Annotated in this window: 201 protein-coding genes, 6 tRNA genes, 4 pseudogenes and 1 riboswitch (1 of these 212 only partly in view); of the genes and pseudogenes, 124 read left to right on the plus strand and 87 right to left on the minus strand. The window is 73.8% G+C overall.

Annotation, left to right across the window (positions count from 1 at the left end; all coding sequences use genetic code 11):
- Window positions 1-193: 193 nt before the first annotated feature.
- On the minus strand, window positions 194-1,168 hold the full coding sequence (locus OP18_RS00005) for an aldo/keto reductase (protein WP_033356567.1): 975 nt from the start codon (window positions 1,166-1,168) through the stop codon (window positions 194-196).
- 18 nt (window positions 1,169-1,186) lie between these two features.
- On the opposite strand from OP18_RS00005, the gene thiE reads away from it, so the two are divergent.
- From thiE to OP18_RS00050, 9 genes are all read left to right on the plus strand, one after another.
- The gene (thiE, locus tag OP18_RS00010; protein ID WP_033356568.1) at window positions 1,187-1,828 is read left to right on the plus strand and encodes a thiamine phosphate synthase; all 642 of its coding nucleotides are present in this window, start codon (window positions 1,187-1,189) and stop codon (window positions 1,826-1,828) included.
- 547 nt (window positions 1,829-2,375) lie between these two features.
- On the plus strand, window positions 2,376-3,410 hold the full coding sequence (thiO, locus tag OP18_RS00015) for a glycine oxidase ThiO (RefSeq protein ID WP_052386003.1): 1,035 nt from the start codon (window positions 2,376-2,378) through the stop codon (window positions 3,408-3,410).
- Window positions 3,411-3,435: 25 nt separating this feature from the next.
- Window positions 3,436-3,546: riboswitch (TPP riboswitch) on the plus strand.
- Complete coding sequence (gene thiS, locus OP18_RS00020; protein WP_033356569.1) at window positions 3,545-3,751, plus strand: sulfur carrier protein ThiS; 207 nt, start codon at window positions 3,545-3,547, stop codon at window positions 3,749-3,751. Its footprint overlaps the riboswitch before it by 2 nt.
- Window positions 3,752-3,899: 148 nt before the next feature.
- On the plus strand, window positions 3,900-4,661 hold the full coding sequence (locus OP18_RS00025; protein WP_033356905.1) for a thiazole synthase: 762 nt from the start codon (window positions 3,900-3,902) through the stop codon (window positions 4,659-4,661).
- The gene (locus OP18_RS00030) at window positions 4,655-5,173 is read left to right on the plus strand and encodes a thiamine phosphate synthase (RefSeq protein ID WP_033356570.1); all 519 of its coding nucleotides are present in this window, start codon (window positions 4,655-4,657) and stop codon (window positions 5,171-5,173) included. The genes OP18_RS00025 and OP18_RS00030 overlap by 7 nt, the downstream gene beginning before the upstream one ends.
- The gene (gene thiD / locus OP18_RS00035) at window positions 5,170-5,970 is read left to right on the plus strand and encodes a bifunctional hydroxymethylpyrimidine kinase/phosphomethylpyrimidine kinase (RefSeq protein ID WP_033356571.1); all 801 of its coding nucleotides are present in this window, start codon (window positions 5,170-5,172) and stop codon (window positions 5,968-5,970) included. Before OP18_RS00030 ends, thiD begins: the two co-directional genes overlap by 4 nt.
- A gap of 67 nt (window positions 5,971-6,037) precedes the next feature.
- On the plus strand, window positions 6,038-7,582 hold the full coding sequence (gene thiC / locus OP18_RS00040) for a phosphomethylpyrimidine synthase ThiC (protein WP_279327114.1): 1,545 nt from the start codon (window positions 6,038-6,040) through the stop codon (window positions 7,580-7,582).
- Between the two features lie 21 nt (window positions 7,583-7,603).
- Window positions 7,604-8,326, plus strand: a complete 723-nt coding sequence (locus OP18_RS00045) for a class I SAM-dependent methyltransferase (RefSeq protein ID WP_033356573.1) — start codon at window positions 7,604-7,606, stop codon at window positions 8,324-8,326.
- Window positions 8,326-9,474 (plus strand): alkaline phosphatase family protein, encoded by a 1,149-nt coding sequence (locus tag OP18_RS00050; protein WP_052386004.1) that lies wholly within the window; start codon window positions 8,326-8,328, stop codon window positions 9,472-9,474. The genes OP18_RS00045 and OP18_RS00050 overlap by 1 nt, the downstream gene beginning before the upstream one ends.
- A gap of 143 nt (window positions 9,475-9,617) precedes the next feature.
- On the opposite strand, the gene OP18_RS00055 is transcribed toward OP18_RS00050, so the two are convergent.
- Complete coding sequence (locus OP18_RS00055; RefSeq protein WP_033356574.1) at window positions 9,618-10,034, minus strand: hypothetical protein; 417 nt, start codon at window positions 10,032-10,034, stop codon at window positions 9,618-9,620.
- An 89-nt stretch (window positions 10,035-10,123) separates the two neighbouring features.
- Here OP18_RS00055 and OP18_RS00060 point away from each other — a divergent pair, with 89 nt between their 5' ends.
- Together OP18_RS00060 and OP18_RS00065 are read left to right on the plus strand one after the other, a co-directional pair.
- A complete protein-coding gene (locus OP18_RS00060) occupies window positions 10,124-11,437 on the plus strand; it encodes a DNA polymerase IV (protein WP_081970099.1) in 1,314 nt (437 codons plus the stop codon).
- Window positions 11,438-11,588: 151 nt separating this feature from the next.
- Complete coding sequence (locus OP18_RS00065; RefSeq protein ID WP_033356576.1) at window positions 11,589-11,972, plus strand: DUF3040 domain-containing protein; 384 nt, start codon at window positions 11,589-11,591, stop codon at window positions 11,970-11,972.
- Between the two features lie 980 nt (window positions 11,973-12,952).
- On the opposite strand, the gene OP18_RS00070 is transcribed toward OP18_RS00065, so the two are convergent.
- Genes OP18_RS00070 through OP18_RS00080 form a run of 3 tightly spaced genes read right to left on the minus strand, consistent with a single transcriptional unit; the run spans window position 12,953 to window position 17,795 of the window.
- Window positions 12,953-15,448 (minus strand): transglutaminase TgpA family protein, encoded by a 2,496-nt coding sequence (locus tag OP18_RS00070; RefSeq protein WP_033356577.1) that lies wholly within the window; start codon window positions 15,446-15,448, stop codon window positions 12,953-12,955.
- Window positions 15,445-16,743, minus strand: coding sequence for a DUF58 domain-containing protein (locus tag OP18_RS00075; protein ID WP_033356578.1), 1,299 nt, complete (start codon window positions 16,741-16,743; stop codon window positions 15,445-15,447). Before OP18_RS00075 ends, OP18_RS00070 begins: the two co-directional genes overlap by 4 nt.
- A 2-nt stretch (window positions 16,744-16,745) precedes the next feature.
- Window positions 16,746-17,795, minus strand: coding sequence for an AAA family ATPase (locus tag OP18_RS00080; protein WP_033356579.1), 1,050 nt, complete (start codon window positions 17,793-17,795; stop codon window positions 16,746-16,748).
- Window positions 17,796-18,080: 285 nt separating this feature from the next.
- On the opposite strand from OP18_RS00080, the gene OP18_RS60200 reads away from it, so the two are divergent.
- Both OP18_RS60200 and leuS read left to right on the plus strand, forming a co-directional pair.
- Entirely contained in the window at window positions 18,081-19,844 is a 1,764-nt protein-coding gene (locus OP18_RS60200; protein WP_052386005.1) for a serine/threonine-protein kinase, read from the plus strand.
- A 207-nt stretch (window positions 19,845-20,051) separates the two neighbouring features.
- Window positions 20,052-22,889 (plus strand): leucine--tRNA ligase, encoded by a 2,838-nt coding sequence (leuS, locus tag OP18_RS00090; protein ID WP_033356580.1) that lies wholly within the window; start codon window positions 20,052-20,054, stop codon window positions 22,887-22,889.
- A gap of 1,388 nt (window positions 22,890-24,277) precedes the next feature.
- Here leuS and OP18_RS00095 read toward each other — a convergent pair.
- Window positions 24,278-24,988 (minus strand): type 1 glutamine amidotransferase, encoded by a 711-nt coding sequence (locus OP18_RS00095; protein WP_033356581.1) that lies wholly within the window; start codon window positions 24,986-24,988, stop codon window positions 24,278-24,280.
- Complete coding sequence (locus OP18_RS00100) at window positions 24,978-26,222, minus strand: Mur ligase family protein (protein ID WP_033356582.1); 1,245 nt, start codon at window positions 26,220-26,222, stop codon at window positions 24,978-24,980. Before OP18_RS00100 ends, OP18_RS00095 begins: the two co-directional genes overlap by 11 nt.
- 416 nt (window positions 26,223-26,638) lie before the next feature.
- Here OP18_RS00100 and mraZ point away from each other — a divergent pair, with 416 nt between their 5' ends.
- From mraZ to OP18_RS00230, 25 genes and pseudogenes are all read left to right on the plus strand, one after another.
- Window positions 26,639-27,070 (plus strand): division/cell wall cluster transcriptional repressor MraZ, encoded by a 432-nt coding sequence (mraZ, locus tag OP18_RS00105; RefSeq protein WP_033356909.1) that lies wholly within the window; start codon window positions 26,639-26,641, stop codon window positions 27,068-27,070.
- Between the two features lie 265 nt (window positions 27,071-27,335).
- Complete coding sequence (gene rsmH / locus OP18_RS00110) at window positions 27,336-28,322, plus strand: 16S rRNA (cytosine(1402)-N(4))-methyltransferase RsmH (RefSeq protein WP_052386006.1); 987 nt, start codon at window positions 27,336-27,338, stop codon at window positions 28,320-28,322.
- A gap of 1 nt (window position 28,323) precedes the next feature.
- Complete coding sequence (gene ftsL, locus OP18_RS00115) at window positions 28,324-28,875, plus strand: cell division protein FtsL (RefSeq protein ID WP_052386007.1); 552 nt, start codon at window positions 28,324-28,326, stop codon at window positions 28,873-28,875.
- A 42-nt stretch (window positions 28,876-28,917) separates the two neighbouring features.
- On the plus strand, window positions 28,918-31,461 hold the full coding sequence (locus OP18_RS00120; protein WP_156089201.1) for a penicillin-binding transpeptidase domain-containing protein: 2,544 nt from the start codon (window positions 28,918-28,920) through the stop codon (window positions 31,459-31,461).
- Between the two features lie 45 nt (window positions 31,462-31,506).
- The gene (locus tag OP18_RS00125; RefSeq protein WP_081970107.1) at window positions 31,507-33,006 is read left to right on the plus strand and encodes a UDP-N-acetylmuramoyl-L-alanyl-D-glutamate--2,6-diaminopimelate ligase; all 1,500 of its coding nucleotides are present in this window, start codon (window positions 31,507-31,509) and stop codon (window positions 33,004-33,006) included.
- On the plus strand, window positions 33,003-34,403 hold the full coding sequence (locus OP18_RS00130) for a UDP-N-acetylmuramoyl-tripeptide--D-alanyl-D-alanine ligase (protein WP_033356584.1): 1,401 nt from the start codon (window positions 33,003-33,005) through the stop codon (window positions 34,401-34,403). The genes OP18_RS00125 and OP18_RS00130 overlap by 4 nt, the downstream gene beginning before the upstream one ends.
- A complete protein-coding gene (mraY, locus tag OP18_RS00135) occupies window positions 34,400-35,521 on the plus strand; it encodes a phospho-N-acetylmuramoyl-pentapeptide-transferase (RefSeq protein WP_033356585.1) in 1,122 nt (373 codons plus the stop codon). The genes OP18_RS00130 and mraY overlap by 4 nt, the downstream gene beginning before the upstream one ends.
- Before the next feature lie 73 nt (window positions 35,522-35,594).
- Entirely contained in the window at window positions 35,595-37,040 is a 1,446-nt protein-coding gene (locus OP18_RS00140; RefSeq protein WP_052386008.1) for an FtsW/RodA/SpoVE family cell cycle protein, read from the plus strand.
- Window positions 37,040-38,146, plus strand: coding sequence for an undecaprenyldiphospho-muramoylpentapeptide beta-N-acetylglucosaminyltransferase (gene murG / locus OP18_RS00145; protein WP_033356586.1), 1,107 nt, complete (start codon window positions 37,040-37,042; stop codon window positions 38,144-38,146). The genes OP18_RS00140 and murG overlap by 1 nt, the downstream gene beginning before the upstream one ends.
- On the plus strand, window positions 38,143-39,582 hold the full coding sequence (murC, locus tag OP18_RS00150) for a UDP-N-acetylmuramate--L-alanine ligase (protein WP_033356588.1): 1,440 nt from the start codon (window positions 38,143-38,145) through the stop codon (window positions 39,580-39,582). The genes murG and murC overlap by 4 nt, the downstream gene beginning before the upstream one ends.
- Before the next feature lie 6 nt (window positions 39,583-39,588).
- Window positions 39,589-40,353, plus strand: a complete 765-nt coding sequence (locus OP18_RS00155) for a cell division protein FtsQ/DivIB (RefSeq protein WP_033356590.1) — start codon at window positions 39,589-39,591, stop codon at window positions 40,351-40,353.
- Window positions 40,350-40,850, plus strand: coding sequence for a DinB family protein (locus OP18_RS00160; RefSeq protein ID WP_033356591.1), 501 nt, complete (start codon window positions 40,350-40,352; stop codon window positions 40,848-40,850). The genes OP18_RS00155 and OP18_RS00160 overlap by 4 nt, the downstream gene beginning before the upstream one ends.
- Before the next feature lie 224 nt (window positions 40,851-41,074).
- On the plus strand, window positions 41,075-42,172 hold the full coding sequence (gene ftsZ, locus OP18_RS00165; protein WP_033356593.1) for a cell division protein FtsZ: 1,098 nt from the start codon (window positions 41,075-41,077) through the stop codon (window positions 42,170-42,172).
- 58 nt (window positions 42,173-42,230) lie between these two features.
- Complete coding sequence (locus tag OP18_RS00170) at window positions 42,231-42,932, plus strand: YggS family pyridoxal phosphate-dependent enzyme (protein WP_033356594.1); 702 nt, start codon at window positions 42,231-42,233, stop codon at window positions 42,930-42,932.
- 126 nt (window positions 42,933-43,058) lie between these two features.
- Window positions 43,059-43,823, plus strand: a complete 765-nt coding sequence (locus OP18_RS00175) for a cell division protein SepF (protein ID WP_033356914.1) — start codon at window positions 43,059-43,061, stop codon at window positions 43,821-43,823.
- Between the two features lie 18 nt (window positions 43,824-43,841).
- Window positions 43,842-44,147 (plus strand): YggT family protein, encoded by a 306-nt coding sequence (locus OP18_RS00180; RefSeq protein ID WP_033356596.1) that lies wholly within the window; start codon window positions 43,842-43,844, stop codon window positions 44,145-44,147.
- 49 nt (window positions 44,148-44,196) lie between these two features.
- Window positions 44,197-44,985, plus strand: a complete 789-nt coding sequence (locus OP18_RS00185; RefSeq protein WP_033356597.1) for a DivIVA domain-containing protein — start codon at window positions 44,197-44,199, stop codon at window positions 44,983-44,985.
- Window positions 44,986-45,174: 189 nt separating this feature from the next.
- The gene (locus tag OP18_RS51855) at window positions 45,175-46,014 is read left to right on the plus strand and encodes a hypothetical protein (RefSeq protein WP_052386009.1); all 840 of its coding nucleotides are present in this window, start codon (window positions 45,175-45,177) and stop codon (window positions 46,012-46,014) included.
- A 53-nt stretch (window positions 46,015-46,067) separates the two neighbouring features.
- Complete coding sequence (locus OP18_RS00200) at window positions 46,068-46,364, plus strand: DUF167 domain-containing protein (RefSeq protein WP_033356598.1); 297 nt, start codon at window positions 46,068-46,070, stop codon at window positions 46,362-46,364.
- The gene (locus OP18_RS00205; protein ID WP_033356600.1) at window positions 46,361-47,863 is read left to right on the plus strand and encodes a potassium/proton antiporter; all 1,503 of its coding nucleotides are present in this window, start codon (window positions 46,361-46,363) and stop codon (window positions 47,861-47,863) included. The genes OP18_RS00200 and OP18_RS00205 overlap by 4 nt, the downstream gene beginning before the upstream one ends.
- Window positions 47,864-48,248: 385 nt before the next feature.
- Complete coding sequence (locus tag OP18_RS00210) at window positions 48,249-48,665, plus strand: TraR/DksA family transcriptional regulator (protein ID WP_033356601.1); 417 nt, start codon at window positions 48,249-48,251, stop codon at window positions 48,663-48,665.
- Between the two features lie 68 nt (window positions 48,666-48,733).
- Window positions 48,734-49,282, plus strand: a complete 549-nt coding sequence (lspA, locus tag OP18_RS00215) for a signal peptidase II (RefSeq protein ID WP_279327120.1) — start codon at window positions 48,734-48,736, stop codon at window positions 49,280-49,282.
- Entirely contained in the window at window positions 49,275-50,198 is a 924-nt protein-coding gene (locus tag OP18_RS00220) for an RluA family pseudouridine synthase (protein WP_033356602.1), read from the plus strand. Before lspA ends, OP18_RS00220 begins: the two co-directional genes overlap by 8 nt.
- A gap of 45 nt (window positions 50,199-50,243) precedes the next feature.
- The gene (locus OP18_RS00225; RefSeq protein ID WP_052386010.1) at window positions 50,244-51,032 is read left to right on the plus strand and encodes a hypothetical protein; all 789 of its coding nucleotides are present in this window, start codon (window positions 50,244-50,246) and stop codon (window positions 51,030-51,032) included.
- A gap of 436 nt (window positions 51,033-51,468) precedes the next feature.
- Window positions 51,469-52,251, plus strand: a pseudogene (locus OP18_RS00230) (MinD/ParA family ATP-binding protein); the annotation flags it as partial.
- Here the strand turns inward: OP18_RS00230 and OP18_RS00235 are convergent.
- Window positions 52,239-53,585, minus strand: coding sequence for a transaminase (locus OP18_RS00235; protein WP_081970109.1), 1,347 nt, complete (start codon window positions 53,583-53,585; stop codon window positions 52,239-52,241). The pseudogene OP18_RS00230 and the gene OP18_RS00235 sit on opposite strands and share 13 nt — an antisense overlap.
- A 48-nt stretch (window positions 53,586-53,633) precedes the next feature.
- Here OP18_RS00235 and dnaE point away from each other — a divergent pair, with 48 nt between their 5' ends.
- On the plus strand, window positions 53,634-57,554 hold the full coding sequence (gene dnaE, locus OP18_RS00240) for a DNA polymerase III subunit alpha (protein WP_081970111.1): 3,921 nt from the start codon (window positions 53,634-53,636) through the stop codon (window positions 57,552-57,554).
- Window positions 57,551-58,615 carry a DUF2567 domain-containing protein gene (locus OP18_RS51860; RefSeq protein WP_052386011.1) on the plus strand — a complete coding sequence of 355 codons (1,065 nt, stop codon included), beginning with the start codon at window positions 57,551-57,553 and terminating at the stop codon, window positions 58,613-58,615. Before dnaE ends, OP18_RS51860 begins: the two co-directional genes overlap by 4 nt.
- A 34-nt stretch (window positions 58,616-58,649) precedes the next feature.
- Here the strand turns inward: OP18_RS51860 and OP18_RS00250 are convergent, their stop codons facing one another.
- Window positions 58,650-59,390 (minus strand): LON peptidase substrate-binding domain-containing protein, encoded by a 741-nt coding sequence (locus OP18_RS00250; RefSeq protein ID WP_245635206.1) that lies wholly within the window; start codon window positions 59,388-59,390, stop codon window positions 58,650-58,652.
- A gap of 46 nt (window positions 59,391-59,436) precedes the next feature.
- The gene (locus OP18_RS00255; protein ID WP_033356604.1) at window positions 59,437-60,546 is read right to left on the minus strand and encodes an epoxide hydrolase family protein; all 1,110 of its coding nucleotides are present in this window, start codon (window positions 60,544-60,546) and stop codon (window positions 59,437-59,439) included.
- Between the two features lie 90 nt (window positions 60,547-60,636).
- Between OP18_RS00255 and OP18_RS00260 the strand changes: the two genes are divergently transcribed.
- The 9 genes from OP18_RS00260 to hisF all read left to right on the plus strand — a co-directional run bounded on the left by OP18_RS00260 (window position 60,637) and on the right by hisF (window position 66,949).
- Complete coding sequence (locus tag OP18_RS00260) at window positions 60,637-61,293, plus strand: TetR/AcrR family transcriptional regulator (RefSeq protein ID WP_052386012.1); 657 nt, start codon at window positions 60,637-60,639, stop codon at window positions 61,291-61,293.
- Window positions 61,294-61,323: 30 nt separating this feature from the next.
- A complete protein-coding gene (gene hisD, locus OP18_RS00265) occupies window positions 61,324-62,616 on the plus strand; it encodes a histidinol dehydrogenase (protein ID WP_033356605.1) in 1,293 nt (430 codons plus the stop codon).
- On the plus strand, window positions 62,613-63,689 hold the full coding sequence (locus OP18_RS00270) for a histidinol-phosphate transaminase (protein ID WP_033356606.1): 1,077 nt from the start codon (window positions 62,613-62,615) through the stop codon (window positions 63,687-63,689). Before hisD ends, OP18_RS00270 begins: the two co-directional genes overlap by 4 nt.
- Complete coding sequence (hisB, locus tag OP18_RS00275) at window positions 63,686-64,300, plus strand: imidazoleglycerol-phosphate dehydratase HisB (RefSeq protein ID WP_033356607.1); 615 nt, start codon at window positions 63,686-63,688, stop codon at window positions 64,298-64,300. Before OP18_RS00270 ends, hisB begins: the two co-directional genes overlap by 4 nt.
- Window positions 64,297-64,440 (plus strand): hypothetical protein, encoded by a 144-nt coding sequence (locus tag OP18_RS59070; protein ID WP_169788936.1) that lies wholly within the window; start codon window positions 64,297-64,299, stop codon window positions 64,438-64,440. The genes hisB and OP18_RS59070 overlap by 4 nt, the downstream gene beginning before the upstream one ends.
- A 10-nt stretch (window positions 64,441-64,450) precedes the next feature.
- Window positions 64,451-65,074 carry an imidazole glycerol phosphate synthase subunit HisH gene (gene hisH / locus OP18_RS00280; protein WP_033356609.1) on the plus strand — a complete coding sequence of 208 codons (624 nt, stop codon included), beginning with the start codon at window positions 64,451-64,453 and terminating at the stop codon, window positions 65,072-65,074.
- Window positions 65,067-65,381: a hypothetical protein gene (locus OP18_RS00285; RefSeq protein WP_033356611.1), complete on the plus strand. Its 315-nt coding sequence runs from the start codon at window positions 65,067-65,069 to the stop codon at window positions 65,379-65,381. Before hisH ends, OP18_RS00285 begins: the two co-directional genes overlap by 8 nt.
- Window positions 65,382-65,459: 78 nt before the next feature.
- Window positions 65,460-66,191 (plus strand): bifunctional 1-(5-phosphoribosyl)-5-((5-phosphoribosylamino)methylideneamino)imidazole-4-carboxamide isomerase/phosphoribosylanthranilate isomerase PriA, encoded by a 732-nt coding sequence (gene priA / locus OP18_RS00290; protein ID WP_033356613.1) that lies wholly within the window; start codon window positions 65,460-65,462, stop codon window positions 66,189-66,191.
- Window positions 66,188-66,949, plus strand: a complete 762-nt coding sequence (hisF, locus tag OP18_RS00295; RefSeq protein WP_033356615.1) for an imidazole glycerol phosphate synthase subunit HisF — start codon at window positions 66,188-66,190, stop codon at window positions 66,947-66,949. Before priA ends, hisF begins: the two co-directional genes overlap by 4 nt.
- Window positions 66,950-67,893: 944 nt before the next feature.
- Here hisF and OP18_RS00300 read toward each other — a convergent pair.
- Window positions 67,894-68,382: a hypothetical protein gene (locus OP18_RS00300; protein ID WP_033356617.1), complete on the minus strand. Its 489-nt coding sequence runs from the start codon at window positions 68,380-68,382 to the stop codon at window positions 67,894-67,896.
- An 87-nt stretch (window positions 68,383-68,469) separates the two neighbouring features.
- Window positions 68,470-69,396 carry a LysR family transcriptional regulator gene (locus tag OP18_RS00305; RefSeq protein WP_052386013.1) on the minus strand — a complete coding sequence of 309 codons (927 nt, stop codon included), beginning with the start codon at window positions 69,394-69,396 and terminating at the stop codon, window positions 68,470-68,472.
- A gap of 73 nt (window positions 69,397-69,469) precedes the next feature.
- Between OP18_RS00305 and OP18_RS00310 the strand changes: the two genes are divergently transcribed.
- A complete protein-coding gene (locus OP18_RS00310) occupies window positions 69,470-70,390 on the plus strand; it encodes an EamA family transporter (RefSeq protein ID WP_033356925.1) in 921 nt (306 codons plus the stop codon).
- On the opposite strand, the gene yczE is transcribed toward OP18_RS00310, so the two are convergent.
- A complete protein-coding gene (gene yczE, locus OP18_RS00315; RefSeq protein WP_156089204.1) occupies window positions 70,317-70,973 on the minus strand; it encodes a membrane protein YczE in 657 nt (218 codons plus the stop codon). The two genes, OP18_RS00310 and yczE, sit on opposite strands and share 74 nt — an antisense overlap.
- A gap of 58 nt (window positions 70,974-71,031) precedes the next feature.
- Here yczE and yczR point away from each other — a divergent pair, with 58 nt between their 5' ends.
- On the plus strand, window positions 71,032-72,495 hold the full coding sequence (yczR, locus tag OP18_RS00320; RefSeq protein WP_033356619.1) for a MocR-like transcription factor YczR: 1,464 nt from the start codon (window positions 71,032-71,034) through the stop codon (window positions 72,493-72,495).
- 340 nt (window positions 72,496-72,835) lie between these two features.
- Here yczR and OP18_RS00325 read toward each other — a convergent pair whose 3' ends face one another.
- Both OP18_RS00325 and OP18_RS00330 read right to left on the minus strand, forming a co-directional pair.
- Window positions 72,836-74,671 (minus strand): AMP-dependent synthetase/ligase, encoded by a 1,836-nt coding sequence (locus OP18_RS00325; RefSeq protein WP_033356620.1) that lies wholly within the window; start codon window positions 74,669-74,671, stop codon window positions 72,836-72,838.
- A 150-nt stretch (window positions 74,672-74,821) separates the two neighbouring features.
- Window positions 74,822-75,445 (minus strand): TIGR03085 family metal-binding protein, encoded by a 624-nt coding sequence (locus tag OP18_RS00330; RefSeq protein WP_033356621.1) that lies wholly within the window; start codon window positions 75,443-75,445, stop codon window positions 74,822-74,824.
- A gap of 123 nt (window positions 75,446-75,568) precedes the next feature.
- On the opposite strand from OP18_RS00330, the gene OP18_RS00335 reads away from it, so the two are divergent.
- The 3 genes from OP18_RS00335 to OP18_RS00345 all read left to right on the plus strand — a co-directional run bounded on the left by OP18_RS00335 (window position 75,569) and on the right by OP18_RS00345 (window position 80,353).
- On the plus strand, window positions 75,569-77,398 hold the full coding sequence (locus OP18_RS00335; protein WP_245635222.1) for an ABC transporter ATP-binding protein: 1,830 nt from the start codon (window positions 75,569-75,571) through the stop codon (window positions 77,396-77,398).
- 118 nt (window positions 77,399-77,516) lie between these two features.
- Window positions 77,517-79,292, plus strand: a complete 1,776-nt coding sequence (locus OP18_RS00340) for an ABC transporter ATP-binding protein (protein ID WP_052386014.1) — start codon at window positions 77,517-77,519, stop codon at window positions 79,290-79,292.
- Between the two features lie 623 nt (window positions 79,293-79,915).
- Window positions 79,916-80,353 carry a hypothetical protein gene (locus OP18_RS00345; RefSeq protein WP_156089205.1) on the plus strand — a complete coding sequence of 146 codons (438 nt, stop codon included), beginning with the start codon at window positions 79,916-79,918 and terminating at the stop codon, window positions 80,351-80,353.
- 38 nt (window positions 80,354-80,391) lie between these two features.
- Here OP18_RS00345 and OP18_RS00350 read toward each other — a convergent pair whose 3' ends face one another.
- The 4 genes from OP18_RS00350 to OP18_RS51865 all read right to left on the minus strand — a co-directional run bounded on the left by OP18_RS00350 (window position 80,392) and on the right by OP18_RS51865 (window position 85,825).
- A complete protein-coding gene (locus OP18_RS00350) occupies window positions 80,392-80,997 on the minus strand; it encodes a TetR/AcrR family transcriptional regulator (RefSeq protein ID WP_033356623.1) in 606 nt (201 codons plus the stop codon).
- Between the two features lie 42 nt (window positions 80,998-81,039).
- Window positions 81,040-81,777, minus strand: a complete 738-nt coding sequence (locus tag OP18_RS00355; RefSeq protein ID WP_033356624.1) for an ABC transporter permease — start codon at window positions 81,775-81,777, stop codon at window positions 81,040-81,042.
- A 4-nt stretch (window positions 81,778-81,781) separates the two neighbouring features.
- Window positions 81,782-82,513 carry an ABC transporter ATP-binding protein gene (locus OP18_RS00360; RefSeq protein ID WP_033356625.1) on the minus strand — a complete coding sequence of 244 codons (732 nt, stop codon included), beginning with the start codon at window positions 82,511-82,513 and terminating at the stop codon, window positions 81,782-81,784.
- 135 nt (window positions 82,514-82,648) lie between these two features.
- A complete protein-coding gene (locus OP18_RS51865) occupies window positions 82,649-85,825 on the minus strand; it encodes a midas domain-containing protein (RefSeq protein WP_052386015.1) in 3,177 nt (1,058 codons plus the stop codon).
- A gap of 290 nt (window positions 85,826-86,115) precedes the next feature.
- On the opposite strand from OP18_RS51865, the gene hisI reads away from it, so the two are divergent.
- The 4 genes from hisI to ligD are packed head-to-tail and all read left to right on the plus strand — an operon-like array spanning window position 86,116 to window position 89,797.
- Window positions 86,116-86,463: a phosphoribosyl-AMP cyclohydrolase gene (gene hisI / locus OP18_RS00375; protein WP_081970115.1), complete on the plus strand. Its 348-nt coding sequence runs from the start codon at window positions 86,116-86,118 to the stop codon at window positions 86,461-86,463.
- Window positions 86,460-87,995 carry an anthranilate synthase component I gene (locus OP18_RS00380; protein ID WP_033356626.1) on the plus strand — a complete coding sequence of 512 codons (1,536 nt, stop codon included), beginning with the start codon at window positions 86,460-86,462 and terminating at the stop codon, window positions 87,993-87,995. The genes hisI and OP18_RS00380 overlap by 4 nt, the downstream gene beginning before the upstream one ends.
- Window positions 87,992-88,519 carry a Trp biosynthesis-associated membrane protein gene (locus OP18_RS00385; RefSeq protein ID WP_033356627.1) on the plus strand — a complete coding sequence of 176 codons (528 nt, stop codon included), beginning with the start codon at window positions 87,992-87,994 and terminating at the stop codon, window positions 88,517-88,519. The genes OP18_RS00380 and OP18_RS00385 overlap by 4 nt, the downstream gene beginning before the upstream one ends.
- 9 nt (window positions 88,520-88,528) lie before the next feature.
- On the plus strand, window positions 88,529-89,797 hold the full coding sequence (ligD, locus tag OP18_RS00390) for a non-homologous end-joining DNA ligase (protein ID WP_052386016.1): 1,269 nt from the start codon (window positions 88,529-88,531) through the stop codon (window positions 89,795-89,797).
- Here the strand turns inward: ligD and OP18_RS00395 are convergent.
- Window positions 89,794-90,852 carry a serpin family protein gene (locus tag OP18_RS00395; protein WP_211273393.1) on the minus strand — a complete coding sequence of 353 codons (1,059 nt, stop codon included), beginning with the start codon at window positions 90,850-90,852 and terminating at the stop codon, window positions 89,794-89,796. The two genes, ligD and OP18_RS00395, sit on opposite strands and share 4 nt — an antisense overlap.
- Before the next feature lie 154 nt (window positions 90,853-91,006).
- Between OP18_RS00395 and trpC the strand changes: the two genes are divergently transcribed.
- The 5 genes from trpC to OP18_RS00420 all read left to right on the plus strand — a co-directional run bounded on the left by trpC (window position 91,007) and on the right by OP18_RS00420 (window position 96,769).
- On the plus strand, window positions 91,007-91,810 hold the full coding sequence (gene trpC / locus OP18_RS00400; RefSeq protein WP_033356629.1) for an indole-3-glycerol phosphate synthase TrpC: 804 nt from the start codon (window positions 91,007-91,009) through the stop codon (window positions 91,808-91,810).
- Window positions 91,807-93,024: a tryptophan synthase subunit beta gene (gene trpB, locus OP18_RS00405; RefSeq protein WP_389249281.1), complete on the plus strand. Its 1,218-nt coding sequence runs from the start codon at window positions 91,807-91,809 to the stop codon at window positions 93,022-93,024. The genes trpC and trpB overlap by 4 nt, the downstream gene beginning before the upstream one ends.
- A gap of 5 nt (window positions 93,025-93,029) precedes the next feature.
- Window positions 93,030-93,827: a tryptophan synthase subunit alpha gene (gene trpA / locus OP18_RS00410; RefSeq protein ID WP_033356933.1), complete on the plus strand. Its 798-nt coding sequence runs from the start codon at window positions 93,030-93,032 to the stop codon at window positions 93,825-93,827.
- A gap of 61 nt (window positions 93,828-93,888) precedes the next feature.
- Window positions 93,889-95,163 carry an outer membrane protein assembly factor BamB family protein gene (locus tag OP18_RS00415; protein ID WP_033356630.1) on the plus strand — a complete coding sequence of 425 codons (1,275 nt, stop codon included), beginning with the start codon at window positions 93,889-93,891 and terminating at the stop codon, window positions 95,161-95,163.
- A gap of 148 nt (window positions 95,164-95,311) precedes the next feature.
- Window positions 95,312-96,769: a methionine--tRNA ligase gene (locus OP18_RS00420; protein ID WP_033356631.1), complete on the plus strand. Its 1,458-nt coding sequence runs from the start codon at window positions 95,312-95,314 to the stop codon at window positions 96,767-96,769.
- A 56-nt stretch (window positions 96,770-96,825) separates the two neighbouring features.
- On the opposite strand, the gene OP18_RS00425 is transcribed toward OP18_RS00420, so the two are convergent.
- Both OP18_RS00425 and OP18_RS00430 read right to left on the minus strand, forming a co-directional pair.
- Window positions 96,826-97,485 (minus strand): SGNH/GDSL hydrolase family protein, encoded by a 660-nt coding sequence (locus tag OP18_RS00425; protein WP_033356632.1) that lies wholly within the window; start codon window positions 97,483-97,485, stop codon window positions 96,826-96,828.
- 82 nt (window positions 97,486-97,567) lie between these two features.
- On the minus strand, window positions 97,568-98,056 hold the full coding sequence (locus OP18_RS00430; protein WP_052386017.1) for an NUDIX hydrolase: 489 nt from the start codon (window positions 98,054-98,056) through the stop codon (window positions 97,568-97,570).
- 152 nt (window positions 98,057-98,208) lie between these two features.
- Here OP18_RS00430 and lgt point away from each other — a divergent pair, with 152 nt between their 5' ends.
- Both lgt and OP18_RS00440 read left to right on the plus strand, forming a co-directional pair.
- Entirely contained in the window at window positions 98,209-99,252 is a 1,044-nt protein-coding gene (gene lgt, locus OP18_RS00435; protein WP_081970117.1) for a prolipoprotein diacylglyceryl transferase, read from the plus strand.
- 12 nt (window positions 99,253-99,264) lie between these two features.
- Window positions 99,265-100,470, plus strand: a complete 1,206-nt coding sequence (locus OP18_RS00440) for an FAD-dependent oxidoreductase (protein ID WP_033356633.1) — start codon at window positions 99,265-99,267, stop codon at window positions 100,468-100,470.
- Between the two features lie 91 nt (window positions 100,471-100,561).
- Here the strand turns inward: OP18_RS00440 and bsaP are convergent, their stop codons facing one another.
- Both bsaP and bioB read right to left on the minus strand, forming a co-directional pair.
- The gene (bsaP, locus tag OP18_RS00445) at window positions 100,562-100,786 is read right to left on the minus strand and encodes a biotin synthase auxiliary protein BsaP (protein WP_033356634.1); all 225 of its coding nucleotides are present in this window, start codon (window positions 100,784-100,786) and stop codon (window positions 100,562-100,564) included.
- Entirely contained in the window at window positions 100,783-101,766 is a 984-nt protein-coding gene (bioB, locus tag OP18_RS00450) for a biotin synthase BioB (RefSeq protein WP_033356635.1), read from the minus strand. Before bioB ends, bsaP begins: the two co-directional genes overlap by 4 nt.
- Window positions 101,767-101,884: 118 nt before the next feature.
- On the opposite strand from bioB, the gene OP18_RS00455 reads away from it, so the two are divergent.
- The 4 genes from OP18_RS00455 (at window position 101,885) to OP18_RS00465 (ending at window position 104,793) form a co-directional block, all read left to right on the plus strand.
- Window positions 101,885-103,057, plus strand: a complete 1,173-nt coding sequence (locus tag OP18_RS00455; RefSeq protein WP_033356636.1) for an aminotransferase class I/II-fold pyridoxal phosphate-dependent enzyme — start codon at window positions 101,885-101,887, stop codon at window positions 103,055-103,057.
- 32 nt (window positions 103,058-103,089) lie between these two features.
- The gene (gene bioD, locus OP18_RS00460) at window positions 103,090-103,956 is read left to right on the plus strand and encodes a dethiobiotin synthase (protein WP_245635207.1); all 867 of its coding nucleotides are present in this window, start codon (window positions 103,090-103,092) and stop codon (window positions 103,954-103,956) included.
- Between the two features lie 277 nt (window positions 103,957-104,233).
- A complete protein-coding gene (locus tag OP18_RS56725; protein WP_156089208.1) occupies window positions 104,234-104,398 on the plus strand; it encodes a hypothetical protein in 165 nt (54 codons plus the stop codon).
- A complete protein-coding gene (locus tag OP18_RS00465; RefSeq protein WP_033356637.1) occupies window positions 104,395-104,793 on the plus strand; it encodes a PIN domain-containing protein in 399 nt (132 codons plus the stop codon). Before OP18_RS56725 ends, OP18_RS00465 begins: the two co-directional genes overlap by 4 nt.
- A 57-nt stretch (window positions 104,794-104,850) precedes the next feature.
- On the opposite strand, the gene OP18_RS00470 is transcribed toward OP18_RS00465, so the two are convergent.
- The 4 genes from OP18_RS00470 to pdxR all read right to left on the minus strand — a co-directional run bounded on the left by OP18_RS00470 (window position 104,851) and on the right by pdxR (window position 108,681).
- On the minus strand, window positions 104,851-105,549 hold the full coding sequence (locus OP18_RS00470; protein ID WP_033356638.1) for a histidine kinase dimerization/phospho-acceptor domain-containing protein: 699 nt from the start codon (window positions 105,547-105,549) through the stop codon (window positions 104,851-104,853).
- A gap of 85 nt (window positions 105,550-105,634) precedes the next feature.
- Window positions 105,635-106,282 (minus strand): dTMP kinase, encoded by a 648-nt coding sequence (locus OP18_RS00475; RefSeq protein WP_081970121.1) that lies wholly within the window; start codon window positions 106,280-106,282, stop codon window positions 105,635-105,637.
- Window positions 106,283-106,360: 78 nt separating this feature from the next.
- Window positions 106,361-107,215 (minus strand): L,D-transpeptidase, encoded by an 855-nt coding sequence (locus OP18_RS00480; protein ID WP_081970123.1) that lies wholly within the window; start codon window positions 107,213-107,215, stop codon window positions 106,361-106,363.
- Window positions 107,216-107,250: 35 nt separating this feature from the next.
- Window positions 107,251-108,681 (minus strand): MocR-like pyridoxine biosynthesis transcription factor PdxR, encoded by a 1,431-nt coding sequence (gene pdxR, locus OP18_RS00485; RefSeq protein WP_033356640.1) that lies wholly within the window; start codon window positions 108,679-108,681, stop codon window positions 107,251-107,253.
- A 9-nt stretch (window positions 108,682-108,690) separates the two neighbouring features.
- Between pdxR and OP18_RS00490 the strand changes: the two are divergent.
- A pseudogene (locus OP18_RS00490) lies at window positions 108,691-110,043 on the plus strand (APC family permease); the annotation flags it as partial.
- Here OP18_RS00490 and OP18_RS59425 read toward each other — a convergent pair.
- The 5 genes from OP18_RS59425 to OP18_RS00510 all read right to left on the minus strand — a co-directional run bounded on the left by OP18_RS59425 (window position 109,989) and on the right by OP18_RS00510 (window position 115,144).
- Window positions 109,989-110,432: a DUF5709 domain-containing protein gene (locus OP18_RS59425; RefSeq protein WP_211273394.1), complete on the minus strand. Its 444-nt coding sequence runs from the start codon at window positions 110,430-110,432 to the stop codon at window positions 109,989-109,991. The pseudogene OP18_RS00490 and the gene OP18_RS59425 overlap by 55 nt on opposite strands.
- A gap of 71 nt (window positions 110,433-110,503) precedes the next feature.
- Window positions 110,504-111,874 (minus strand): GH1 family beta-glucosidase, encoded by a 1,371-nt coding sequence (locus tag OP18_RS00495; protein ID WP_033356641.1) that lies wholly within the window; start codon window positions 111,872-111,874, stop codon window positions 110,504-110,506.
- Between the two features lie 54 nt (window positions 111,875-111,928).
- Window positions 111,929-112,768 (minus strand): carbohydrate ABC transporter permease, encoded by an 840-nt coding sequence (locus OP18_RS00500; protein WP_033356642.1) that lies wholly within the window; start codon window positions 112,766-112,768, stop codon window positions 111,929-111,931.
- A complete protein-coding gene (locus OP18_RS00505; RefSeq protein WP_081970127.1) occupies window positions 112,761-113,852 on the minus strand; it encodes a carbohydrate ABC transporter permease in 1,092 nt (363 codons plus the stop codon). The genes OP18_RS00500 and OP18_RS00505 overlap by 8 nt, the downstream gene beginning before the upstream one ends.
- On the minus strand, window positions 113,849-115,144 hold the full coding sequence (locus OP18_RS00510; RefSeq protein WP_245635208.1) for an ABC transporter substrate-binding protein: 1,296 nt from the start codon (window positions 115,142-115,144) through the stop codon (window positions 113,849-113,851). The genes OP18_RS00505 and OP18_RS00510 overlap by 4 nt, the downstream gene beginning before the upstream one ends.
- 614 nt (window positions 115,145-115,758) lie before the next feature.
- On the opposite strand from OP18_RS00510, the gene OP18_RS00515 reads away from it, so the two are divergent.
- Entirely contained in the window at window positions 115,759-118,344 is a 2,586-nt protein-coding gene (locus tag OP18_RS00515; RefSeq protein WP_033356940.1) for a discoidin domain-containing protein, read from the plus strand.
- Window positions 118,345-118,973: 629 nt separating this feature from the next.
- On the opposite strand, the gene OP18_RS00520 is transcribed toward OP18_RS00515, so the two are convergent.
- Window positions 118,974-120,119, minus strand: coding sequence for a low temperature requirement protein A (locus OP18_RS00520; RefSeq protein ID WP_033356644.1), 1,146 nt, complete (start codon window positions 120,117-120,119; stop codon window positions 118,974-118,976).
- A 77-nt stretch (window positions 120,120-120,196) separates the two neighbouring features.
- On the opposite strand from OP18_RS00520, the gene OP18_RS00525 reads away from it, so the two are divergent.
- The 3 genes from OP18_RS00525 to OP18_RS00535 all read left to right on the plus strand — a co-directional run bounded on the left by OP18_RS00525 (window position 120,197) and on the right by OP18_RS00535 (window position 122,281).
- Window positions 120,197-120,868, plus strand: coding sequence for an ArsR/SmtB family transcription factor (locus OP18_RS00525; protein WP_033356645.1), 672 nt, complete (start codon window positions 120,197-120,199; stop codon window positions 120,866-120,868).
- A gap of 1 nt (window position 120,869) precedes the next feature.
- Entirely contained in the window at window positions 120,870-121,607 is a 738-nt protein-coding gene (locus OP18_RS00530) for an SRPBCC family protein (RefSeq protein WP_033356646.1), read from the plus strand.
- A 230-nt stretch (window positions 121,608-121,837) separates the two neighbouring features.
- Window positions 121,838-122,281: a hypothetical protein gene (locus OP18_RS00535; RefSeq protein WP_156089210.1), complete on the plus strand. Its 444-nt coding sequence runs from the start codon at window positions 121,838-121,840 to the stop codon at window positions 122,279-122,281.
- Between the two features lie 331 nt (window positions 122,282-122,612).
- Here the strand turns inward: OP18_RS00535 and OP18_RS00540 are convergent, their stop codons facing one another.
- The 3 genes from OP18_RS00540 to OP18_RS00550 all read right to left on the minus strand — a co-directional run bounded on the left by OP18_RS00540 (window position 122,613) and on the right by OP18_RS00550 (window position 124,588).
- On the minus strand, window positions 122,613-123,200 hold the full coding sequence (locus OP18_RS00540; protein WP_033356648.1) for a hypothetical protein: 588 nt from the start codon (window positions 123,198-123,200) through the stop codon (window positions 122,613-122,615).
- A 126-nt stretch (window positions 123,201-123,326) separates the two neighbouring features.
- Window positions 123,327-124,094 carry an SDR family NAD(P)-dependent oxidoreductase gene (locus OP18_RS00545; protein WP_033356649.1) on the minus strand — a complete coding sequence of 256 codons (768 nt, stop codon included), beginning with the start codon at window positions 124,092-124,094 and terminating at the stop codon, window positions 123,327-123,329.
- A 5-nt stretch (window positions 124,095-124,099) separates the two neighbouring features.
- Window positions 124,100-124,588, minus strand: a complete 489-nt coding sequence (locus OP18_RS00550) for a beta-class carbonic anhydrase (RefSeq protein WP_033356650.1) — start codon at window positions 124,586-124,588, stop codon at window positions 124,100-124,102.
- A gap of 94 nt (window positions 124,589-124,682) precedes the next feature.
- Here OP18_RS00550 and OP18_RS00555 point away from each other — a divergent pair, with 94 nt between their 5' ends.
- A complete protein-coding gene (locus OP18_RS00555; protein WP_052386020.1) occupies window positions 124,683-125,828 on the plus strand; it encodes a geranylgeranyl reductase family protein in 1,146 nt (381 codons plus the stop codon).
- Between the two features lie 67 nt (window positions 125,829-125,895).
- Here OP18_RS00555 and OP18_RS00560 read toward each other — a convergent pair whose 3' ends face one another.
- Window positions 125,896-126,681 carry an isocitrate lyase/PEP mutase family protein gene (locus OP18_RS00560; RefSeq protein WP_033356652.1) on the minus strand — a complete coding sequence of 262 codons (786 nt, stop codon included), beginning with the start codon at window positions 126,679-126,681 and terminating at the stop codon, window positions 125,896-125,898.
- A 55-nt stretch (window positions 126,682-126,736) separates the two neighbouring features.
- On the opposite strand from OP18_RS00560, the gene OP18_RS00565 reads away from it, so the two are divergent.
- On the plus strand, window positions 126,737-127,867 hold the full coding sequence (locus OP18_RS00565) for an ArsR/SmtB family transcription factor (RefSeq protein WP_033356941.1): 1,131 nt from the start codon (window positions 126,737-126,739) through the stop codon (window positions 127,865-127,867).
- A 436-nt stretch (window positions 127,868-128,303) separates the two neighbouring features.
- Here OP18_RS00565 and OP18_RS00570 read toward each other — a convergent pair whose 3' ends face one another.
- Window positions 128,304-128,714, minus strand: coding sequence for a hypothetical protein (locus OP18_RS00570; RefSeq protein ID WP_033356653.1), 411 nt, complete (start codon window positions 128,712-128,714; stop codon window positions 128,304-128,306).
- A gap of 416 nt (window positions 128,715-129,130) precedes the next feature.
- On the opposite strand from OP18_RS00570, the gene OP18_RS00575 reads away from it, so the two are divergent.
- Window positions 129,131-129,493: a DUF6980 family protein gene (locus tag OP18_RS00575; RefSeq protein ID WP_389249307.1), complete on the plus strand. Its 363-nt coding sequence runs from the start codon at window positions 129,131-129,133 to the stop codon at window positions 129,491-129,493.
- A 39-nt stretch (window positions 129,494-129,532) separates the two neighbouring features.
- Here the strand turns inward: OP18_RS00575 and OP18_RS00580 are convergent, their stop codons facing one another.
- Together OP18_RS00580 and OP18_RS00585 are read right to left on the minus strand one after the other, a co-directional pair.
- Window positions 129,533-129,943 carry a nitroreductase family deazaflavin-dependent oxidoreductase gene (locus tag OP18_RS00580; protein ID WP_033356654.1) on the minus strand — a complete coding sequence of 137 codons (411 nt, stop codon included), beginning with the start codon at window positions 129,941-129,943 and terminating at the stop codon, window positions 129,533-129,535.
- A gap of 100 nt (window positions 129,944-130,043) precedes the next feature.
- Window positions 130,044-131,771 (minus strand): RecQ family ATP-dependent DNA helicase, encoded by a 1,728-nt coding sequence (locus tag OP18_RS00585; protein WP_033356655.1) that lies wholly within the window; start codon window positions 131,769-131,771, stop codon window positions 130,044-130,046.
- A 201-nt stretch (window positions 131,772-131,972) separates the two neighbouring features.
- Between OP18_RS00585 and OP18_RS00590 the strand changes: the two genes are divergently transcribed.
- Window positions 131,973-132,860 carry a sigma-70 family RNA polymerase sigma factor gene (locus tag OP18_RS00590; RefSeq protein ID WP_033356656.1) on the plus strand — a complete coding sequence of 296 codons (888 nt, stop codon included), beginning with the start codon at window positions 131,973-131,975 and terminating at the stop codon, window positions 132,858-132,860.
- A gap of 21 nt (window positions 132,861-132,881) precedes the next feature.
- Window positions 132,882-133,622 (plus strand): YaaA family protein, encoded by a 741-nt coding sequence (locus OP18_RS00595; protein WP_033356657.1) that lies wholly within the window; start codon window positions 132,882-132,884, stop codon window positions 133,620-133,622.
- An 11-nt stretch (window positions 133,623-133,633) separates the two neighbouring features.
- Here the strand turns inward: OP18_RS00595 and OP18_RS00600 are convergent, their stop codons facing one another.
- The 5 genes from OP18_RS00600 to OP18_RS00620 all read right to left on the minus strand — a co-directional run bounded on the left by OP18_RS00600 (window position 133,634) and on the right by OP18_RS00620 (window position 138,478).
- The gene (locus tag OP18_RS00600; protein ID WP_033356658.1) at window positions 133,634-134,230 is read right to left on the minus strand and encodes an HD domain-containing protein; all 597 of its coding nucleotides are present in this window, start codon (window positions 134,228-134,230) and stop codon (window positions 133,634-133,636) included.
- Window positions 134,231-134,541: 311 nt separating this feature from the next.
- On the minus strand, window positions 134,542-136,365 hold the full coding sequence (locus OP18_RS51875) for an Hsp70 family protein (protein WP_156089211.1): 1,824 nt from the start codon (window positions 136,363-136,365) through the stop codon (window positions 134,542-134,544).
- A 47-nt stretch (window positions 136,366-136,412) separates the two neighbouring features.
- The gene (locus OP18_RS00610; RefSeq protein ID WP_063745392.1) at window positions 136,413-137,222 is read right to left on the minus strand and encodes a PP2C family protein-serine/threonine phosphatase; all 810 of its coding nucleotides are present in this window, start codon (window positions 137,220-137,222) and stop codon (window positions 136,413-136,415) included.
- The gene (locus tag OP18_RS00615; RefSeq protein WP_033356659.1) at window positions 137,222-137,863 is read right to left on the minus strand and encodes a hypothetical protein; all 642 of its coding nucleotides are present in this window, start codon (window positions 137,861-137,863) and stop codon (window positions 137,222-137,224) included. Before OP18_RS00615 ends, OP18_RS00610 begins: the two co-directional genes overlap by 1 nt.
- Before the next feature lie 351 nt (window positions 137,864-138,214).
- A complete protein-coding gene (locus OP18_RS00620) occupies window positions 138,215-138,478 on the minus strand; it encodes a hypothetical protein (RefSeq protein WP_156089212.1) in 264 nt (87 codons plus the stop codon).
- Between the two features lie 150 nt (window positions 138,479-138,628).
- Between OP18_RS00620 and OP18_RS00625 the strand changes: the two genes are divergently transcribed.
- Window positions 138,629-140,353, plus strand: coding sequence for a CehA/McbA family metallohydrolase domain-containing protein (locus tag OP18_RS00625; protein ID WP_033356661.1), 1,725 nt, complete (start codon window positions 138,629-138,631; stop codon window positions 140,351-140,353).
- 95 nt (window positions 140,354-140,448) lie between these two features.
- On the opposite strand, the gene OP18_RS00630 is transcribed toward OP18_RS00625, so the two are convergent.
- Window positions 140,449-140,524, minus strand: a tRNA-Gly gene (locus OP18_RS00630).
- A gap of 81 nt (window positions 140,525-140,605) precedes the next feature.
- Between OP18_RS00630 and OP18_RS00635 the strand changes: the two genes are divergently transcribed.
- The 7 genes and pseudogenes from OP18_RS00635 to OP18_RS58495 all read left to right on the plus strand — a co-directional run bounded on the left by OP18_RS00635 (window position 140,606) and on the right by OP18_RS58495 (window position 145,316).
- Complete coding sequence (locus OP18_RS00635; RefSeq protein ID WP_033356662.1) at window positions 140,606-141,646, plus strand: CapA family protein; 1,041 nt, start codon at window positions 140,606-140,608, stop codon at window positions 141,644-141,646.
- Between the two features lie 89 nt (window positions 141,647-141,735).
- Window positions 141,736-141,808 (plus strand) — tRNA-Gly (locus OP18_RS00640).
- Between the two features lie 14 nt (window positions 141,809-141,822).
- Window positions 141,823-141,893: transfer RNA gene (locus tag OP18_RS00645), tRNA-Cys, on the plus strand.
- A 37-nt stretch (window positions 141,894-141,930) separates the two neighbouring features.
- A tRNA-Val gene (locus tag OP18_RS00650) sits at window positions 141,931-142,002 on the plus strand.
- Between the two features lie 490 nt (window positions 142,003-142,492).
- The gene (locus tag OP18_RS00655; protein WP_033356945.1) at window positions 142,493-142,912 is read left to right on the plus strand and encodes a hypothetical protein; all 420 of its coding nucleotides are present in this window, start codon (window positions 142,493-142,495) and stop codon (window positions 142,910-142,912) included.
- Between the two features lie 980 nt (window positions 142,913-143,892).
- Window positions 143,893-144,636, plus strand: a pseudogene (locus OP18_RS62885) (tetratricopeptide repeat protein); the annotation flags it as partial.
- 71 nt (window positions 144,637-144,707) lie between these two features.
- Window positions 144,708-145,316, plus strand: coding sequence for a tetratricopeptide repeat protein (locus OP18_RS58495; RefSeq protein WP_425388613.1), 609 nt, complete (start codon window positions 144,708-144,710; stop codon window positions 145,314-145,316).
- Window positions 145,317-146,276: 960 nt separating this feature from the next.
- Here the strand turns inward: OP18_RS58495 and OP18_RS00670 are convergent.
- Together OP18_RS00670 and OP18_RS00675 are read right to left on the minus strand one after the other, a co-directional pair.
- Window positions 146,277-146,690 carry a GntR family transcriptional regulator gene (locus OP18_RS00670; protein ID WP_033356663.1) on the minus strand — a complete coding sequence of 138 codons (414 nt, stop codon included), beginning with the start codon at window positions 146,688-146,690 and terminating at the stop codon, window positions 146,277-146,279.
- 94 nt (window positions 146,691-146,784) lie between these two features.
- Window positions 146,785-147,390, minus strand: coding sequence for a TetR/AcrR family transcriptional regulator (locus tag OP18_RS00675; protein WP_033356664.1), 606 nt, complete (start codon window positions 147,388-147,390; stop codon window positions 146,785-146,787).
- An 85-nt stretch (window positions 147,391-147,475) separates the two neighbouring features.
- Between OP18_RS00675 and OP18_RS00680 the strand changes: the two genes are divergently transcribed.
- Together OP18_RS00680 and OP18_RS00685 are read left to right on the plus strand one after the other, a co-directional pair.
- Entirely contained in the window at window positions 147,476-148,225 is a 750-nt protein-coding gene (locus OP18_RS00680; protein WP_033356665.1) for a FadR/GntR family transcriptional regulator, read from the plus strand.
- Window positions 148,226-148,245: 20 nt separating this feature from the next.
- Complete coding sequence (locus OP18_RS00685) at window positions 148,246-148,869, plus strand: (2Fe-2S)-binding protein (protein WP_052386024.1); 624 nt, start codon at window positions 148,246-148,248, stop codon at window positions 148,867-148,869.
- Between the two features lie 36 nt (window positions 148,870-148,905).
- Here the strand turns inward: OP18_RS00685 and OP18_RS00690 are convergent, their stop codons facing one another.
- The 5 genes from OP18_RS00690 to OP18_RS51880 all read right to left on the minus strand — a co-directional run bounded on the left by OP18_RS00690 (window position 148,906) and on the right by OP18_RS51880 (window position 152,480).
- Window positions 148,906-149,634, minus strand: a complete 729-nt coding sequence (locus tag OP18_RS00690) for an anti-sigma factor family protein (RefSeq protein WP_033356666.1) — start codon at window positions 149,632-149,634, stop codon at window positions 148,906-148,908.
- The gene (locus OP18_RS00695; RefSeq protein WP_245635209.1) at window positions 149,631-150,140 is read right to left on the minus strand and encodes a sigma-70 family RNA polymerase sigma factor; all 510 of its coding nucleotides are present in this window, start codon (window positions 150,138-150,140) and stop codon (window positions 149,631-149,633) included. Before OP18_RS00695 ends, OP18_RS00690 begins: the two co-directional genes overlap by 4 nt.
- Window positions 150,141-150,281: 141 nt before the next feature.
- Complete coding sequence (locus OP18_RS00700; protein ID WP_033356950.1) at window positions 150,282-151,004, minus strand: YcnI family protein; 723 nt, start codon at window positions 151,002-151,004, stop codon at window positions 150,282-150,284.
- 85 nt (window positions 151,005-151,089) lie between these two features.
- A complete protein-coding gene (locus OP18_RS00705) occupies window positions 151,090-151,554 on the minus strand; it encodes a vitamin K epoxide reductase family protein (RefSeq protein WP_052386092.1) in 465 nt (154 codons plus the stop codon).
- 11 nt (window positions 151,555-151,565) lie between these two features.
- Window positions 151,566-152,480 (minus strand): DUF929 family protein, encoded by a 915-nt coding sequence (locus OP18_RS51880; protein ID WP_052386025.1) that lies wholly within the window; start codon window positions 152,478-152,480, stop codon window positions 151,566-151,568.
- A gap of 219 nt (window positions 152,481-152,699) precedes the next feature.
- On the opposite strand from OP18_RS51880, the gene OP18_RS00715 reads away from it, so the two are divergent.
- The 4 genes from OP18_RS00715 (at window position 152,700) to OP18_RS00730 (ending at window position 155,687) form a co-directional block, all read left to right on the plus strand.
- Window positions 152,700-153,527, plus strand: a complete 828-nt coding sequence (locus OP18_RS00715) for a cyclase family protein (protein WP_033356667.1) — start codon at window positions 152,700-152,702, stop codon at window positions 153,525-153,527.
- 86 nt (window positions 153,528-153,613) lie between these two features.
- Entirely contained in the window at window positions 153,614-154,138 is a 525-nt protein-coding gene (locus OP18_RS00720; protein ID WP_211273396.1) for a M15 family metallopeptidase, read from the plus strand.
- A gap of 40 nt (window positions 154,139-154,178) precedes the next feature.
- Window positions 154,179-154,634 carry a hypothetical protein gene (locus OP18_RS00725; protein ID WP_033356669.1) on the plus strand — a complete coding sequence of 152 codons (456 nt, stop codon included), beginning with the start codon at window positions 154,179-154,181 and terminating at the stop codon, window positions 154,632-154,634.
- Between the two features lie 93 nt (window positions 154,635-154,727).
- Complete coding sequence (locus tag OP18_RS00730; protein WP_033356670.1) at window positions 154,728-155,687, plus strand: ComEA family DNA-binding protein; 960 nt, start codon at window positions 154,728-154,730, stop codon at window positions 155,685-155,687.
- A 416-nt stretch (window positions 155,688-156,103) separates the two neighbouring features.
- Here OP18_RS00730 and OP18_RS00735 read toward each other — a convergent pair whose 3' ends face one another.
- From OP18_RS00735 to OP18_RS00750, 4 genes are read right to left on the minus strand one after another with little or no spacing between them, the layout of a single operon-like run.
- Window positions 156,104-156,727, minus strand: coding sequence for a LutC/YkgG family protein (locus OP18_RS00735; RefSeq protein ID WP_033356671.1), 624 nt, complete (start codon window positions 156,725-156,727; stop codon window positions 156,104-156,106).
- Window positions 156,720-158,228: a LutB/LldF family L-lactate oxidation iron-sulfur protein gene (locus OP18_RS00740; RefSeq protein ID WP_052386093.1), complete on the minus strand. Its 1,509-nt coding sequence runs from the start codon at window positions 158,226-158,228 to the stop codon at window positions 156,720-156,722. Before OP18_RS00740 ends, OP18_RS00735 begins: the two co-directional genes overlap by 8 nt.
- Window positions 158,229-158,257: 29 nt before the next feature.
- Window positions 158,258-158,983 carry a (Fe-S)-binding protein gene (locus OP18_RS00745; protein ID WP_033356672.1) on the minus strand — a complete coding sequence of 242 codons (726 nt, stop codon included), beginning with the start codon at window positions 158,981-158,983 and terminating at the stop codon, window positions 158,258-158,260.
- 3 nt (window positions 158,984-158,986) lie between these two features.
- Window positions 158,987-160,006, minus strand: a complete 1,020-nt coding sequence (locus OP18_RS00750) for a LacI family DNA-binding transcriptional regulator (RefSeq protein ID WP_033356673.1) — start codon at window positions 160,004-160,006, stop codon at window positions 158,987-158,989.
- 150 nt (window positions 160,007-160,156) lie between these two features.
- On the opposite strand from OP18_RS00750, the gene OP18_RS00755 reads away from it, so the two are divergent.
- Genes OP18_RS00755 through OP18_RS00790 form a run of 8 tightly spaced genes read left to right on the plus strand, consistent with a single transcriptional unit; the run spans window position 160,157 to window position 169,884 of the window.
- Window positions 160,157-161,647, plus strand: coding sequence for a sugar ABC transporter ATP-binding protein (locus OP18_RS00755; protein ID WP_033356674.1), 1,491 nt, complete (start codon window positions 160,157-160,159; stop codon window positions 161,645-161,647).
- Window positions 161,644-162,672 carry an ABC transporter permease gene (locus OP18_RS00760; protein WP_033356675.1) on the plus strand — a complete coding sequence of 343 codons (1,029 nt, stop codon included), beginning with the start codon at window positions 161,644-161,646 and terminating at the stop codon, window positions 162,670-162,672. Before OP18_RS00755 ends, OP18_RS00760 begins: the two co-directional genes overlap by 4 nt.
- The gene (locus tag OP18_RS00765; protein ID WP_245635210.1) at window positions 162,669-163,715 is read left to right on the plus strand and encodes an ABC transporter permease; all 1,047 of its coding nucleotides are present in this window, start codon (window positions 162,669-162,671) and stop codon (window positions 163,713-163,715) included. Before OP18_RS00760 ends, OP18_RS00765 begins: the two co-directional genes overlap by 4 nt.
- Before the next feature lie 54 nt (window positions 163,716-163,769).
- Window positions 163,770-164,816 carry a rhamnose ABC transporter substrate-binding protein gene (rhaS, locus tag OP18_RS00770; RefSeq protein ID WP_033356676.1) on the plus strand — a complete coding sequence of 349 codons (1,047 nt, stop codon included), beginning with the start codon at window positions 163,770-163,772 and terminating at the stop codon, window positions 164,814-164,816.
- Window positions 164,817-164,826: 10 nt separating this feature from the next.
- A complete protein-coding gene (locus OP18_RS00775; RefSeq protein WP_033356677.1) occupies window positions 164,827-165,150 on the plus strand; it encodes an L-rhamnose mutarotase in 324 nt (107 codons plus the stop codon).
- Window positions 165,147-166,337: an L-rhamnose isomerase gene (gene rhaI / locus OP18_RS00780; RefSeq protein WP_033356678.1), complete on the plus strand. Its 1,191-nt coding sequence runs from the start codon at window positions 165,147-165,149 to the stop codon at window positions 166,335-166,337. The genes OP18_RS00775 and rhaI overlap by 4 nt, the downstream gene beginning before the upstream one ends.
- The gene (locus OP18_RS00785) at window positions 166,337-168,346 is read left to right on the plus strand and encodes a bifunctional rhamnulose-1-phosphate aldolase/short-chain dehydrogenase (protein ID WP_033356955.1); all 2,010 of its coding nucleotides are present in this window, start codon (window positions 166,337-166,339) and stop codon (window positions 168,344-168,346) included. Before rhaI ends, OP18_RS00785 begins: the two co-directional genes overlap by 1 nt.
- Window positions 168,343-169,884 (plus strand): rhamnulokinase, encoded by a 1,542-nt coding sequence (locus tag OP18_RS00790; protein WP_052386026.1) that lies wholly within the window; start codon window positions 168,343-168,345, stop codon window positions 169,882-169,884. The genes OP18_RS00785 and OP18_RS00790 overlap by 4 nt, the downstream gene beginning before the upstream one ends.
- Before the next feature lie 65 nt (window positions 169,885-169,949).
- Here the strand turns inward: OP18_RS00790 and OP18_RS00795 are convergent, their stop codons facing one another.
- The 5 genes and pseudogenes from OP18_RS00795 to OP18_RS00815 all read right to left on the minus strand — a co-directional run.
- A complete protein-coding gene (locus OP18_RS00795) occupies window positions 169,950-170,516 on the minus strand; it encodes an HD domain-containing protein (protein WP_033356679.1) in 567 nt (188 codons plus the stop codon).
- 154 nt (window positions 170,517-170,670) lie between these two features.
- Window positions 170,671-171,318 (minus strand): 4'-phosphopantetheinyl transferase family protein, encoded by a 648-nt coding sequence (locus OP18_RS00800; protein ID WP_033356680.1) that lies wholly within the window; start codon window positions 171,316-171,318, stop codon window positions 170,671-170,673.
- 385 nt (window positions 171,319-171,703) lie between these two features.
- Window positions 171,704-172,735 (minus strand): hypothetical protein, encoded by a 1,032-nt coding sequence (locus OP18_RS51885; protein ID WP_052386027.1) that lies wholly within the window; start codon window positions 172,733-172,735, stop codon window positions 171,704-171,706.
- A gap of 73 nt (window positions 172,736-172,808) precedes the next feature.
- Window positions 172,809-174,224, minus strand: coding sequence for an FAD-dependent oxidoreductase (locus OP18_RS00810; protein WP_033356681.1), 1,416 nt, complete (start codon window positions 174,222-174,224; stop codon window positions 172,809-172,811).
- A 92-nt stretch (window positions 174,225-174,316) separates the two neighbouring features.
- Window positions 174,317-175,408, minus strand: a pseudogene (locus OP18_RS00815) (polysaccharide pyruvyl transferase family protein); the annotation flags it as partial.
- 84 nt (window positions 175,409-175,492) lie between these two features.
- Between OP18_RS00815 and OP18_RS00820 the strand changes: the two are divergent.
- The 5 genes from OP18_RS00820 to OP18_RS00840 all read left to right on the plus strand — a co-directional run bounded on the left by OP18_RS00820 (window position 175,493) and on the right by OP18_RS00840 (window position 182,557).
- Entirely contained in the window at window positions 175,493-176,509 is a 1,017-nt protein-coding gene (locus tag OP18_RS00820; protein ID WP_033356682.1) for a potassium channel family protein, read from the plus strand.
- An 85-nt stretch (window positions 176,510-176,594) separates the two neighbouring features.
- A complete protein-coding gene (locus OP18_RS00825) occupies window positions 176,595-177,194 on the plus strand; it encodes a hypothetical protein (RefSeq protein WP_033356683.1) in 600 nt (199 codons plus the stop codon).
- A gap of 577 nt (window positions 177,195-177,771) precedes the next feature.
- Window positions 177,772-178,317, plus strand: a complete 546-nt coding sequence (locus OP18_RS00830; RefSeq protein ID WP_245635211.1) for a sigma-70 family RNA polymerase sigma factor — start codon at window positions 177,772-177,774, stop codon at window positions 178,315-178,317.
- Entirely contained in the window at window positions 178,314-179,561 is a 1,248-nt protein-coding gene (locus OP18_RS51890; RefSeq protein ID WP_156089214.1) for a hypothetical protein, read from the plus strand. The genes OP18_RS00830 and OP18_RS51890 overlap by 4 nt, the downstream gene beginning before the upstream one ends.
- 89 nt (window positions 179,562-179,650) lie before the next feature.
- Window positions 179,651-182,557 carry an RICIN domain-containing protein gene (locus OP18_RS00840; protein WP_033356685.1) on the plus strand — a complete coding sequence of 969 codons (2,907 nt, stop codon included), beginning with the start codon at window positions 179,651-179,653 and terminating at the stop codon, window positions 182,555-182,557.
- Between the two features lies 1 nt (window position 182,558).
- Here OP18_RS00840 and OP18_RS00845 read toward each other — a convergent pair whose 3' ends face one another.
- A complete protein-coding gene (locus tag OP18_RS00845) occupies window positions 182,559-183,536 on the minus strand; it encodes a pirin family protein (protein ID WP_033356686.1) in 978 nt (325 codons plus the stop codon).
- 62 nt (window positions 183,537-183,598) lie between these two features.
- On the opposite strand from OP18_RS00845, the gene OP18_RS00850 reads away from it, so the two are divergent.
- A complete protein-coding gene (locus OP18_RS00850) occupies window positions 183,599-184,165 on the plus strand; it encodes a hypothetical protein (RefSeq protein WP_033356687.1) in 567 nt (188 codons plus the stop codon).
- Window positions 184,166-184,184: 19 nt separating this feature from the next.
- On the opposite strand, the gene OP18_RS00855 is transcribed toward OP18_RS00850, so the two are convergent.
- Window positions 184,185-185,204: an ROK family protein gene (locus OP18_RS00855; RefSeq protein ID WP_033356688.1), complete on the minus strand. Its 1,020-nt coding sequence runs from the start codon at window positions 185,202-185,204 to the stop codon at window positions 184,185-184,187.
- 90 nt (window positions 185,205-185,294) lie between these two features.
- Between OP18_RS00855 and OP18_RS00860 the strand changes: the two genes are divergently transcribed.
- The 5 genes from OP18_RS00860 to OP18_RS61700 are packed head-to-tail and all read left to right on the plus strand — an operon-like array spanning window position 185,295 to window position 192,176.
- Window positions 185,295-186,677 (plus strand): hypothetical protein, encoded by a 1,383-nt coding sequence (locus OP18_RS00860; protein ID WP_033356689.1) that lies wholly within the window; start codon window positions 185,295-185,297, stop codon window positions 186,675-186,677.
- A 42-nt stretch (window positions 186,678-186,719) separates the two neighbouring features.
- Window positions 186,720-189,098 (plus strand): hypothetical protein, encoded by a 2,379-nt coding sequence (locus tag OP18_RS00865; protein WP_033356690.1) that lies wholly within the window; start codon window positions 186,720-186,722, stop codon window positions 189,096-189,098.
- Window positions 189,095-190,216, plus strand: a complete 1,122-nt coding sequence (locus OP18_RS00870; protein ID WP_033356691.1) for a DegT/DnrJ/EryC1/StrS family aminotransferase — start codon at window positions 189,095-189,097, stop codon at window positions 190,214-190,216. Before OP18_RS00865 ends, OP18_RS00870 begins: the two co-directional genes overlap by 4 nt.
- Complete coding sequence (locus tag OP18_RS00875) at window positions 190,204-191,169, plus strand: glycosyltransferase family 2 protein (protein ID WP_052386029.1); 966 nt, start codon at window positions 190,204-190,206, stop codon at window positions 191,167-191,169. The genes OP18_RS00870 and OP18_RS00875 overlap by 13 nt, the downstream gene beginning before the upstream one ends.
- On the plus strand, window positions 191,169-192,176 hold the full coding sequence (locus tag OP18_RS61700) for a WxcM-like domain-containing protein (RefSeq protein WP_052386030.1): 1,008 nt from the start codon (window positions 191,169-191,171) through the stop codon (window positions 192,174-192,176). The genes OP18_RS00875 and OP18_RS61700 overlap by 1 nt, the downstream gene beginning before the upstream one ends.
- Here the strand turns inward: OP18_RS61700 and OP18_RS00885 are convergent.
- A complete protein-coding gene (locus OP18_RS00885) occupies window positions 192,144-192,785 on the minus strand; it encodes a response regulator transcription factor (protein WP_033356692.1) in 642 nt (213 codons plus the stop codon). The two genes, OP18_RS61700 and OP18_RS00885, sit on opposite strands and share 33 nt — an antisense overlap.
- Entirely contained in the window at window positions 192,749-194,566 is a 1,818-nt protein-coding gene (locus OP18_RS00890; RefSeq protein WP_033356693.1) for a sensor histidine kinase, read from the minus strand. The genes OP18_RS00885 and OP18_RS00890 overlap by 37 nt, the downstream gene beginning before the upstream one ends.
- 142 nt (window positions 194,567-194,708) lie before the next feature.
- On the opposite strand from OP18_RS00890, the gene alr reads away from it, so the two are divergent.
- Together alr and OP18_RS00900 are read left to right on the plus strand one after the other, a co-directional pair.
- The gene (gene alr / locus OP18_RS00895) at window positions 194,709-195,857 is read left to right on the plus strand and encodes an alanine racemase (RefSeq protein WP_211273397.1); all 1,149 of its coding nucleotides are present in this window, start codon (window positions 194,709-194,711) and stop codon (window positions 195,855-195,857) included.
- On the plus strand, window positions 195,850-196,920 hold the full coding sequence (locus OP18_RS00900) for a D-alanine--D-alanine ligase family protein (protein ID WP_033356694.1): 1,071 nt from the start codon (window positions 195,850-195,852) through the stop codon (window positions 196,918-196,920). The genes alr and OP18_RS00900 overlap by 8 nt, the downstream gene beginning before the upstream one ends.
- A 51-nt stretch (window positions 196,921-196,971) precedes the next feature.
- Here the strand turns inward: OP18_RS00900 and OP18_RS00905 are convergent, their stop codons facing one another.
- A complete protein-coding gene (locus OP18_RS00905) occupies window positions 196,972-198,993 on the minus strand; it encodes an FAD-dependent oxidoreductase (protein WP_052386032.1) in 2,022 nt (673 codons plus the stop codon).
- Window positions 198,994-199,065: 72 nt separating this feature from the next.
- Here OP18_RS00905 and OP18_RS00910 point away from each other — a divergent pair, with 72 nt between their 5' ends.
- Window positions 199,066-199,905 (plus strand): phosphoribosylaminoimidazolesuccinocarboxamide synthase, encoded by an 840-nt coding sequence (locus OP18_RS00910; RefSeq protein WP_081970192.1) that lies wholly within the window; start codon window positions 199,066-199,068, stop codon window positions 199,903-199,905.
- An 812-nt stretch (window positions 199,906-200,717) separates the two neighbouring features.
- On the opposite strand, the gene OP18_RS00915 is transcribed toward OP18_RS00910, so the two are convergent.
- Window positions 200,718-201,632, minus strand: coding sequence for a proteasome assembly chaperone family protein (locus OP18_RS00915; RefSeq protein ID WP_033356696.1), 915 nt, complete (start codon window positions 201,630-201,632; stop codon window positions 200,718-200,720).
- Between the two features lie 233 nt (window positions 201,633-201,865).
- A complete protein-coding gene (locus OP18_RS00920; protein WP_052386033.1) occupies window positions 201,866-202,480 on the minus strand; it encodes a TetR/AcrR family transcriptional regulator in 615 nt (204 codons plus the stop codon).
- A gap of 84 nt (window positions 202,481-202,564) precedes the next feature.
- Here OP18_RS00920 and OP18_RS00925 point away from each other — a divergent pair, with 84 nt between their 5' ends.
- Complete coding sequence (locus tag OP18_RS00925; RefSeq protein ID WP_052386034.1) at window positions 202,565-203,488, plus strand: SDR family oxidoreductase; 924 nt, start codon at window positions 202,565-202,567, stop codon at window positions 203,486-203,488.
- 38 nt (window positions 203,489-203,526) lie between these two features.
- On the opposite strand, the gene OP18_RS00930 is transcribed toward OP18_RS00925, so the two are convergent.
- From OP18_RS00930 to OP18_RS00995, 15 genes are all read right to left on the minus strand, one after another.
- The gene (locus OP18_RS00930; RefSeq protein ID WP_211273398.1) at window positions 203,527-204,177 is read right to left on the minus strand and encodes a response regulator; all 651 of its coding nucleotides are present in this window, start codon (window positions 204,175-204,177) and stop codon (window positions 203,527-203,529) included.
- Complete coding sequence (locus tag OP18_RS00935) at window positions 204,174-205,811, minus strand: histidine kinase (protein WP_052386035.1); 1,638 nt, start codon at window positions 205,809-205,811, stop codon at window positions 204,174-204,176. The genes OP18_RS00930 and OP18_RS00935 overlap by 4 nt, the downstream gene beginning before the upstream one ends.
- Entirely contained in the window at window positions 205,808-206,488 is a 681-nt protein-coding gene (locus OP18_RS00940) for a YqeB family protein (protein WP_033356698.1), read from the minus strand. The genes OP18_RS00935 and OP18_RS00940 overlap by 4 nt, the downstream gene beginning before the upstream one ends.
- Window positions 206,489-206,696: 208 nt before the next feature.
- Window positions 206,697-207,926, minus strand: coding sequence for a vWA domain-containing protein (locus OP18_RS00945; RefSeq protein ID WP_245635212.1), 1,230 nt, complete (start codon window positions 207,924-207,926; stop codon window positions 206,697-206,699).
- A gap of 113 nt (window positions 207,927-208,039) precedes the next feature.
- Complete coding sequence (locus OP18_RS00950) at window positions 208,040-209,227, minus strand: AAA family ATPase (RefSeq protein WP_033356699.1); 1,188 nt, start codon at window positions 209,225-209,227, stop codon at window positions 208,040-208,042.
- Window positions 209,228-209,357: 130 nt separating this feature from the next.
- Entirely contained in the window at window positions 209,358-210,809 is a 1,452-nt protein-coding gene (locus OP18_RS00955) for an ankyrin repeat domain-containing protein (protein WP_156089215.1), read from the minus strand.
- 14 nt (window positions 210,810-210,823) lie between these two features.
- Window positions 210,824-212,452 (minus strand): ankyrin repeat domain-containing protein, encoded by a 1,629-nt coding sequence (locus tag OP18_RS00960; protein WP_052386037.1) that lies wholly within the window; start codon window positions 212,450-212,452, stop codon window positions 210,824-210,826.
- Entirely contained in the window at window positions 212,449-213,573 is a 1,125-nt protein-coding gene (locus OP18_RS00965; RefSeq protein ID WP_033356700.1) for a leucine-rich repeat domain-containing protein, read from the minus strand. The genes OP18_RS00960 and OP18_RS00965 overlap by 4 nt, the downstream gene beginning before the upstream one ends.
- Window positions 213,567-214,862, minus strand: coding sequence for an SDR family NAD(P)-dependent oxidoreductase (locus OP18_RS00970; protein ID WP_211273399.1), 1,296 nt, complete (start codon window positions 214,860-214,862; stop codon window positions 213,567-213,569). The genes OP18_RS00965 and OP18_RS00970 overlap by 7 nt, the downstream gene beginning before the upstream one ends.
- Window positions 214,863-214,909: 47 nt before the next feature.
- A tRNA-Gly gene (locus tag OP18_RS00975) sits at window positions 214,910-214,983 on the minus strand.
- Window positions 214,984-215,031: 48 nt separating this feature from the next.
- A tRNA-Ala gene (locus OP18_RS00980) sits at window positions 215,032-215,104 on the minus strand.
- Window positions 215,095-215,502 (minus strand): VOC family protein, encoded by a 408-nt coding sequence (locus tag OP18_RS54350; protein ID WP_063745395.1) that lies wholly within the window; start codon window positions 215,500-215,502, stop codon window positions 215,095-215,097. Before OP18_RS54350 ends, OP18_RS00980 begins: the two co-directional genes overlap by 10 nt.
- Window positions 215,503-215,552: 50 nt before the next feature.
- Window positions 215,553-215,981, minus strand: coding sequence for a hypothetical protein (locus OP18_RS00985; RefSeq protein ID WP_156089216.1), 429 nt, complete (start codon window positions 215,979-215,981; stop codon window positions 215,553-215,555).
- Window positions 215,982-216,021: 40 nt separating this feature from the next.
- A complete protein-coding gene (locus OP18_RS00990; RefSeq protein ID WP_033356702.1) occupies window positions 216,022-216,585 on the minus strand; it encodes an RNA polymerase sigma factor in 564 nt (187 codons plus the stop codon).
- A 116-nt stretch (window positions 216,586-216,701) separates the two neighbouring features.
- A complete protein-coding gene (locus OP18_RS00995) occupies window positions 216,702-217,883 on the minus strand; it encodes a S8 family peptidase (RefSeq protein ID WP_033356703.1) in 1,182 nt (393 codons plus the stop codon).
- 117 nt (window positions 217,884-218,000) lie between these two features.
- Here OP18_RS00995 and OP18_RS51895 point away from each other — a divergent pair, with 117 nt between their 5' ends.
- The 6 genes from OP18_RS51895 to OP18_RS01025 all read left to right on the plus strand — a co-directional run bounded on the left by OP18_RS51895 (window position 218,001) and on the right by OP18_RS01025 (window position 226,857).
- Window positions 218,001-220,730: an FHA domain-containing protein gene (locus OP18_RS51895; protein WP_162189728.1), complete on the plus strand. Its 2,730-nt coding sequence runs from the start codon at window positions 218,001-218,003 to the stop codon at window positions 220,728-220,730.
- A gap of 1,211 nt (window positions 220,731-221,941) precedes the next feature.
- Window positions 221,942-222,703, plus strand: coding sequence for a dienelactone hydrolase family protein (locus OP18_RS01005; RefSeq protein ID WP_033356704.1), 762 nt, complete (start codon window positions 221,942-221,944; stop codon window positions 222,701-222,703).
- A gap of 2 nt (window positions 222,704-222,705) precedes the next feature.
- Window positions 222,706-222,984 (plus strand): DUF6295 family protein, encoded by a 279-nt coding sequence (locus OP18_RS01010; protein WP_033356705.1) that lies wholly within the window; start codon window positions 222,706-222,708, stop codon window positions 222,982-222,984.
- A gap of 10 nt (window positions 222,985-222,994) precedes the next feature.
- Complete coding sequence (locus tag OP18_RS01015) at window positions 222,995-224,875, plus strand: propionyl-CoA synthetase (RefSeq protein ID WP_033356706.1); 1,881 nt, start codon at window positions 222,995-222,997, stop codon at window positions 224,873-224,875.
- Window positions 224,876-224,994: 119 nt separating this feature from the next.
- Window positions 224,995-225,570: an ATP-dependent Clp protease proteolytic subunit gene (locus OP18_RS01020; protein WP_033356707.1), complete on the plus strand. Its 576-nt coding sequence runs from the start codon at window positions 224,995-224,997 to the stop codon at window positions 225,568-225,570.
- A gap of 39 nt (window positions 225,571-225,609) precedes the next feature.
- Entirely contained in the window at window positions 225,610-226,857 is a 1,248-nt protein-coding gene (locus tag OP18_RS01025; RefSeq protein WP_033356708.1) for a serine hydrolase domain-containing protein, read from the plus strand.
- Window positions 226,858-226,888: 31 nt separating this feature from the next.
- Here the strand turns inward: OP18_RS01025 and OP18_RS01030 are convergent, their stop codons facing one another.
- Window positions 226,889-227,608, minus strand: coding sequence for a DUF4097 family beta strand repeat-containing protein (locus OP18_RS01030; protein ID WP_033356709.1), 720 nt, complete (start codon window positions 227,606-227,608; stop codon window positions 226,889-226,891).
- A gap of 117 nt (window positions 227,609-227,725) precedes the next feature.
- Between OP18_RS01030 and OP18_RS01035 the strand changes: the two genes are divergently transcribed.
- Both OP18_RS01035 and OP18_RS01040 read left to right on the plus strand, forming a co-directional pair.
- Window positions 227,726-228,226 (plus strand): hemerythrin domain-containing protein, encoded by a 501-nt coding sequence (locus OP18_RS01035; RefSeq protein ID WP_033356710.1) that lies wholly within the window; start codon window positions 227,726-227,728, stop codon window positions 228,224-228,226.
- A 145-nt stretch (window positions 228,227-228,371) separates the two neighbouring features.
- Entirely contained in the window at window positions 228,372-228,842 is a 471-nt protein-coding gene (locus OP18_RS01040) for an STAS domain-containing protein (protein WP_156089218.1), read from the plus strand.
- Here OP18_RS01040 and OP18_RS01045 read toward each other — a convergent pair.
- A protein-coding gene (locus OP18_RS01045) for a pentapeptide repeat-containing protein (RefSeq protein WP_162189729.1) crosses the window boundary here: on the minus strand, window positions 228,787-228,966 show its end. The gene runs 489 nt beyond the window's last position; 180 of the gene's 669 nt are visible here — the last part of the coding sequence; its start codon lies off the right edge, out of view; it ends in the stop codon at window positions 228,787-228,789. The genes OP18_RS01040 and OP18_RS01045 overlap by 56 nt on opposite strands.

The following is a 228,966-nucleotide window of genomic DNA, read 5'->3' on the forward strand; positions in this document are numbered from 1 at the left end:
CGCCGCCGAGGGTGAGGAGCACGAGACCTCCTCGGAGTACGACCAGCTCGACGCGCTGCAGGCCCGCATGGAGAGCGCGTTCGCCGAGACCACCCAGCTGCACACCGACGGTGGCAGCGCCGCGCTGGGTGTCGCCTCCAACTAACGCTTTCAGGTGCGACGGCCGGCCCCGAGGGGCCGGCCGTCGCCGTGTTCAGTGCCCGAGGACCGGGTGCGGCACGTACGGCGCCTCGAGACGCTCGATCTCCTTGTCGTCCAGCGTCAGCTCGGTCGCGGCGATCGCGTCCTCCAGGTGCGACAGCTTCGTCGCGCCGACGATCGGCGCCGTCACCACCGGCCTGGACAGCAGCCACGCGAGCGCCACCTGCGCCGGGGCGACCCCGCGCTCGCCGGCCACCTCGGCGTTGACGTCGACCACGGCGAAGTCGTCGTCGGTGTACATGGAGCTGAACGCGTCGCTCGCGGCCCGCGTCGTGCGCCGCTCACCACCCCGGCCCCGGTTCCCGGCGAGCAGCCCGCGGGCGAGCGGGCTCCACGGGATGACACCGATGCCCTGGTCGGCGCAGAGCGGCAGCATCTCCCGCTCCTCCTCCCGGTACACCAGGTTGTAGTGGTTCTGCATCGACACGAACTCGGTCCAGCCGTGCGCCCTGGCCGTGTGCTGCAGCTTCGCGAACTGCCACGCGTACATGCTGGACGCGCCGATGTACCGGGCCTTGCCGGCCCGCACCACGTCGTGCAGCGCCTCCATCGTCTCCTCGACCGGGGTGTCCGGGTCGAAGCGGTGGATCTGGTACAGGTCGACGTGGTCGACGCCGAGCCGCCGCAGCGAGTTGTCGATGCCGGCGAGGATGTGCTTGCGCGACAGCCCGGAGTCGTTCGGCCGGTCGCTCATCACGCTGTACACCTTCGTCGCCAGCACGTAGTCGTCGCGCCGCGGGAAGTACTTCGCCAGCAGCCGCCCCGTGACGGTCTCGCTGGCGCCGAGGGAGTAGACGTCGGCGGTGTCGAAGAACGTGATCCCGGCCTCGACGGCGCGCCGCACGAACGGGTCCGCGGCCTCCTCGTCGAGCACCCAGTCACGCCACGCGGGATCGCCGTAGCTCATCATGCCGAGACAGATCTCGGAGACCTTCAGCCCGGTCCGGCCAAGTCGCACCTGCTTCATGTCTGAAAAGCTATCTCGGTGCACACCCTCGGACGACTGCATCTCGTCACTGACACCCGCCCCGGGCGGGACGTGCTCGGCGTGGTCGGACACGCCCTCGCCGCCGGGTTCGGCGTCGTGCAGGTCCGCCCGGAGGACGCCGTCACCGACCGGGAGGCGTACGAGCTGACCGTCCGCGTCCTCGCCCTGTGCCGCGCCGCCGGCGCGACCTGCCTGGTCAACGACCGTCTGCACGTGGCCCTCGCCGCCGGCGCCGACGGCGCGCACGTCGGCGCGGACGACCTGCCCGTCGCCGCGGCCCGCCGCGTCCTGGGCCCGCACGCGATCCTCGGCGCCACCGCCCGCGACCCGGTGACGGCCCGGCGGGCGGTCGCCGACGGCGCCACGTACCTGGGCGTCGGCCCGGCGTACGCGACGACCACGAAGACCGGCCTGCCCGACGCGATCGGCCCGGCCGGGGTGGGCGCCGTGGTGTCGGCGGTCGAGGTGCCGGTGGTCGCGATCGGCGGCGTCACCCCCGCGCGGGCGGCGGAGCTGTTCGCCGCCGGCGCCCACGCGGTCGCCGTGGTGGGCGCGATGAGCGGCGCCCCTGATCCGGCCGCGGCCGCGGCCGGCTTCGCGGCGGTCCTGGCCGCGGCGCCTCCGGAGCCGGCCCGATGAGGGCGGCGGGTGAGATGCGGGCCGCCGGGGCGACGAGGGCGGCCGGCGCGACCGCCTACTCCGCGGTGGCGCTGCTCACGTCCGGTCGGACGGGCCGTGCCGCCTTCCCGCCACGCCCTGACGCCGGCCGCAACCCGCTCCAGGAGCATCTGCCGGTGTCCGCCCCTGGCGCGTACCCGCCGGTGTCCTTCCGTGGCGCGTACCCGCCGGTGTCCTTCCGTGGCGCGTACCCGCCGGTGTCCTTCCGTGGCGCGCACCCGCCCGTGTCCTTCCGTGGCGCGCACCCGCCCGTGTCCTTCCGTGGCGCGCACTCGCCGGTGTCCTCCCGTGGCGCGCGCCCTCGCCTGTCCGGCCGCTGCCTGGACCGCCACGGCGCCGCCCGTCGCCTCGCGGTGCGTCACCCCGGAGCGGGTCCCCGCCCAGCGCAGCACCGTTCGGCGTCCCACCGGCCCCACCACCCTCCAGTTGACAAATACGAAATGTCGGATGTATCCGGGCGCTTGCGCCTGGATACATCCGGGGAGGCGGCGACCGTGGGAGGGGTGGCGTGAAGGTCGGGATCGTCGGCGGTGGGGTCATCGGACTCTCCGTCGCGTGGGAGCTGCTGCGCCGCGGGGCGCAGGTCACCGTGTACGACGCCGACCCCGGCCGGAGCGCGGGACGGGTCGCCGCGGGGATGCTGGCGCCGACCGCCGAGGCGGGCTTCGGGGAGGAGGCGCTGCAGGAGTTGATGCTCGAGTCGATGCGGCGCTGGCCCGCGTTCGCCGCCGGGCTCGCCGCCGCGACGGGGATGCCGCTCGGGTACCGGACGGACGGCACGCTGCTCGTGGCGCTCACCGACGACGACCTGGCCGAGGTGCGCCGGCTCGTCGACTACTACCGGCGGGCGGGCACCCCGATCGAGCCGCTCACCGGCCGCCGGCTGCGGGAGCTGGAGCCGCTGCTGAGCCCGCGGGTCCGCGGCGGGGCCCTCGCCGCCGGGGACCACCAGGTGGACCCGCGGCTGCTGCTGGCCGCGCTGCGGAGCCTGCCGGTGCGGCACGAGGCCCGCGACGTCACCGACCTGTCCAGCCTCCGGGACGATGTGATCATCGTCGCCAACGGGTGCGGGCTGGCCGCGGTGGCCGGGTTGCCGGTGCGGCCGGTGAAGGGCCAGCTGCTGCGGCTGCGGGGGCCCGAGCCGCTGCTCACGCACGTCGTACGGGGCGTCGCGCTCGGCCGGCACGTGTACCTGGTGCCCCGCGCCGACGGTGAGCTGGTCGTCGGGGCGAGCGAGGAGGAGCGCGGCGCCGACACGACGGTGACCGCGGGTGGGGTGCTCGACCTGCTGCGACCCGCGGCGGACCTGCTGCCCGGCGTCGCCGAGCTGGCCCTCGCCGAGACCCTCGCGGGGCTGCGGCCCGGCACCCCCGACAACGCCCCGGTCCTCGGGCACCTGCACGGCAACGTGTACGTCGCCGGCGGCCACTACCGCAACGGGGTGCTCCTCGCGCCGGTCACCGCGCACGCCGTCGCCGACCTCGTCACCAGGGGATCGACCGACGTTGACGTGAGCGGGTACGGGGTGAGCCGCTTTACCTGAGGACTGCGGCGGGGTTACCCTCAGCGCGTACCCCACGGGAGTCCGGTGTGACCGGGCTGAGAGGGGGGCTGTCAGCCCCCGACCGTCGAACCTGATCCGGATCATGCCGGCGCAGGGAGTCAGGAGTGAGCCGTATGCAGCTCGTGGTCAACGCCGTCGCCGCCGACGTCGCCGACACCGCCACCATCGCCGACGTGGTCGTGGGCCTCGCCGGGGTCGCCGACCCGCGCGGGATCGCCGTCGCGCTCAACGGGGCCGTGGTGCCCCGCGCCCGGTGGGCCGACACCCGGCCCGCCGACGGTGACACGGTCGAGGTGCTCACGGCGGTCCAGGGTGGCTGACCAGGGCAGCGGCGCCACGCCGCACGCGACGCTGACCGCCGCACCGCACGCCGGGGCACCGCACGCCGCGCCGCACGCAACGCCGGCCGGGGCGGCGACCGGGACACCGCACGCGCCGCCGGCCGCGAAGACCGACGACGCGGCGCCGGTGGACGCGCTCACGATCGCCGGGGAGGTGCTGCCGTCGCGGCTGATCCTCGGCACCGGCGGCGCCAGGAGCCACGCCGCGCTCGAGGCGGCGATCAGGGCCAGCGGCACCGGCCTCGTCACCGTCGCGCTGCGCCGGCTCGACCCGGGCGCGCCGTCGCTGCTGGACGTCGTGGAGCGGTGCGGGGTGCGCCTGCTGCCCAACACCGCCGGCTGCTACACCGCGACCGAGGCGGTGAAGCTCGCCCACCTGGCCCGCGAGGCGTTCGCCACGAGCTGGGTGAAGCTGGAGGTGATCGGCGACGAGGAGACGCTGCTGCCCGACGCGGTCGAGCTGGTGACCGCCGCGGAGCGGCTCGTCGAGGACGGGTTCACGGTGCTGCCGTACACCGGCGACGACCCCATCGTCGCGCAGCGCCTCGCCGACGCCGGGTGCGCGGCCGTCATGCCGCTCGGCGCGCCGATCGGCTCCGGGCTGGGCATCCGCAACCCGCACAACATCGCCCTCATCCGGCAGAAGGTGTCGGTGCCGGTGATCCTCGACGCCGGGCTCGGCACCGCGTCCGACGCCGCCCTCGCGATGGAGCTCGGCTGCGACGGGGTGCTGCTCGCGTCCGCGGTGACCCGCGCCGAGCACCCCGAGCGGATGGCGGCGGCGATGCGGCTCGCCGTCGAGGCCGGCCGGCTCGCCCACGCCGCCGGCAGGATCCCGCGCCGCCTGTACGCGACCGCCTCGAGCCCGACGGGAGGGCTGCCATGGTGACCCGACTGGTGCTGTTCACCGACCGGCGGCAGGCGCACCGGCCACTGGACGAGGTGGTCAACCGCGCGATCGACGGGGGTGTGCGGCTGGTCGTCCTCGGCGAGCGGGACCTGCCGGCGGGGCGGCGGGCGGACCTCGCCGACCGGCTGCGGGTCATGCTCGACGGGGTCAAGGGCCGCCTGGTGCTGGCCGAGGACACGACCGCGTTCCACAAGTGTCACGGCCTCGACGAGCTCGTCGCGGCGGACGCCGCCGGGGTGGGGTTCGCGACCCTGTCACCGATCTACCCGACCCGCTCCAAGCCCGGCTACGGACCGCCGCTGGGGCTGGCCGCCCTGTCCAGGATGACCCGGGTCGTCCCGCTGCTGCCCGTGTACGCCCTGGGCGGCGTCGACACACCGGGGCGGGTCCGGGACTGCCTCGACGAGGGCGCCACCGGGGTCGCGGTCATGGGCGCCGTCATGCGCGCCGAGGACCCCGCCCGGTTCGTCAAGGAGCTGATGACCGTATGAACCCTGTCGTCGCGCTGACGATCGCCGGTTCCGACTCCGGCGGGGGTGCCGGGATCCAGGCGGACCTGAAGACGTTCGCCGCGCACCGGGTCTTCGGCACCAGCGTGATCACGGCGCTGACCGCGCAGAACACCGTCGGGGTCAAGGACATCTCCACGGTCGACCCGGGGTTCGTGGGGGCGCAGCTGGACGCGGTCCTCGCCGACCTGCCCGTCGCCGCGGTGAAGACCGGGATGCTCGCCACGCCGCAGACCGTCGCCCTCGTCGCCGGGTACGCGCCCCGCCTGCCCGGCCTCGTCGTCGACCCGGTGCTCGTCGCCTCGTCCGGCGACCGGCTCTTCACCCGCGACGCCGAGCGGGCGTACCTGGACCTGCTCTTCCCGCACGCCGCCGTCGTCACCCCCAACCTGCGGGAGGCGTCGGTGCTGCTCGGCCGGGACGTCACCGACGTCGACGACGCGGTCAAGGCCGCCGAGGACCTCGCCGCGACCGGCCCCCGCTGCGTCGTGGTGAAGGGCGGGCACCTGCGCGGCAGCAGTGACGCCGTCGACGTCGTCTGGGCCGGCGGCACCGTCGAGCTGCTGCACGCGCCGTGGATCGACACGGCCAACAACCACGGGACCGGGTGCACGTTCGCGGCGGCGACCGCGGCCCGGCTCGCGCTCGGCCAGCCCGTCGCCGAAGCCCTCGCCGGGGCCAAGGCGTACGTGCACGCGGCCCTGACCGCATCGTCCGACTGGCGGCTCGGCGGCGGGCACGGCCCCCTCGCCTGGGGCCCGTTCGACCAGCTCACCTAGTACATCCGCCGCAGAAACGCGAACAGGTGCGCCCGTGGCGTGCCGGCTTCGCCGTGCCCACGAAAGGATCGCCATGAAGCGCAAGGTCCACGTCCAGGGGTCCCGCGACGACATCCGCGTGCCGTTCGCCGAGGTCGAGCTGAGCGGGGACAACCCGCCGGTGCGCCTGTACGACACCTCCGGCCCCCTGAACGACCCGCCCACCGGGCTGCCGCCGCTGCGCGCGCCGTGGATCGCCGAACGCGGCGTCGAACGGACCCAGCTGTACTACGCGCGGCAGGGGATCGTGACCCCGGAGATGGAGTTCGCCGCGATCCGCGAGGGCGTCGAGCCGTCGGTCGTGCGCGAGGAGATCGCCGCCGGCCGGGCGATCCTGCCGAACAACGTCAACCACCCGGAGAGCGAGCCGATGGTCATCGGCAGCCGCTTCCTGGTCAAGGTCAACGCCAACATCGGCACGTCCGCGGTCTCCTCCGGCGTGCAGGAGGAGGTCGCCAAGCTCACCTGGGCGACCCGGTGGGGCGCCGACACCGTCATGGACCTGTCCACCGGCAAGCACATCCACGCCACCCGCGAGGCGATCGTGCGCAACTCGCCGGTGCCGATCGGGACCGTGCCGATCTACCAGGCGCTGGAGAAGGTCGGCGGCGACCCGCTGAAACTGACCTGGGAGGCGTACCGCGACACCATCGTCGAGCAGGCCGAGCAGGGCGTCGACTACATGACCGTGCACGCCGGGGTGCTGCTGCGGTACGTGCCGATGACCGTCGGGCGGGTCACCGGCATCGTGTCGCGCGGCGGGTCGATCATGGCCGCGTGGTGCCTGGCCCGGCACGAGGAGAACTTCCTCTACACCCACTTCGCCGAGCTGTGCGAGATCTTCGCCCGGTACGACGTCGCGTTCTCCCTCGGCGACGGGCTGCGGCCCGGCTCGATCGCCGACGCCAACGACGAGGCGCAGCTGGCGGAGCTGCGCACGCTCGGCGAGCTGACGAAGATCGCGTGGGAGCACGACGTGCAGGTCATGATCGAGGGCCCGGGGCACGTGCCCATGCACAAGATCAAGGAGAACGTGGACCTGCAGAAGGAGTGGTGCCACGAGGCGCCGTTCTACACGCTCGGCCCGCTCACCACGGACGTGGCGCCCGCGTACGACCACATCACCAGCGCGATCGGCGCGGCCATGATCGCCATGTACGGCACGGCGATGCTCTGCTACGTGACGCCGAAGGAGCACCTCGGGCTGCCCAACCGCGACGACGTCAAGGCCGGCGTCATCGCCTACAAGATCGCCGCGCACGCCGCCGACCTGGCCAAGGGCCACCCGGGCGCGCAGGCGTGGGACGACGCGCTGTCCAAGGCGCGGTTCGAGTTCCGCTGGGAGGACCAGTTCAACCTCGCCATGGACCCGGACACCGCCCGCGCGTACCACGACGAGACCCTGCCGGCGCAGCCCGCGAAGACCGCCCACTTCTGCTCCATGTGCGGCCCCAAGTTCTGCTCCATGAAGATCAGCCAGGATCTGCACGAGTACGCGGCGCTCGGCATGGAGGCGAAGTCGGCGGAGTTCGCGTCGTCCGGCGGGCAGGTGTACCTCCCCGTCGTGTCGTAGCGGGGTACTAAGGTCGGTGGGGTGGAGTCCTCAGTGGCGTCGCCACGCACCGCGGTGGTCTGGCAGGTCCTGCGTCGCGAGATCGCCGCGGCCGACCACCCCCTGACCGCCCTCGACGTCGGCGGCGGCACCGGCGGGTTCGCCGTGCCGCTCGCCCGCGCCGGGCACGCCGTCACCGTCGTCGACCCGAGCCCCGACGCCCTGGCCGCGCTCACCCGGCGGGCCGCCGAGGCCGGTGTCGCCGAGCGGATCACCGCCGTGCAGGGCGACGGCGACGGACTCGCCGACCTCATCCCGCCCGGCAGCGTCGACCTGGTGCTGTGCCACAGCATGCTGGAGGTCGTCGACGACCCGCACAAGGTCGTCAGCGCGCTCGCCGCCACCCTGCGCCCCGGCGGCGTCGCCAGCGTGGTCGTCGCCAACCGCGCCGCCGCCGTCCTCGCCAAGGCCATCGGCGGGCACCTCGCCGCCGCGTCGCTGCTCGTGGCCAGCCCCGACGGGCGCGGGGACAGCCGCGACCGGCTCAGCCGGCGCTACGACGTCGACACCGCGACCGCGCTGCTGTCCGGCTGCGGGTTCACCGTCGAGCAGATCCACGGCGTGCGGATCATCACCGACCTCGTGCCCGGCAGCGTCGCGGAGAGCGAGCCGGAGGCGCTGCAGGCGTTCGAGCTGGCGCTCGCCGGCACGCCGCCCTACCGGGACATTGCCACCCAGCTGCACCTGCTGGCCCGGAAGTCCTGATGGGCCTGCTCGACCCCGTCGCACCCCGCTACGGGCAGGCCAGCCTCGCCGAGGTCATGCCCAGCGTGCTCAGCGTGCTCGGGATGCCGTACGAGCGCGACGCCCTCGGTCTCGGCGCCGCCCTCGCCGGCGTCGACCGGGTCGCCGTGCTGCTGCTCGACGGCCTCGGCTGGCACCAGCTCGGCGTCGCCGCGCCGCACGCGCCCACCCTCACCGACGTCCTCGGCGGCCGGCTCGGCACCGCCCGGTCGATCACCGCCGGCTTCCCGTCCACGACCCCGGTCAGCCTCGTCACCCTCGGCACCGGCGCGCCGCCCGGCGCCCACGGCATCGTCGGCATCGTGCTCAACCAGCCCGGCACCGACAAGCTCGTCAACCACCTGCACTGGGACGGCCAGCCCGACCCGCAGCAGTGGCAGCCGCTGCCGACCGCGTTCACCCGGGCCGTCAACGCGGGGCTCGCCCCGACCGTGGTCAGCAACCCGCTGTTCGAGCGGACCGGGCTGTCCGTCTCCGCCTACCGGGGCGCCCGCTTCGGCGCCGGGGTCGTCGCCGACGAGGTCGCCACCGCGATGCTCGCCGCGCTGTCCACGTCCCGCCTGGTGTACGGCTACCTGCCCGACGTCGACCGGGCCGGCCACGACCACGGCATCGGCACCGGCGAGTGGCGCACCGCCGTCGGCAACGCCGACCGCCTCCTCACCCGCCTCATCGACGGGCTGCCGCCCAACACCGGGCTCGTCGTCACCGCCGACCACGGCCAGCTCGACGTCCCCGCCGACCGGCGCCTCGACCTCGACAAGGACCGCCGGCTGCAGGCCGGGATCGCGGTCGTCGCCGGCGAGCCGCGGGTGCGCTACCTGCACACGATCCCCGGCGCCCGCGCCGACGTCATCGCCACCTGGCAGGGCGTCCTGGGCGGGGCCGCGACCGTGCTCAGCCGGGACGAGGCGGTGGCGGCGGGCTGGTTCGGGCCGATCCCGCAGCAGCACCTGGCGCGGGTCGGCGACGTCGTGGTCATCTGCCACGAGCGGTGGGTGATCCTGGCGTCGGAGCACGAGCCGTCGAAGTTCACCCGGATGGTGGCGTTCCACGGGTCGAGCACGGCGGCGGAGATGCAGATTCCGCTGCTGGTGGTGCGAAGGTAGGCCGGTGCTCGGGTCCGGGCCGCGGTCCGGGTTTCCGGTCTGCGGTGCGCCGCGTGGTCCGGGTTTCGGGTCTGCGGTGCGTCGCGTGGTCCGGGCTCCCGGTCTGCGGTGCGTCGCGTGGTCCGGGCTCCGGTCGGGCCGCGTCACCCCGTACGGGTGAGGCAGCGCATCGTCGCCGCCAGCTCGGGGCCGGCGTCCAGCGCGTGCTCCAGCACGATCCCGAGCAGCTCCTCCCGGGTCCCGGCGACCACGACCCCCGGCGCCCCCGCGACCGGGTCGTCGCCGAGCACCGCCACCCGCGCCCGGCGCAGCCCGAGCTGCCCCGCGGAGTTCAGGAACGTCTCACCCTCCGCCGGCAGCGGCACCCGCCGGGCCCGCGTCCAGCCCGCGACCAGCAGCACCGCCACCGCGCACCGGTCGGTCCCCGGCCGCCAGGCGGCGCCCCCGTCGGTCATCAACCCCGGCGCGACGCAGCGCACCAGCTCCGGACGGTGCAGCCGCAGCCCCTCGACCGCCGCGACGACCGGCGCCAGCGGCGACGTCAACGCGAGGAGGGCCATGCCAGCGAAGGTGAGGCATACCTAACTTGTCGTCAATTCGTTCACGTGTACGGCCCGATTTTGTCGGGGGGTCTGACTAAGGTGCGGGCATGGGGCGGAGTCAGGCGGTGCCGAGGGACGGTTCGGGCGCGGGGGAGTTCGGCCCCGACGCCGACGACACCGGCTGCACGGTGCTGCACGTCGACATGGACGCGTTCTACGCCTCCGTCGAGATCCGTCGCCGCCCGGAGCTGCGCGGCAAGCCCGTCATCGTCGGCGGCGCCGGCCCGCGCGGCGTCGTGTCCGCCGCCAGCTACGAGGCCCGCAAGTTCGGCGTGCACAGCGCCATGCCCGGCAGCCGGGCGCAGCGGCTGTGCCCGCACGGCATCTTCCTGCCGCCCGACTTCGCCGCGTACACGGAGGCGTCCCGCGCGGTCATGGCCATCTTCCGCGACGTGACGCCCCTGGTGGAGCCGCTGTCGCTCGACGAGGCGTTCCTCGACGTGGCCGGCGCCCGCCGGCTCCTGGGCCGCCCCGCGCGGATCGCCGCGCTGATCCGCCACCGGGTCGCCACCGAGCAGCGGCTCACCTGCTCCGTCGGGGTCGCCTCGACCAAGTTCATGGCCAAGCTCGGCTCGACCCGCGCCAAGCCCGACGGCATGGTCGTCGTGCCGACCGCGGGCGCCCTGCGGTATCTGCACCCGCTGCCGGTCAGCGCGCTGTGGGGCGTCGGCGACCGCACCGCCGAGACCCTCCAGCGGCTCGGCCTCAAGACCGTCGGCGACCTCGCCGCCGCCCCGCTCGGCATGCTCCGCGCCGCCGTCGGCGACGCCGCCGCCCACCACCTGCACGAGCTGTCCTGGGCGAGGGACCCCCGGCGGGTGATTCCTGACCACGTGGAGAAGTCGATCGGCGCGGAGACCACGTTCGACGTCGACGTGAGCGACCTGTCAATCATCCGACGCACGATGCTCGCCCTGTCCAACAAGGTCGCCCAGCGCCTCCGTCACGCCGGCCAGGCCGGCCGGACCGTCTCCGTCAAGATCAGACTGGCGGACTTCCAGACGCTGAGCCGGTCACGCACCGTAGACGTGCCGACCGACGTCGCCCGCGAGATCTTCGAGATCTCCTGGCCGCTGTTCACCGCCGCCCGCCCCGGCGAGCGCGTCCGCCTCATCGGCGTGCGCGTCGAGGGCCTCACCACCGCCGACGGAGCGCCACGACAGATGACGCTCGGTGAGCGCGACCACGGCTGGCGCGACGCCGAGCGCGCCGCCGACGCGGTCGCCGCCCGCTTCGGCAAGGGCCTCGTCCAGCCCGCCAGCCTCCTGCGCGGCGACGGCATGCGCCAGGACGGAAACGGCGCCGCACCGGCCCCCGACCACCCCGAAGGACCACCGACGCGCCACAATGGGGGCAGATAGAGCCCGACTCGACGGAAAATCGGCACGGCCGGACCATCGTCCCGCTTTCCGACCCGGTGAGCCCCTCGTAAACTTGCCAGTACGCAGCCCGACGGGCTGTGCCGGACTGTCGGTCCATCAGGGTCGACCTTCGCGACCGGGGAGGAGTGCCGTGCCGCTCTCGGAACACGAGCAGCGGCTGTTCGAGCAGATCGAGCGGTCGCTAGCCGAGGACCCCAAGTTTGCCTCGGCGGTGCGTGCCACCGACCCGCGGTTCCATGCCAAGCGTCGGATGATCGCCGCCGCGGTGCTCCTCCTGGCCGGCATGGCACTACTGGTCTATGGCGTCGCCATCTCAATCCCACCCCTCGGCGTCGGCGGTTTCGTCGTCATGCTGGGCGCCCTCGTCTTCGGCGTCCAGGCTTACCGCCGTGGACAGAGCACCGACCTGCACGCCGTCGGCGGCACCGCCACCCGCCGCACCCGGCAACGCAGAGCCGGCCTGGTCGACCGCCTGGAAGAACGCTGGCGCCGCCGCCCAGAAGGCGACGCCTGACCAACCAGGCCGACCGAGGGCGCGCCGACACCCGTTGTCGACGCGCCCATCCCGTCTGCCCGCGTCCGCACAGGTAGACGCCGTTGCGGCGACGCTCCGGGACAGGCCGCGCCGTGTTGGGGGCCAGCCAATCCCGCGTAGGGAGACACCGCGCGTGCCGGGAGACGCCCGCGTGTGCCGAGAGAGACCGCGTGTGCCGGGAGACACCGTGCTGGGTCAGAGCCCCAGCCGGCCCCGCCGGGGAACCCAGCCGCGCCGGGACACGCCACGCCGTGTGGGAGGCCCCGGCCCCGCTGGGAGGCGCCGAGCAGGTAGACGACGGGAGCTGCCCCGGGAGGCGCCGCGCTGTGTGGGAAGGCCCAGCCAATCCCGCGTACGGGACGCCGCGCCTGCCGGGAGACACCGCGCTGTGTCAGAGCCCCAGCCAGTCCGCCGGGGAACACAACCGCGCCGGGGACGCCGCGCCGTCTGGGGAAGCCCAGCCGGTCCCGCGTGGGGGAGACCCCGGCCCGCCGGCGAGGAGGCCGCGGGCCTGCGCAGTGCCCGGGACGCCACCCACGTGTCAGGACGTGCGGTCACCCGCCCGGGCTAGCCCTCACACTTGGACCTGAGCCCGCCGTCCCGCCCGCGTTTCGTCGAGGCCGCCGCCTTGCCCGCGTGAGGGCCCGCGATGACCCGCCTGGACCGGCACCCGTCTGGACCGGCACCCGTCTGGACCTGCCGCCCCCCGCCGGCCCTGTTCCACGCCGGGACGGACGATGCCGTCGGCCTTTCATGACGACCGCGACTGCCGCCGGGGCCACCCCTGGCGCACCCGCGACGCATCGGCGCTGACCTGTGGACCACCGCCATGGGGACGTCACCCCCGGCGTGGATTGCGGGGTGAAGTGTCCGCCCGAGCGAACCAGGTCCCGACACGCCGGTGACCTTGGGCGAAGCGGCGCGGGCCGCGTCGTCCAAGGTCACCTGGCACAGGCGGGTCAGCGGTCGGCGCGGCGGGCGACGAAGCGGCGGACGCTGATGGCGCGCATCACGGAGTCCCAGCCGCGGCCGAGCCACTGGGAGGCGGCGCTGGCGCGTTGGGAGGTGGCCGCGCGCCAGCGGCGCAGGACCGACGGGGGCAGGATGACGGCCAGGATGCGGGTCTTGCGGCTGGAGCGGGCGGCGAACGCCGACCGGACCTCGTCGACCGCGTTGCGCAGCTCGCCGCCGGTGAGGGGGTGGCGGGCGTACCTGGCGTGCTCCTCGACCGTGCTGAGCAGGCGGACCCCCTGCTCGGCCCGGTCCCGGAGGCGTTCCTTGGTGACCAGGCGGGTGACGGTGGCCCTGGGCGTCTCGGCGTCGTCGGTCGGCACGTGGTAGTCGACCATCGTGTCGATGAGCTCGTCCCAGGCGTGGTGGGCGTTGGAGCGGGCCGTGCCGTCGTCGGCGAGGAGCACCATGACGCCCGGTGGGGCGCCGTCCGGGGCGGGGCCGGCGCCGAAGTCCGGGGCGGCGTTCGCGGCGAGGCCGGCGGCCCGCAGGCGGTTGCGGCGGGTCCGGCCGCGGGTGAGGGCCGGGGACAGCAGCAGGCCGGCCAGCAGCAGGCCCGCGAGCGTCCAGGCGCCGATCGAGGCGAGCAGGATGAGGGTCGTGCCGTCCTCGGTGGTGCCGCCGGTGCCGGCGGTGTTGCCGGGGTTGTTGCCGGGGTCGGTGACGGCGCCGGCCTGGGCGTCGGTGCTCTCGTTCGGGTTCGGGCGGTTGCGCAGGTTCTCGTCCGCCGGGTCGATCGTGTCGCTGGTCGCGCTCGGCAGGTACGACGTGGACACCGAACCGCCGATCGCCTGCGACGGGGTCGCGTCGAACGGCAGCCAGCCGTAGCCGGGGAAGTACACCTCGGTCCAGGCGTGCAGGTTGAAGTTCGTCAGCGTCATCGTCTGGTCCTTGCGGGTGCCGCCGCGGGCGAAGCCGAACGCGACCCGCGACGGGATCTTCGCCTCGCGCAGCAGCCAGCCGAAGGCGGCCGCGTACTGGGCGCAGTAGCCGCGCTTGTTGCGCAGGAAGTCGGCGATGCCGGTGCCGCTGGTGTCGGCGCCGGTGCTGGTGTCGTAGACGAAGCCGTTGGCCTGCGAGAAGTACTCGAAGATGGCCTTGACCTTGTCGTACTGGGTGGTCTTGCCCTTGGTCAGCTCGGCGACCTTCTCCTTGACGACGGTGTTCTGCGGCGCGGTCATCGTGCCGCGCAGCGCAGGGTCGCTCTCCTTCACCGGGGCGGCCTTGCGCAGGTCGTCGGGGGAGATCTCGGGCCGGGTGTACTCGACCGTGTACTTCTTCTTCGCCGTGGTCTGCTTGCTGGAGTACACGACGGCGGTGTTGCGGTCGAACGACCAGCTGTTGTCGATCTTCTCCAGCTTCGTCGGCCAGGTGTAGATCGGCAGGAAGTAGATCGCGAGCTCGTTGGTGATCTCGATGCTGGCCTTGTGGGTGACGGTCTTCACCGACGGGTCCCAGCCGGGGCCGGGCAGGCCGGAGCCGACCGACTGGCCGCCGGAGATCGGCTTGGCGTTGAAGCCGCGGCTGGTGAGCTCCTCCAGCACGTTGAAGCGCAGGTAGTACGGGTTCGGGTCGTTGCTGACGTTGGTCACCTTGACCATGTCGAACGCCTTGTCCCGGTTCAGCTGGCCCGACAGCAGGGCGAACATGCTGACCTGCTTGCCGTTCTTGCCGCCGGGGCCGATCCCGCCACCGCCGCCGGCACCCGCGCCGATGGAGTCGATCACGCCGGCGGGCATCGCGAACGGCACGAGCGGCAGCAGTACCGCCGCGATGACACCCACCGCACCGAGTCGCTGACCGGCGGCGGCGAGGGGCGACGGCTCCCACAGGTCGACGTCGCGGCCGTCGCCGGTGAACCGGCGGCCGAACCGGCGGACCCGGTCGACGTTGTCGGTGACGAGCAGCCACAGGAAGCCCACGGCGCCGAGCGCGAACGGGAACCAGTTCGTGCTCTCCGTGGTCACCGTGACCGGCACCGAGTAGATCGCGAGCATCGGCAGGCCGGCCAGGGCGGGCCGGCGCAGCACGACCGCGAACAGGTCGACGATGAGCGCGACGACCGCGACCCCGAGGGTCGCCAGGAACAGGAACCCGGGCCGGTCACCGACCGGGGTGGCGAACTCGCTCATCTCGGTCGACGCGGTGCTCAGCAGCGAACCGAAGTGCTTGATCGTGCCGGGTGACGGGATGATCCCGAGGAACTCCCTGGAGCTCGGGTACAGCCAGGTCAGCCCGAACAGCGCGGCGACGGCCATCGCGGCGGTCGGCGCCCACGTCGGCGCGCGCAGGCTGCGCACCACCAGCGCCGCCCCGCACATGGCGGCCACGACGAGGAAGGCCCGGACCGCCCAGGTGATCTCCTCGAAGACGTTGATGAGCGGCAACGCCGACAGGAACGCCGCGCCGGCGGCGATCAGGGTCAGGTGCTTGCGCTGGTTCACCGCACTCCTCCGGCGACGCTCTCCGCCGACGCGGCCCGCCAGGCGAAGCCCTGCGACCCCCGTCCGGCCTGTGGCCACAGTGCGGGCAGTTTCGCACCGTGCGGCACCTCGACGACCCGCCAGCCGCTGCGCAGCAGCGCGAGCGAGGCGACGCCGTGGGCCTTGTCGGCCTCCTCCCGGGCCGCGGTCGGCAGGTTGAGCCACGTCGAGGAGTCGATGAACAGCGCGACGCAGGTCGCGTTGTTGGACCGGAACCCGGCCAGCAGCTCCGCCTCCGCCGACGACAGCAGCCCGAAGATGCCGATGATCAGGCCGCCGTCGCTGCGGCGGCGGACCCGGTCGATGAGGGTGCCGATGTCGCCGCGCTGGGCCAGTCGCACGTCGGCGAGCTGGTCGAGCAGCGGGCCGTCACCGTCGATCTCGGTCGCGTCGACGTCGACCCCGCCGTCGGTGACCAGGCGCATCTTGTACCCGGCGTGCCGCAGGTGCACCGCGACGCTCGCGGCCGCCGACACCGCCCACTCGAAGCTGGCGGTCGGGCCCTCCCCGCGGTGCGCGGTCGAGCGGGTGTCCAGCACGACCGTCGCCCGGCTCTCCCACGGCTGCTCCTCGCGGCGCACCATGAGCTCGCCGGTGCGGGCGGTGGAGCGCCAGTGGACCCGGCGCAGGTCGTCGCCGTAGCGGTACTCGCGGGTCGCGGCGTCGTCCTCGCCGTGCACGGCCACGGACCGGGCCCGGCTCTCCCCGGACCCGGCGAACTCGCCGGCGAGGCGCACCGACGGCAGCGGCACCACCTGCGGGATGACGGTGAGCCGGTCCACGGACGGGAAGGCCCTGGTCAGCTCGCACAGCCCGAACGGGTCGGTGAGGCGCACGACGAGCGGGCCCACCTCGTACCGGCCGCGGACGTCGGCGCGGACCGTGTACGCCACGGAGCTGGCCTGGTGCGCGCCGAGCTTCTCCAGCACCAGCCGGGGGCGGCTGCCCAGCGCGTACGGCAGCCGGTCCTCCAGCAGCATCGTGCCGGTGGGCAGGCGGGACAGGTTCTGCAGGCGCAGGATCACCCGGGCGCTGGCGCCGACCTGGACCCGGTGCGGGTCGAGGGTACGGCTGCACGACAACCGGTACCGGGTGCGCCCGACGTAGGCGGCCGACAGCAGCGGCAGCGCCGCGAGCAGCACCGCGACGCGCAGCAGGTCCCGCTCGCCGAGGATGAACGACGCGATGAGGGCCGCTGCGGCGGCGGCCAGGAAGCTACGGCCCCGGGTGGTGAGCCCCCGCAGCGCCTCGCGCATGCTCAGCGACCTCCGAACTGTTGCCCGCGGGGCGGCGCGGTGCGGGTGTCGTACGGCGAGCGCGGCTGGCGGTCCGACGGCAGCGGCAGCCGGTGGACCAGCTCGGCGATGATCGCGTCGGTGGTGCGCCGCGACAGCTGCGCCTCGGCGGTCGGGATGACCCGGTGCGCGAGGACCGGCACGGCCAGGGCCTGCAGGTCGTCGGGGAGCACGAACTCGCGGCCCTCGAGGGCGGCGACGGCCCGGGCGGTGCGCAGCAGCTGCAGCGTCGCGCGGGGCGACGAGCCCAGGCGCAGCTCGCTGGACTCGCGGGTCGCGGTGACGATGTTGACCGCGTACTGCTTCACCGCGTCGGCGACGTGCACGTCGCGGACCGTGGCGATCATGCGGCGGACCTGGGTGGCGTCCGAGACCGGCAGGATGTCGTCGAGCGCGTCGTGACGGCCGTGCACGTCGAGCATCGCCAGCTCGGCACCCATGTCGGGGTAGCCCATCGCGATCCGGGCGGTGAACCGGTCGCGCTGCGCCTCCGGCAGCGGGTAGGTGCCTTCCATCTCGATCGGGTTCTGCGTGGCGATGACCATGAAGGGCACCTGCAGCGGGTAGGTCGCGCCGTCGACCGTGACCTGCCGCTCCTCCATGCTCTCCAGCAGCGCCGACTGGGTCTTCGGGGAGGCCCGGTTGATCTCGTCGCCGACGACGATGTTGGCGAACACCGCGCCCGGCTTGAACTCGAAGTCGCGGGTCTCCTGGTTGTACACGCTGACGCCGGTGACGTCGCTGGGCAGCAGGTCCGGGGTGAACTGGATGCGCCGCACCGAGCAGTCGATCGACCGCGCGAGTGCCTTGGCGAGTTTGGTCTTGCCGACGCCGGGAACATCTTCGATGAGGAGGTGGCCCTCAGCGAGCATCACGGCGAGCGCCAGCCGCACCGTCGCGGTCTTGCCCTCGATGACCTGCTCGATGTTGGCGACGATCGCATCGGTCGCGGCTCGGAACTCCGGGCTGGGTAGTGGGGCCCCGAGCTCCTCGAACGTGCGGTGCCTGGTCAACTGGCCTCCTCGTGTCCTGCTGTGGCCACCGTTAGGTGATAGACCCGTAGGTGGACCGCCCGGTTGCACGAAAAGGTTGGCAAGCCGAGCCGTTGTGTATCCCCTCAGGCTAGCCGGGGAATTGACGCCGCGCCGCACCGGAAAACGTCATTACGGACATCACGGTCGTGACTGTCCGCGACGTTTTTCCGGCGGGCCGGCGGCGAGCCGCACGTACCCACGCAAATGTTCAACAAACGGATCTGCCGAGATGCGCTGGGCGCCGATTCCGGCAGACTGGGACCCGTGCAGGAGGGGCAGCTCATCAACGGCCGCTACCGTCTCGGCGCCCAGCTCGGCGAGGGCGGCATGTCGGTGGTCTGGCAGGCCCGCGACGAGGTGCTCGACCGGTCCGTCGCGGTCAAGGTCCTCGCCGGCCCGTTCGCCGGCGACGCCGACTGGCACCGCCGGATCCGGGTCGAGGCCCGCGCCGCCGCAAGCCTTTCGCACCCGAACGTCACCAATGTCTATGACTACGGCGAAACCGCCGAGGGCAGCCCGTTCGTCGTCATGGAGCTGCTGCGCGGCCCGACCCTCGCCCAGCGGCTCACCGAAGGGCCGCTGCACCCCGCCGCCGCCATCCGGGTCTGCGCCGAGGTCGCCGCGGGCCTCGCCGCCGCGCACGCCGAGCAGCTCGTGCACCGCGACGTCAAACCCGGCAACGTCGTGCTCACCGCGGCCGCGGCGAAGCTCGTCGACTTCGGCATCGTCGGCACCCCCGGCGACCCCGGCAGCGGCCTCGACGCCGACGGCCTGGTCCTGGGCACCCCCGCCTATCTCGCCCCGGAGCGGCTCGTCGGCGACGACGCGGTGCCCGCCAGCGACGTCTACGCGTTCGGGCTGCTGCTGTACCGCTGCCTCACCGGCCGGCTGCCGTGGGACAGCGAGACCACCACGCAGATGCTGCGCTCCCACGTCACCGTCGCCCCGGAGCCGCTGCCGCAGCTGCCCGGGGTGCCGCCGCAGGTCCGGCAGCTGTGCATGCGCTGCCTGGTCAAGGCCCCCGCGGCCCGGCCGTCCGCGGAGGAGGCGGCCGCGGTCCTCGCCGAGGCCGCCGGCATCACGCCACGTCCCGAGCTGGCCCTGGTACGGCCGGCGCCCGGCCCGGCCGCCGCGGCCGGCACCGCCGGCGGGACGCCCGACGCGACCGCACCCGCGGACGCCACCGCACTGGTCGTCGCCCTGTCGGGCCCGGCCGGCGCGGTGACGGCCGGCGGCGCGTCAGCCGGCGGCGCCGGCGAGGCCGATCCGGACGTGACCGGTGCCCTGGGCGCCGAGGGCCGCCCGCACGACGACGGCGCGACCGGGCCGGTCGCCCTCGCCGCTCCCGGCGCGGCGCCCGTGCCCCGCGGGGAGGGCGCGACCGACGTGATCGGCGACGACGCCGGCGACCGCCGGCGGGTCCTCGCCGGGCTCGCCGTGGTGGTCGCCGTCGCGGCGCTGCTGGTCACGTTCGTGCTCAACCGGCCGGCCGACACCCCGCGGGCCGCGGCCGAGGCCGCCCGGGCCACCGGCCGGGCCGCACCGCCGGCCGGTGGGCAGACCGGCAGCCCGTCCGGTGGGCAGACCCCGGCCGCCGACGGCGGCACCGGCGGTTCGTCCGGCGCCGCGACCGGTGCCGGCGCGGGCCAGGGCGGTCAGGGCGGCGGTCCCGGCGGCGGTCCCGGCGCCGGCCCGGCCGGAGGCCCCGGTGGGGCGGGCGCGGGCGGCGGGCCGGGCGGCAACGCCGGCGGCCCGGCCGGCGGCGGCCCGAGTGGCGGGCAGGGTGGCGCGGCGCCGCCGCCCGCCGGGAACCCGGTCCGGATCGGCACCCCCGGCGGGGTGATCGTCGCCGTGTGCGGCGGCGGCAAGGTCAACGTCACCGGCGCCGAGCCCGCCGCGGGCGGCACGCTGGTGTCGCTGCAGTCGGGGCCCCGCGACAAGTCCCGGGTCGAGTTCAACGTCGCCGGGGTGCGGCTGCGCTACGAGGTCAGGTGCGTCGGCGGCGTGCCCGTCGCGACCCCGGACTGAAACGCGCTGCGGGCGGCGGCCGGCGCTGCGGTACACTGCGAGGCATGACACGGGTTGTCCGGCTTCTTAGCGAGCCGTGCTGACGCACTGACAGCGTCCGCACGGCGACCCCTCCTGCGTGAGGGGTTTTTTCATGCCCGGACAATGGCGCCGGGCGAGGCTGGGAAATCCTGTGACATTCCCCGAGACGAAGGCGGCGAGGAACTCATGAGCGAGGCAGTCACCGACGGAGCGGTCGACATCCCGCCCTACCGGTACACGGCGGCGATGGCGGCGGACATCGAGGCGTGCTGGCAGGACTACTGGTCCGAGCACAGCACCTTCTACGCGCCGAACCCGGCTGGCCCGCTCAGCGACCCGAGCCACCCGCGCGCCGGCGCGCCGAAGCTGTACGTGATGGACATGTTCCCGTACCCGTCCGGCTCCGGGCTGCACGTCGGCCACCCGCTGGGGTACATCGGCACCGACTGCTACACCAGGTACTTCCGCATGGCCGGCTACAACGTGCTGCACCCGATGGGGTTCGACGCGTTCGGCCTGCCCGCCGAGCAGTACGCGGTGCAGACCGGCACCCACCCGCGGATCACGACCGAGGCCAACGTCGAGCGGTACCGCGGCCAGCTGCGCCGTCTGGGCCTGGCCTACGACGACCGGCGCAGCGTCGCGACCACCGACACCGAGTTCTACCGCTGGACCCAGTGGATCTTCCTGAAGATCTTCAACTCGTGGTTCGACGCGGACGCGCAGAAGGCCCGTCCGATCGACGAGCTGATCGAGCAGTTCACCTCCGGCGCGCGCCCGACCCCCGACGGCCGGCCGTGGGCCGAGCTGACCCCGGTCGAGCGCCGCGAGCTGATCGACGGGCACCGGCTGGCGTACATCTCCGAGGCGCCGGTCAACTGGTGCCCCGGCCTGGGCACGGTCCTGGCCAACGAGGAGGTCACCCCCGACGGTCGCAGCGAGCGCGGCAACTTCCCCGTCTTCAAGCGCAGCCTGCGGCAGTGGATGATGCGGATCACCACGTACGGTGACCGGCTGCTGGACGACCTGGACCGGCTGGACTGGCCGGAGAAGGTCAAGACCATGCAGCGCAACTGGATCGGCCGGTCCCGCGGCGCCCACGTCGACTTCGCCACCGACGGCGGCACACCCATCCGGGTGTTCACGACCCGCCCCGACACGCTGTTCGGCGCCACGTACATGGTGCTGGCCCCGGAGCACGAGCTGGTCTCGTCGCTGGTCCCGGCCGAGTGGCCGACCGGCATCCCGGCCGTCTGGACCGGCGGGCACGCCACCCCGGCCGAGGCGGTCGCCGCCTACCGGACCGCCGCCGCGGCGAAGACCGACGTGGAGCGCCAGGCCGACGCCAAGGAGAAGACCGGCGTCTTCACCGGCGCGTACGCCACCAACCCCGTCAACGGCGCCCGCATCCCGGTCTTCATCGCCGACTACGTGCTGGCCGGCTACGGCACCGGCGCGATCATGGCGGTGCCCGGCCAGGACGAGCGCGACTGGGCGTTCGCCGAGGTCTTCGACCTGCCGATCATCCGCACCGTGCAGCCGTCGGAGGGCTTCGAGGGCGGCGCCTTCACCGGCGACGGCCCGGCGATCAACTCGTCGTTCCTGGACGGCCTGGGCGTCACCGAGGCCAAGGCGAAGATCATCGACTGGCTGGAGGCCGAGGGCCACGGCGTCGGCGCCATCACCTACCGCCTGCGGGACTGGCTGTTCAGCCGGCAGCGGTACTGGGGCGAGCCGTTCCCGATCGTCTACGACGAGACCGGCCTGCCGGTCGCCCTGCCGGAGTCGATGCTGCCGGTCGAGCTGCCCGAGGTCGAGGACTTCTCGCCCCGCACGTTCGACGTCGACGACGCCGACAGCATGCCCGAGACGCCGCTGTCGCGCGCCAAGGAATGGGTCGAGGTCACCCTGGACCTGGGCGACGGCCCCCGGCAGTACACCCGCGAGACCAACGTCATGCCCCAGTGGGCCGGCTCGTCCTGGTACGAGCTGCGCTACCTGGACCCGTCCAACCAGGACGAACTGGTCGCGGCCGACAACGAGCGCTACTGGATGGGCCCCCAGCGCCCCGGCGACGTCGGCGGCGTCGACCTGTACGTCGGCGGCGTGGAGCACGCGGTGCTGCACCTGCTGTACGCCCGCTTCTGGCACAAGGTCCTGTTCGACCTGGGCCACGTCAGCAGCGAGGAACCCTTCCGCAAGCTGTTCAACCAGGGCTACATCCAGGCGTACGCGTACACCGACTCGCGCGGCGTCTACGTGCCCGCCGAAGAGGTGGAGGAGCGCTCGCCCGGCCAGTTCTTCTACGGCGACGAGAAGGTCAAGCGCGAGTACGGCAAGATGGGCAAGTCGCTGAAGAACGTCGTCACCCCCGACGAGATGTGCGAGCGTTACGGCGCCGACACCTTCCGCGTCTACGAGATGTCGATGGGCCCGCTGGACGTGTCCCGCCCGTGGGACACCCGCGCGGTCGTCGGCGCCCAGCGCTTCCTGCAGCGCGTCTGGCGCCTGGTCGTCGACGAGCAGACCGACGCCACCCGCGTCGTGGACACCCCCGTCGACGACGAGACCCGCCGCCTGCTGCACCGCGTCATCGACGGCGTCCGCGTCGACATCGAGGAGATGCGGTTCAACACGGCGATCGCGAAGCTGATCGAGCTGACGAACCGGGTCACCCAGATCGCCTCGGCCGGCGCCCCCCGCGAGGTCGTCGACCCGCTGGTGCGCATGGTGTCGCCGTTCGCGCCGCACCTGGCCGAGGAGCTGTGGCAGCGGCTGGGCAACGACACGTCGATCGCCTACGCCGACTTCCCCGTCGCCGACCCCGCGTTCCTGGTCGCCGAATCGGTGAAGTACCCGGTGCAGGTCAACGGCAAGGTCCGCGGCACGTTCGAGATCGCCGCCGACGCGGGCGAGGACGCGGTCCGCGAGGCCGCCCTGGCCGAGGTCGCCACCCACCTGGCCGGCAAGACCCCGAAGAAGGTCATCGTCGTCCAGGGCCGCATGGTCTCGGTCGTCGTCTGAGCACCGCTTGCCCGGCTTGCTTGCTTGGCCGGCTTGCTTGCTTGCCCGCCTGCCGCTCACGCGCCGCATGTCCGGAGCGTGAGCGGCAGGTCACGCGACCTGAGATCAATTAGGTGGGTGGGGGTAAGGTGCTGGAAGAGGCCAGCCGGCGCCGGTCTGACCCGTTCCGCTGACTGTTCCGCTAACTGGACGGGCGCTGTCGCTCGACCGATCTCCCGTCGCTGAGCGGGCTCGACCGATCTGTCGTCGCCTGACCGATCCTCCGTCGCCTGACGGGCGACGAGGTCCGTGTCCTGCGGTGCAGCGAACATGCCGAGTGGGCGCGAGAAGGCACGTGACGACCGCGCGGCGTGGCGCGAGAAGGCAACCGCGCCGCGCGAAGCAACCGGGCGCCGCGAAGCAACCGGGCGCCGCGAAGCAGCTGGGCTGCGCGGAAGCAACCAGGCGCCGCGAAGTAGCCGGGCTGCGCGGAAGCAGCCGGCGGCGACGAGGTAGCCGCGCTGCGTGACGCGAGCGAGTTCGGCAGGCCGCCGACTTCGGCGGACGCCAACGCTGACGACGCCAACGCTGACTCGGCCACCGGCGGGACGATTCCCGCGCAAGCCTCGATGAAGGTCAGCCCTCGGTGAAGGTCAGCGAGCATCGATGAAGATCGGGACCCCGCGGTATGGGGTCGCCGGTGTGTCAGCTCGAGCGGCCAGTCCTCACAACGGCGGGGTCGACGGGCTGCTCGAGGCCGTTCTCAGCCTCGAACCAGTCGGCACGGTCGAAGGTGCGGCCGCGCGCCGCAGCCCGTCTGGCCGAACAAGTACGAGCCCGTCAGCAGGGCACGCCTCGTTCGATGTGATCCGCGTCCTTGGGCCCGGAAGTGCCGCGTGTTCGGCTCCGTTCTCACCCGCGCTTCGCGCGACTCTGACCGAAGGCAGCGCCAAGAGGGCCCGGCGATGGAAGGCGTTGGCGCTGGACGGTGGCGGCGACCGGGCAGCCGACTGGGGAACGGCGACGGGCGGCACCGGCCAGGCGGCGGCACCGGCCAGGCGGCGGCACCGGCCAGGCGGCGGCACCGGCCAGGCGGCGGCACCGGCCAGGCGGCGGCACCGGGCAGGCGGCGGCACCGGGCAGGCGGCGGCACCGGGCAGGCGGCGGCACCGGGCAGGCGGCGGCACCGGGCAGACGGCGGCACCGGGCAGACGGCGGCACCGGGCAGACGGCGGCACCGGGCAGACGGGCCAGACCGGCGGCACCGGCCAGACCGGCGGCACCGGTGACTCGCGAGAACGTGAGACGGTCAGGGAACCGCGACGGCGACGTTCGCCTGCGGAAACACCGACGAGGCACCTCGCTGCGGACGAATCCAGAGCAGTGAGATGCCTCGTCGGGTCGCGTGGCTACTTGAGGACCGCGGAGAGACGTTCGTCGCGCAGGCGGGTCGGCCAGCGGTCGTCGATCGGCTCCATGGTCATGCCGGTCGCCCAGCGCAGCAGCAGGTCGGCGATGCCGGGGTTGCGGGCGAGGGCCGGGCCGTGGGAGTACGTGCCCAGGATGCGGCCGTGCCAGGCGCCCTCGGAGCGGCCGTCGTTGCCGATGCCGGCGGTGACCCTGGCCAGGGGGCGGACGCCGGGGCCCAGGTGGGTGCGGCCGCCGTGGTTCTCGAAGCCGGTGAGGGTCGGCAGGCCCAGCGCCGGGTCGACCTCGCCGGCCAGTTCGCCGACGGCGCGGGTCTCGCCGCGGTCGGAGTCCAGGTCGAGCAGGCCCAGGCCGGCGCACTTGGCGCCCTTCGCGTAGAAGGAGTTGCCCATCAGCTGGTAGCCGGCGCAGACGGAGAAGACGGTGGCGCCGTGGTCGACGGCGCGGCGCAGGCCGCCGTCGGCGATGAGCCGCTGCGCGGCCAGGGCCTGGGGGCCGTCCTCGCCGCCGCCGATGAGGTAGATGTCGCCGTCGGCGGGGACCGCCTGGTCGGCGCGGACCTCGGCGCACTCGACCGGCAGGCCGCGCAGGTCGGCCCGGCGGGCGAGGATGAGCAGGTTGCCCCGGTCGCCGTAGGTGGACAGCAGGTCCGGGTACAGCCAGATCAGGCGCAGGCGCGACTCAGTTGACACGGTCCAGCTCCGCTCTGATGTCCTGGAATGCGGTGTAGTTGGCGATGACCTCGAGCCGGCCCGGCGGCACCAGGGTCAGCGCCTGCGCGAAGGATTTCACGTGCTCGAACGGCACCTCGTTGACCTCGAGCCGGACCGCGAGGTCCATGGCCCGGTCGCCGGTGACGAGGACCCGCCGGCCGCGCAGCGAGGAGAAGTCCACGTCGTAGAGCCACGAGGTGTCCAGCCCGTCGGGGTCGCGGGCGTTGATGGACAGCAGGGTCGGCACGTCGTCGGCCATGTCGAAGGCTTCCAGCCAACCGGCCGGGTTCTTCGACAGCAGCAGCCGTACGGTCCGGCCGTCGCGCTCCACGACCGCGTACCGCCCGGCGATGGAGGCGACCTTCGCCAGCTCCGGCACCGCCTTGGCCGGGGGCACGCCGAAGTGGGCGGCCACGGCGAGCGCGGTCGCGGCGTTGGCGCGGTTGACCCGGCCGGGCAGCTGCAGCTCGATGTGGTGGTAGGTGCCGGTGTTGTCCACGACCCCGTCGCCGGAGACCGCCCAGTGCGGCACGGGCCGGCTGAGGTTGCCCGCCACGCAGGCCCACTGGTCGCCGTTGCGCTCGATCGAGGCGCCGCACTCGGGGCACACCCACGAGTCGTCGTGGAAGCGCTGGCCGGCGGCGACCCAGGTGACGCTCGTGCCGGTGGCGACGGCCTTGTTCGCCGCCCACACCACCATCGGGTCGTCGGCGTTGGCGACGATGTGCAGGTCGCGGCCGGGCAGCGCGTCGCGCCACAGGGCCGCCATCATCGCGACCTCCTTGGCCCGGTCCAGCTGGTCGCGGCTGAGGTTGAGCAGCGCGACGACCTTCGGGTGGGTCGCGTCGAGGACCTGCTTGAGGTAGTGCTCGTCGACCTCGAGCACCGCGTACGGCGTCGCGCCGGCCTTCGCCAGGGCGGACGTGTGCCCGGTGGGCATGTTGGCGCCGAGGCTGTTGGTGGCGACGTCGCCGAGCACGCCCATGGCGGCGGCGGTGAGCCGGGTGGTGGTCGTCTTGCCGTTGGTGCCGGAGATCAGGGCGATCGCCCGGCCGGCCGCGAGCTCGGCGAGGAGGTTGGGGTCGACCATCAGGGCGATGCGGCCGCCGATGACGGAGCCGTCACCCCGGCCGGTGGCACGGGACAGTGCGGCAGCGCCGCGCGACAACGATGTGGCGAGCTTCGCCCGCATCGGGAGCTTGTGGTCCGTCATCTCACTTCCACGGTCGTCCGGCGATGCGCCAGAGGTTACCTGCCGCCGTTGGACGTGCCCAACGCTCCATCGGACACGCGTCACCCCGCTGGTCGTCCCAGAACGCTCCACTTCCCTCCACCATCGGCCGGACGGACCTTAACGGAGCCATAAACGGACGGCGAAGACCGCCTGTATAAACCTTTTGTCCGGATTGGTGGCCCGCCCCGACGACCGTCCGGGTGACGGGGGCCCCGAACGCCCTCCACCGCTCTCCACCCCGTCTGACGTGGGATTTCTTCATGCGCGCCGATGTCACTTCCGGTGTTTTCTCGTTGACGGTGGAGGGAAGTGGAGTACAGTGGAGCGCGATGGCGGAGCCGGGGGGCTCGGCCGGCCCCGGGGGGACCGTTCGCGGTGGGAAGGGGTGGATGTCGATGTTTCTCGGCACCCACACTCCCCGCCTGGACGACAAGGGCCGGTTGATCCTGCCGGCCAAGTTTCGGGACGAGCTGGCGGGAGGTGTCGTGATCACCAAAGGGCAGGAGCGCTGCCTGTACGTGTTTCCCGGCGCCGAGTTCGGCCGGATCGCCGAGCAGCTTCGCGCGACACCGATGACCCACAAGGCCGCCCGGGCCTACAGCCGGGTGTTCTTCGCCAGTGCGCACGACGAGGTTCCCGACCGTCAGGGTCGGGTCACCATCCCGCAGCATCTCCGCGAGTATGCCGGGCTGGACCGCGAGCTCGTCGTGATCGGCGCGAGCACCAGGGTCGAGATCTGGGACCGCCAGGCATGGGACACCTACCTCGCCGAAAGCGAAGACGACTTCGCCGGCATCGAGGAGGGGGTGCTGCCGGGCGGGCTGTGAGGTCCATCTGCAGACACCAGTCGACCGCCGTGCCGCGAGCTCTCCAGCCGCTCCAAGGTCCTGACGCCACTTCCCCGGCGCCAGGGCGGAGTGGGCGGATGGGGAGCTGGCGGTACGGCGCTCGTGCACTACCGCCCCGCCGGAAACACGCCCGACGACGACCCGTGCAGCAGGACGTGAATCACGTTTCAGCTCAGCGGCGCACAGGGAACAGCAACGTTCAGCACGACGGCGGGCGCGAACCCGCCGCGGTAGGGGGTCGACGATGGGGGAGCGGGACATTCACGTTCCCGTGCTGCTCGAGCGCTGTCTCGAGCTGCTCGCCCCGGCGTTGGACCGCCCCGGCGCGCTGCACCTGGACGCCACGCTCGGCCTCGGCGGTCACGCCGAAGCCGTGCTCCTGGCGCATCCGCGGGTGCGGCTGCTCGGGCTGGACCGCGACACCCAGGCACTGCGGCTGGCCGGGGAGCGGCTGGCACCGTTCGCCGACCGGACCCGTCTCGTGCACGCCGTCTACGACGAGCTCGGCGACGTGCTGGACGGCGAAGGGATCGACGGCGCGCTGTTCGACCTGGGGGTGTCCTCGATGCAGCTCGACGACGCCGACCGTGGGTTCGCCTACGCCCAGGACGCACCGCTGGACATGCGCATGGACCAGACCCGCGGCGTCACCGCGGCCGAGGTGGTCAACACCTACAGCCACGGCGACCTCGCCAGGGTCCTGCGCGTGTACGGGGAGGAGAAGTTCGCCTCCCGGATCGCGCAGGCGATCCTGCGGGAACGCGCCAAGGGCGAGCTGAACTCGTCGGCCAGGCTGGCCGAGCTGGTCCGGGACTCGATCCCGGCACCGGCCCGGCGCACCGGCGGGCACCCGGCCAAACGCACGTTCCAGGCGCTGCGGATCGAGGTCAACGGCGAGCTGGCCGTGCTCGAGCGGGCGCTGCCGGCGGCGCTGGACGCGCTCAAGCCGGGCGGGCGGATGGTCGTGCTGTCCTACCACTCGCTCGAGGACCGCCTGGTCAAGCAGGCGATCGCCGGGCGGGCCCGCTCCAGCGCGCCGGTCGAGCTGCCGTTCGAACCGCCCGGCAGCGAGCCGGAGCTGAAGGTACTGACCAGGGGAGCCGAGCTCCCCGACGCGGCCGAGGTGGCGGCCAACCCGCGGGCGGCGTCCGTGCGGCTCAGAGCCGTGGAGCGCAGGCCGTCCGCGGACCGCAGGCAGCAGCAACAGGCACAACCTCTGGGGGAGGTGTGAGATGAACGTGACGACACTGCCGGCCGACCGGCCGCGCAGGACTCAGCAGGGAGCATCGCGGTCGGGGGGCCGGACCACGGCGCACCGGGCTGAGCAGCACGACGACGCCCCGACCATCGGCGCGACGGCGCTCCAGCCGGAGCGGGGGACCACCGAGCCGGCACCGCAGCGCAAGCCCGACAGCAGGCCGGACAGCAGACCGGGCCGCGACGGGCAGCGGCCGAAGCTGCGGGTGGCACCGCCGGCGCCCGTCAGCGCACCCCGCGCGCCGTTCGTGGCGCTGGTACTGGCACTCGTGCTCCTCGGCGTGATCGGCATCCTCGTGCTCAACACGCGGATCGCCGAGAACGCGTTCAAGCTCGACGCGCTCAGGACGAAGCAGAGCACCCTCGACCGTGACGAGGAGCGGCTGCGCAGCGACCTGGCCAACAAGGAGTCCCCGGTGACGCTCGCGTCGCGGGCGAAGCAGCTGGGCCTCGTGCCGTCGCGCACGCCGGCCTTCCTGCTGCTGCCGGACGGGACCAAGCTCGAGATGCCTGGCCCGGGCAAGTAAGCACCGGCAGGCGCCAACTCAACAACGGGAAGTTGCAGGACGATGGCTGGCGACACTCCTGAACGGCGGGGCGGCACCGAACGGCGCGGGGGCGCCGCACGGCAGGCCGGCTCCGGAGGTGACGCCGGCCGGCAGCGGACGGGTGGTCGCGCCGGCGCGGGGGGTGCCGGTGCGGCCGCCCGTTCCCGGGCCGGCGCCGACCCCGCCGCCGAGCCGCCGGTGCGCGGCACGATGTCGGAGGCGCGCCGGTACACGCCGCGGGGCCGCTCGGTGCGCGACGCGTCCGTCGAGCACGCCGGCACGGGACGGGGCGACCCGTTCCGGCCGGCCCTCGAGGTCCTGCAGGGCGGCCGCTCCGACACGGGCCGCCGCGCCGCGGGCCGCGCCGCCGACACGCCCCGCACCCCGAAGACCGACCCACCCCCCGCGAGAACCGGATCCGACCCGCGGGCCGCGAGAACCGGCGCGGAGCCGCGCACCGCCAGGACCGGCGGCGACCCGCGAGCCGCGAGAGGCACCACCAGAAACGCCACGGGCGCCGACGCACGCGGCAGCGGCGCCAGGGGAGGCGCCGAGCCGCGCACCCCGAAGCCGGACCCCGCGGACCGGCAGCCGCACCCGCGCACCCAGGCCCGCACCCCGCAGCGCGCCCACGGCGGCCTCGTCGACCTCGACGCCGAGCCGCGCACCGGCAGGACCCGGGCACCGCTGAAGCGCGCCACCGCCGTGCGCGGCTCCGTCCGTACACCGGCGAAACGCATGACGCCGGTCCGCAAGCCGCGCAAACAGAGCCGGGTGCGGGTGCCCCGCCTGCCGCGCACCAGCCGCGCGCCGAAGCTCGCCGAGCCGCGCCGCCGGCTGCGCCTGGCCACCGTCCTGGCGCTGCTGATGTTCGCCGCCATCGGGATCCGCCTGGTGCAGCTGCAGCTCACCGACGCCAGCGCCTACGCCGCCGAGGGCCTGGAGGACCGGCTCGTGCACGAGGTGCTGCCCGCGTCGCGGGGCGCGATCCTCGACCGCACCGGCAGGATCCTCGTGCACTCGGTCGAGACCCGCTACGTCGCCGCCGACCCGATGGTGATCAAGGACCCGGAGAAGACGGCCGACCAGCTGTTCGCGATCCTCGACCGCTACGGGGTGCTGCGCTCGGACCTGGTCCGCCTGCTGACCCCGCACAAGCGGCCCGACGGCAAGACCGACGCCCGGTTCGAGTACCTCGCGCACCAGATCGACGTCGAGGACGGCGACCGGATCACCGCGCTCGGCTACGGCGGCGCGATCAAGGTCGCCCGTGACGAGCGCCGCCACGTGCCCGGCTACGACCTGGCCTCCAACGTCATCGGCTACACCCGCAAGAGCGACCTGTCCGGCCAGCTCGGCATCGAGAAGGCGTTCGACGCGCAGCTGCGCGGCGTCGACGGCATGCACACGTACGAGCACGGCGAGGGCGAGCTGGACAAGCCGCTGCCGCAGGGCGTGCAGGAGCTCAAACCGGCCCGCCCGGGCAGCTCCGTCGAGCTGACCATCGACGCGGACCTGCAGTACTCGGTGCAGAGCACCCTCGGCGCGAGGATGACCGCGCTCGGCGCGACCTTCGGCACCGCGATCGTGCTCGACGCCAGGACCATGGAGGTCATGGCGATGGCGAGCTACCCGTCCTTCGCCGCCGCCGACCCCGGCAAGTCGCCGCCGGAGCAGCTCAAGGACCAGTGCACCGCGACCGTGTTCGACCCGGGCTCGATCCACAAGGCGATCGTCATGGGCGCCGCGCTGCAGGAGGGCCTGATCACGCCGTCGTCCACGGTCACCGTCAACGCCAGGGTCAAGAAGGGCGACACGACCTACACCGACCACCCGCCGCAGAAGGACGGCACGCCGATGACCATCCCGGGCATCCTCGCGCTGTCGTCGAACGTCGGCACCATCGCCGTGGCGGACATGCTCGGCAAGGACAAGCTGTACGAGTACCAGCGCAAGTTCGGCCTCGGCGAGCGCACCGGCGTCGGCCTGCCCAACGAGTCGCCCGGGCAGCTGCTGCCGCCCGGCGAGTGGAGCGGGTCCAGCCCCGGCTCGATCCCGATCGGCAACGGCGTGGCCACGACCGCGATCCAGATGGCCGCCGTCTACGGCGCCATCGCCAACGACGGCCTGTGGGTCCAGCCGACCCTGGTCCGCAAGATCATCGCGCCGGACGGCACGCAGACGAAGCCGGCCGCGCAGGTGACCCGCCGGGTCATGGACCCGGTGCACGCCCAGCAGCTGCGTACCATGCTGGAGGGGGTCACGACCCTCGACGACGCGACCGGCCACCAGGCGGCGATTCCCGGCTACCGGATCGCCGGCAAGACCGGCACGTCGAAGCTGCCCCAGGACGGCGGCTACGCGCCCGGCGACGTCGTGTCGTTCATCGGCATGGCACCGGCGGAGGCGCCGCGGTACGTGGTCGCGGTCACCGCCCACGTGCCCGGCGGTGCCGGCGGGTCCGTTGCCGCGCCGTTGTTCAAGGAGATGATGGCGGTCACCCTGAGCAACTTCGGTGTGGTGCCGACGGGCACCGAGGCGCCGAAGCTGACGATCTACCCGTGACACCGGCTCTGCCACTTCCCGGTGGGACGGGTAGGGTCTGACCCCGTGCCCGGCTATCCCCGCCCGAGGAGTGTCCGCCCCGTGCTCGCCGTCGAGCTGGCGGCCGTCGCAGGTGCGCCCATGACGGCCCAGGACGGCGAGGTCGCCGTCACCGGTGTGACGCACAGTAGCTCGTCGGTGCGTCCGGGTGACCTCTACGCGGCGCTGCCCGGCTCGCGGGTGCACGGCGCGCAGTTCGCCGAGCAGGCCCGGGCCGCCGGCGCGGTCGCGGTCCTCACTGACCCGGCCGGTGCCGCCACGATCACCGGCCTGCCGGCCATCGTCGTCGACGACCCGCGCGCCGCCCTCGGCGGCGTCGCCTCGCTCGTGTACGGCGAGCCGACCCGGCAGCTGACCACGATCGGCATCACGGGCACCGCCGGCAAGACCTCGACCGCGTACCTCATCGAGGCCGGGCTGCGGGCCGCCGGGCAGGTGACCGGCCTCATCGGCACCGTCGAGACCCGCCTGGGCGACCTCACGATCGACAGCGCCCGCACCACGCCCGAGGCGACCGACCTGCACGCGCTGTTCGCCGCCGGGCTCGAGCGCGGCGTCGAGGCGGTCGTCATGGAGGTGTCCAGCCACGCCCTGGAGCTCGGCCGGGTGAACGGGGTCCGGTTCGCCGCCGCCGGATACACCAACTTCGGCCTGGACCACCTCGACTTCCACCCCGACGTCGAGGCGTACTACGCGGCGAAGGCCCGCCTGTTCGACGGCCGCGCCGCGACCGAGATCCTCAACTTCGACGACGAGCGGGTCATGCGCCTGCGCAAGCCGGCCACGTGGACGTACTCCGCGGCCGGGGCGCCGGGCGCCGACTGGCGCGCCTCGGACGTCACCGCCGACGGCTACGGGCAGCACTTCACCGTCACCCGGCACGGCGCCTCCGCCGCCTCCGGCGTCGGCCTGCCGGGCCGGCACAACGTCGCCAACGCGCTGCTCGCGATCGCCGCGCTCGTCGCCGTCGGCGTCGACCTCGCCGTCGCGGCGAAGGCGGTGGCGGCCGCGCCCGGCTCGCCCGGGCGGATGGAACGCGTCGACGCGCCCGGCGAGGTGCTCGGCGTCGTGGACTACGCGCACAAGCCCGACGCGATGGTCGAGGTCCTCGCCGCGCTGCGGACCCTCGCCGCGTCCCGGGGCGGCCGGGTCATCTGCGTCGTCGGCGCCGGCGGCGACCGCGACCGGGGCAAACGGCCGCTGATGGGGCGGGCCGCCGCGCAGGGCGCCGACCTCGTCGTCGTCACCGACGACAACCCCCGCACCGAGGACCCCGCCGCGATCCGGGCGGAGGTGCTCGCCGGCGCCAGGGACGGCGCCGCCACCGTCGTGGAGGTCGACGGCCGCCGCGCCGCCATCGCCCACGCGGTCGCGCAGGCGCGCCCCGGCGACGTCGTGGCGCTGCTCGGCAAGGGCCACGAGCGCGGCCAGGAGGTCGGCGGCGAGGTCCTGCCGTTCGACGACCGGGTCGAGCTGGCCGCGGCGCTGCGGGCGGCCGCCGCATGATCCCGTTCACCGTCGCCGAGATCACCGCCGCCGTCGGCGGCACCCTGCACGCCGACGACGCCGCCGTGGCCGCCGCGGTCGTGGACGGCCCGGTCGAGTACGACTCGCGCAAGGTCGCCCCCGGCGGGCTGTTCGTCGCGTTCGCCGGCGCGAAGGTCGACGCCCACGACTTCGCCGCCAAGGCGGTCGCCGACGGCGCCGTCGCGGTCCTCGGCAGCCGCCCCGTCGACGGGGTGCCCACGATCGTCGTCGAGGACCCCAGGGCCGCCCTGGGGCTGCTCGCCCGGGCCGTGCTGGCGCGCCTCGACGGGCTGACGGTCGTCGCGATCACCGGCTCGTCGGGCAAGACCAGCACCAAGGACCTCATCGCGGCGCTGCTGCGCACCGCCGGGCCGACCGTGGCGACCACCGGCTCGGAGAACAACGAGCTCGGCACGCCGTACACCGTGCTGAAGGTCACCGCCGGCACCCGCTACCTGGTGCTGGAGATGGGCGCGCGGGGCGTCGGGCACCTGCGGTACCTGTGCGACATCGCGCCGCCGGACGTGTCCGTCGTGGTCAACGTCGGCACGTCGCACATCGCCGAGTTCGGCTCCCTGGAGGGCACCACCCAGGCCAAGGGGGAGCTCGTCGAGGCGCTGCGACCGTCGGGGCTCGCCGTGCTCAACGCCGACGACCCGCGGGTCGCCGGCATGGCCGGGCGCACCGCGGCGACCGTCGTGCTCGCCGGCGAGTCCGGCACCGCCGCGGTCCGGGCGACGGACGTGCGCGACCTCGGCCGCGGCCGGTTCGGCTTCACGCTGCACCTGCCGGGCGCCGACCCGGTCGAGGTGCGCCTCGACGTCGCCGGGCGGCACCAGGTCGGCAACGCGTTACTCGCCGCTGCCGTGGCGTCGCACGCCGGTGTGGATCCGACCTCTGTCGCCGCGGTACTCGGCGATCTAGAGGGCTTGTCGACCCGAAGGATGGATGTCTTCGACCGTGCCGACGATGTCACGGTCATCGACGACTCGTACAACGCCAATCCGGCGTCCATGGCGGCGGCGCTGCGGGCGCTCGCCGCGGTGGCCGGCGGGCGGCGGATGATCGCGGTGCTCGGCTACATGGCGGAGCTCGGCGAGTATGAGCGAACCGGACACGAGGAGGTCGGTCGCCTCGCCGCTGAGCTCGGCGTCGACCGTCTCGTGGCCGTGGGCGAGCAGGCCGCGCCGATCCTGCACGGTGCGTCCGTCGTGGCGAGTTGGGGAGGAGACCCGGTGCTCGTGACCGATCAGGAGGCCGCCGTCGCGCTGCTGCGCGACGAGCTGCGCCCCCGCGACGTGGTCCTGGTCAAGGGATCCAGGTACCGGACGTGGGACATCGCCGACGCCCTGCGCGCCGAGGCGGCGGCCAAGTGAGGGCGGTGTTCGTCGCCGCGTTCGTGGCGTTCCTCATCTCACTGTTCGGCACCCCGATCGCGATCAGGTACTTCACCCGCCTCAAGGCCGACCAGCCGATCCGCACCGACGGTCCGCAGGGGCACCTGGGCAAGAAGGGCACGCCCACGATGGGCGGCGTGGTGTTCATCTTCGCCACGCTCATCGCCTACACCGGCGGGCACATCGCGCTGACCACGCTGCCGGACCAGCAGCTGCGCCCCAGCGGCCCGACCGCGACCGCGGTGGTCCTGCTGGGCCTGTTCGTCTTCACCGGCCTGCTCGGCTTCCTCGACGACTACCTCAAGGTCGCCAAGCGCAACAGCGACGGGCTCAACAAGCGCGGCAAGCTCATCGGCCAGGCGCTCATCGGCGCGATCTTCGGCGCGATCGCGCTGTACGTGCCGGCGGAGAAGACCGGTGACGCCGTCGTCACCACGGTCGCCAGCCCCAAGCTGTCGTGGGTCCACGACATCGACTGGCTCAACATCACCAAGGTCGGCGCGGTCGTCTTCTTCGTCTTCGTGGTCATGTCGATGTCCAACGCGGTCAACCTGACCGACGGCCTCGACGGCCTCGCCACCGGCACCTCGATCCTGGTGATCGGCAGCTACATGGCGATCGCGTTCTGGCAGTACCGGCACTGGTGCGCCGACCCGGAGTACAACGCCAACTACTGCTACGACGTGCGCGACCCCCTGGAGATGGCCCTGATCGCCGGCGCCGCCGTCGGCGCGCTGGTCGGCTTCCTGTGGTGGAACACGTCGCCGGCGCGCATCTTCATGGGCGACACCGGGTCGATGGCGCTGGGCTCGCTCATCGCCGGGCTCGCCGTGGCGACCAAGACCGTGCTGCTGCTGCCGCTGATGGGCCTGCTGTTCTTCATCATCGTGGTGACGTGGATCATGCAGATCGGCTCGTACCGCACGACCGGCAAGCGCATCTTCCGGATGGTGCCCCTGCAGCACCACTTCGAGCTGGCCGGCTGGAGCGAGGTCAACATCGTGGTCCGCTTCTGGATCATCGCCGGGCTGGGCATGGCCGCGTCGCTGGGCCTGTTCGCCGCCGACTTCCTGCGGGTGATGAGCGGCTCCGGCTGACCGCCGGCGGCGCCGACACGCCGGGATCCCGTGGTCGTCCGGCCGCGCGGGTCCCGGCTGCATGATGGTCCCCATGCGGGTCGATGGGGAGCAGGACACGGCGGCGGCACCGGCACCGGCGTCCGCGCCGGCACCGCCGGGCAGCGGGATCCTCGGCTGGTTCGACGCCCTGCGGGGCCTGCTCGACCGCCCCCTCGCCTCCTACTACCTGCTGCTGTCCAGCGTCGGGCTGCTCGTCTTCATCGGCCTGGTCATGGTCTTCTCCGTGACCGGCGTCGACAACTTCGCGAACACCGGCAGCCCGTTCGGCTCGGTGTTCAAGCAGACCGTCTTCGCCGTCGTCGGCCTCATCGCGTTCTGGGTCTGCCAGCGGCTGCCGGTGCGCACGTTCCGCGCCGTCGCCGCGCCGCTGCTCATCGCCGCGTTCGTGCTCATGAGCTTCGTCGACCTCATGGGCTGGCTCGCGTCCAGCCGCACCCCGCCCGGGGAGAAGGTCGTGCCGATCCACCTCGGCCCCATCTGGGCCGAGGACCTGTGGCTGCACCTCGGCGGGGTCCAGGTGCAGCCGGCGGAGCTGGCCAAGGTCGCCCTCGTCGTCTGGGGCGCCGACCTGCTGGTGCGCAAGGGCCGCACGATCCTGTCGTGGCGTGAGCTGTTCATGCCGCTGCTGCCCGTCACCGTCGCGCTGCTGTTGCTCGTCGGGTACAACGACCTCGGCTCCATGATCTGCCTGGTGGTGCTGTTCACCGGGCTGCTGTGGGCGGCCGGGGCCCGGCTGCCGGTCTTCGCCTGGCTCGGTGGCCTCGTGCTGGCCGGCGTGCTGGCCCTCATCCTCCTGCCGGCCGAGAAGGACTACCGGCTCGCCCGCATCAAGGTCTTCTTCGACCCCTCCATCGACGCCGACGCGACCGCCGGGCGGTACCAGTACCTGCGGGGGCTCTGGGCGATCGGCAACGGCGGCTGGTTCGGCGTCGGGCTCGGCGAGAGCCAGCTGAAGTGGGGCCGGCTGCCCAACGCGCACAACGACTTCATCTTCGCCATCGTCGCCGAGGAGCTCGGCGTCGTCGGCTGCCTGGTCGTGCTCGTGCTGTTCGGCATGCTCACCTACACCGGCCTGCGCATCGCCCGCCGGGTCGAGGACCCGTTCCGCCGGCTCGCCGCCGCCGCGATCACCATCTGGTTCGTCGGGCAGGCGATCATCAACATCGGCGGCGTCGTCGGTCTCATGCCGATCACCGGCCTGCCGCTGCCGTTCATCTCCGACGGCGGCAGCGCCCTGGTCGTGGCCCTCGGCGCGGCCGGGATGCTCAGCTCCGCGGCCCGCGCCGAGCCCGACTGCGCCAGAGCCATGCATGCCCGTCCGCCGCGAAAGTGGGTGCGACTACTCTGGGCGCCGTTGCCGCCGCTGCCGCGCGCACGCTCGGAGAGCGACGGTGACGTCCCCTCGACACGCGCGACGGGTCGTCCCCTGGTGCCGCACGGCAGCAGCCCCGGGCGGACCCGCGGAAGGAGCTCCTGATGGCAGCGCTGCGTTCCGTGGTGCTGGCCGGCGGAGGCACCGGCGGGCACATCTACCCGCTGCTCGCCTTCGCCGACTGCCTCCGCCGGCACGATCCCGGCCTGCGGATCACCTGTATCGGTTCGGAGCGCGGGATGGAGGGTGAGATCATCCCGCAGCGCGGGTATGACCTGCGCCACGTCCCCGCCTTCCAGCTGCCGCGCTCGGTGAACATGAACCTGGTCCGCACCCCCGACCGGATGTACAAGGCGGCGAAGGCGACCCGCGAGATCCTCGACGAGGTCGAGGCCGACGCGGTCGTCGGGTTCGGTGGGTATGTCTCGGTCCCCGCCTACATCGCCGCCTGGCGGCGCAAGACGCCGACGGTCATCCACGAGGTGAACGTGCCGGTGGGCGTGGCCAACAAGATGGGCATGCGCTTCACCAAGCACATCGTGCTCGGCTTCCCGCACCAGGCGCAGCAGATCCCGGCGGTGGCGCACGCCGAGGTGGTCGGGGTGCCGCTGCGGCAGAGCATCGCCACCCTGGACCGGGCGGCGCTGCGGGCCACGGCCCGGGCGCACTTCGGCCTCGACCCGCACCTGCCGACCCTGTTCGTGTTCGGCGCGTCCGCCGGGGCCCGCTCGATCAACCTGGCGGTGTCCGGCGCGGCGAAGCAGATCACCGCCGCCGGCGTGCAGGTGCTGCACATCATCGGCGCCCGCAACGACGACGTCGAGGTGCCCAGCGGGCTGCCCGCGCCGTACGTGAAGGTCAAGTTCCTGTCGGAGATGGAGCTCGGCTACGCCGCCGGCGACCTGGCACTGTGCCGGGGCGGCGCGATGACCTGCGCCGAGACGGCCGCGGTCGGCATGCCGGCGATCTACGTGCCGCTGCCGTGGGGCAACGGCGAGCAGCGCCGCAACGCGCTGCCGGTCGTCGAGGCCGGCGGCGGCCTGATCGTGGAGGACGGCGACCTGTCCCCGCAGTGGGTCACCGACACGGTGGTGCCGCTGGTCCGCGACGGGGCGCGCCTGGCGGCCATGAGCCACGCCGCCGCCGGCTACGGCCGCCGCGACGGCGACGAGGCCCTGCGCCGGTACCTGCTGAAGGTGGTTGGGGCATGACTGAGGCACTGACCGCCGAGGACCTCGGCCGGGTGCACCTGGTCGGGGTCGGCGGTGTCGGCATGAGCGGGCTCGCCCGGCTCCTGCTCACCCGCGGCATCCCCACCTCCGGCAGCGAGCTGCGCGAGTGGCCGCAGCTGGCGGCGCTCAAGGCGCTCGGCGGCACGATCTTCCGCGAGCACCAGCCGGCGAACCTCGACGGGGTCGACACGGTCGTCTACTCGACCGCGATCCCCAAGGACCACATCGAGCTGGTCACCGCCCGGGAGCGCGGGCTGCGGCTCATGCACCGCTCAGAGGCCCTCGCGGCCACCATGGTCGGGCGGCGCAGCGTGGCGGTCGCCGGCACGCACGGCAAGACCACCACCACGTCGATGATCACGCTGATGCTGCAGCACGCCGGGCTCGACCCGTCGTTCGTCATCGGCGGCGAGATCTCCGAGGTCGGCTCCAACGCCCACCACGGCAGCGGCGAGCTGTTCGTGGCCGAGGCCGACGAGAGCGACCGGTCGTTCCTGCTGTACAACCCGCACGTCGCGGTCGTCACCAACATCGACGCCGACCACCTCAACACCTACGGCGACCTGCAGGGCCTCGAGGACGCGTTCGTCGAGTTCTGCGCCCGGGTCGAGCCCGGCGGGTTCGTGGTGACCTGCGCCGACGACCCCGGCGCGCAGCGCATGACGGTGCGGGTCCGCGCCGCCGGCGGCGACGTCCTCACCTACGGCACCGCCCCCGACGCCGACCTGCGCCTGACCGAGGTGCGTTCCTCCGCGCAGGGCGTGCGCTACGTGGCGCACCACGACGGGGTGCCGCTCGGCGAGGTGTACCTGCCGGTGCCCGGCGCGCACCTGGGGCTGAACTCCGCCGGGGCGCTGCTCACCGCGCTGCGGCTGGGCATCCCCGCGGAGTCGGCGATCGAGGCGCTGTCGACGTTCCCCGGGGTGCGGCGGCGCTTCGAGTTCAAGGGCACCGAGGCCGGGGTGCGCATCTACGACGAGTACGCCTACCACCCGGTGCCGATCGCCGCGGCCATGCACACGCTGCGCGAGGTCGCCGCGGGCGGCCGGCTCGTCGTGGTGTTCCAGCCGTACCGGATGTACCGCACCCGCGACTTCCAGGCCGAGATCGCCGCCGCGCTGTCCCTGGCCGACGAGGCGATCGTCATGGAGGTCTTCGGCCCGGGCGAGGTCCGGGAGCCGGGGGAGGGCGGGGTCGCGCTGACCGCCGCCGTCGACCTGCCCGAGGAGCGCAAGGTGTTCGTGCCGTCGTGGGAGGACGTGCCCGGCGAGGTCGTCGCCCGCGTCCGCGAGGGTGACGTCGTGGTCACCATGGGCGCGCCGCCGATCTCCCTGATGGGCGACGAGCTGCTCGCCGCGTTGAAGGACGCCGGCGGCGGCTATGTCGGCAGGCACAACCGGCCCGACGGGGACTGAGCGCCCTTGACGTCCACGCGCGGCTGGCGGCTCGTCCTCGCACCTCGCACCGCGCCCGCCGGCTCCTCCCAGCGGCGGTTCGCCAGGCGGGCCCGGCAGCACCGGCTGCGCGTGCTGCTGTCGTGGCTGGTCGGGCTCGGCGTCGTCGCGCTGCTCGGCGGGGTCGTCGCGGTCGTGTACGCCACGCCGGCGCTCGGGGTCCACGGGATCCGGGTGACCGGCGTGGTGGCGCTCACCGCGCAGGAGGTCCGCGACGCGGCCGGGGTCGCCCGCGGCACGCCGCTGGCCCGGCTGGACCTCGGTGTCGTGGAGCGCCGGGTCCGGCAGCTCAAGCCGGTGCGGACCGTCACCGCGTCGAAGGACTACCCGCGCACGCTGGTGCTCGCGGTGCGGGAGCGGACCGCGGTCGCGGTGGTGCCGCGGGCGCTCGGCTTCGTCCTGCTCGACACGGACGGGGTGGCGTACCTGCCGGTCGGCTCGGCGCCGCCGGGGCTGCCGGTGCTGCGCCTGGCCGCGCCCGGCCCCGGCGACCCGGCGACGGAGGCGGCGCTGACCGTCCTGGCGGCGCTGCCGCCGTGGCTGCGCGACCCGCTGGTGGCGCTGGCCGCCGAGGCGCCGACCCGGATCCGGCTGGAGCTCACCGAACGCCGCACCGTCGTGTGGGGTGACGCGACGGAGAACGAGGCGAAGATCAGGGTGCTGCAGTTCACGAAGATCGCGCCGGACAAGACGCTCGATGTGAGCGCGCCCGGGGTGGTGCTGGAGCGGTGAGCCGGGTCGACGTGGCCGGCACCGGCGACGAGCGGGCGCTGCTCACCGGCTGGCTCGACTGGCACCGTGAGACCGTGCACGTCAAGTGCGCGGGCCTCGCCGAGCGGGACGCCTGGCGCACCCCGCTGTCGGGGCGGTCGCTGACCAGCGCGGCGGGTGTGGTGTCGCATCTCACGGCGGTCGAGTCGTACTGGTTCGAGCGGGTCGTCGCCGGGCTCGACGTGCCGGTCGGCTGGACCGCCGACGACCCGGACCTGGACTGGCGCCGCGCGCCGGGGGCGACCCTGGCCGGGCACCTGGCGGGGTACCGCCGCCAGTGCGAGGTCTCCCGGTCGGTGCTGGCCGGCGCGGACCTCGACGCGACCTGCCCGGGCAGCCGGCCCGGCACGCCCGTGTCGGTCCGCTGGGTGGTGCTGCACATGATCGAGGAGACCGCCCGTCACAACGGACACCTCGACGCCGTTAGGGAATTGGTCGACGGCATCGTCGGGGAATAGCCGACACGCCGGGCGGCGGTCCTTGGATCGCGACAGTCGGGCCCTTACCTTGCGATAAGGCATTAGTTGACATAACTATAAGCCTCTAGTAAAGGGTGAGGGTTTGCGGGACCCACATCCAGTGCGTCTGCATGGCGGACGCCGCCCGTCGCGGGGTCGGGTTTCCAGCACGACGGCTCCGGGAAGGATCGGCGCTCGCCAACCTCGAAAGGAAAGGCAGTCCGATGACACATCCGCACAACTATCTCGCGGTCATCAAGGTCGTCGGCATCGGCGGCGGCGGGGTCAACGCCGTCAATCGCATGATCGAGGTTGGCCTCAAAGGCGTCGAGTTCATCGCGATCAACACCGACGCCCAGGCCCTGCTGATGAGCGACGCCGACGTCAAGCTCGACGTCGGCCGGGAGCTGACCCGGGGCCTCGGCGCCGGCGCCAACCCCGATGTGGGCAAGAACGCCGCCGAGGACCACCGCGACGAGATCGAAGAGGTGCTCAAGGGCGCCGACATGGTCTTCGTCACCTGCGGCGAGGGCGGCGGCACGGGCACCGGCGGCGCGCCGGTGGTGGCGAACATCGCGCGGAAGCTCGGCGCGCTGACGATCGGCGTGGTCACCCGGCCCTTCTCCTTCGAGGGCAAGCGCCGGCAGGTCCAGGCCGAGGCCGGGATCGAGGAGCTGCGCAACCAGTGCGACACGCTCATCGTCATCCCCAACGACCGGCTCCTGGCGCTCGGTGACCGGGGCATCTCGATGATGGACGCCTTCCGGCAGGCCGACCAGGTGCTGCTGTCCGGTGTCCAGGGCATCACCGACCTGATCACCACGCCGGGCCTGATCAACCTCGACTTCGCCGACGTCAAGAGCGTCATGAGCGGCGCCGGGAGCGCCCTCATGGGCATCGGCAGCGCGCGTGGCGACAACCGTGCCGTGGAGGCGGCCGAGTCGGCGATCTCCAGCCCGCTGCTGGAGCAGAGCATGGACGGCGCGCGGGGCGTGCTGCTGTCCATCGCCGGCGGCTCCGACCTGGGCCTGTTCGAGATCAACGACGCGGCGCAGCTGGTCACCGACGCGGCGCACCCCGACGCCAACATCATCTTCGGCGCGGTCATCGACGACGCGCTCGGCGACGAGGTGCGCGTCACGGTGATCGCGGCCGGCTTCGACGGCGGCGCGCCGGCGTACCGGCCGGTGGAGGCCCGCCCGCCGCGCTCGCACCACCAGCCGAAGGAGCCGGCGCCGGTCGAGCGCCAGGCACCGCCGCCGCCCCGGCGCGTGCTGTTCGACGACGTCGACGTGCCGGACTTCCTCAAGAACGGCGCCTGAAAGAATCGGGTGGGTCCCTCGGGACCCACCCGGTTTCGTTTCGGCGTTGGAGGGTCATATGGGTGATGCACGGACCGAGGAGATCGGGCGCAACCTGGCCGCGGTCCGCGAACGCATCGCCGCGGCCTGCAAGGCGGCCGGGCGGGAGCCTGAGGAGGTCACGCTGGTCGCGGTCACCAAGACCTACCCCGCGCAGGACGTGGCCCGGCTGGCCGCCCTCGGCGTGCTCGACGTCGGGGAGAACCGGGACCAGGAGGCGGCACCGAAGGCCGCCGCCGGTCCGCCCGGCCTGCGCTGGCACTTCATCGGCCAACTGCAGCGCAACAAGGCCCGCTCGGTGGCGTCGTACGCGTCGGTCGTGCACTCCGTGGACAGCCTGCGCCTGGTGGACGCGCTCACCGACGCCGCGGTGCGGGCGGAGCGCGACACGCCGCTGGACGTCCTCGTCCAGGTGAGCCTCGACGACGACGCGCACCGTGGCGGCGCGGTCACCGGCGCGGTCGAACAGGTGGCCGAATCGGTCGCGGCGAGCCCGGCACTGCGCCTCAAAGGCGTGATGGCGGTCGCCCCGCTGGACTGGGAACCGGACGCCGCATTCGGTCGCCTCGCCGACGTATCCGCGCGGTTGCGGGTCGCCTTTCCCGGCGCGGACTGGATTTCCGCGGGCATGAGCGAGGACCTGGAATCAGCGATTTCGCACGGCTCGACACATGTCCGTGTCGGTAGCGCATTGCTCGGAAATCGACCCCCGCTGGGGTAGCCTGGCCGCGGGAACGGAAAAACTACACGGGTGTGGTTCTGCGCCGGCGGGGCGGTGTCGCACCAGGTGATCGGTGGCACCGACAACGGGGGGAAGTGCCGCATGGCGGTGGACGGAGGAGCGCGGATGGGTGCTCTGCGCAGGGCGGGCGTATGGCTCGGGCTCGTCGAGGACGAGGACGAGCGCGGTTACGACGACCGTCACTACCGGGGTTACGGTGACGACTTCGCCGACGACGAGGACGACGTCGACGAGGTGCCGGCGCCGCGCGCCCGCACGACGTCCGACCGACTCTCCGCCTCGGACCGGCTCTCCGAGCGGCTCTCGGCCTCCGACCGGCTGTCGGACCGGCTGGCGGGCTCCGAGCGGCTGGCCGACCGGCTCGCCACGTCCGAGCGGCTGACCGCCTCGGAGCGCCTCGCGGCGTCGGAGCGGCTGACCGCGTCCGAGCGGCTCTCGGCCGCCGAGCGCGACGCGGCCGCGAGCCGCAGCACCGTGCGGTCGATCACCCGACCCACGACCGTCAGCTACCCGACACGGGACAACCTGGCACTCGCGCCCCAGACGTCGACGAGGGAGCGGCCGGTGGTGGAGGAAGAAGCGGACGACCGTCGCTACGCGATCACGACGCTGCACCCGACGACGTACAACGAGGCCCGCACCATCGGTGAGCACTTCCGTGACGGCCACCCGGTGATCATGAACCTGACCGAAATGGACGAGGCGGACGCCAAGCGTTTGGTCGACTTCGCGGCAGGGCTCGTTTTCGGCCTGCGTGGTAACTTCGAGCGGGTGACCAACCGAGTCTTCCTGCTCTCTCCGGCAAATGTCCAGGTCACCGCAGAGGACAAAGCTAAGATCGCCGAGGGCGGGTTCTTCAACCAGAGCTGATGCGAGGACTCAACGGCCGTGGTGTCCATCACCCTGCAGATCGTGTATCTGCTGCTCTACCTGTTCCTGGTGGTGCTCCTCGCGCGCTTTGTCATGGGCTACGTGATGCAGTTCAGCCGCCGCTGGCAACCGGGCCGGGGTGCCGCGGCCGCCCTCGAAGTGGTGTGGAGCGTCACCGATCCGCCGCTCAAAGCGTTGAGGCGGGTGATCCGTCCGCTGCGTATTGGTACCGTGGCCGTGGACCTGTCTTCGCTTGTGCTGCTGGTTATCCTGTTCGTGCTGATGAACGTCGTGGTAAGGCAACTGATCGGGGTGTTCTCGTGACCCGCCCCGCTCGGCGGCCACGCGGCCGCAACTGACCCGAGGAGTTTCGATGCCGCTGACCCCGGCCGACGTCCACAACGTCGCCTTCAAGAAGCCCCCCATCGGTAAACGGGGGTATGACGAGGAGGAGGTCGACGCCTTCCTCGACGAGGTCGAGCGCGAGCTCGCCCGGCTGATTGAGGAGAACAACGAGCTGCGCGCGCAGCTCGAACGCGGTGGCGGCGGCCGCGCCCCCGCCGGCCCCGGCGGCGGTGACCCGCGCCTGGCGGCGGAGCTCGCCGACCTGAAGACGCAGTTCGAGCGCGTCCAGCGGGAGAAGCAGTCCGCCGAGCAGGCCGCCCGCGGCATGCAGCAGGAGCTCGACCAGATCCGCTCGCAGGGCGGACCGGCCGGCGGCGACGGCGAGCAGCAGGCGCTCCGCGTGCTGATGATGGCCCAGCGCACCGCCGACGACCACGTGTCCGACGCCCGCCGCGAGGCCGACAAGCTGCTGTCCGACGCGCGCACCAAGGCCGAGGAGGTCACCCGCGACGCGCGGGCGAAGGCCGACGCGCTCGAGCGCGACGCCCGCCAGCGCCACCAGGAGGCCATGGGCGGCCTGGACGCCAAGCGCACCGCGCTGCAGAAGCACATCGAGGAGCTCAAGCAGTTCGAGCGGGAGTACCGGACCCGCCTGAAGGCCTACCTGGAGAGCCAGCTGCGCGACCTCACCGGCCGCGAGCAGAGCCTCGAGGCCGAGATGGCCGCCCGCAACGAGGGCGCGACCCGCGCCGCCGGCGGCGGTGCCGGCCTCGCCACGGCGGGCCTCGCCGGTGGCTACGAGGGCGCCGGGCGCTGACCCCGCCCGCCAGGTGACCAGCACAGAGCACTGATCCGACACGCCGGTCAATGCGACACGCGGCGCCCCAGCCGAAAATCGGCTGGGGCGCCGGTCGCTATCCGGGGTCTCGTTCGTTGTACGGGCGAGAGACACTCGCCCGGGTATGTGTGCAGCATGTGCCGGGTTCAGCTTGCGGAGGGGTAGGCCGTGATCGTCGGAAGTCTGCTGCTGATCGTCGTGGCCGTGGGCCTGCTCGTGGTGGGCCTGCTGCAAGGCGCTGACGCGCTGCTGGTGGCGTCGATCGGCGCGAGCCTCCTCGCGGCGGTCGCGCTCATCGTCGGCGGCCGGCAGGCCGCCGCGGCCCGCTCGTCGCGCACCGCCCGCACCGGCCGGCAGGTGCCCTCCGACGAGCGCTACGACCCGTTCGAGTCGCGGCTGGACGCCGACACGGCGCGGGAGGCGCGCCAGCCCGTCGGTGCCGGCGCCCGCACCGGCGGCACCACCTACGGCCGCGGTGCCGGCGGCGCGACCCGCGTCGGCGGCAGCGGGAGAACCGACACCAACCTGCCCCCGGCCGACGAGACCGCGGTCACGGCGCCGGTGCGCGACGAGCCCCGCGACGAGCGGGCCGTGCCGCAGCAGCCGGACGTGCCGTTCGAGGAGTACCCGGCGGCCGCCGCCGGCGACTGGTCCGTCGATGGTGAGGAGTACGGCCAGGACGTCGACCGCGGCCAGAACCACGGCCAGGACCGCGGCCAGGGCCCGGGGCAGGAGTACGGGCAGGAGTACGGCGACGAGTACGACGACGAGGACCCGGAGGACGAGCCGCCGGTCCAGGCGTCGTCCGCCGCCGACATCGCCCGCGTCTCGACGATGACCGACGAGGTGCTCGTCATCGACGGCCGCCCCCGCTACCACGTGCGCGGCTGCGTGCACCTGCTCGGCCGGGAGAGCGAGCCGCTGCCGGTCGGCGAGGCGGTCGAGCTCGGCTTCACGCCGTGCAGCGGCTGCGAGCCCAACGACGTGATCCTGGCCGGTCGCGCCTGATGCCCACCGGTCCGGGCGATCGTCCACGATCGGGTGAACCTTCACAATGAGGTATGCCCACCATCGCGATCCGCGTGAGGCCCGGTGCCTCGCGCACCGCGGTCGGCGGTAGCCACCCCGGCCCGTACGGCCCCGCGCTGGTCGTCGCCGTCGGGGCCCGGCCGGTCGACGGCCAGGCCACCGAGGCCGCGCTGAAGGCCCTCGCCGAGGCGCTGCGGGTGCGGCCCTCGGCGCTGCGCCTCAAGGCCGGCGCGGCCAGCCGGGACAAGCTCGTCGAGCTGCCCGACGGCCACGCCGACCGCGTCGCCGCGCTGATGGATCCGGACCCCGCGAAACGCGGCGCGCATTGAGCCACGAGCTCAACCTGGCGCTGCTGATCGGTGCGGCGGTGCTGCTGGTCTGCGTCGGCGCGGTGCGCCTGTCCGTGCGCCTCGGCCTGCCCAGCCTCCTGGTGTACCTGCTGCTCGGGGTCGTGCTGGGCGAGTCCGGATTCGGCATCAACTTCGAGAACGCGGAGCTGACCCGGACCCTCGGCATCTGCGCCCTCGTGGTGATCATCGCCGAGGGCGGGCTGACCGCCCGCTGGTCGACGCTGCGCCCGGTGCTGGGTCCGGCGGTGGTGCTGTCGACGGCCGGTGTCGCGGTCAGCGTCGCCGTCGTCGGCGTGATCACGCACTACGCGCTGGGCGTCGGCTGGCAGCAGGCGCTGCTGTACGGGGCGGTGCTGTCCTCGACCGACGCCGCCGCGGTGTTCTCCACCCTGCGCCGGATGCCGGTGCGGCCGCGGCTCGCCGCGATCCTGGAGGCGGAGTCCGGCATCAACGACGCCCCCGTGGTGATCCTGGTGGTGCTGCTGTCGCTGCCGGCGGGGATCACCGCGCCGTGGTGGCACGAACTGGGCCTGGTCGTCTACGAGCTGATCGCCGGCGGCGCGATCGGCCTCGTCGTCGGGCTCGGCGGTGCCTGGGCGCTGCGCCGGGCCGCGTTGCCGTCCGCCGGCCTGTACCCCCTCGCGGCCGTCGGGCTCACCGTGCTCGCCTACGCGGTCGGCTCGGTCGCGCACGCGTCGGGCTTCCTCGCCGTGTACGTCACCGGCGTCGTGCTCGGCAACGCGCGCCTGCCGCACCGGCGGGCCATGCTCGGTTTCGCCGACGGGCTGGCGTGGCTCGCGCAGATCGGGCTGTTCGTGCTGCTCGGCCTGCTCGCCTCGCCCAGCCAGCTCGGCGCGGCGGTGGTGCCGGCCCTGGTCGTCGGGCTGGTCCTGATCCTGCTCGCCCGGCCGCTGTCGGTGCTGGCCAGCGTCACCCCGTTCCGGTACGGCTGGCGCGACCAGGCGTTCCTGTCCTGGGCGGGGCTGCGCGGCGCGGTGCCGGTCGTGCTGGCCACCATCCCGCTGTCGGCCGGCCTGCCGGGCGCCCAGACGGTGTTCAACGTCGTGTTCGTGCTGGTCGTGGTGTTCACCGCGGTGCAAGGGGTGACCCTGCCACCGGTCGCGAAGCGCCTCGGCGTGGCGGCGCCCGGCGAGACCACCGACCTGCAGGTCGAGTCGGCGCCGCTGGAGCGGATGGGCGCCGACCTGCTGCAACTGGAGGTACCACCCGGCTCGAAGCTCAACGGCGTGCACGTGGACGAGCTACGATTGCCTGTCGGCGCGGTCGTGACGCTGGTCCTGCGCGACGGCGGCGCGTTCGTGCCGGAGCCGCAGACCCGCCTCAAGACCCGCGACAGCCTGCTGATCGTGGCCACGGAGCAGGTGCGTGACTCGGCCGAGCGCAGGCTGCGCGCGGTGAGCAGGCGCGGAAGACTCGCCCGCTGGTTTGCCGAAGATGGCGAGGATCGGCGCCAATAACTGATCCAATTGGTCGGAATGCGTGTGGCATGTTTGTCGGACGCGTGTACATTCCGTATTCTTGCCAGCCACTGGAGTGCGCGACGGCGCGTCGCGCGCCCATTTTGCATCTGGGGGAGCCATGGCCGAGCGAGCGGGTGGCGTGCCGAACGGCAGGTCCGCGAGCACCGCCGGGCAGCACGACGCCGCTGATGTGACGCAAGCGACCACTGTGACAACAGCACAGAAACGCGGCACACGGCAAGCGGCGGCTCGGGGGAGCACCAGCACCACGTCGGCGCGAAGCAAGCGCGGCAACACTGGGGGGCTTGCGGACGACGCGAGCGGCTCAGGCATCACATCCAACACGTCGCCGATCGCCGCCCGTGCGGCCAAGGGAGCCACGATGGCCAAGACCGCCGAAACGAAGACCACCGCGGCGAAGGCCGCCCGGGGCACGCGCACCGCGGCCGAGACGGAGAAGATCCGGGTCGCGCTGATCGAGCGGCGCGACGAGCTCAAGGCCGAGCACGACCAGACCCTCGCGGAGATCGCCGAGCTGCAGCAGCACCGGCTCACCGACTCCGCCGGTGACGACCAGGCCGACACCGGCACCAAGACGTTCGAGCGCGAGCAGGAGATCACCCTCGCCAACAACATCCTGGAGCGGGTCAACCAGGTCGAGCGCGCACTTGAGCGGCTCGACGAGGGCGGCTACGGCTGGTGTGAGAAGTGCGGCAACGCGATCCCGGTCGAGCGGCTGGCCGCGTTCCCGTCGGCTACGCTCTGCGTCACCTGCAAGCAGTTGGAGGAGCGGCGCTGACCACCCAGGACGACATCACCACGATCACCCCTCGCGGCAGCAGGCGCAGAGCCTGGGGGCTCTTCGGCATCGTCGCGGTCGTGGTGATCGGCATCGACCTCGCGGTGAAGGAGTGGACCACCTCCGTCATCGCGCACCGCGAGCCGTTGAAAGTGCTCGGCGGCCTGATCTACGTGATCTACACGAGGAACAGCGGCGCCGCGTTCAGCATGTTCAGTGACCTGACGTGGATCTTCCCGATCATCGCCACGGCGGTGATCGGGTGGCTGCTCGTCATGGTCCGCACGACGTCGTCGGTGCCGTGGGCGGTCGCCCTGGGCCTCATCTTCGGCGGCGCCGCGGGCAACCTCGGCGACCGGATCTTCCGGGCGCCGAAGCCGTTCCACGGTCACGTCGTGGACATGTTCAGCTTCCTCGACGACCACGCCGGGCACTTCCCGGTGTTCAACATCGCCGACTCGGCGCTCACCGTCGGCGTGGCGCTGGCGATCCTGCTCGAGTTCACCGGCCGGCGCCGCGACGGCCTGCGCGCCCCGAAGGGCGAGTTCGCCCGCTCCGAACCGCTCGGGAACCTGCTGCCGGACCCCACCAAGGACCGGGGCGGACGCGATGCGTGAGACCCGGTCGCTGCCGGTGCCCGACGGCCTGGACGGCACCCGCCTGGACCAGGCCCTGACCCGGCTGTTCGGCTTCAGCCGGACCGTCGCCGCGGCGCTGGTCGAGGCCGGTGACGTCGCCGTCGACGGGCAGGTGCGCCCGAAGTCGGACAAGGTCGCCGCCGGGGCCTGGCTGGAGGTCACGCTGCCCGCGCCGCCGTCCGCGGTCGCCGTCGAGGCGGTCCCGGTCGACGGGCTGCGCGTCGTGTACAGCGACGACGACATCGTCGTGGTCGACAAGCCGGTCGGCGTGGCCGCGCACCCCAGCCCCGGCTGGACGGGGCCGACCGTCATCGGCGGTCTCGCCGCGATGGGGCTCACGATCGCGACCAGCGGCGCCGCTGAGCGGCAGGGGGTCGTGCACCGGCTCGACGTCGGCACCACCGGTCTCATGGTGGTCGCGAAGAGCGAGGCGGCCTACAGCACCCTCAAGCGGGCGTTCAAGGAGCGCGAGGTCGAGAAGCGCTACCACGCGGTCGTCCAGGGCCACCCGGACCCGCTGCGCGGCACGATCGACGCCCCGATCGACCGGCACCCCGGGCACGACTACAAGTTCGCGGTCGTCTCCGGCGGCCGGCCCAGCGTCACCCACTACGACACGATCGAGGCGTTTCCGGCGGCGAGCCTGCTCGACGTGAAGCTGGAGACCGGCCGCACCCATCAGATCCGGGTGCACTTCTCGGCGCTGCGGCACCCGTGCGTCGGCGACGTCACGTACGGCGCCGACCCGACGCTGTCGGCCCGGCTGCGGCTCAGCAGGCAGTGGCTGCACGCCCGGGAGCTGGGCTTCCTCCACCCGCGCAGTGGCGAGTACGTGTCGTTCATCAGCGACTACCCGCCGGATCTCGCCGCCGCCCTGGAGATTCTCGCGGCCTGACCCCGGCACCGCCGTGCAAGTTGCCTGTGCGACGCTCGAACTGCGATGAACCTTCTTCAACGGCTCGACCAGCGGCTGCTGCCCGCCGCCGGTGACGTCCTCGCCCGGCTCTTCCGGGGTGCGGTGCGGCTGCGCGCCTTCACCACCGCGGTCGCCGTGGTCGCGGTGACGGCGACCCTGCTGGTCGTGCACGGCGCGCAGGAGCACCAGCGCAGCGACCCGTCGCTCGGTGACGTGCTGCGCGTCGGCGTCGACGAGGGCGGCTCCATTCCCGTGTACGTGCGGCGCGCCGCCGACGAGCTGGCCGCCCTGCAGGGCGAGCAGTCCGTGTACGCGTTGGTCTCGTTCACGGCGTACCTGGGCCCCGACCGGTTGCCGCCGGTCCTCGCCGGGGTGGCGCTGTCCAGCGTGTTCGCCCGGGTGCCGCTGCCGGGCACGCAGACGGAGCTGGTCCGCCTCGGCGCCTACGAGGTGCCCGCGGACGTGGTCGCCGCGATGGACGCGACCGCCGCGCGCAAGGCGGAGGAGGCGGTGCACTACCGGCAGCTGCTCGACAAGGCCGCCAACCAGCCCGGCGACGTGCGCGCCGTGTACCTCGACGGGGCGATCATCGCGGACAAGGAGGCCACCGCGTACCGGGCGCACTGCTCGTGCGTCTACGCCGCGGTGATCTACGCCGCGCCGGCCGGCCTGCGGGCCGTCGCCGCCCGCCCGGAGACCCGGGCCGTCGATCCGATCACCGACCTGCGCCGCCTCGACAGGACGGTGTTCCTGCCGCCGCTGCCGGAGCAGACACAGGTCGCGGGCCCGATCGCGTCCTCCACACCGTCGTGAGGCGATATCCCTTCGGCCTGTCGGGCAGTTGATGCAGGGGATGGGCGCGCAGGTGTGGTCCGAATAGTGTTCGGTCCGTAGCCTGGGGTACGGGTGGAACGCTGCGGTGTGAGGGAGGGCCAGCGTGGCTGAGCGGGCCGATGCCAGTTGGGACAGGTCCTCGGAGCCGCCCGCCCGTTGGCGCTCGCTGCTGGACCGGGCGCTGCTCGGCCGGTCAAGCCCGAGTGATCTGGATTACGACGGAAGGTTCCAGCGCCCCAGCGCCCCATATCCGCCCGCGCGGCCCTACGATGACGAGCCAATGCATCCCAACGGCGCCCGCCCGCTCACCGACGCCCCACCACAGCGTCGGGCGGATCTCTATGACTCCCGTCGAGGCCCTCAGGTGGAGTACCAGACCCGCCCGGTGGACCCGACCGAGCAGATGGTGCAAATTCTGCGCCAGGAGATCCCTTCGCCGAAGGTCCTCGCCTTCGCCAACCCGAAGGGCGGGGTGCACAAGACGACCGCGACCGTGCTGACCGCCGCCACCATCGGCAGCGTCCGCGGCAAGGGCGTGATCGCCTGGGACGACAACGAGCTGCGCGGCACCCTCGGCCTGCGCGCCGGCAGCGCCCGGCACGCCCGGACCATCCGGCACCTCATCGCCGACCTCGTCCGGGTCGAGAACGCCTCCGGCTACGACCTGTACGACCAGCTCGACGACTACCTGCGGCACGCCTCCGACGGCTCCTACGACGTGCTCGCCGGCGAGGAGAACCCGCGCTTCGCGCAGCGGCTCGACCCGTACACGGTGAAGCGCGTCCTGGAGCTGCTGCGCCGCACCCACGACGTGATCTGCGTCGACACCGGCAACAACGTGGAGAGCCCCAACTGGCAGACCGTCCTGCAGTCCGCGGACCAGCTGGTCGTCACCAGCGTGCCGCGGGAGGACGCGGCGTTCACCGCCGACTGGATGCTCGACCTGCTCGACGAGGCCGGCATGGACGAGCTGGTCGCCAACGCGGTCACGCTGCTGTCCTGCCCGACGCCGAACCCGACGCCGCTCATCGACGACCTGGCCGGGCACTTCCGCACCCGGACCAGGGCCGTCGTCGTCGTGCCCTACGACCCGGCGCTGGAGAGCGGCTCCAACATCGAGTACGCGATGCTGGCGCCGGCGACGAAGCGCGCCTGGCTGCGGGCGGCGGCCGTGATGATGGACCCCTACGCGCGCTGAAGCTCGCTGACCGCCGCTTCGAACACCGTCTCGTGCAGGTCCACCTGCTGCGCCGTGGTGTCCGGGGACATCAGGGCCATGTTGTGGAACGGGGTGAGCAGGATGCCCCGGTTCGCCAGGTAGACGTGCAGGTAGTCCTCCAGGTCCGGGTCGGCGTTCGCGGCGGACTCGGTGCCGGTGCGCGGGGCCGGGTTCGCGAAGCGGTACTCGACCCGGGCGCCGAGCCGGCTCACCGACCACGGCAGGGCGTGGGCGTCGATGACCCGCTGCACACCGTCGGCGAAGCGGACCGCGAGGGCCTCCATCCGGGCGAACGCCTCGTCGGTCAGCACGTGCTCCAGCGTGGCCCGGGCCGCGGCGACCGACAGCGCGTTGCCGGCCAGGGTGCCGCCGACCCCGCCCATGTCGACCAGATCCAGGTCACGCATCCCGGCGGCCCGCTCGGCGATCTCCCGTGAGATGCCGTACGCGGCGGCCGGGATCCCGCCGCCGATCGCCTTGCCGATGGTGACGACGTCCGGCCGCAGGCCCCACCGTCTCGTGGCGCCGCCCGGCCCGGCGGAGAACGTGTGCGTCTCGTCGTTGACCAGGTACGTGCCGTGCCGCCTGGTCAGCTCCCGCACGCCGTCGAGGTAGCCGGGCTCGGGCAGCACGATGCCGATGTTGGTCAGCGCCGGCTCCATCACCACCGCGGCGACGTCACCGTGCGCCAGCTCCCGGGCCAGCCCCTCCAGGTCGTTGAACTCCGCGACCCGGCTGGTCAGCGTCACGTCGCAGGGGGCGCCGACGTTGCCGTCGCGGCTGCGCGGCCCGTCCCCGCCGGTCACGATCAGCGACTCGTCGACGGAGCCGTGGTAGCAGTAGCTGTTGAACAGGATCTTCGGCCGGCCGGTGACCGCCCGCAGCAGCCGGATCGCCCAGCGGTTGGCGTCGGTCGCGCTCAGCGCGAAGCTCCACTCGCTGACCCCGAACCGCCTGGTCAGCTCCTCGCCGACCCACGCCGCGTCCGGGGTCGGCAGCATCGCGCAGGCGCCGTCGGCGAAGCGTGCCTGCACCGCGGCGGCCACCGGCGCCGGCGCGTGACCGGCCATCGCCGCCGTGTCGCCCAGGCAGAGGTCGACGTACTCGTGGCCGTCGACGTCGGTCAGCGTCGCGCCCCGGGCGGTGGCCAGGTAGAGCGGGAAGCCGGCGGCGTTCTTGTTCATCCACGTCATCGGTACCCGGCCGAACAGGTGCCCGGCGCGGGCGTACTCGGCGGCGGAGCGGGGGTTGCGGTCGGCGAAGGCGGCACGCTCGCGGCGCAGCAGCGCGCCCAGACGGTCACGGTCGATCATGCCGTGGAGTCTCGCAAAGTGTCGTACCCCGGGGATAGGTTCTGCGACGTGGGGGAGTCGTTCGCACATCTGCACGTGCACACCGAGTATTCGATGCTGGACGGGGCCGCCAGGCTGGGCTCGCTGTTCGCGTCGGCGGCCGCGCTCGGCCAGCCCGCGCTCGCCATGACCGACCACGGCAACATGTTCGGCGCCTACGACTTCCACCGGCAGGCCGCCGCCGCGGGGGTCAAGCCGATCCTCGGCATCGAGGCCTACCTGACGCCCGGCACCCACCGCGGCGACCGCACCCGGGTCCGCTGGGCGGCCGGCGGCGAGGACGACGTGTCCGGCGGCGGTGCCTACACGCACCTGACGCTGCTCGCCGCCGACGCCTCCGGCCTGCGCAATCTCTTCCGCCTGTCGTCGCGTTCCAGCATCGAGGGCTATTTCTACAAGCCCCGCGCCGACCGGGAGCTGCTGGCCGAGTGCTCGGAGGGGGTCGTCGCCACCACCGGCTGCCCCTCGGGCGAGGTGCAGACGTGGCTGCGCATCGGCGACTTCGAGCGGGCCTGCGCCGCGGCGGCCGAGCTGCGCGACATCTTCGGCCCCGGCAACCTGTATCTGGAGCTGATGGACCACGGCCTGGGCATCGAGACCCGCGTCCGGCGGGACCTGCTGCGGCTCGGCAAGCGGCTCGGGCTGACCCCGGTCGCGACCAACGACCTGCACTACACGCACCCCGGCGACGCCGACGCCCACGAGGTGCTGCTGTGCGTGCAGTCCGCGACGACCCTCGCCGACCCGAAGCGGTTCAAGTTCGACGCCCGCGACTTCTACCTCAAATCGGCTGAGGAGATGCGCGCGCTGTGGGACGCCGAGGTCCCCGGCGCGTGCGACGCCACGCTCGCCATCGCCGAGCGGGTCGGGTCCTACGACGCCGTGTTCGCCCACCGGGACCTGATGCCCCGGTTCCCGGTGCCCGACGGCGAGACCGAGGACTCGTGGCTGCGCACCGAGGTCATGCGGGGTTTGGCCCGGCGGTTCCCGGCCGGGGTGCCGGCGCAGCACGCCCGGCAGGCCGACTACGAGCTGTCCGTGATCAGCAGCATGGGCTATCCGGGCTACTTCCTCGTCGTCGCCGACCTGGTCGCCTACGCCCGCCGGTCCGGGATCCGGGTCGGCCCCGGCCGCGGCTCCGCCGCCGGCGCCCTCATCGCCTACGCCCTCGACATCACCCAGCTCGACCCGTTGCGGCACGGGCTGCTCTTCGAGCGGTTCCTCAACCCCGAGCGGGTCAGCATGCCCGACATCGACATGGACTTCGACGAGCGCCGCCGCGGCGAGGTCATCCGCTATGCCACCGAGCGCTATGGCGAGGACCGGGTCTCGCAGATCATCACGTTCGGCACGATCAAGGCCAAGGCCGCGATCAAGGACTCGGCGCGGGTGCTCGGCCTGCCGTTCTCCGTCGGTGAGCGGATCACCAAGGTGGTGCCGCCGCCGGTGCTGGGCCGCGACATGCCGCTCAGCGGCGCCTTCGACCCCGCCCACCCGCGCTACCCGGAGGCCGCCGAGCTGCGCCGGCTGTATGAGGCCGAGCCCGAGGTCCGCACCGTCGTGGACACCGCCCGGGGCCTCGAAGGCCTCAAACGGCAGTGGGGTGTGCACGCCGCCGGGGTCATCCTGTCCCGCGAGCCGCTGCTGGACGTCCTGCCGATCCAGCGCCGCGAGCAGGACGGCGCGATCATCACCCAGTGGGACATGGGCGCCTGCGAGGACATCGGCCTGCTCAAGATGGACCTGCTCGGCCTGCGCAACCTCACCGTCCTCGACGACGCGCTCGAGGCGATCCGGCAGAACCGGGGCGTCGACCTCGCCGTCGAGGACGTGCCGCTGGACGACCCGGCGACCTATGCGCTGCTGTCGCGCGGCGACACGATCGGCGTCTTCCAGTTCGACGGCGGCCCGGTCCGCGCGCTGCTGCGCTCGATGGCGCCGGACACGTTCGCCGACATCTCCGCCGTCGGCGCGCTCTACCGGCCGGGTCCGATGGGGGCCAACGCGCACAACGAATACGCCGACCGCAAGAACGGCCGGCGTCCCGTCACGCCGATCCACCCCGAGCTGGCCGAGCCCCTCGCGGACATCCTCGGCGACACCTACGGCCTGATCGTCTACCAGGAGCAGGTCATGGCGATCGCGCAGCGCGTCGCCGGCTACTCCCTCGGCGCCGCCGACCTGCTGCGCCGCGCCATGGGCAAGAAGAAGAAGGAGATCCTCGACCGGGAGTTCGCGCCGTTCTCGGCGGGGATGCGCGAGCGCGGCTACTCCGCCGACGCGATCCGGACCCTGTGGGACCTGCTCGTGCCGTTCTCCGACTACGCGTTCAACAAGGCGCACAGCGCGGCCTACGGGCTCGTCGCCTACTGGACGGCCTACCTGAAGGCCAACTATCCGGCCGAGTACATGAGCGGGCTGCTCACCTCGACCGGCGGCGACAAGGACCGCTCCGCGTTCTACCTCGCCGAGTGCCGGCGCATGGGGATCAGGGTCCTGCCGCCCGACGTCAACGCCTCCCAGGGCCGCTTCTCCGCCGTCGGCGCCGACGTCCGCTTCGGGCTCAGCGCCGTGCGCAACGTCGGGCCGGCGGTCGTCGCGGCGATCGTGCGGGCCCGGCCGTATCGCGACTTCTACGACTTCCTCGCCAAGGTCGACCAGGTCGTGTGCAACAAGAAGACGATCGAGTCGCTGATCAAGGCGGGCGCGTTCGACTCGCTCGGCCACACCCGCCGCGGCCTGCTCGCCGTGCACGCCGACGCGGTCGAGGCGGTCATGACGACCAAGCGCAACGAGGCCATCGGGCAGTTCGACCTCTTCGGCGGGCACGCCGCGATCCACGCGTCACCGCCGATCCCGGCGATCGAGTGGGGCAAGGCGGAGCGGCTCGCCTTCGAGCGGGAGATGCTCGGCCTGTATGTCTCCGACCACCCGCTGCGGGGCCTGGAGCCGGTGCTGCGGCGGGCCGCCGACCGGTCCGTGGCCGCGCTCGCCGACGAGGACGCCGTGCCCGACGGGGCGACCGTGACCCTCGCCGGGATCCTGTCCGGCGTGCAGCGGCGGGTCACCCGGCAGGGCCGGCCGTGGGCGTCGGCGACCCTGGAGGACCTGGACGGCTCGGTCGAGGTCATGTTCTTCCCCAACACGTATGAGCAGGTCGGGGAGCACGTCACCGAGGACGCGGTGGTGGCGGTGCGGGGTCGGGTCGACCGCCGCGAGGAGGCGCCCCGCCTGATGGCGAGCGACCTGGGGCTGCCGGACCTGACGGTGACGCCGCCGCCGTCCGGTGACGCGCCGCCTGACGTTTCCGCGGCGTCGCCGGACCTGCCACCGGGCTCGACGTCGGGTTCGTCGTCGGGTTCGTCGTCGGGTTCGTCGTCGGGTTCGTCGTCGGGTTCGTCGTCGGGTTCGTCGTCGGGCTCGTCGTCGGGTTCGTCGTCGGGTTCGTCGTCGGGTCCGCCGGTGGCGGGTTCGGCGGGGGTGGGCGGGGCGCTGGTGCTCTCGCTGGAGCCGCAGCGGTGCACCACGCCGCTGGTGACGCGGCTGCGTGAGGTCGTCGCCCGGCACCCCGGCGACACGGAGGTGCAGGTCCAGCTGGTCAACGGCGAGCGGCGGACCCTGCTCGGGATCGGCCCGCAGTGCGTGACGGTGTCGGCCGGGCTCCTCGCGGAGCTGGCGGCGCTGCTCGGCCCGGCTGCGGTGCCCCTGCCGCCGGGCGGCGTCCCGGCGCTGCCCGGCTCGCCGCCGGCGCCGGCCCGCCTGCACGCCCCGCCGACCGCGGCGGCACCCCTCGCGACCGTGGCGCACCCGGCGACCCGGCCGGTCCCGGCGGCCGCACCGGCCACGGCCATCCCGGCCCCGGCGCCGGCCGCGCCGGGCGGTGGCACGGGTCGGGGCACGGGGGCGGCGCCTGGCAGGATGGGATGGTGAGCATCGCCCCGATCGAGCCGATCGACCAGCCGGAGCTGCCCAAGCCGTCGCTGCCGCGGCGCCGGTCACCGGGCCTGGAGGTCCTCTTCGGGCTGGTCGTCGCCGTGGTGGTCGCCGCGTTCGGGGCGCCGATCGGGCTGCTGTGGTCGTGGGTGGCGCCGAAGGTCGAGCTGGTGCAGACGCCGTACGGCCCGTACCCGGTCGACGGTGAGCCCGAGGGCTACTTCGCCGACGACGGCTGGTTCATGATCATCGGGGTGGTGGCCGGCATCCTCCTGGCGGTCGTCGCCTGGATCGTCCTGCGCCGCTACCGTGGCCCGATCGTCCTCGCCGGCCTGGTCGTCGGCTCCGCGGCCGGCGCGGCCCTCGCCGCCTGGCTCGGCAACAAGGTCGGCTACGCGCACTATCTCGACCTGGTCGAGCACGCCCCGGTGGACACCCGCATCCTCCGTCCGGCGAAGGTCCGCGCCGGCGAGGCGGGCCTGCTGTACGGTGCCATCCCCTGGGTGCGGGGCTCGCTGCTCATCCAGGCGATCGCGGCCGCGGTCGTCTACACGGGCCTCGCCGGCTTCCACGCCTCGCCCACGCTCACCTACGACCCGGACCCGATGCCGCCGTTCGATCCCGCGTACCACCCCGCGTATGCCGGGTACCCGTACGGTGACCCCGCCCAGCAGCCGCCCGCCTACGGCCCGGCCGGTGCCGGCCCGTGGCCGGGCGCCGGGTCCTGGCCCGAGGGCGGCCCGGCGGCCGATCTGCCCGGCGGCGGGCCGGTGAGCGGTCAGCCGGTCGGGCAGCAGCCGCCGTCCGGGCTCGTCGACCTGCACAAGCCGGGGTCGGGGCCGTCCGCGGAGGGCGGCCCTGCCACCTTCGACGGCGGCGCCACCGCGGAGCACGCCGGCCCCGCGTCGCCGTCTCCCGCGTCACCGCCGGGTCCCGCGTCACCGCCGGGTCCCGCGTCGCCGGCGGGTCCCCCGTCGTCGCCGGGTGTCGCCTCGCCCGGTTCCGCGTCGCCCGGCCCCGCGTCGCCGGCCGCCTCCGAGGAGTGGCGGGCGCCGTGACCGGCTCGGCCCGGCGGCGCAGGTGCCCGCCGGGTCAGTTGGGGCTGGAGGGCACGGCGAGGTCGGACAGGGCGACCGGGACCGCCCGCACCTGGCCGAGCAGGGCGGCCTCGCGGCGCAGCATGGCGCGCTCGGCCTTGAGGCGGCTGGTCGTGTCGGGCTCGGCGAGCAGCGACTGCCGGTCCTCCAGGGTCAGCGACGCGGTCGCCGCGACCAGGTGCGACAGCACCGTCGGGTCGTCGGGCAGCTGCTCGCCGTCGCCGTCGTCGTCGCTGCGGACCGCCTTCAGGTACTGCTGGAACGCCGCGAGCACACCGGCGGCCAGCTCCTCCTCGCGGTCCGGCTCGCCCTTCGGCTCGGGGAGCCACTCGATCTCGCCGGTCAGGTACGGGGCGTCGTTGCGGGCCAGGCCGAGCAGCCGGAAACGGCGGCGGCCGACGGTCATCAGGTCGAACCGGCCGTCGGGCAGCTCCGTGAGCTGGCGGATCTCGGCGGCGCAGCCGACCTCGTACAGCGACAGGGACTCCCCGGCGGTGATCGAGGCGTCGGTGGTCTCGCCCTGCTCGCCGTCGACGCGGCCGACCTCCCAGCCGCGGCGGATCGCGATCACGCCGAACTCGCGGGGCAGGCTGGCGGGCAGCTCGGCCAGGTGCTGCACGAGCGTGCGGTAGCGGGGCTCGAACACGTGCAGGGGCAGGACCAGCCCCGGGAACAGCACGGTGCCCAGAGGGAACAGCGGCAGGAGGGTCCGCTCGGTTTCGTTCGCTTCCTCCACGGGGCGAAGCCTAACCGAGCCGGGCCGGATTCCGGCACGACGCCGTTCACCTCAGCTCGGCGAAGAATTCGCGGATGTCGTTGACGAGCAGGTCGGTGGCCTGGTGCGCGGCGTAGTGGCCGCCGGCGTCGCGGCCTTCCGGGCGGGGGAGACCGGGGTCGTAGGAGCGCCAGCGCACGATGCGGGAGTGGTCGCGCTCGGCGAACGGGCGGATGGACTGGAAGTCCCCGGCGAACATCGCCAGGCCGGTCGGCACGGTCGTGGGGCCGCTGACGGTCTCGTCGGTGTGCGCGTCCTCGTAGTAGAACCGGATCGCCGATGCGGCGGTGCGGGTGAACCAGTAGACGGCGACGTTGGCGAGGATGAAATCGGCGTCGAGGTCGGCGCCGAAGAGCTGCGCGTTCCAGGCGAGCAGCCCGGCAGGTGAGTCGGCGAGCGCGAACGCGAGGGTCTGCGGCTGCTGGCTGTGCAGGATGTTGAACGACATGAGGTTGTCGTAGAACCACTGCAGCTTCGCCAGGGCCGCGTGGCCGGTCTCGTCGAGGGCGGCGAACTCGGCCGGGTCGCCGCTGGGGAACGAGAACAGCTGCGTGACGTGCACGCCGATCACCCGGTCCGGGGCGTTGCGGCCCTGCTCGGGCGCGATCATCGAGCCGGCGTCGTTGCCGACGGCGCCGAAGCGGTCGTAGCCGAGACGGCGCATCAGCTCGTTCCAGGCGCGGGCGGTGCGGTGCCGGTTCCAGCCGCGGCTGCGGGTCGGGCCGGAGAACCCGAAGCCGGGCAGTGACGGGATGACCAGGTGGAAGTCCCGCGACAGGGGCTCGATGACGTCGAGGTACTCGATGATCGAGCCGGGCCAGCCGTGGGTGAGGATCAGCGGCACGGCGTCCTCGCGCGGCGAGCGCACATGCAGGAAGTGGATGTTCTCGCCGTCGATCTCGGTGACGAACTGCGGGTGCCGGTTGATCCGCGCCTCGACGGCCCGCCAGTCGAACCGCTCCAGCCAGTGCTCGGTGAGGGCGCGGACGCGGTCCACGGGCACGCCGTAGCTGTCGCCGACGCCGGGCAGCTCGTCGGGCCACAGGGTGTCGCGCAGCCTCGCGTGCAGATCGTCGATCGCGGTCTGCGGGACGTCCACGGTGTACGAGCGGATCATGGTTCCTCCAGTTTGAACGGAATGCTTCGTTCCGCTTCCGACAGTAGCAGACCGGAATGGTCCGTTCCAGTCCTGGGGTACGCTGACGGCATGACGACGAACCTGTCCGGGCGGCGCGTGCAGGCGGCCCGCAACGACGGCGTGATCCTGGCCGCCGCGCGCGACGTGTTCCTGGAGGACCCGAAGGCGCCGATCGCCGCCGTGGCGGAACGGGCCGGGGTCGGGATCAGCGCGCTGTACCGGCGGTACAAGGGCAAGGACGAGCTGCTGCGCACGCTGTGCCACGACGGTCTGCGCACCTACATCGCCGAGGCGGAGGGCGCCGCCGGGGAGCCCGACGGGTGGGCCGCGCTGGTCCGGTTCCTGCGCGGGGTCGTCGACGCGGACGTGCACTCCCTCACCGTGCACCTGGCGGGCACGTTCGCCCCGACCCCGCAGATGCACGCCGACGCCGTGCGGGCCGGTGACCTCGCGGCCGACCTCGTCGCAAGGGCGCACGAGGACGGGTCGCTGCGGCCGGACGTCGTGGTGGCGGACGTCACGCTGATCCTCGAGGCGTGCGCGGCGATCCGCGTGCCGGACCGCGACCGCACCGCGGAGCTGCGCCGCCGCCACCTGGCCCTGATGCTGGACGGGATGCGGCGCCGCGACACCGCCGCGCTGCCCGGGCCGCCGCCCGGCGCGGCCGAGCTGAACTGGCGCTGGGCGCAATCCCGACAGCCCGCACAGCGGGACGCGCCGGAATAATTGTCGGTGGTTCCGCCTAGACTCCCAAGGGTGCTGAACCGGATCGACCTGCGCGGCTCCACCACGGATCCGCGCCGTCTGCTGCCCCGTGCCGCCCTGGATGTCTCCGTCGCCACCGAGCAGGTGCGCCCGATCGTCGAGGCGATCCGCGAGCATGGGGCGAGCGCGGTCCGTGACGCCACCCGCCGGCTCGACGGGGTGGAGCTGACCGACCTGCGGGTGCCCGCCGAGGCGATCGCCGCGGCCGAGGCCGGCCTCGACCCCGCGGTGCGCGCCGCACTGCTGGAGTCCATCAAGCGGGCCCGCAAGGTCCACGGCGACCAGCGGCGCACCGAGGTCACGACGCTGCTGAGCACCAGCGGCACCGTCACCCAGCGGTGGGTCCCGGTGCGCCGGGTGGGGCTCTACGTGCCCGGCGGCCTCGCCGTATATCCGTCCAGCGTGATCATGAACGTGGTGCCCGCCCAGGTCGCGGGGGTGCCGTCGATCGCGGTCACCAGCCCGCCGCAGAAGGACACCGGCCTGCCCAATGTCAACATCCTGGCCGCGTGCGCGCTGCTCGGCGTCGACGAGGTCTATGCGGTCGGCGGGGCCCAGGCGGTCGCCATGTTCGGCTACGGCGACCAGGAGGGCTGCGAGCCGGTCGACATGATCACCGGCCCGGGCAACATCTGGGTGACCGCCGCGAAGCGGCTGCTGCGCGGCGTCGTCGGCATCGACGCCGAGGCCGGGCCGACCGAGATCGCCATCCTCGCCGACGACACCGCCGACCCGCGGCACGTCGCCGCCGACCTGATCAGCCAGGCCGAGCACGACCCGCTCGCCGCGAGCGTGCTCGTCACGCCGTCGCTGGAGCTCGTCGAGGCGGTCGAGCAGGAGGTCGCCCGGCAGGTCGCGGCGACCAAGCACGTGCAGCGGGTCACCGAGGCGCTCACCGGCACCCAGTCCGCGACGGTCATCGTCGACGACCTGGAGCAGGGCCTGCGGGTGGTCGACGCGTACGGTGCCGAGCACCTGGAGATCCAGACCCGCGACGCGCGGGCCGTCGCCGAGCGCGTGTGGAACGCGGGCGCCATCTTCGTCGGGGCCTGGTCGCCGGTGTCGCTCGGCGACTACTGCGCCGGCTCCAACCACGTGCTGCCCACCGGCGGCTGCGCCCGGCACTCCTCGGGGCTGTCGACGCAGACGTTCCTGCGGGGCGTGCAGCTCATCGAATACGGTCGCGACGCCCTCGCCGAGGTCGCCGACCACGTGGTCGCCCTGTCCGAGGCCGAGGACCTGCCGGCGCACGGCGCCGCCGTGAAGGTGAGGTTCACCCAGTGACGTCCCTGTCCGACCTGCCGCTGCGCGACGAGCTGCGCGGCCTCACGCCGTATGGCGCGCCGCAGCTCGACGTGGCCGTGCGGCTCAACACCAACGAGAATTCCTACCCGCTGCCCGACGAGGCCGTGGCGGAGATGGAGAAGGCGCTCGGCGCGGTCCTGCGCGACCTCAACCGCTACCCGGACCGCGACGCCGTCGCGCTGCGCACCGACCTCGCCGCCTACCTGCAGCACGGGCTGACCTGGCGCAACGTGTGGGCGGCCAACGGCTCCAACGAGATCCAGCAGCAGCTGCTGCAGACGTTCGGCGGGCCCGGCCGCACCGCGCTCGGGTTCACCCCGTCGTATTCGATGCACCCGCTGCTCGCCGCAGGCACCGGCACCGCGTGGGTCGACGGGCGGCGCGACGAGGACTTCGCGCTGACCGCGGAGCACGCCGTGGCGAAGGTCCGCGAGCACCGGCCCGACGTGGTCATCCTCTGCTCGCCCAACAACCCGACCGGCACCGCCCTGCCCCTCGACGTGGTGCGGGCCGTCGCCGAGGCCGCCGACGGGATGGTGATCGTCGACGAGGCGTATGCGGAGTTCGCCCGGCCGGGCACGCCGTTCGCGCTGTCGCTGATCGAGCGGTTCCCGCGGCTCGTGGTCACCCGCACGATGAGCAAGGCGTTCGCGCTCGCCGGCGGGCGGGTCGGCTACCTCGCCGCCGACCCCGCCGTCGTCGACGCGGTGCAGCTGGTGCGTCTGCCGTACCACCTCTCGGCGCTGACCCAGGCCGCCGCGCGGGCCGCGCTCGCGCACACCGCCGCGCTGCTGTCGACCGTCGACGCGGTGAAGGCCCAGCGCGACCGGATCGTCGCGACGCTGCGCGGCTGGGGCCTGCGGGTCGCCGACAGCGACGCCAACTTCGTGCTGTTCGCCGCGCCCCGCGACGACAGCAAGGGGGTCTGGCAGGCGATGCTCGACCGCGGCGTGCTGATCCGCGACGTCGGCGTCCCCGGCTGGTTGCGGGTCACCGCCGGCACGCCCGAGGAGACCGACGCGTTCCTGAATGCACTGGAGGAGTTGCTGTGAGCCGCACCGCGAAGATCGAGCGGGTCACCAAGGAGACCAAGGTCTCCGTGGAGCTCGACCTGGACGGCACCGGGGTCGGTGAGATCTCCACCGGGGTCGGCTTCTACGACCACATGCTCAACCAGATCGCCAAGCACGGCGGGTTCGACCTGCGCGTGCACACCGTCGGCGACCTCGAGATCGACGCGCACCACACCGTCGAGGACACCGCGCTCGCGCTCGGCGCCGCGTTCGCCGAGGCGCTGGGCGACAAGGCCGGCGTCACGCGGTATGGCAACGCCCAGGTCCCGCTCGACGAGGTGCTCGCCTCCGCCGTCGTCGACCTGTCCGGCCGGCCGTACATGGTCCACGACGAGCCGGCCAACATCGCCCCGCACATCGGCGGCAACTACCCGACCAGCCTGACCCGCCACATCTGGGAGTCCTTCGCGCACTCGGCCAAGGTGACGCTGCACGTCAGCATCCTGCGCGCCGGCCGCCACGGCGCCCAGCCCGACGCCCACCACATCGTGGAGGCGCAGTTCAAGGCGGTCGCCCGGGCCCTGCGCCAGGCGTGCGCGCTCGACCCGCGCAACGCGGGGGTCGTGCCGAGCACCAAGGGTGCCCTGTGAGCATCCTCCTGCTCGCCCTCGCCGGACTGCTGCTCGGCGGCGCGCTGTCGCTGCGCAAGCAGAGCACGTCCAAGGCGCCGTTCGTCATCACCCTGCTGCTCGCCGCGGTCGCCGCGGCCGGCGGCCTGCTCTGGCTGTGAAGGGGACGCCATGAAGAAGGTGGTCATCCTCGACTACGGCTCCGGTAACCTGCGCTCCGCCGAGCGGGCCCTGGCCAGGGTCGGCGCCGACGTCGAGGTCACGTCCGACCTGGACAAGGCGGCCCGGGCCGACGGTCTCGTCGTGCCGGGCGTCGGCGCGTATGCGGCCTGCATGGCCGGCATCGACGAGCTCGGCGCGGGCCCGACCATCGCCGAGCGGGTCCGCACCGGCGCGCCGGTCCTCGGCATCTGCGTCGGCATGCAGGTCCTCTTCGACGAGGGCGAGGAGCACGGCGTCGTCACCAAGGGCCTCGGCCTGGCCCCCGGCGCGGTCACCGTCCTGCACGCCCCGGTCGTGCCGCACATGGGCTGGAACACGGTGGACTGGCCCGCGGACACCGTCCTGGGCGCCGGGCTGCCCGCCGACACCCGGTTCTACTTCGTGCACTCCTACGCGCCGACCCCCGTCGAGGCCCAGCGGGCCGCCGGTATCAGCGTCGCGACCACGGTGCACGGCGAGCCGTTCGTCGCGGCGTTCGAGTCCGACGTGCTGCGCGCCACCCAGTTCCACCCGGAGAAGTCCGGCGACGCCGGCGCGACGCTGCTGGCCAACTGGCTCGGCAGCCTTGTCTAAGGAACGCGCCCGGCGACGGGCGGTGCTGGAGGCCGAGCGGGCGCAACGCCTGCGCAAGGCCGAGCAGCGCCGCCAGCGCCGGGCCGCGCTCCGCCGGCTGGTGCCGAAGGTGAAGGTCGGCCGCACCGGGAAGCTCTTCGCCCGCCGCTCCCGCGGCCAGCGCTCCGTCATCGTCCTGCTCGTCCTGCTGGCACTGCTGCTCATCTGGCTGCTCGTCGAGTCCGTCGCGGCGCGGATCGGGCTCAGTGCCCTCGTCCTCGTCGCCACGCCGGCGCTCACCGTGCTCGTCCTGGACCGGCGCATCTGACCTTCTCGACCGCTCATCCCGACCGTTGATCACGACCTCTGGCGTCGACCGCCGCACCTGACCGAAGGAACTGGAACCATGGCCCTGCAGCTTCTGCCCGCCGTCGACGTCGCCGACGGCCAGGCGGTCCGTCTCGTCCAGGGCGCCGCCGGCAGCGAGACCACGTACGGCGACCCCCTCGAGGCCGCCCTGGCCTGGCAGCGGCAGGGCGCCGAGTGGATCCACCTCGTCGACCTCGACGCCGCGTTCGGCCGGGGCTCCAACGCCGAGCTGCTCGCCGACGTCGTGCGCCGGCTCGACGTCCAGGTGGAGCTGTCCGGCGGCATCCGCGACGAGGCGTCGCTGCGGGCGGCCCTGTCGACCGGGGCGACCCGGGTCAACCTCGGCACCGCCGCCCTGGAGAACCCCGAGTGGTGCGACCACGTCTGCGCCACCTACGGCGACCAGGTCGCGGTCGGGCTCGACGTGCGCGGCCACCAGCTCGCCGCGCGCGGCTGGACCAAGGAGGGCGGCGACCTGTTCGAGGTGCTGGACCGGCTCGAGCGGGCCGGTTGCGCGCGGTACGTGGTCACCGACGTCATGCGCGACGGCACCCTCACCGGCCCGAACCTGACCCTGCTGCTGGAGGTCACCGGCCGCACGAAGAAGCCGGTCATCGCCAGCGGCGGCGTGTCGAAGCTCGACGACCTGCGCCAGCTCGCCGCCCTGGAGCCGGCCGGCGTCGAGGGCGTCATCGTCGGCAAGGCCCTGTACGCGGGCGCGTTCGACGTGACCGAGGCCCTCCGGGTCCTGGAGGAGTCGGCGTCATGAGCGTCGCCGTGCGGGTGATCCCGTGCCTGGACGTCGACGCGGGCCGGGTCGTCAAGGGGGTCAACTTCGTCAACCTCCGCGACGCCGGTGACCCCGTCGAGCTCGGCGCCGCGTACGACGCCGCCGGCGCCGACGAACTGGTCTTCCTCGACGTGACCGCCTCCTCCGACGGCCGGGCCACGATGCTCGACGTGGTGCGCCGCACCGCCGAGACGGTGTTCATCCCGCTGACCGTCGGCGGCGGCGTGCGCGCCGTGTCCGACGTGGACACGCTGCTGCGCGCCGGCGCGGACAAGGTCGGCGTCAACACCGCCGCGATCGCCCGGCCCGAGCTGATCGCCGAGATCGCCGAGCGCTTCGGCAACCAGGTGCTGACCCTGTCCCTCGACGTGCGCCGCGCGGCCGGCCAGCCGAGCGGCTTCGAGGTCACCACCCACGGCGGCCGCCGCGGCGCGGGCCTCGACGCGGTCGAGTGGGCGGCCCGGGTCGCCGAGCTCGGCGCCGGCGAGATCCTGCTCAACTCGATGGACGCCGACGGCACCAAGGACGGGTTCGACCTGGAGCTCATCAAGGCCGTCCGCGCGGTCGTGACCATCCCGGTCATCGCCAGCGGCGGCGCCGGCGCGGTCGAGCACTTCGCTCCGGCGGTCGCCTCGGGCGCGGACGCGGTCCTCGCCGCGAGTGTGTTCCATTTCGGCGACCTGTCGATCGGTGAGGTGAAGACGTCGCTGCGCGAGGCCGGCCACCCTGTCCGCTGATCTCGGCCACCCCGTTCGCGGGAGTGCGCCGGGTCGGGCGCTGACCCGCTCCGGCCCTGTGGATACGGGCGCCTTGCCGCCGCGCCCGGCGACGCCGATGGGTTGTGCGCTGGGTTGAGGCGGCTGGCTGGGGGCGGCTGTAGGGGGCGGCCGGGTTGGGGCGGATGGGCTGACGCCGCTGGGCCGCCGCGAGCTGGGCTGGGTGGGGGCGGCTGGGCTGACGCCGCTGGGCTGAACGGCCCGGGTTAATGCCGCTGGGTTGACGCGGCTGGGCTGAGGCGGCGGCCGGGTCGACGTCGTCGGGGCCTGGGAGACGGCGCGGCGCGGGAGAGGCGAGGGGGACAGCGGGTCGGCTGGCGGTGCCGACCGTCCTGACCCCGTGCCACCCTGGCGCCAACTCTGGCCCGTCGTCTCATGCGATCGCCGTTTTACGCACTCCAGCTGCGCTGACGTCGGCTGCGCTGACGCCGGTTGGGTTGAGGCGGTTGGGTTGAGGCGGTTGGGTTGAGGCGGTTGGGTTGAGGCGGTTGGGTTGAGGCGGTTGGGTTGAGGCGGCTGGGTTGAGGCGGCTGGGCTGAGGCGGCCGGGCTGAGGCGGCCGGGCTGAGGCGGCCGGGCTGACGCGGCTGGGCTGCCGCGGCGGCCGGGTCGACGTCGTCGGGCGGTGCCTGGGAGCCGGCACGGCGCGGGGAAGGCGAGTGGAACAGCGCGCCGGCCGGCGTGCCGGCCATCCTGACCCAGCTCCACCCCGGCGCCCACCCTGGGCCCGCGTGTCATGCGATCGCCGTTTTGCGCACTCCGGCACGCTCGAAACGGTGATCGTGTCTGAGCGTCCTCGGGGAAACGGCGCCCCAGGAGGAGTGGGGCGCCGGTCGGTCGAGGTGGGAAGGCGCGCAACGTGGAGCCGGCGGCGCCGGAAGAGCCGGCGGAGCTGGCGGGAGCGGTTCAGTCGCCGCGTTTGCCGGTGGTGACGGCGATACCGACCAGCCAGCCCACGAACAGGCCGTAGCCGGCGGCGGCCGCGGCCGCGGCGAACGCGCTGAGCAGGGTCGGGTTGGCGGTGATGAAGTCGGTGGCGAAGGCGGCCAGCGCGGCGCCGAAGATCAGCGACGCCCAGCCCAGGATGAACGCGCCGCCGCCGGTGACGATGGAGCGGCCGGCGATCGCGAGGATCAGGGCGGTGAACAGGATCAGCAGGAGGGCCTTGAGGTCGTTGGCGAGCAGCTCGCGGGCGGCGTTGCCCGAGTCGTCGCGGGGGACGAGCCACCAGCGTGGCCAGGTGAGCAGGTTGAGGAACCAACCCCACACGGTCTTGGTGTCGGCGTGGCGGTCGGCCCATTCCGAGAAGATCTGGTTGCCGAAGAGCAGTACGAGCAGCAGCGTCGCCAGGACGCCTGCGCCGGTGGCTGTGCGGGTGCGTCCGAAGATGGCCATGACATCAATGTAAGGGGCGCCGCAGAAACTCGCAGAAATGAATGAGTGAATGAGCGTTTAATCCGGTAAACATGCTTTGAGCTGGGATTATACGACGTGAATGGACAGTTCGGCGGCGCCGTGGTCGCGGTGTGACCACGCCTCGCGCAGGGCGGCGACGGTCGCGCCGATGGCCGGGCGGCCGCCGGCGGCGGCGCGCCAGACGACGCTGACGCGGCGGGCGGCCTCGGGGGTGATGGGGCGGGCCACGACGCCGGGCGGGAGGGTGCTGCGGGCCAGCCGCGGGACGAAGGCGATGCCGAGTCGTTCGGCGACGAACGTCAGCTGGGTCTCGAACTCGTTGACGAGGATCGTGGGGCGCACGCCGGGCAGCATGCGGTGCAGCCAGTCGTGGCAGACGGTGCCGGGCTTCGAGGCGATCCAGCGCTCGCCGCGCAGGTCGTCGAGGCGGACCGGGCCCGACTGGGCGGCGAGGGGGTGGTCGACCGGCAGGATCAGGTCGCCGACGTCGAGGCCGAGCTCGAGGCTGGCCAACCCCACCGGGTAGTCGGCCGGCAGGTCGAGCCACTCGTCGATGACGGCGACGTCGACGGTGCCGCGCAGGATGCCGTCGAACGCGCCCTGCCGGTCGCCCTCCTGCAGGGTCGGCTCCAGCCGCGGGTGGTCGACGGCGAGGCTGCGCAGGGCGTGCGGCAGCAGCCCCCGGCACGCGGTGGGGAACGAGGCGATGCTCAGCTGCCCGGACACCGTCTCCCGGTGCGCGACGAGCGCGGCCTCGGCCTCCTCGACGACGGCGAGGATCCGTCCGGCGTGCTCGACCAGGACCCGGCCGGCCTCGGTCAGCCGCAGCCGGCGGCCGTCCTTCTCCACGAGGGTGCTCCTCGTCTCACGCTCGAGCTTCGCGAGGTGCTGCGAGATCGCCGACGGGGTGCAGTGCAGCGCTCCCGCGGCGGCCGTGACCGTGCCGAACGTGGCCACGGCCCGCAGCGCCTGCAGGCGGGGCAGGTCAAGCATGAAGTGATGCTACAACGATGATGTAGCACCTTTCGATGGTGCTTCACGGTTGTACCGGCACACGATCGGTGCCATGAAGCATCGTGACGTCGCCCTGGCGATCCTGGTCTCGGCCATCTGGGGCGTGAACTTCGTGGTCATCCATGTCGGCCTGGACAGCATGTCGCCGCTGCTGTTCTGCGCGCTGCGCTTCGGGGTGGCCGCGCTGCCGGCGGTGCTGCTGGTCGGGCGGCCGAAGGTGCCGTGGCGGTGGGTGATCGCGACCGGGGTCGCGCTCGGCGTGGTGAAGTTCTCGCTGCTGTTCGCCGGGATGGCCGCCGGGCTGCCGTCCGGACTGTCGGCGCTGGTCCTGCAGAGCCAGGTCGTCTTCACGCTGGTGTTCGCGGTGGTGCTGCTGCGCGACCGGCCGGGCCCGCGCCGCCTCGCCGGGGTGGCGCTGTCCGGCGCCGGGATCGTGCTGATCGCCTCGCAGCTGGGCCTGGACCGGCCGGTCGGCGCGTTCCTGCTGGTGATCGCGGCGGGCGCCGCCTGGGGGCTGGCGAACATCGCGATGCGCAAGGCGCAGGCGACCGACATGCTCAACTTCATGGTGTGGGTGAGCGCCGTGGCGACCCCGCCGCTGCTGCTGCTGAGCCTCGCCGTCGACGGGCCGGCGGAGGTCTGGCACACCGTGGCCGGGCTGGACCTCACGGCGGTCGGCGCGATCGCGTACATCGCCTACCTCAGCACCCTGTTCGGCTTCGGGGTGTGGGGCCGGCTCATCGCCCGCTACGACGCGGCCACGGTGGCCCCGTTCGCGGCGCTGGCGCCGGTGTTCGCCATCGTCTCCGCGGCGCTGCTGCTCGGTGAGCGGATCCACTGGTACGACGCCGCCGGCGGGGCGGCGATCCTCGGCGGTGTGCTGCTCGGCGCCGCGCGGGTCAGGCCAGCGCCGGTGCCGCCGTCGCCGGGCGGGGAGCCCGCACCTCGAACCACGGCAGGAACAGCTGCGTGAGGGGGCCGATGCCGAACGCGTACAGCACCGTCGCGACCCCGACCGAGCCGCCGAGCAGGAACCCCGCGGCGAGGACGGTCACCTCGATGGAGGTCCGCGCGACCCGGATGGACAGCCAGGAGAAGCGCTCCGACAGGCCGGTCATCAGCCCGTCGCGCGGGCCGGGCCCCAGCCGCGCGCCGATGTACATGCCGGTCGCGACCGCGTTGAGCACCACGCCGGCGACCATGAGCGCGCCGCGCAGCCACCACGCCTGCGCGTCGGGCACGACGCGCAGCGTGAGGTCGGCGACGGCGCCGATGACCAGGACGTTGCTGACCGTGCCCAGGCCCGGCCGCTGGCGCAGCGGGATCCACAGCAGCAGCACCAGCGCGCCGACGGCGGCGACCACGGTGCCGAAGCTCAGCCCGGTCCGCATCGAGATGCCCTGCTGGAACACGTCCCACGGGTCGAGGCCCAGGTGCGCCCGGACGAGCAGGGCGAGGCTCACGCCGTACAGGAACAGACCCACCTGCAGCTGGACGAACCGGCGGCCGAAACGGTGGCGCAGTGGCATGGTACTGGTCTTGCCTGCGGGGGTCATGCATGCCACCCTAGGGCCAATCAATCCCGCAGAAAGAGCCAATTGAAGGGGACTGGCCTTGTCCGCGATCGTCCGCGGGGCACAACTGGCCCGCATGCTCAACGCCTGGCAGGTCGCCGTCGGCGTGCGTGGCCCCGCCGGCCGCCGCCCGGAGTACGTGGTGCTCGCCACCGCCGTGCGTGGCCTGCTCATCGACGGCCGGCTGGCGCTCGGGGTGCGGCTGCCCGCGGAGCGGGAGCTCGCCGCCGCGCTCGGCATCAGCCGGACGACGGTCACCGCCGCCTACCGTGAGCTGCGCGACAGCGGCCACCTCAGCAGCCGCCGCGGCGCCGGCAGCTGGACCGCGCTGCCCGCCGGCCACCGCGTCGGCACGTCCGGGCTGTGGACGCCCAGCGACGACGCCGACCTCATCGACCTCGGCTGCGCCGCGATGCCCGCCCCCGCCGAGCTCGCCGAGGCCGCGACCGAGGCGGTCGCCGATCTCGCCCCGTACACGCTCGGCGCCGGCTACCAGCCGATGGGCCTGCCGGTGCTGCGCGAGGCGATCGCCGACTGCTACACCGAGCGGGGGCTGCCGACCGACCCGGACCAGGTGATGGTCACCGGCGGCGTCCAGCAGGCGCTCGACCTGCTGCTGCGCCTGCTCGTCGCGCCCGGGCAGCGGGCCCTCGTCGAGACGCCCACGTACCCGAACGCGCTGAGCGCGTTCACCGCCAGCCGGGCCCGGGTCAGCGCGTACGCGATCGGACCCGAGGGCTGGGACGAGGATCTGCTGCTGTCCACGGTCCGGGCGGCGCAGGCGCGGGTCGCGTACCTCATCCCGGACTTCCACAACCCGACCGGCCACCTCATGCAGACGGCGCTGCGGGAGCGGCTGCCCTCCGCCGCGCACGCCGCCGGCACCGACCTGATCATCGACGAGTCGTTCGTCGACCTCGCCCTCGACGACGTCGCGATGCCGCCGTCGGTCGCCGCGTTCGACCGCAGCGCCCGGGTGCTCACGATCGGCGGCATGAGCAAGCCGTACTGGGGCGGCCTGCGCATCGGCTGGGTGCGCGGCGCGGCGCCGCTGATCGCGCGGCTCGCCGCGGCCCGGGTCGGGGTCGACATGGCCTCGCCGGTGCTCGACCAGCTCGTCGCCGTGCAGCTGCTGCGCCGCCGCGACGCGATCGTCACCGCCCGCCGCCGGCAGCTGCTCGCCCGCCGCGACACCCTCGCCGCCGCGCTGCGCGCCGAGCTGCCGGACTGGCGGTTCGTGCTGCCGGGCGGCGGCATGGTGCTGTGGGCCGAGCTCGACGCGCCCGTGTCCAGCGCCCTGGCCAGGGCGGCGGAGGAGCTCGGGGTGCGGGTCGCGCCGGGGCCCCGCTTCGGCGCGGACGGGACCATGGAGCGGTTCATGCGGCTGCCGTACACGCTGCCGGAGGCCGACCTGGTCGAGGCGGTCCACCGCCTGGCCGCGGCCCGCGCCGACCTGGACCGCCCGCGCCGGCACGCCTGGTCCTCCCCGGTCGTGGTGGCCTGAGCCCGACGTCTTGACCTGGGATACTTTGACACCTCCTGGCGTGTCAAACCTTCCAAGGTCGGGTCTCGGCGTCGCCCGGCCGCCGACCGGCCCGGCCCGCGGGGGTTGTCCGCGGCCGCCAGGCCGCGTCGCGGCCGTCCACGGCCGCGGGCCTGTCCACGACCGCAGGTCGTGTCCGCGTGACTGCACGCGGACCTGGCAGGGAGGCCGTTCGCGGCCGACCGGTGGCTGACGGGAGCGGCGGTCGTGCCCACGACGGACCTGAGCAGGAAAAAGACGGAAAAAGCGTCATGGCCCCCGGGATGGCGGTTCCCGGAGGCCATGACACTGTGGGGTGTGATCAGAGTTCGGCGAGCGACCCCGCGTACATGCGGTCGATGTCCGAGGCGAAGGACTTCTCGACCACGCGGCGCTTGACCTTGAGCGACGGCGTGAGCTCGCCGTCCTCGATGGACAGGTCGCGGCTGAGGATGGTGAACTTCTTCACCGTCTCCCAGCGGTTGAGCTTGGTGTTGAGCTCCTTGACGTAGCCCTCGACCAGGGCGTTCGCCTCGGGTGAGCCGGCGATCTCGTCGTAGGACCGGCCGGCGAGGGGAGTGCCGTCGGCCCAGCCCTTGATGGCGTCGGGGTCGAGGGTGACGAGCATCGTGACGTAGTTGCGGGCCTGGCCCACGACGACGCACTGCGAGGTGTACGGGCACACCGACTTGAACAGGCCCTCGATGTGGCTCGGCGCGACGTACTTGCCGCCGGAGGTCTTGATCAGGTCCTTCTTGCGGTCGGTGATGCGCAGGTAGCCGTCGGCGTCGAACTCGCCGATGTCACCGGTGCGGAACCAGCCGTCCTCGGTGAACGCGGCGGCGGTCTCGTCCGGCAGGTTGTGGTAGCCGCGCATGATCGGGGTGCCCTTGAGCAGGACCTCACCGTCGGTGTCGAGCTTGGCCTCCAGGTCGCCGAGGGCCTGCCCGACAGTGCCGATGCGGGGACCGGCCTCGCGGTTGACGAACGAGCCGGCCGACGTCTCGGTCAGGCCGTAGCCCTCCAGGATCGGCAGGCCGGCGGCGAAGAAGAACTCGCCGATCTCCTTCGACAGCGGCGCCGAGCCGGACACCATGGCCCGCATCCGGCCGCCGAGGCGGGCGCGCAGCTTGCTGAAGACCAGCTTGTCGGCGACGCCGGCCTGGAGCTTGAGCAGGCCGCCGGGCTGCCGGCCGGCGAGGCGCTCGGCCGAGGCCTGCTTGCCCACCTTGAGCGCCCAGGTGAAGATCTTCAGCTTGGCGCCGCCGTCGGCCTGGGCGCCGGTGACGACCCGGTTGTAGACCTTCTCGAAGACGCGGGGCGCGGCGCACATGATCGTCGGCTGGATCTTGCCGAGGTTGTCGATGAGCTTGTCGACGCGGCCGTCGACGTACGTGGGCAGCCCGACGTACACGATGCCGCACAGCAGGGTCTTGCCGAACGAGTGCGACAGCGGCAGCCACAGGTACTGCAGGTCGTCGGGGGTCAGCAGGCCCATGTCGACCTGGGTGTAGCCCTGCCAGACCCAGCCGCGGTGCATCAGCTCGACGCCCTTGGGCCGGCCGGTCGTGCCGGAGGTGTAGATCAGGGTGGCGAGCTGGTCGCCGGTGATGCCGGCGACGATCCGCTCGATCAGCTCGGGGTCCTGCGCGAGCGCCTCGCGCCCGGCCGCCTCCAGCTGGGCGAGCGACAGGGTCCTCGTGCGCTCGCCGCCGCCGGGCTCGCCGTCGATGAGCACGATCGCGACGAGGTCGGGCAGGTCGGCGCCGTCGAGCTTGGCGGCCTGGGCGGCGTTCTCGGCGAAGAGCACCTTCGAGCCGGAGTCCGCGACGATGTACACGGCGTCCTCGGGCTCGGTCGTCGGGTAGACCGTCGTGGTGGCCGCGCCGGCGAGCATGATGCCGAGGTCGGCGAGGATCCAGTCGAGCCGGGTGTTGGCCAGGATGCCGACGCGGTCCTCGGGGCGCACGCCGAGCGTGGTGAGGCCGGCGCCGATCGCGCGGGCGTGCTCGTCGACCTCACGCCAGGTCAGCCAGACCGGGTCGCCGGCGTCGTCGGCGGCCGGCTTGCCGAACGCCCGCTTGTCCGGGGTCTCGGCCACGCGGTGCAGGAACATGTCCGGGATCGAGCGGTAGGGCAGTTCGAGCCGCTTGGTCATGGGGGAGGCCTCCGAGGCTGGCGTGGACGTCGCGGTGACTGGCATCACGTCCCGTCGGTTACTGGAGGGTAAAGGGTCGGTCGCGTTACCGGCTAGACCCGAAATCGAAACGTAGTTCTCCTTGACTGGAACCAGATTTGAGACCCAGCGTCAGAGTCCCAGGCGTGCCGTCCTGAGGCGCTCGGCGAGCGCGGCCGGACCGGTCACGGCGACGTCCGCGACGCCCTGCCGCCCCGTGAAGAACATCAGCAGCTCCGCCGGCTTCCCGTGTACCACCAGCGCCTCGCCACCCGCGCCGACCGTGAACGGGGTGCCCTGCTCCGGCTCGACCGTGACCGCGGCCGGGAACCGGCGGGCGGCCAGCCGGGCCGACTGCCTGAGCCGGCCGGCGACGGCCCGCTCGTACGCCGGGTCGAGGGTCCGCGCGCTCCAGCCGGGCGTGGCCCGGCGCACGTCCTCGTGGTGGACGAGGAACTCGACGAGGTTGACCGCCTCCTCGGCGAAGCCGGGGCGGACCCAGAACGGCGGCGTGCGGACCTTGCCGACGAGCGCCGCGTAGTCGCCGGCGGCCAGGCCGGCCTGGACCTTCGCGGTGTGCCCGGCGGCCGCCTTGAGCAGGATGCCGGCCGCGGCGTCGGGCCGGCGCTCGCGCAGCACCAGGTGCGCGGCGAGGTCACGGGTCGTCCAGCCGTCGCAGAGCGTCGGCGCGTCCGGACCGGCCGCGAGGAGGGTGTCGGCGAGCGCCAGGCGCTCGGCCCGCGCGAAGGAAGTCATGTACGTAACGCTAGCCGGGTTCCGCCGGAGCCGGATTCTGTCGTACCTCGTCGGTAAGGTTGCACACGGCTGGGGCGACTTACCGGCCGGACGCGACGGAGGGCGGATGTGACCAGCGGCAAGGTGCTCCTCAAGGGGCTGTGGGTGCTCGGCCGGGCCGTCCGTGACGAGCCTCACATGTTCGCCATCTCGGTCGTCGGCAGCGTGGTCTTCAGCCTGCTCACGATCGCCACGGCGTTCGTCTCCGGCTGGGTGGTCGGCGAGATCGCCCTGCCCGCCATCGACGAGCGCCACGTCACCACCGGTTCGCTGCTGCTCGGCGGCGCCGCGATCCTGGCGGTCAGCCTCGGCAAGATCCTCGGCATCTTCGGCCGGCGGCTCGGCGCCGGCGCCATGCAGTTCCGCCTCCAGGCGCGCTACCGGCAGGCCGTCACCCGGCGGTATCTGCGGCTGCCCCTGGAGTGGCACCAGCGGCACGCGACCGGCACGCTGCTGTCCAACGCCAACGCCGACGTGGAGTCCGCGTGGTATCCGATCGCGCCGTTCCCGATGGCGGTCGGCACCGTGGTCATGCTCGTCGCCGCGATCGCCTCGCTGTTCGCCACCGACTGGGCCCTGGCGCTGGTCGGTGTCGCCGTCTTCCCCACCCTGCTGACCGTCAACGTCGCCTACTCGCGCCGGATGGCGCCCAGGGTCGCGAAGTCCCAGCAGCTGCGGGCCGAGGTGAGCGCGGTCGCGCACGAGAGCTTCGACGGCGCCCTGGTGGTCAAGACGATGGGCCGGGAGGCGGCCGAGACCGAGCGGTTCTCCGCCAGGACCGTCGAGCTGCGCGACGCCACGATCCAGGTCGGCCGGGTCCGGGCCGTCTTCGACCCGGTGCTCGACGCGCTGCCCAGCGTCGGCACCCTCGCCGTGCTGGTCGTCGGCGGGCTGCGTTTCCAGCAGGGCGCGGTCGCGGTGTCCGAGGTGGTCAGCGCCGCGTTCCTGTTCACGGTCCTCGCGTTCCCCGTCCGGGCGATCGGCTGGGTCCTCGCCGAGCTGCCGCGCAGCGTCGTGGGCTGGGAGCGGATCCGGCGCGTGCTGGACGCCGAGGGCGACATGGCCTATGGCGGGACCACGCTGCCGGAGGTGCACAAGCCGGCCGCGCTGCGCTTCGACGACGTCCACTTCGCCTACACCGACGCCGAGGGCCGCCGCGGCGGCGACGTGCTCAGCGGGGTCACGTTCGACGTGCCGGCCGGGCGCACCGTCGCCCTCGTCGGCTCGACCGGGTCCGGCAAGTCGACGGTCGCCGCGCTCGCCGCCCGGCTCGTCGACCCGCACACCGGCACCGTGCGCCTCGACGGCGTCGACGCCCGCGAGCTGACCCAGGAGGCGCTCGTCGGCACGGTCGCCCTGGTCGCGCAGGTGCCGTTCATCTTCGACGACACGGTGCGGGGCAACGTGACCCTCGACCGGAGCACCGCTGCGGGCCGGCCCGTCGACGACGAGGCCGCCTGGGCGGCGCTGCGGCTGGCGCAGGCCGACGGGTTCGTCGGGCAGCTCGCCGACGGGCTCGACACCAAGGTGGGTGAGCGGGGCACGTCACTGTCCGGCGGGCAGCGGCAGCGGCTCACCATCGCCCGGGCCCTGGCCGGCGCGCCGCGGCTGCTGGTGCTCGACGACGCGACCAGCGCCGTCGACCCGCGGGTGGAGGCGGCGATCCTCGCCGCGCTGCGCCGCGACGACGACCGGCAGGCCTCGATCCTCGTCGTGGCGTACCGGCGGGCCACCATCGCCCTCGCCGACGAGGTCGTCTACCTGGAGCGGGGTAGGGTCGCCGCCCGCGGCACCCACGCCGACCTGCTCGCCACCGTCCCCGGCTACGCCGACCTGGTCACCGCGTACGAGAAGGCCGAGGCCGAGAAGGAGCGCGAGCACGTGTTCGACGACGAGGAGAGCGTGACCGCATGAGCGTCCTGGTGTGCGGCGGAGGTGGCGGCGTGAGCGGGACACAGCGCGGCGGTGGGCTGCGAGTCGGCGGCGCGGGGCGGGGCTCGGGCCGGCGCCGGAGCGCAGCGGAGGTGGCGGCGTGAGCACGGTCGATGTGGCTGAGCCGGTGAAGGCGGGCGTCCTGCGGCGCGGGCTGCGCCTGTCCCCGGAGCTGTTCACCGGGCTGGCCGGCACCCTCGGGCTCGCCGTGCTCGCCACCGCCGGGCGGGTCGCCGTCCCGGTCGCCATCCAGCAGGGCATCGACAAGGGGCTGCGCGCGCCCGGCGGCCCCGACGTCGGCGTGCTCACCACGATCGTGGCGGTCACCGCCGGGGTGCTGCTCCTGACGATGTTCAGCGCCGCCATGATGAACGTGCGGCTGTTCACGGTCAGCGAGACCGCCCTTGCCGGCGTGCGCACCCGCACGTTCCGGCACATCCACAACCTGTCGATGCTGCACCAGCAGTCGGAGCGGCGCGGCGCGCTGGTCTCCCGGGTCACCGGCGACGTCGACCAGATCAGCCAGTTCCTGCAGTTCGGCGGGCTCATCTTCCTGGTCAGCCTCGGGCAGCTGGTGGTCACCACCGCCGTCATGTGCTTCTACTCGTGGCAGCTGACCCTGGTCGTGATCGCCGCGTTCGCGCCGCTGGTCTTCGTCGTGCGGCACTTCCAGCGCCGGCTCAGCGTCCTGTACCTCGACGTGCGCGAGAGCATCGGCGTGATGCTCGGCGCGATCGCGGAGAGCGTCGTCGGCGCCCCCGTCGTGCGGGCCTACGGCGTGCAGCGCCGCACCGCCGAGCGGCTCGACACCGCCATCGACCGCAGCCGCCGCGCGCAGTTCCGGGCCCAGACCAACAACGTCGTGAGCATGAGCTTCGGCGAGTTCGCGGCGGGCCTGGCGCTCGCCAGCGTCATCGTCGTCGGCACCGTGCTCGGCGTCGACGGTGACCTGAGCATCGGGCAGCTCACCGCGTTCCTGTTCCTCGCCACGCTGTTCGTCCAACCGGTGCAGGTCGCGACCGAGGTGCTCAACGAGGCGCAGAACGCGATCGCCGGGTGGCGCCGCGTGCTGGACATCATCGAGACCGAGCCCGACGTCGCCGACCCCGGCGCCGCCGGGCGGGACCTGCCCGAGGGCGCCGTCGACGTCCGGTTCGACCACGTGCACTTCGCCTATCCGGGCGGCCCCGAGGTCCTCACCGACGTCGACCTGACCGTGACGGCCCGCACCCGCGTCGCCGTCGTCGGCGAGACCGGCAGCGGCAAGACCACGTTCGCCAAGCTGCTGACCCGCCTCATGGACCCGACCACCGGCAGCGTCCTGCTGTCCGGGGTGCCGCTCACCGAGGTCCGCTTCGACTCGCTGCGCAGGCGGGTCGTCATGGTCCCGCAGGACGGGTTCCTCTTCGACGCGACCGTCGCCGACAACGTCCGCTTCGCCCGGCCCGACCTCAGCGACGTCGACCTGGAGCTGGCGTTCACCGAGCTGGGCCTGCTCGACTGGGTCGACGGCCTCAGCGACGGGCTGCGGACCCAGGTCGGCGAGCGCGGCGAGGCCCTGTCCGTGGGGGAGCGGCAGCTGGTCGCCCTGGCCCGCGCGTATGTCGCCGACCCCGACCTGCTGGTCCTCGACGAGGCCACCAGCGCCGTCGACCCCGCGACCGAGGTCCGGCTCCAGCGCACCCTGGACGCGGTCACCCGCGGGCGCACGACGATCGCGATCGCGCACCGGCTGTCGACCGCGCAGAGCGCCGACGAGGTGATCGTCGTCGACAAGGGCCACGTGGTGCAGCGCGGCCCGCACGCCGAGCTGGTCGCCGACCCGGACTCCATCTACGGCCGCCTGTACGCATCCTGGCTCGAACAGACCCGCTGACCCGGCCGTCGCCGCTCGGGCGGCTGGGTTGACGGGTCGGTTTCGGGTCGGCCGGCGTCGGCGGGCCGGGTTGGTGGGGTTGGGTTGCCGGATTGGGTTGCCGGATTGGGTTGCCGGATTGGGTTGCCGGGTTGGGTTGACGGGTCGGGTCGGGTCGGCCGGCCTCGGCGGGCCGGGTCGGTGGGGTTGAGTCGGCGGGTTGGGTTGCCGGATGGTTTTGCCGGGTTGGGTTGACGGTTTGGGTTGACGGGTTGGGTTGCCGGGTTGGGTCGGCGGGGCCGGGTTGGTGGTCGGGGAGCGGCCCGGGCGACGTGCGTCGCGCGTGCGTCCCGCATTACCGGCGACGCGCGTACGTCCCGCGCCACCGGTGACGCCGGTCGCTGCCCGACGTGGCGGTCCCGGCGGCCGCGTCTCGACCACGGCGGCAGCGGCGCCACCACCGGCCGCGTCCGCACGGGACCCGCCGCGTCTACCGAGATCCGGCGGCGCGGCAGCTGCGTCGGGCCGCTCCCGGACGGTCGCGCCGCTCGTGTCCGCGGGCGCCGGTTCGGCCACCGTCCTCATCGACGGCGTGCCGCGCGTCGGGGGTGTTGACGTGGGCTTCGGGGCCTACAGTGGCTTACGTGCCAGCCGGGGGGCGTCGATACGTGCCGATGCAGGTCCGGGTCGCGGTGACGGGGTTCAACGCGATCGGCGGGGTCATGTTGACCCTCGCGCTCACCGCGTTCGGGGTGCTGCTGTCCGGGATGCAGATCGACCCGGCCAACCAGGGCGGCACCGGCTACCTGGACTTCGTGCTGTTCTTCAACGCCGTGCTGTTCCTGTTCCCGCTCGCGATGGTGCTGGTGTTCCTCGGTACGCGCGTCAAACGCGGCGAGCACTGGGCGTGGCTGGCGAGCCTGGTGTTCTGGGCGTTCGTGGGGACGATGGCGCCGCTGCTGACGTGGCTGCTGCCGGCCCCGGCGGTCTTCGCGATCGTGCCGGTGTGCTGCGCCGCGGCGCTGGTGGGGCTGTTGCTGACGCCGCAGGCCAGGACGCACTGCGCGGACCTGGACGACTGAGGCGAGCGGAGCGTCCCGAAGACCCGCAGGCCCGGAAGTCAGCCGGCGGGTGGCGGGAGCAGCGGCTCGGTCAGGTACCGCTGGATCGTCGGCGCCACGCTGTGCACGATCTCGTCCTGGGACATCGAGGCCATCGGTTCGATCTTCAGGATGTACCGGACCATGACGATGCCGGCCATCTGGGAGGCGACCAGCGCGGCGCGGCGCGGGGCCTCGGCGGGGTCGAGCTTCAGGTGGCCGATCGCGCGGCGCAGGATCTGCGTGACCAGGAACTCGCGCAGCATCCGGGCGGACCACTCGTGCTGCATGGCGCTGCGGAAGAGGGCGGCGGCCGGGGAGCCGGCGGGGGAGTCCCACACGCCGAGGAACGTGCGCACGAGCCGCTCGCCGACGCCGTCGATGCCGGCCTCGAAGATCTTCGGCAGCAGCTCGCCGGGGTCGATCGGGGCGTCCATCGTGGCGAGGAACAGCTTGTCCTTCGCCCCGAAGTAGTGGTGCACCAGCGCCGGGTCGACCCCGGCGCTGGTGGCGATCTGGCGGATGGACGTCCCGTCGAACCCGCGTTCGGCGAAGGCCTCGCGGGCGGCAACCAGGATCGCCTGGCGGGTGTCCTGGTTGCCGGGGCGTCGTCCCGTACGTGCCATGAGCCTCTTCCCGATGTTCCGGCGTCGCCGCCGTCGCGGCGTTCAGGCGGTGCGGCGGCGCAGTGTGGCCGCCCCGAGCAAGAGTGCCACGATCACGCACCCGACGATGATGCCGAGGTCCCGCCACATGACGCCGGTGGGATCGGGGTGGGCGCCCAGCTCGGTGAGGGCCTGCACCGCGTACGACATCGGCAGCACGTCACTGATCGCCTGCAGCCAGCCCGCCATCTGGTCCCGGGGCTGCAGCAGGCCGCAGAGCAGCACCTGCGGCAGGACCACCGCCGGCATGAACTGCACCGCCTGGAACTCGCTGTTGGCGAACGCGCTGACCAGCAGCCCGAGCGCCATGCCGAGCACCGAGTTGCCGACCGCGATCACGCCGACGAGCCACGCCGGCCCGAGAGTGTCCAGGCCGAGCAGGACGTACGCGAGCGCCGAGGCGATCGCGGCCTGCACCGCCGCCGCGACGGCGAACGCGATGCCGTAGCCGAGCAGGATGTCGACCTTGCCGATCGGGGTGGTGAGCAGCCGCTCCAGGGTGCCGCTGGTCCGCTCCCGCAGCATCGCCACGCTGGTCAGCAGGAACATGATGACCAGCGGGAACACGCCCAGCATGATGAGGCCGACGCGGTCGAAGAGCTGAGGGCTCGCGTCGTACAGGTACCGCAGCAGGGTGAGCAGCACGGTCGGCACCACCAGGATCAGCGCGATCGTGCGCCGGTCGTGCCGCAGCTGCCGGAGGATGCGACCCGCGGTCGCGAACGTCAAACGGGCGGACATGACGTCAGGCCACCTTCTCCTTGTCGGACTCCTGCGCCTGTACGAGCCGCAGGAACGCCTCTTCCAGATCGTCCGTGCCGGCGCGCTCCCGTACCGCGGCGGGCGACTCGTCGGCGATGAGCAGCCCTTCGCGGATGAGCAGGAGCCGGTCGCAGCGCCCCGCCTCGTCCATCACGTGGCTGGACACGAGCAGCGTCGAGCCGGCCCGGGCCAGGTCGTGGAAGCGTTGCCAGAGCTCGTTGCGCAGCACCGGGTCCTGCCCGACGGTTGGCTCGTCCAGTACCAGCAGCTGCGGCTTGCTCACGATCGCGCAGGCGAGCGAGGCGCGCGCCCGCTGACCGCCGGACAGGGTGCCGACGAGCTGGTCCTTCGCCTGGCTGAGCCCCACGTCGGACACGGCCGCGTCGGCGGCGGCGGCGCCCAGCCCGTACAGGGAGGCGAAATACCGCGCGTTCTCCTTGACCGTCAGGTCCGCGTAGACGCTCGGCGCCTGGGTCAGGTAGCCCACCTTGTCCCGCAGCGGCGTCGACCCCGCCGGGTGCCCGAGCACGGTGACCGTGCCACTGACGATCTTCTGCACGCCGACCACGGCGCGCATGAACGTGGTCTTGCCGCTGCCGCTCGGCCCGAGCAGCCCTGTCACGCTCCCGCTGGGCACCGTGCAGGTGAAGTCGTGCAGCACCCGCCGCTTGCCGCGCGCGATGACGAGGTGCTCCACCTCGATCGCGTTGGTCATCTTCGGTTCCTCCGGTCCTCCGGGTCAGGAAACTCAACGGTTGATGAACTCAACGGTAGATGAAATCTTGGACATGCGTCAACGTGAAAACGGGGCGGACCGATGTACCCGGTCCGCCCCGCCTCCGTGTGGTCGCTAGAGCGCGAGCACGCGCTCCAGGAACTCCTTGTACTGCCGCAGCGCCACCCGCAGCGCCTCGGTGTCGGGGTGCTTCGCCGTCCGGTGCGGGTCGATCGCCAGCTGCTGCTCCTGCAGCTTCTCCGCCAGCGTCTCGATGGCGTCGCTCACCACCGCCGACGCCCGCGTCAACGCCTTCACCGGGTCGTCGACGAACTTCGACTCCGCCTTCACCAGCCGCGACCGGAACTTCTCCGCCCGCTTCGGCTTCCACAGCACGATCCGCTGCTCGGCCAGGTCACCGGGGCGCAGCGGAACGGCCGCGGCGGCAGCGGCGTACTCGAGTTCCTCGTCGACCTCGTCCACGTCGTCGCCGTCGTCGTCACTGTCACTGTCGGCCGCCGCGACGACGGGCTCGTCGTCCTCGTCCTCGTCGTCGGCTTCCGCGGTGGGCTCGTCGTCGTCGTCCTCGTCGGCGGACTCGTCGGTGTCGGCTTCCGCGGCGGGCTCGGCGTCGGTGTCGTCGCTCGCTTCGGTGTCGTCGCTCGCCTCGGCCTCGGCGTCGGTGTCGTCGCTCGCTTCGGTGTCGTCGCTCGCCTCGGCCTCGGGCTCGGCGGTCAGCTCGTCGATGTCGGCGACCAGGTTGACGTCGTCGTCGGCGTCGCTGGAGTTGTCGACGCCGGCGTCGATCGCCTCGACCAGGACGTCGGCCGGGGTCTCGGCCTCCGCCTCGGGCTCGTCGGCGGCGGCCGCTTCCTCGGCGGCGGCCTCGACGTCCTCTGCGACGTCAGCATCCGCGTCCCCAGCCGCCTCGGCTTCCGGCTCGGACGCCACCTCGGCTGCCGGCTCCTCGTCGCCGTCCGCCTCGGCCGCTGCCTCCGCGACGTCCTCGTCAGCCTCGGCCGCCGGCTCCTCGTCGCCGTCCGCCTCGGCCGCTGCCTCCGCGACGTCCTCGTCAGCCTCGGCCGCCGGCTCGTCATCGGCGACCGCGTCGTCCTCCGCCACCGCATCGTCGGCGATCGCCTCAGCCTCGAACGCAGCGGTGTCCTCGGCGGCCGCTTCGGCCTCCGGCGCCTCCTCTGCGGCGGCCTCAGCCTCGGGCTCGCCGCCTTCGTCCTCCGCGGCGACGTCGGCGGCCTCCGCGGCGACGTCGGCGGCCTCCGCGGCGACCGCCTCTTCGTCCGCGACCGCCTCTTCGTCGGCGACAGCTTCGTTGTCGGCGGTGACCTCGGCGTCGGCTTCGGCGGCGCTCTCGGCCTCCGGCTCGGCGACCGTGTCCTCGTCCTCGGAGTCCGCTTCGGCAGCGGGCTCTTCGTCCGCGACAGCTTCGTCGGCGACAGTCTCGTCCGCGACGGCCTCGGGCTCGGGCTCGGGCTCGGCAGTTTCGTCCGCGACGGCCTCGGGCTCGTCAGCCTCTGCCGCGGCCTCTTCGTCAGACTCGGACTCGGCGACCGGCTCGTCGGCGGCCTCCTCATCGGCGACCGCGTCCTCGGTGTCGGCTTCTGCGGCCGGCTCGGCTTCGACCTCTGCGGCCGCCTCTTCCTCGGCGGTGACCTCCTCGGCCGCCTCGGGCTCCGCGACGGCGTCGGACTCGTCGCTGTCGGTCTCGGCTACCGGCTCGTCCTCGGCGGACTCCTCGCCGGCGACCTCTTCGACGGCTTCGGGCTCGTCGGCGGTGTCGCCCTCCTCGGCGTCGGCTTCTGCGGCCGGTTCGTCGTCGCCAGAGGCTTCTTCGGTGTCGGCTTCTGCGGCCGGTTCCTCGTCGGTGGAGGCTTCCTCGCCGGCGGTCTCGTCGGCGGCGGTCTCTTCGACGGCTTCCGGCTCGTCGGCGGCGGTCTCTTCGACGGCTTCCGGCTCGTCGGCCGTCTCGGCCTCTGCGGTGTCGGCCTCGGCAGCAGGCTCGTCGTCAGTGGTGTCCTCGGCGACGGCCTCTTCGACGGCCTCGGGCTCCTCGGCTGCCGCGGCTTCCTCGGCGTCGGCTTCGGCTTCGGCTTCGGCGGCGGGCTCGTCCTCTGCGGCCTCCGCTGCGACCTCCTCGACGGCAGTGTCCTCGACGGTAGCGTCCTCGACGGCGGCGTCCTCGGCGACCGTGTCCTCGGCGGCGGCCTCGTCGACGGCCTCGGGCTCGGCGATGGGCTCGGCTTCCTCGGTGTCGGCCACCGCGGCCGGCTCGTTGTCAGTGGTCTCCTCGGCGGCGACCTCTTCCAGGGCTTCCGGGGCGGCGGGCGCTTCCTCGGCGGTGTCCTCCGCGGCGACCTCCTCGACGACCGCCTCGGGCTCCTCCTCCGCGGCGACGTCCTCGGCGGCGGCCTCATCCGCGGTGGCCTCTTCGGCTTCGGCGGCGGGCTCCTCGTCCGTGGCGGCCTCTTCCGCGGTGGCCTCCTCAACCTCGGCAGCAGGCTCCTCGTCCGCGGTGGCTTCTTCCGCGTCGGTGTCCGCGCTGGCCTCCTCAGCCTCGGCGGCTGGCTCCTCGTCCGCGGTGGCTTCTTCCGCGTCCGCTTCTGCGGTGGCTTCCTCGGCTTCTGCGGCCGGCTCCTCGTCCGCCGTGGCGTCCTCGGTCCCGGCCTCCGCGGCCGGCTCCTCGTCCCCGGAGGCCTCCTCGGCCGCTACCTCCTCGGCGACCGCGTCCTCGGCGACCGCGTCCTCGGCGACCGCGTCCTCGGCGACCACGTCCTCCGCAGCGACTTCCTCCGCGGCTGCCTCCGCGGACTCCGAGGGCTCCGTGACGGCCTCCGTGGACTCCGTAACGGCATCCGGGTCCGCTGGGGCGGCGGGCTCCTCGGTGGGCTCGGCGTCCGTGGTGGGGACCTCGGTGGTGAGGGCGTCCGTCGCTTGGAGGTCGGCGGTCGGGGTGGACTCGGCGGCGTCTGCGTCGACCCCAGCGGCCGGCTCCTCGTCGGTGGAGGCGGAGGCATCCCCGTCGGCGGGGCCGACGATGTCCGAGATGTCGTCCGGCACGGCGACCGTGATCGCGGCGGTGTCCGCCAGTGACGGCGCCGCGGTGTCGTCCGAAGCGGCGGCGGCCGGCGTCGCCTCGGCGGCAGGCGCCTCGGCGGTGTCCTCCGACGAAGCGGCGGCGGAGACGGGCGGGATGGTGTCCTCGACGGGCTGGCGCTGCTCGGGGATGCCCGGTGGGGTCGTCACTTCAGGGGAGGGGTTGGTCTGGTCGTCCGGCGGGGTGAAGTTGGGATGCATGGCGGGTCCTCCGTCCGCTCGGTCCGAACGGGGGGAGGGGGCCACCCGTTCAGACTGCTGTGGGCTCAGCGCTGGGGTCGCGGACGCCGGGAGGCCGAACGGCGCCCGGCCCGACGCCACCGGGCCGACGGCAGGCGGGGCCCCCGGCGAGGAGGGTCGGCCGACGGCAGGCGGGGAGGGATGAGCGACCGCCCAGACTTCCGTGCGGCGCACCGTCAAGGTACTCCGCAAACACGACCAGCCATAGACCCCAAACCCAAGAGAGCGGGCCGTGCGGAAGAATTGGACCCGTGTCGTCGAACCTTGATCCAGAAGTCGCGGACCGTCTGCGTCGCAACGAGGCCGGGTTGGTGCCCGCGGTCGTGCAGGAGCACGGGACCGGGCAGGTGTTGATGTTGGCGTGGATGGACGACGAGGCGCTGCACCGGACGCTGACGACCGGGCGGGCGACGTACTGGTCGCGCAGCCGCCAGGAGTACTGGGTGAAGGGCGAGACCTCCGGTCACGTCCAGCACGTCAGGTCGGTGGCGGTCGACTGCGACGGCGACACGCTGCTGGTGACGGTCGAGCAGACCGGCGCCGCGTGCCACACCGGCAACCACACGTGCTTCTACACGGACCTGAAGGTGGGACAGTGACGACCGGAGCCGTGGCGCCCGACGAGGCGACCTTCCACGAGCTGGCCCGCGGCCGCCGGGTGGTGCCGGTGACCCGGCGCCTGCTCGCCGACGGGGAGACGCCCGTCGGGGTGTACCGCAAGCTCGCCGGCGGGCCCGGCACGTTCCTGCTGGAGTCCGCCGAGCAGGGGGCCGGCGCCGCGGGCGCGGTCTGGTCGCGGTACAGCTTCATCGGCGTGCGCAGCGTGGCCACCCTGGTCGAGCGCGACGGCGCCGCGCACTGGCTCGGCGACCCGCCCGCGAACCTGCCGGCGGAGGGCGGCCCGACGGAGGTCCTGCGCGCGACCATCGCCGCGCTGACCGCCGACGACGCCGACCTCAAGGGGCTCGACCTGCCGCCGCTGTCCGGCGGGCTCGTCGGGTTCCTGTCCTACGACGCGGTCCGCCGCTTCGAGCGCCTGCCCGACCTCGCCGTCGACGACCTGCGCCACCCCGAGCTGGGCATGATGCTGGCCACGGACCTCGTGGCCCTGGACCACTTCGAGGGCACCGCGCTGCTCATCGCCAACGCGGTGCTGCCGGAGGCGGGTGCCGACCCGGCGGTGGTGACGGCGGCGTACCACCAGGCGATCGGCCGGCTGGACGCGATGACCACGGCGCTGTCCCGGCCGACCCCGCCGATGGTGTCCACAGTGGACAAGGTCGGGAAGCAGGACGTGGTCAGCCGCACCCCGGCCGGCGGCTACCCGAAGGCGGTCGAGGTCGCGAAGGAGGCGATCCGGGCCGGCGAGTGCTTCCAGATCGTGGTCGCGCAGCGCTTCGAGCGGGCCACCGACGCCGACCCGTTCGACGTGTACCGGGTGCTGCGCTCCACGAACCCGAGCCCGTACATGTACCTGCTGCGCTTCGACGGCTTCGACGTGGTCGGCTCGTCGCCGGAGGTGCACGTCAAGGTCGACGGGCGGCGGGCGCTGCTGCACCCGATCGCCGGGACCCGGTGGCGGGGCGCGACCCCGGAGGAGGACAACGCCCTGGCCGCGGACCTGCTCGCGGACCCGAAGGAGCGCGCCGAGCACGTCATGCTGGTCGACCTGGCCCGCAACGACCTGGGCCGGGTCTGCCGGCCGGGGACCGTCGAGGTGCCCGAGTTCATGACCGTGGAGCGGTACAGCCACGTCATGCACATCGTGTCGACCGTGGTCGGCGAGCTGGACGAGGAGCGGACCGCGTTCGACACCCTGGCCGCGACGTTCCCGGCGGGCACGCTGTCCGGGGCGCCGAAGGTGCGGGCCATGGAGATCATCGAGGAGCTCGAGCCGACCCGGCGCGGCCTGTACGGCGGCGTCGTCGGCTACTTCGGCTTCGGCGGCGACATGGACACCGCCATCGCGATCCGCACCGCGCTCATGCGGGACCGGATGGCGTACGTGCAGGCCGGCGCGGGCATCGTCGCCGACTCCGACCCCCTGGCGGAGGAGACGGAGACGCGCAACAAGGCCGCCGCCGTGCTCGCCGCGATCGCCACGGCCGAGACGCTGCGGCCGGCCCGATGACGGCGGCCCTGGCCGGCCGCAAGGGGCTGACCGTCACGACCCTCGCCACCGCGCTCGCCTCGGCGGTCGTGCTGTTCGCCGCGACCCGGCACTGGGACGCGGTCATGACACACCAGGTGTCGCCGCTGCCGCCGACGACGCACTACCGCACCGGCACCGACATGTCGCCGTGGCTGCCGGCGCTCGGCGCGGTCGGCCTGGCCGGCGCCGGGGCGCTGCTGGCCACCCGCGGCCGGCTCAGGACCATCGTCGGCGGGCTGCTCGCGCTCGCCGGCATCGGCGTCACCGGGGCGGTGATCGAGACGCTGCGGCACGGCATCGGCGCCGGCTGGCCGGTGCTGACGATCGTCGCGGCGCTCGTGGTGGTGGCCGCGGGCGCGGTCACCATCCGGTACAGCGACACCTGGCCGGAGATGGGGGCCCGCTACGAGCGGCCACAGGCCGGGGCGACCAGCGCGAAAGCGCCGCAGACACAGCTGTGGGACGCCCTCGACCGGGGCGAGGATCCGACCGCCGACCAGTAGGGTTCGCCTATGGCGAGCAGCAGCAAGGAAGTCCTCGAGGTCGCCGGTCGTGAGGTGACCGTCACCAACCCCGGCAAGGTGTACTTCCCGAAGTCCGGCCGCACCAAGCTCGACGTCGTGCGCTACTACGTCGCCGTCGCCGAGGGGGCCCTGCGCGGCGCCGGCGGCCGGCCGATGGCGTTGAAGCGCTACGTCAACGGCATCGACGGGGAGGCGTTCTTCCAGAAACGGGCGCCGGAGAAGCGCCCCGAGTGGATCGAGACGGCGCAGCTGCGGTACCCGTCGGGCCGCACCGCCGAGGAGATCGTCCTGCGCGACGCGGCCCAGCTCGCCTGGGTCGTCAACCTCGGCTGCCTGGAGCTGCACACCCACTCCGTCCTCGCCGAGGACGTCGAGCACCCCGACGAGCTGCGCATCGATCTGGACCCGGTGCCGGGGGTGCCGTGGTCGCAGGTGCTGGAGGTCGCGCTCGTCGCCCGTGACGTCCTCGCCGACCACGGACTCGTCGGATGGCCGAAGACCTCCGGTTCGCGCGGATTCCACGTGTACGCCCGGATCCACCCGAACTGGACCTTCGCCGAGGTGCGGCGGGCCGCGGAGGGCTTCGCCCGGGAGGTGGCCCGGCGGGCCCCGGACATCGCGACCGGCGCCTGGTGGAAGGAGGAGCGGCACGGCGTGTTCGTCGACTACAACCAGAACGCGAAGGACCACACCACCGCCTCCGGATACTCGGTGCGCCCGTCCGAGGAGGCCCGCGTCTCCACCCCGCTCACCTGGGACGAGGTGCCGGACTGTGACCCGGCGGCGTACACGATGGAGACCGTGCCGGGCCGCCCCGACGCGTGGGCCGGCATCGAGGACGCCCGCGGCGACCTGACCCCGCTGCTGGAGCTGGCCGCGACCTTCAAGAAGCAGGCGCCGGCGAAGAAGGGCACCGGCCGCCGGGCGCCGAGCATGCCGCTGATCGAGATCGCCCGCGCCGCCACGAAGGAGGAGGCCCTGGAGGGCCTTGAGCGGTGGAAGGCCCGCCACCCCGCGGTGTGGCCGCTGTTGGAGCCCGCCGACGTCCTCGTCGACTCGATGCGCGGCATCAACAGCCTGTGGACCCGCATCCGGCTCAACCTCGTGCACGTACCGGAGGCCGACCGCCCGCCGCAGGAGCCCCTGGAGGTCGACTACGACCCGTTCGCGAAGTGGAAGGAGCTGCAGGCCCGCGGCGAGGTCCCGGCCCGGCGGCGCCGCCCCGCGGCCGGCGAGGAGGCGCCCGAGGGTGTCTAGGGCCGCCTGACCCAGCCGGCGACCAGCACCAGGCCGGTGGGGCGGTGCACGGCGAAGTAGCCGAACGGCCGGTCGAACGTCACCGTCACGCGCAGCCGCCGGGCCGTGGGCGGGTGGAACGCCAGGGGGAACATGGCGAGCGCGGTCACCGTCGCGGCCTGGAAGCCCAGCGCGGTGAACCGGGCCAGGGCCTGCTGCCGGGCCGAGGAGACGGCCAGGTCGACCGGGCTGATCCCGGGGAACGTGCCGTCCCTGGCGGCGGTGCGCAGCCCGAACAGGTCCGGCATGGTGAGCAGGTCATGACCGGCGGTCACGTCGAACGACGGCAGGCTGACCACCAGCTCGGGCGCCGGGTCGGTGGCGTCGACCTCCTCGGCGTGCACCCCGGGCCCGGCGGTCGCCGGCGCGGCGCCGGCGAAGCCGTCGATCGCGGTGGCCAGGACGGCGCCCGGGGCGGCCGGCGGCGCCCCGAGGCAGAGGACCACGTCGACGTCCTCGGAACCCTCGACGGTGAGCAGCGTGACACCGCCGGTCGCGCGCAGCGGCGCGAGCGCGTCGGCGGCGACGTGCCCGCGCGACAGCGACGGCAGCCGAAGACCGGACCAGGGCCCGCCGGCCGGGGTCATGACCGCGTCGTCGAACGGCCGCCGCCACTGCGTCTCCACGGCCAGCGCCGAGGCGAGGACCAGGGCCGTGTCCTCGTCGACGGCGACCGGCAGGGCCGGGACGAGCCCGCCGGTGGACCGGGCCGCCCACGCGTCCAGGCGGGCCCGGTCGGCGGCCGGGTCGCCGGACAGCCGGGACCCGGCGTCCCAGCCGGGCGCGAGCGGCAGGTCGTGCCGGGTCCAGACGCCGGCCGCCGCGCGCACCGCGCCCGAGGCGGGCAGTTCGAGGGGGGAGGGGGCGACGGCGAGGAGCTCGTCGCGGGCCGGGCCGGACGCGACCCCGGCGAGCAGCGCGAGCAGCGGGTAGACCCCGGCGCCGGAGAAGGCGGCCGGGCCGTCTGCGGCGGCCGCCCAACGCGAGGTCAGGGTGTTTGCCAGGGCCACGGTCATGGGTCCAACCATACGAACGGCAAGGCATTATGCCCTAGTCCATCAGGTGACGTCGGCCATACCCCCACGGCCATCCACTGACCGGGGGGCTCCTAGCATCGGACGCATGACCACCGGAGAGGGGAGCTCCTTGATCAACGCGGAATCTGGCCGTGTGCTCGACGAGATCCTCGCCGGCGTGCGCGAAGACTTGGCCATCCGCGAGGCACAGGTGCCCCTGGACGAGATCAAGCTGGCCGCGGCGCAGGCGGCACCGCCCATGGATGCCTACGCCAAACTGAGGGCCCCCGGCGTGGGGGTGATCGCCGAGGTCAAGCGCGCGTCGCCGTCGAAGGGGCAGCTCGCGGAGATCCCTGACCCGGCGGAGCTGGCGAAGGAGTACGCCGCCGGCGGCGCCCGCGCCGTCAGCGTCCTGACCGAGGGCCGCTGGTTCGGCGGCAGCCTCGACGACTTCGCCGCCGTGCGCGCCGCCGTCGACGTCCCGCTGCTGCGCAAGGACTTCGTCGTGTCCTCCTACCAGGTGCACGAGGCCCGGGCGTACGGTGCCGACCTGGTGCTGCTCATCGTGGCCGCACTGGACCAGAACACGCTGTCGGGGCTGCTCGACCGGATCGAGAGCCTCGGCATGACGGCCCTGGTCGAGGTCCACGACGAGGAGGAGACCGACCGCGCGCTGGAGGCCGGCGCCCGCGTCATCGGCATCAACGCGCGTAACCTGCGCACCCTCGAGGTCGACCGGACGGTGTTCGAGCGCATCGCGCCCGGCCTGCCCAACGACGTGGTGAAGATCGCCGAGTCGGGGGTGCGCGGCCCGCACGACCTGATCCGCTACGCGTCCGCCGGCGCCGACGCGGTCCTCGTCGGTGAGGGGCTCGTCACCCAGAAGAGTCCACGGGACGCGGTCGCCGAGCTGGTCACGGCCGGCAGCCACCCGGCGACGCCGAGGCCGGCGCGGTGAACGCGTTCCTGTCCGCCGCCGGACTCCTGCCCGACCAGTCGGGGCACTTCGGCGAGTTCGGCGGGCGGTTCGTCCCCGAGGCGCTGATCGCGGCCCTCGACGGTCTCGACGCCGCGTACCGGCACGCGCAGGCCGACGAGGCGTTCCAGGCCGAGTTCGGCCGGCTGCTGCGCGACTACGCCAACACCCCGTCGCCGCTGTACCGCGCCGACCGGCTCTCCGCGCACGCCGGCGCCCGGGTGTTCCTCAAGCGCGAGGACCTCAACCACACCGGCGCGCACAAGGTCCGCAACGTGCTCGGCCAGGCGCTGCTCACCAAGCGGATGGGCAAGCAGCGGGTCATCGCCGAGACCGGCGCCGGGCAGCACGGCGTGGCCAGCGCCACCGCCTGCGCCCTGCTCGACCTCGAGTGCGTCGTCTACATGGGTGAGGAGGACACCCGCAGGCAGGCGCTCAACGTCGCCCGCATGCGGATGCTCGGCGCCACCGTGGTGCCCGTCACCACCGGCTCGAAGACGCTCAAGGACGCGATCAACGAGGCGCTGCGGGACTGGGTGACCAACGTCGACACCACCCACTACCTGCTCGGCACCGCCGCCGGCCCGCACCCGTTCCCGGCGATGGTCCGCGACTTCGTCAGCGGCATCAGCGTCGAGGCCCGCCGGCAGATCATGGAGCAGACGGGGCGGCTGCCCGACGCGGTCGCCGCGTGCGTCGGCGGCGGCTCCAACGCCATCGGCGCGTTCCACGCGTTCGTGCCCGACGAGGGCGTGCGGCTGTACGGGTTCGAGGCGGGCGGTGACGGCGTCGACACCGGCCGGCACGCCGCCAGCATCACCGGCGGCTCCACGGGCGTGCTGCACGGCGCCCGCACGTACCTGTTGCAGGACGAGGACGGCCAGACGGTCGAGTCGCACTCCATCTCCGCCGGCCTGGACTACCCGGCCGTCGGCCCGGAGCACGCGTACCTGCACGCCACCGGCCGCGCCACGTACGAGCCGGTCACCGACGCCGAGGCGATGGCCGCGTTCAAGCTGCTGTGCCGCACGGAGGGGATCATCCCCGCGATCGAGAGCGCGCACGCGGTCGCCGGCGCGCTGCGGGTCGTGCCGAAGCTCGCCGCCGAGCTCGGCCGGGAGCCGGTCGTCGTGATCTGCCTGTCCGGCCGGGGCGACAAGGACATGGACACCGCCCGCGACTTCTTCGGAGTGTGACGGTCATGAGCGTTGCTGTCGCCTTCGAGAAGGCCCGGGCCGAGGGCCGCAGCGTCCTCATCGGCTACCTGCCCGCCGGGTTCCCGACCGTGCCCGGCGCGACCGACGCGATCAGGGCGATGATCGACAACGGGGTCGACGTGGTCGAGGTCGGCCTGCCGTACTCGGACCCGGTCATGGACGGCCCCGTCATCCAGCGCGCCACCGAGGCCGCCCTCGCCGGCGGGTTCCGGGTCGCGGACGGGCTGCGCACCGTCGAGGCAGTGGCCTCGGCCGGCGCGCCGATCCTCGTCATGACCTACTGGAACCTCGTGGAGCGCTACGGGGTGCAGCGCTTCGCCGCGGACCTCGCCGGCGCCGGCGGTGCCGGGCTCATCACGCCCGACCTGATCCCGGACGAGTCCGGGCCGTGGCTGGAGGCGTCCGACGCGCACGACCTCGACCGGGTGTTCCTGGTCTCGCCGTCCTCGACGGACGCCCGGATCGCGATGACCGCCGGGCGGTGCCGCGGCTTCGTCTACGCGACCAGCGTCATGGGCGTCACCGGCGCGCGCAGCAGCACCAGCACCGCCGCGCCCGCCCTCGTCGAGCGGATCCGCAAGGCCGACCCGTCGGTGCCGGTCGCGGTCGGGCTCGGCGTCTCCAACGGCGAGCAGGCCGCGGAGGTCGGCGCGTTCGCCGACGGGGTCATCGTCGGCAGCGCCCTCGTGCGGTGCCTGCAGGACGCCGCCACGCCCGCCGCGGGGGTCGCCGCGGTCGCCGCCCTCAGCGCCGACCTCGCCGAGGGCGTCCGCCGCCGCTGACGCACGGCAGTCACCGGGCCCGACGGGGATCGTTGAGCCCGGCGTGCGGCGATTTTTCCGTTTGGTACCTGTAGCGCTCCTGCTGTCCGCGGCCCCGGCCGGCCTGGCCCTCGCCTTCCCCGGCACGGACCGGCCGACGGCACCGGCGACGGCGGTGGCCGAGGCCGACGCGAGCTGGCGGCAGGACGGCAACGGGCCCGGCCGCGCCGGGTACCAGCCGGTCGCCCCGTACCTGCGGGCGGGCTCCGCGGCCAGGATCGACACGCTGTGGACCGCGCCCGCGTCCCGGCCCGGGGAGCAGGTCGGCGGCGCGATCGTCGTGGACGGCAACCTGCTGCGCGCCTCCGGCGGCCCGACCGGCCAGATCCGCCGCTACGACGCGGTCACCGGCGCCGACCTCGGCGCGGTCCTCGACGTGCCGGACCGGCGCCTCGGCCAGCTCGCCGCGGCGCCCGCCGGCCGGCCGCCCGCGCTGCTCGTGGAGTCCCAGGCGGTCGCCGCCGGCACGGACGAGGCGCTGGCCCGCTACCTCGGCGCGTACGACCTGCGCGGCGGCCGGCAGTGGCAGGTGACGCTGCCCGACGCGGTGTCCGGCGGCTTCACCGTCGCCGGGGAGCTGCTGCTGCGGGCCGCCGGCACCACCCTGACCGCGCTGCGGCTCGCCGACGGCACCACCGCGTGGACGGCGCCCCTGGACGGCGAGGCCGGCCTGCACCCGCCGGTCGCCGACGGCGGCCTCGCCCTGCAGACGTTCGAGGCCGGCGCGGGCACCGGCCTGGCCGCGTTCGACCTGCGCACCGGCACGCGGCTGTGGCGGCAGGACGTGAGCGGGCCGTGGCTCATCGCCGCCGGCGGCATCGCCTACGTCACCGGCACCGGCGGGGTCTGCGCGCACACCGTCGCCGACGGCGCCCGCCGCTGGTGCGACACCACGACGCTGCGCGACCCGCGCTCCGCGACCACCGACGGGCAGACCCTCATGGTCTTCGACGCCCACGGCCGCGCCGCCGGGTTCGGCACCGGCGACGGCGCGGTCCGCTGGACCCGCGACTGGGGCATGGCTGGCGCGGAGGTCGCCACCTCCTACTGGTCCCCGGTCAACGGCGGCGGCGTGCTGTACGGGGTGGTGTACCAGTTCGCGATCCGCGACGGCGCCCCCGTGCACCGCGTCGAGCTGCTCGCCCTCGACGCCGCCGCCGGCACCGTCCTGGCCCGGCGCGACCTCGGGTTCGACTCCCTGCACGGCGCCGAGCCGCTGCTGCTCAGCGGCGACCACGTCTACTTCGCGGCGCTGGAAAAGCTGATCGCCCTGGGGGAGCGTCCCCCGGTACGCTGACCGTCATGCACACCGACCGGATGATGCGCCCCGTCACGGGGCCCGTCGGCGTGCGCTAAGTCCGCTCACCACTCGCCCCCGCACGCAGGGGCGAGCCGGATCGGGTCCGTCCCCGCCGTCGCGGGGCACCGCAGACCGGAGATCCACGATGAGCTTCTACGTCACCACCGCCATCCCGTACGTCAACGCCGCCCCGCACCTCGGCCACGCCCTCGAGCTGGTCCAGGCCGACGTCCTCGCGCGGCACCGCAGGCTGCGCGGGCAGCCGGTCCGGTTCCTCACCGGCACCGACGAGAACGCGCTGAAGAACGTCACCGCCGCCGCGGCCGCCGGCGCCGCCGTGCCGGACTTCGTCGCGGCGAACGCCGACCGGTTCGCGGCGCTGCGCCCCGTGCTGGACCTGTCGTTCGACGACTTCATCCGCACCTCCCAGGATCCGCGGCACGCGGCCGGCGTCGAGGCGCTGTGGCGGCGCACCGCCGCGGCCGGCGACCTCTACCGCCGCGACTACCAGGGCCTCTACTGTCCGGGCTGCGAGCAGTTCTACGAGCCCGCCGAGCTGGCCGCGGGCCGGTGCCCGGAGCACGGCACCGAGCCGGAGACGGTGACCGAGTCCAACTGGTTCTTCCGGCTGTCCCGCTACACCGGCCGGATCCTCGCCGCGCTGGAGTCCGGTGAGGTACGGGTCGAGCCGGCCGCCCGGCGCAACGAGGTCCTCGCGTTCGTGCGGGCCGGCCTGCGCGACATCAGCGTGTCCCGGCCCGCCGCCCGCGCCGGCGGGTGGGGCATCCCGGTGCCCGGCGACCCGTCGCAGGTCGTCTACGTCTGGTGGGACGCCCTCGCCAACTACGTCACCGCGCTCGGCGACGGTGAGCTGTACCGCCGGTGGTGGCTGGACGCCGCCGAACGCGTCCACGTGATCGGCAAGGGGATCGTGCGGTTCCACGCCGTCTACTGGCCGGCGCTGCTGCTGTCCGCCGGGCGGCCGCTGCCCACCACGATCTTCGTGCACGAGTACCTGACCGTGGACGGCGCGAAGCTGTCCAAGAGCGCCGGCAACGCGGTCGACCCGGCGGACCTCGCCGGCCGGTTCGGCAGCGACGCGCTGCGCTGGTGGCTGCTGCGCGACGTCGCCCCGCTGGGTGACACCGACTTCACCGAGGAGCGGCTGCTGCACCGGTACCACCAGGACCTCGCCAACGGGATCGGCAACCTGGTCAACCGCACGATCGGGCTCGTGCACCGGTGCCGGGGCGGCCGGGTGCCGCGGGTCGCCGGCACGCACGGGGCGCTCGCCGGGGCCGTCGACCGGGCCCTCGCCGCGTTCGACCTGCGGGCCGCGACCGGCGCGATCTGGGCCGCGGTCGCCGCCGGCAACCGGCAGGTCGAGGCGGCCCGGCCGTGGGACCTGGCCAAACGCGAGGCGGCGGGGGACACGGCGGCCGGCGACGACCTCGACGCGGTCCTCGGCGGCCTGGTCGCGTCGTGCCGGGAGATCGTGCGCGAGCTGTCGCCGTTCCTGCCGTCCGGCGCGGCCCGGCTCGCCGCGCAGCTCGGCGACGGCGACCGGGTCGGCACCGCGGCGCCGGTGTTCCCGCGCCGGTGACGCCGGGCGGCGTCAGTCGCGCGGGCGGGTGCCGTCAGTCGCGCGGGCGGGTGCCGTCAGTCGCGCAGGGCGGCCCGCCACGCGTCGCGGACCGCCTCGGCACCCCACGCGTTGGGTTCGATGTGCCCGCACAGCCACAGGTCGCGGTTGCCGGGCCGGGGGTCGCCGCCGGTGATGTCGCCGGCCTTGGCGCCGTGGCCGAGGAACGCCGCGTGCAGGTCGGCGACCACCGCCCCGTGCCGGGCGGCCGCGTCGCGGATCGCGTCGTTGAGGGCGGCCAGCACCGCCAGGCCGCCCTGCCAGACGGGCAGCCCCGCCCAGGACAGGTCGCCGGTGCCGTCGGTCGGGTCGTACACGGTGCTGACCACGACCCGGGCACCGGTCGCGGTGAGGGCCGGCAGGGCGACCGCGTAGTTGGCGGCGACCTTCGCCACGGTGCGCTCCGCCGCGTCGCGGTCCGGGGGCAGGCCCGCGCCGGCCGGCGCGAACAGGGTCGTGAGCAGGTCGTTGCCGCCCATGGTCAGAGTGATCAGGGCGGGCCGGCCCTCGACCTTGTCGAGCTGGAACCGCACGACGTCGTCGCTGGTCGCGCCGTCGCAGGCGAGCAGCGTCAGGTCGATGCCGAAGTCGTCGGCGAGCAGCGAGGCGGCACCCAGGCCCGGGCCACCGGCATAGTCGTCGATCGAGATGGAGTCGCCGAGCGCGTAGTAGGCCACCGGACCAGTAGATCACCCGGCGCCCGGTGCGTGGTGCACGCGCCGGGCCGCGCCACCGCTGCGGTGCCGGCCCGGGCCCGGCTCAGGCGTCGACGGCCTCGCGCGTGACCTCCCGCAGGACGTCGCGCTTGATCTGGCGGATCACCCCGCTGCGGCCGGCACCGGCGTCGGCGATGGCGGTGCGGGTGGTGGCGGTCAGCGGCTCCGGCAGCGACGCCGGGTCGTGCCAGGCCAGGCGGCTGATCCGGCCGGGCGCGTTCAGCGCCGGCCCGCCACCTTCCAGGCGGCCCTCGAGGCGGCCGCGGAACACGTGGACGAACAGGTCCGGGACCGCCTCGCCGCAGCCGTCGCCGGTCACCTCGTACATGCCGACGAGCTCGACCATCTCGGCCTGCAGGCCGGTCTCCTCGAAGATGTCGCGGACCGCGGCGTGCACCGGGCTCTCCGCCGCGCGGACCCGGCCGCCGGGCAGGCCCCACAGCTGGTGGCCGCCCGCCTGCTGGCACAGCAGCACGCGGCCGGCCGCATCTTCGATGATGGCGGCGACCGCGGACGTGACTTCGTAGCTCATATTCGCACTCTAGGCGCCATAGCGGACCGTTGCGATACCTTCGCTGGTGGTGATCTTCGCCGGTCGGAGTGGGGTTTCGGGCGCCGCGGGGTGGCGAATTGGGCGAACCCAGGGCATCGCGTTTCGGCGGATCGGCGGTAGCGTGTGCACCCGTGGATGCTGCCCTTACCCCGCTGGCCGTGATCCCCAGCCCCACGCAAGGTGTCTGGGACCTCGGGCCGTTGCCGCTGCGTGCCTACGCGCTGTGCATCGTGCTCGGCATCGTCGCCGCGTGCTTCATCGCCGACCGGCGGCTGCGCCAGCGCGGCGCCCCGCCGTGGGTGATCCTCGACATCGCCGTGTGGGCGGTGCCCGCCGGCATCATCGGCGCCCGGATCTACCACGTGATCACCTCGCCCGAGGCGTACTTCGGCGAGAACGGTGACCTCGTCAAGGCGTTCAAGATCTGGGAGGGCGGCCTCGGCATCTGGGGCGGCATCGCGGGCGGCGCCATCGGCGCCTACATCGCCTGCCGCCGGCTCGGCCTGCCCTTCGCGATGGCCGCGGACACCCTCGCCGTCGGCCTGCCGGTCGCGCAGGCGCTCGGCCGCTGGGGCAACTGGTTCAACAACGAGCTCTACGGCAAGGAGACCAGCCTGCCGTGGGGCCTCAAGGTGTACAACTGGGACGCCAGCGCCGGGCACGCGCAGACCGTCAACGGTGAGCCGATCGTCCTCGGCGTCTTCCACCCGACGTTCCTCTACGAGTTCCTGTGGTGCCTCGGGGTCGCCGCCGCCGTCTGGTATGCGGACAAGCGCTGGTCCCTCGGCCGTGGCCGGGCGTTCGCGCTGTACGTGGCGCTGTACTGCGTCGGCCGGTTCTGGATCGAGGCGCTGCGCATCGACGACGCCCACCACTTCCTGGGCATGCGGCTCAACAACTGGACCTCGATCGTCGTCTTCGCCGCCGCGATGGCCTACTTCCTGAAGGTGCGCGGGCCGCAGGAGCGCGTCACGTACGACGAGAACGGCCGCATCTCCGTCGTCACCGGCGACGAGCCCCCGGCGGTCCCCGCCGCCTCGGACGCCGACCCGGACGCCGCCGCGGACGAGCCGGCCGGACCCGTCTCGATCGAGAAGGACGCCGAGGCCGGGGACGGTGAGCCACAGTCCGACGACGCGTCCAGCAGCTCCGGCAGCACGTCCGCGAAGGGCTGAGGGACCGCACGGATGCGCACCGCTGTCGTGGTGGGCGCCGGCATCGGCGGGATCGCCGCGGCCGGCGCGCTCGCCCGGACCGGCTGGCAGGTCACCCTCCTGGAACGCGACGACCGGCTCCGCCCGGGCCGCGGCGCGCTCGTCCTGTGGCCCAACGGGGTCCGGGCGCTGCGCGGGCTCGGGCTCGCCGGCGGCCTGGACGGCATCGCCACCCCGGTCCCGCCCGTCGGGATCCGCCGCCCGGACGGGCAGTGGCTGGTCCGCCCGGCGGCGGCCGCGGGCGAGGACGTCGAGTCGCCGCCGGTGGTCGTGCACCGCGAGGACCTGCACGACGCGTTCATCGCGGGCCTGAGCGACCAGGTCGACATCCGCAACGCCATCGACGTGCAGCCGGCCCGGGTCCGCCGGGACCGCCCCGCCGTCGGCGACGGCCGCAGCACCTTCGAGGCGGACCTCGTCGTCGCCGCCGACGGGGTGCAGAGCGCCGTGCGCCGCCGGCTCGCCCCGGCGACCACGTTCACCAGTGCCGGGTTCGCCGCGTGGCGGGCCGTCATCCCGTGGTACCGCATCCCGGACCTGCCGCCGGGACTGCCGCCGCACGGCGAGACGCTCGACGGCGCGCACCGCTTCGCGTTCGCCTCGCTCGGCGAGCGCGGCTCGTCCGGCGGCTCGACCCGCGGCGGCATCTCCTGGGTCGCGACCGTCCCCGGCGCGCTGCGCCCCGAGCCGCCCGCCGGCCAGCTGGCGCTGCTGCGGCGCTGGTTCGCCGGGTGGCACGCGCCGATCCCGCAGCTGCTGGCCGCCACGGAGCCCGACGACCTGGTCCAGGATCCGATCGGCGAGCTGGCGCCGCTGCCGGAGACGTTCGGCGTGCGGGCCGGCGCCGGCGGGTACGCCCTGGTCGGCGACGCCGCCCACGCCATGCCGCACCACCTCGCGCAGGGCGCCTGCCTGGCCCTGGAGGACGTCGCGACCCTGCAGGCGGTGCTGACGAACGTGCCGGGGCCGCTCGGGCCGGCCCTGGACGAGTACAGCCGGCTGCGCCGGCCGCGGGTGGCCAGGGTGCTGCAGCAGACCCGCAAGGCGTCCGCGGTGCTGCAGCCGCGGGGCGGCTTCACCAGCCGGGCGATGGGCGCCGCCCTCGGCCGGGCCAACCCGCGGGTGCTGGACCGGGCGGCCGCCGCGGCGGCCGAGTGGGCGGGTCCCGCCTCGTCCTGACCGCGGTCCTTGGCCGCTGCCGCTGCCGCTGGTCGCGTGCCGGCCCGGCCGACCGCCGCCGGGCCGCGGATGAACGCGGCCCGGCCCGGGGTCAGGACGTCAGGACGCCGTGCTCGACGCAGGCGGCGGACCAGCCCTGCGGCAGCACCTGGACCTTCATCCGGCGGCGGCACCGGGGGCAGAAGCGCGGCGGCTCCAGGTCCCGGGCGGCCGCGCAGGCCGGGTGCGGCGCGCCGCCGGCGAGGGACTCGCCGCACCGGTCGCACCACACCGCCTCGCCCGGGCCGCCCGCCCGGGCGGTGTCCGCGGCGTTCACAGCGTCGCCGAGAGGGCCTTGACCGGCATGCTGAGCTCGTCGAGCAGGGCGAGGTCCTGCTCGGGGGAGCGGCCCAGCGTGGTCAGGTAGTTGCCGACGATCACCGCGTTGACGCCGCCGAGGAGGCCGTCCCGGGTGCCGAGGTCGCCGAGCGTGATCTCGCGGCCGCCGGCGTACCGCAGCAGGGTCCTCGGCAGGGCCAGCCGGAACGCGGCGACGGCCCGCAGCGCGTCCTTCGGGTCGAGCACCGGCTGGTCGCTCAGCGGCGTGCCCGGGCGCGGGTTGAGGAAGTTGAGGGGCACCTCGTGCGGGTCCAGCTCCTGCAGCTGGATCGCGAACTCGGCCCGCTGCTCGACGGTCTCGCCGAGGCCGAGGATGCCGCCGCAGCAGACCTCCATGCCGGCCGCACGGACCATCCGCAGCGTGTCCCAGCGCTCCTGCCAGGTGTGCGTCGTCACCACCTGCGGGAAGTGCGACCGGGCGGTCTCCAGGTTGTGGTTGTACCGGTGGATGCCCAGCGCCGACAGTTGGTCGACCTGGTCCTGGGTGAGCATGCCCAGCGACGCGGCGATGTTGATGTCCACCGCCTCGCGGATCGCGGCGACCCCGTCGGCCAGCTGCGTCATGAGCCGCTGGTCGGGGCCGCGCACGGCGGCGACGATGCAGAACTCGGTGGCCCCGGTCGCCGCGGTCTGCTTCGCCGCCTCGACCAGCGACGGGATGTCGAGCCAGACGGCGCGCACCGGCGAGGTGAACAGCCCCGACTGCGAGCAGAAGTGGCAGTCCTCGGGGCAGCCGCCGGTCTTGAGCGAGACGATGCCCTCGACCTCGACCTCCGGCCCGCACCACGTCATCCGCACCTCGTGCGCGATCGCGAGATATTCGGGCAGCTCCTCGTCGGAGCAGCGCAGCACCGCGAGCACACCGTCCAGGTCGAGCCCGACCCCGGTGTCCACGACGGCCTTGGCAGCAGCAAGCATGCACGTACCTTACAAAACGTTAGGGCCGGACGGGTGGCGCGAAGTTGTTCAGTTACTTTGTCCACATCGCACAAACGGCATCGTAGGGGTTCGACAACGACCTGGGGAGGGCGCCGCCGTGGAGAACGGAACCTGGCTGTCCACGCTGGACGGTGAGGCCAGGGCCCGCCGGGCCGCCGGGCTGCGCCGGGAGCTGCGGCCCCGCGCCGCCGGCGACGACGTCGTCGACCTGGCCGGCAACGACTACCTCGGGCTGTCCCGGCACCCCGACGTGCTCGCCGCCGCCGCGCGGGCCCTCGCCGACTACGGGCTCGGCGCGACCGGGTCGCGGCTGGTGCGCGGCTCCACCGAGGCGCACCACGCCCTGGAGGACGGGCTCGCCGGGCTCCTCGGCGCGCCGGCCGCCCTCGTCTACTCCTCCGGCTACCTGGCGAACCTCGGCGCGATCCGGGCCCTGGTCCGGCCGGGGACCCTCGTGGTGTCCGACGCGCACAACCACGCGTCCATCGTCGACGGCTGCCGGCTCGCCTGCGCCGGGCGCGCCGCCCGGGAAGGCGCGGGCACCGTCGTCGCGCCGCACGCCGACCCCGGCGCCGTCCGCGCGCTGCTCGCCGCGGACCCGCACCGGCCCGCCGTCGTCGTCACCGAGAGCGTGTTCTCCGTCGACGGCGACCTCGCGCCGCTCGCCGAGCTGTACGCCGCCTGCCGCGAGCACCCCGGCGGCGCGCTGCTGCTCGTCGACGACGCCCACGCCCTCGGTGTGATCGGGCCCCGCGGCGCCGGCGGGGTCGCCGCCGCCGGCCTGGCCGGGCGGCCCGGCGTGATCGTCACCGCCACCCTGTCGAAGTCCCTCGGCGCCGCCGGCGGGGTCGTCGCCGGCCCCCGCGAGCTGCGCCGCCAGCTCGTCGACACGGGCCGCACGTTCATCTACGACACCGCCCTGCCGCCCGCCGTCGCCGCCGGCGCGCTCGCCGCGCTCGACCTGCTGGCCGGCGGCGACCACCTGCGCGCCGAGCTCGCCGCCCGGGCCGCCACGGCCGTGGCCCGGCTGCGCGCCGAGGGCCTCGACGTGCCGACCCCCGACGGCGGCGTCATCTCCGTCGCCGCGCCGAGCGCCGACGAGGCGTTCGCGTGGGCGGCCGCCTGCCGCGAGCGGGGGGTCGCGGTAGGCTGCTTCCGCCCACCGTCCACACCGGACGGCCGGTCGCGCCTGCGGCTCACCGTCAACGTCGGCGTGCCGGCGGCGGCGTTCGAGCACGCGCTCGACATCGTCGTCAAGGAACGGCCCTGACCGCCGACGCAGCGCGCCCCCGAAGGACCACCGTGACCGACCCGCACAGCGCAGGCCAGCACCCCGCCGACCCCGGCACCGCCGAGCACCGCGGGGGTGACCCGCGCGACGGGATGGGCGCGGAGGCGCTGCTCGCCGAGGCGCTGCGGTCCGAGGCGCTGCTCTCGGAGGCCGCGACCCCCGCGGCGACCGAGCCGATCAGCGGGGCCGTCGTCATCACCGGCACCGACACCGGCGTCGGCAAGACCATCGTGACCGCCGCCATCGCCGCCGCCGCGACCGCCGCGGGGCGCCGCGTCGCGGTGGTCAAACCCGCGCAGACCGGCACCGCCGACGGCGACGAGCCCGACGCCGCGACGGTCGCGCGCCTCGCCGAGCCCGTCACGGTGCGGACCCTGGCGAGCTTCCCGGACCCGCTCGCCCCGCTCGCCGCCGCGCGGGTCGCCGGGGACGACCCGCTGACCGCGGTCATGGCGCAGCTCGCCCTGCGCACCATCATCGAGGAGCACGACATCACGCTCATCGAGGGCGCCGGCGGGCTGCTCGTGCCGATGGGGGAGGGCGGCTGGACGGTCCTGGACCTCGCCGCCGCGCTCGGCGCCACCGCCGTCGTCGTCGCCCGCGCCGGGCTCGGCACCCTCAACCACACGGCGCTGACCCTGCGGGCGCTCGCCCACCGCGACGTCCCCGCCGCCGTCGTCATCGGCGCGTGGCCGGCGGAGCCGCAGCTGGTGCACCGCACCAACCTGCACGACCTCGCCGGTGACCTGGTCGGCGCCGTCCCCGAGGGGGCGGGCGCACTGACCCCGGCCCTGTTCCGCCGGGAGGCGCCGCACTGGCTGGCGCCGCTGCTGCACGGCCGGTTCGACCCCGTCGCGTTCCGGTCCCACAGCCGCTGACCGGCCGCCCGCCACCGGGGACCCCGCCGGTCGCCGCGACCGCGGGCGCGGGCGTCGGCGTCGGCGTCGGGAGGGCCGCGCCGGTCGCCGCGCTCCCGCCCGTCGCCGGCGGGTCAGGGACCTGGCCGGGCGGGCCGGGCGTCCGCGTGCGAAAGGCCGCGCCGGTCGCCGCCACCGCCCGTCGCCGGCGGTCCAGGAGCCTCCGGCGGGAGACGGCCGCCGAACGTCGGCGTTTCAGAGGACCGCGCCGATCGATGGGACGCGGTACGGTCACGCAATGACCGAGATCGACCCCGGAGCCGGCGCCGCCCCGCCGCCCGCACCCGACGACGAGCGCCACGCCCGCGCCCGCCGGCGGCTCGACGACGCGGGAGGCCGGGTCACCGCCGAGGCCCGCGCCGAGTCCCGCGAGCAGGTGCGCGAGATCATGGGCTGGTCATGACGGACCTGACCGCCGTCACCGGCCTCGTGCTCGACCCGTCCGCGGTCCTGGCGTACACGCAGGGCAAGGCCGGCGTCGACGACCTCGTGAGCACCGTCCTCGCCGACGGCGGCGCCGTCGTCGTGCCGGCCGTCGCGCTCGCCGAGACCCGCAGCGAGCTCGCGTACGCCGAGGAGCTCGCCCGCCTCGACACCCTGCTCGGCACGGTCACCGTCGCACCGCTCGACGGCGGCGACGCGGTCGGCCTGGGGCGGCTCGCGTCGCGGCTCAACGGCACCCTGGGCCTCGCCCACGCCGTCGCCGAGGCGCACCGCCACGAGGCCCGCCTGCTCACCGCCCACGGCCCCACCGTCCGGCGCACCATCGGCGAGCTGGACGGCATCGTCGACCTCTGACCAGGACGCCGCCGACCCGCCGCGGAAGGCGTCGCGCCGGGCGGGTGGGCGGGGTCCTCAGGGCGCCAGCCGGCTCGCCGTGGCCAGGACGCTCGCGGGCAGGGTCAGCCGGAACGAGGTCTCGTCGAGGCGGACCTCGCCGCCGCACAGGTTCGCCACGGCGCTGGCGACCCGCAGGTCGGCGGGGCGCTGCGGGTCGCTCGGCCGCGGGTGCGGCGCGGTCAGCTCGCCGTGCGCGACGATCTTCGCGTCGATCGCCGGGACCGGGTCGGCCCGCAGCGCGATCTCGATGTGCGCCCGGCTCGGCGCCGCCGTGGCCAGCCACAGCACGAGCTGCCCGACCAGGTGCCGGCAGACGAGGTCGTCGACGGCGACCAGGACCGTCGCCGGCGCGTCCGCGTGGATGCTCACCGCGCCGGCGACCGCGACCCGCCGCGCCAGGTCCACGGCGTCGCGCAGCACCGCGACGAGGTCGGTCGTGCCCGGCCGGGGCGGGCCGTCACCGGCGCCGGCGGCCGGGCGGCCGGCAGGGTCGGTGGCGGCGAGCGGGAGGACGACGCCGTCGACGTACCGCTGCAACCGCACGGCGTTGCGGTCGATCGCGTCGAGGCACGCCACGCCCTCGCTCAGCGCCTCCGCCGCGGGCGCGCCGGCCAGGTCGTCGCGCAGGAGCCGGGTGTAGGCGAGGATCGACGTCAGCGGGGTGTGCAGCTCGTGCCGTAGCCGCGCCGCGGGGTTGTCGCCGGTGGAGAACACACGCGTTCCTTTCGCCAGCCCCTGCAGGGCCCGACATCGACGCTAACCGGCGTCCGGGCCGCCGTGTCCGCGCCCGGCGATCAGGTCACCCGATCGGGAGCAGGTGCTGCGCGCTCCGTGACGGGCGCCGCCACGCCTGGTCGGGCAGGTGGTCGCGGCGCAGCGCCTCGCGCAGCTGGGTCTGCACCGCCGACGGGTCCACGCCGGCGTCCACGACGGTGAACCCGGCCGCCTCCGGCAGCTGCCGGTACGCCACGTCCGACGCCGTCAGGTAGTCCAGCTCCTCGTGGTCCTTGCCCCGCGCCTCGACCCTGGCCTGCGCCACCGGCGGCGGCACCGCCAGGTAGAACACCAGCTCGGGCTGCGGCAGCAGGCGGAACAGCAGCCGGGCCAGCCGGGGGCTGCCGCCACGCACCGTGATGCTCGTGTACTGGCAGTAGGTGTACCGGTCCATGACGGCCACCGTGCCGGTCAGCCGCGACAGCAGCAGCGCCCGGGTGATCGCCAGGCCCCGCAGCAGGGTCTCGATCAGCAGGAACAGCCGGACCCCGAGCAGGTGCTCGGCGTCGCGCCGGCCGAGCCGCTGCGCCAGCCGGCCGAAGAAGACCCGTCCCGCGGCGTTGCGGTGGTAGCGGGCCGGGGTGCCGCTGGCGTCGAGCCAGTCGGCGAGCCACCGCGCCTGGGTCGACTTGCCGGCCCCGTCGATACCAATCAGTGCCACTGTACGGATCATCTTCCCAACGGTAAGCCGTCGGCGGTGAAGCGCCCGTGAAGGTGCACCTATCCGACTGATCGCCGCACCGGAGCGGGCCTACGGCAGCACGACGACGCTGGTGCCGCTGGGGATCGCGTCGAGCAGGATCTTCTGCGCGGCGGGCGGCATCCGCACGCACCCGTTGGACCGCCGGTAGCCGAACTCGTCGCGGTACCAGGCGTGGATGCCGGTGTGCGCGTCCTGCAGCCCCTCGGCGACGGCGCCCTTGTCGTCGGGGACGGCGCCGAGGGCGAGGACGTCGAGCCCCGCGTAGACCTTGCTCGGCAGGCTGGAGCGGCCCAGGACGAACGTGCGTCCCAGCGGGGTCGGGGTGGCGGCCGCGCCGACGGTCACGGTCCAGGTGTGCTGGGCGACGCCGTCGCGCAGCCAGGTGAGCGTGTACGCGCCGCGCCGCACGACGAGCTGGTCACGCAGCGGCACCGTGCTCCAGCCGCCCGCGGGGAGCCAGCCGACGCTGCGGTTCAGCGTCGGCAGCAGCACCGCGACCCAGCCGGCCCGCCGCGCCACGATCGGCATGACCAGCCGCACGCCGCTGATGTCGGGGGTGAGGTACGCGCGGGCGGTGCCACCGGGCGCGTCGTACGCGGCGAGCTTCGCCGTCGGGTGCAGCGCCTCGGTCAGCGGGACCGTCGAGGACTGGTCGGGGTCGGCGGGGAAGCCGGCCGCGGCCCGCGTGTAGGTGATCGTCGGGAGGCCGGCGGCGGCCGGCGCGGCCGGCGGGGTGGTCGCGGCGGCCGGTGGTGCAGGCGACGCCGACGAGGGGGCCGGCGCGGCCGGGGTCGCGGCGGGCGCCGGCTGGGCCCGCGGCTTCGGCGGTCCGCCGCAGGCGGCGGACCCGCCGGTGAGGCAGAGCGCGAGCGCGGTGAGGGCGGCGGCGCGGCGCACGAGCATCCGTACACGGTAGCGGGGCGGCCGGCGGCCGTCTGTCACCCCGTCCGGCGGGACGCGCGGTCCAGCAGGTCGAGGGCGGCGGGCAGGTCCGCGGCGGTGACCGTGCCGTAGCCGACGACCAGCCCGTCGGCGGTGCCCGGCGCGGTGTCGGGGGCGGCGGCGAAGAAGTCGGCGAGCCGCTCGACCGCGACCCCGGCGTCGCGCAGCCGCGCCACGACGCCCGGCACGTCGACGTGCCCGGCGGCGAGCAGCGTCACGTGCAGCCCGGCCGAGGACGGCACGAGCGTGAACCGGTCGGCGAGGACCCCGCGGGCGGCGGCGGTGACGAGGTCGTGGCGGTGCGCGTACACCCGCGTCACGGTGCGCACGTGCCGGCGCAGCAGCCCCTCGTCGATGAAGGCGGCCAGGGCGGCCTGCGCGCCGGGCTCGACGTGCCAGTCCACCAGGCGCTTCGCGGCCAGCAGCGCCGGGCGCAGCGACGCCGGTGCCACCAGGAACCCCAGCCGCAGCGCCGGCAGCAGCGTCTTGGCGAACGACCCGACGTAGACGACCCGGCCCGCCCGGTCGAGGCTCTGCAGCGGCTCCAGGGGCCGGTCGGAGTAGCGGAACTCGCTGTCGTAGTCGTCCTCGACGATCGCGGCGCCGTGCCGCTGCGCCCACCCGAGCAGCGCGGTGCGCCGCGGCATCGTCATGGGCACGCCCAGCGGGTACTGGTGCGACGGGGTCACGTACACCAGCCGCGCCGCGCGGGGCAGCGCGTCCACGACCAGGCCGGAACCGTCGACGGGGACCGGCACGACGTGCGCGCCGAGCGCCTCGAACGCCAGCCGCGCCGGCCGGTACCCGGGCTCCTCCACGGCCACGACCGTGCCGGGCTCGACGAGGACCCGGCCGATGAGGTCGAGGCCCTGCTGGGCGCCGTGGGTGACGATCACGTCGGCGGGCGACGCCCGCACCGACCGGGACAGCCCCACCGACCGGGCGACCGCCGCCCGCAGCGCCGGCAGGCCGGCCGGGTCGCCGTAGTCGGCGGTGGCGCGCAGCGACCGGGCCAGCAGCCGCCGCCAGGTGGCGAGGGGGAACAGCGTGCCGTCCGGGTGGCCGGGCCGCAGGTCGTAGCGGGCCGGCGGCACCGGCGGCACCCGGTCGAGGGCCTCGGTCACCGCCGCCCAGCGCGGCGACGGGCGCAGCGCGCCGACCGGCGCCCGCCGCGACCCGGCCGCCGGCGCCGGCATCGCCACGAACGTGCCGGCGCCGGCCCGCCCCTGCAGGAACCCGTCGCCGACGAGCCGGTCGTAGGCGGCGGCGACGGTGTTGCGGGACACGGCGAGGCCGCGGGCGAGCTCCCGGCTCGGCGGGACCCGCTCGCCGGCGCGCAGCCGGCCGTCGAGGATCGCGTCGCGGACCTGCCGGTAGATGCGGTCGGTGCGGTCGCCGCGGCCAGCGAGGCTGATGTGCAGATCCAACTTGGCCCAATGCATTCGGTGATCAATTGGCACTTCAACCATGCCAAGCCCGAGCCTAGCGTCGAGGGCGTGCTCACCGTCAAGCAAGGCGCCGCCCTGTCCGTCGGCGCGGTCCTCGGCACCGGGGTCATCGCGCTGCCGGCCCTCGCCGCGCAGGTCGCCGGCCCGGCCTCGCTCGTGGCCTGGCTCGCGCTGATCGTGCTGTCCGCGCCCCTGGCCGCCACGTTCGCCGCGCTCGGCGCCCGCTACCCCGACGCCGGCGGCGTCTCCACCTACGTCGCCGAGGCGTTCGGCCCGCGCGCCGCCGCCGTCGTCGGCTGGACGTTCTACCTGGCCGTCCCGGTCGGGGTGCTGCCCGCCGCGACGTTCGGCGGCGCGTACGTCACCGCGGCGCTCGGCGGCGGCCACCGCACCACGATGCTGACCGCCGGCGCCCTCGTGGTGCTGGTCGCCGCGATGAACTTCGGCGGGGTGCGGCTGTCCGGCCCGGTGCAGCTCGGCCTCGCCGCGGTCCTGGCCGGGCTGCTGCTCGTGGCGACGCTCACCGCGCTGCCGCACGCGAGCCTGGCGAACCTGCGGCCGTTCGCCCCGCACGGCTGGCTCGCGATCGGCCCGGCGATGGCGGTGCTCGTGTGGGGGTTCGCCGGCTGGGAGGCGCTCACGTCACTGGCCGCCGACTACCGCGACCCCCGCCGTGACGTGCCCCGCGCCACCTGGATCGCGGTCGTCGTGGTCGGCGTGCTGTACCTGCTCGTCGCCACCACCAGCCAGCTCGTCCTCGGTCCTTCCGCCGGTACGGTGCAGGCGCCGCTCGCCGAGCTGCTCACCATCGGCCTGGGGCATGACGTGAAGCTGCTCACCGCGGTCGTGGCGCTGCTGCTCACCGCCGGCGCGATGAACGCCTACTTCGCCGGCGCGGCCAAGCTCGGCGCCGCCCTGGGCCGCGACGGCGCCATGCCGGCGTGGCTGGCGAGGGGCGCCGGCGCGGGGCAGGTGCCCCGGCGCTCCCTCGCGGTGGTGGCCGGGCTGGCCGGGACCTGCCTCGCCGTCGCGGGCCCGCTGGGGGTCGGGTCGGGGCCGCTGCTGCTGGCCACCACCGGGTCGTTCGTCGTGGTGTACGTGCTGGGCACCGCCGCCGCCGTCCGGCTTCTCCCGGCCCGCAGCTGGTCACGGCGCACCGCAGTCGTGGCGTTGCTCTGCGTGACGGGACTGCTCGCCCTGACGGGGTGGTACGTGCTGTGGGCGGCGGGCGTGGCGGTGCTCGCCCTCGGGTACCAGGCGGCCACCGCCCGTCACGCCCGGCGGGTTCAGTCCCGGTTGGGGTCGATGATGTGCATGGCGGCCTCCTCGGCCGACGCGGCGCCGCCGTCGATGCCGACGTCCGAGCCGATCTCGTCCTTCTCCTCGTCCTCGCCCCAGCCCTCGTCGGGGGCGACGAGCCGGCCCGCGCGCCGGTCGCCGACCTCCTCGGCGTCGAAGAACTCGTCGGACTCGGTGGTCGTGCCGTAGTCGTCGAGGTCGAGGCGCGCCACCGGGTCCGGCTCCTCCTGCCGCAGCCGCCGGTCCCAGGACTCGCCGCGCTGCGCCTCGGCCTGGGTGACGCCGAACGCGTTGAGCCCCAGGGGCTTCTCCGGCGGGGAGTAGCCCTCGTCGAGCGCGTCGGCGAGGCCACGGTCGGACAGGGTGTCCTCGGCGGACAGCTGACCCTCGTCGTCCGGCGCCGGGTCCCAGCTCGCGGTGTCAGAGCTCATGATCACGTCTCCTCGGTGGCAGGTCCTGTGGTGCCGCCGGGGGTGCATACCCGGCGGCACCACCATCGACCCTAGATCACCGCGTCGTGGGTCACCGGGTGAGCGGCGCGATGGGCCCGGATCAGCTCCGCGTACCGGCGGCCGCTGGCCTTGATCGTGCGCTCCTGCGTGTCGTAGTCGACCCGGACCAGGCCGAACCGCTTGTCGTAGCCGTACGCCCACTCGAAGTTGTCCAGCAGTGACCAGGCGAAGTAGCCGTCGACGGGGGCGCCGCGCACGACCGCGTCGCGCACCGCCTCCAGGTGCTGCTCCAGGTAGTCGACGCGTTCCTTGTCGTGGATCTCGCCGGTGGGCTCGACCGTGTCGGCCCACGCCGAGCCGTTCTCCGTCACCAGGATGCTGCGCGGCTGGTACGTCTGCGCGACCGACACCAGGATGTCCTCCAGACCCTTCGCGTACACCTCCCACGGCATCGCGGTCTCGACGGAGCCCGGCACCGGGATCTGCCGGATGAACGGCGCGTGCCCGTCGGGGTCGTCGACGATGACCTGCCGGAAGTAGTAGTTGATGCCGAGGAACTCCGTCGGCGCCGCGATCAGCTCCAGGTCGCCGTCGCGGACCGGCGGGTCCACCTGGTACGTGTCGAGCATGTCGGCCGGGTAGCCGCGCCCGTACAGCGGATCCAGCCACCAGCGGTTGATGTGCCCGTCCGCGCGCCGCGCCGCGGCCACGTCCTCCGGCCGGTCGGTGCCGGGCTCCGTCGGGCTCAGGTTGAGCACGATCCCGACCGCCGGCGGCAGCTGCGCCGAGGCGCGGATCGCCTGGTTGACCAGGCCGTGGCCGAGCAGCACGTGGTGCGAGGCGTGCACGGCCCGGGTGAGGTGCCGCTCGCCGGGCGCCATGCGGCCCTCGAGGTGGCCGATCCAGCACACGCACAGCGGCTCGTTGACGGTGTTCCAGTCCGCGACCCGGTCGCCGAGCCGGCCGGCGACGACCGCCGCGTAGTCCGCGAACGCCTCCGCCGTGGCCCGGTCCGGCCAGCCGCCCGCGTCCTGCAGCGCCTGCGGCAGGTCCCAGTGGTACAGCGTCACGAACGGCCGGATGCCCGCCTCGAGCAGCCCGTCGACGAGCCGGTCGTAGAAGTCGAGGCCGGCCGGGTTGACCGGGCCCGTCCCGGCCGGCACGACCCGCGGCCACGCCACCGAGAAGCGGTACGCCTCCAGGTTCAGCCGGCGCATCAGCGCCACGTCCTGCGGCCAGCGGTGGTAGTGGTCGCAGGCGACGTCGCCGGTGTCGCCGTTGTCGACCATCCCCGGCAGGTGACTGAAGGTGTCCCAGATGGACGGTCCACGGCCGTCTTCCGTGACGGCGCCCTCGATCTGGTACGCCGCGGTCGCGGATCCCCAGATGAAGTTCGGTGGGAGGTTGGACAGATCCAGCACGGGACGGTTCTCCTCTGAATGCCTGCTTGAGGACGGGTTACTTGGGGGTCGGGCTCACTTGACCGCGCCGGCGGTCAGGCCGGCGACGAAGTACCGCTGCAGCGCCAGGAACCCGGCCACGACCGGGACGCTGACGACCAGGGACGCGGCCATCACCTGGTTCCAGTACACCTGGAACTGCGTGGAGTACGCCTGCAGACCGACCGCGAGGGTGCGGCTGTCCTGGTCGGTCATGATCGACGCGAACAGCACCTCGCCCCAGGCGGTCATGAACGCGTACACGGTGACGGCGACGATACCGGGCACCGCGGTCGGCAGGATGACCGTGAACAGCGTGCGCATCGACCCGGCGCCGTCGACCTGCGCCGCCTCGTCCAGTCCCCGCGGGATCGAGTCGAAGTAGCCGACCAGCATCCAGATCGAGAACGGCAGCGAGAACGTCAGGTACGTGATGACCAGCCCGAGCCGCGTCTGGTACAGCTCGAGACCGGTCGCGGTGCCGAGGTTCACGTAGATCAGGAACAGCGGCAGCAGGAACAGGATGCCGGGGAACATCTGCGTGGACAGCACCGCCACGGAGAACACGCCCCGCCCGCGGAAGCGGTACCGGCTGATCGCGAACGCGGCGAACACCGCGATCGACACGGAGAACAGCGCCGCCACCGACGCCACGACCACGCTGTTGCGCAGGTAGTTGCCGAGCGGGACGGTGCTCCACATGTCCACGAACGCCTGGAAGGTCAGCGTCGACGGCAGCCACGTGAAGTCGTCCTGCACGTCCCGCAGCGGCTTCAACGCCGAGCTCACCATCACGAACAGCGGCGTGAGCACGAACATCGCCAGGAAGCTCAGCACGATCCAGCGGGCGACCCGCTCGCCCCGGCTCTCACGCATGGATCCTCCGGCGGTTCGTGATGATCAGGTACACGGCCGTCACGAGCAGCAGGAACAGCAGCAGGACCACGGACATCGCCGAGCCCATGCCGAAGTCCCAGGTGCTGAACGAGCTGTTGTAGATGTGGATCGAGATCAGGTCCGCCTCCGGCGGCGCGGAGCCGCCGAACAGCACGTACGGGGTGTTGAAGTCGTTGAACGTCCACAGGAACAGCACCAGCAGCAGCACCTGGTTGATCGGGCGCAGCGACGGCAGCGTCACCGCGCTCAGCCGCCGCCAGAAGCCGGCGCCGTCGATCGCGGCCGCCTCGTACATCTCCGTCGAGACGTTCTGCAGCCCCGCGGTGATGCACAGCAGCGCGAACGGCCAGGTCCGCCACACCGACACCACCAGCAGCGCCCAGAAGCTGTTCTCGCCGATGAGCCAGAACGGCCGCTCCCCGTCGACCAGGCCGAGCTGGTCGACCAGGACGTGGTTGACCAGGCCGGTGTCGCGCTGGAACAGGAACCCCCAGGTGATGACGGCGGCGTACACCGGCAGCGCGTACGGGGTCAGGAACAGCGTGCGCAGCAGCGCCCGGCCCCGGAACGGCCGCTGCAGGAACACCGCCGCGGACAGGCCGAACAGCCATGACAGGAACACCGACAGCGACGTGTACAGCACGGTGATGACGAACGACCTGGCCAGGGCCCGGCCGGTCTCGCCGTTGACGTCGACGGTCGCGGCGTAGTTGTCGAGCCCCACGAACGGCGCCGTCGACCAGTCCTGGATGTGGAACTGGGTCAGCTCGAGCAGGCTCATCCACACGCCGGCGAGCATCGGCACGACGTGGATCGCGATCTCCAGCAGGACGGCCGGCGCGACCAGCAGGTACGGCAGGTACGTGGTGCGCCACAGCCGCCGCCGGCGGCGCTGCCCCTCGCTGAGGCGGCGCGGTGGCGGGGCGCCGACGGCCCGGGCGTGGTGCTGGCGCACGTCGGGCGCGGCGTGGGTGGGGCGGCGCACCGGCACCGTGGCCGCCCCGCGCGGTCGTGCGGTCGCGGTGCCGCGGGCGCCCTCCCAGCCGGGGCGGGGGGCGCTCATCCCTTCATCCGTTGCTCGACGGCGCGCAGCTTCGCGCGGATGCCGGCCTCGGTGATCGGCTTGTTGTTCGCCGCGTTGGCGAACTGCTCCTTCATCACCGCGCCGACCAGGGTCTCGAACTGGCTCTCGGTGGTGACCTGCGGCAGCGGCGACGCCGTGGAGCCCAGCACCTCGGCGAGGACCTTCTGCTCCGGCGCCTGGAACGCCGGGTCGGCCAGGGCCGCCTTCACCGACGGCAGCGAGCCGTACACCTTGTTCAGGGCGACCTGCTCGGCGTCGCTGGTCATGAACTTCACGAACTCCATCGCGCCCTCCAGGTTCCTGCTGTGCCGGAAGACGGCGATGTTGATCCCGGCGACCATGCTGTTGACCCGTTTGCCGCCGGCCGGCGGGTTCGCCGGGAACGGCACGTGGGCGATGCCGTACTCCTCGGGGCTCATGCCCTGCGCCTGGAACGCCGACCCGGCCGCCTGCCACAGCAGCATCGCCGCCTTGCGGTTGGCGAAGTCCGACAGCGACTCGTTCTTGGCGTACTCGGCGTTGCTCGGGTTGACGATCTTGTCGACGGCCATGAGGTCGATGTACCGCTTGATCGCCTTGACGTTCTGGTCGGTGTCGAACGTCGGCTTGCCGCTGGCGTCGAACCACGCACCGCCGTACTGCTGGCTGAACGTGAACGCGTGGTGCGCGTTCTCCGACGGGTTCGCGCCCTCGACCGCCAGCCCCCACTGCTTGCCGTTGGTGAGGCGCTTGCCGACCTCGACGAGCTCCTCCCAGGTCGCCGGGGGCTTGCTGATGCCGGCGTCGGCGAACATCCGCTTGTTGTAGTAGAGCGCGTACGACAGCGAGTACAGCGGCACGGCCGCCGGGGCCTTGCCCGGGGCGCCGGCCGCGGCGAGGGCCGCCGGCACGAACCGGTCCCGGCCGCCGATACGCTCGAACGCCTGCGGGTCGAACGCGATGAGCGCGTTGGTCGCCTGCAGCGACGCCGACCAGGTGTTGCCGATGTTGACCACGTCGGGGCCGCGCCCGGACGTGGCGGCGGCGAGGAGCCGGTTGAGCAGGTCCGACCACGGCACGACCTCGACCTTGACGTGGATGCCGGTGCGCTGCTCGAAGCGCTCGAGGACCGGCGCGAGGGTCTGCTTGTCGAACTCGAGACTGCTGCCCTGGTTGCTCGCCCAGTACGTCAGGGTCCTGGCGTCCGCCACGGGCTCGCCGCACGCCGCGAGCGAACCGGTCAGCAGGGCGGCCGCCATGAGTAACGCCGCGAGCCTGTGTCGTCCCGACACGGTGTCTGCCCTTTCGATGGGTGCCGACCGGCGTGCCGAAGCGACCGCAGGGGTTGGCCGCGGTGTGACGGTCGCGCGCTCGACAGGGTGGGGTGGTGCTGGTCCCAGCCGAACGTGGGGGTGTTGCCGCGACCAGTTTCTATCGAGACTTAAATAATGTCGTCATTAAAGTGGGAGGGTGTGCCCGCGTCAAGGTCGCCGGGCCTTGGTGGTGGGCCGCTCAAAGCGACATTCGGGATTTTTCACGTCGCGATAGAAGTGTGTCTTGACGGCGCGGCAACGTCGGCGTAACACTCGTGGTCCTGAGAGAGCGCTCTCTCATGCATGGCAGCCGGCGTGACGATGCCGGCGACCGTCGACGCACCGCCTTGTGTCAACGGTCTGCTGCCGCTGCTCGTGGCTGTTCATGTTGCCCTGTTCGCACACCGCCCAGATCACGGCCGGGAGGCCACCACCTCGCCGGTCCGGATCCCCGCCAGGTCCCCCGATCGACAGGCAGGATCATGAGATTTCCCCGAATGTCGCGGTACGCCTCGGCCCACGCCGAGGACTCGCCGCGCGGTCCCCGTCGCGCTGCCCTGCGCCGGTGGCTGCTCGGCGGCGCCGCCACCCTGATGCTCTCCACCGCCGTCGCCGCGATCGCGCTGCCCAACGCGAGCGCCGCACCGACCCTGCTGTCGCAGGGCAAGCCCACCACCGCGTCCTCGACGGAGAACGCCGGCACCCCCGCCACCGCCGCCACCGACGGCAACACCGGCACCCGCTGGGCCAGCGCCTTCAGCGACCCGCAGTGGATCCAGGTCGACCTCGGCGCGCCCGCCACGCTGTCCCAGGTCGTGCTGAACTGGGAGGCCGCCTCCGGCAAGGCGTTCCAGATCCAGGTCTCCAACGACGCCGCCACGTGGACGCCGGTCTACACCACCACGACCGGCGCCGGCGGCACCCAGACGCTCAACGTGAGCGGCACCGGCCGGTACGTGCGGATGTACGGCACCCAGCGCAACACCGCCTACGGCTACTCGCTCTGGGAGTTCCAGGTCTTCGGTGAGGTCAGCCCGACCGGCCAGACCTGCGGCCCGGCGAACCGCGCCGTGACCCGCCCGACCACCGCGTCCTCGACGGAGAACGCCGGCACCCCCGCCACCGCCGCCACCGACGGCAACACCGGCACCCGCTGGTCCAGCGCCGCGTCCGTGCCGCAGTGGATCACCGTCGACCTCGGCGCGTCGTACCAGGTCTGCCGGGTGGTCCTGCGCTGGGAGGCCGCGTACGCCAACGCCTTCCAGCTCCAGGTCTCCAACGACAACGCCGCGTGGACGCAGGTCTACGCCACCACCACCGGCACCGGCGGCGTGCAGACCCTCGACGTCACCGGCACCGGCCGCTACGTGCGCGTCAACGCCACCGCCAAGGCGACCCAGTGGGGCGTCTCGCTGTGGGAGTTCGAGGTGTACGTCCTCGGCGGCGGCTCCACCCCGCCGTCCAGCAGCCCGCCGGTGAGCAGCGGCCCGGTCGAGCCGACCGACCCGAAAAACCCCAACTTCGGCCCCAACGTGTCCGTCTACGACCCGTCGCAGCAGGCCGCCGCGCAGGCCCGGCTGAACCAGATCTTCGCCGGCCAGGAGACCAACCAGTTCGGCACCGAGCGCTACGCGGTGCTGTTCAAGCCCGGCAACCACACCATCGACGCCAACATCGGCTTCTACACCCAGGTCGCCGGGCTCGGCTTCTCACCCGACGACACCAACATCAACGGCCATGTCCGGGCCGAGGCCACCTGGTTCGGCGGCAACGCCACCCAGAACTTCTGGCGCGGCGCCGAGAACCTGTCCGTGACCCTGCCCAACACCGGCAGCGGCGTGCAGGTCGAGCGCTGGGCCGTCTCGCAGGCCGTGCAGTACCGCCGCATGCACCTGCGCGGGGCCAACAACGAGATCCAGCTCTGGAACGGCGGCGACGGCTGGTCCTCCGGCGGTCTCATGGCCGACACCAAGGTCGACGGCCGGGTCGTCTCCGGTTCGCAGCAGCAGTGGTACACCCGCAACAGCGAGCTGGGCAGCTGGGCCGGTTCCGTCTGGAACATGGTCTTCCAGGGCGTGCAGGGCGCCCCACCGCCGAACTTCCCGAACCCGTCGCACACCGTCATCAACACCACGCCGCTGCAGCGGGAGAAGCCGTTCCTGTACCTCGACGGCACCGGCACCTACCGCGTGTTCGTCCCGGCGCTGCAGGCCAACACGACCGGCACCAGCTGGTACGGCAAGACCCCGGCCGGTTCGTCGATCTCCCTCGACCAGTTCTTCCTGGTCCGCCCCGGCCACACCGCGGCGCAGATCAACGCGGCCCTCGCCGCCGGCCGGCACCTGCTGGTGACCCCCGGCGTCTACCACCTCAACCAGCCCCTGCAGGTCAACAACCCGAACACCATCATCCTCGGTCTGGGCCTGGCCACGTTCGTCCCCGACGGCGGCGTCACCGCGATCAAGGTCGCCGACGTCGACGGCGTCAAGCTCGCCGGCATCCTCATCGACGCCGGCACCGTCAACTCGCCCACCCTGGTCGAGCTCGGCCCGGCCGGCTCCTCGGCGTCGCACGCCGCGAACCCGACCTCGCTGCACGACGTGTACTTCCGCATCGGCGGCGCCCACGTCGGCAACGCCACGGTCAGCCTCCAGGTCAACAGCAGCAACGTGATCGGCGACCACATGTGGATCTGGCGCGCCGACCACGGCAACGCCGGCACCTACGGCTGGACCGTCAGCACGGGCCAGAACGGCATGGTGGTCAACGGCAACAACGTCACCATGTACGGCCTCTTCGTCGAGCACTACCAGCAGTACCAGGTCATCTGGAACGGCAACGGCGGCCGCACCTACTTCTTCCAGAACGAGATGCCCTACGACCCGCCGAACCAGGCCGCCTGGATGAACGGCTCCACCCGGGGCTGGGCCGCCTACAAGGTCGCCGACACGGTCAACACCCATGAGGCGTGGGGCCTGGGCAGCTACTGCTACTTCAACGTCAACCCCGCCGTCGTCGGCGAACGCTCCTTCGAGACGCCGGTCAAGTCCGGCATCGCCTTCCACAACATGGTCAGCGTCTCCCTCGGCGGCGTCGGCACGATCAACCACGTCATCAACAACACGGCAGGCCCGGCCAACACGGCCAACCAGATCATCTACGTGACCAGCGGCCCGTGACGGGCTGCCCGGTGACGTAGCGGGACCCTGCTCAGGAAGCAGTCGAGCCGGAAGACCTACCCGCCCGGGTCTTCCGGCTCGGCGCCTGCGTGCCGACGTCAGGGTCTGCCGCCGTCTGCCGCGCTCGGCCGTTCCGCTGCAGGCTTCGCTGCCGGTCGAAGACATCCGCCACAAGCCCGGCTCTGCCCCCGGGTTCTTGGCCCTGGACCTCTCAACTTCCGGCCAGGCTTCCGGGCTCTCGGCGCTCGACCTCTCACCTTTCGGCGCTCGGCGCTCGGTTCTCGGCCCTTCACCTCTCACCTTTCGGCGCTCGGCTCTCGACCCCTCACCTCTCGGCGCTCGGTTCTCGGCTCCTCACCTTCGGCCGACACTCGGCCGGGCCATCGGCGCTGGTCAAGCTCTCAGTTCTCAGCCGCCCTTGAGTTCTCAGCCGCCCTTGAGTTCTCGGCCGAGCTTGAGTTCTCGGCCGAGCTTGAGTTCTCGGCCGAGCTTGAGTTCTCGGCCCCGCTTGAGTTCTCGGCCGCGCTTCACCCGTCTGTCGGCCCGGTCCAACCGCCCTGGCCTTCTGTCTCCCTCCGTTGCCGTGCTCGGCTCCTTCCTCGGCACTTTCTGCGCTCGGCGTGTGCCCGTCAGCGCCCGAAGCTGTGGATGGCGGTCGTGTGCTCGGCGCGGACCGTCTTCAGGTCCTTGGCGATGACCGCGGCCGCCATCACGATCAGCACCGCGACGAGCTGCGCGACGGCCCGCCAGTGCCCGAGCGGGATCGCCGCCATGACACCGGTCGCCGCCGCCACCCGGTACCAGGCACCGGGCAGCTTCAGAATGGACAGGAACAGCGCGTGGCCGAGCAGGAACGTCGCGGCGCCGGCGCTGAGCACGATGGCGCTCGGCCAGTGCAGCGGCTCGAGGGCGTGACCGACCGACAGCTTCACGCCGACCGCGGTGAACACGATGCCGGCGATCAGGAAGTAGTGCGCATACCCCCAGGCCTGCACCGCTACCTTCGCCTTGCGGGCCGGGTCGGTGATGGCGTGCAGCGCGTGCTCGGCGCGGGTCTCGTCGCCGGAGAAGTAGTTCCAGTACAGGTAGTACGCGATGCACAGGCCGAGCATCGCCACGACGAGCGTGGGCAGGTCCAGGTGCATGCCGGCGAACGCGAGCCCGATCGCGATCACCGACTCGCCGATGGCGACGATGACGACCAGCCCGTGCCGCTCCGCGAAGTGGCCCGCGTCGATCGTCCACGTGCCCATGCTGCGTTGCAGGTACGGCGCGGCGATGACCACCACGAGCGCCGCCGTCCACAACCCGTACTGCCATGCGCCGTGCAGGAAACCGCCGGCCAGCACCAGGAGCGCGGCGGTGCCGTTGATCGGGGCCAGCCCGGCGATCGCGGTGCCGATCGAGGCGTTGTCGTCGGCCTGCAGGAACAGCGCGGAGTGCACGGCGGTGACGATGAGGTACCCGACGCCGAACGCCCACCCGTCGCCGTCGAACGCATAGGGGATCGACAGGGCGATGACCATGAAGCCCGCCATGCCGGTGAGCAGCAGGGTGCGGCGCGACGTGCTGCTCGGGGCCACCGCGTTGGTGAGCCAGGCATAGCCGGCGTACATCCACCAGATGATGCCGAGCATCAGCAGCACCCGGAGCGTGTGCACCACGTCGACGTGCTTGACCAGCACGGTCGCGAACTGGGTGATGGTGAAGACGAAGACGAGATCGAAGAACAACTCGATGGTGGAGACCCTCGGCCCCCGAACCTGCGAAGTCACAGCGACGACTGTAGCGATGGGCACCGACAATTTTTCTTGTCTTGACAGTCGAAGTTGTCGGCAGCTACGGTACCTGCATGTTGGAAGTCGGAGTCATCGAGGAGTCGGGGGCCGCCGAGGTGGCCCTGGACCCGATCCGGGCGCGGCTGCTGGCACTGCTGGCCGAGCCGCACTCGGCGACGAGCCTCGCGGCGCTCCTCGGCCTGCCCCGCCAGAAGGTGAACTACCACCTGAAGACCCTGGAGGCGCACGGTTTGGTGGAGCTGGTCGAGGAGCGGCGCAAGGGCAACGTCACCGAGCGCGTGCTGCGCGCCGCCGCGGCGTCGTTCGTGATCTCGCCCGCCGCCCTCGCCGCCGTCGCGCCCGACCCGGCCCGGTCACCCGACAAGCTGTCGGCGCGGTGGCTGCTCGCGATCGCCGCCCGACTCGTCAAGGAGGTCGGCGCCCTCATCACCGGCGCCGCCCGGGCAGGAAAGCCGGTCGCCACGTTCGCGCTCGACGGCACCGTGCGGTTCGCCTCGGCGGCGGACCGGGCCGCGTTCGCCCAGGAGCTCGCGGCGGCCGTCGCCGGGCTCGTCAGCCGCTACCACGACGAGCGGGCCGAAGGCGGGCGCGACCACCGCGTCATCGTCGCGATCCACCCGAGCCTGCGCCCCGACGGCATGCACACGATGGACGCCGCGGCAGCCCGTCCCGGCGTCGACGTCCAGATCGAAACCGAGCACCGTCCCGAGACCAAGGAGTCCTGACATGTCGCACGAATTCGAGCTCACCCACGACATCGACATCGCCGCCACGCCCGAGCAGGTGTGGGACGCCATCGCCACCGGGCCGGGCATCGACTCGTGGTTCATGGGGAGAAGCGAGATCGAGCCCAAGGTGGGCGGCCGGGGCTCCCTCACCATGCCCGGCTACACCGCCGAGTCGACGATCACCGCCTGGGAGCCGCCGCACCGCTTCGCCTACCGCAGCGACTCCGACGAGAACGGCGCGTTCATGGCGTTCGAGTATCTCGTCGAGGGCCGCGACGGCGGCAGCACCGCCCTGCGCATGGTGCACAGCGGCATCCTGACCGGCGACTGGGAGGAGCAGTATGACGCGCTGCGCAAGGGCAACCCGCTCTACCTGCGCACCCTCGAGCAGTACCTGGTGCACTTCCCGGGACGCACCGCGGTGCCGGTGGCCGCGTTCGCGCCGCCGCAGTCCGACCAGGAGCAGGCATGGGCCCGCATCATCGCCGCCGTCGGCCTGACCAGCCCTGTCAGCGAGGGCGACAAGGTGCAGTTCACCGTCGACGGTGAGGACGTCACCGGGGTGGTCGACGTGCTGTCGGAGCCCGGCTTCCTGGGGGTGCGCACCGACGACGCGCTGCTGCGGTTCGTCGGTGGCGGCGGCATGATGCTGACCGGCCACCACGTGTTCGCCGACATCGACCAGGAGGCCGCCGAGCAGACCTGGTCGCAGTGGCTGGCCGCCGTCTACGCCTGACCGGCCGCGGGAAGCCAGTGATCATGCCGGGCTGCCGGCGACGGTGTCGGAGGGGTCGGCCGCCGGGCCGGCTCCTCCGCCGTGGCGGGTCGGTGCGGTGGGTCGGTGCGGCGGGTCGGTGCGGTGGGTCGGTGCGGTGGGTCGGTGCGGTGGGATCCAGCTGTTCAGATGAGGAGTAGCAGTCGGGTGAGGGGGTCCCTTGGGCGGTAGGGACGGGTCACAATGCTCACGTGACGTTGCCCATCCCTTACAGCGGTGGCGGCGGTGAGCTGCCTGCGTACACCGGACCGGACGTGCAGATCGGTGACGTGCGGGTCGACGGCCGCGCGATCTACACCCCGGTCGGAGTGTGGCCGATCCAAGGGAGCCGGTGGATGGTGATCTCGCAGCCGGTGCCGATGACGACGACGGCCGGGTGGGGGATCGGGCTGGGCGTGACGAGCGCGATCCTCGCCGTGATCCTGGCGCCGTTCACGTGCGGGTTGAGCCTGTTCCTGCTGTTCGGGCTGCTGTTCCTGACCGCGAAGACGCACACCATGTCGGGGCCGTTGATCGTGTCGGTGCAGGCGGGGCAGTTCCACTACATGGCGCGGGAGGTCGTGTACTCGCCCCAGCACGCGGCCGAGGCCCTGCAGCGGGTCAACTTCGCCCAGGCACTGGCGTCGCGCTACTGACCGCGGCGAGCGTCCGCCGCACCCGCACCCGCACCCGCACCCGCACCCGCACCCGGACCGCACCGCACCCCAGACCGCGCGCCCGCGCCGAGCGTATCGCCGCACCGCGTCCGGGTGTCCGCCACGCACGCGGGCTCCGTCGACAGTTCGCACGCGCGTCGAGAGTCCATACGCGCGCCGAGAGTCCGCACGCGCGCCGATAGGCCGCGCGCTCGTGCCGAGGCCACCGTTGCGCGCCGGGCGGCTGCCGCACCCGCCGTGAGTGCCTGCGGCGTCCGTGGCGAGCGTTCCGGTCCCGAGGATGTCCAGTTGGCGGGCGGCGGGTCCAGGGTCAGGCGTCCGGGTCTTCGTCGTAGCCGTCGAGCAGCTGGGTTCTCGTGCCCACCAGGTGGGGCTCCAGGTCGCCGACCCTCGCCAGCTTGATCTCCGCAGGGGCCAGCTGCGACACGCGCAGCAGCAGGCCGGGGACCTCGTCGAGGACGGCGAGCCAGCCCTTCTGGGACGGCAGGACCTCCTGGTCGGGCCAGCGGTGGAAGGGTTTCGGGACACCGTCGACGGTGATGCCGACGCGGTGCGGGGCAGGGGTGGAGGCGGCGCGGAGGTTGCGTTCGTAGGTCTTGCGGTCCTCGGGGGGCTGCGGCATGACGGCGGCGACCCGCATGTCGATGAGCAGCGGCAGCGGCGGGCCGGCGGTGGTGACGACCTCGACCCAGCCGCCGCCGGCCGCAGGGTCGCCGAACGTGAGACCGGCGTGCACGAGCCGGTCGTCGTCCCAGGCCCAGCCGCCGATGCGGCACGGCCCGGACCAGCCGGCCATCCCGTACAACGGCAGTGCGGCGGCACTCGCACGGATCCGGTTCGCCCGCTGGTCGATCAGTGCGGTGAACTCGATGCGGTTCAGCCGTCCCCCGTATCGCATGGCATCGATCGTGCAGCATCGGCGGCGTTCATGGCGGTCCGTGGGCCCTCGCGGGAACCCCCGCAGTTTGCACCCGGGACGCCGAAACCGGCAGGAACGCGAGCGGGCATGAAAGCAGAGGAGCGGTCAGCGGGCTTCCGGGTCGGCGCCCCTGGCGGCGCGGGCGCCGTCGACGGGCAGGACCGCGCCGGAGATGAACGACGACGCGGGGGAGAGCAGGAACGCGACCGCCTCCGCGACCTCGGTGGCGTCGCCGGGGCGACCGAGCGGGTGCAGGCGGGCGAGCTCGTCCACGATGCGGGCGGCCTCGTCCGGTGGGCGGGCGGCGAGGTACGCCTCGGAGCGTTCGGTGTCGATCGAGCCGAGGGCGACGGCGTTGACGCGGATGCCGTGGGGGCCGTGGTCGACGGCGAGGGCGCGGGTGAGACCCTCGATGGCGGCCTTCGCCGTCGCGTACGGCAACGCCCCCCGCACCGGGCGTTGCGCCTGGTGCGAGGACACGTTGACGATGGCGCCGCCGTGGCCCGCCGCGCGGAAGCGGCGCACGGCGGTGGCGCTGCCGGCCACGGCCGGTGCCAGGTTCGCCACGATGTGTGCGAGGAGCTCCGACGGCGGGACCGAGTCGATCCAGGCGTCGCGGAACACGGCGGCGTTGTTGACCCAACCGGCGAGCGGGCCCAGCGCCTCGGCGAGGTCGGCCGCCCGGCCGGTGACGCGGTCGTCACCGGCGTCGCCGCTCAGACCCACCAGGCGCGTCCGCGTCGACGGCAGCCACGACAGCGCCGCCGGGTCATGGTCCAGGACCACGACGGCGGTGTCGTCGTCGCGCAGCAGCCGCGTCACGACGGCGCGGCCGACACCGCGGCCGCCGCCCGTCACGACGAAGGAACGCACCGTGCTCAGCGCACCTCTTCGATCTTCGCGGTGGCCACGTCGAAGATGAACCCGCGCACGTCCTCGCGGTGCGGCAGCCACTCGCAGGCACGGACCGTCTCGATCGACGAACGCATCGTGTCGTGCAGGTCGGTGAACCCGGGCACGTCCCAGCTCGGGGCGCGGCCGGTCTCGGCGGTGAGCGTCGCGCGGAACTCGTCGTCGTCGAAGCCCTGCATGCCGCATTCGGTGTGGTGGATGAGCACCACCTCGCGGGTGCCGAGCCGCCGCTGGCTGATCGCGAGGGAGCGCAGCACCTCCTCAGTCGGCAGGCCACCGGCGTTGCGGATCAGGTGCGCGTCACCGATGTCCAGGCCGAGCGCGCCGAACAGGTCCAGACGGGAGTCCATGCACGAGATCACGGCCAGCCGCAGCTTGGGCCGCAACGGGCGGGGCCCGGGGAACGTGCTGGCATAGTGCTCATTGGCGTGGATGAGATGGTCGATCGCCGACATTCCGCCAGTGAAACAGATCCGTCACTCATTCGGATGATGTCTGCGTCACACGAGGCCAATCTCACCTGTGAACGCGGACCTTTACGCTGCTCGGGTGAATGGGAACGGAAGCGGCGGCGCGGGTCAGCCGGATTGGGACGTCGTGGTCGTCGGCGGCGGGCCCGCCGGCCTGTCCGCGGCGCACGCGGCGGCGACCGGTGGGGCGAGGACGCTCGTGCTGGAGAAGGCGGTGCACCCGCGGTACAAGACCTGCGGCGGCGGACTGATCGGGTTCACCGTGCGGGCCGTCACGGATCGCATCGAGATCCCCGCCGACGATCACATCGTGCGCGCCGACTTCACGCACGACGGCCGCCGCGCGTTCAGCCGTTCCGCGCACCGTGGGGCGCTGCTGCAGATGGTGCGCCGCCCCCAGTTCGACGACGCGCTGCGGCTCGCCGCGGAGAAGGCCGGCGCGGTCGTGCGGCAGTCGGCGACGGTACGGGCGCTGGAACAGACCGGCGACGCCGTCACCGTCCGGCTCGCCGACGGCTCGGCGGTCACCGGCGCGACCGTGATCGGCGCCGACGGCTCGTCCGGGATCACCGCCCGCCACGCCGGCGTCGAGTACGGCCAGGTCGACCTCGGCCTGGAGGTCGAGCTGCCGGTGCCGGCCGGCGTCGCCGCCGACTGGAAGGGGCGGGTGCTCATCGACTGGGGACCGCTGCCCGGCTCGTACGCGTGGGTCTTCCCGAAGGACGACGTCCTCACCGTCGGCGTGATCGCGGCCCGCGGGCAGGGCGAGCGGACGAAACGGTACCTGCGCGACTTCGTCACCCGGCTCGGCCTGGACGGCATCGAACCCGTGCACGACTCCGGGCACCTGACCCGCTGCCGGACCGCGGCGTCGCCGCTGCGCACCGGCCGGGTCCTCGTCGCCGGCGACGCGGCGGGCCTGCTGGAGCCGTGGACCCGCGAGGGGATCAGCTTCGCGGTGCGCTCGGGCGTCCTCGCCGGGGCGGCCGCCGCGGCCGGCGACCTCGACGGGTACGTCACCGCCGTCGAGCGGACCCTCGTGCCGGCGATGACGGCCGGGCGGCGGCTGCTGGACACGTTCAGCCGGCGGCCCGGACTGTTCCACGCGATGCTGCGGACCCCGCCGGGGTGGCGCATGTTCGAGCGGTTCTGCCTGGGGGAGACGTCGTTCGAACGTACCGTCGAACGGCTGCCGATCAGGACCGCGTTGCGGCTGCTGGGATAGCACGCGGCAGCGCCGCCCGGAGGAGGTCCTGGCGGCGCTGCGGGAGTCGGGCGGCGGCGTCGCAGGGTCAGGGCGACATCAGGGACTGCAGCTCGCCGTATTCGATGGCGCCGGCGAGGCTCGTGTACGTGCCGGCGCCGAACGCCTCCTGCGCGACGCGGCGGGCGACCCCGTACGCCGCCTCCGCGACCCACGAGCCGAGGCTGACCCGGGCCACACCCAGCTTGCCGAGCTCGGCGACCGACGGCGCGCCCGGCCCGGCGAGAATGTTCAGCGGCGCCGGGATCGCGGCGGCCAGCGCACCGACGGTGTCCGGGTCCACCACCCCCGGCACGAAGATCCCGCTCGCGCCGGCCGCGAGGTAGGCGTGCGCCCGCGCCACCGTACCGTCGAAGTCCCGCACACCGCGCAGGTACGTGTCGATCCGCGCGTTGAGGAACACCTCGGGCGCGGCGGCGCGGGCGGCGGCGATCCTGGCCACCTGCTCGTCGACCGGCCGCAGCGCCGGTCCGGCGCCGTCCTCCAGGTTGACGCCGACGGCACCGGCCTCGGCGACCCCGCGCAGCGTGGCGGCGACGTCTTCGGGCGTCGCCCCGAACCCCGACTCGACGTCCGCGGTCACCGGCACGTCGACCGCGGCGACGACCCGCGCCAGGTGCGCCAGCATCGCGTCCCGGCTCAACGCGCCACCGTCGCGCACGCCGTGCGCCCAGGCCACGCCGGCGGAGGTGGTCGCGACCGCCCGGGCCCCGGCCGCGGCGACGATCCGCGCGGAGGCGGCGTCCCACGCGTTGGCCAGGACGAGCGGGTCGGCGGGGTCGTGCAGGGAGCGGAACACGGCAGCGTTGGTCATGCCCGCAATCCTCCCGGCGGCCGCGGTACGGCTCCAACGTTTTAGCCTGGACTGCATGGTCGCCATCGGACTGTCCGCGGGCGGGGTCGCCCGGGTGCGGTTCGCGATCTCGCCGCTGTGGGAGACGATCGCGAGCATCCGCGTCCTGAGAGACCCCGGCGCGCACGCGATCCACCTGCCGTGGGTGCGCGCCGTGCGGCCACGGCTCGGCGCGTTGGTGGGCAGTGAGCTGTGGCGGCTGGTGCCGCCGGGGCCGGGGTACGTGCCTGACTTCCTGACACCGGCGCCGGACGGGTTGTTCGCTGAGTTAGGGGTGGAGCTGGAGGCGCTGCTGGCGACGCCGGCGGCGGAGATCGCGGCGCAGGTGCCGGCTGGGTTCCTGGAGTCGGCGGCGGGCCTGGAACGTTCCGCGGGCTTGGTGGTGGCGGGCCCGGAGGCGGTGGTGGGCCTGGAACCTTCGGCCAGCGTGGCGGCGGCGGCTCGGGACACGGCGGCGGTTCGGGACGCGGCGGCGGTTCGGGACGCGGTGGCGGTTCGGGACGCGGCGGCGGTTCGGGATGCGGTGGCGGTTCGGGACACGGCGGCTGAGGGGTTGCTGCGGCGGCTCGCGGGGCAGCTCGCGGAGTACTTCGATGTGGCGCTGGCCGCCGACTGGCCGCGTATCCGGCAGCTGCTGGAGGCGGAAGTGTTCACCCGGGCCCGGGCCCTCGCCGCGGAGGGGGTCGGCGGGCTGCTCAACGACCTGCACGAGCAGGTGCGCTGGGCCGACGACACGCTGTCGGTCGCGCAGCAGTGGTGCACCGCCGAGGACGTCCCCGACGGCGGAGGGCTCGTGCTCATCCCGTCGGTCTTCGTGTGGCCGTCGATCCTGACCGTGTCGACGGGGCGGCTCGCCCAGTTGGCGTACCCGCCACGGGGGACAGGCGCGCTGTGGGAGTCGCCGGCACGGACGCCCGACGGCCTTGCCGCGGTCCTCGGGCGGACCCGGGCGCGGCTGCTGGTCGAGCTGTCGGCGCCGGCCTCGACGACGGCGCTCGCGGCTCGGATCGGCCTGACGCCCGGCGGGGTCTCCCAGCACCTGGCGGCGTTGCGGGCGGCCGGCCTGGTCACCGCGCACCGCGACGGCCGCGCCGTGCTCAACGTCCGCACCGGCGTCGCGGACGCGCTGCTCGGCACGACGGGCTGAGCCGTCCCGCGTCGACGGTGTGCCGCGTCGACGGTGTGCCGCGTCGACGGTGTGCCGTGTGACGGCGGTGTGGCGCGGTGCTGCGTCACGCACGACAGCTGATCTGGGCGCGCACCGGTTTGCCGCGTTACGCGCCCCTGCTGATCCGAGCACGCCGGGGTGTCCGGGCCGGCATGTGGTTGGGCTGGCTTGGGCCGTTCAGGTGCTCGGCCGTTCAGGTGTTCATATGGATCGTCAGCGCAGAGGACCCGAGCGGCGCGGGCGGGCAGCTCATCCGCACTCTACTCCACCCGAGCAAATTGATCTCTGGAGGTTTTGCGCTGCGTAGTTTTTGCTGCTGGGGTGGCTGAGGGCTGGAAAGGGCGGCGCGCCGGGCCGTCGGGAGAACAATACCCGCGGACCGGCGCGCCGGATGAATCGTGTGTGGGGGTGAGGGTCAGCCGGCGGCGATCGACGGCGGGGTGTCGGTGTCGATGACGGTGGCCTCGGAGAAGGCGGAGTCCAGCTGCGCCTGCAGGGCGTCGAGCTGCGAGAACTGGGCCTCGTGCGAGGACTCGCTGCCCTCGGCGGCGAAGACGTGGTCCGACTCGGCGGCCGCGTGGTCGTACGAGGTGAAGTTCGACTCGGCGTAGTGCGAGCCGTCGGCGCCGGTGAACTCGACGCTGTGGCCCTGGTCGAACGAGGTCGACTCGGCCGCGGCGTGGTTCTGCTCGTAGACGTTGAACTGGTTGTTGTAGTCGGCCTCGCTGGCGTTGACCTGGTGCAGCTGCTCCAGGGACTGGTGGTCCTCGCCGGTCTCGACGTGGCCGAATTCCGCGCCGGTGTCGCCGCCGTCGTACTCGCTCATGGTGGGTCCTCTCGGTATTGCAGGGGGTGTGGAGGTTGCGATTCAGGTGGTGTTCCTGGCGCTGGTGATGACGTTACGAGCGCCGTCATGGCGTGGAATCACGGAAACGTGCCAGCCGTTCGAATGCCGTGGCGGGAGCGTATACCGTGCTCAGCGGCCTGGACTATCCCCGAAACGACAGTTGCGCGGCAGCCGGACACCCGACAGCGGCGGCCCGCCACGCGCCCCCGGCGCAGGGCCGCCACGCGCCCCGGACAGGCCCGCCACGCGCCCCGGCGCAGGGCCGCCACGCGCTGCGGCACAGGCCCGCCACGCGCTGCGGCCCAGGCCCGCACGCGCCCCGGCGCAGGGCCGCCACGCGCCGTGGCACAGGCCCGCGGCGCGCCGGTCGGGAGGCGACCGCCATACTGCGTGCCGTGCGGAAACACTGCTGCGACGGTATGCGTGCGCAACTGGCCCGGTCCGAGTCGGAGGCCGGCGAGGACGACCCGGATGTGGTCGTCGTGTACGACGCGAAGTTCGACGAGTACGGGCTGCCCGTCCGCGACGGCGGCACGTCCGTGGTGGTGATCGGGTACTGCCCGTGGTGCGGCGGGCGGCTGCCGGCGTCGCGGCGGGACGCGTGGTTCGACGCGGTCGAAGGGCTGCGGCTGGACCCGTGGGAGGACGAGCTGCCCGAGGAGTACCGCGACGGGACCTGGTGGTCGCGGGACGCCGGCGACCTGGAGGGCACCAGCCGCGACTACGTCGAACCGGACAAGGTGATCAGCCCGGTCTGAGGGCGGAGCGCCAGCAACCGAGCAGCGCAGGGCAGGGCGTCAGCGGAGCAGCTCGACGACCGGGATCTTCCGCTCGACGCCGTTCTGATGGTCGGTGAAGAACGGGTACCGCTCCACGATCCTGGTCCACAGCACGGGCCGGTCCTCGTCGGCGACCGGGCGGGCGGTGGCGCGGTACTCCTCGCCCTCCGCCTCGACGATGACGGCCGGCTCGGCGACCAGGTTGCGGTACCAGTCCGGGTCGAGGGCGGCGCCCGCGTTGGAGGCGATCACGTACATCCGGTCGTCGACGCGGATGTACATCATCGGCGTGGTGTGCGGCCGGCCGGTCCTGCGGCCGGTGGTGGTGAGCAGCAGCAACGGCCGGTCCTCGAGCCGCCGGCCGTTGCCGCGGAACTCGGCGATCAGCTTGCGGTTGTACTCGCGCTGGTCGACAGGGAGCTCGGTCATGCCGAAAAGCCTAGATGCCCGAACGCCCCGGCGCCCGTCGAAGCGGCGCCCGTCGAAGCGGTGCCCGTCGAAGCGGTGCCCGCCGGAGCGGGCGGCCGGGTCAGACCGGCTCCAGCAGCTTCGACTTCTGCACGATCGGCACCGACAGCGTCTTGTACCCGACCTCCTCGAACAGCACCACGACGCGGTCCTGCTCGTACGCCATGACGGTGCCGGTGCCCCACGCGGTGTGCCGGACCTCGCTGGACACCGGGAACGGCCGGGCCGGGTCGGTGGCGACCGGGACCTCGCCGGCGTCCACCGTGGCGGTCGGCCGGCGCAGCAGCGCGAGCCGCCGGTACCAGGGGACCTTCGGCACGACGGGGTCGACGACGACGTTGCCGGCGGCGCAGTTGTCGCAGTGCCCGCACGCCCGTTCGGCCTGCTCGCCGAAGTAGGCGAGCAGCGCGTTGCCGCGGCAGCCGGCGCTTTCGGCGTACTGGCGCATCATGTCGATCCGGGAGCGCCGCAGCGTCTGGTGCCGCTCGAACTGGGCGAGGGCGAGCCGCGACGCGTCCGCCGGGGACGGCGCGTAGCGGGGGGTGCTGAGCTTGTTGCCGGACTGGACCTCGACGGCGCCGACCTGCTCGAGCAGGCTCAGCAGCGACGTGATCTTGCGCGCGGGCAGACCGCTGCGGGTGGCGAGGGCGGTGCGGCTCACGGGGCCTTCGCGCAGCGCGGCGGCCAGCTGCGTGAGCTCCTTGCCGTCGGGGGCGCCGGCGGCGAAGAACCGTTGCAGCGACACGTCCTCGGGCCGGAAGAACAGCACGGTGCGGGCGGGGGCGCCGTCGCGGCCGGCCCGGCCGATTTCCTGCAGGTAGCTGTCGGGGGAGTCGGGCAGCGCCACGTGGTGCACCCAGCGGATGTTGGGTTTGTCGACGCCCATGCCGAAGGCGCTCGTCGCGACCATGACCGGGATCTTGTCGGCCATGAAGTCGGTGTACCGGCGGGTGCGCTCACCGGCGGCGAGCCCGGCGTGGAACGCGACCGCCTCGACGCCGTGCTCGGTGAGCCGGGTCGCGTACTGCTCGGCGATCGCGCGGGTCGGCGCGTACACGATGCCGGGCGCGGGCTCCTGCCGCACCTGCGCGAGGAGGCGCTGCCAGCGCTGCTCGTCGCTGGTGCAGTGCACCGCGCCGAGCTCCAGGTTGCCCCGGTCGAGGCCGGCGACGTGGGTGAACGGGTCGAGCAGGCCGAGGGACTCGGTGATGTCGGCGCGCACCGGCGGGGACGCGGTCGCGGTCAGCGCGACGATCACCGGGCGGCGGGTGCCGTCGCCGAGCTCGCGGATGAGGTGGCCGAGCTGCAGGTAGTCGGGGCGGAAGTCGTACCCCCACGCGGACACGCAGTGCGCCTCGTCGACCGCGACCAGGCTCGGGCGCAGCCCGCGGACCTCGGCGAGGCGCTCCGGGTTGCCGAGCTGCTCGGGCGTGATGAACAGGAACCTGGCGGTGCCGGCGCGCAGCGCCTCCAGGGCGGCCTTCTGCTGGTTCGGCGTCTCGGCGGAGCTGATCCGGACCGCCTGGCCGTCGTGGCGGCGGTTGAGTCCGGCGATCTGGTCCTGCTGCAACGCGAGCAGTGGTGAGATGACGACAGTGGGTCCGGGCAGCAGCATCGCCGGGACCTGGTAGATCGCGGACTTCCCACCGCCGGTGGGGAGCACGACGAGGGCGTCGCGCCGCTTGAGCAGGGCGCGCATCGGTGGCAGCTGTCCTGCGCGCAACTGGTCCCAGCCGAAGTGCTGGCGGGCGGCGCGGCGGAGGCGGGGTGCGAGCGGCACAAGATTCATCGCGGGCGACTGTACCGGTGTTCGAACGAGTCGGCGCGCTGAGCGGACCAGTGCGACACGCCGAATCTTGAGCACTCTCACCGGCTCGCAACCAAACGGCACCCGAAAGTGACGGCGACAGCACCCTTAGTAGCCGAAAGTTCTTCGTGTCAGCAGGTGGACCGCCTGCACGGGGTTCACCACAGACACGAGGGGGAACCGATGACAGCGACCCTTGAGGGTGCCACGCTCAAGGTCCAGTTGGAAGGCCGCGAGCTCGAGGACCTGATCCGCGAGCACCTGCCACTCGTCGGGCATCTGGTCCGCCAGACGCTCGGACGCCTACCCGCCCACGTCAGCCGCGAGGACCTGGTGTCCGCCGGCATGGCGGCCCTGGCCGGCGCCGCGAAGGCGTTCGATCCGAGCCGGGGCATCCCGTTCGGCAGCTTCGCCACGACCCGCATCCGCGGCGCCATCCTCGACGAGCTGCGCGGGCTGGACTGGGCGAGCCGGTCGGTGCGGGCCAGGGCCAGGCAGGCCGACGCGATGCAACAGGAGCTGACCGCGGCGCTCGGACGCACCCCGACCAACCACGAGCTGGCCGAGGCGCTCGGCGTCAGCGTCGACGAGCTGCAGGCGATCGACGACGACGTGCAGCGTGCCGCCGTGCTGTCCCTGCAGGGGTTCGCCGCCGGCAGCGCCGAGGACATGGTCCCGGAACGGGCCGCCGGCCCCGAGGACCTGATCCTGCACCGGGAACGCATCGGCTACCTGCACAACGCCGTCGAGGCGCTGCCGGAGCGGCTCGGCAAGGTCGTCAAGGGGTACTTCTTCCAGGAGCGGCCGATGATGGAGATCGCCCACGACCTGGGCGTCACCGAGTCGCGGGTCTCCCAGCTGCGCGCCGAGGCGCTCATGCTGCTGCGCGACGGGCTCAACACGCACCTCGACCCGGACCTCGTCTCGGCCAGCGACAAGCCGACCGGGTGCGTCGCCCGGCGGCGCGAGGCGTACCACGACAAGATCGCCAATGCGGGCAACCTCAACAGCCGCCTGGCGCAGACGAACCACCACGGCATGCCGTTCCTGCAGTCCGGCCGGCACGCCTGACCCGGCTTGTACCCTCGGGCGGTGCTCATCCTGCTGCCACCGTCCGAGGGCAAGGCCGCGGCCCCGCGCCGCGGCGCGCCACTGGACCTCGACCGGCTCTGCCTGCCCGAGCTGACCGACGCCCGGGCCACCGTCGTCGACGACCTGGTGAAGCTCGCCGGCGACCCGCCGCTCGCCCTGACCACGCTCGGGCTGACCCCCGGCCTGGCCGCCGAGGCCGCCCGCAACGCCGACCTGCGCACCGCCCCGGCGGTGCCGGCCGCCGCGCTGTACACCGGCGTCCTCTACGACGCGCTCGGCCTCGCCACGCTCACCGGGCCCGCACTCGCCCGCGCCCGCCGGCAGCTGCTGATCTTCTCCGGCCTGTGGGGCGTGCTGCGCCCCGCCGACCGGGTCCCGCCCTACCGCTGCTCGATCGGCGTGCGCCTGCCCACCGCCGGCGCGCTCACCGCGCACTGGCGCGCCGCGCTGCCGCCGGTCCTCGACGCGCTCGCCGGCGACACGCTCGTGCTGGACCTGCGCTCCTCGGCGTACACGCCGATGTGGGCGCCGCGCAACGCCGTCACCGTCCGCGTCCTGCACGACGGCAAGGTCGTCAGCCACTTCAACAAGGCCACCAAGGGCCGCCTCGTGCGGGCCCTGCTCACCGCCGGCGCCCGGCCGAAGACCCCGGCGGCCCTCGCCGGCGCGATCCGCGACGCCGGGTACACCGTCACCGCCCGCACACCCCACGAGCTGGACGTCGTCGTCGACACCCTGTGACGGCGCCGGGCTCAGCCGAGCCGGTGGCCGAACTCGGCGGCGAGGGCGGTGAGGTCGGGCTCGCCGTACCGGCGCACCATCGCGGTGAACAGCGCCACCTTGTCCTCACCGAACCGGCGCACCGCCCGCCGGTACGCGTCGGCCGGCACGAACCGCGGCGGGCTGCTCTTGCTGTGGAACTTGTCGGCGTACATGACGAGCCGCTCCTCCCCGCTCACCGCCACGTAGTCGCCGGGAGGGATCGGCAGCCGCTGCCGGACCACGTCGTCGCGGGTGATCCCGACCCCGGTGTGGCAGGAGCAGAACCGGCACAGGACCTCCGGCAGCCCCGCCTCGCGCAGCAGCTCGTGCCCGAGCAGCCCGTGCCGCACGTAGCCGGCGTGGTCGAGGGTGCCGGTCGCGTCGTACAGCCGGTACACGCCGATGTCGTGCAGCAGGCAGCCGGCCCGCACCAGCGCCGGGTCGACCCCCGCACCGGCCCGCGGCAGCAGCCGCTCGGCGATGCGCCACACGATCCGGCAGTGCGTCCACACCAGGTCGAACGCGGCCGCGTCCGGCGCGTGCCGCTCGTGCAGCGCCCGGATCTCCTCGTCGGACGGCACCCACATGCCGCCAGATGCTGCCACGCCACGGCGCCGGCGGTGACGCTGACCCGCATGGACGCGCAGGAGTGGGTGGTGGTGTCCGCGATCCGCGGCGACGTGCCGGCGCGGATCTTCCACCGGGCCTGGGACGCCTGACCGCGCCGCGGGGCATCGACTGGGACCCGTTCCGCGACGGCGAGGTCCGCGTCGACCACCACCGGGTCGCCAAACCCGACGGCACCGCCGGCTGCCTGTGGACCCGCAACGTCCGGGCGACGGCACTGACCCGCCCCGGCATCGCGCCGCCGGTGGGGCGGGTGCCGCCGGCGGGGCGGTCAGTCGGCCCAGGCGGCGACGTCGTCGAGGCGGGTGACGACGGCGTGCCAGGCGTGGCGGACCGCGTCGGCGTCGAGGGTGTCGAGGCGGCGGCGGGCGGAGCGGCCGACGAAGGCCCGGTCGGCGTCGCGCAGCAGCTCGTCCACCAGGTCGAGCAGGCCGCCCTCGGCGAGGAGGGCGCCGACGTCGTCCAGGGCGAACGCCTCGGCCAGCTCGACGGCCACGTCCCGGGCCGCGATCAGCAGGTCCGGCATCCACTGCTGCGGCGGGTAGCCGAGGTTGTACTGCACCAGGTCCAGGTCGACCTGCTCCTCGTCGCCGCCCCCGCGGACGAACGCGACGAAGGGCTCCCGGGCCCGCGCCCAGCCGGCGAGGGCGGCCAGCTCGTGGTCGGGTTCGTTCAGCAGGTACCCGGCGAGCCCGTCGACGCTGCGGAACAACAGCGGGCCGCCGCCCCGGCCGAGGAACACGGTGCGGTCGGCGAACCTGGCCCGGATCGTCCAGCCGCTGCCGGACGGCAACGCGAGTTGCAGCGGCTGGAACGGCGCCTCCCGCCACGCCTCGCCCGGCATGAACGCCCCCGGCCGCGGCAGCCAGCCCCACAGCGGCCCGCCGTCGTCGCCCGCTGGGACAGCCGGGACCGGGACCGCCGGCACCGGGACCGCCGGGGCGGGCACCGGCTCCGCGTGGCCCGCGGTCAGCACCGCCCCGCCGCGCCCGCCGCCCGCCGCGCCCCCGCCGCCTCCGCCGCCCGGCACGGCCGCGCCGGCCTCGACCGCCGGCGCCGGCCCGCCGCCCCCGGCGGCCAGGACCGCCACGCTGCCCTCGACGGCCAGGAACTCCGGGCGGTCGAGGGCGACCGGGGCGACGCCGGCGACGCGGTGCAGCAGGGCGGCGACGAGCGGGAGCCGGGTGGCGCCGCCGGCCAGGTACACCACTGCGGCCGGCGCGGCGTCGACGCCGGCGTCGCGCATCGTGCGCAGGGTCAGCTCCGCGGTGGGGCGCAGCAGCGGCGTGGCGAGGGTGTCCAGGTCCTGCGGGGTCAGGGTCACCTCGCCCCGGCCGGCGACCGGCACGACGGCGCTGGTCCCGGCGCTGAGCAGCTCCTTCGCGAGCCGGGCCTGCTCCAGCAGCGGCCGCCCGGGTCCGGCGGCCCGGGCCGGGCCGGGCGCCATGATCAGCAGGTGCTCGGCGATCGCGAGGTCGAGGTCGAGGCCGCCGACGCCGGTCAGGCCCGCGGTGGCGAGGACCTGCGGGCCGGCGGCCGTCACCCGCAGGACGGTGACCTCGAAGGTCGCGGCGCCCAGTTCGTACACGACGAGGGGGACACCGGCGGCAGCGGGCTGCGGCAGCCGGCCCAGCACGGCACGGGCGACCGCGACCGGGGACGGCACGAGCGTCGCGGCCGGCAGCCCGGCCATCGACGCCGCGGTGAGCAGCGCGCCGCGGTGGTGGGTGTCCCAGGACGCGGGGTGGGTGAGGGCGACCTCGTGCGGCGGGGTCCCGCCGGTGACGCGCAGCGCTTCGGCGTGTACGGCCCACAGGACCGCGGCGAACAGGTGCTCCACGGGCACGCCGGTGCCGCCGAGCGGGACGGTGCCGTCGGCGGCACGCAGCTTCGGGTGGGGTTCGCAGCGACCGGGGTCGAGGGCGCCGCCGCGCACGGCGTCGCCGCCGACGGCGAGGACCCCGGCGGCGACGTCGAGGTGGACCGCCGACGGCAGCAGCGGCGAGCCGTCGAACAGCAGCGGCGTCACCGTGCCGCCGGCACCGGTGAGGACCGCGGCCGTGCTGGACGTACCGAAGTCGATGCCCAGATGCATCGCCCGATGGTGCCAGCCGCGTCCCGCCGCCCGGCACCCGGCGGGGGTCACAGTCCGGTCGGCAGGCCCAGCGGGTCGGTGTCGATGCCCCGGTACGGCGCCGCGCCCGGGTGCGTGTCGTCGTCCTCCGGGGCGGCGTGCGCGCCGCGGGTGACGGTGCCGGTGTCGCCGCCGGTGGTGAGGTGGTCGACCACGACGGCGGTCACGTTGTCCCGGCCGCCGGCGAGGACCGCCCGGTGCACGAGGAGGTCGGCGGCCGCCTGCGCGGTCGGCTCGGCACGCAGGACCTCGGCGATCTCGTCATCGGTCAGCTCCAGCGACAGCCCGTCGGAACAGACGACGAACCGCTCCCCGGGCAGCGGCGGCAGCACCCACAGGTCGGCGTCGGGCGCGGGCCGCGTGCCGAGCGCCCTGGTGATCACGCCGCGCCGGCGGGTGACGCTCTCCGGCGCCGTGTGGTCGACGGTGAGCTGGGTGAGGACGTCACCGGCGAAGCGGTACACCCGCGAGTCACCGACGTTGAACACCGCCCACCGCTCGACGTCGCCGTCACGCACCAGGCTGATCCCGGTGAGGGTGGTGCCCATGCCGGTGCGGACCGGATGCTCCACGGCGGAGGCGAGGATGTCGGCGTTGGCGCGGGCGACCGCGTCGTGGACGTCCTGCGGGGTCCGGTCGGGCTGCCCGGCGAGCCGCCGCAGCGCCTCGACGGCGAGCTCGCTGGCGACGTCACCGGCGGCGTGCCCGCCCATGCCGTCGGCGACCGCGAACACCCCGTCGGCGACGAGCGCGCTGTCCTCGTTGCGCCGGCGCACCCGGCCGATGTCGCTGGCGGCCCCCGCCCGCACGGCCGCCATCAGGCACCCGCCGCGACAGGGTGGCCGAAGCGCTCGACGAGGGCGGCGACGACGTCGTCGCGGCTGCCGGCGGTGACCGCGTCCGGGCCGTCGTCCGACAGCAGCCACGACCCGTCGGCGGCGCGGGCGATCGCCAGCCCGACCTCCGCGGAGTCCTCTCCGGCGTCCGCCGACCTGATCGCGACGGCGGCCTCGCCGGGCCCGGCCGTGCACCGGTCGACGAACCTGGCCAGGGGCGCCGCGAGGGGCTCGGCAGGGTCGAGGACGTCGACGCCGTAGAGCCCGAACGGTCCCGGGTACGCCGCCAACCGCCCGGTATCCCCGCTGAACAGGTGCAGCTGCAGGGTACGGTCGCCGGCGGACCCCGCCGCCTCGGTCACCGTGCGCAGCGTCGACAGTGCCGCGACCGCCCCGAGGACGAACTGGCCCGGCACGACGTTGCCGCCCTCGTCGGTGCACAACCCCCGGGCGAGCAGCGACGCGACCCCCGCCGCGGTGACGATGTCGGTGGCCGCCTCCGGCCGCAGCCCGAGCCGCCGCCGCACGGCGTCCATGGCGGCGGCGCGCTCGCCGCCGGGCCCCGCGGCGGAGCGGAGCAGGAACTCGAGCTCGGCGAACGTGCACAACGTCGTGTCGGCCATACCCTGGAACGCCCCTCCTTCAATGCCGGCCCTTGCATGGTCGTCGCCGGCCCTTGCATGCTCGTCGAGCGTGGCGCGTCCGTCATGCGCTCCGCGGGACGTCGGCACCTTTGGCCACGTCGGCCCGGTCTGCCAGGTGCTCCGGCTGGCGGCTCGACGCCCGCCGGAGGTGCGAGCGGCGCCGGCCAGCACCGGAACGCACGGGAGGAACGGCCCGATGAGACTACCACCGCGAGCGCCGTCCGCTTCCGGCCGCTGACCCCTCGTTCAGGACGGAAACCCGCGGAGCGCCAGCCCTGGCGGCGCCGCGACAGCCACCGGCCAGGTGGGCTCGTGAAGTCCCGTCCGGGGTCAGCCGGTGCGGTCCGGTGGGCGCTTCGGTGGCGACTTCCGCACAGCGCCCACGCCCCGGGCCGCGAACCGCCGGAACCTGGGCATCGGGCTGTCGAGGTAGCCGAAATAGCTGGCCGGGGCGACGGTGACCAGCGCGCTCGTGGTCCAGACGACGAAGGCGCGCCACAAGGACCCGCCTTCGACGAGGTGCCACGCGGACGCGAAGACGACGCCCCACCCGAGGCCCAGTCCCAGCGCCACCGCCACACGCTTCCTGCGCACCGTCGCCCTCCGTCCGGCATCCGCCTTGGGACCCTACTCGCGCGGCACGGGTCAACGCCTGGGTCTGTCCGGCGGCCGAGGGGGCGGTGGGCCTGGTGGGGTTCGCCGTTCCGCTGCGGGTGAGTGGCGGGGCGAGGCAACGTCGGAAGGGTGAGACGCGCAACGGGGATCAGTCGGCGTGGGGTGTTGCTGGCGGCCGGCGGCGCCGTCGCCGGGAGCGTCCTGCCGGCGGCAGACCCGGCCGCGGCACCGGCCGCCGCCGGGAACAAGCTGATGCCGGTCAGCATGGCGACCCACATCCACGGGCCGTTCAGCGAGGGCGTGGCCAGTTACGCCGCGCATCTGGCGCAGGCGCGCCGGTACAAGGTCGACGTGGTCTGGTTCACCGACCACGACTTCCGGATCGCAGCGGCCGGGCACCGGCAGGCGGTGCACTTCGACGGGGTGACCGAGGACGAGCAGGGGCTCGCGTGGACGTGGAAGGAGCACGTCGTCGGCAAGCCCGCCAGTCACGGCGCCGACTTCGTGGGCTCGCCGCGGTCGCCGCACGACGGCGGCAAGGCGTTGCGGCTGGCCGCGTCGGGGGCGGGGGCGGTGCGGATGGAGGGGGTGGCCTGGAACGCGATGGCGAACGCGTGCATCGCCGACACCGAGCTCGGGCTGGACGTGCTGCCGGAGCAGGTCGGCGACGGCGGGGCGTTGACCGTGGACCTGCAGCTGTCCAACCAGCCGGGGAAGGGGATCCTGCGCGTCGCGTACCAGATCGGCGGCGTCGGGAAGGTCACGCACGAGGTCGACGGGGCCCGTGGGGTGGTGCGGGTGCCGGCGAAGGACGGGGTGTGGCAGCGGGTGACGTTGGTGCCGCGCGCCGACGTCGCGAAGCTGTGGCCGGACGTCGTGGCCGGGGACAACGCGCTGACGGGGCTGGCGCTGGAGGTGCGGCAGGGGCGGTTCGTGGTCGACCGGTTGACGTTCACCCGCTCCCGGCGGACCGGGCAGGCCGGTGAGCGGCTGCGGGCGGAGGTGCTCGCGGCGGTGGCCGGCAAGTATCCGGACGTCACGCAGTACCGGGCGCTGGAGGTGTCGATGGTGCGGCACCTGAACTGGTTCGGCGGCGACCTGACGTTGCCCGCGTTCCCGTCGCCGCCGCTGCGGGACAACGACGCGGCGCTGACCGGGTCGATGGTGCGCTGGTTGCACGCGCACGGCGGGCTGGTCTGCTGGAACCATCCGATGGACGTGGCGAAGCGGGACGAGCTGGCGAAGCTGGTCGTGTCGCAGGGTGCCCTCGGCGTCGACCTCGTGGAGATCGGCCGGGACCCGCTCGAGGATCTGCTGTGGGTGTACGACGTAGCCGCCCGCAACTGCGTCTTCTTCACCGCACTCGGCAGCAGCGACGACCACGACGCGACGGACTGGGCGGCGAACGAGGAGCATTTCGTCAGCCACGTGTGGGCGCCGTCGAAGGGGCGGGCCGATCTGCTGCGGGCGTTGGCGGCTGGGGCGGCCTGGTTCACGGATCTGACGGCGTACCGCGGCGCCATGGACCTGCGCGTCGGCGGGGAGTCCTACATGGGGGCGGTGCTGGTCGGGTCGGCAGCGGTCGCGGTCGATGTGTCGGCGACGAAGCTGCCGAAGGGCGCGACGCTGGAGGTCGTGACCGGCCAGGTCGGCGTCGGCCTCAAGCCATCCACGAAGGTCATTGTGTCGAAGGTGGGGAAACAGCGGGTGAACCTGAAGCCGGGCAACTATGTGCGGGCGCAGGTCCGGCTGAAGGACGCGACGGTCGCCGGGGTGTCGAACCCGTTGTGGCTGCTGGCGAAGGTGCCCGCGACGCCGGTGCCGGCGGCCAGGAGGCGGGCGCTGCCCTACTGACCTTCGGGCACCTTCGCGTATTGGCGTTCGGCATTGGCGTTCGGCATTGGCGTTCGGCCATTGAAAAGGGCCCGCCTTGTGGGCGGGCCCTTTCGTGGAGCGGACGACGAGATTCGAACTCGCGACCCTCACCTTGGCAAGGTGATGCGCTACCAGCTGCGCTACGTCCGCGTTGCCTTATGACTATAGCGCACTGTCGCGGACCGGTTCCTGCGGGGGTCGGTCACCCGTTAGCGTGGCGCCGTGAGGCGAATGATGTTCGTGGTGCCGCTGTTGCTGGCCGGCTGCTCGGCTGCGTCCTCCTCCGCGCCCGCCTCCGCACCCTCGCCTTCCTCGGCCTCGGCCGCGACTGCCTCCGCGTCGGCCGCCGCCTCCCCGCCGCCCGCCGACCTGACGCTCGTGTTCGCCGGTGACGTGCACTTCATGGACCGCACCGCGAAACTGCTCAAGGACCCGGCGACCGCGTTCGGCCCGGTCGCGGCGCAGCTGTCCGCGGCGGACCTCACGATCGTCAACCTGGAGACCGCGATCACCTCCAGGGGCGCGGAGGAGCCGAAGACGTACCACTTCCGCACCACGCCCGTCGCGATCGACGCCCTGAAGGCCGCCGGCATCGACGCGGTGAGCATCGCCAACAACCACACCCTCGACTACGGCCGGACCGGCCTGCTCGACACCCTCGACGCGCTGCGCTCGGCCCGGTACCCGGCGTTCGGGGCGGGCGCGAACACCGACGAGGCGTACCGGCCGTGGCTGACCGAGGTCCGCGGCGTGAAGATCGCCGTGCTCGGCTTCAGCCAGGTCGGTGAGCTGTCGTCGAGCTGGGCGCCGGGCCCGGACAAACCCGGCATCGCCATGGCGTTCGACACGCAGCGTGCCGTCGCCGCCGTCACCGAGGCCCGCCGCCGGGCCGACCTCGTCATCGTGTTCAACCACTGGGGTGACGAAGGCAACAGCTGCCCCAACGCCGCCCAGAAGACCTTCGCGGCCAAGCTGTCCACCGCCGGCGCCGACCTGATCATCGGCGCGCACGCCCACACGCTGCAGGGATCGGGGCAGCTGGGTCGCACGTTCGTCGCGTACGGCCTCGGCAACTTCCTCTGGTACGGCCCCTCCAAGAGCACCGAGACCGGCCTGCTGCGCCTCACCGTGCGGGACCGCGCCGTCACCAAGCGAGAGTTCCTGCCCGCCGTCGTCTCCGACACCGGCCGGCCCACCCTGCTCACGGGCGCCGCCGCGACCAGGCTCAGCCAGCGGTACGCCGGCCTGTCGACCTGCGCCGGCCTCACCTGACGCGCCGGATCCGGATACCGGTTTGGCATGGGGGATGGCGGTCGGCTAGAGTTTGCATCCGTCGCCGGGTGCAGGACTGGCCGGGCGGTGCGGACGTAGCGCAGCTGGTAGCGCATCACCTTGCCAAGGTGAGGGTCGCGAGTTCGAATCTCGTCGTCCGCTCGGGAAAAGACCACGGTGGGGTGGCCGAGAGGCGAGGCAACGGCCTGCAAAGCCGTGTACACGGGTTCAAATCCCGTTCCCACCTCGGAAAGGCCACACCTCGGTGCGGCACCCAAAGGCTCGGGCGATTGGCGCAGTGGGAGCGCGCTTCCTTGACACGGAAGAGGTCACTGGTTCAAACCCAGTATCGCCCACCGAACCGGTGAACGCCCCCTGCTCACGCAGGGGGCGTTCACCGTTCCGGTTCGGATTCTCCGCGCACCGGCTTCGCCGGTGCTCCCCGGTGGGGGAGCTTCGCTCCACCCACACCCCCTCAACACCGTCCGCCGCCGCTCGGTTCACGTCAGCCGGGCCGTTTCGGTGCCCCTGTGTGCGGCATTACCGGGTCGTGAACTGCCGCGAGATCACACGCGACCACGTCGATCTGTCCGGCGGGTAGACCGTCGAACTGGCCTTGCGTCAACGTGCCGGCGCCGGGTCAGACGCACGTTGCGAACCAACCATGAAGCGTGAGTACGGGCACCGAGCAAGTGACCGCCGAGGACGGACGCAGGCTGATGTAGCCGACATGACCGTGCCATCGACCGTGACTGTGAAACTCGGGTAGCCGTTCGTGTGGTGACGTAGCGTGCAGCGAGGTGATACCCATCGGGGTGGATGTTCCGGCGATGGGAGTTGATCAGCGTGGATGTGGATCTGGCGGCGGCGGTCGTGCCGTATGTGGCGGCGGCGGTTGGCGTGTACGGGGCCCGTGTGTTGGAACGGGTCAGCGACGCCGCCGCGGATGCCACCGCCGCCGCGACGGTTGGCGTTGGACGGCGGCTGCTGCGCCGGATTTTGGGTCGGGAAGCGTCGGCGGGTCCGGTGAGCGCTGCGGTGCAGGATCTGGCGGAGGACCCAACGGATGAGGACCGGGTGGCGGCGTTGCGGTTGCAGTTGCGCAAGGCGCTGGTGTCCGATCCGCAGCTGGCGGCCGAGGTGGCCGCGATGTTGCCTGACGCCACGACGGTCACCGCGGCCGGTCCGCGGTCCGTGGCCGCTCGGGACATCACCGGCATCGTGCAGACCGGCGACGGCAGCGCCGCGTGGCAGGGGCGTGGGTAGGCGTGCCCGGTAGCGACGGCGCCGGGGAGCAGGTCAAGACCGCGTCGGTAGCCGTGTCTGGGCAGCGTGGTGTGGCCGCGGCGAGCATCGATGGTGTCGTGCAGACCGGTGACGGTGCGCAGGCCCGCGTCCTGGCCGGGGCGGTAGCACTGGAGCCGCCGGCGGCGGTGGATGCGCCGCAGGCGGGGTTGTCGGGGCTGCCCCGGCCGGCGGTGCGCACGTTCGTCGGCCGGGACGAACAGCTGGCCGAACTGGACCGGCTCGTGCACGCCGGGGCGGGGGTGGTGGCCCAGGCTGTGCATGGGTTGGGTGGGGTGGGCAAGAGCGAGCTGGCGTTGCAGTACGCGACCCGGCACCGGGCACGGTACCGGGTGGTGTGGTGGATGTTGGCGGACAGCCCGGACGCGATCGAGGCTGGGCTGGCCGACCTGGCGTTCCGGCTGCACCCGGACGTGCAGGTGATCGCCACCCAGGCTGAGGCGGCGATCTGGGCGCTGAGCTGGCTGCACAGCCATGACGGCTGGCTGCTGGTGTTGGACAACGTCGAGCACCGCCGCGACGTCGAGCCGCTGCTCGGGCAACTCGCCGGCGGACATGTTCTGCTCACTACCCGTCTCGACGTCGGCTGGGAGGACATCACCGACGGGTGCCTGCGACTGGAGGTCCTGACCCCGGCGGACGCGGTGGCGCTGCTCGCCCGGCTCAGCGGACAGCACGACCCAGCCACCGCAGGAGTGCTGGCCGGTGAACTGGGCTGTCTGCCCCTCGCCCTGCAGCAGGCCGGCGCCTACCTGCGCCAGACCCGCACCCCGATGGCCCGCTACCTGCAGCAACTGCGCGACGACCCGGCCCGCACACTGGCAGCCGTGGCTGCCGGTGATGACGCCCAACGTGCGGTTGCCCGGATCTGGACCGTCACCATCGACCGCATCACCGGACACACCCCGCTCGCGCTGCGACTGCTGCGGCTGGTGTCCTGCATGGCCCCCGGCAACGTGCCTCGCGACCTGTTCACCCCAGCCGCCAACCCCGTCGGTGAGCCGGCCGACGTTGACGCGGCCCTGGGCGTGTTGGCCTCCTACAACCTGATCACACTCACCAGCGACAGTGTGAGCACGCACCGACTTGTGCAAGCCGTCACCATCGCCCAGCTCCGCCAACCCGTACCCGAGCCGCACCCCAACACCACTGATGCCAGCCTGCCCGGACCGTTACCAGCCCAGACATGGGACGACGTCCTGCACGCGGCGGTCGATCTCCTCACCCGAGGCGCGCCGCCCGGCGACCCAGGGACGGCTGTTGTCGGCTGGCCGCGCTGGGCTGCGCTCAGCCCGCACGTCGCCGCCCTGGCCGACCGGTGCCCCGATGACATCGGTGGCATCGACCTTGCGTGGCTGCTCGGCGAGACCGCCCTTTACGACAGCACGCAGGGCCGCTACCACCAGGCCCTGCAGCATAAGCGCCGTGCCCTGGCCATCACCGAGGCTACCCTCGGCCCTGACCACCCCAAGGTGGCGATCATGCTGAACAACCTCGCGGTCAGCCTGGCGGACCTGGGTCGGGCCGGGGAGGCTGAACCGCTGCAGCGCCGTGCCCTGGCCATCACCGAGGCCGCCCTCGGCCCCGACCACCCCAACGTGGCGATCAGGCTGAATAACCTCGCGCTCAGCCTGCGAACCCTGGGTCGGGCGGGGGAGGCTGAACCGCTGCAGCGCCGTGCCCTGGCCATCACCGAGGCCGCCCTCGGCCCCGGCTCAGCCTGCGAACCCTGGGTCGGGCGGGGGAGGCTGAACCGCTGCAGCGCCGTGCCCTGGCCATCACCGAGGCCGCCCTCGGCCCCGAGGAGGCTGAACCACTGCAGCGCCGTGCCCTGGCCATCACCGAGGCCGCCCTCGGCCCCGACCACCCCAACGTGGCGACCACGCTGGACAACCTCGCGCTCAGCGTGGCGGACCTGGGTCGGGCCGGGGATGCTGAACCGCTGCAGCGCCGTGCCCTGGCCATCGCCGAGGTCGCCCTCGGCCCCGACCACCCCGACGTGGCGATCAGGCTGAATAACCTCGCGACCAGCCTGTACGTCCTGGGTCGGCCCGGGGATGCTGAACCGCTGCAGCGCCGTGCCCTGGCCATCACCGAGGTCGCCCTCGGCCCCGACCACCCCAACGTGGCGATCATGCTGGACAACCTCGCGCTCAGCGTGGCGGACCTGGGTCGGGCCGGGGATGCTGAACCGCTGCAGCGCCGTGCCCTGGCCATCACCGAGGCAGCCCTCGGCCCCGACCACCCCAGCACGGCGATCAGGCTGAATAACCTCGCGAACAGCCTGCGAGCCCTGGGCCGGTCCCGGGATGCCGAACCGCTGCTCCGCCGCGCAGCCGAGATCCCACGCCACCGATCTGCATAGCGACAGCCGAGATCGAACCGCCACCCTGCGGCAACTGCCACGCACATCCCGGCACGCACTGCACAGCCTCAAAGGAGAGCAGCGACAGCCGACGACCACTTCGGGGAGAAATCTGGGAGAGGATCTTGCAAATTGCCCCTCCGGACGCCCACGCAGACCAGCAGGTACCAACGCCATGAGCAGCAGAAACAGCATCAGCCGCAGATAGATCGACCAAGTTGACCTTATTGATACGGAAGAGGGCACTGGTTCAAACCCAGTATCGCTTACCGTTACGGTTCGGATTCTCCGCGCACCGGCTTCGCCGGTGCTCCCCGGTGGGGGAGCTTCGCTCCACCCACACCCCCTCAATACCGTCCGCAGCCGCTCGGTTCACGTCAGCCGGGCCGTTTCGGTGTCCCTGTGTGCGGCATTGCCGGGCTTTCGGAGGTTCGACAGTCGAGACGGAGCAACAGCACAGGCCTTGATCGACGGCGTGATCGGTCGAACCGCACGTCCGCTTGGGTGACGTCGAGAACGACCCGCGGTCGGGGCTACGTGGAGGCGCGATGGCGGCCTGTTCGCCGCTTGCTGTCGGGGTCAGCCTTGCGTGCCGTTTCCCAAGCGTCACCGGGTTGGGCTCCGTGCGCCCGCAGGAGGGCGTAGTGCACCCGCCGTCGTACGGCTGGAGTTCGTAGGCGAACGCCAGGCCTTCTTCCGCGAAGCGGGCGGCGATGGCCTGGGCCAGCTCGTCGGCACGCCGGACATGCACGTCCATCCGCGCGGTGCTCAACGCTCTCAACGGCCGGGGGACGGCATGAGTGGGTCATCGCCATCCTCGGCGTTGCAGCGCTTCCGGCGAGCGGGAACACACCGGAGACCGTCAGGACGATGCCCGACAGGAGCCGCGGACCGTCCGCGCGACGTCCGTGGAGAGCGGCCGCGGTGTGCCTGGATGATGCCACGGTCAGCCGGACCGGGTCAGTGCCAGCGGACGGCGAACCGGTCGCCCGGGTGCAGCTCCTCGCCGTCGGCGGTGTGCACGACCAGCACCGGTACACCGTCGGCGAGGTTGAAGCGCTCGCGCTCGCGGCGGGTCGGCATCCTCGCCGACACGACCCCGCCGGGCGGGACGGGGAGGACCTCGTCGGGGGTGGACAGCGGGCGGCGGGCCGGGCGGGCCGTGACCGGGCCGACCCGGATCGACTTGTCGGGGGCGAGGAACAGCAGGCCCTCGCGGCGCAGGACGGCGATGCCCTTGAGTGCCGTGTCGCGGCCGACGTCGTGCTCGCGGGCGAGCGCCGCGGCGCTGGGCACCGTGGCCCCCGGCGGCAGCGTCCCGGCCATGATCAGGGCCCGGAGGGCGTCGGCGACGCGCTCGTACCGTGGCGGCATCCGCCGACTGTAGCCACTAGGCCACAGGTGGCGAAAGGCGCCGACGGCCGCCGTCCCCAGAGTGTGAAAACGGGAAGGCGGAACGCGGCGGACGTCAGGCGGTCGCCGCGCCCAGGGCCCGGAACGCGAAGTCGGCGACCTGCTCGGCGGCCCGTTGCGCCGCCGCGCCGTCGCGGGGGCCCAGCGCCATCCGCTCCTGGAACGCGGCGGACAGCGCGGCCGTGATGGTGCGGGCGTCGGCGTCGGGGTCGGCCCACGGCAGCGACCCGTCGGCGCGCCCCCGCTCCAGGATCGACGCGATCGCCGCGTGGTGCGCGGCGGTCATCCGGGCCCGCTCGGCGGCGTAGCCGGCGGTGCCCATCAGCTCGCCGCACGACATCGCCAGGACCCGGCGCCGGCGGTGCCGGTCCGCGGTCAGCGACAGGAACCCGTAGATCCACGCCCGCAGCGCCTCGGGCGGGGTGGTGGCGGCGCCGGCGGCCGCCGTGAGCTCGGCGTGGACCCGGTCGCTGGCGCGGCGGAACATCGCCAGCAGCAGCGCGTCCTTGGAGTCGAAGTGCCGGTAGAACGCCCGCGTGGACAGGCCCGCGGCGGTGAGGACGCCGGTGACGGAGAGCCCGCCGCCGTCGGTGTCGACCAGGCATTGGTACGCGGCGTCGATGATCCGCGAACGCTCCCCGGTGTCTGCGGTCACGGACATCAGCCCATGCTAACGCGCGCAACGGCGGCGCAACGGAATCGTCGTATCATCCACGTTCGTCACGTTCATCGATAGAGGAGCGTCCATGACGGAGCCGGTGGAGCCGATCGGTCGGCTGGTCCGCACGCCGAAGACGGCCGAGCTCATCGCCACCGACCTCCGCACCCGCATCGTGCGCGGCGTGCTGCGCGCCGGTGACGCGCTGCCGCCGGAGACGCTGCTGATGGCGCAGTTCGGGGTGTCCCGGCCGACGCTGCGGGAGGCGTTCCGGATCCTGGAGACCGAGTCGCTCATCGCGGTGCGCCGGGGCGCGCGGGGCGGCGCGTACGTGCTCGCACCGGACCGCGCCGTCGCTTCCCGGTACGTGGGGCTGCTGCTGCAGCTCGACGGCACCACGATCGGCGACGTGCACCAGGCGCGGGCGGTGCTCGAGGCGGCGTGCGCGGCCCGGCTGGCCCGCATCCGGACCCGGCAGGACCTGCTCGACCTGCGGGCGTGCGTCGAGGACCTGCGGGCCGCGGCCGGCGCCGACCCGGACCCGGTGAGGTGGGGGCGGCACGCGGCCCGGTTCCACGAACTCGTGCTGCAGCGCTGCGGCAGCCGGACCCTCGCCGTGCAGTGCGGCGTCCTGCAGGACATCGTGGCCACCCACACGGGGCCGGGCGGCCCCGGGCAGGCCGGGTTGCCGCGGCGGCTGCTGCGGTCGTACGCCCGCCTCGCCGACCTCGTCGAGGCCAGGGACGCCGAGGGCGCGGAGCGGCACTGGCGCACCCACCTGGAGTCCTCGGCCCGCGGGCCGCGGCGCTCCACCGCGGTCGTCGACCTGTTCCGGTGACGGTGCACTAGGCTGCGCCGGTGAACCCGTACTTCGTCTGGGAGGACCACGCGCCGGGCGAGGGGTGGCGGCCGTTCACCGAGCTGCACGACCCCGCCGTCGCCGTCGAGCGGGTGGAGGTGGCGCGGCGGACGCTCGTCACGATGTTCGGCCTGGACCCGGCGGTGGTGCCGCCGCGGGTGGTCGCGTCGGTGACGTTCCTCGGGGTCGCGTCGCGGCTGCTCGCCCCGCCGCTCGTCACGCCCCGGTACCCGGCACCGGAGCAGCTGTACTGGAAGCCGGTCCCCGCCGGGCCGTGGCCGATGGCGTGCACCGCCCCGCCGGCCGGCGGGGCCAGCGTCGGCGCGTACCGGGACCGGGTCGTGCTCGGGCTCGTCGGGCCGCTGCTGGAGGTGTTCCGCGCCGCGTTCCGGCTGTCGCCGAAGGTGCTGTGGGGCAACGTCAGCTCGGCCCTCGCCGGCGCCGCCGGCCAGCTCGGCGACCCGGCCGCCTGGGCGACCCTCGCCGAGCTGCTCACGGTCGCGCCCCTGGCGGGCACCGCCGACCTGCACGGGCGGGCGCTGCGGCGGCGCAACTGCTGCCTGTACTACCGCATCCCCGGCGGCGGCACCTGCGGCGACTGCGTCCTGCGCCCCGCCCCCTGACAAGGCGCCGCGAAGCGCCGGGCGCGGGAACCGCCGTCAGCGTTGCGCGGCCGTGCCGAGCAGGTGACCCTCGTGGTCGGAGACGGTGACCTTGTCGACGTTCGGCAGCTGGATCGAGCTCGCTCCCGTCACCCGCGCCGACGCCGACGCCGTGCGTCCCCAGCAGGCCGCCTGCTCCTCCTGGCCGCCGCGGCCGACCACCCGCAGCACGTACGGCCCGTCCCCGGGCAGGCCGCTGAGCTCCAGCGCGACCGACACGCCCCACTGCCGCGGGGTGAGCGTCGCCCGCCCGGACAGGGCGCTGCCGGCCGCCGCCACGAACTGCACGACCGTGCCGGCCGGCGCGCTGGACTGTGTCACCTGCTGCTGGCCGGTCGGGCGCGGGTCGGTCGCCGGCTGCGGGGCGGCCCGTGGCCACAGCACGGCCCCGGCGGTGAGCAGGGCGAGCGCGGTGGCGCCCGCGGCGGCGCCGGCGAGCAGCCCGGCGCGGTGCCGGCGACCGCGGGGCGCCGCCTGCCGGCTGCGGCGCAGCAGCGCGTCGAGGCCGTCGCGGGTCGGCGCCTCCAGCGGCGCGGGCGGGCCGGCCGGCAGCCGCTGCAGCAGCTCCGGCACCGGCGCCAGCCGGTCGGCCTCGGCGCGGCAGTCGGCGCAGCCGCTCAGGTGCGCGTCGACCAGCGTCCGGTCGGTCTCGTCGAGGCCGCCGAGGACGTACCCTCCGAGCAGCGGGCGCACGATGTCGTGCTCACCGCGCTGCGCAGCGCTCATCGCAGCACCCCCATCTCCTCGAACACCGCGCGCAGGGCCCGGACCGCATAGTAGGCACGGGACTTGACGGTCCCCTCCGGCACCGACAGGCGGCGGGCGGTGTCGGCGACGGTACGCCCGTCGTAGTACACGGACTCCACGACCTGCCGGTGCTCGACGGAGAGCCGGTCCAGGGCGGCGCGCACGAGCCAGCCCTCGACGAGCTCGTCGACGTTGTCGGTGTCGGCGACGGCCGCGATCGCGTCCGGGTCGTCGACGAGCCGGGGCCGGCGCTGGTCCGCCCGCCAGGCGTTGCTGACCACGTTGCGGGCGATCGTCAGCAGGTACGAGCGGGTGGTGTCCCGGCTCACGTCGATCCGCCCGATGTGCTTCCACGCCCGCAGGAGCGTCTCCTGCACGAGGTCCTCGGCGCGGTGGCGGTCGCGTTCGTACCGCGAGACGAAGCCGAGCAGCACACCGTAGTGCTCGGTGTACAGCGCGGTCATCAGCTCCTCGTCCGTGGTCAACCGGGTCTCCCTCGTCGGCGCGGGTCCTGCTGACGTCTACCCCACCAGACAGTTGCGGGTTCAACCACCCTTGCGGGGACCTGATGCGCAGAACCCCGCGCGCCGGGCGGCGCGCGGGGTCCGTGGAGCGTGGCGGTGCGGTCAGGCGGTGCCGCGCGGTGCCGCCCGGCGGAACGCGAGGACCGCCACGACCAGGCCGGCGAGGCCGAGCACGAGGCCGGCGGCGCCGAGACCGATCGCGGCGCCGTCGCCGTCGTCGTCGCCGTCGTCGTCCGCCACGGCGGCCGGGCCGGCGGCCGCGGACGCCGGTGCGGACGCGCCGGCCTTGGGGGTGAGCTTCAGCACCGGCGCGGGGTGCTCCGCCTCGGCGCCGGCGGCCGGCTCGTCGATCCAGCGCACGATCTCGCCGTTGGAGTACGTCTGCAGCGCCTTGAACACGAGCTGGTCGGTCACCGGCAGCGGGCCGAGGGAGACGTCGAACTCCTGGAACGTGTGCGGCTTGATCTCCGCACCCGCCGACGCGGTCCAGGTGATCTTCGAGACCGCCTCGGTGAGCTCGCCGTCGTCGGTCTTGACCGGGGTGGCGAGCTTGCTGGTCTCGGTGGCGGCGGTCCAGCCCTGGACGGGCTTGAGCGACACCGACGCGATCGGCTTGTCGGTCGGCAGCGCGATCTCGAGCTTGGTGGTGGAGGCGTCGTCGCGCTCGTTCGGCACCCGGAACGTCACCTTCGTGTACCCGCCCTGCGTGGCGGTGCCCGGGTTGACGGTGACGTGAGCGGAGGCGGCGGCGGGGAAGGCGAGTGCAGCGGCGGCGGCCGCGGCGACGGCGACACCCGCGCGGACCACGTGGGTCAGGCGCATGATGCGGGCTGTCCTCTCGGGAAGACGGTTTGGCAAGGTCAGCGGGTAGTCGCCGGCGGCGGCCGGAAAGTTCCCGCGACGTTCGCGTTCACCGCAGATCGGCCGGGTCGGCGTACGCGGTGCCGAGCGCGGTCACCGCGAACAGGCCGACCGCCAGGACGTGCACCCCGGTGCACCACAGGCAGATCGCGTCGAGGGTGAACAGCTCCGCGAACACCAGCCAGACGACGAACAGCACCCCGACGGCCGAGCTCGCGAGCCGGGCGAGCCGCACGTCCCGGCGCGTCGAGCGCCACAGCAGCGACAGGACGATCATGACCGCGAAGTACAGCAGCCCCAGGACGGCGACGGGCACGCCGAACACGGTCGACTGCGCGCTGGTGGTGACCTTCAGGCAGTTCAGCGCGCCGGTGTCGGGGCACGCGAGGGTGGTCGAGGACGAGTAGTGCTCGATCGTCAGGTACAGCGACAGGGCCAGGCCGAGCACGGACAGCACCAGCGACACCGGGGGCACCCACCGCTGGACCACGGGGTCGGCGACGGTCTCGGTCATCTCCACGCCCTTCATCCGATCTTGCCCTGGAACGCGGTGGCCGCCGGGCCGGTGCAGACGTTCGCCGGCTTGCCGTCGGTGAGCTTGCACAGCACGGTGGTGATCGCGTTGGCGTTGCCGAGCACGGCCTTGGCGATCTCGCTGTCCGGGTCGCTCAGCGCCGCCGTGACCTGCTGGGCGCTCATCCCGGCGAGCAGCTCGGGGCTGAAGGACGCCCCGCCGGCCAGGGCCTGGTTGGCGAAGTCGATGAACGGGATCGTCCCGGCGGACTTCGCGTCCACGTACGGCGGGGCGTTGAACTGCTGCACCACCTTCGCCTGCTGCGGGGTCAGCTGGTCCAGCGGCGCGTAGGAGCCGCCCTGGCGGGTGCGGCCGCTGGTCTCCACGCCCTGGAAGGTGAGCACGTCGCTGGTGTACGTGCTGCCGTGGAACGACACCGTCGGCGTGTTCGGGTACACGTCGTCCGACGCGGACGCGGTGATCGTCAGCCCGCTGAACGTGCCGAACCGGGACAGCGCCACCACCACCGGCCAGCGCTGCGCGGCGCAGAACGGGCAGTACTCGGCGCCGACGTACAGCACCAGCGGCTTGCCGCCCTCGGTGAGCACCTGCTGGCCGGTGACCGGCTTCGGCAGTATCTCCGCGGACCCGGTGCCGACCTGGTCGAGGGTGGCCGCGGGCACCGACGTCAGGCTCGCCACGATCGCGGCGGCCGCTTCCCCGGTCGGGAAGGGCGCGGCCGGCTCGCCACCACCGCCCCCGCCCGCGCCGCCGAGCTTCGCCACGACCATCACCGCGAACACGGCCAGGACCGCGACGATCGAGATGTTCGCCCGGCGCATCCTGCCCTTCCGGGCGGCGGTGCGCTCCTGGATCATCCGCATGCGTCGCGCGTACTCGCGCGAGTCCCGCTGGCGCTTCGACACGCGCAACCTCCACTCGTCTGCCGGTTAGTCGTCCGCGACCCGCCAACGGTTCCCTCCGCGGCGAACTTTAGGCAGCGCGGTCCCGCCGTCGCGCTCGGTGGACGGTCCGCCACGCCGGGTGTGCCGCAGATCTTGCGCCGGCCCCGGCGCGGGTGCACTGTGGCTTGTCGGCACCAGGAGCATTGACCGAGCACGGATGCGAAGGGGCGAGCCCACACCATGCAGCGACGACACCTTCTGACAGCGGCGGCGAGCGGCGCGGTGGCCGGGGCCGCCGGCCTGGCCGGCAGCGCCGCTGCCGCGGGGAGCGGGGGCGCAGCGTTGAAGCCCGGCAAGACCCGGTTGATCAGCCTGTCGCACGTCAACGACCCGGCGAGGACGAACATCTACCCGGGCGACCCGGCGTTCGAGCTGGAGACGATCGCGACCATCGAGGAGGACGGCTACTACCTGCAGTACGTCCGGGAGGGCGAGGCGACCGGCACCCACTGGGGCGCGCCCGGGCACTTCAACGCCGGTGAGCCCCTGGCGGACGACCTCGACCCGAACGACCTGTTCCTGCCCGCCGTCAAGATCGACGTGCGGGACAAGTGCGCCCGCGACGCCGACTACGCGCTGACGGTCGACGACGTGCGGCAGTGGGAGCGCCGGCACGGCCGGATCCCGGACGAGTCCATGATCATCATGTGGACCGGCTGGGAGTACAAGTGGGGCACCGACGCCTTCCCGAACCTCGACGCCGACGGCGTCCTGCACCAGCCGGGGTTCGCCCCGGAGACCGTCCAGTGGTTCATCGACACCGGCCGGATCGGGCGCAACGGCGGCACGGGCATCGACACGTTCGGCCCCGACCTCGGCACCGACCCCGAGTTCCGGGCGTCGCTGCTGGTGTACCGCCGCCACCGGATCAGCCTGGAGATCCTGGCGAACCTCGCCCAGTTCCCGACGACCGGCGCCTCGATCCTGTGCGGCGGTTTCATCAACGCGAAGGGCTCGGGCTCCACCGCGCTCATCTACGGCGTCATCCCGCCCGGCGTGCACGTCTGAGCAGACCGCCGCGGGTTGCGGCTCAAGTCGCGCCTCCGGGTGCCGATGCGGTGCATGTGGAAGGCATCGCCGGCATCGCCACCCGGATGGCAGAGATCCGTCACCAGCTCGCCGCGTTCCGCCCGCCGGCCCCGCCGGCCGCCGGCGAGGCCGGCGCGTTCGCCGAGGCGCTGACGGCGGCGTCCGGCGCGGCCGCGTCAGGGTCGGCCGTGTCGGGGTCGGCCGCGGCGCTGCGGGGCCGGTACGCCAACGGCCGCATCCCCGCCGCCGCCCTCGCCGAGGTCGCCGGCACCGGCCACCGCCTCGCCGCGCCCGCCGCGGCGGCGATGGAGGCGCTGCTGCGCACGGCCCGGGCCGACGGCGTCACGATCGGCATCACCGACTCGTACCGCGGCTACGACGAGCAGGTCGACCTCGCGCGCCGCAAGGGCCTCTACTCCCAGGGCGGCCTGGCCGCGAAGCCCGGCACCAGCGACCACGGCTGGGGCCTCGCCGTCGACCTGGACCTGGACGCGAAGGCGCAGGCGTGGATGCGGGCCAACGCCGGCCGGTTCGGCTTCACCGAGAACACCCCGCGCGAGCCCTGGCACTGGAAGTTCACCGGCGCCTGAGACCTCGGCGGTGCCGGGCCGGCCCGGTTAGGCTGCCGGGATGCTGCTGTCGCTGCTGCTCACCGCGCACCTCGGCCTGGCCGCGATGTGGTGCGGGTCGATGGGCTACAGCCTGCTGGTCGTCCAGCCGAAGGTCGCCCGGTTCGGGTTCGACGACGACCGGCTCGAGGAGTTCCTGACGCTGCTCGCCCAGGGCAACCGCTGGAAGGTCGTGCCGATCGTCGCGGCCCTGCTCGCCACCGCCGCCGCCGTCGCGGCCCTCACCTGCGGCGCCACCAGGCTCACGTTCCTGGGGGCGCTGCTGCTGTACGCGGCGGCCGCGGCCGTCTTCGCCGACGTGTCCTGGCGCCACTGGCCGGCCCGGGTCTTCGCGCTGCCCGAGGAGCGCCCCGCGCTGCGCCGCGCCCTGCGCTTGCGGGCCTGGACGATGCTGGTCCTCGTGGGCACCGCGTTCGCCGCCGCGCTGGTGACCACGGTGTGGGCCGCCCGCTGTTAGGGTTTCGCGGGCGAGCACCGTCGATGTGTTCCGCCCCGCCCCGCCCCGGCAATTCGGCAGTTCGGCAGTTCGGCAGTTCGGCAGGAGGACCAGATGCATCCCGCACCCGACCGCCCGGGGTTCGGCTGGAAGCTGCTGCAGAGCTGGTGGGTGCTCATCTCCCTCTTCGGCTTCGGCTGCTTCAGCGGCGCCGGCATCCTCCTCGTCGGCCTGCGCGCCCGCAAGCCCGCCTGGTGGGGCCCTGGCGTCGGGTACCTGCTGGTCGGCACCGGCATGATCATCGCCTCGGAGAAGGCGTCCGACCCGACCGACCCGGCCAGCGGCGGCGGTTTCGCCTTCCTGTGGCTGCTGCTGTGGTTCGTGTGCGTCGTGCACTCGATCGTGCTCAACGTGTACTGGCTGCGCTGGCAGGAACAGCGCCGGGCCGCCGCCTACCCCCAGCCCGCCGCCTTCGGCTCACCCGCGGTCCCGGCCGCCGCCTTCGGCTCGCCGGCCGGGTTCGGCTCGCCGGCCGGCTTCGGTTCGCCGGTGGGCCCGGCCTCGGCGGTGCCGTACGCGAGCTCGTCCACGACGGCGTCGTCGGGCTTCCCCGCGCAGTACGCCCAGCCGGCCACCCCGCCGCACGGCTACCCGCCCCAGGCGACCCCGTCACACGGCTTCCCGGCGCAGGCCACCCCTTCGCAGGGCTTCCCGGCGCAGGCGACCCCTGCGCAGGGCTTCCCGGCGCAGGCCGCCGTGTCGCAGCCGTTCCCGTCGACGTCGACCACCCCGTGGCCGGCCCCGACCCCGTGGTCCCCGACCACCTCCGCTCCGGTCCAGGCCCCGGTCCCGGCCGCGTTCCCCGCCCCGGTCGACGTCAACACCGCCGACGCGACGACCCTCGCCACCCTTGAGGGCTTCGACGCCGCCCGCATCGCCTATGTGCTGTCCGAGCGTCACCGCCGCGGCGGCTTCACCAGCCTCACCGACTTCGCGACCACCGCCCAGCTGTCCCCGCACCAGTTCGAACGCCTCCAGCACCGCCTGACCCTCTCCCCACCCCGCGCCTTCTGAGCGCGCGGCGGCGCGCACCCGGTCGCGGTCCACGTGCCCGAGACGGTGCGGCAGCCGTCTGCCGGCCCGACCGGTGCGGCACGGACGGCGGCAGTGTCTGAGCCCTCCCGGCGGTGGTGCGGTGGAGTGGCGGCGGCAGCCGCGTCGGTGCGACTCACCGCTGCGGTGCGCGCCGCCCTCGCCGGCGGGGACCCGGACCGCGCCGGCGGCGGGCTGGGCGCCGGCCGTAGATGCCGGGCGGGTGCCGCGGCAAGGCGCGACACGTTGCGCCGCGTGGCGGGTGGCCGGGCCGTGGCGGTGGGCTCGACGCGGTCCGCGGGTGCGGAACCGGGTCTCGCGGCTGCCCTCCGTCATCGAGGGGTGCGCACCCCCGCGTCCAGCGCCGTCACCCGCGGCGACCACCCTCGCACGCGCGGCTACCGGACGAGGAGGACCACCAGGGTACGGGGACCGTGGACGCCCTCGACGCGGTCGAGCTCGATGTCGCTGGTGGCGGACGGGCCGCTGATCAGGGTCAGGGGGCGGGTGGGGGCGAGGCGGGCGAGCAGGTCCGGGACGGTGTGCACGACCTGGTCGGCGCGGACCACGCAGAAGTGCCGGTCGGGCACCAGGGAGATGGCCCGGCGGCCCTGGTCGGGGGCGCCGTCCAGGGCGATCGTGCCGGTCTCCGCGCACGCCGCGGCGCATGCGGTGACGACGCCGGCGAAGGTGTCCAGGTCGCGGGGGGTGAGCGTGCCGTCGTCGGGGACGGCGTCGAGGTCCCAGGTGGGTGGCAGGCCCGGCGGGACGATGAGGCGGCCGCCCGGCGGCAGCGTCGCGGCGACGGCGGCGCGCAGGTCGGCGGGGAGCGTCGCGGCGGTGGTCGGCACCACCGTGGCCTTGTAGTCGACGAGACGGTCGGTGAGCAGGTCGAGCAGCTCGGGGGAGCCGGCCGGGTGATCGCCGGTGCGCCGGTAGTCACGGGGGACGGCGGGCGCGACCGGGTCGGGGCCGAGGGCGGCCCGGATGCGGGCCAGCACCACCTGGCGGGCGTCAGTCACCGGTGGCCTCCGGAGGTGAAGCGGGTGCGGCGGACGATGAGGACGGGCGGGTGCGCCACCACTCGCGGAACGTCTGACCGGGCGGGCGGGGCAGGTCGCGCGCCGCCGTCCACGCCGACAGCGGCGGCGGCAGCGTCGTGATGCGGTCGTCGCGGCGGCCGAGCAGGCGGCCGAGGCGCATGAGCCGCTCCGCGCCGCGGAACCGGGCCGGCCGGGCCATCACCCACGACATCGCGGCCATGGCGACCGCCTCCGGGGACGGCACCGCCCGCGTGGCGCGCTGCTCCACGTGGCGGGCCCGCAGGTGGACCAGCATCGTGGGGATGTCGATGCGCACCGGGCACGCGTCGAAGCACGCGCCGCAGAGGCTGGACGCGTAGGGCAGGGAGGCGTTGTCGGCGACCCCGGTGAGCTGCGGGCTGAGCACGGCGCCGATCGGGCCCGGGTACACCGAGCCGTACGCGTGCCCGCCGGTGCGCTCGTACACGGGACAGACGTTGAGGCAGGCGCTGCACCGGATGCAGTGCAGCGCGGCGCGGCCGGCGGGGTCGGACAGCACGGCGGTGCGGCCGTTGTCGACGAGCACCAGGTGCACGTCCTGGGGGCCGTCGCCGGGTGTGACGCCGGTCCACAGCGACGTGTACGGGTTCATCCGCTCACCGGTCGACGAGCGCGGCAGCAGCTGCAGGAACACCTCGAGGTCGGTCCACGTGGGCACGACCTTCTCGATGCCCATGACGGTGATCAGCGTCTGCGGCAGGGTCAGGCACATGCGGCCGTTGCCCTCGGACTCCACGACGGCGAGGGTGCCGGTCTCGGCGACGGCGAAGTTGGCGCCCGAGACGGCGACGCGGGCGGTGAGGAACTTCTCGCGCAGGTACGCCCGGGCCGCCATGGCGAGCTCGCGGGGCTCGTCGGACAGGTCGCCGGCGTCCGGCATCGTGCGCCGGAAGATGTCGCGGATCTCGGTGCGGTTGCGGTGGATCGCGGGCACCAGGATGTGCGACGGCCGGTCGTCGCCGAGCTGGACGATGAGCTCGGCGAGGTCGGTCTCCCACGCGGTGACGCCGCCCTCGGCGAGGGCCTCGTTGAGCCCCATCTCCTGCGTCGCCATCGACTTGACCTTCACCACCTCGTCGGCGCCGGCGGCGCGGACCAGGTCGAGCACGATCGCGTTGGCCTCGGCCGCGTCGCGGGCCCAGTGCACGGTGGCGCCGCGGGCGGTGACCCGCTCCTCCAGCTGCACGAGCAGCTCCGGCAGGCGGGCCATGGTCGCGGCCTTGACCGCCTCGCCGGCGAGGCGCAGCTGCTCCCAGTCGGGGACCTCGCCGACGACCGCGGCCCGCTTGCCGCGGATGGTGCGGGTGGCGTGGCCGAGGTTGCGCCGCAGCTGGGCGTTGGCGAGCGCGGTGCGGGCCGCGTCGGGGAAGGGCTCGTCGCCGCGCAGCCCGCCCACGCCCTTCGGCGCGTACACCGGCATCCCGAGAAACGTGGAGGTCATGCCGTCGCCTCCGCTGCGCTCCGCGCCGGTCATGTCGAGGCCAGGATTTCCGCGAGGTGGACGGGCCGGGTGTCGACGGACAGGCGGGACAGGCCGCCGCCCATGTGCATGAGGCAGGACGAGTCGCCGGCGGAGACCACGTCGGCCCCGGTGGCCAGCACGTTGCGCAGCTTGTCGCTGAGCATCGCCGCGGACGTGTCGGCGTTCTTCAACGCGAACGTGCCGCCGAACCCGCAGCACTGCTCGGCGTCGGGCAGCTCGACGAGGTCGATGCCGCCGACCGCGCGCAGCAGCCGCAGCGGCCGGTCGGCGACCCGCAGCATGCGCAGCGAGTGGCAGGTCGGGTGATACGTGACCCGGTGCGGGTAGCGGGCGCCGACGTCGGTGACGCCGAGGACGTCGACGAGGAACTCCGACAGCTCGTAGGTGCGCGCGCCGAGCTCCTCGGCGCGGTGCGCCAGCGCGACCCGGCCGGCGCGGCGGGCGACGGCGGCGTGCTGGTGGCGCACCGAGCCGACGCACGAGCCGGACGGCGCGACGACCGCCTCGAACCCGGCGAACGTGTCGACCTGGTGCTCGACGAGCCGCACGGCCGCGCGCTGGTAGCCGGTGTTGACGTGCATCTGGCCGCAGCAGGTCTGCGCCTCGGGGAAGACCACCTCGTGCCCGAGCCGCTCCAGCAGCTCGACCGTGGCCCGGCCGACCTGCGGGAACATGGCGTCGGCGAGGCAGGTCACGAACAGTGCGACGCGCACCGGTCACCGCCCTTTCCGAGAGGGCCGGCGGGTGCGGGGCCGGCCACTGGACTCCCGGACGATCAGCTCGGGCTGGAACACCACGTGCCGGTGCTCGTGCCGCCCGTCGTCCTCGATCTCCTCGAGCAGCAGGGCCGTGGCGGTGCGACCCAGCTGTTCCCGAGGCTGACGCACGGAGGATAGCGGCACCGCGGCGGCCGCGGCGAACTCGATGTCGTCGTATCCCACGATCGCCACGTCCTGGGGGACCCGGATGCCCCGCTGGGTGAGCCCCTGCAGCACGCCGAGGGCGACGAGGTCGTTGGCGCAGAAGACGGCGGTCGCGTCGATCTCGGCCGCGGCGGCGCGCCCGGCGGCGACGGTCAGGTTCGGGGTGGGGACCACCGACAGCTCGGCCCGGCCGGCGACGGCCTCGGCGATGCCGGCGTGCCGGTCGCGGACCTGGGTGATGCTCGCCGGCCCGCCCACGAACGTGATCCGCTGGTGGCCCTGCTCGACGAGGTGCTCGCCGGCGAGGCGCCCGCCGAGCAGGTCGTCGACGGCGACCGAGCACCGGCTGTGCCGGCCCGAGCCGCGGTCGACGAGCACGACCGGGGTGCCGCGCTGGATGAGCAGCTCCAGCCGCGAGTTCGGCGACTCGTCCACGGGCGTGATGAGCACGCCCCGGACCCGCTGCTCCTCGAGCAGGTCGAGGTGGCGGTGCTCGCGGCCGGCGTCCTCGCCGCTGTTGCAGACCACGACCATGACGCCGTGCTCCTCGGCGGCGGCCTCCGCGCCGCGGACCACGTCGGTGAAGAACGGGTTGGTCACGTCGAGCACGACGAGGGCGATCTGCCGGCTGTGCCCGGCGCGCAGCTGCCGCGCCGAGTCGTTGCGCACGTAGCCCAGCTCGGTGATCGCGTCGAGGACCCGCTGCCGGGTCGACGAGGCGACCAGCTCGGGTCGGTTGAGCACGTTGCTGACGGTGCCGATCGAGACGCCCGCGCGGCGGGCGACCTCTTTGATGCCGGTCGTGTTGGACATCGATCTCCCGAGATTCCTGAAACGTGTCAACCCGAAACGCTTGTATCAGACCGGTAACGCGATTGAAACTCTTGACGCCGTCACCGGTCGCCTTCTACCGTCACTGTAGTCACTTCATGAAACGTTTCACAAGTCCACCCAGGAGGGTCGGTGCTGGTTCTCGAAGGCGTGAGCAAATCGTTCGGCGCCGTCGCCGCGCTGCGCGACGTGCGCCTGGAGCTGCGCGGCGGCGAGGCGCACGCCCTCGTCGGCGAGAACGGCGCCGGCAAGTCGACCCTGGTGAAGATCCTGGCCGGGGCGCACGCACCGGACGCCGGCACGATCACCCTCGACGGGGCGCCGCTGCGGCTGGACGGCCCCGCCGACGCCCGTGACGCCGGCATCGCCGTCATCTACCAGGAGCCGACCCTGTTCCCCGACCTCACCGTCGCGGAGAACATCTTCATCGGCCGGCAGCCGCTGCGCTCGCTGCGCCGGGTCGACACCGCCGCGATGCGCTCCCGCGCCGCGGCGCTGTTCGCGCGGCTCGGCGTGCACATCGACCCGGACCGGCCGGCCCGCGGCCTGTCGATCGCCGACCAGCAGCTCGTCGAGATCGCCAAGGCGCTGTCGTTCGACGCCCGGATCCTGGTCATGGACGAGCCGACCGCCGCGCTGTCCGGCGTCGAGGTCGAGCGGCTCTTCGCCGTCGCCCGGGGGCTGCGCGACGGCGGCGCCGCGGTGCTGTTCATCTCCCACCGCTTCGACGAGGTCTTCTCCCTGTGCCAGCGGGTCACCGTGATGCGCGACGGGCGGTGGGTCAGCACCGATCCCGCCGCCGACCTGACCGTCGACCAGGTCGTGCGGCGCATGGTCGGCCGCGAGGTGTCCTCGATGTACCCGGCCCGCGCCGCCACCGCCACCGCCGGCGAGGCCCGGCTCGAGGTCCGCGGGCTCGGCCGGGCCGGCGCGTTCACCGACGTCAGCTTCACCGTCCACGGCGGCGAGGTCGTCGCCCTCGCCGGGCTCGTCGGCGCCGGGCGCTCCGAGGTCATCCGGGCGGTGTTCGGCGTCGACCGGTACGACACGGGCGAGGTCCTCGTCGACGGCCGGCCCTTGCCGAAGGGCAGCGCGGCCGCGGCCATCGCCGCCGGGCTCGCCCTGGTGCCCGAGGACCGCCGCCAGCAGGGCCTGGTCATGGAGCTGTCGGTGGAGCGCAACGCCACCCTGCCCCGGCGCTGGTCGCTGAGCCGCCTCGGGCTGCTGTTCGGCACGTCCGAGCGCGCCGAGGCCCGCACCTGGACCGACCGGCTGCAGGTGAAGGCGGCCCGGCTCAGCGACCCGGTCGCCACCCTGTCCGGCGGCAACCAGCAGAAGGTCGTGCTGGCCAAGTGGCTGTCGACGGCGCCGCGGGTGCTCATCGTCGACGAGCCGACCCGCGGCATCGACGTCGGCACCAAGGCCGAGGTGCACCGCCTGCTGCGCGGCCTCGCCGACGACGGCGTCGCCGTGCTCATGGTCTCCAGCGAGCTGCCCGAGGTCCTCGGCATGGCCGACCGGGTCCTCGTCATGCACGAAGGGCGGCTCGCCGCCGACATCCCCCGCACCCGAGCCGACGAGGAGTCCGTGATGCTGGCCGCGACAGGGCAGGGGCCGGCATGACGGCCCTCGACACCGCCGCGCCGCCGCGCGCCGGCGCCGGGGCGAAGCTGACCCACCGGGTGTTCCTGGTCCGGGAGCTCGGCATCCTCGTCGCCCTCGCGCTGCTCGTCGCCGGCACCGCGATCAGCAACCCGCGGTTCCTGTCCGCGCAGAGCGTCAAGGACCTGCTGCTCGGCTCGACCATCCTGGCGATCCTCGCCACCGGCCAGGCGGTCGTGGTCATCACCCGCAACGTCGACCTGTCCGTCGGCTCGGTGCTCGGCCTGTCGGCGTTCGCCACCGGCACCCTCTTCCTGAACCACCCCGGCGTCCCGATCCCGGTGGTGCTGGTGGCCGGCACGGCACTCGGGGCGGTGTGCGGCGCGGTCAACGGCGCCCTCATCGCCGCCGCCCGGGTGCCGGCGCTGGTCGTCACGCTCGGCACCCTGTACGTCTTCCGCGGCATCGACTACCGCTGGGCCACCGGCAAGCAGATCAACGCCGCCGACATCCCGCACGGGTTCCTGCGCATGGGCACCGGCACCGTCCTCGGCGTGCCGGTGCTGACCCTGTTCGCGCTCGTCGTCGTGGTCTGCGCCGGCTACTACCTGCGCTCCTACCGCAGCGGCCGGGAGCTGTACGCGATCGGCTCCGACCCGGCCGCGGCGCGGCTCACGGGCATCCGGGTCGGCCGGCGGGTCTTCGCCGCGTTCGTCGCCAGCGGCGCCCTCGCCGGCCTGGCCGGGGTGCTGTACGTGGCCCGCTTCGGCACCCTGGACGCCAACGCCGGCCTCGGCCAGGAGCTCAACGTCGTCGCCGCGGTCGTCGTCGGCGGGGTCGCGATCTTCGGCGGCAGCGGCTCGGTCTACGGCGCCGCCCTCGGCGCGGTGCTGCTCACCACCATCGCCAGCGCGCTGCCCGTGCTCGGCATCAACCCGTTCTGGCAGCGGGCCGCGATCGGCGCGCTCATCCTCGCCGCGATCGGCCTGGACCGGGTCCTGTCCCTGCGGGTCGCCCGCAGCCTCCAGAAAGGCGGCCGCCAGTGAACCCGCCCGTGCACCCGCCGGTCGTCGCGGCCGGCCCCGCCGGCAAGTCCGCCCAGGCCGCGCCCAGGCGGCGGATCCTGCCGGCCGTCGGGTCCTGGGACGTCGTGGTGCTCCTCGCGCTCGTGCTGGTCTCGGTGATCGGCGCGGCCGCCGTCGAGGGCGTCGCCAGCCCGCGGTTCTGGCGGTTCGTGACCCTGGAGGTGGTGCCGATCGCGATCATCGCCCTGCCGATGACCCTGGTCGTCATCACCGGCGAGATCGACCTGTCCGTCGCCAGCACCCTCGGCCTCACCTGCGCCGTCATGGGCGACCTGTGGGCGCACGGGGTCACCTCGCTGCCGCTGCTCATCGCGCTGTGCCTGCTGCTCGGCGCGGTCCTCGGCGCGGTCAACGGGCTGTTCGTCACGGTGTTCGGCCTGCCGTCGCTCGCCGTCACCATCGGCACCCTGGCGCTGTACCGGGGGCTCGCGTACGTCGTGCTCGGCGACAAGGCCGTCGCCGACTACCCGGTGCGCTGGACCGACGCCGCGATCAGCCCCATCCCCGGCCTCACCATCCCGTGGGTCATCATCGTCGTGGCCGTCCTCGCGGTCATCTTCGGCGTCGTGCTGCACGCCACGCCCGTCGGCCGCGGCCTGTACGCCATGGGCAACAACGCGGAGGCCGCCCGGTTCGCCGGGATCGCCGTCGCCCGCACCAAGTTCTGGCTCTTCGTCGCGACCGGCACGATGGCGTCGCTCGCCGGGGTCTTCTGGACGTTCCGCTTCGCCAGCGCCCGCGCCGACAACGGCAGCGGCCTGGAGCTCGCGGTCGTCGCGGCGGTCCTGCTCGGCGGGGTCTCCATCTTCGGCGGCCGCGGCGGGATGGTCGGCGTCATCGGCGCCGTCCTGCTGCTCAGCACCCTGCGCAACGCACTGCAGCTGGCGTACGTGCCGGCGAACACCCTCACCATCACCACCGGCTCACTGCTCATCGCCTCGGTCGTCGGGCCGAACGTCGCCGGCATGGTGCGCGAGCGCCTGCGCCGGCGGCGCACCGCCTGAGCCACCCCGTCCACACCCCCATCCGCGCGTCCCCCGCTGAAAGGATTCAATCCCATGAGAGCTGCCCGGCTCGTCGCGGTCGCGGTCGCCGCCGCGCTCGCGTTCAGCACCACCGCCTGCGCCGAGGACTCCGGCACCGGCGACAGCGGCACCGCCGCCTCCGACGGCACCATCAAGAGCGGCCTCAAGGTGGCGTTCCTGCCCAAGCAGGTCAACAACCCGTACTTCGACACCTCCGACAACAAGGGCGGCAAGGTCGCCGTCGAGGAGTTCAAGGGCGTCTACAGCGAGACCGGCCCGTCCGAGGCCAGCCCGTCGGCGCAGGTCAGCTACATCAACACGCTGTCGCAGCAGGGCACCAACGTGATCGCGGTGTCCGCCAACGACAAGGACGCCATCTGCGGCGCCCTGAACGAGGCCCGCAAGGCCGGCGCGAAGGTCGTCACGTACGACTCCGACACCAAGCCCGAGTGCCGCGACCTGTTCATCAACCAGGCGACCTCCGAAGGCATCGCGAAGATCCAGATCAAGCTCATCTCCGACGCGATCGGCCCCGACGGCGGCGAGATCGCGATCCTGTCGGCGACGGCCAACGCCACGAACCAGAACGCCTGGATCGAGATGATGAAGACCGAGCTGGCCAAGCCGGAGTACGGCAAGCTCAAGCTCGTCGACACCGTGTACGGCGACGACGACGACCAGAAGTCCTTCCAGGAGGCGCAGGGCCTGCTCGCCAAGCACCCCAACCTCAAGGGCATCATCTCGCCGACCACCGTCGGGGTCGCCGCCGCCGGCCGCTACCTGTCCGGCTCCACGTACAAGGGCAAGGTCCAGCTCACCGGCCTCGGCACACCCAACCAGATGAAGGCGTACGTGAAGGACGGCACCGTCAAGGCGTTCGCCCTGTGGAACCCGGCCGACCTCGGCTACCTCGCCGCCTGGGCCGGCGCCTCCCTCGCCTCCGGCGTCATCAAGGGCAAGGAGGGCGACACGTTCAAGGCCGGCAAGCTCGGCCAGTTCACCGTCGGCAAGGACGGCACCGTGCTGCTCGGTGACCCGTTCACCTTCAACGCCGGCAACGTCGACCAGTTCAACTTCTAAGGGGTACGGCGTGCGCCGGGTCTGTTTCACCCTCCAGGTCAAGCCCGACCGGCTCGACGAGTACCGGCGCCGCCACGCCCACGTCTGGCCCGACATGCTCGCCGCGCTGCGTGACGCGGGCTGGCACGACTACTCGCTCTTCCTCCGCGATGACGGCCTGCTCGTCGGCTACCTCCTCACCGAGGACTTCACCGCCGCGCAGGCCGCCATGGCCGCCACCGACGTCGACCGGCGCTGGCAGGCGGAGATGGCGCCGTTCTTCATCAACGGTCGGCACTTCGTCGTCCTCGACGAGGTGTTCAACCTCGAACACCAGCTTGGAGCGTTGCGATGACTGAGCTCGCCCCGCAGACGCGCACGCGTGTCGCGGCCCAGCTGCGCGGCCAGCGGATCGAGACGGCGTCCTGGGCATACGGCAACTCGGGCACCCGGTTCAAGGTGTTCCCGCAGCAGGGCGTGCCCCGGGACCCGTATGAGAAGCTCGCCGACGCGGCGACCGTGCACCGGTTCACCGGCGTCGCGCCCACCGTGGCGCTGCACATCCCGTGGGATCTCGTCGAGGACTACACCGACCTGGCGCGGTACGCGCAAGACCTCGGCGTCGCGCTCGGCACCATCAACGCCAACGTGTTCCAGGACAACGACTACAAGCTCGGCAGCGTCACCAACCCCGACCCCGGCATCCGCCGCAAGGCGATCGGGCACCTCCTGGAGTGCGTCGACGTCATGGACCGCACCGGTTCCCGGGACCTGAAGCTGTGGTTCTCCGACGGCACCAACTACCCCGGCCAGGACGACGTGCGCACCCGGCAGGACCGCCTCGCCGCCGCGCTGGCCGAGACCTACGACCGGCTCGGCCCCGACCAGCGGATGCTGCTCGAATACAAGCTGTTCGAGCCGGCGTTCTACATGACGGACGTCCCCGACTGGGGCACCGCCTACGCGCACTGCCTCACCCTCGGGGACAGGGCACAGGTCGTCATCGACACCGGGCACCACGCGCCCGGCACCAACATCGAGTTCATCGTCGCGTTCCTGCTGCGCGCCGGGAAGCTCGGCGGCTTCGACTTCAACTCCCGCTTCTACGCCGACGACGACCTCATGGTCGGCGCCGCCGACCCGTTCCAGCTGTTCCGCATCCTGCACGAGATCGTGCTCGCCGACGCGCTGAGCGACGCCGGCGCCTACAAGGGGATCGCCTTCATGCTCGACCAGTGCCACAACCTCGAACCGAAGATCCAGGCGGTCATCCGCTCCGTGCTCAACGTGCAGGAGGCGACGGCGAAGGCGCTGCTCGTCGACCACGCCGCGCTCAAGGCCGCGCAGGACGCCGGTGACGTCCTCGGCGCCAACGAGGTCATCATGGACGCCTACCACACCGACGTGCGGCCGCTGCTGCGCTCCGTCCGCGAGGACATGGGCCTGGACCCAGACCCGATCGGCGCGTACAAGCGCTCCGGCTATCTGGAGAAGATCCAGGCCGAGCGGGTCGGCGGCACCCAGGCCGGGTGGGGTGCCTGATGCGCCCCGTCGACGAGCTCGTCGCGCGGTCCCGCCGGCTCGGCGCGGACCCCCGCAACACCAACTACGCCGGCGGCAACACCTCGGCCGCCGGTGTCGCCGAGGACCCCGTGACCGGCGGGCCGGTGGAGCTGCTGTGGGTCAAGGGATCCGGCGGCGACCTCGGCACCCTCACCGAGGCCGGCCTCGCCGTGCTGCGCCTGGACCGGCTGCGCGCCCTTGTCGACGTGTACCCGGGCGTCGACCGCGAGGACGAGATGGTCGCCGCGTTCGACTACTGCCTGCACGGCCGCGGCGGCGCCGCACCGTCCATCGACACCGCCATGCACGGCCTCGTCGCCGCCCCGCACGTCGACCACCTGCACCCCGACGCCGGCATCGCCCTCGCCACCGCCGCCGACGGGCCCGCCCTCACCAAGGAGTGCTTCGGCGACCGGGTGCTGTGGGTGCCGTGGCGGCGCCCCGGCTTCCAGCTCGGCCTCGACATCGCCGCCGTGCACCGGGACAACCCGCAGGCGATCGGCGTCATCCTCGGCGGGCACGGCATCACCGCCTGGGGCGCGACCTCGCAGGAGTGCGAGGCCAACTCGCTGGAGATCATCCGGACCGCGACGGAGTTCCTCGCCGCGCGCGGCCGGGCCGAACCGTTCGGCACCGTCGTACACGAGCCGCTGCCGCAACCGGAGCGGCACGCCGCGGCGGCCGCCCTGGCCCCGCTGCTGCGCGGGCTCGCGTCCACCGACCGCGCGCAGGTCGGCCACTACACCGACACCCCGGAGGTGCTCGACTTCGTCGCCCGGGCCGCCCTGGACCGGCTCGCCGCCCTGGGCACCTCCTGCCCGGACCACTTCCTGCGCACCAAAGTCCGGCCCCTGGTCCTGCCCGCCGGCGGCGGCACCCCCGAGCAGATCCGGGACCTGCACGCCGCCTACCGCGAGCAGTACGCCGCCTACTACCGCCGCCACGCCACCCCGGACTCGCCGGCGATGCGCGGCGCCGACCCGGCGATCGTGCTCGTCCCCGGCGTCGGCATGTTCAGCTTCGGCGCCGACAAGCAGACCGCCCGCGTCGCGGGGGAGTTCTACGTCAACGCGATCAACGTGATGCGCGGCGCCGAGGCCGTGTCCACGTACGCGCCGATCCCCGAGTCGGAGAAGTTCCGCATCGAGTACTGGGCCCTGGAGGAGGCGAAGCTCGCCCGCCGCCCGGCACCCCGCCCCCTCGCGTCGCGGGTCGCGCTCGTCACCGGCGGCGGCTCCGGGATCGGCCGGGCGATCGCGCTGCGGCTGGCCGCCGAGGGCGCCTGCGTCGTGGTCGCCGACCGGTCCTTCGAGTCGGCGGTCGCGGTGGCGGCGGAGATCGGCAACCGCGACGTCGCGGTGCCCGTCGACGTCGACGTGACGTCCGAGGAGGCGATCAAGGCGGCGCTGGACGCGGCCGTGCTCGCGTTCGGCGGCGTCGACCTCGTCGTCAACAACGCCGGCCTGTCCATCTCCAAGCCGCTGCTGGAGACCACCGCCGCCGACTGGGACCTGCAGCACGACGTGATGGCCCGCGGCTCGTTCCTCGTCGCCCGCGAGGCCGCCCGGGTCATGATCGAGCAGGGCATGGGCGGCGACATCGTGTACATCGCGTCGAAGAACGCCGTCTTCGCCGGCCCCAACAACGTCGCGTACGGCGCCACCAAGGCCGACCAGGCGCACCAGGTGCGGCTCCTCGCCGCCGAGCTCGGCGGGCACGGCATCCGGGTCAACGGCGTCAACCCCGACGGGGTCGTGCGCGGCTCCGGCATCTTCGCCTCCGGCTGGGGCGCCCAGCGCGCCGCCGTCTACGGCGTGCCGGAGTCCGAGCTCGGCGCCTTCTACGCCCAGCGCACCATCCTGAAACGGGAGGTCCTGCCGTCGCACGTGGCGAACGCCGTGTTCGCGCTCGTCGGCGGCGACCTGTCGCACACCACGGGCCTGCACGTGCCGGTCGACGCGGGGGTCGCCGCCGCGTTCCTGCGATGAGTGCCCGCGCCGCCGCCGGAGCCGGCCCGGGCGCGTCGCCGGGGCCGGTGACGGTCGCCGCGGTCGACCTGGGCGCCTCCTCGGGGCGGGTGATCGTCGGCTCGGTCGGCTCGGGCACCGTCCGGCTCACCGAGGCCGCGCGGTTCGCCAACACCCCGGTCCGCGTCCAGGGCACCCTGCACTGGGACATCCTCGCCCTGTACCAGGGGATCCTCGACGGCCTGCGCGCCGCCGCCCGGCACGGGGCGCTCGCCTCCGTCGGCGTCGACTCGTGGGCCGTCGACTACGGCCTGCTCGACGGCGACGGGCGGCTGCTCGCTAACCCCGTGCACTACCGCGACGCCCGCACCGCGGACGTGGCCGCCCCGGTCCCGGCCGCCGCCCTGTACGCGGCGACCGGGATCGCGCACCAGCCCTTCAACACCGTCTACCAGCTGCTGGCCGCGGCCGGCACCGCGCAGCTGGCCGCGGCCCGGACCCTGCTGCTCATCCCGGACCTCGTCACGTACTGGCTCACCGGCACCACCGGCGCCGAACGGACCAACGCCTCCACCACCGGGCTGCTCACCGCCGGCGGCGCCGGCTGGGACCTGCCGCTCGTGTCGCGGCTGGGCATCCGCGCGTCGCTGCTGCCGCCGCTGCGCGACCCCGGCACCGTGGCCGGTCCGCTGCTGCCCGGCACGGTCACCGGCCTCACCCCCGACACCCTCGTGACGACGGTCGCGTCGCACGACACCGCGTCGGCGGTCGTGGGGGTGCCGGCGCGCGGCCCGGCGTTCGCGTACATCTCCTGCGGGACGTGGTCGCTGGTGGGGATGGAGCTGGCCGCGCCGGTGCTGACCGAGCGGAGCCGGTCGGCGGGGTTCACCAACGAGGCGGGGGTGGACGGCACGGTGCGCTACCTGCGCAACGTGATGGGCCTGTGGCTGCTGCAGGAGTGCATGCGGTCGTGGTCCGCTGCTGCTTCCGGGCCTGCTTCCGGGCCTGCTTTCGGGGCTTTTTCCGGCGGTGGTGCCGCCGGTGCGTCGCTGGACGTGTTGCTGGCCGGGGCGGCCGCGGCGCCGGCGCTGCGCAGCGTGGTGGACGCCACCGACCCGCGGTTCCTGGCGCCGGGGGACATGCCGGCCCGCATCGCCGCCGCGCTGCGCGACACGGGCCAGCCGGTGCCGGACGATCCGCCCGCGACGACCCGGTGCATCCTGGACAGCCTGGCGCTGGCGTACCGGCGGGCCGTCCACGACGTGCAGGAGCTCACCGGCCGGCACGTCGACGTGGTGCACCTGGTCGGCGGCGGCGCCCAGAACGCCCTGCTGTGCCAGCTCACCGCCGACGCCTGCGAGCTGCCGGTCGAGGCCGGGCCGGTCGAGGCGGGGGCGCTGGGCAACGTGCTGGTCCAGGCCCGGGCCCTGGGGCTGGTCGAGCCGGACCTCGCGGCGATGCGGGCACTGGTGCACGCGTCGCGCACGTACCGCCCACGCCCCGGCTCCGCCGCCGACTGGTCCGCCGCCGACCGCCGCCTGCCGCGTCCTGCACGCTGAAGCGTCCTGGCGCGTCGGCGGGTTCTCGCCGGTCGGTTTTCGCCGGTCGGTTCTCGCCGGTCGGGTCAGATCGGGTGGCGGGCCTGGAACGCCAGCCGGGCCTCGGCGCCGTCGGCGATGCGGGTCAGCTCGTCGTCGAGCACCATGTACGCCTCCCACGGCGCCCCGCCCAGCAGCGCCGCGACCCGCTCCTCCAGGCCGGTCTCCCGCCGGCCCTTCCACACCTTGTCGGCGAGCGTCACCAGCAGCTCCTCCGGCGTCGCGTCCGGCCGGTCCCACCGCGCGTGGGTGGCGGCGAAGCGGGCGAGGGGGCCGTGCCGCCGCAGCATGCGCGCGCCGGCCTCCTCGTGCTCGTGCCCGGGCCCCGACAGCTCGTGCGGGTGCAGGGCCTTGCCGATGTCGTGCGTGGCCGCCCCGAACAGCACCGCCGCCCGGTCCACGGCCAGCTCCGGCGCCGCCCCCGCCAGCCAGTCCAGCAGCTGCGCCGCGACGTCGTGCACGGCCCGCAGGTGCGCGGCGAGCCGCGGGGGAGCGCCGACCTCCCGCAGGATCGCCGCGGCGTCCGGCGGCAGCGGCCGCAGCCCCGGCTCGGTCAGCGCCCGCTCCAGCGCGTCCACCGGCCGCCGGCTCACGGCCCGCTCACTGACTGCCGGTTCACGGCCGCCCACTGGGCTGCCGGTTCACGGCCGCCCACTGGGCTGCCGGTTCACGGCCGCCCACTGGGCTGCCGGTTCACGGCCGGCTCACTGAGCTGCCGGTGCACGCGCCGGTCGCTGGCTGCCCGGCTCACCGGTCGACGTGGCCCGCGGTGCGGATCAGGTCCGGCTCGACCGCGAACCGCCCCCGGAACACCGCCGGCGCCCCCGGCGACTCCTCGAGCTTCTCCGGCAGGATCGCCGCCTCGAACGTCCCCGCCGCCACGTCGATGGTCAGCCGCGCGTCGTGGAAGTCCAGCCAGGTCCCCATGATCGGCGACCACATCTTGTACACCGTCTCCTTGGCGCTGAAGTGCACCGCCGGCCACCACGGCTCATCCGGCCGCTGCGCGCACCAGGCGATCTCCTCGGGCAGGCAGATCGACGGCACGATGTTCGCCGGCAGCACCGTGCGCCGCTCGGCGTCGATCCCGACCGCCCGCAGGTCCGGCACCAGCCCGACGGCGACGGCGCAGTACCCCTTCGTGTGGGTGATGCTCCCGATCGCCCCCGCCGGCCAGATCGGCGCCCGGCTCGGCGCCGCCAGCACCGGCTGCCCGTGGATCCCGACCCTCTGCAGGGCCCGGCGCGCACACACCCGCCCCGCCGTGTACTCCCGCCGCCGCCCCTCGACCGCCCGCGGCGACAGGTGCGCCGCCTCGTCGGGCAGCAACGCCCCGGTCCAGTCGTCATCGCCGGCGACCTCGACCACCACGAACTCGGGCAACAGGTCACGCACGAGCCGGAACTCTACCGTCCAACCGCCACCCCCGCCGCCCACGGAAACCCGCCCCCGCCGCGACCTGGTCACCGCGGCCGTCGCGACGCCCGGTCGCCGCGTGCCGGACCTCTGGTGGTGCGATGCCTGCCCCGGCACGCTGTCGATGTGGTGCCCCCTCGGCGCGCGGCTGGTGCGGTGGTCGCCTGCCGTGCTGGTGGCGCCGCGCCCGGCGTACTGGTGGCGCCGCGCTCGCCTCGCAGACCCGTCGCGTGCTCCTCGCGCCGGCGGTCCGCACGCGGCCAGGTCGCCCTTGGGTCAGGCTGTGCGCGTCACGTGACCGGTGTCGAGCCGTCCACGCCGGGCGAACCTCGAGCCGTCCCGCGACCCGGGTCGGGTCGGCCCCTCACCCTACCGAGCGTGGCTGCTCCGCCCGGCCGGCCAGGATGCCGAGCACCGCGCCCGCGAGGGTGGTCAGCACGACCACGCCGGACCAGAGCTCGACCGACCACGCCACCTCAAGCGACGCCTGCACGCCGATCAGGTGGGCGGTCCAGACCAGCAACGGGATCGCGGCGCCCACCGTGAGCGGGGTGAGGTGGGGGCGGCGGGCGGCGGTCCACCGCACGGCGGCGTCGGCGAGGGCGGCGCCGGCCAGCGGCCAGAGCTGGGCGGCGAGGTGCTCGAAGTCGTTGAAGACGCCGGCGGGGACCGCGGCGGCGGCCACGACCACGGTGATCAGGCCGGCCGGGACGCGGCCGAGACGGGTCCAGGTGAACAGGGTGGCGGCCACGACGAGGGTGGTGAACGTCAGGTGCTGCGCCAGACCGAACGTCGGGCCGCCGTCGCCGTAGCTGTCGAACGCGGCCGGCGCGTCGATGAACGGGGACAGGTAGTTGAGGAAGAAGGCGGCGAGGCCGGTCGCGCTCAGCATGGACAGCAGGACCGGCAGGTCGCCGGCCGGGGACGGGGCGGCGCGGCGGGCGGCCGCGGCGCGGACCGGGGTGGTGACCATCAGCATGCCGGCGGTGAGCAGCAGCAGGTGCGGCGGGCTGAGCAGGGCCTCCAGGTCGGCCTCGACGCCGAGCAGGGTGTGCCAGGTCATGTCGACGACACCGCCGGCGGCGAACAGGACCGCGCCGAGCAGGCCGGGGCCGTAGCCGGCGGGGACCCAGTCGCCGACCGGGCCGGCGGGGCGGCCGCGCCACAGGGCGGCCGGGACGAGGGCGACGGCGAGCGCGGCGTAGCCGCTGTAGAGCACGCCGTGCCACGGGGTGAAGAACGTCTCCAGCTCGGGCACGTGGACGTGCGCCCAGCCGTCGAGATACAGCCCGCCGGTGAGCCAGAGCGCGGCGAGCGCGACGGCGAGGTCCCGGCGCGGCGTGGACGCGGGCCGGCCCGGAGCGGTCGTCGCGTGCGCAGCGGTACCGGTCGCCATGGATCGATCCTGGCGTATCGCCGGCGCGGAGGCGACCCACTTCACCGGAAATGCACGCGGCGTCAGGTAATCATCACACAGCGGAGGGGAGGCTGGCGCCCTGGGCGCGCAAAACCCGCTGGACCTGGGCGGCGGCGACCTCCCGCGGCGGCTTGCCGACCCGGGCGGACAGCGCCGCGCACACCCCGGCGGCCTGACCGGTCGCCATCGAGATCGGCATGATGCGGTACGAGCTGTGCGCCACGTGGTCGCCGGAGATGCAGCGCCCCGCGACCAGCAGCCGGTCCACGTCGCGGGGCAGCAGCGTCCGCAGCGGGATGTCGTAGGAGGTGCCCTGCGGCAGGCGGCGCAGGATCGTACCGGGGCCGTTCGGGTTGTGGATGTCGACCGGGTACGCGCCCCGCGCCACCACGTCGTCGAACGACCGCGCGTCGAGCACGTCCTGGCCGGTGAGCTGGTAGTCGCCGAGGACGCGGCGGGTCTCCCGTACACCCACCTGCACGCCGCTCTGGATGACGTACGACGACGCGAAACCCGGCACCCGTCCCCGCAGGAACCGCGCGATGCTGGCCAGCTGCCGGTGCATGGTGAGCTCCGCCCGCGTCAGGTCCCACACGCTGATGCCGAGCCCGCCGAAGCGGGTCGAGTTGACCGATACCTCGCCGTCGTGCGGGGTGGCGAAGAACAGCACGTCCTCCCGCGGCAGGTCCAGCTCGCCGGCGTCGCGGGCGTCCCGGATCAGGTCCCACAGGCCGTGCACGCCCTTCCACTGGTCCGGATGGTCCCGGACGTACCCCGCGAAGGCCGCACGGTCCATGTTGCCGACGCGGAACATCAGCGTCATCGGCTGGGTCAGCCCGTCCTCGGGGCGGCCGATCTCGTACGGCGCACCCGCCGACGCGGCCAGGTCGCCGTCGCCGGTGCAGTCCACGACCACGTCGGCGTCGACGACCACGGGCCCCGACTTCGTCTCGAACACCACGCGGGACGCGTCGGGCAGCGTGATGAGGTCGGAGGCGAACGCATGCAGCAGCAGCCGCACCCCGGAGCCGGCGAGCATCTCGTACATGACGAGCTTGAACAGCTCCGGGTCGAACGGCACCGTGTAGCCGGTCTCCTTCGACGGGGTGATCGCGCCGTGGTTGCGGACCAGGCGGTCCAGCAGCATCCACAGCACCCCGGCGACGACGGGCTCGCCCTCACCGTGGTCGGTCGGCAGCAGCCGGGTGTCGTCGCCGCCGACCGCCTGCCGCATCTCGTTGTGGAAGCTCATCAGCGGCATGACGAGGGCCGCGGTGGCGTTGCCGCCGAGGAAGCCGTACCGCTCGACCAGCACGACCTCGGCACCGGCGGCCGCCGCGCCCATCGCCGCGCCGAACCCGGCCGGGCCGCCACCGACGACGAGGACCTCGGTGTGCCCGCCGTACTCGGCGGTCCGCGGCGGCAGGCGTACCCGCTGCGCACCCTCCGGCTTGTCAAACGTGTTCATGCCGCCACCTCCGCTGCGCTCCGGCGTCGGCCTGAACCGACCCTGCGCCCATGATTCGCGGCCCTCCGCTGCGCTGCGGGCACCTTCGCCCGCTCGAGCTGCGCTCCGAGGCGCCTTCCGGTCTCCGTGGCCCGCTGTTTCAGCGCGGCGACCCGCGACGCGGTCACCTCCAGGCGCTGCGGGCGCTCGTCCCACAGCCGGTCGACCTGGGCGAGCAGCGGCCCCGCCGCCTCCCGGACCACGCCGCGCGGGACCGGGGCGCCGATGCGCTGGGCGAAGTCGAAGACCTTCCCCGCGTACGGCAGCGCCAGCAGCGGCACCCCGGCCAGGGCGGCGAAGATGAGGAAGTGCAGCCGCATCCCGACGGCCAGGTCGAGGTGCTTCATCAGGTCCAGGATCTGCCCGGGCCGGTAGTCGCCGTGCAGCACCCGGCAGTGCTCCGCCGCCGTCATCCGGGCCAGCACCGCATGGGCGTGCCGGATGTCGGAGCGCTCCATCGGCACGAACAGCAGCGTCGCGTCGAGCCGGTGCACGATGAAGTCGCCGACGTGGGCGAGCAGCTGGTGGTAGCCGTCGGCGTCGAGGTGCTGCGCGGCGCGGCCCGGCTCGCGCACGCTCATGCCGACGACCCGCCGACCGGCCGGCAGCGACTCCCGCAGCGTGCCGATGTCGAACTCCTCCGGGGCGAGCAGCAGCGCCGGGTCGGCGGTCACCCGCACCCGGCAGTTCACCCCCGCCTCCTCCAGCGCGACCTTCGACTCCTCGTCACGGACGGTCACCTCGACCGCCTGCGCCAGGGCGTCGCGGACCATCGCGCAGTCGGCCTCCTCGGTCAGCGGCCCGGCGCCCAGCGCGTACGTGAACACCGGCACCCGCTGCTCCTGCGCCGTGCGCACCACGCGGAGGTACCGGCGCGCCTCCGTGTCGTACAGGATGCCGCCGCCACCGAGGACCAGCATGTCGAGGCGGCGCAGCTCGGCCGCGACCCGGTCCCGGCTGACCCCCTCCCACGCCGCGACCTGCACGTCCGGGTGCGCCGCCGCCGTGTGCCCCGGCTCGCGGGAGAACACGAGCACGTCCACGTCGGGCCGGCGGGCCCGCAGGTCGGCGAGGATGCTCGTCAGGATCGCCTCGTCGCCGAGGTTGCGGCCGCCGTACGAGCCGAGCACGCCCACGCTTGTCATCGTCGCCCGCTACCCAGCGGGCGAAGTGTCATACCCGGCCCGTATGGTGGGCTTCGACCATTCAGCAATCCGTGGGCGGGGCACGTGATCCAGTTTCCGGCTGTCCGGCGGGGCCCGCTGCGGGCGATCAGCGCGCGGCTGGGTTTCGCGGTCGTGCTCGTCTGCCTGATCGTCCTCATCATCTTCTTCGACCGGGACGGCTACCGGGACGTCAACGAGGACGGGCTCACCCTCCTCGACTGCTTCTACTACGCGGTGGTCACCCTGTCGACCACCGGATACGGCGACATCACCCCGGTGTCGGAGTCGGCCCGCCTCGCCAACATCCTGATCATCACCCCGGCCCGCGTGCTGTTCCTGATCATCCTGGTCGGCACCACCCTCGAAGTCCTGACCGAGCAGTACCGCACCAACCTCAGGTTGCAGCGGTGGAGGAAGCGCGTGAAGAACCACGTCATCGTCTGCGGCTACGGCACGAAGGGCCGGGCGGCCGTCGGCACCCTGCTGGAGAACGGCCTGGACCGGGCGCAGGTGGTCGTGGTCGAGACCAACCCGGCGGCGGTCCGCCAGGCGCAGGCCGACGGGCTCGTCGTCGTCGAGGGCTCCGCGACCCGCTCCACGGTGCTGAAGGAGGCCCGGGTCGAGGAGGCCAAGGCGATCATCATCGCCACCGACAGCGACGACGCGTCGGTGCTGGTCACGCTCACCGTCCGGCAGCTGACCGCGGGCAAGGTGTCGATCATCGCCGCGGCCCGCGAGGCGGAGAACGCGCCGCTGCTGCGCCAGTCCGGCGCCCACCACGTCATCGTGTCCTCCGCCACCGCCGGGCGGCTGCTCGGGCTGTCCACGACCGCGCCGCCGCTCATCGAGGTCGTCGAGGACCTGCTCACCCCCGGTCAGGGCATGGCGCTGGCGATGCGCTCGGCCCGCCGCGACGAGGTCGGCCTGTCGCCGCGGGAGCTGACGGAGCTGGTCATCGCGCTGTTCCGGCGGGGCAAGGTGCTGGCGCTCACCGATCCCGAGGGCACCACGATCCAGACCGGTGACATGGTCGTGTACGTCCGCGACGACCGGCCGCAGGCCGTGCCGGCCATGCCATGATCAGGCCATGAGCAGGCCATGAGCAGGCCATGAGCAGGCCATGAGCGGTCCGCAGCGCGGTGTCGGGGCGTCGCGGAGGGATGGCGTGGGACGGTCCGTCGTCGTCATCGCTTCGGCGCTGCTGGCAGTGCTGAGCCTGGCTTCGCCCGCCGGCGCGCACGGCGGCGCGTCGGTGACGGTCCACTCCGACGGCCGCGGGTCCGTGTGGATCACGGCCCAGTGGCAGGACGGCCACCCGATCAACGAGCCGACCCCGGTCACGCTGACCGCCACGCCCGCCGCCGGCGGCACCGCCGCGCCGGTCCCGGCCTCGACGCTGACGCAGACCGGCGACGCGCGCGGCACCCAGACGTGGAGCGGCGTCCTGCCACCCGGCTCGTGGCGTGTCGCCATCGACCTCGGCCCGCCGGTCGACGGGCACTGCCAGGCCCTCGTGCCGTCGGCCGCCGACGGCACGGCGTCGCCGCAGCCGGTCGAGGTCGCCTGCCTGATCCCGGCGACCGGCGCCACGGCCGCGACCGGCGGCGGCGAGGGGTCCGCGACGGGCAGCCTGGCGCCGCTGTGGGTGACCCTCGCGGTCCTGGCGATCGCGGGCCTGATCGCGGCCGAGGTGGTCCGCCGCCGCCGGACCGGCCGCCCGCGCCCGCCGGCGGACGGGCCGCGCCCCCCGGCGAGCGGGTCCTAGCCTCCGCGGACGGGCCGCCACGCTCGGCGGCGCGGACGCCGGAGACCGGCTGCGGTGCCCACCGGGCGGGTCGTCGGGCCGGTCGCGGTGCGAGTCGTCGGGCGAGTCGTCGAGCGGTGCGCGGTGCCCGGCGTGCGGGTCGTTGGGCGGGTCGTTGGGTGGGTCGTTGGGTGGGTTGCGGTGCCCGGCGGGCGGGTCGTTGGGCGGCTCGTTGGGTGGGTCGCGGTGCCCGGCGGGCGGGTCGTTGGGCGGCTCGTTGGGTGGGTCGCGGTGCCCGGCGGGCAGGTCGTCGGGCGGGTCGCGGTGCCCGGCGGACCGGTTGTCGGGTGGGTCGCGGTGCCCGGCGGACCGGTTGTCGGGCGGGTCGTCGGGCGGCTCGTTGGGCGGGTCGCGGTGGCCGGCCGACGGGGCGCAGGTCGGGACGTTGACCGTGGTCACTGGGTGGGGCGGCCGGCGAGGCGCTCGGCGGGTTTCCAGGAACGGGCGCTACGCTTCCCGCGTGACTGGTGAGGCCGGCGAGGGAGCAGCGGACCTGGGCCGCGTGCCCGGCCGTGACCGCGCTCACGACGCTGCGCCGGTGCCCGCCACGGACCCCGCGCACGACCCGGCGACCGCCGCGCTGCTGGCCGCACGCGGCGGTGACCGGGCCGCGGCGGCGGAGTTCGTCCGGGCGACGCAGCCCGAGGTGTGGCGGTTCGTCGCCGCGCTCGTCGGGCCGGCCCACGCCGACGACGTGACGCAGGACACGTACCTGCGGGCGTTCCGGGCGCTGCCGGAGTTCGCCGGGCGCTCCACCGCACGGACCTGGGTCCTGGCGATCGCCCGCCGCGCGTGCGCCGACCACGTCCGCGCCGCGGTGCGCGGGCGGCGCCTCGAGGCCCGGGTCGCCGCCGAGCCCGAGGAGCTCGCCGGCGCCGACCACGCGGGCCTGCACGCCGCCGCCGACCTGGTCGCGGCGCTGCCGGCGGAGCGGCGGGTCGCGTTCGTGCTGACCCAGGTGCTCGGCCTGGCGTACGCGGAGGCCGCCGAGATCGAGGACGTCCCCGTCGGCACCATCCGCTCCCGGGTCGCCCGCGCCCGCGCCGACCTCGTCGCCGCCATCGCCGCCGCCAGAGCCGGATGACCCGCACGACACCGGCCGCCACGACACCGCACCCGCGTCCCGCACCGGCGGCGCGGCGGGTGATCGTGGCGGTGCTGCTCGGAGTGCTCGCCGCGCTCGGGTACACGGCCCCGGTCGCCGCGCACGGCGCTGACGCGCCCGCCGCCGTCGACTACGTGGTGACCGTCGACTCGGTGTCGGTACCGGGGGTCACGGTCCGCGCGGTCGAGGGCGGGGCCCGGCTCGAGCTGCGCAGCGACACCGACCGCAGCGTCGTCGTGCTCGGGTTGCAGGGTGAGCCGTTCCTGCGGATCGGCCCGGACGGCGTCGCGGAGAACCGGCGGTCGCCGACGTGGGCGGCGAGCCGTTCGCTGACCGGGCGGGCCGCGGGCCAGGCCGGTGGCGTGGCGGCGGACGCACCCGACTGGCGGCGGGTGTCCACCGGGCGCACCGTCCGCTGGCACGACGAACGGGCCCGCGAGCTGCCCGCCCGCGCCTGGAGCGTGCCCCTCGAGGTCGACGGCGCCACGCCCGGGATCGTCCGCGGCACCGTGCGGCCGGCCGCCCCGCCGCCGACCGGCTGGTGGTGGGCGGGCTCCCTGCTCGCCGCCGTGGCGGTCGGGGCCGCCCTCGCCCACCCGGCCCTCGCCAGACGCGCCGACCGACAAGCCGCCCGAAAAGCCGGTCAGGACGCCGGTCAGGACGCCGGTCAGGAAGCCGGGCAGAAAGCCGGGCAGAAAGCCGGTCGGGAAGCCGGGCAGGACGCCGGGCAGGACGGCGCCGGGCGGGGGAGCGCCGCCGGTGCCGCCGCCATGGCCGGGGTCGCGGCCGTCGCGGGCGCCGTCACCGTCGCCTGGATCGTGGCGAGCGCCGGCCTCGCCACGTCACCGGTCGAGAGTCTCGGCACCCAGCTGCTCGCCAGGCTGTGGCCCCTGCTCACCAGCCTCGGCGTGCTCGGCGCCGCGGTGCTGCAGGCGCTGCGCCGTCCCGCCGCCGACATCGTGACCGCCCTCGCCGGGGCGTGCCTGGCGGTGATGACCGGGTTCGCCGACGCGGCCGTGTTCAGCAACGGCAGCCTCGCCGGGCCCGGCTGGTCCCGGTGGGCCGTGGCCACCGCCCTCGCCGGCGGCCTTGCCCTCCTCGCCGCCGGCGGCATCCGCTGGTACCGCACCCCGGCGGTCGAGGCCCCCGCGCCGGCACCAGAACTCCCCGCGCCAACACCGGAACCCGCCGGGCGGGACCACACAATCCGCCGAGACAAGTAAACAAAAACCAACGAGTTCTTTCACAAAGGCGCGTGTCTGCGCATAATCGGGCATCGATGTTCCCCGCCAGGAGCAAAGGAGTCCGACTCATGGACCGCAGAACGTTCGTCGCGGGCGGTGTCGCCCTCACCGGTGGCGCGATCGCCCTGTCCACCGCCGTCGCCAGCCCCGCCGGCGCCGCCGTGCGCACCGCGAAAACCGTCACGGCCGGGGCCCGCGGCGGCCACTACTGGCCGAACCTCGCCCCGCTGAAGGCGACCGCGTTCCTCAAGCTGCCCCCGGGCGCGGTCCAGCCCCGCGGCTGGCTGCGCACACAGCTCAACATCGAGGCCGACGGGCTCTGCGGACGGATGCCCGAGGTGTCGGACTACCTGCAGCTGAACAACTGCGGCTGGGTCGACCGGACCAAGGGCGCCTGGGAGGAGCTGCCGTACTGGCTGCGCGGCTTCGGCGACCTCGGCTACGTCACCGGCAACACCCGCATCCTGGGCCTGGCCCGGCAGTGGATCGACGGCATCATCGCCAACCAGGCCGCCGACGGCTTCTTCGGCCCGGACGCGCTGCGCACGAGCCTGGAGGGCGGTCCCGACTTCTGGCCGCACATGCCGCTGCTGGACGCGATCCGCTCGCACGCGGAGTACCAGGAGCGCAACGGCACGCCCGACAACCGGGTCGCCACGTTCATGCGCAGGTACTTCCAGTTCCAGAACGCGCAGCCGGCCGCCGTGTTCAACCGCAGCTGGGCCGCCCTGCGCTGGGGCGACAACATCGACAGCGTGTACTGGCTGTTCAACCGTACCGGCGAGACCTGGCTGCTCGACCTGGTCCGCAAGATCCACGCGGGGTCCGCGGACTACACCAGCGGCATCCCCAACTGGCACAACGTGAACCTGGCGCAGGGCTTCCGGGAGCCGGCGCAGTTCGGGCTGCTCGACCCGGACCCGAAGTTCCCCGCCGCCACCTACCGCGACTACGACACCGTCATGGGCCTGTACGGCAACTTCCCCGGCGGCGGCTTCGCCGGCGACGAGAACTGCCGCCCCGGCTACACCGACCCGCGGCAGGGCTTCGAGACCTGCGGGATCGTCGAGTTCATGCACAGCCACCAGCTGCTGGCGCGGATGACCGGCGACCCGGTCTGGCTGGACCGCTGCGAGGACCTCGCGTTCAACCTGCTGCCCGCGTCGCTGGACCCGGCACAGCAGGGCATCCACTACATCACCTGCGCCAACAGCATCGGGCTGACCAACGCGACGCTGACCCAGGGCCAGTTCCAGAACGGCTTCCCGATGCTCGCCTACATGCTGGGCATCCACAACTACCGCTGCTGCCCGCACAACTACGGCATGGGCTGGCCGTACTACGCGCAGGAGCTGTGGTTCGCCACCTGGGACAAGGGGCTGTGCGCGGCCATGTACGGCAGCTCGCAGGTCACCGCGAAGGTCGGCGCGAACGCCACCACGGTCACCGTCACGCAGGACTCGGACTACCCGTTCAGCGACACCGTCACGTTCACCATGGGCACCCCGGGCGCGGTGGCGTTCCCCCTGTACCTGCGGATCCCGGCGTGGAGCACCGGCGCGGTCGTGCGGGTCAACGGCACCGCCGTCACCGGCACCGTCGAGGCGGGCTCGTTCGTCGTCGTCGACCAGACCTGGAGCAACGGCGACAAGGTCACCGTCACGCTGCCGATGCGCACCACGGTGCGGACCTGGGCGAAGAACGGCAACGCGGTCAGCGTCGACAACGGGCCGCTGACGTTCTCGCTGTCGATCGCGGAGCGCTGGCAGCGCATCGGCGGCACCGACGCCTGGCCCACCAACGAGGTGTACGCGAACTCGCCGTGGAACTACGGGCTGCTCATCGACCCGGCCAACCCGCAGGTCACGGTCACCCGCAGGGCGGGGCCCCTCGCCGCGAACCCGTTCACCCGCGACGGCGCGCCCGTCTCGCTCGGTGTCACCGCCCGGCGGATCCCCAACTGGCAGGCCGACGCCGAGGGCGTGGTCCGGCCGCTGCAGCAGAGCCCGGCGCGCTCCACCCAACCGAACGAGACCGTGCAGCTGCTGCCGATGGGCGCGCAGCGGGTCAGGATCACCACGTTCCCCCGGATCAGCGACGGCGCCGACGCCGTGGACTGGGTGCTGCCCGCGACCGCGTCGGCGTCGCACTGCTGGAGCGGCGACTCGGTCGCGGCCGTCAACGACGGCAGGGTGCCCAGCAGCTCCGCGGACCAGAGCATCCCGCGGATGACGTTCTGGGACCACCTCGGCACCAGCGAATGGGTGCAGCTCACGTACCAGAGCGCGATCACGACCGGCGCGGTGTCGGTGTACTGGTTCGACGACACCGGCACCGGCCAGTGCCGCACCCCGCAGTCGTGGCAGGTCCAGTACCGCACCGCGAGCGGCACCTGGGCGCCGGTCAGCGGGGCGTCGGCGTACGGCACCGCCACGAACACCTTCAACCGGGTCACGTTCACCGCCGTCACCACCACCGCGCTGCGCCTCGCCGTGCAGCTCAGGGCGGGCGTGTCCGCCGGCATCCTGGAGTGGCGGGTCGAGGGCACCACCGCACCGGTCGCCTGGAAGCGGATCCAGAACCGCAACAGCCTCAAGGTGCTCGGTGTGGACGGCATGTCGACCGCGAACTCCGCCAACGTCGTGCAGTACGACGACAACGGCACCGCCGACCACAACTGGCGGCTCGTCGACGCCGGCGGCGGCTGGTACAAGATCCAGAACCAGCACAGCGGGAAGGTGCTCGCCGTGCAGAACATGTCGACGGCGAACTCCGCGCCCGTCCAGCAGTTCGACGACAACGGCTCCGCCGACCACCTGTGGCGCGTGATCGACAACGGTGACGGCTGGTGCCGCCTCCAGGTGCAGCACAGCATGAAGGTGCTGGGCGTGTCCGGGATGTCGACGGCGAACTCCGCGCAGGTCGTGCAGTTCGACGACAACGGCACCGCCGACCACCTGTGGCGGCTGCTGTGACCTAGGCGCGGAACCTCGGGCGGGGCAGCAGCCGGGTGGTCGGCAGCGCGGGCGCCGGCAGCGGCTCCTGCCCGCCCGGCACCGTGCCGAAGCGCTCCGGCGTGCTGCCCAGCCCCGCCCGGGCCGCCTCCCACTCGTCGCGCGCCGCCACGATCTCCTCGTGCGTGCGCGCGACGAAGTTCCACCACATGACCAGGTCCTCCTCGAACGGCACCCCGCCGAGCAGGAACAGCCGCCCGTCGCCCTCGACGCGCAGCGACGAGCGCCCGGCACCGAGGTAGAGCAGCGCGCCGCCGGTCACGTCGGTGCCCTCGACCCGGGCGCTGCCGTGGGTCAGCACCACCGCGTGCTCGAAGGCCGGGTCGACCGCGATCTCCGCCGGTGTACGGGTGGCGACCGCCAGCTCGGCGCCGACCAGGTCGCTGTGCACCCGGGCCGGCGACGTGGCGCCGCCCAGCGAGCCGACCGCCACCGTCATGCGGAGCCCGGGGACCTCGGCGACCGGCAGGTCCGCCAGGTGCTCGAAGCGCGGCGGCTGCCGGCGCGCCTCCTCGGGCAGCGCCACCCACAGCTGCAGCCCGTGCAGCAGCGGCGGCTTGCCGGCGGGGGAGTCCTCGGAGTGCGCGATGCCGTGCCCCGACGTCATGATGTTGAGCTGGCCGGGGCGGACCAGCACGTCGGAGCCGAGGCTGTCGCGGTGCTGGATCTCCCCGTCGAACAGCCAGCTCACCGTCTGCAGCCCGATGTGCGGGTGCGGCGGGACCCGCATCCCTGGGCCGGCGGTGACGTCCTCGGGCCCGAAGTGGTCCAGGAAGCACCACGCGCCGACGGTCCGGCGGGTCTTGTTCGGCAGGGTCCGGCGCACCACCGTGTGGCGGCCCAGCGGCACGTCGCGCCCGTCGAGCAGCTCCGCGCAGGGGGCCGTGCCGGTGTCGGCGGGCAGGTCCTGCTCGGCGGGCAGGGGCTCCAGGTTGCTCACCGGGCCATTCTCTCCCGCCGTCCGGGCTTCCAGCCAGGCGCGATGCGGGTAATTTGTCCGTTGTGACGGTGTTCGTGGTGGCGGTGCTCGCGGTCCTGGCCGCCGGCGCCGCGGTGTACGTCGCCTTCCTGGCGCTGCGTACCGTCCGGTCCGCCGCGGCCGCCGCCGGGGAGCTGCTCGCCGCGTACCGGCTCGCCGAGGCGCGCGCCGACGCCGAGCGGGTCTGCGCGTGGGCGGTCAGCGAGCGCGAGACGTTCGAGAAGATCATCACCAGGGGCGTGGTCGGCGCCGCGGTCCGCAACGCCGGGCAGACCCCCGTCTACGACCTGGAGATCGTCTTCCGGGACCCGCCCGCCGCGTGGACCGCGATCCGCCGGGTCCGCATCGTGCCGCCGGCGGAGCAGCCCGAGGTGTACGCCGGGTTCGACGAGGAGCGGACCGAAGGCCCGGTCGAGCGGGACCGGATCAACGACGACGGCACGATCCGGCTCGCCCCGTCCGCCGACATGCACGTCGAGCTGCGCTTCACCGACAGCCGCGGCCGGCGCTGGCAGCGCGGCGACACGGGCGTGCTGACCCAGGTCGGCGAGGGCGTGGCCCGCGCCCCGGCCCCGGTCGAGCAGCCCTGAGCCGAGCAGCCCTGAGCAGTCAGAGGCTCGCGGCCGCGGCGATCGCGGCGCCCCGGGCGCCGGCCATGTCGCGGTCCGGGACCAGGGCGAACGTGGCGACCGCCGCCTGCTCCTCACGCAGCAGCGTGTGCTCGCGCACCTGCGCCAGGAACCACTCACGGAAGTGCGGGGCCGCCTCGACGACACCGCCGCCGACGAAGTAGCAGTCGGGGTCGGTGAAGTTCGCGGCGATGGTGAACAGCCGGCCGAGGCCCATCGCCTGCTGCTCGAAGATGCGCAGCGCCAGCTCGTCGCCCTGCTCGGCGTAGGAGCGGACCTGCTTCGCGGCGACCCGGACCGACTCGGCCTGGTGCAGCGGGTGGTCGGGGTACCGGGTCAGCCAGTACGGCAGCAGGTTGCGCACGATGCCGGTCAGCGAGCTGACGCTCTCCACGTCGCCGAGGAACCCGCACCCGCACGACGGCAGCGGCTGCCCCTCCTCGAGCAGGCCGTGCATCGGGATGTGGACGTGACCCAGCTCGCCGGCCATGCCGGCGGCGCCCTTCACGACCTTGCCCTGCTCGATGACGCCGCCGCCGAGGCCGGTGCCGACGATCGCCGACACCGACGAGCGGGCGTCGGCCTCCGCGCCGAAGTGCACGTGGTGGGCGTACAGGGCGGCGGCGTTGCCGTCGTTGTTGTAGACGACCGGCAGCCCGAGCCGCCGCTCGAGGGCGCCGCGGAAGTCGAAGCCCCACCACGCCTGCTGGGAGAAGTTCGTCGAACCCTTCGAGGAGATGATCCCGTCGGCGGTGGCCGGGCCGGGGGTGTCCAGGCCGACGGCGGCGACCCGCTCCCGGTCGACCTTGGTCACGGCGAGGATGTTGTCGAACGCCCCGGCGAGGGCCTCGACCGCGACCGCCGGACCCTCCAGGACGCGGCTGGGCACCTCGACGAGGCCGTCGACGAGGAACGTGCCGTCGTGGGCGAGCACCGTGGCGTTGTTGGCGGTGCCACCGTTGTCGAGGCCGACCACGACCTGGTCCTGCGCGATGCCCATCGGTCCTGCTCCTCGGGAGTGACGAAGGTAAGCGGCGAACACGGTACCGCACGGCGTACCGGCGCGGGCGCCTCGATCGTTAGGAACCTCATGGCGGTGCGGGAGCGGCGGTGGCACCTCACGTGGCCGCCGGCCACCTGGTGGGCGGGGCCCCGGCGGGCCACCGCGGCCGCGGCGGCGGCGCTGGTCACGGCCACCATCGCGGCGGGACCCGCGGCCGGGTTCGTCTACGACGCGGCCCGCTACTTCAACGGCTCCCTCGCCCTGTTCACCGCCGCCGGTGCGGCCCGCGAGGGCGACCTGGACTTCCGCGGCGTGCTCACCGCCGCCGTGTACGCCCCGGCCGCCCTCGCCGAGCACCTCGCCCCGGGCGCCGGCCGGTGGGCCGTGCTCGCGCAGAACGCGCTGCTCGTCGCGGTCGTCGGGGCGGGGCTGCTGCCGGCGGTCGCCGGTCGGCGGCGGCCCGCCGCCGTCTGGGTGTGCGCGGCGCTGACCTGGCTCGCCGCCGCCCGGTTCGCCCCGTTCCCGCTGATGGACCTGCCGGCCGCCGCGACCTTCCTCACCGCCGGGTGGCTGGCGCTGCGGCCGCCCACCCGCTGGCCGCCGGCCCGTGCCGTCCTGGCCGCCGGGGTCGCCGCCGCCGTCACCGTCAACCTGCGCCCCGCGTACCTGCTGCCGGTGCTCGCCCTGGGCGGGCTCGTGCTCGCCGGCCGGGTCGCGGCCCGGCCGGCGCTGTGGTTCACGGCCGGCGCGGTGGCCGGAACGCTACCGCAGGTGGCGTACAACCTGCTGCGCGGCGACCCGCCGGGCCCGACCCCGCCCGGCACCGCGGGACTCGCCGGGTTCCAGGCCGGGTACGCCTCGTACGTCGTGCGGTACGACACGATCGAACCCGCGACCGGGGCGCCGCAGCAGTTCTACTGCGACCCGTCGATGGCCGCGGCGGTCGCCGGCGACCCGGTCACCTCGACCGGCGGCCTGCTCCGGGCGCTGCTGGGCGACCTGCCCGGCTCGGCGCTGTTCCTGGTCGAGAAGGTCGCCGCGGCCCTCGCCTGGCCGGTCGCCACCCCGTACGGCGCGGCGGCGACCGTGGAGCGCCACTGGCTGGCGGTGCCGGTCGTGCTGGTCGTCGCCGCCGGTGTCGGCGCCGCCTGCCGCACCCCGGGTGCCCGGGCGCTCGCGGTGCTCGCCGCGGCGGTGTGCGCGTCGCTGATGGCGTCGGCGACCGAGACCCGCTTCGCGCTGCCCCTGGTGCTGCTCGCCGCCGCCGGCTGCGCGCTGCTCACCCCACCCGCCCCCGGTGAGCCGGCGCCCGCGCGGCCCGCGCCGGCGGCCTGGCGGCGGGTGCCGTGGCGGTTCACCGTGGCGGTCCTGCTCGCCGCCGCCGTGCTGCTCGCCGCCGCGGCCGCGGGCCTCGCGCACCCGCTGCCGCCAGGGCCGGCGACCCCGGCGGCGTGTGCCGCGAACGGGTGATCCGGCGCGACCCTCCCCGGACCGGCGCCGTTGGGCGGTGCAGTGAGCACGACACTGGACGCGACACGTGATCCCGCCGCAGGTCCGGGCGGTCCACCGGCGACCGCCGGCCGTCCCTGGCACACCCTGCGGCACACCCTGCGGCGCGCCCGGGGACGGGTCGGGCCGCTGCTGCCGCTCGCCACCGGGCTCGCCGGGACCGCCGCGACGCTGCGCTGCTACGGGGTGCCGCTCGGCGCGACCGTCGCGTTCGCCGCCTGGCTCACCGCCGGTGTCGTGCTGCCGGGAACGCTGCTGTGGCGGTCCCTGCGCGGCCGCTCCGGCCGGCTCACCGCCGACGTCGTCGCCGGCGCCGCCACCGGCTACGTCGCGGAGGTCCTCGCGTACGTCGCCGCCCGCGCCGCCGGGCTGCCGCTGCTGGTGCTCGCCTGGCCCGCCGGCATGATCACCGCCTGCCTGGTGGTGCCGCGGCTGCGCCGGGCGTGGCGGGGCGCCCGCGGGCTGCCGCCGACCCCGGCCGCCTGGTCCTGGTCGATGCTGCTCATCATCGGCGTCCTCGTCCTGCGCAGCGTCCGCATGTTCCGCTCGCACGGGCTCGGCTGGCCGGTCACCGGCCCCACCGACGCCGACACCCCGTTCCACCTGGCGCTCGTCGCCGAGGCGAAGCAGCACATGCCGATGCAGGCGCCGTGGGTGTCCGGCGAACCCCTCGTCTACCACTGGTTCGTCTACCCGGAGATGGCCGCGACCAGCTGGGTCACCGGCATCGACCCGTTGACGCTGCTGGTGCGGCTGACCCCGCTGCCGATGCTCGCCGGCACGCTGCTGCTCGTCGCGCTGCTCGCCCGGCGCGTCACCGGCGGCTGGTGGACCGGCCCGGCCGCCGCGGCCGTCGCGCTGCTCGTCCTCGCCCCCGACCCGTACGGCTGGCCGCACCCCGACGGCTGGTTCGGCTTCGGCCCGTACGAGGACGGCTCCATCTACCGCATGGTCGCCTGGACCAGCCCGACGCAGACGTTCGGCGCGCTGCTGTTCGCCGCCGTGGTCCTGCTGCTCACCGACGCGCTGCGCGGCGCCCGCCCCGGCACCTGGCTGCTGTGCACGCTGCTGCTGGCCGGGCTCGCCGGGGCGAAGTCACCGTACCTGCCGCTGCTGACCGGCGCGCTCGGCCTGGTCGTGCTCGTCCGGCTCGCCGCCCGCCGCGGCCTGCACCGCCCGGCGCTGCTCGCCGCCGCGGTCACCGCCGCGTGCACCGTCACCGCGCAGGTCGTGCTGTACGGCGGCGGCGCCGGGCAGGGGCTCGTCGTGCGGCCCCTCGCCACCATGGACGGCTTCGCCACGGTCGCCGCCACCTGGACCGGCTACACCGGTCCCGGCACACCCGCCGGGCACGCCGTCGTCGCCGCCGGCCTCACCGTGCTGTGCTGGCTGTTCATCTGGGCCGGCGTCCCCGCCCTCGGCCGCCGCGCCCTGGACCCGCCGGTGCTGCTGCTGCTCGCCGTCGGCGCCGGCGGGACCGCCGGGGTGCTGCTGTTCGGCCACCCCGGCGGGTCCCAGTCGTACCTGATCGTGTCGGCCCGGCCGGCGCTCGCCGTGGCGTCCGTCGCCGGGCTCGCCGCCGTCGCCGGCCGGATGACCGCCGCGCGGGCCGCGACCCTGGGGCTCGCCGCGGCCGCCGGCGCCGCCGCGGTGCTGCTCCTGCGCCGCCACGACCCGGTCCAGCCGGCCGGGGCCGCGCTCGGCTGGCAGCTCGGCCGCCCCTACCTCGCCCTCGCCGCCGTCGCCCTCGCGGTCGTCGCGGCCGCCGCCGTGCGCCGCGACCCGCGGATCCTCGCCGTCGCGGTCGCGGTGTGCGCCGGGTACGGGCTGCCGACCGCCTACGACCAGACGGCCGTCGTCGTCACCGACACCGCCGCCGGCGGCTGGCGTGCCGTGCCCGTCACCGACCAGGTCGCGCCCGACGGCCGGACCAGCGCCATCGACCGCGACACGTGGCACGCCGGCCGCTGGCTGCACCGGCACGCCGCCCCCGGCGACCTGCTCGCCACCAACGCGCACTGCTTCGGCGTGCGCCGCGCCGGCGGGCCGTGCGACAACCGCCGCTTCGCGCTCGCCGCCGCCAGCGGCCACCGGGTCCTCGTCGAGGGCTGGGGCTTCACCAACAGCACGTACGAACGGGCCGCCGCCGACGGGGTCCCGCCGTGGTTCGCCGACTTCTGGGACCCGGCCCGCCTCGCCGCCAACGACGCCGCCTTCACCGACCCGGGGCCGGCCACGATCGGCGTGCTGCGCGACCGGTACCGCGTCCGCTGGCTCGTCGCCGACCCCACCGCCGGACCCGTCGGTGACCTGCGCGGTCACGGCGGCCTCGCCGTGCCCCGGTACACCGCCGGGCAGCTGACCGTCTATGAGGTGACATGAACGATCTCGTGACGCTGCACGCGCCCCTCGCCGGGGCGCTGACGGCGGCGGTGCGCCGGGTCCTGGACAGCGGCTGGTTCATCCTCGGCCGGGAGGTCGCCGCGTTCGAGGAGGCGTTCGCCGCCTACTGCGGGGTCCCGCACGCCGTCGGCGTCGGCAACGGCACCGACGCGATCGAGCTCGCCCTCGCCGGGGTCGGCGCCGGCCGCGGCAGCCGGGTCGCGCTCGCCGCGAACGCCGGCGGCTACGGCACCACCGCCGTGCTCGCCCTCGGCGCCGAACCCGTCTACGTCGACGTCGACGAGGCCACCGCCACCATGGACCCGGCGTGCCTGGACCGGGCCGGCCGCGACGGCGGGTTCGACGCGGTCCTCGTCACGCACCTGTACGGGCGGCTCGCCGACATGGCCGCGCTGCGCGCGGTCGCGGACCGGCACGGCGCCGCCGTCGTCGAGGACTGCGCGCAGGCGCACGGCGCCACCCGCGCCGGGCGGCGGGCCGGCGCCTGGGGCGACGCGGCCGCGTTCAGCTTCTACCCGACGAAGAACCTCGGCGCGCTCGGCGACGCCGGGGCCGTCGTCACCGCCGACGCGGGCGTCGCCGGCCGGGTGCGGCGGCTGCGGCAGTACGGCTGGGACCGCAAGTACCACCAGGCCGACGGCCCGGCCCGCAACAGCCGCATGGACGAGCTGCAGGCCGCCGTCCTCGGCGTGAAACTGCCGCACCTCGACGACTGGAACGCCCGCCGGGCGCGGGTCGCCGCCCGGTACGCCGCCACCGTCCGGCACCCGGCGCTGACCCTGCCGCACGTCGCCGCCGGCGAGCACGTCGCCCACCTGTACGTGCTGCGCGCCGCCGACCGTGCGGCCCGCGACGCGCTCGCCGCGCACCTGCGGGCCGCGGGCGTGCCGCACGACGTGCACTACCCGGTGCCCGACCACCGCCAGCCGGTGCACGGCGGCCGGTTCGACGCGCTGACGCTGCCCGTCACCGAGCGGCTGTGCGCCCAGGTCCTCAGCGTCCCGTGCCACCCGGCGCTCGGCGACGACGACGTGGACCGGGTCACGGCCGCGCTCGACGCGTTCCGCGGGGCGGAGGTCACCACGTGTACAGCCTGATCGTGCCGGTGTACCGCAACGAGGGGTCGATCCCGGACCTGCTCGCCGCCGTCGACGGCCTGCACGACGCCCTCGACGGCCGGCTGGAGGCGGTGTTCGTCGTCGACGGCAGCCCCGACCGGTCCGCGGAGCTGCTGCAGGCGACGCTGCCGCGGCAGCGGTTCCGGGCCCGGCTGGTGCTGCTGTCACGCAACTTCGGCTCGTTCGCCGCGATCCGCGTCGGGCTGCAGCACGCCACCGGCGACTACTTCGCGGTCATGGCCGCGGACCTGCAGGAGCCGCCGGAGCTGGCGCTGGAGTTCTTCCGCACCCTCGCCGCCGACGAGTACGACGTCGTCGTCGGCACCCGCGAGAGCCGCGCCGACCCGCTCGGCAGCCGCCTCACCGCGGGCGTGTTCTGGGGCGTGTACCGGCGGCTCGTCGTGCGCGACATGCCGGCCGGCGGCGTCGACATCTTCGGCTGCAACCGCGCGTTCCGCGACTGCCTCCTGCGGTGCGAGGAGGCGAACACGTCGCTGGTGGCGCTGCTGTTCTGGCTCGGGTTCCGCCGCCGGCAGGTCGCCTACACGCGCCGGGCCAGGGTCCACGGCGGCTCCGGCTGGACGCTGCGCAAGAAGGTCACGTACCTGATGGACAGCGTCTTCGCGTTCACCGACCTGCCGGTGCGGGTGCTGATGACGTTCGGCCTCACCGGGCTGCTGGTGTCGCTGACCCTCGGCGCGGTCGTGCTGTCCGCCCGCCTCGCCGGCCTGTTCGACGTGCCCGGCTACGCCGCCACGATCCTCGTCGTGCTGTTCTTCGGCGGCATCAACGCCCTCGGCCTCGGCGTCGTCGGCTCGTACGCGTGGCGCGGCTACGAGAACACGAAACGCCGCCCGCTCGCCGTCGCGGCCCGCGAACTGACCTACGCCGGCCCGCACCAGAACGTGATCATGCAGGGGAGCCAGCGCTGATGTCGTACTTCACCCACCCCAACGCCCTGTGCGAGAGCACCGCCGTCGGCCCGCGGACCAGGATCTGGGCGTTCGCGCACGTGCTGCCCGGCGCCCGCATCGGCGCCGACTGCAACGTCTGCGACGGGGTGTTCGTCGAGAACGACGTCGTCGTCGGCGACCGGGTCACGGTCAAGTGCGGCGTGCAGCTGTGGGACGGGGTGACTCTGGAGGACGACGTGTTCGTCGGGCCCAACGTCACGTTCACCAACGACCGGATGCCACGCAGCCGCCGGTACCCGGCGGTGTTCGCCCGGACCACGGTCGCGGCCGGCGCGTCGATCGGCGCGAACGCCACCATCCTGCCCGGCGTCACCATCGGCCGGCACGCGATGGTCGGCGCCGGCGCCGTGGTGACCCGGTCGGTGCCGCCGTACGCGATCGTCGTGGGCAACCCGGCCCGGCTCACCGGCTACGTCGACGCGCAGGTGGACCCGCAGGTCGACGCGCGGCCGGTGCCGGCGCAGGCGGCGCCGCACGGCGCGCCGCTCGGCGAACGGGTCAACGGCACCAAGGTGCGCGGGGTCACCGTGCACCGCCTCGACTACGTGCGGGACCTGCGCGGCGACCTGTCCGTCGGCGAGTTCGAGCGGGACGTGCCGTTCCCGGTGCGCCGCTACTTCATCGTCTTCGACGTGCCCAACGAGAAGGTCCGCGGCCAGCACGCGCACCGCGAATGCCACCAGTTCCTCATCTGCGTCAAGGGCCGCTGCAGCGTCGTCGCCGACGACGGCGTGTCCCGGCAGGAGTTCCTGCTCGACAGCCCCGCGACCGGGCTGTACCTGCCGCCGATGACCTGGGCGACGCAGTACCGGTACTCCCCGGACGCGGCGCTGCTGGTGTTCGCGTCGCATTACTACGACGCCGCCGACTACATCCGCGACCACGCCGAGTTCGTCGCCGAGGCCACCGCCACGGCCGGCGCCGGGCGCCGCTCAGCCGCCCTGCAGGTGGGCGAGCACCGCTAGCACCCGCCGGTTGTCGTCGTCGGACACCGGCAGGTCAAGCTTGGTGAAGATGCTCGCGATGTGCTTGCCGACGGCGCTGTCGCTGAGGAACAGCTGCTTGCCGATCGCGGCGTTGGAGCGGCCCTCCGCCATCAGCGTCAGCACCTCCCGCTCCCGCGGCGTGAGCGTGCCGGTCGCCGCCGACGGTCTCGCGACGAGCTTCGCGATGACCGTCGGGTCCATCACGGTGCCGCCGCCGGCGACCCGGCGGACCGCGTCGACGAACTGGTCGGCGTTGAACACCCGGTCCTTCAGCAGGTACCCGACCGCGCCGGTGCCGTCGGCGAGCAGCTCCCGCGCGTACAGCTGCTCCACGTGCTGGGAGAGCACCAGCACCGGCAGGCCCGGCACCGCCCGCCGGGCGGCCAGGGCGGCCTGCAGGCCCTCGTCGGTGAAGCTCGGCGGCAGCCGCACGTCGACGACCGCGACGTCCGGGCGGTGCTCCAGCAGCGCCGCGAGCAGCGCAGGCCCGGTGTCGACGGCGGCGACCACCTCGAAGCCGTGGCTGCGCAGCAGCAGCACCATGCCGTCCCTCAGCAGGTAGAGGTCTTCGGCGAGGACAACACGCACGGCAGCTCCAGCGTCGCGACGGTCGGCCCGCCGGGCGGGCTGCTCAAGACCAGGGTCCCGTCGAAGGTACCCAACCGGCGTTCGATGCCGCGCAGGCCGGTGCCGCGCGACGGGTCGGCGCCGCCGGCGCCGTCGTCGGTGACGGTGACCCGCAGCAGCCCCGCCCCGTGGTGCAGCGTCACCCGGATCCGGTCCGCGCCGCCGTGCCGGGTCGCGTTCGCGATGAGCTCGCTGACGGCGAAGTACGCGGCCGACTCGACCGGTGCCGGCGGCCGGCCCGCGAGACCGCCGTCGACCGTCACGTCGGCGGCCGTGTCCAGCGCGAGGGCCCGCACCGCGTCGGTGAGGCCACGTTCGGACAGCACCGGCGGGTGGATGCCGCGGACCAGGTCCCGCAGCTCCCGCAGCGCCGCCTCGGCGGTCTCCTTCGTCTGCGTGACGAGCCTGCGGGCCGCGGCCGGGTCGGTGTCCATGAGCCGTTCGATCGCGCCGAGGGTCAACCCGACCGCGATCAGCCTGGCCTGCGCACCGTCGTGCAGGTCCCGTTCGATCCGGCGCAGCTCGGCGGCCTGCGCGTCGACCGCGTCGGCGCGGCTGCGGGTCAGCTGCTCCACCCGCAGCCGCAGCGCCGCCTCCCGGGTCGGGCGCAGCAGCAGCGCCGTCCACCGGGCGTGCACCCTGACCAGCCACCCCACCGTCGCGAACGCCGCCGCGACCAGCGCCACCCCGGCGACCAGGCCGGCGGTGCGGCTGCCGTCCACCGCGCCGTACCAGCCGGACCATTCGGCGCCGAACAGTGTCGTCCACAGCCACGGCAGCGCCAGCCCGAACGCGCCGTAGACCGCGGCGACGACCGGCGGGCCCAGCAGCGCGACCGTGACGACCGGGTCGACGGCCAGCCACACCAGGTCCCGCCACGTCGCGACGTCGCTCCACGTCCACAGCCAGCGGGCGTTGAACGCCGCCATCGCCTCCGTCTTGTACAGGTTGTTGCGCACCTGCAGCAGCCCGTCCGGGCGGCGCTGCGGCACGAGCTGCGGCGTGTACGGCCGCTGCACCCGCTGCCCGCCCCACCCGGCGAACTCCCGGCGCAGGTTCGCCAGCCAGCGGAAGTGCGCGACACCGACCGGGATGAGGAAGATGAGCCCGAGCCCGTACCCGAGCGCGAAGCAGGCCAGGCTGAACGCCAGCAGCGGCACCTCCAGGGCCGCGCAGCACACCAGCAGCGCCGCCCGCGCCCACGCCAGCAGCGCCCGCTGGGTGCGTGCGCTGCGCCGCCCCCGGCGGGCGGCCCGGGCCGGGTCCATCGGCGACAGCATCCACGCCGACCAGGTCGCCACGAGCCGCACCGCCCACGGCGCCACGACCAGCCCGACCGGCACGACCGCGAGGACCACGAACGGGAACCACAGCTGCCACACCAGGTCCCGTTTCGTCGCCGGGTCCTTCATCAGCCAGTCGAGCCGGCCGAAGAACCGCGGGAACCGCGGCGTCCGGTACAGGGTCGTGTCGTGGCGGTACATGCCGTCGCTGTCCGGCTCCGGCGGCGGTGGCGGCGGCAGGTACGGCTCCGGCACCGCCCGCCCGGTCCACCCGGCGAACACCGCCCGCCACCGGTTCGTCAGCCGCCGCCCCAGCAGCACCGGCGGCGGGATCAGGAAGACCAGGCCGAGCAGCACCCCCGGCGCCATCACCAGCACCGACAGCAGGAACTGCGCCAGCACGACCACTGCGGCGCCCAGCAGGACACCGCTGCGGTACACACCCCTCAACCAGGTCATGCGGTCCAGTCTCGTGGCCCGGCCGGGCCCGGCGCATCGGCCCTGACCGCCGTCGCGGGGTGCACCTAGCCCCACCCCGCGGTTAACCGACAGTACTGTGACGCACGGTGACCACTATGATCGGCGGGACAGGGGGTGGGGCGTGCAACCAGTGGCCGAAGCGGTCGTCGATCTCGACGCCGTGGCGCACAACACGCGGCTCCTGTCCGGTCTCGCCGCCCCGGGCGCCGCCACCATGGCGGTCGTCAAGGCGAACGGGTTCGGTCACGGAGTGCTACCGGTCGCCCGCGCCGTGCTCGCCAGCGGCGCCACCTGGCTCGGCGTCACCTCGCTCGCCGAGGCCCGGCAGGTCCGCGACGCCGGCATCGACGCGCCCGTGCTCGCCTGGCTCTACGGCACCGACGACGACTTCGCCTGGGCGGCGCGGCACGGCGTGGACCTGTCCGTGTCCACCCCCGCGCACCTCGACGCGATGCCACCCGGCGTGACCGTCCACCTCAAGGTCGACACCGGCCTGACCCGCAACGGCGTCGCCTGGGCCGACTGGCCCGACCTGGTGCGCCGGGCCGCCGACCTGGAGCGGCGCGGCACGCTGCGGGTCCGTGGCGTCTGGTCGCACCTCGCGTCCGCCGACGACCCCGGCAACCCGTCGGTGCACCGGCAGCTCGAACGGTTCGAAGAGGCCCTCGCGGTGGCCGCCAAGGCCGGCCTGGAGCCGCCGCTGCGGCACCTGGCGAACTCCGCCGCCATCGTCGACGTGCCCGCCGCCCACTACGACCTGGTCCGCGCCGGTCTCGCGCTGTACGGGGTCGAACCGGTCGACGGCGTCGTCGCCGGGCTGCGCCGCGCGATGACGCTGCGGGCCCGCGCCGTCAACGTCAAACGCGTCCCGCCCGGCACCGGCGTGTCCTACCTGCACCAGTACGTGACCGACCGGGACACGACCGTCGTGCTCGTGCCCGCCGGCTACGCCGACGGGGTGCCCCGCCTGCTGAGCAACCGCGGCGCCGTCGCGATCGGCGGGGTCCGCTGCCCGATCGCCGGCCGGGTCGCGATGGACCAGTTCGTCGTCGACGCCGGTGACCTCGACGTCGCCCTCGGTGACGAGATCGTGCTGTTCGGCCCGGGCGACGGCGCCGAACCCACCGTGGAAGAGTGGGCGGCGTGGGCACAGACCAACCCGCATGAGATCTTGACGGGCATCGGCGCCCGTGTCCCGCGCACGTACATCGGCAACGCCGCGGCGCCGTCCTTCGGCGCCGCGTCCCGTAAGGAGCAACCGCATGGCTGAACGTCGCACCCGCGTCGCCGTCGTCTTCGGAGGGCGCAGCGGCGAGCACGAGGTCTCGTGCAAGTCGGCGCTGAGCATCGTGCGGTTCCTCGACCGCGCCCGCTACGAGGTGGTGCCGGTGCGCATCACGCCCAGCGGCACCTGGGTCTTCGGCCGCGACGCCGACTCGCCCGAGGCCCTCGACCTGGAGGGCCTCCTCGCGCTGACGAAGGAGACCGACGCGCCGGCGCTGGCCAGCCTCGCCGACGCCATCGTCGCGATGCGCGAGTGCGACGTGGTGTTCCCCGCCATCCACGGCCCCTACGGTGAGGACGGCACCATCCAGTCGGTGCTGGAGATGGTCCGCCTGCCGTACGTCGGCAGCGGCGTGTTCGCCAGCGCCGCCGGCATGGACAAGGAGTTCACCAAGCGGCTCCTCGTCGCCGACGGCCTGCCGGTCGCCGACGGTGTCGTGCTGCGCGGCGGCACCGGCACCGTGTCGCCGCAGGAACGGGAGCGGCTCGGGCTGCCCGTGTTCGTGAAGCCCTCCCGGGCCGGCTCCAGCCTCGGCGTGTCCAAGGTCGACGACTGGTCCGAGCTCGACGCCGCGCTCGCCGAGGCCCGCGCCAGCGACGCGAAGGTCCTCGTCGAGGAGATGGTCCACGGCCGCGAGGTCGACCTCGGCGTCCTGGAGCACCCCGACGGCTCCCTCCAGGTCGGCCCGCCGCTGGAGATCAGCTTCCCGGACAAGCACGAGTTCTTCGACTACGAGGCCAAGTACCTCGACCCGACGACGATCTTCGACATCCCGGCGAAGCTGGAGCCGCAGATCATCGAGCGGCTGCAGGACCTGGCGGTGCGCACGTTCCGCGCCCTGGAGTGCCGGGGGCTGCTGCGGGTCGACTTCTTCCTGCGCTTCGGCACCGAGCCGGTCATCAACGAGGTCAACACGTTCCCCGGGTTCACCGCCGTGTCGCAGTACCCGCAGATGTTCCGGGTCGCGGGCCTGGACTACCCGGCGCTGCTCGACGTGCTCATCGCCACCGCCCTGGCCCGCCAGCCGAAACCCGCGCTGGACGCCTGAACCGCGTTGTGCGGTGCCGCCCGGTGCACGTCAGGCGGCACCGCCGTGTGTTCAGGTCCGGACGAACCGCGCGGCGTCGGCGATCACGTAGCCGTCGGTCTGCTCGGTGCGGATCAGCACGCTGCCGGCGCTGCCGGCGGTGAACTGGAACGTGCCGAGCGCCACCCACTGCCCGCCGTTGACCCGCTGGTCCACGCTGAACGTGCTCACCCCGCCCGCGTGCACCACGTCCACCGGCACGTTGCCGGCCCGGTTCGCGTGCGCCGTCCAGCGCAGCTGCACCGTCCACGCGCCGGCCGCCGGCACGACCGGGGTGTACCGCAGCCGGTTGACCCCCTTGGCGGTGTTGCCGTCGTGCTCGTAGTCGCTGCCGTAGTAGCCGGCGATCGAGGTGCTCGACAGCCACGTGCCGGCGCGGGTGACCGTACCGGCGCCGCTACCGCCACCGCCCCGGCTGTCCATGACGACCTCCGACCCGCCGCCGACGTCGATGCGCTGCCCCAGGTCGCGCAGCAGCCCCTGCAGGGTGGTGACGTCGACCCGCTGCACGGGCGCGCCGGTGCTGACGGCGAGCCGCGCCGCGACCGCCGCCGACTGGCCCAGCACCATGAACACCGGCTCCATGCGGATCGAGCCGTACGCGATGTGGCTCGCCGACAGGCACACCGGCACCAGCAGGTTCGCGCACTGCGCCTCGAGCGGGACGATCGAACGGTAGCTGACCTGGTACGGGCCGGGCACCCCGACCTGCACGTCACCCTCGTTCTTCGCGACGCCGCCGACGACGAGCCGCTGGCAGTTGTGCGAGTCCATCGTGTAGCTGGCCAGCCCGACCGAGTCCGCGACCGTCGTGGTGCCGCGGCAGTTGTGCTCCGTCATCACGTACGCCGACACCATCCGGCGGGCCTCCCGCACGTACAGCATCGGCGGCCAGTGTCCGGTCGCGCCGAACTCGTCCGGGGCGAGCCCCCACGCGGCGGTGGCGTCACGGACCGTCGCCGGCACCCGCGGGTCGTTGGCCAGGAACCACATGAGTCCCTGCTGGTAGGTGCGGTGCTCGGCGACGACGGTGTCGCGCGCCGCGTACGACGCCGTCGGGTAGGCGGTGTTCATGCCGATGTCGTCGGTGGAGAACGCGCCGTCGTTGTTCGAGTCGGTCTTGCCGCCGCCGACGCCGACGGTGTTGAAGAACGGCCCCGTGTAGCCGGCCTCGATGTAGCGCAGCAGCAGCGCGTAGCGGCCCGCGTCGTAGCCGGCGGGCCGCGGGAACGGGACACGGTCGGCGGCCCTGGTCAGGCACATGCGGAAGTTGTACGCCTGGATCCTGCCGTCCCCGGTGCCGTTCGGCGCGAGGGTGCCGGGCGCCACCCCGGGCAGCAGCCCGCTGCCCGGGACGCCGGGCGTCACGTACGGGTCGACGGGCCTGGTGAACTGGTGCTTGTCGCGCAGCTGGACACCGTTGAGGGTCTCGCCGTAGACGGCGTTGCCCTCCCGCCCCACCGTGGTCGCGACGCCGGCCTGCGCCATCAGGTCACCCTCGTAGGTGGCGTCGACGTACACGAGGCCCCGGTACACCTGACCGTCCTGGGTGGACAGTTCGGTGATGCGGTTGCCGGCCTTGGCGACGGCGGCGAGCCGCTGTCCGAGGTGGACGGTGACAACCGCCTCGGTCAGCAGGTCGGCGAAGACGGCGGCGGCGACGTGCGGCTCGAACGTGAACCGGGCCGGCGACGTCGCGGTGACCGGGGTGCCGTTGTACTTGGCGTACACCCGCCGGTAGAACTCGTGCGACAGCCCACCGATCGCGGCCGTGTTGCCGGTGTCGGTGGCCCCGAGACCGGCGGTGGTCATCCCGCCGACGTGGGTGCCGGGCTCGACGACGACGGCGGTGCCGCCGGAGCGGCGGTACTGGATGGCGGCGGCGAGGCCGGCGGGGGTGGCACCGTAGACGACGAGGTCGGCGGTGACCACGGCGGCGCCGGCCCGGGTGGCCGGTTGGAGGAGAACGGCGCCCGTGCCGAGGAGGGTGGCCTGGAGGCCGGTGCGGATGAGCTGACGGCGGGTGTGCGGCATGCTGGTGCTCCTGCTGTGAGGGCTGTCCGGGGTCGCCGCACCCCTGAGATTGAAGGCAGTCTAAACGTTAGGCTGGCGGACGTGAAGCTGCTGCACTCGGGCAAGGTCCGCGACGTGTACCTCGACGGCGACGACCTGATCCTCGTCGCCTCGGACCGCATCTCCGTCTACGACGTGGTCCTGCCGACCCCGATCCCGGACAAGGGCGCGGTGCTCACCCGGCTGTCGCTGTGGTGGTTCGAGCAGCTCGCCGACATCGTGCCCAACCACGTGGTGTCCGCCACGGACGTCCCCGCCGAGTTCGCCGGCCGCGCGATCCGCTGCCGCCGCCTCGACATGGTGCAGGTCGAGTGCATCGCCCGCGGGTACCTGACCGGCCTCGGCCTCACCGAGTACCGCCGCGACGGCGCCGTCAGCGGCATCACCCTGCCCCCGGGCCTCGTCGAGGCATCCCGCCTGGACGAGCCGATCTTCACCCCGACGACGAAGGCGGCGGTCGGCGAGCACGACGAGTTCGTCACCTTCGACGACGTCGTCGCCCAGGTCGGCAAGGACCTCGCCGAAGAGCTGCGCGACCTCACCCTGCGCATCTACGCCCGCGGCCGCGACATCGCCGCCGAGCGGGGCATCATCGTCGCGGATACCAAGCTCGAGTTCGGCCAGGCCCCCGACGGCACCCTCATCCTCGCCGACGAGGTCCTCACCCCCGACTCGTCCCGCTTCTGGCCCCTGTCCGAATGGACCCCGGGCCGCGCCCAGCACTCCTTCGACAAGCAGTCGGTCCGCGACTGGTCCCGCAGCACCGGCTGGGACAAGACGGCGCCGGGCCCGGAGGTCCCGCCGGACGTGGTGGAGCGCACCAGGTCCCGGTACGTCGAGGTCTACGAACGGTTGACCGGCCTCACGTTCTGACCGGTTGCCGGCTTTCCCGGGCTTTCCGGGGCTTTCCGGGGCTTTCCGGGGCTGTGGATCTCTGACCCTCGGGTGACCGGGATCTTCTTCCGCCGAGGCGCCTCATCTCCCGTGAGGCGCTTCGTCTGTCTCCCGCGACGCGGCTCGTGCGACGGCTGGTCTCGTTCGTCTCCCGGGGCCACCTCGCCCGTCTCCCAGGGGCGCTACGTTTTCCGGGGCGCCTCGTTCGACGACGTGCTTACGTTCTCTTCGGGGCGCGTCGTTCCGGCAACGCGCCTCTCGATGAACGCGCGGCGTTTCGGCGGGCCATTGCCGATGCGGCTGCGATCTGGTCCGACAGCGCCCGTGCGGCAGGCTCCCGTTCCGCTGACGCCTGCCCCTGCCGGCCGTCGTCTGCCCCTGCCGGCCGTCGTCTGCCCCTGCCGGCCGTCCGCCTGGCCAGGCCCTGTGGCTTGCGCCTAGTCCATTCCAGCGGGCGCCCAGGCTGTTCCGGCCGTCGCCTAGCCCGGGACCGTCCGGCGCCTGAGCCCAGCGAGCACCCCGCGCGGCCCACGCCTGCGTCCGGCCCACGCCTGCGTCCGGCCCACGCCTGCGTCCGGCCCACGCCTGCGTCCGGCCCACGCCTGCGTCCGGCCCACGCCTGCGTCCAAGCGGCCCTCACGCTCCGCCGCCCGACCGGTCCGCTCCGCCGGCACCGCCAACCACCGCACCGACGTGCCGACCGCCTAACAGCACGGTACTCCACGCATACAAGTTGATCTCCGAGGTCGTCACGCCGTGTGAGTGCGACCCCGTCACCGGCGCTGGACGCGTTACGGGTTTTCGTCGTTGCGGGTCTGCTCGGCCAGGAAGCGTTCCAGTTCGGCGCCGATCTCGTCCGCCGTCGGCAGCGGGGCGGGGGAGTCGGCGAGCAGGTTGTTGCCCTGCCGGCCGCGGGTGTACGCATCGTACTGCTCCTCCAGGGCCCGCACGAGCGACGCCGCCTCGTCGGCCTGGGCGATCTGCACGTCGATCTCGGCGCGCACCGTCTCGGCGGCGGCGTGCAGCTCCTCGGTCGGCAGTTGCAGGCCGGTCGCCTGCGACACGCAGCTGAGCAGCTTCTCCGCCGCCGAGGGGAACTCGGCCTGCGCCACATAATGCGGTACGTGCACAGCGAAGCCGAACGCGTCACGGTCCTGCTGGCCGATCCTGAACTCCAGGAGGTTGCCCACGCTGCCGGGGACCTGGACGCGCTGCAGCCACGGCTCGAAGCCGGCGATCAGGTCGCGGCTCGTGCCGTGCGCGGTCACGCCGGTCGGGCGGGTGTGCGGCACCGCCATCGGGATCGCGGTCAGGCCGACGGTCGCGCGGACGTCGAACCGCTCGATGAGCTCGATGACCGCCGCGGTGAACCGCTCCCACTGCAGATCCGGTTCGGGGCCGTCCAGCAGCAGGAACTCGGTGCCGGTCGCGTCGCGCAGCACCCGCAGCAGCAGCCGGGGCTGCTCGTAGTGCTCCCAGTGGTCCTCGACGAAGAGCATCGGCGGGCGCCGGCTGCGGTAGTCGTACAGCTGGTCGAGGTCGAACGTCGCCACGGTACGCGGGGAGCCGACCGTCAGCAGGTGCTCACGGGCGAGGCGGCTCGCGTTGCCGGCGTCGACGAAGCCCGTCAGCGCGTGCACGAGCACCGGCCGGTCGACGGCCGGCAGGTCCTCGGTGAGCGTGTAGAGCTCGCTGGGGTTGAGCACCGGAACGCAGCCTCCTCGGTTTCGGTGGTGAAGCAGGTGAAGCAAGCGGAGCAGGTGGAGCAGGTGGAGCAAGCGAAGCGGTGGAGCAAGCGGAGCGGTGGAGCAAGCGGAGCAGGTGAAGCAGCTGGAGCAGTCAACGCAAGCAGAACAGTCAAGCAAGCAGAACAGTCAAGCAAGCAGAGCGGTCGAAGCACGTGAGGCGATTGACGCTTGCAACCCCTCAGCGCGCTCGATCATTCCATCCCGGCGGACCAGGGATTCGTGAGGATCGCGTACACCAGCTCGTCGACCGCCGGAGCGAGCGACGTGAACGACGGCCCGGCGCCCGTGTACGGGTCGGAGACCTGCAACATCATCTCGTGCACCCCTCCCACCAGGGCGATCGCCAGCAGCTGTGACAGCTTCGGGATGGCCGGGTCCGCGGCGCGGGCCGCATCGACCACCTCTACAAGCGTATCGGCGAACCGGCGCTGCATCTGCTGGCGCAACCGGTACGCCTTCGGCCCGGCCGCCTGGATCTCCACCAGCAGCGTGCGGGTCACCGCCGGCATGCTCTCCAAGGCGTTCAGGTACGCGTTCACCCCGTCGTTGATCATGCTCTTCCAGCTGCTGCCGCGGGTGGCGGCGCTCCTGACGACGGCGAGCAGGTGCACGCAGCCCTGCTCGTACAGCGCCATGAGGCACGCCTCCTTGTCGGTGAAGTGCTCGTAGAACGTGCGCTTCGACACCCGCGCGTGCATGACCACGTCGGCGATCGTGGTCGCCGCGTAGCCCTTCTCGGCGATCGCCGCCGCCAGCCCGCCCGTCAGCGCCTCCCGGACCTCCTCGGCGGTCCTCGTACTCGTCATGCGCGTGCCTTGGCCTTTCGCCAGAATGTCCGTGGGTGTTAGTTTGCCTGGTACTGAACGGTACCGCCGACGGGAGGCCCCACGGTGCAGCAGAGCTTGACCGGTCAGGTGGTGCTGATCACCGGCGCCGCGCGGGGCATCGGCGAGCACACCGCCCGCCTCGCCGCCGCCCGCGGGGCCAAGGTCGTCCTGGTCGGGCTCGAGCCGGACCGCCTCGCCGCCCTCGCCGCCGAGCTCGGCGGGGCCGCCTGGTTCCTGTGCGACGTCACCGACCAGGCGAGCCTCACCGCCGCCGTCGACGGTGCCGTCGCCGCGCACGGCCGCATCGACGCCGTCGTCGCCAACGCGGGCGTCGCCAGCCGCGGCACCGTCGCGACCGGCGACGTCGAGGCCCTGGTCCGCACCGTCGAGGTCAACCTGATCGGCGTCCTGCGCACCGCCGCCGCCGTCATGCCGCACCTCATCGCGTCCCGTGGCTATCTGCTCATCGTCGCGTCCGCCGCGTCGTTCGCCGCGCTGCCCGGCATGGTGCCGTACTGCGCCTCGAAGGCCGGCGTGGAGCACCTCGGCAACGCCCTGCGCCTGGAGGTCGCCCACCACGGTGTCCGGGTCGGCACCGCCCACCCGTCCTGGATCGACACCGACCTCGTGCGCGACGCCCAGGACGACATGCCCACGTTCCGCGAGACGCTGCGCAAGCTGCCGCCCCCGCTCGGCTCCACCACCTCGGTGCAGCGCTGCGCCGAGGCGTTCGTCGACGCCGTGCAGCGCCGCCGCCGCAAGGTCTTCGTGCCGCGCAGTGTCGCCGTCGTGTACTGGCTGCGCACGTTCTTCGGCAGCCGCCTCGCCGAGCGCGTCGTGGAACGGCAGGCCCGCACCAGTGTCCCCGCCATGGAGGAGCAGGTGCGCACCCTGCGCCGCGGCTTCGGCGCGCACACCGCGGTCGGCCTGCCGGTGCCGGGCGAGGCCCCGTCGCCGGGTTTCATCGCCGACCGCTACCACCGCTGAGCCGGCCCCCACCGTCCCGGCGGCGGCGCCGGCCGCGGTCAGCCCGTGCGGCTCTCGTGGACGAGGATCGCGACCTGCACCCGGTTGGTGCAGCCCAGCTTCGTCAGGATCCGCGACACGTACGTCTTCACCGTCGCCACGCTCATCAGCAGCGCCGCGCTGATCTCGGCGTTGGACCGTCCCTCGGCGACCGACTCGGCCACCTTCAGCTCCGCCGGCGTCAGCGCCGTCAACGCCCGCACCGCGGCGGCACGACGCCCGGCCGTGTCGTCCCGCACGACGTGGGCGACGAGGCGGCGGACCACCGACGGCGACAACATCTGCTCGCCGGCCGCGACCCGCCGCACCGCGTCGAGGATCGCCAGCGGCGGGGTGTCCTTCAGCAGGAACCCGTGCGCCCCCAGCCGCAACGCCCGCAGCACGTGCTCGTCCGTGTCGAACGTGGTCAGCACCACCACCGCCCCCGGCACACCCTCGGCCCGCAGCGTCTCGAGCGCGGCGAGCCCGTCCATCCGCGGCATCCGGATGTCCATCAGCACCACGTCGGGCCGGCTCGCCCGCACCACCCGGACCGCCGCCGCGCCGTCGCCGGCCTCGCCGACGAGCTCCAGCCCCGGGTCGCCGCCGAGCACCATCGCCAGCCCCGCCCGCACCAGCGCGTCGTCGTCGACGACCACCACCCGGATCATTCCGGCCACGGCAGCCACGCCTCCAGATGGAACCCGACCTCACCGCACCGCGCCCCGCCGGGCTGGACCGCCGCGCCGGTCTGGACCGCCGCGCCGGGCTGAACCATAGCGCCCGGCTGGACCGACGCGGCGTGCTGCACCGCCGCGCCGGGCTGAGCCGTCGTGCCGGGCCGGGCCGTCGTGCCGGGCCGGGCCGGCGTCCCCGCTGGCCGGCGCGCCGCGGCTGGCTCGCCGGGCCCGGTGGCGTGACCCGGCGCCGGGCAGGGCTCGGCGTGGCGCGGGCCGTGCTCCAGCCGGCCGCCGGCCAGGGCGACCCGCTCGGCGAGCCCGACCAGCCCCGACCGCGAGCCGGGCAGCGCCGGGCCCACCGGGTGGGCCGGCAGCCGGTTGCGCAACCACACGTGCAGCTCACCGCCGCCGGTCCGGTCCAGGCGCACGGCGACCGCCGCCCCCGGGGCATGCTTGCGGGCGTTGGTCAGGCCCTCCTGCACCAGCCGGAACGCGGTCCGGTTGACCGCCGCCGGCAGCGTCGCCACGGCGCCCGTGAGCCGGTTCTCCAGGTAGACGACGGTGCCCGCGCGGCGCACCTCGTCGATCAGCTCGTCGAGGTCGGCCAGGTCCAGCCGCGGCCGCAGCTCGTCGTCGTCGCTGGTACGCAACACGCCGAGGATCTCCCGCAGCTCCTCCATCGCCTGGTGCGCGCTGGCCCGGATCGTGCCCCCGGTCTGCGCCACCTGCTCCCGGGTCAGGTCCCGGCGGATCTCCAGCGCCCCGGCGTGCAGGCTGATGAGCGAGATCCGGTGGGCGAGCACGTCGTGCATCTCCCGGGCGATCCGCTCCCGTTCCAGCCCCCGCAGCAGGTCGGCGCGCTGCCGTGCCTCGGCCTCGGCACGTACCGCCCGCACCCGCAGCGACGCGATCAGCTCCCGCCTGGTGCGCACCGTCACCCCCCACGCCACGACGATCGCCAGGATCGCGAGGGCCGCCGTGTTGGCGCCGACGACCCGCAGGTCCGGGTCCGGGTACCGGATCGTCAACGGGATGGCGACGACGAAGTGCGCCGCCGCGACGGCGACCGCCACCCGGAACCGCCGGTGCACCGCCACCGTGAACACGGCGATCGTCGTCGCCCCACCCACGAAGTCGGTCAACGCCGCCGGGACGAGCAGCAGCAGCGCCACATGTACCGGCCACCGCCGCCGCCACCACATGAGCACCAGCGCCGGCACCGCCACGGCGGCCGACAGCAGCAGCCGCTCCTCACTGAGGGTGCCGTTGTCCAGCCCGGACGAGGCCGCCACGACCATCGTCAACGCGGAGATGACGAACACGCTGACGTCGACCGCCAGGTTCCGCGCCCGGCTCCCGGACGCACCTCCGCCCACCGCCGCGGTGGCGGTGCCACCGGCCCCGGCTGCCGTGCCCGAACCGGCACCGCGGGCCGTATCTGACGCGGCACCGCGGGCCGTGTCGGACGCCGCACCGCGGGCCGTGTCGGACGCCGCACCGCCGGCCGTGGCCGGATCGGTGGTCGCCGCGCCGCAGGCGGGCGTGCCGTCAACCGTCGCGCCGCCGACCGCCGGGGCGTCGGCGTGGCCCGGGCCGGCGTGGGTGCTGCGGGCGGGCGGGCTCATGAGCGCACCAACGGTCGCCAGTGCTGGGTGGTGCCGTCGTCGCGGACCGTGTACCCGAGCCTCTGCACCTCGTCGCGCAGCTCGGCGGCGTCGGTGAGGCTCTTGTTGGTCAGGGCGACCGCCCGCGCGGCGAGCACCGCGTTGACGGAGCCCGGCAGGTCCGGCAGGTCGGGCACCCAGCGCCGGAACAGGTCCGCGTACGGGTCGCGCTCCAGCCACGGATACCCGTGCGCCCGGAACGCCCGGCCCACGCGGGCGTCGCCGGCGCCCTCCAGCCGCTCCCGGACCACCTGCCGCGACTCCCGGTCGAGCACGACGAGGTGCCGCCCGTCGACGAACACGGCGGTGACCTCGCCCCGCGGCACCGTGCGCGTGGTGTCGCCCAGCCGCAGCCGCAGCCCCGTGCCGGCGACCGTGACCCGCAGCGTCTCGTGCACGGCGAGGAACGCGAGCACGAGACCGAGCAGCAGCCCCGCCCCGATCAGCGCCACCCGCCCGAACCCACCGTCGAGCGCCGCGATGAGCCGCACCGGCCCACCGAACGGCACCCACGGCAGCCGCAGCAGCCACCGCGCCAGCACCGGCAGCCCCCACCCCGCGGCGAGCCCGACCAGGGGGAACCCCACCCAGATCAGCCACCGGTCGGCGCGCGTGAGCCCCAGCTCGTGTTCTGCCATGTGACTCACGGTAGGTAGGCGCGCCGCCCCCGCACAGTCTCCGAAAGTCGTCGCGTCGTCCATCCCGCCCAATCAGCTCGCCCCCCGCCGTGCCGCCCTTCCGCTGCGTCACCCTCGCCGCCGGACCGCCTCCTGCCGCCCGTCGCGAGCGCCCTGCCCGTTCCTGTGACGTCGTGCGCCGAGGTGGCGGTGCCGGGGTGTGGGCCGCCTACGTGGCCGCCGGGGTGATGTGGACGGACTCGACCCAGGCGGGCGGCTGCGGCGGGTCGGCCCCGATCAGTCCCGCGACGAGCCGGCAGGAGGTCGGCTCGTCCGGCCACGGGGTGTACCCGTCGGTGAGGACGACCACGATCTGCGGACGGTCCGGGGAGCGCAGCGCCGCGGCGATACCGACGCGCATGTCGGTGCCGCCGCCACCGCCGAGCTCCACCTGCTCCGTCTTCACCACGCGGGTCACGGCGTGCACGTCGGCGTCGCAGGCCACGACCGTGACCCGGTTGCCGCGGATGCCGACGGTCCGCAGGACGCCGGTCACCTCGCTCAGGGCGGCGGCCAGGTCGTCGGTGCCCATCGAGCCGGACGTGTCGACGATGACCGCGACCCGCGGCAGCGGCCGGCGCAGGCTCGGCAGGACCACGCCGCGCATGGCGCCGGTGCGGCGCCCCGGGCGCGCGTACGTGTAGTCGACCGCCCCGCTGGCCCACGCGACCGCCTGGCGCAGCGCGCCGGTCAGCAGGCGGCGCCAGTCGACGACGGGCTCGGCGATCTCGTCGGCCCAGCGCTGCCAGCCGGCGGGCACCGTGCCCCGGGACCGGACATGGGCGCGGATCGCGTCGGCGGTCTGCCGGCGGATCGCGACCGCCTCCACGTCACGGACGGCCGGACCTGCGTCGTCGCCGATCTCGCCGCGGACGGGCAGGCCGTGCGCGCCGGACCCGCACTGCACCGGATGTGCGTGGGTGTGCGGGATCCCGGCCAGGTACTCCTCGAACAGCCGCCCGTCCGGCAGCCCGAACGTCGACGGCTCCACCCGCGACGCCGGCAGGGTCAGCCGGTCGGCGACGAGGTCGTCGTTGATCTCGCAGTCCTGGGCGAGGTTGACCCGCAGGTGGTCGGTGCGGTCGGCGGCCGGCAGCCGCTCGGCGCGGCCGTGGTGGTCGCGCAGCAGGTGCGCCACCTCGTGGATCCACACCCCGGCGAGCTCCTCGACGGCGTGCCGGTCGACGAACTCCGGCGAGACATACAGCCGCCACCGCCGGTCGACGCCCATCGTCGACAGGTGCCGGCTCGGCACGACCGACAGCGCGTAGAGCGCCGTGGCCAGGTAGGGCCGCAGCATCGCCGCCCGGTACCGCGCCGCGAGCAGCTTCGTGCGGTCCAACGCCCGCCCCGCCGGCACGACCTCCGCGGCCTCGACCCCCGCGGCCTCGACCTCCACCGGTGCAGCCTCCGCCGCCGCAGCCGCCGCCGCGACGTCCGCCGCCGCAGCCTCCGCCATCGCGGCGGTCGCCGGTGGACCGTCGGCCGGGACCGCCTCAGCGGGCAGACCTGTCACCGCAGGGCACCGGACAGGCTGAGAATGTCGATGAACGCGTCGATCGTCGCCGGCACCGGCCACGCCGGCTGGCGCATCGCGGCCAGGTCGGCGGCGGCCCGGGCCGCCACGTCAGGGACGCCGGCCTCGACGGCCTTGCCCAGCACGGTCCAGCCGGCCTCCCACCGCTCGCGGGTCGTGTTGCTCTGCACGGCGGACACGATCGCGGTCAGGAACGCCAGCTGCCGGTCGCCGCGCGTCGGCAGCTGGAACGCGTCGGGGTTGGCCAGGACCCGGTTGGGGTCGGGCAGGTCGAGCTCGTCGAGGTAGTTGACCAGCTCCAGGCCGGCGCCGTCGCCGATCGCGCCGATGAGCGCCGTGGACAGGGCGGGCCGGGTCGCGTCGCTGGCCATGCCGAACGTCAGCAGCCGCAACGCCATCTCCCACGTGCGCGGCGACGGCCACGCCCCGCCGCGGGCCTCGGCGTCGGCGGGCAGGTGGTGCGCCAGGCCTGGCCGGGCGGTGAGGAACCCCGACAGCGTGCCCCGGGCCCGCGCCAGAGCCGACGCCGACTTCCTCGGGTCGACGCGGGGGATGTCGGCGGTCGGCCAGGTGCCGGCGAGGCCGCGGGCGACGACCGCCGGATCGTGCGTCCAGTGCAGGTGGACGAACCGGTTGGCCAGCGGCGGGCTGAGGTGCCAGCCGTCGGCGGCGCTGGACGGCGGGTTGGCCGCCGCGACGACCCGCACCGCGGGCGGCAGCTCGAGGCTGCCGACGCGCCGCTCCAGGACCACCCGCAGCAGCGCCGCCTGCACGGCCGGCGGCGCCGAGGACAGCTCGTCGAAGAACACCAGCCCGTAGCCGCGCTTCGCCAGCCGGACCGCCCAGTCCGGCGGTGCCATCGGCACGCCCTGGGTCGCCGGGTCGTCGCCGACGACGGGCAGGCCGGCGAAGTCGGACGGCTCGTGGATGCTGGCGATGACCGTCTCCATCGGCACCTCGAGCCGGTCGGCCAGCTGCTGCAGCGCCGAGGACTTGCCGATGCCGGGCTCGCCCCACAGCAGCACCGGCAGGTTGGCGGACACGGCGAGGGCGAGCGCCTCCAGCTGCGTGTTGTCGCGACGCTCCACGCGGGTCGAACGGGTCGCGGCGAGCAGCTCGTCGGCCGCGGCGAGCAAGGTCAGCGCCGTGGGTTCTGCGGTCATGCGCGACACGGTAGCCGTCAGGTACGACATTTCCCGACCCGATTCCCGGCCTCAGGACAGCGCCCTCAGCAACGCCAGGTCAGGCACCACCGAGACAGTCCCGCAACGGCCCCGCCGCGGCAGCCACCGGTCACGGCAGGTCGGCCGGGTCGGCCCCCAGGCTCAGCAGCGCCTGGACCGCCTGCGGTGTCCCCCCGGCGGTGACGGCGTGCCACAGCGGCGACCGCCCGCCCCCGTCGCGCGCCTGCGGGTCGAGCCCGGCGTGCCGCAGCCGCGCCACCACCGGCTCCGGCTGCGGCAGCCACGCGAGCAGGTGCAGCAGCGTCCGGCCGGAGCGGTCCCGCAGGTGCGGGTCGAGCCCGGCGTCCAGCCACGCGGCGAGCGCCGGCCCGTCACCGTTGACCGCGTGCTCGACGACGTCGCGCCGGCGCAGCCGCAACGCCTTCGGGGTCCACCCCTGGGGGCCGCGCCACCCGGCATGGGCGGCGAAACACCCGCGCAGCGGCGCGCCGCCGAGCGCGTGCAGGGCCAGCTCCCGGCGGAGCTCCTCGGCGGTGTGGTGGCCGTCGCCGAGGACGTGCCAGACGCCCTGGCAGCGCACCCGGACCGGCGACATGTCCGGGACCGCGTCGGGCGGGCCGTCGAAGAGTCCGGCGAGACCGGGGAAGAGCGCGTCGCCGACGAGGGGGTGCAGGTCCTCCAGCGGCAGCAGCCGGTGCCGGACGAGGTCGAAGTCCACCGGCCGCTCGACGAGGACCACCGGCAGGTCCGGCGACGGCCGGTCGCCGCCGCCGTGGGAGACCCGCAGGTCCGGGTCGACGGTCAGCCAGGTGCCGGTGGTCGAGCCGAGCCGGACCCGGATCCGGTCGCCGCGGGCGGCCACCGCGGCCCGCACCCGGGTCAGGTCGACGCGGGCGTCGCGTAGGGACGACCTGATCCACGACCGCTGCTCGACCAGCGCCCGCAGCGGCTCCACGTCGAAACCGGCGAGGCTCCACGCGGCCGCCCAGTCGCCGGTGTCCTGGGCGGCGAGCACCCGCTCCGCGGCGGTCCACGCCGGCTCGGGCAGCCGCTCGCCGGTCGCGGTGAAGCCCGGCAGGTGCCCGTCGTACCCGCCGCAGCGCTCCAGCAGCGCACCGGCGTGCCGGCTGTCCCACCGTTCCCGGGCGTGCTCCAGGCCGTGCAGCGCGCCCAGCGGACCGGCGTCGTCGAGCCCGGCGAACACCAGCTCCAGGCGCCGGCTCGGCGTGCCGGGGTGCCGGGGACGCACCTGCAGCGCCTGCCGCCCGTGTACGGCCAGCGGCACCCCCGCCCGCACCACCGGCGGGTCGGGCACGGGCCGCAGCAGGTGCCAGCGCAGCAGGTCCGGGGCGAGGTGGCGCAGGTCGTCCTCGACGGCCGCGGCGACCTCGGCGCCGTGCTCCCGCCGGATCCGGGCCGGGTCGAGGGCGACGTCGACGCCGGCCGCGTCGCAGGCGCCGCGCCAGTCCCCGGCGAGCCGGCGCTCGGTGGCCCGCCCGATCATCCAGCGGGGCACCGCGAACTGCCGCAGCCGCCGCCACGCGCGCAGCTGCCTGGTCACCCGGAAACCGGCGTTCACGCGTCGGGCGGGCGCAGGAACGCCAGCTCGGTCCCGCCGTAGCGGTCCAGGGTGTCGGCGAGGGACACGCCCTGGTCGTCGACGGTGTCCGGGTCGGCGCCGGCGTCCAGCAGCGCCCGGGCGACGAACGCGGGGCCGGTCTCGTTCACCAGCGCCTGCAGCGGGGTCATGCCGCGCCGGTCCCGGGCGTCGACGTCCAGGCCGGCGGCGAGGAGCCGGTCCAGCAGCGGCAGGTCGCCGGGGCCGGCCAGCAGACCGCCGAGGTGGTGCAGCAGCGTCCGGCCGTGCGGGTCGCGGGCGTGCGGGTCGACGCCGGCGTCGAGCAGCTCCAGCACCCCCGCCAAGTCGCCGTGCTGGGCCCGCAGCATGAGGTCGCGGCGCAGCTCGTGCAGGGCGCGGGGGAGCGTCGAGCCGGGCTCGCGCCAGCGGCGTTCGGCGGCGAGGCACCCGTACACCTGACCACCGAGCGCGACCAGAGCCTCCTCACGGCGCCGCTCGTCGTCGTCGTGCGGGATCTCGAACCGTCCGCCGGTCATCCGCACGTGGTGCCACGCACCGCCGCGGCAGCGCAGCCGGGCCTCGGGTGCCGGTGGGGGCGTCGCCCGCGGCAGCAGCGGCGGCGCCTCGGGGAAGAACGCGGCGTGCACGAGCGGGTGCAGCGCGGTGACGGGCAGCGCGCCGGCGCGGAGCAGCTCGCCGTCGATCGGCCGCTGGTAGGGCGCCGGGTCGAGGTGCCAGTCGGCGTCGCGGTCCCGGTAGCCGGTCGGCACCCATTCGCCGGTCAGCCGCCCGCCGTCGAACCCGGTGAGCCGCACGACGTGGCTCCAGCCGAACGGCAGCCCGACCTGCGCGCCGCCGGCGGCGCCGGCCTTCTTCCGGGCGGCGTCCACGACGGCGGCGTGCTCGCCGAGGAACCCCTGCCAGTGCTGCCGCAGGATCCGTTCGGTCCAGTTGTTCGGTGGCTGCGGCGGGGCCGGGACGTCGGCGCCGGCCGCCTGCCACGCCTCGCGGTGCCGCCCCGCGTCGTGCAGGGCCAGGATCCGCTCGGCGCGCCCCCACGCCCGCTCCGGCAGCGGGTTGCCGGCCGGGTCGAAGAACGGCAGGTGGGTCCAGCCGCAGCCGGCCAGCAGCGCACCGGACGCCCGGGCGTCCCACAGGTGCCGGCGGTCGCGGTAGTCGTGCATGGCGTGGAAGGGGCGGGGCCCGTCGTCCCATTCCCAGTCGTCCCACGCGTCCGGGTCGAGGGGTTCGGCGGTGACGAACAGGCGCAGCCGCTGCGAGCCGAAGCCGACGCGGGTACCGCCGACGTACAGCGACGGGCCGTCGGCGGTGCCGGCGAGCTGGACGACCTGCCGGGCGTCGAGGTGGGTGTCGCCGCGGCCCGGTTTGCGGGGCAGGTGCCAGCGCAGCAGGTCGGGGGCGAAGTGGGCCAGGTCGTCGGAGAACGGCGCGAAGTCGCCGCGGTCCACGGCGGCGGCGTCCACGTCGACGTTCGCGGCGGCGCAGGCGGCCCGCCAGTCGCCGGCGAGCCGGGCCCGCGTCGCGGCCAGGATCATCGACGGGGGTGTCGCCCAGCGCCGGACCCGGGCCCAGTTGCCGGCGCCGGCGCGGGTCAGTGTCGTCACCGGTACACGCTCACGATCTCGCTGCCCGGTCCGGCGTCGGCCGGCGGGAGCAGCGCGCTGATGGCCCGTTTCACGCGGCGCGGCACGTCCGGGCCGAGCGCGAGACGGGTCAGGTCGGTGGAGGGCAGCGCCGCGAGCAGCGCCTTGGCGCCGCGCCCGCCGACGCCGGTGTGGCGCAGGTCGAGCCGGCGCAGCCGGGTGCCGGGCAGCGCCGCGGCGAGCAGCGCGGCACCGTCGTCGCCGACCACGTTGTCGGCGGCGCCGAGCACCCGCAGCGACTGCGGCCGGCTCAGGTCGAGGCTGTCCAGCAGCGGCAGGTGGCCGGCGACGGCGGCGACGGTCGCCGGGGACAGGCCGTTGCCGCCGAGGCCGAGGGTGCTGCCGGGCGCGTGCAGGGCGTCGACGACGGGGCCGACGCCGTCGTCGCCGAGCCGGTTCGCGGCCAGGAACAGCCCGCGCACCCCGGCGTCGCGCACCAGCCGGGCCAGCAGCGGACCCGCGGACGGGCCGAGGCCGTTGCCGCCGAGGAACACCCGGGTCACCGGGGCCGGCCGGGCGGCGAGCGCCTCGACGAGCGTCTCCAGCCCGGCGACGGTCAGGCCCGTGTTGACCAGGTCGACGGTGTCGATGGTGGTGTTGCGCCGCAGTGTCGCGGCGAGCGCGGCCACCCCCTCGTCGCCGAGCGGGTTGCGTTTCAGCCACAGCGCCCGCACCCGGTCGTCGGCGGCGAGCCGCTCGAACAGCGGCGCCGCGCCGGCCGCGTCGATGGCGTTGCAGCCGAGGTACAGCGTCTCGACCCGGTGCCCGCGCGGCAGCCCGGACGCGAGCGCGGCGGTGCCGGTGGCGCCGAGACCGTTGGTGCCCAGCAGCAGGTGCACCGCGTGCGGCGAGCCGACGACCCGGTCCAGGACCTGGGTGACGCCGGCCGGTCCGAGCCCCTGCTTGCACAGGTCGACCCGGCCGTCGGGCTGCAGCGTGCCGAGCGGGAACCGTTCGGTGCCGCGGACCGGCTCCGGGTCGGTGAGCCGCCGCAGCAGCGGCGACAGGTCGGCGAGGTCGGCCGGCGCGACCGCCGGCACCGCCAGGACCGGGCACGCGATCTCGGGAGTGTGCTCTACCACTGCACCACCTGGTAGTCCTTCAGGAAGACGCCGGAGATCCGGTCGCCGTGCACGCCGCGCACGATCGGGTCGTACACCCGGGCGGCGCCGTCGACGACGTCCAGCGGCACCCGGAACCCGGCCTCGTGGAAGGCCTCCTTCGTGCCCTGCGGTCGCTCGTCGGTGACCCAGCCGGTGTCGACGCTGGTGACGTGGATGCCGTCGCGGGCGTAGTCCTCGGCGATGGTCCGGGTCAGCATGTTCAGGCCGGCCTTGGCCATGTTCGTGTGCGGGTGCCGGCTGGTCTTGTTGCGCCGGCTGAAGCTGCCCTCCATGGCCGACACGTTCACCACGTACCGGTCGGGGTGCGGCGAGGCGAGCATCAGCGGGCGCAGCCGGGCGGTGAGCAGGAACGGCACGAACGCGTTGACCACCTGCACCTCCATCCACTCCCGCGGGGTGACCTCGTGCAGGTGCAGCACCCAGCTGTTGACGGGGCGCAGGTCGAGCGGCTCGCCGGTCTCGTCGACCAGGCCGAGCGGGAAGTAGTCCACTGTGGAGCGTGGTGCGGGGACCTGCGTCGCCGGGACCACCGGCACCGGCGCCGGCAGGGCCCGCCGCTCGGCGGCGCGCAGGGCGCGGTGGTACTCGTGCGGCCGGGAGATCGTCTGCGCCGCGTTGTTGACGAGGATGTCGAGGTGGTCCCAGCGCTCGGTGACCGCGTCGACGAGCCCGACGACGGCGGGCAGGTCCAGGAAGTCCACGCCGTGCACCCGCAGCCGGCCCTGCCACTCGGCGAAGTCGGTCTCGGCGGCGAAGCGGCGGGCGGCGTCGTGCGGGAAGCGGGTGGTGACGATGACGTCGGCGCCGTCGCGCAGCAGCTTCAACGCGGTCTGGAAGCCGATCTTGATCCGGCCGCCGGTGACGAGGGCGCGCCGGCCGCGCAGGTCGCAGCGGGCGGTGCGGCGGGCCGTGTTGCCGGTCGAGCACGGCTGGCACATGAGCGGATACGCGCGGTTGACGGTGCGGTAGTGCTGCTTGCACACGTAACAGCGCCGGGCCCGCAGCAGCGTCGCGTCCTCGGGCGGCCCGCCCCGGCCGTCGTCGCTGCCGGCGCCGGTCAGCAGCCGCAGGTCGTGGGCGCCGGTCGCGGTGCGCCTGGCCGTCTTGCGCAGCTTCTTGTGGCTCTTGTACGCGCTGACGACCGCCTCACGCACCTGCCGCGCCGACGGGTCGTCGTCATCCGCGCCGTTGAGCGCGGCGAGCACACGGAGGCAGGCCGCGACGTCGGAGGGGTCCAGACGAGGCACCGGCAGAGCCTAGCCCCTGCGCGCAAGCCGTAGGTGCGTGGACCGTTTGGTGGACCGGCCGGAATCGAACCGGCGTCCTCCGCTCTGGCAAAGCGGTGCGTCGACCTCTGCGCTACGGCCCACCGCGCTGCAGCATAGCCGCGCGGCGGCGGCGCGCGGTCGATGAGGGCAGAGCCGGTCGGAATCGAACCGACGTCCTCCAGCGTGCTGTGCCGGCGCGACGACCTCTGCGCTACGACCCTGCCGGCGGGTAGCTTAGTACCCTCGTGCGAGGTTGGTAGAGCTGGTGCAGCACGAAGGTGTTGCCGTCGGGGTCGGAGAAGCTCGTGACCCGCGAGAACGGCCCTTCCTCGATCGGCCCGTCGAAGATGATGCCGCGCTCCGACAGCTCCTCGTAGGTCTTCTCGATGTCGTCGGTGTCCAGCACAATGCCGCGCAGCGAGCCGGCCGGCATCGTCTCGAACCAGGTGACGAGCGTGAACGCGGTCTGGCCGTGCCTGGGCGCCACCTCGACCCACCGGCGGTCGCCGGTGTCGTTGTCGCTCACCAGCTCCCAGTCCAGTGCGTTGACGTAGAAGTCGCGTGCCCGGTCCTGGTCGCTCACCGGGATGGACACGATCTGCACGTGATCGATCGGCATGCCTTGCAGGGTACCGCCGGAAGTGTCCGTCTCGTGGCGAATCGCACCTGTTACAGCAGGACCCATTCGGTGTGGACGGCCGCCCCGCCGGCGGGCTCGCACCGCAGCCGGACGGACCCCGCCACGACGCCCTGGAACCGGAACCGGCCCTCGTCGTCGACGTCGGTCTCCTGGCTGCCGCCGGGGGACTCCAGCACCACCCGCGCCGGCACCGGCGGGGACACCTCGCCGACCATCTCGACCCCGCCCTCGCGGGTCGTGGCCTGCACGTCGATCGTCAGCGAGCCGCCGAAGAACGAGAGCAGCCGCGGCGAGCCGCCGCCGCGGACCGCGACGAGCCGATGCGCGGCGGAGTCGGCGGTGAGCCTCGCGAGGGCCGCGTCCGGGTCGCGCCAGGCGATGCTGGCCCGCGCCGCGGACAGGACGGCCTCCGGCACCGGGTCGCGCCGGCCCGCGATGTCGCGCAATGCCCTCAGCACTGCTTCCTCCCCGATCATCGGGTCGGCCCAGCCCAGAACGTCATGTCGAACCCAATCTGCGTCGCAGCGCGCCGAGGCAGCGCTGCCGGGTCGGTCCGATGCTGCCGACCGGCACGTCGAGCGCCGCCGACACCTCGGCGTAGCTCGGCGGGGGATCGGCGATGAGCACCCGCAGCAGCTGCTGGCAGGGGCCCGACAGCGCGCGGAACTCGTGCCACAGCGCCGCGTCGCGCTCGTCGCGCAGGACACCGGCGTCGGGCTCCTCGTCGTCGCCGGCCAGGGCCCCGCCGATGATGCCGACGAAGTCGGTGGCCGCGCCCGCCGGCACGTCGCGCCCGCCGCGGCGCAGCAGGGCCAGGGCCTCCCGGCGGGCGGTGGTGGCCAGCCACGAGCCGAGCTTGTCCGGGTCGCGGACGTCCGCGATGTGCTCGACCAGGCGCAGCCAGGTCGCCTGGCTCACGTCGGAGGCGTCGGACTGGCCGAGCTGGAAGCTGCGCGCGACCGACCAGACAAGGTTGGCATATCTGTCCACGATGGACTCCCAAGCCTTCTGGTCGCCGGCGGCGGCCGCCCTCAGGACCGCGGCGTTTTCAGGCTCAGCCATGGTCTCGAAGGCTATCACCGTGGCTGCCGGGAGACGGGATGCGGCGACTCGCGTGCCGCACCCCGTCACCCCCCTCCCCCTGGTGTGGCTTCGCTGGTCCGGGCGGTGCACGGTGATCACGCCAGTCCCGCGTAGCGGCCGTACCGGCGCGACGCGCCGGCGATGACCTCCTCCGCCGCCAGCCGGGCCGAACCGGCCCCCGGCAGCGCGTCGGCGATCGCCGCGGCGACGAACGGCGCCGCGAACGACGTGCCGCTCCACGTCGCCCAGCCGTCCTCGAACCCGTCCTGGTGCACGAACGTGCTCGTGACGTCGGCCCCCGGCGCCGCGAGCGTGATCCACGTGCCGGTGTTGCTCCAGCCGCTGATGCGCCGCCCGTCGTGCGCCGCGACGGCGATGACCCGCCGCCGCCACGACACGCTGGTGCCGGCGAACGCGGCCGGCCAGAACGGCCGGTCGTGCTGGCCGTCGTTGCCGGCAGCGGCGACCAGCACCCGGTCGCCGCTGCCCAGCAGCCCGGACAGTGCCGCGGTCAGCAGCGGTGGCGGCCGGTCGTCGAGCGTGTAACCGCCCAGCGACAGGTTGATGATCTGATGGTCGTACGCCTGCCCGAGACCGGCGATCAGGTCGGTCTCACGGCATACCCCGAACGTGTCGACAATCCCCATCACCCTCGGCCGCACCCGCGGCGACCTGGTCAGCAGCACCCCGGCGACGAAGTTGGCGTGCCCGACGTCGCCGTCGCGGACGGCGTCCTCGTCGACGCCGGCGTCCGCGCCCGGTCCGAGGTCTTCGGCGACATACCGGTCCTTGGGCAGCGGGCTGTCCAGCCACACCGCCGTGTCCAGCACGAGCACCTCGACCTCCGGCACCTCACGGTCACGGACCGTGAGGTGCCCCGGCGCCGCCGGCCGCGGCGGCCCGTAGGGCCCCGCGTGCTCGAACGGCGTCGACACGAACACGTGATTCGGCCCGGCGGCCACCCTGGTGTCACCGGCCGCCTCGGCCTGGACGCGCACCCGCCGCGCGGCGCGCGCGACGTCCAGACCGGGCAGCCGCACCCGCCGGAACCCGTCCGGGACATCCCCCTCCTCCACGATGTCCCGGGCGGTGAAGCCCTGCTCCGCGAACGCCTGACGAGCGGTGGCGAAGTGGTCGTCGAGCACCAGCAGCTCGTCGGCGACGAACCGCACCGGCGTGCCGTCCGCGCGGTCCTCACGACGCACCCACCCCAGCCCGGCGAGCCGGCGGGCGCGTCGCGACCGCCACTGCTCCGCACGGGCGTCCGCTGGTGCCATGGCTCCTCCTCACGTGGTCTGCAAAGAAGAGACGGGCCGTCGGCTTCCTGATACAAAAACCTCGCCGGGGACTTCCCCCGCTGTTTTCTGTCGTACGTGGGCGGCATGATGATGCCCGTGGCGAGCATCGACCAGCAGACCGTGACCCGTGAGATCACCGTGCTCGAAGTGACCGTCGCCGGCCCGTCCGGCGAGGCACGGTCGCTGGTGCGGCCCGACGACACCGTTACCATCGGCCGCGACGCCGCCAACGACCTGGTGGTCGAGGGCACCCTCATCTCCCGCCGGCACGCCGAGGTCATCTGGAACGACGACGGGTGGTTCCTGCGCGACCTCGGCAGCCGCAACGGCACCTACGTCGACGGGGAGAAGGCCGCGTTCGTCGCCGCCGTCGACGGGGGATCGGTGCACCTCGGCGCCGCCGACGGCCCCGCCGTCCGGTTCAAGGTCGTCACGATCACCGAGGAGGTGCCGCGGCCGCCGGCGACCCCCGCCCCGGCTCCCGGCCCGGCCGCCGCGCCGCCCGCGTCGCGGGAGGCGGCGCTGCACACCGCGGGCGCGCTGATCCGGCTCGGCCGCGGCCCCGACAACGACATCGTCCTGGCCGACCTGCGCACCTCCCGCCACCACGCCGAGCTGCGCCGCACCCCGACCGGCTACGAGGTGGTGGACCTCGGCAGCCGCAACGGCACGTTCCACAACGGCAGGCAGGTCACCCGCCAGGCCATGCAGCCCGGCGACATGATCTCGATCGGCCGGCACGAGTTCATCTTCGACGGGATGCGGCTGCACGAGTTCGAGGACGCCGGCCCGTCGTCCCTCATCGCCGACGACCTCACCGTGCGGATCAAGGACGCGATCCTGCTCGACGACGTCAGCTTCGCCCTGACCGAGGGCAGCCTGCTAGCCGTCATCGGGCCCTCCGGCTGCGGCAAGTCGACCCTCGTCAAGGCCGTCGCCGGGCTGCGCCCCGCCAGCCAGGGCACCGTGCGCTACGACGGCCGCGACCTCTACGCCGACTATGCCGAGCTGCGCTACCGCATCGGCATGGTCCCCCAGGACGACGTGCTGCACCGCCAGCTCACCGTCCGCCGGGCGCTGCGCTTCGCCGCCGCGCTGCGCTTCGCCGACGACGTGCCGCGCAAGGAGCGCCGGCTGCGCGTCGCCGAGGTGCTGCGCACGCTCAACCTCACCGAGCGCGCCAAGATGCGCATCGACAAGCTCTCCGGCGGCCAGCGCAAGCGGGTCTCCGTCGCCCTGGAGCTGCTCACCGAGCCGTCGCTGCTGTTCCTCGACGAGCCGACCTCCGGCCTGGACCCGGCCCTGGACAAGGAGGTCATGGAGGAGCTGCGCGACCTCGCCGACAAGGGCCGCACCGTGGCCGTCGTGACGCACAACGTGATGCACCTCGACCTGTGCGACCGGGTCCTCGTCCTCACCGTCGGCGGCCGGATGGGCTACTTCGGCCCGCCCGGCGAGCTGCTGTCCTTCTTCGGCGCCGAGGACTACGCCGAGGTGTTCCGCGAGGTGACCGCCAACGCGGAGCACTGGCACCGGGCGTATCGCAGCTCCGCGCTGTACACGCGGTATGTGACCGAGCAGATCGCCGAGGCGCCGCTGCCGAAGCCGGCCGTGGTGGAGCGGGTCACGGTGCCGATGCCGCGCGACCCGGCGGACGCGGCTCCCGCCGCCGCTGGTGCTGCCGCCGGGGCTCCGGCCGCCGGCGAGGCACCGGCCGGTGCTGCTGGGGCGCTGCCTGCTGCCGGGGGTGCGGCTGCGGCTGGTGCCGGGGCGGCGACGACGGTGCTGCCGGCGGGCGCGCCGGCGCCGGAGTCCGAGACCGCCGAGCAGGCGATGCCGGCCCGGCCCGCGGCGGCCCCCACCGCCGCTCCGGGCGCTCCGGGCGCTCCGGACGCGGCGGGCTCGGCGGCGCCCGGTTCCGGGGGCGACACCGGCAAGCCCGCGCGGGCGGTCGGGCGGGCGCGGGTCAAGCTCGGCGGGGCGTCGCTGCGCAGCCGGGCGCTGCACCCGGCGGCGCCGGTGCGGCAGTTCCTCACTCTGTGCCTGCGCATGTTCTGGGTCATCGGCGCCGACCGGGGCCTGACCCTGTTCACCGTCGGCCTGCCGCTCGCCCTCGCGCTGCTGACCCGCACCGTCCCCGGGGAAAACGGCCTGGCGCCCGGCCTGACGAAGTTCAGCCTCGAGGCGCAGCGGCTGCTCGTCGTGCTCGCCGTCGGCGCCGCGTTCCTCGGCACCGCCGCCGCGATCCGCGAGATCGTCAACGAGGCGACCATCTACAAGCGGGAGCGTGCCGTCGGCCTGTCCGCCGGGGCGTACCTGGCGTCGAAGGTGTTCGTGTTCTCGGTCATCATCCTGGGGCAGACGGCCCTGTTCACCTGGCTGGCCCTGCTGGGCAAGAACCCGCCGAAGGACCCCCTGATCTTCAAGGAGCACTGGCTGCTGGAGATCAGCATCCCGGTTGCCCTCGTCGCCCTCGCCTCGATGGCCTTCGGCCTGCTCGTCAGCGCCCTGGCCAAGACCACCGAGCAGACCACCCCGGTCCTGGTCGTGGTCGTGATGGCCCAGCTGGTCCTGTCCGGCGGCCTGTTCGAGCTGGAGGGCGAGAAGGTCCTGCAGCAGATCGCGTGGCTCTTCCCGACCCGCTGGGGTCTCGCGGCCGGCGCCTCCACCGTCGACCTGACGAAGATGATCCCGTTCGAGGACAGCCTCTGGGACCACACCACCGGCGCCTGGTGGCGTTCCGTGCTCATCCTGCTGCTGCAGGTGGTCGCCCTGATCGGCCTCGCCCGCCTCGCCCTGCGCCGCCTGGAGCCCGGCCGGCAGTAACCCGCCGGAGCTTCGTCCACGCCACGCCACGCCCCGCCACCTCGCCGGGGCCCGCCCCCGCTCGGCCCGGAGCCGCCCGCGATGCGTCGCTGGGCTCGGGCCGGCCGGGCTGGCGTCGCTGGTCCGCCTTGGTCGGTCGTGCTCGCGTCGCCAGGCCGCCTCGGTCGATCGGGCTCGCGTCGGTCGTGCTCGCGTCGGCTGGGCCGCCTTGGTCGGTCGGGCTCGCGTGGGCAGGGCTCGCGTGGTCGGGCTCGCGTCGCCAGGCCGCCTCGGTCGGTCGGGCTCGCGTCGGCCGGGCTCGCGTCGGTCGTGCTCGCGTCGGCTGGGCCGCATTGGTCGGTCGGGCTTGCGTGGGTAGGGCTCGCGTGGTCGGGCTCGCGTCGGTCGGGCTCGCGTCGGCTGGGCTCGCGTCGGCTGGGCTCGCGTCGGCTGGGCTCGCGTCGGCTGGGCCGCCTTGGTCGGTCGGGCTCGCGTGGGTCGGGCTCGCGTGGGTCGGGCTCGCGTGGGTCGGGCTCGCGTGGGTCGGGCTCGCGTCGTCAGGCAGCTTTGGTCGGTCTGGCTCGCGTCGGCTGGGCTTGCGTCGGTCGGGCTCGCGTGGGTCGGGCTCGCGTGGGCAGGGCTCGCGTGGTCGGGCTCGCGTCGCCAGGGCGCCTTGGCCGGGCGTGCTCGGCTCGCTTCGGTCGGGTTCGCATGGGTCGTGTTCGCAAACCCGCCGGAGCTCCGCCGCCGTGCCCGCCGCCGCCGTGCTGCCGGGGCGCGACCCGCGTGGTCCGAAGCCCCCGGGGATGCGTCGGCTGGGCTCGCGTCGCGGGGCCGCCCGGGCGTGCTGGCCGGGATCGCGTCAGTGCGGCTGCGCCCGCCGGGTCGGGCGGGCCAGTGCCGCTGCCGGGAGTCGCGCTGGTCAAAGGTCGCGGAGGTCCGCGCCCCCGCCACCCGGCCCCCACGATGCGCACGGCCCCGCGGCCCGGGAGGCTTGCCCGCAGCGAGGTGGCGCCGGGCCGGCGCTGCTCACGGGGGCAGGTCCCGCCGCCCGCGGAGCTGGTCACCCGTGTCCGATGGGTTCGCTGCTCGAACCACCGGCCCGCGCCGCTCATCGGACCGACCGACGCCAGGACGGTCCCGCCGGCCGGGGCACCGGTGGCCGGTCGGCGGGGGTGGTGGGGACGGTGTCCGGGGACGGGGGTGTCACCGGCGGCAGTAGCGTGAGAGCCATGTCTGATGCGATCCGCGCCGAGACGGTGTACATCGGGGACGAGAAGATCCAGGCCTACCAGGCGTGGCCGCTCGACGCCGGGCAGGGCGAGCGGCGGTTCCCCGGCGTGGTGGTCATCCACCACCTGCCCGGGTACGACGAGGCGACCAAGGAGATGGTGCGGCGCTTCGCGGCCAACGGGTACCTCGCGATCTGCCCCAACCTGTTCTGGCGGGAGGCGCCCGGGGCGTCGCCCGACGACGCGTCGGCGTTCGTGCGGGGGCAGGGTGGCATCCCCGACGAGCAGATCATCGGCGACGTGCGGACGGCGGCCGGCGCGCTGCGGGCGCTGGACGGGCACAACGGCAAGGTGGGGGTCATCGGGCACTGCTCGGGTGGGCGGCAGGCGCTGCTGGTGGCGACCGCGCTGCCGCTGGACGCGGCCGTCGACTGCTACGGGGCGTTCGCGTTGGAGCCGCCGCCGGCGGCCAGCGGGCTGAAGATGACGTCCATCAAGGACCGGCTCGGTGACCTGGGATGCCCGGTGCTGGGGCTGTTCGGCGACGACGACCAGAACCCGGCGCCCGAGGAGGTGGACCGGCTCGCGGCGATCCTCGAGGGGCACGGCAAGCAGTTCGAGCGGCACAGCTACGCGGGGGCCGGGCACGGCTTCTTCGCCACCGACCGGCCCGGCTACCGGCCCCAGGCGGCCGTCGACGGGTGGCGGCGCATCTTCGCGTTCTTCGACCGGCACCTCGGCGGCAAGCGACTGGAGGTCTGAGCATGTGCACGTACGACACCGAGACCGTCGAGATCGAGGGCAGCGCGAAGGGGCCGGACGGCTGGTTCGCGGTGACCCGGGCCGCGGTCTACGTCGACCACCCGCATCACGCGCCGTTCGGGCACACGCTGAACATCGACTTCGCCGACCCGGCGCAGGGGCCGGCGGCGCGGGTCGCGGTGGAGCTGACGGAGGAGGCGGCGCGGGCGCTCATGGCCGCGATCGGGGCCGCCCTCGACAAAGCCCCGGCGGGCCTGGCCAGCGCGGGCGCTGCGGTGTAAGCATCGACGGATGGGCGCATATCGCGACACGTACGAGCGCAGCCTGACCGACCCGGACCGGTTCTGGCGGGACGCCGCCGCGGCGGTCGACTGGACGCGCATGCCGACGCGGGTGCTGGACGGCGACCGCCCGCCGTTCTACCGCTGGTTCCCGGACGCGGAGCTCAACACCTGCCACAACGCCCTGGACCGGCACGTGGCCGCCGGGCGCGGGGAGGACACCGCGCTCATCTACGACAGCCCGGTGACCGCGACGCTGCGCACGTACAGCTTCCGGCGGCTGCGGGACGAGGTCGCCAGGTGCGCGGGGGCGCTGCGCCGGCTCGGCGTCGAGCGGGGTGACCGGGTCGTCGTCTACATGGCGATGGTGCCGGAGGCCGTGATCACGATGCTCGCGTGTGCCCGCCTGGGCGCCGTGCACTCCGTGGTGTTCGGCGGGTTCGGGCCGAAGGAGCTCGCCGCCCGCATCGACGACGCCCGGCCGAAGGTGGTGGTGGCGACGTCGTGCGGGATCGAGGGCAGCCGGGTGGTGGCGTACAAGCCGCTGCTGGACGCCGCGCTCGCCGAGGCCGCGCACCGGCCCGCGCACCGGGTGATCCTGCAGCGTGAGCAGGCGCCCGGCGAGCTCGCCCCGGGGGACCTCACCTGGGCGGACGCGCTGGACGGCGCGGCGGACGCGGCGTGTGTACCGGTGGCCGCCACCGACCCGCTGTACATCCTGTACACGTCCGGCACGACGGGCCGGCCGAAGGGCGTCGTGCGCGACAACGGCGGCCACGCGGTCGCCCTGACCTGGTCCATGGCCAACGTGTACGCGACCGGTGCCGGCGACGTGTTCTGGGCGGCGTCGGACGTCGGATGGGTCGTCGGCCACTCCTACATCGTGTACGGGCCGCTGCTGGCCGGCGCCACGACGGTGCTGTACGAGGGCAAGCCGGTCGGCACCCCGGACGCCGGGGCGTTCTTCCGGGTGGTCGAGCAGCACAAGGTGACCGCCCTGTTCACGGCGCCGACCGCGATCCGCGCGATCCGCAAGGAGGACCCGGAGGGCCGGCTCGCCGCGCGGCACGACACCGGCACGCTGCGGACCCTGTTCCTCGCCGGGGAGCGGCTCGACCCGCAGACGTACGAGTGGGCCGGGCAGACCCTGGGGGTGCCCGTCGTCGACCACTGGTGGCAGACCGAGACCGGCTGGCCGGTCGCGGCGAACCTGCGCGGCCTGGAGCCGATGCCGACGAAACCGGGCTCGCCGTCGGTGCCGGTGCCGGGGTTCGACGTGCGGGTCCTGCTGCCCGACGGCACGCCCGCCCCGCCCGGCGTCGACGGCGCGATCGTCATCGGCCTGCCGCTGCCGCCCGGCTGCCTGCCGACGCTGTGGCAGGACGACGAGCGGTTCGTCGCGTCGTACCTGTCGGCGTTCCCCGGCGTGTACCTGACCGGCGACGGCGGCCGGTTCGACGAGGACGGCTACCTGTACGTGATGGGCCGCACCGACGACGTCATCAACGTCGCCGGGCACCGGCTGTCCACGGGTGCGATGGAGGAGGTCCTGGCCGCCCACCCGGCCGTCGCCGAGTGCGCCGTGATCGGCGTCGACGACGAGCTCAAGGGGCAGGTGCCGCGCGGGTTCGTGGTGCTGAAGGCGGGCGTGGACACCGCCGCCGACGTCGTGGAGCAGCAGCTCGTCGCGCTGGTGCGGGAGCGCATCGGCGCAGTCGCGGCGCTGCGCACGGTGCGGGTCGTGCCGGCGCTGCCGAAGACCCGCTCCGGCAAGATCCTGCGCGGCACGATGCGCGGCATCGCCGGCGGCGGCGACCCGGCGGTGCCGTCCACGATCGAGGACCCGTCGGTGCTGGACACGCTGCGGCCGATCCTGCGGCAGGAGCGCTGACCCCGGGAGGGTGAGCGGCGCCGGGCACGCTGAGAGCGAACACGCTCACAGCGAACCGGGGATCCTTTTCCGGGGTGCGGTCAATACGGTCGAACAAAGCCCCGGGAAAGGACGCGCACATGACCGACCCGCAGATCCCCTTCGACAGCGCCGTCTTCGACCGACTGCTCGCCAAGCGCATCATCGTGCTCGGCAGCGAGGTCAACGACGAGAGCGCCAACCGCATCTGCGCGCAGCTGATCCTGCTCGCCGCCGAGGACCACGAGAAGGACATCAACTTCTGGATCAACTCCCCGGGCGGTGTCATCAGCGCCGGCCTGGCCATCTACGACACGATGCGGTTCGTGCCCAACGACGTGTCGACGGTCGTGATGGGCATGGCCGCGTCCATGGGGCAGTTCCTGCTCAGCGCCGGCACCCCCGGCAAGCGGTACGCGCTGCCGCACTCGCGGGTGATGATGCACCAGCCGTCCGGCGGCATCGGCGGCACCGCGTCCGACATCGCGATCCAGGCCGAGCAGATGCTGTTCACGAAGCAGACCATGCAGCGGCTCATCGCCGAGCACACCGGCCAGACCTACGAGCAGATCGAGGCGGACTCCGACCGGGACCGCTGGTTCACCGCGCAGGAGGCCGTCGACTACGGGTTCGTCGACCGGGTCGTCGCCGGGGCCGAGCAGCTGGCCGTGTCCTGACGCTTCCGCAAGCCTGAGCGCGCGTTTAGGCTGCCGGGCGTGAGCATCGAACGTGAGGTCGCGCCGGAGCGGGTCGGATTCGACGGCAGGCGCCTGGCCGGCCTGGACGCGCACTTCTCCCGGTATGTCGAGGACGGCCGGCTCGCCGGCTGGCAGCTCGTCGTCAGCCGCGACGGCCGGGTCGCGCACGCCTCGACCTGCGGCATGCGTGACCTGGAGGCCGGGCTGCCGGTCGAGCCCGATACCCTGTGGCGCATCTATTCGATGACGAAGCCGGTCACCTCGGTCGCGGCGATGATGCTGTGGGAGGAGGGCCGGTTCGAGCTGACCGACCCGATCAGCCGGTGGCTGCCCGAGTTCGCGGCGCCGCAGGTGTATGACCGCGGCTCGGCCGGGCAGCCGTTCACCGTGCCGGCGGCCGAGCCGATCCGGGTGTGGCACCTGCTCACGCACACCTCCGGCCTCACGTACGGGTTCCTGCAGACCTCCGTGGTCGACGCGCTGTACCGCAAGGCCGGCTACGACATCTACCCGAAGGCCGGCGCCGACCTGGCGCAGGCGTGCCGTGACTGGGCGGCGCTGCCGCTGCTGTTCCAGCCGGGCCGCAGCTGGGGCTACGGGGTGTCCACCGACGTCCTCGGCCGGCTCGTCGAGGTGGTGTCCGGGCAGACGCTCGGCGACTTCTTCCGCACCAGGATCTTCGAGCCGCTCGGCATGACCGACACCCGCTGGTGGGTGGACCCGGCCGGCGACGAGGCGAAGCGGCTCGCCGCGCTGTACGTGCCGAGCCCCACCGGCGGCGGCGCGACCCGGTTCGACCCGATCGGGCAGCACGCGCTGCAGGAGCCGGTGCTGCAGTCCGGCGGCGGCGGGCTCATCTCCACCGCCGCGGACTACCACCGGTTCACCGCGATGCTGCTGCGCGGCGGCGCAGGCGCCGACGGCGCCGGGGAGCGGCTGCTGAGCAGCCGGACAGTGCGGTTCATGACCCGCAACCACCTGCCCGGCGGCGTCGACCTGGACCGGCTGCAGACCGGCGGGTTCGCCGAGACCACGTTCGAGGGGGTCGGCTTCGGGCTCGGCTTCGCCGTGGTCCGCGACCCGGTGCCGGCCCGCACCCCGGGCACCCCGGGCACGTACTACTGGGGCGGCGCGGCCAGCACCGCCTTCTGGGTCGACCCCGCCGAGCGGCTCACCGTCGCGTTCTACACGCAGCTGCTGCCGTCCAGCACCCACCCGATCCGCCCGCAGCTGCGCCAGCTCATCTACTCGGCGCTGACCGACTGACCGCCGGCCGGCGCGGCCGCCCGGCGGGGGCTCACCGGCCGAACGCCAGGTTCCCGCCACCGGTCACCACGTGCACCTTGTGCAGCGAGGCGGCCTCGGACTTCACGGTGCCGGACTGCTTGCCGCCGTCGAGCTCGACGTCCAGGGCGTAGCCGTCCGCGGTGAGCTTCAGCGTCACGTCGCCGCCGCCGCTGTCCACGTCGACCCGGTCCGGGGCCTGCGTCACGGCGACCTCGACGGCGCCGCCGCCGGTGCGGGCGGTCAGCTCCGGCGGGGCCAGGCCGTCGCCCTTCAGCGCGCCGCCGTCGGTGGACACGTCGATGATGCCGGTCAGCCCCGACAGCGTGATCGCGCCGCCGGCGCTGTCCAGGCGCACGCTCAGCGTGGACGGGATCTCCACCGTGTACGCGATCGAGCAGTCGCCGCTCGCGCAGCCGGTCGAGGCCAGCGTCAGCTCGCCGCCGTCGACGCTCTGCTTGCGGCCCGGCTTGTCGGCCTTGAACGTGGAGACCTCGGTCACCTTGATCGTGGCGGCCGCGCCGACCTTCACCGTGATCGCGCCGCCGGCACTGTCGATGTCCACGACGCTGACGTCGTCCTTGACCTCGAAGGTGTTGGTGGCGGTCTGCTGCGCGCCGGGCCTGCCGGTGTCCGCACCCGGCGAGGGGTCGGCACCGCCGCAGCCGGCGAGGGCCGTCGGCGCCGCGAGGGCCAGCAGGGCGGCGAGCGTCAGAATCCGCGGTGACTTCACGCAGGCCAGCTTCGCACGCCCGGCCGGCCACCCTCGGCGAGGGTGGTCACGCCGCTGTTTGCGCTGGTGGGGGAGGGGTACACAGTCGCTGTCAAGACCCGCCAGTGAGGAGGCCCGATGTCCACGGACGCCATCGTCGTGCTCAAGGAAGACCACAAGAACGTCAAGCGGCTGTTCAAGGAGTTCCAGGCGGCCGAGGACGGCCCGGCGGAGAAGAAGGCGCGGATCGTCACGCAGATCCTGCAGGAGCTGACCGTCCACACGTACCTCGAGAACGAGGTCATGTACCCGGAGATCCGCCGCCTCCTGCCGGACCTCGACGACGACATCCTCGAGTCGTACGAGGAGCACCACGTCGCCGACGTGCTGTGCATGGAGCTGGCCACGATGACCCCGGACGACGAGCACTTCGACGCGAAGGTCACCGTCCTCATCGAGAGCGTCACGCACCACATCGACGAGGAGGAGCAGGAGTGGTTCCCGAAGGTCCGCGAGCAGCTCGGCCGCAACCAGCTGCAGGAGATCGGCGCGCGGATGCAGCAGCTGCGCCCGGACGCGCCGACCACGCCGAGTGAGCCGAAGGCGCTGAAGAAGGCGCTCGACGCGATGCGTGCCTGACCGAGGTCGATACGGTGCCGGTCGATACGGGCCGGTCGATGTGGTGCCGGCACACTCGGACGCCGTCCGGCCACCAAAGGCCCGGGCGGGGTCATCCGACCGAAGGAGGCGCTCGGGGCGGGGTGTGCCGGTACCGTCGAAACCGATGAACGCCGTGGTGCTTGCCCTGCACGGGTTGCTCGTGGAAGGGACCGTCGAGACCGTCGAACCGGTCCTCGCCGGCTGTCTGGTCGCGGCGCAGCCGCGCCTGGTCCTGGACGTGTCACAGGTGACGGTGTGCGACACCGCCGGCGCCGCCCTGCTCGTGCGGGTCGCCGAGCTGGCCTGGCAGCGGGGCGGGGAGCTGCGGCTGGCCGCACCGTCGCCCGCGATCCGGTCGTGGTCGCAGGTGGCCGCCGGGATGGACCGCATCGCCGCCTTCGGCACCGTCGAGGGCGCGGTCGAGGCCGACCCGCGCGACCTGCTGACCGGTGCGGGCGCGGCGGGGCAGGGCGCGCCCGCACCGGCGGCGTGCGTCGACGAGCCCGCCTACCCGCAGCGCCGCCGCCCCCGCTGGCGGGTCAACCCTTCGGCCCGCGGACGATCACGCCGAGGTCCCGCATCACCGCGTCGGTGAGGCCCGGCAGCTGCGCCGGCTCGATCGTGACGCCGCGCAGGCTGCTCACGCCGCTCACCTCCGACAGCTGGTTGCCGCGCAGGTCGGCGCCGCGCAGGTCGCAGCTCTCGAACGACATCTGCCG

This window comes from Dactylosporangium aurantiacum, from assembly GCF_000716715.1.
Taxonomy (GTDB): domain Bacteria; phylum Actinomycetota; class Actinomycetes; order Mycobacteriales; family Micromonosporaceae; genus Dactylosporangium; species Dactylosporangium aurantiacum.

What these genes read in the sequence shown, in the direction of transcription:
- OP18_RS00005 (WP_033356567.1), bottom strand. Translation starts at nt 1,168, where the DNA reads ATGAAGCAGGTGCGACTTGGCCGGACCGGGCTGAAGGTCTCCGAGATC.
- thiS (WP_033356569.1), top strand. Translation starts at nt 3,545, where the DNA reads ATGCAGCTCGTGGTCAACGCCGTCGCCGCCGACGTCGCCGACACCGCC.
- OP18_RS00030 (WP_033356570.1), top strand. Translation starts at nt 4,655, where the DNA reads ATGGTGACCCGACTGGTGCTGTTCACCGACCGGCGGCAGGCGCACCGG.
- thiD (WP_033356571.1), top strand. Translation starts at nt 5,170, where the DNA reads ATGAACCCTGTCGTCGCGCTGACGATCGCCGGTTCCGACTCCGGCGGG.
- OP18_RS00050 (WP_052386004.1), top strand. Translation starts at nt 8,326, where the DNA reads ATGGGCCTGCTCGACCCCGTCGCACCCCGCTACGGGCAGGCCAGCCTC.
- OP18_RS00055 (WP_033356574.1), bottom strand. Translation starts at nt 10,034, where the DNA reads ATGGCCCTCCTCGCGTTGACGTCGCCGCTGGCGCCGGTCGTCGCGGCG.
- OP18_RS00060 (WP_081970099.1), top strand. Translation starts at nt 10,124, where the DNA reads ATGGGGCGGAGTCAGGCGGTGCCGAGGGACGGTTCGGGCGCGGGGGAG.
- OP18_RS00075 (WP_033356578.1), bottom strand. Translation starts at nt 16,743, where the DNA reads ATGCGCGAGGCGCTGCGGGGGCTCACCACCCGGGGCCGTAGCTTCCTG.
- leuS (WP_033356580.1), top strand. Translation starts at nt 20,052, where the DNA reads ATGAGCGAGGCAGTCACCGACGGAGCGGTCGACATCCCGCCCTACCGG.
- OP18_RS00100 (WP_033356582.1), bottom strand. Translation starts at nt 26,222, where the DNA reads ATGACGGACCACAAGCTCCCGATGCGGGCGAAGCTCGCCACATCGTTG.
- mraZ (WP_033356909.1), top strand. Translation starts at nt 26,639, where the DNA reads ATGTTTCTCGGCACCCACACTCCCCGCCTGGACGACAAGGGCCGGTTG.
- rsmH (WP_052386006.1), top strand. Translation starts at nt 27,336, where the DNA reads ATGGGGGAGCGGGACATTCACGTTCCCGTGCTGCTCGAGCGCTGTCTC.
- ftsL (WP_052386007.1), top strand. Translation starts at nt 28,324, where the DNA reads ATGAACGTGACGACACTGCCGGCCGACCGGCCGCGCAGGACTCAGCAG.
- OP18_RS00120 (WP_156089201.1), top strand. Translation starts at nt 28,918, where the DNA reads ATGGCTGGCGACACTCCTGAACGGCGGGGCGGCACCGAACGGCGCGGG.
- OP18_RS00130 (WP_033356584.1), top strand. Translation starts at nt 33,003, where the DNA reads ATGATCCCGTTCACCGTCGCCGAGATCACCGCCGCCGTCGGCGGCACC.
- OP18_RS00140 (WP_052386008.1), top strand. Translation starts at nt 35,595, where the DNA reads ATGCGGGTCGATGGGGAGCAGGACACGGCGGCGGCACCGGCACCGGCG.
- murG (WP_033356586.1), top strand. Translation starts at nt 37,040, where the DNA reads ATGGCAGCGCTGCGTTCCGTGGTGCTGGCCGGCGGAGGCACCGGCGGG.
- murC (WP_033356588.1), top strand. Translation starts at nt 38,143, where the DNA reads ATGACTGAGGCACTGACCGCCGAGGACCTCGGCCGGGTGCACCTGGTC.
- ftsZ (WP_033356593.1), top strand. Translation starts at nt 41,075, where the DNA reads ATGACACATCCGCACAACTATCTCGCGGTCATCAAGGTCGTCGGCATC.
- OP18_RS00170 (WP_033356594.1), top strand. Translation starts at nt 42,231, where the DNA reads ATGGGTGATGCACGGACCGAGGAGATCGGGCGCAACCTGGCCGCGGTC.
- OP18_RS00175 (WP_033356914.1), top strand. Translation starts at nt 43,059, where the DNA reads ATGGGTGCTCTGCGCAGGGCGGGCGTATGGCTCGGGCTCGTCGAGGAC.
- OP18_RS00185 (WP_033356597.1), top strand. Translation starts at nt 44,197, where the DNA reads ATGCCGCTGACCCCGGCCGACGTCCACAACGTCGCCTTCAAGAAGCCC.
- OP18_RS00200 (WP_033356598.1), top strand. Translation starts at nt 46,068, where the DNA reads ATGCCCACCATCGCGATCCGCGTGAGGCCCGGTGCCTCGCGCACCGCG.
- OP18_RS00210 (WP_033356601.1), top strand. Translation starts at nt 48,249, where the DNA reads ATGGCCAAGACCGCCGAAACGAAGACCACCGCGGCGAAGGCCGCCCGG.
- OP18_RS00220 (WP_033356602.1), top strand. Translation starts at nt 49,275, where the DNA reads ATGCGTGAGACCCGGTCGCTGCCGGTGCCCGACGGCCTGGACGGCACC.
- OP18_RS00225 (WP_052386010.1), top strand. Translation starts at nt 50,244, where the DNA reads ATGAACCTTCTTCAACGGCTCGACCAGCGGCTGCTGCCCGCCGCCGGT.
- OP18_RS00235 (WP_081970109.1), bottom strand. Translation starts at nt 53,585, where the DNA reads ATGATCGACCGTGACCGTCTGGGCGCGCTGCTGCGCCGCGAGCGTGCC.
- OP18_RS00255 (WP_033356604.1), bottom strand. Translation starts at nt 60,546, where the DNA reads ATGATCCGCTCGTACACCGTGGACGTCCCGCAGACCGCGATCGACGAT.
- OP18_RS00260 (WP_052386012.1), top strand. Translation starts at nt 60,637, where the DNA reads ATGACGACGAACCTGTCCGGGCGGCGCGTGCAGGCGGCCCGCAACGAC.
- hisH (WP_033356609.1), top strand. Translation starts at nt 64,451, where the DNA reads ATGAAGAAGGTGGTCATCCTCGACTACGGCTCCGGTAACCTGCGCTCC.
- priA (WP_033356613.1), top strand. Translation starts at nt 65,460, where the DNA reads ATGGCCCTGCAGCTTCTGCCCGCCGTCGACGTCGCCGACGGCCAGGCG.
- hisF (WP_033356615.1), top strand. Translation starts at nt 66,188, where the DNA reads ATGAGCGTCGCCGTGCGGGTGATCCCGTGCCTGGACGTCGACGCGGGC.
- OP18_RS00300 (WP_033356617.1), bottom strand. Translation starts at nt 68,382, where the DNA reads ATGGCCATCTTCGGACGCACCCGCACAGCCACCGGCGCAGGCGTCCTG.
- OP18_RS00305 (WP_052386013.1), bottom strand. Translation starts at nt 69,396, where the DNA reads ATGCTTGACCTGCCCCGCCTGCAGGCGCTGCGGGCCGTGGCCACGTTC.
- OP18_RS00310 (WP_033356925.1), top strand. Translation starts at nt 69,470, where the DNA reads ATGAAGCATCGTGACGTCGCCCTGGCGATCCTGGTCTCGGCCATCTGG.
- yczE (WP_156089204.1), bottom strand. Translation starts at nt 70,973, where the DNA reads ATGACCCCCGCAGGCAAGACCAGTACCATGCCACTGCGCCACCGTTTC.
- OP18_RS00325 (WP_033356620.1), bottom strand. Translation starts at nt 74,671, where the DNA reads ATGACCAAGCGGCTCGAACTGCCCTACCGCTCGATCCCGGACATGTTC.
- OP18_RS00330 (WP_033356621.1), bottom strand. Translation starts at nt 75,445, where the DNA reads ATGACTTCCTTCGCGCGGGCCGAGCGCCTGGCGCTCGCCGACACCCTC.
- OP18_RS00350 (WP_033356623.1), bottom strand. Translation starts at nt 80,997, where the DNA reads ATGGCACGTACGGGACGACGCCCCGGCAACCAGGACACCCGCCAGGCG.
- OP18_RS00355 (WP_033356624.1), bottom strand. Translation starts at nt 81,777, where the DNA reads ATGTCCGCCCGTTTGACGTTCGCGACCGCGGGTCGCATCCTCCGGCAG.
- OP18_RS00360 (WP_033356625.1), bottom strand. Translation starts at nt 82,513, where the DNA reads ATGACCAACGCGATCGAGGTGGAGCACCTCGTCATCGCGCGCGGCAAG.
- OP18_RS51865 (WP_052386015.1), bottom strand. Translation starts at nt 85,825, where the DNA reads ATGCATCCCAACTTCACCCCGCCGGACGACCAGACCAACCCCTCCCCT.
- OP18_RS00385 (WP_033356627.1), top strand. Translation starts at nt 87,992, where the DNA reads ATGACGGCGGCCCTGGCCGGCCGCAAGGGGCTGACCGTCACGACCCTC.
- ligD (WP_052386016.1), top strand. Translation starts at nt 88,529, where the DNA reads ATGGCGAGCAGCAGCAAGGAAGTCCTCGAGGTCGCCGGTCGTGAGGTG.
- OP18_RS00395 (WP_211273393.1), bottom strand. Translation starts at nt 90,852, where the DNA reads ATGACCGTGGCCCTGGCAAACACCCTGACCTCGCGTTGGGCGGCCGCC.
- trpA (WP_033356933.1), top strand. Translation starts at nt 93,030, where the DNA reads ATGAGCGTTGCTGTCGCCTTCGAGAAGGCCCGGGCCGAGGGCCGCAGC.
- OP18_RS00420 (WP_033356631.1), top strand. Translation starts at nt 95,312, where the DNA reads ATGAGCTTCTACGTCACCACCGCCATCCCGTACGTCAACGCCGCCCCG.
- OP18_RS00430 (WP_052386017.1), bottom strand. Translation starts at nt 98,056, where the DNA reads ATGAGCTACGAAGTCACGTCCGCGGTCGCCGCCATCATCGAAGATGCG.
- OP18_RS00440 (WP_033356633.1), top strand. Translation starts at nt 99,265, where the DNA reads ATGCGCACCGCTGTCGTGGTGGGCGCCGGCATCGGCGGGATCGCCGCG.
- bioB (WP_033356635.1), bottom strand. Translation starts at nt 101,766, where the DNA reads ATGCTTGCTGCTGCCAAGGCCGTCGTGGACACCGGGGTCGGGCTCGAC.
- OP18_RS56725 (WP_156089208.1), top strand. Translation starts at nt 104,234, where the DNA reads ATGACCGAGATCGACCCCGGAGCCGGCGCCGCCCCGCCGCCCGCACCC.
- OP18_RS00465 (WP_033356637.1), top strand. Translation starts at nt 104,395, where the DNA reads ATGACGGACCTGACCGCCGTCACCGGCCTCGTGCTCGACCCGTCCGCG.
- OP18_RS00475 (WP_081970121.1), bottom strand. Translation starts at nt 106,282, where the DNA reads ATGATCCGTACAGTGGCACTGATTGGTATCGACGGGGCCGGCAAGTCG.
- OP18_RS00480 (WP_081970123.1), bottom strand. Translation starts at nt 107,215, where the DNA reads ATGCTCGTGCGCCGCGCCGCCGCCCTCACCGCGCTCGCGCTCTGCCTC.
- OP18_RS59425 (WP_211273394.1), bottom strand. Translation starts at nt 110,432, where the DNA reads ATGAGCTCTGACACCGCGAGCTGGGACCCGGCGCCGGACGACGAGGGT.
- OP18_RS00500 (WP_033356642.1), bottom strand. Translation starts at nt 112,768, where the DNA reads ATGCGTGAGAGCCGGGGCGAGCGGGTCGCCCGCTGGATCGTGCTGAGC.
- OP18_RS00505 (WP_081970127.1), bottom strand. Translation starts at nt 113,852, where the DNA reads ATGAGCGCCCCCCGCCCCGGCTGGGAGGGCGCCCGCGGCACCGCGACC.
- OP18_RS00515 (WP_033356940.1), top strand. Translation starts at nt 115,759, where the DNA reads ATGCTCTCCACCGCCGTCGCCGCGATCGCGCTGCCCAACGCGAGCGCC.
- OP18_RS00525 (WP_033356645.1), top strand. Translation starts at nt 120,197, where the DNA reads ATGTTGGAAGTCGGAGTCATCGAGGAGTCGGGGGCCGCCGAGGTGGCC.
- OP18_RS00530 (WP_033356646.1), top strand. Translation starts at nt 120,870, where the DNA reads ATGTCGCACGAATTCGAGCTCACCCACGACATCGACATCGCCGCCACG.
- OP18_RS00540 (WP_033356648.1), bottom strand. Translation starts at nt 123,200, where the DNA reads ATGCGATACGGGGGACGGCTGAACCGCATCGAGTTCACCGCACTGATC.
- OP18_RS00550 (WP_033356650.1), bottom strand. Translation starts at nt 124,588, where the DNA reads ATGTCGGCGATCGACCATCTCATCCACGCCAATGAGCACTATGCCAGC.
- OP18_RS00560 (WP_033356652.1), bottom strand. Translation starts at nt 126,681, where the DNA reads ATGACCAACGCTGCCGTGTTCCGCTCCCTGCACGACCCCGCCGACCCG.
- OP18_RS00565 (WP_033356941.1), top strand. Translation starts at nt 126,737, where the DNA reads ATGGTCGCCATCGGACTGTCCGCGGGCGGGGTCGCCCGGGTGCGGTTC.
- OP18_RS00570 (WP_033356653.1), bottom strand. Translation starts at nt 128,714, where the DNA reads ATGAGCGAGTACGACGGCGGCGACACCGGCGCGGAATTCGGCCACGTC.
- OP18_RS00580 (WP_033356654.1), bottom strand. Translation starts at nt 129,943, where the DNA reads ATGACCGAGCTCCCTGTCGACCAGCGCGAGTACAACCGCAAGCTGATC.
- OP18_RS00585 (WP_033356655.1), bottom strand. Translation starts at nt 131,771, where the DNA reads ATGAATCTTGTGCCGCTCGCACCCCGCCTCCGCCGCGCCGCCCGCCAG.
- OP18_RS00590 (WP_033356656.1), top strand. Translation starts at nt 131,973, where the DNA reads ATGACAGCGACCCTTGAGGGTGCCACGCTCAAGGTCCAGTTGGAAGGC.
- OP18_RS00600 (WP_033356658.1), bottom strand. Translation starts at nt 134,230, where the DNA reads ATGTGGGTGCCGTCCGACGAGGAGATCCGGGCGCTGCACGAGCGGCAC.
- OP18_RS51875 (WP_156089211.1), bottom strand. Translation starts at nt 136,365, where the DNA reads ATGCATCTGGGCATCGACTTCGGTACGTCCAGCACGGCCGCGGTCCTC.
- OP18_RS00610 (WP_063745392.1), bottom strand. Translation starts at nt 137,222, where the DNA reads ATGGCGGCCGTGCGGGCGGGGGCCGCCAGCGACATCGGCCGGGTGCGC.
- OP18_RS00615 (WP_033356659.1), bottom strand. Translation starts at nt 137,863, where the DNA reads ATGGCCGACACGACGTTGTGCACGTTCGCCGAGCTCGAGTTCCTGCTC.
- OP18_RS00635 (WP_033356662.1), top strand. Translation starts at nt 140,606, where the DNA reads ATGATGTTCGTGGTGCCGCTGTTGCTGGCCGGCTGCTCGGCTGCGTCC.
- OP18_RS00670 (WP_033356663.1), bottom strand. Translation starts at nt 146,690, where the DNA reads ATGCCGCCACGGTACGAGCGCGTCGCCGACGCCCTCCGGGCCCTGATC.
- OP18_RS00675 (WP_033356664.1), bottom strand. Translation starts at nt 147,390, where the DNA reads ATGTCCGTGACCGCAGACACCGGGGAGCGTTCGCGGATCATCGACGCC.
- OP18_RS00680 (WP_033356665.1), top strand. Translation starts at nt 147,476, where the DNA reads ATGACGGAGCCGGTGGAGCCGATCGGTCGGCTGGTCCGCACGCCGAAG.
- OP18_RS00690 (WP_033356666.1), bottom strand. Translation starts at nt 149,634, where the DNA reads ATGAGCGCTGCGCAGCGCGGTGAGCACGACATCGTGCGCCCGCTGCTC.
- OP18_RS00705 (WP_052386092.1), bottom strand. Translation starts at nt 151,554, where the DNA reads ATGACCGAGACCGTCGCCGACCCCGTGGTCCAGCGGTGGGTGCCCCCG.
- OP18_RS00715 (WP_033356667.1), top strand. Translation starts at nt 152,700, where the DNA reads ATGCAGCGACGACACCTTCTGACAGCGGCGGCGAGCGGCGCGGTGGCC.
- OP18_RS00720 (WP_211273396.1), top strand. Translation starts at nt 153,614, where the DNA reads ATGGCAGAGATCCGTCACCAGCTCGCCGCGTTCCGCCCGCCGGCCCCG.
- OP18_RS00725 (WP_033356669.1), top strand. Translation starts at nt 154,179, where the DNA reads ATGCTGCTGTCGCTGCTGCTCACCGCGCACCTCGGCCTGGCCGCGATG.
- OP18_RS00730 (WP_033356670.1), top strand. Translation starts at nt 154,728, where the DNA reads ATGCATCCCGCACCCGACCGCCCGGGGTTCGGCTGGAAGCTGCTGCAG.
- OP18_RS00740 (WP_052386093.1), bottom strand. Translation starts at nt 158,228, where the DNA reads ATGACCTCCACGTTTCTCGGGATGCCGGTGTACGCGCCGAAGGGCGTG.
- OP18_RS00750 (WP_033356673.1), bottom strand. Translation starts at nt 160,006, where the DNA reads ATGTCCAACACGACCGGCATCAAAGAGGTCGCCCGCCGCGCGGGCGTC.
- OP18_RS00760 (WP_033356675.1), top strand. Translation starts at nt 161,644, where the DNA reads ATGACGGCCCTCGACACCGCCGCGCCGCCGCGCGCCGGCGCCGGGGCG.
- rhaS (WP_033356676.1), top strand. Translation starts at nt 163,770, where the DNA reads ATGAGAGCTGCCCGGCTCGTCGCGGTCGCGGTCGCCGCCGCGCTCGCG.
- rhaI (WP_033356678.1), top strand. Translation starts at nt 165,147, where the DNA reads ATGACTGAGCTCGCCCCGCAGACGCGCACGCGTGTCGCGGCCCAGCTG.
- OP18_RS00785 (WP_033356955.1), top strand. Translation starts at nt 166,337, where the DNA reads ATGCGCCCCGTCGACGAGCTCGTCGCGCGGTCCCGCCGGCTCGGCGCG.
- OP18_RS00790 (WP_052386026.1), top strand. Translation starts at nt 168,343, where the DNA reads ATGAGTGCCCGCGCCGCCGCCGGAGCCGGCCCGGGCGCGTCGCCGGGG.
- OP18_RS51885 (WP_052386027.1), bottom strand. Translation starts at nt 172,735, where the DNA reads ATGGCGACCGGTACCGCTGCGCACGCGACGACCGCTCCGGGCCGGCCC.
- OP18_RS00810 (WP_033356681.1), bottom strand. Translation starts at nt 174,224, where the DNA reads ATGAACACGTTTGACAAGCCGGAGGGTGCGCAGCGGGTACGCCTGCCG.
- OP18_RS51890 (WP_156089214.1), top strand. Translation starts at nt 178,314, where the DNA reads ATGACCCGCACGACACCGGCCGCCACGACACCGCACCCGCGTCCCGCA.
- OP18_RS00840 (WP_033356685.1), top strand. Translation starts at nt 179,651, where the DNA reads ATGGACCGCAGAACGTTCGTCGCGGGCGGTGTCGCCCTCACCGGTGGC.
- OP18_RS00855 (WP_033356688.1), bottom strand. Translation starts at nt 185,204, where the DNA reads ATGGGCATCGCGCAGGACCAGGTCGTGGTCGGCCTCGACAACGGTGGC.
- OP18_RS00860 (WP_033356689.1), top strand. Translation starts at nt 185,295, where the DNA reads ATGGCGGTGCGGGAGCGGCGGTGGCACCTCACGTGGCCGCCGGCCACC.
- OP18_RS00870 (WP_033356691.1), top strand. Translation starts at nt 189,095, where the DNA reads ATGAACGATCTCGTGACGCTGCACGCGCCCCTCGCCGGGGCGCTGACG.
- OP18_RS61700 (WP_052386030.1), top strand. Translation starts at nt 191,169, where the DNA reads ATGTCGTACTTCACCCACCCCAACGCCCTGTGCGAGAGCACCGCCGTC.
- OP18_RS00890 (WP_033356693.1), bottom strand. Translation starts at nt 194,566, where the DNA reads ATGACCTGGTTGAGGGGTGTGTACCGCAGCGGTGTCCTGCTGGGCGCC.
- OP18_RS00900 (WP_033356694.1), top strand. Translation starts at nt 195,850, where the DNA reads ATGGCTGAACGTCGCACCCGCGTCGCCGTCGTCTTCGGAGGGCGCAGC.
- OP18_RS00905 (WP_052386032.1), bottom strand. Translation starts at nt 198,993, where the DNA reads ATGCCGCACACCCGCCGTCAGCTCATCCGCACCGGCCTCCAGGCCACC.
- OP18_RS00920 (WP_052386033.1), bottom strand. Translation starts at nt 202,480, where the DNA reads ATGACGAGTACGAGGACCGCCGAGGAGGTCCGGGAGGCGCTGACGGGC.
- OP18_RS00930 (WP_211273398.1), bottom strand. Translation starts at nt 204,177, where the DNA reads ATGATCCGGGTGGTGGTCGTCGACGACGACGCGCTGGTGCGGGCGGGG.
- OP18_RS00935 (WP_052386035.1), bottom strand. Translation starts at nt 205,811, where the DNA reads ATGAGCCCGCCCGCCCGCAGCACCCACGCCGGCCCGGGCCACGCCGAC.
- OP18_RS00940 (WP_033356698.1), bottom strand. Translation starts at nt 206,488, where the DNA reads ATGGCAGAACACGAGCTGGGGCTCACGCGCGCCGACCGGTGGCTGATC.
- OP18_RS00950 (WP_033356699.1), bottom strand. Translation starts at nt 209,227, where the DNA reads ATGACCGCAGAACCCACGGCGCTGACCTTGCTCGCCGCGGCCGACGAG.
- OP18_RS54350 (WP_063745395.1), bottom strand. Translation starts at nt 215,502, where the DNA reads ATGCCGATCGATCACGTGCAGATCGTGTCCATCCCGGTGAGCGACCAG.
- OP18_RS00990 (WP_033356702.1), bottom strand. Translation starts at nt 216,585, where the DNA reads ATGGCTGAGCCTGAAAACGCCGCGGTCCTGAGGGCGGCCGCCGCCGGC.
- OP18_RS00995 (WP_033356703.1), bottom strand. Translation starts at nt 217,883, where the DNA reads ATGGCACCAGCGGACGCCCGTGCGGAGCAGTGGCGGTCGCGACGCGCC.
- OP18_RS01005 (WP_033356704.1), top strand. Translation starts at nt 221,942, where the DNA reads ATGTCTGATGCGATCCGCGCCGAGACGGTGTACATCGGGGACGAGAAG.
- OP18_RS01010 (WP_033356705.1), top strand. Translation starts at nt 222,706, where the DNA reads ATGTGCACGTACGACACCGAGACCGTCGAGATCGAGGGCAGCGCGAAG.
- OP18_RS01015 (WP_033356706.1), top strand. Translation starts at nt 222,995, where the DNA reads ATGGGCGCATATCGCGACACGTACGAGCGCAGCCTGACCGACCCGGAC.
- OP18_RS01020 (WP_033356707.1), top strand. Translation starts at nt 224,995, where the DNA reads ATGACCGACCCGCAGATCCCCTTCGACAGCGCCGTCTTCGACCGACTG.
- OP18_RS01035 (WP_033356710.1), top strand. Translation starts at nt 227,726, where the DNA reads ATGTCCACGGACGCCATCGTCGTGCTCAAGGAAGACCACAAGAACGTC.
- OP18_RS01040 (WP_156089218.1), top strand. Translation starts at nt 228,372, where the DNA reads ATGAACGCCGTGGTGCTTGCCCTGCACGGGTTGCTCGTGGAAGGGACC.